The organism is Sphingomonas desiccabilis (assembly GCF_004135605.1).
Classification (GTDB): Bacteria; Pseudomonadota; Alphaproteobacteria; order Sphingomonadales; family Sphingomonadaceae; genus Sphingomonas; species Sphingomonas desiccabilis.
Genome location: NZ_SDPT01000004.1, coordinates 1 through 173,067, shown reverse-complemented (window position 1 = coordinate 173,067; position 173,067 = coordinate 1). Strand labels below are relative to the sequence as shown.

The following is a 173,067-nucleotide window of genomic DNA, read 5'->3' as shown; positions in this document are numbered from 1 at the left end:
CGGCGCATAGGCGACGTGTTTGAGGTTGGCGAAGTCGAGCGTCTTCTTGGCACCCGAATAGCCGCCCAGCGCGCTGATCTTCCAGCTGCCGGTCTGCCAGTTCATCTCGCCGCCGAACTGGCGATAGTCGGTGCTGTTGCGATATTCCTTGCTCAGGAACTCGTGCTGGGTGTTGGTATAGGACACGTCGCGCAGCACGATGATGCCGCTGTCAGCCAGCGTCGTCGCGTCGAACTCGTGGATTGTCTCCAGCGTCGAGTTGCTCGATGCGGAATAGCCGGCCGCGTCATATTCGTCCTCGACCGTGTCGTACGAACCGGCAAAGGCGTCGAAGACGAGGTTGAACTGGTCACTCGGCTGATACTGGATCGAGCCCGACAGGCCCAGCCGGTCCTGGTCGTTCTGATAGACGCGGTCCCCGACCTTATCGAGGAACACAATCTTGTTCTTCATGTCATCGGTGAAAGTCACGCCCGCATCGCGCGCCAGCACGGCGATCGCCTGATCGCGGTTCTTGCCGGCCTTGTCTGTCCAGCGCGAGATCGGACGGAAGTTGATGCCCGAGTTGGAGTCGGTGCGGTTGGTGCGCTGCTGCTTGGCGACCGACACGAGCACGCCGAAGTCGCCAAAGGTGTTGCTCGCCAGGAACGAGAAATTCGGGTCGATCTTTTCGGAGATCGAGTTGTACGCACCCTCGGCGCTGCCAACCAGGCGCAGGCCGGGGTTGTCGAACGGCCGCGCGGTGCGGATGTAGACGGAGCCGGCGATGCCGCCCTCTTCGTCCGCGGCGGTCGGCGACTTCTGAACCGTCACCGACTGGATCAGTTCGGAGGCGAAGATGTCGAACTCGACGTCGCGCCCGCCCGAACCCGAGGCGGTCGCCAGCTTGTTGATCGACACAAAGGTAAACTCGGTCGGCAGGCCGCGCACGTTCACGCGGGTGCCGAGGCCCCGGTCGCGCTCGATGGTGACGCCGGGCACGCGCTGCAGCGCTTCGGACAGGTTCTGCTCGGGGAAATCGGCGATGTCGGTCGCGACGATCGAGTCCGAGAAACCGATCGTGTTGCGCTTGATGTCGATCGCTTCCTCAAGGCTGCGGCTGTAGCCGGTGACCACGATTTCCTGAGCGGGATCTTCGTCCGCGTCCGCAATCGGCGCCGTCTGGGCAGAAGCGGATGCCGCCAGCAAGGAAGCCGCAGCGGACCCGACTAGAAGATGCGCAGTCCTTTTAAGCCGAGTGTATTTCTGAAGCACCTTACCTCCATTTGGATATTCCATCGGTGGGAAGATGCATTGGCGCGGCGCATGCCTACGTTCTCCGACCTGCGAAACCTCCGCAGCCACTCCGTATCGGTTGCGATCTCCGCTACCTGCCCGGCGGTTGCTTGACGTGCCGATGCCGGCGCGCCGCCTCTCCCAAAGACTCCGCTCGAACCTTCCCCACCAACTCCGCACAAGTGTGTCGACAAGGTCGCCGACGCGCTGCTGCTGCGGCAAGAGCTATGCCCAACCGCCTCAGGAGCCCCGTTGAAGACGAGTTGTTACGTCGGCATGACGCACACTCTTGATTAGTGGCGATGAAGGACGCGCGCGTGCTACGCGCGACGATGGTTGGTGATCAGGTTGGCTTGCTGACGGGGCGCGCAGGCAAGGTCCAAGGCGGTAAATCTGAGCTCGCGACTAGGCTCTCACTCGGATCCCTCGCATGGTCACGGTTGCGAATGCCGACGGTGCCGGGCGTGCTAGGGTGATCACCCCCCGCAGGCCAGCGGGAGGCGCTGCTGGCAACGCAACGAGCAGAACTCAGCTATGCGGCGATCGCGCATCCGTGAAGACGTAGCGTGCAGCCTGTACGCCACGGCGGCGATCGCATTGCTCGGTGCGACCGAGGGGCAGCGGCCATGATGGCGGCGCGAGTTTGGCCAATCCCGCACCACGAGATAGAATTGCATCTGCGCGCGACCACCTCGACCATCTCCCCGCATCCAAGCGACGCGAGCTCGCGCACGTCGTGCGCGTGCTGTTCGAGGAATTCACCACCGCGCTCGCCGGGGCCACGCAGAACTGGAAGTGCATGGGGCGCATCCTCAAGCTCGTGCTCTACGGCAGCCATACACGGGGCGACTGGGTCCATGATCCTGTCGGTGGTTTCCACAGCGATTATGACATCCTCGTCGTCGTCAATGACGAGCACCTCACCGACTTCGAGCTGCGGTCTGCGGCTGAGGACCGGCTGATGCCGACGTCACCATCAACAAAGCGCTGACTGCACCGGTCGGCTTCATCGTCCATAGCCTCGACGATTTGAACGCGCAGCTCGAGCGGGCGACCGTTCTTCATCGACATCGTCGGCGGCCAGCCCATCTCACGGAGGAAAATGGCCGTGAGCTGACTGGAAGGTTACGAGCCGCCGGACACGGAAAGCCGACGCTTGTTTATTTCGCCGCGGGGCCGCGATTACCGTGTACGAAGGTTCAGAGTTGCTTGGACAGCCCTCTAGACGGACACACCTCCACTGCGGTGCTGTCCTTCATCTCGCGCTTGCGGTGGAGCTGAAGTCTGCGGTCCTCAACAGCGGCCCGCATGGCGCTCTGCCATGTAGCGTCCTGGCGAGGTGCCGAGTGCCTTGCGGAACATCGTCACGAAGCTGGGTACGCTTTCATAGCCCAGATCGCCCGCGACCTGCTGGATCGAGGCGCCTCCGGCGAGCCACCTCACCGCCAGGATCACGCTGAACTGCTGGCGCCAGCGGCCGAAGCTCATGCCCGTCTCGCGCCGTATCAGCCGCTCCAGCGTCCGTGTGCTCATGCCGGCCCTGTCAGCCCACGCGTCCAGAGTTCCCCGGTCCGCCGGCGTCGCCATCATATGGTCGATGATGCGGCGAAGGCGCGGATGCGTTGGCATCGGCAGGTGCAGGTCCTCGGCCTTGGCGGCTGCCAGCTCATCGAGCAGCACTGTCACCAGCCGTGAGTTCGCACCGCCCTCCTCATACAGGAGGGGCAGATTGGCGGAGCGGATCAGGAGTTCACGCAGCAAGGGCGTGACCGATACCGCGCTGCAGGTCGCCGGAAGGTGGACGGCGACATCCGGGGCAACAAAGGCACCGTAGCCCTCCAGCGCACCCGTCACCTTCATCGCGTGTACCGCACCGCCCGGTATCCAGATGGCGCTGCGCGGCGGAACGATCCACAGGCCGCCTTCGACTTCGCAGCTCAGCGCGCCGCGCTGCACGAGCAGCAGCTGGCTCTTGGCGTGGCGGTGTGGATCCAGTTCGAAGTCGCCGAAGGTCTCGGACGCGAAGCCGTACGTTACGACCGGACGCGGCACATCGTCGGGCTCGACCCAATCGGTCTCATCCGAGAGGTCGTTCAGGAGCGGCATGGGCAGCCCTCGCCCTCAATGGCGGATCTGGATAACAAACTGTCGAGCCTTCGGAATGACGCCAGCTTCGGCGCCTCGTATCTGCTCGCTTCGCATCCGTCGAGGCCGATCGGCCTCCCATCGCGAGGACATCAATGACTAGTTTGAACAGCGGTCCCGTCGGCCAAACGCTTATGCAGCTTCACCGGGATGCCGAAGCGGCGGACGCACCTTTCATCCAGAAGATGATGGCCGACCTCGAAACGTCGGGCGAGACGATCGAACAGGCAGCGACGCAGCTGATCGCTGACGAGCGCAGCGACTATCGCAAAGTATATAGTGGGCACGCCGAGCACTTCCTGTCCGTGACGCCGCAATATGGCCGCTTCCTCTACGCGATCGCTCGCGCCTGCAAGGCGAGACGGATCGTGGAGTTCGGCACTTCGATGGGGGTCTCGACCATCTATCTCGCCGCGGCGCTGCGCGACAATGGCGGTGGGCAACTCATCGGGTCCGAGCTGGAGCCAGGCAAGGTGGCGCGGGCACGGGCGCATGTCGAAGCGGCAGGCCTTGCGGACCTGGTAGACATTCGCGAGGGCGATGCGCTCGAGACGCTCAAAGATGTCGGCGGTGAGGTCGATCTGGCGTTGGTGGACGGCGCCTGGTCGCTGTACCTGCCGGTGCTCAAGCTGATCGAGCCGCGGCTGCGGCCCGGCGCGGTGATCCTGGCCGAGAACGCCTTTGCAGACGATTACCTTGAGTATGTCCGCGATCCCGCGAATGGCTATCTCGCATACACGCTTCCGATCGACGAAGGTCGCGGCAATGAATTTGCCGTGCGAGCCCTGTGACGGTTCCGGTGGTGTCGGATCATAGAGCCGCGAAGGCTCCCGGCCGGCTCAGCAAGGCGCTGCTCGGCCTGTTCATGAAGCGGGCGGCCATTGCGGCGATCGAGGACGTTGCCGATGGCTTTCGGCTCGTCACGCTGAGAGGGGCGGCGCTCGAAGGCGCGTCCTGGGCGCCAGGGCACAAGATCCAGGTCGCGATGGGCTCCACATTCGTCGCGCGGACCTATACTCCAATGGATTGGGACGCGGCGGCGGGAAGCACCCGCATCCTCGGCTATGCGCACGGCGGCGGCCCGGGAAGTGCGTGGTTGCGCGGCCTCAGGGTGGGCGACGAATGCGAACTCTTCGGGCCGCGCAGCTCGCTCGATACCGGTCGCGCGACATTGCCGCTGGCCGCCTTCGGCGATGAAACCTCGATCGGGCTCGCTTACGCGCTGGCATCGACGAACCGGCTCGACCCCATGCGCTGCTGCTTCGAGGTCAACGATATCAGAAGCGCCAGCCAGGTCTTGGCGCGCCTTGGCTTGCAAGGAGCGACGCTGGTCGGGAAGCGCGGAGACGATGCGCACCTCTCAGATTTGGAGGCGGCGCTCGGCCCGACCGTTGCCGCTGGCGGCTCTTTCGTGCTGACCGGCAAAGCCAGCACGATCCAGCGGCTTCGGCAAAACCTTAGGTGGGAGGGCGTATCAACAGCACGCATCCTCACCAAAGCATATTGGGCGCCCGGAAAACGAGGGCTCGACTGACCCGCAGACCAACTGCGGCTCCGCTGGACCGCGGTTGGCCGCTTTGAAGAGACCCGATTACCGACATTCAAGCCAAGTTCCGCTCACCGATAGAGGCCGGTCGTTCAGGACGTGCTGAGCGTCGTTCGTGCCTTATTGGTCAAGAAGCCGCTTTCCAGGATGCATCACTCGCGGACAGTTCAAGCGGCGGCAGCGCGTTCGATCTCGGGGGCAAGGGTCGCAACGAAAACATCCATGGTCCGCTCGCCCAGGTCGACCACCTTCGCGCCGCCACCAGCTACGACCGCCACATCGGTGATGCCGATGACGCCCAAGATCAGGCGCAGGTACTGGGTGGCGATGTCGCGGTCCCGAATCGGCGAGCCCTCGGTATAGACGCCGCCCGAGGCGAGCAGCACCGTGGCTTTCTTGCCGGTGACCAGACCACTGCCGTCGAAGCCCAGGGTCAGCCCCTTGCGAACAATATGGTCTACCCACGCCTTCAGCGCTGCGGGTACATTATAGTTATAAACCGGCGTTGCGATCACGATGTGGTCGGCGGCAAGTATCTCGCCAACCAGCTCATCCGACAGACGCAGCGCCCCCTTCATCTCCGGTGAGTGCTGCTCCGGCGGCGTGAAATAGGCCTGGAGCCAAGGCGCGGTCACGAACGGCAGGTCGGTTTCCATGAGGTCGCGAGCGACGATCTCGCCATGGGGGTGCGCGGCCTGCCACTCTGCGACGAAGCGACGGGTCATGGTGCGCGAGATGGAATGATCGCCGCGCGGGCTGGTCTCGACGACGAGAAGCTTGGTCATGATGGTATCCTTGAGCTGGTTATCCGAAGCGGAAGCCGGAGATCGGCTTTCCGAGCGCATGTCCGTGGAAGGCGGTTCGGCCGGGCTCTCCGGACGCGGCACCCGCCGCCACCATCAGCGGCAGCAGGTGGTCTTCGCGCGGCTGCGCCTGACGGGCGCCGGGAGCCTGCTCCCAGGCGATCAGCGAACGGTCCCGCGTGTTGCCATCCGCCATCGCTTCGCGCAGCCATGCGTCGAAGGCTTGCGCGTCGGGATCGGCTCGTCCGCTGCCGCCCATGAAGCCGCGCATATTGTGGTAGCTCTGGCCGCTGCCGACGATCAGCACGCCCTCTCCGCGCAGTGGGGCCAGCGCGCGACCGATGGCGAGATGTGCTTCGGGATCGAGCCCCTGCTTGAGCGACAGTTGAACAGTCGGGATGTCGGCTTCAGGGAACATGACCTTGAGCGGGACGAACACGCCATGATCCCAGCCGCGTCTCTCGTCTGCGCCACTTTCGATGCCCGCACGACAGAGCAGGTCGCGGACCCGCGCTGCCAGCGCCGGATCGCCGGGCGCGGGCCATGTCAGTTGGTAGGTGTGTTCGGGAAAGCCGCCATAGTCGAACAATAGTGGCGGCGTCGCCCCGGCGTTGACCGTCGGGCGCGCCTCTTCCCAATGACCCGAAATTACGAGGATCGCGCGCGGCTGCTCTTCGAGCGTTTCGGCGAAACCGAGGAGATATTGCTCCAGCTCCGTCCACGCCTTCCGCATCGGACCGGGATCAAGGAAGAAGCACGGGCCGCCGCCGTGGTTGATGAAGAAGGTCGGTTGCATGACGCCGATCTAGCCGCCACGCAGGGCAAGCAGGAGAGATCAAATTGTGATCGTCTCCATCGGCGGAGATGATGGACCATGATCGGCAACCTCAGCCTCGATCAGTTGCGCGTACTGGTGACGATCGTCGACGCAGGCAGCTTCTCTGCCGCAGGTCGGAAGCTCGGGCGCGCGCAGTCGGCGATCAGCCAGGCGATCGCGACGTTGGAAATGCTGCAGGGCGTCGCGCTGTTCGATCGCGGCGGCTACAAGCCGCGCCTCACCGAAGTAGGACGCGTCCTCGTCGACCACGCGAGATTGGTGCTGGCGAGCGCCGCGCGGTTCGAGGCGGTGGCGGCGGGCGCACGCCAAGGGCTCGAACCCGAACTGGCGCTCGCTATCGACCCGCTCGTTCCGACGGCGCCGCTGATCGACAGTTTGCGTGCCGTCGGGGAAACCTTTCCCGACCTGCCGGTCAGCTTCTCGACCGAAGGTCTGGGCGGTTCGCTGCGGCGGCTGCGGGACGGCTCAGCCGCGCTGGCGATCTGCTTGCTGCTCCCCCACTTGCCAGAAGATATAGCCGCGTACCCGCTGCTGCGGATCGGCATGCGGCCGGTTGTCGCACCCTGTCATCCCTTGGCCTCGCTGGGCCGCCCCGCCCGGCGCGACGACCTGGAGCCCCACGTCCAGCTCGTGCTCTCCGACCCGGTCGATCCGTGCGGCGCGAACTACGGCCTGTCGAGCGCGCGGCTGTGGCGCTTCGTGGATCTCGGCCGACGGTTCGACTTCTTGGTTGCCGGCTTCGGATGGTGCCGCATGCCGGAGCATCTGGTCGCGGCACCCATCGCCGACGGGAGATTGATCGAGATCGAGATCGAGGACGATCCAACGCCCAAGGAAGGGCTCGTCATCTATGCAGCACACCGGCGGGACCACATGCTGGGTCCTGCCGGCCGCTGGCTCCTCGACACGCTGCGACAGCGCATTGGGCGTTGACCGAAAGCCATCTACGATTGCAACGCCTCGACTTCGTAGTTCTTCGCCCAGGCGTTCAACTCGCCTGGGAAGATGTCGTGCACCAGAAAGAACCGGTCCCAAAACGGCGTCTCTCGCAGCTTCTCGCAGAAGAGCTGGTAGCTGTGGTGGTCCTTGGCTTCGATCATCCAGATGTCACTGATCTTGGCCGTGTAGAACTCGACATCATACCAGTTCAGCCGAACGCGTCCCCTGAACGCGTCGAGGATGGGCTGAAACGTCTCGCGGGCATGGGACAAGCGCGTCTCGAAGGAGAAGCCCAGCCATTCCGGCGAGGTCTTGACCATGAAGAACGTCGTGAGTGCGGCTTCAAACTGAACGGGTTGCGTATTCATGATGCATCCTTGCGTCGCTGATTGACGTCCTTAGGATGCGAGCATCTGCTCAGATCCACTACTCGCATTGGTTCCGATGACGGCACAGGCTCCCGACCAGCGCGCACGCCCTCGCAAACAGCCACGACAGGCGCGTGCACGGCATACCGTAGAGGCGATCATCGAAGCGTCTGCTCGCATTCTGGAGGAGCAGGGGCATGGCGGGTTCACTACCAACGCAGTGGCGGAGCTGGCCGGCGTCAGCATCGGCACATTGTACCAATATTTCCCCGACAAGGACGCGCTGCTCGGCGCGCTGATCGCCCGTGAGACGACCCTCCTTGTCGAAGAAGCCGAGGCTGCCTGCTCGATGGCAGCGGGAGAGCAAGCGCTCAATGCCCTGATCGTGGCGGCCGTGCGCCATCAGGTCCGTCGCCCTCGACTGGCGCGGCTACTCGATTTCGAGGAAGGCCGTCTGCCGTTGGATACGGAGACACAAGTCGTCAGGACCAGGTTCATGGCAATTCTTGCGGAAATCCTCGCTCGCTCGGACCTTCCCAGGCAGTCGGAAATGGCGACTGCAACGGGCGACGTCGCAGCAATCATGCGCGGGATGATCGATGCCGCCGGTGAGCGAGGTGAGCACGGGGAGGAAGCGCTTGTAGCGCGGGTTCGCCGAGCCGTACTCGGCTATCTTTTGATAGCGACTTGCAGCTGCCCCTAGCTGCCGTACCTGTTACCTATGCAAGCTGACCAGCGTCTCGTGCTTCCGGCAAATGTATCGACAAACACGCGCAGCTTGCAAAGGGGAGAGGCGGTCATTGTTGCACGGGAACCAGGATCAGTCGGCGTTTGCGGGGGCTAGTCGCTAAGCGACATGTAGTCTGTTAGGTGTTGCAAGCCGGCCGGTACTGGACCGAAACCTGAACGGCTGCTCGCGGCCAGAAATCGGCATTAGCTGCCGTTCGCCAGTAGCGTCGAAAGAACGAGTGCGGTCTCCCCGACACGGTCATACTACTTTGTTGGGTCAACCACCTTAGCCGCTTACCCTGCCGCGGGCGCTCAAAGGCCGATGATCGCGGCGCGAGGAGTATTTGCGTCCGCCCTCCGCTCCCTTATCAGCGAGCAGCTAGGGGAGGAATAGATGAGACGAGCAGAGCGGCGCCCCTCTATCGTTGGCGAGCGATGGCCGATGTTCTGGGCAGGATGTGCCGCGATCAGCGCCGGTGTGGCGTTGCATCTGCCGATGTTCGCCATGGCGCACCAGATGGGAAACCACTTGGCCGGTATGCCTATGGACGGCTGGATGTACGCCGGTATGGCGTTGATCCTCGTCGGGGTGCCTGCTGCGATTTTTGGCGCACTCCCCAAGCACCGCGTACGTCACGGTGCCGATGCAGGCACGATGTTCGAAGCGCCCGATGCGACGCCGTTCGGTGGCTGGCACGGCGCCGTACTGTTCGTGCTCACGCTGGGATTGATCATCGACACGATGAAGCCGGCGACGCTCGGTTTCGTGCTCCCGGGTATGCGCCATGAGTACGGCATTCCCGCTGCGTCTGCAGCCCTTCTTCCCTTCGTAGCGCTGCTTGGCACCACCGTCGGCTCCTTCGTGTGGGGCTGGCTTGCGGACATCTACGGCCGGCGCGTCTCCATCCTTCTCTCCACCATCCTGTTCGTCTCCACATCCATTTGCGGCGCAATGCCGTCCTTTGGATGGAACCTGTTGATGTGCTTCCTGATGGGCTGCTCGGCCGGCGGGATGCTCCCTGTGGTCTACACGCTGCTCGCTGAAGTCATGCCGCCCCGACACCGCAGCTGGGTGCTCGTGCTCGTAGGGGGGACCGGGCTCGTCGGCGGGTATCTTGCCGCCAGTGGCGCGGCGCATCTCTTCGAGCCCGAGTTCGGCTGGCGCAGCCTCTGGCTTCAGGGCTTTCCAACCGGACTGCTTCTGCTTGCCCTTGCCCGATGGATCCCGGAATCTCCACGATTCCTGCTCGAGCAGGGGCGCGAAGCGGAACTGGCGCAAATGGCCCGTCGCTTCGGCATCGTGCGTCGTGAGCCAGTATTGCAGCGACCCAACGCGGCACCCGCGGCTCAGCACCATGGACAGCTTACGGCAGCGCTCGTGATCACCGCCCTCTCGTGGAGCTTCGTGACGTTCGGTTTGCTTCTCTGGCTTCCTTCCGACCTCCAGGAGCGCGGCTACAGCGCCGGGCTCGCCAGTGGAGTCATCGCCAGCTCCGCTCTGATCGCCTTGCCGACGATCATGCTGGCAGCGTTGCTCTACAGCCGGTGGAGCAGCAAATGGACGCTGATCGGCACGATATTGCTGACCCTGTTCGGGCTCGCCGGCGCTCTGCTGCCGCCCGTCATGTTGGCGTCCCCGCCGCTGTTGATCGCCGTCATTGCGATGCTGGTCGTCGGCAGCAACGGGATGATCGCGGTGCTGCTGCCCTATGCGGCGGAAAATTACGCCTTGGGCGTGCGGGGTCGCGCCACCGGCCTGATTGCAGCCAGCAGCAAATTCGGCGGCGTGGCGGTTCAGGGGTTCGCGCTGATCGGTCTGATACCGACGCTGGGCGGCGCCGCGCTGGCGCTGTTGCTACCCATGGCGGCTTCCGCGGGCCTTGTCGGTATCGTGGGAAGAGAAACGCGCGGGCGCAGCTTGCGCGATCTGGAAGCGACAGCCTGACGGGTCGCCGTTCTCCGGCAGAGTCGTGTCTAGCCACACTGACGCCGAGCCCTGTCACACGAACGGCAGCTTTCGGGTTCGTCGGCGCCCCTGCTGAACGACCGGGTATGAGGCGCATAGCTGGCCGGCAGGTCACAACGTGAGGTGCCTACCACTTCAAAGGTCACGAGCGGAATGCCAAGTTTGCAGCACATGCTCGAGGAGCAGACACCCCGCGGCGGGCGGCGACGTCGCTGCAAGTCTTGGTCGGGATGCTTGGCGCTAAATTTCGCCCCTGGCCGCGGCGTGAGAGGCGATAAGCTGGTCGATGTTCTGCAGGAAACTTGCCAGTACGGGCGAGGGGTTGTCCGCGCGGTAGCCGGCGGCGATCTCGATTGTCGGAGGGCGGCCCCTGAGCGGCCGACTGACGACTGAGCGGGGCAGCAACGGCTCCACATAGGCTGGAAGGAGGGTGAGCCCCCCGGTGGATGCAACAAGCGAGATCCCGGTCGCGAAGCCGTCTAGAAAATGGCTCGGAGAAACGGTGACCTCGTGCTCACGCAGATAGCACTCGACAATGCCGCGCAGAACGTGCGGTGTGTCCGTGTACCCGACGAACGAGACGCCATCGAGTTCGCGCGGGTCGATGTCGGCTTGAGCCGCGAGAGGATGGTCGAGTGGGAGCACGACTACGATCGGCTCGTACGCGATCACCTTGTAGGTGACGTCCGGCTGCGGTTCGAGACGCGAGACACCGACGTCGATCTCGCCCCGCTGGACCGCGGCTGCGACCGCTGGCGAGAAGTCGCTTGTGACCCGGAAGTCGATGTCCTTCAGTTGATCGCGCAGAACCTGGGTGAAGTGTGAAAGCCACTCGACCTCCTGCCCGGTAAGAAAGCCGACCGAAAAGCTGGCTTTGACCGGGCGAGCCGCGCGCCTTGCCGCGGCGACTGCCTCGGCCGCCTGGGCGAGCGCGAGGCGGGCATGGTCGAGAAACGCCCGACCGGCCTTCGTAAGCTCAACCCCTCGCGAGGTGCGCACAAACAGTTGTGCGCCGACCTCGAACTCCAGGTCGCGCAGCTGGCGACTCAAGGAAGGCTGCGCCGTGTGCAGGCGCTTCTCGGCCGCCAACGTCAGGCTGCCTTCCTCGGCCACGGCGACGAAATACCTTAGATGGCGCAGCTCCATCCGTTATGCCTAGCAGGTATGACTCGTAAAGCTACAAAGTCTTTCCGCTTCTCGACTCTCCAGTCCATATAGCGCTCATCTGAAGAAGATGGACTGGCCGTTATGCCAGTCAGGTATCGCCAACAGTTCACCCGCGTGTCGCGCATCCCGTGCTTTTCGGGGCGAGAGCGCCTGTGCCGAAGGAGCAGGATGATGCCGTCCGACCCGTTCGCTGCGCTGACCTTCATAACCGGTCCCGCAATCCTGACCAACGCCTGCGCCATCCTGCAGAACGGCGTCAACATCCGCTACAACCTGGCGATTACGCAGTGGCGCGAGTTCCGCGCATCTGTCGCAGAACAAGACGACAGGCTTGCCCTACTCTTTGTCGACCCGAACCTCGCCCTCCGGCTCGCCGAACAGCGCGTTCGCCTGCAGCTCCGCGCGCTCGGCCAGCTGAACGCGGCCGCGGCCCTGTTCGGCGCGGTCACGGTTTGCGGGCTGGTCGGTGCCTTCCTCGTCCAAACGCTTTCGGTGCCTGCGGGCCCGGTTAGCCTGTTCATGGTCGTCGCGGGCGCCGCTGCGCTTGCAGTGATGCTCTCGGCGATCACGACCCTTTTCCTCGAGGGCGCCTGTGGCCGGTCGATGGTGCGGTTGCACTACCCTGCGGCCGACTATTCCACACGCCGCGCCGCAACGGGAGCCTCCTGAAGGCGCGCCGCGCTCCCCTTCACCCATTCTGTCGGCGGAGGACCACCGAGCCGGCAGCAAACCCAGCCAAGAAAGGCCCTGACATGACCACTGTATCGATCGTTACCGGCGGCAGCCGCGGCCTCGGCCGCAACACCGCCCTCAGCATTGCCCGCCGCGGCGGCGACGTAATCTTCACCTATCGCGACAACGCCGAGCAGGCGCAGGCGGTGGCGGCGGACATCGAAACGCTTGGCCGCAAGGCCGCCGCGCTTCAACTTGACGTCGGCAATGTTGCCGCGCTGCCGGATCTCGTCGAGCGGGTTCGGGCCACGCTCCAGTCGTGGAGTCGCGAGAACTTCGATCACCTGGTCAACAACGCCGGCCACGGCGAGATGGCAGGCTTCGCCGAAACGACCGAGGCGCAGTTCAACAAGCTGTTCGACGTGCACGTCAAGGGTGTGTTTTTCCTCACTCAGGCGCTGTTGCCGTTGCTTGCTGACGGCGGGAGGATTGTGAACTTCTCGTCGGGCCTTACCCGGATCACGTATCCGGGCTTCTCCGCCTATTCGGCGGCGAAGGGCGCGATCGAGATCCTCACGCTCTATCTCGCCAAAGAACTCGGCAGCCGAGGCATCACCGCAAACACGATCGCGCCCGGCGCGATCGAGACCGACTTCCTCGGCGGCGCGGTGCGCGACACGCCCGAATACAACGAGGCCTTCGCCAACATGATCGCGCTCGGGCGCGTTGGTGTCCCCGACGACATCGGGCCGGCCGTAGCCGGCCTCCTCGGACCCGATAACCGCTGGGTGACCGCGCAGCGCATCGAAGTCTCCGGCGGCCAGAACATCTGACGCCAAGCTCGACTGTATCGGCGACAAACCAAGGAGAAGAGCAATGACCAAGATACTGATCGTCCTTTCGGCAGCCGACAAGTGGACGCGGACCGACGGCTCGCTTTACGAGACCGGCGTCTGGGCACAGGAGTTCGTCGATCTCGACAAGCCGTTCCTGCGCGCCGGCTTCGACGTTGACCTCGCCAGCCCCGGCGGCGTGGTGCCCACCATGGACAAGCGCAGTCTCGACCCCAAGCTGGTGGGCGAGGACGTCGCCGAATGCATGCGTACCTATCTTGCGCAGAACGCTGAGCGGATCGAGCATCCGCTGGTTCTCGCCGACATCAATCCCGCCGACTACGGCGCGATCGTCGTCCCTGGCGGGCACGGCCCGGTCGAGGATCTCTACAAGGATCCGGACATGGGTCGGGTGCTGCTCGAGGCCGACCGGCAGCGGAAGGTCATTGCGGCGGTGTGCCACGGCCCCGCCGCGCTGCTCGCGGCGCGCGACGCGAGCGGCAGCTGGCCCTTCGCCGGGCGCAAGATGACCTCGCTCACCGACGAGGAGGAGATTGAGTTCGGCACCGCCGAGAACGCCCCGTGGCTGCTGGCAGAAACCTTGCGCAAGCTAGGCGCGGCCTTCGAGCAAGGACCCAACTGGAAGACCCACGTGGTCCAGGACGGCAACCTGCTGACCGGACAGAACCCGCAATCGTCGGCGGCGCTGGCCGAGATGGTCATCGCGGCGCTGCGCTAGTGCCGAACTGCCAAGTGCCCGCGAGGCCGGTTCGCGCCGGCCTCGCGGTCTCCGTCATGAACTCAGGAGCAAGGACTAAGAACTATGTGACGGCCCGCGACGGCGTCGAGATCTTCTACAAGGATCTCGGACCCAAGGACGTCCAGCCGATTCACTTCCACCACGGATGGCCGCTGTCGTCCGACGAATGGAACGCGCAGCTGCTGTTCTTCCTGCATCGCCGATCGACTGGGGAAAACGCCGGCCGACTTCGTGCAGCAGGCGGCGGCCGATGTCCTCGATCACGCTGTTGATGTGGATGCGCGAGGGAACGTGGTGGATGAAGAAGATCAGCACTGTGATCGAGCAGACCGCCAGCAGCAATGCAATCAGCACAGCAAGGTTCGGGACGAACCCGGCACCGCCCGTCTCCTCCGGCGAGCGGATCGTCCGCAGCACGATGAGGCAGTAGAGGAAGGTCGCGATGAAGGTGCCCAGCGTCACCTGATTGCCGCGATCGCGCATGAAGTTGCTGAGCAGGCGTGGGCCGTATTGTCCCGACGCATAGACCACGGCGGCAATGGTGACGGAAAAGACGGTGCCCGCCACCGTCACCATGGACCCGCCGATCGCGGACAGAAGCTGGCGTGCGCCGCTGGGCCGCGACGCGTAGAGCCACGGCAGCCGGTCCATCCAACCGGAGCCTTCATAGCTGTCCAGCCACACCATGCCGCCAGCCAGAAGCACGGCGGCGAGCGCCATCAGCGAGGGGAGGAACCAGTAGCTCTGACGCAGTTGGTCCGCCAGGCGGAGCAGCCCGGCCCTCATCCGTCATGCCGGGGCAGCGCGGCGCGGTCGCCCGCCCGCGTAGCCGCTATCACACTGAGACTGCCGTCCGTTTCCAAGACCACGGCCGCCAGGCGGGTGAGGTCTCCGAATCCGGCGCCGCGCACGGCCGCGCGCACCTCGTCGCGTGTGACCCGTTCGCTTGCCAGCGCATCGTCGCGGAAGCGACCGTCGGCGAGCAGCACGCGTGGCTCCGCCTTGGCAAGCTGCTCTACGGCGCGCGAGCGACCCGAACTCCATGCAACGACGAACTGCAGCGCCGCGAGCAGCGCGAAGGCGAGCACGCCTTCCGCAAGCGCCACGTCCTTCGACAGCAGGATCGTCGCCAGCGTCGAACCCAGCGCCACGGTAACTACCAGGTCGAACGCGTTCATCTTGGCCAAGGTTCGCTTGCCGCTGATCCTGAGAATGGCGACCAGCGCGACATAGGCGAGCGCGCCGACCAGCAGCACGCGGCCCAGCCCCTGCCAGCTATCGAACAGCATGCGACAAACCTCCTGCGTGCATCACCCGGCCCCATGCTCCTCAGTGCAAGGCATCCAGCCGCTGCCTGACTCGGAGGGGAACGCTTTGTGTGTCCCATACGGTCCAGCGGAACCTGGAAGCTGACCCGGTCGCTGTTCAACTATGCCGGACGCGACGGACCTGGACGGAGGCAACCCGAGTCGGATCGGCCTCGCCGCCGACCGCACCATGCTGGCCAGCGAGCGCACGCTGGCGGCTTGGTGGAGAACAGCGCTGGCGGCGCTGGCCGCCGCGGTGGGATTCGCCAAAATAGCCGGGGACATCGGGCCGCCCTGGCTGCCGCGGCTCGCCGCGATGCTGCCAATCCTGCTTGCAGGATTGGTGCTGTTCGTAGCTGCTCGCCGCTACGTCCAGACCGCGCGGCGAGTGGAGGCGGAGTGCGTCGAGCGAGTGCCCACGGTCGAACTGTGGCTCGGCACCGGCCTTTTGGCCGCACTGGCCGTCGCAGTCACGGTGCTGGTCTGGTCGGAGTAGGTCAGTCGGAACTGCGACCTGCGGCGCGATTGCCGCAGCGGATGAGGCGGAAGGTGGCGACCGCGGCTTGCCGATGGATCACCGCTTTGCGGTAAGCGGGAACAGCAAGCATTTCCAACAAGGTGTCCGCGCTAGGATAGCGCGCAACGAACGCTGTACCGGCGATAGGCTTTGGCGCCCGTCAACGCCTCGGCCGCGGCTGGGGGGCGTCGCGGTAGAGCGCGTACGAGGCGGCGAACTGGTCCCATTCAGGCTCACGTGATCCGACGCGCGTGGCGGAAACGGGCGTAGCGGTTGAGGAGATCGTTGCTCAGTTGCTTCCCAGTATGGCCGGTCACGTCATGCGACTGGTCGCCTTCGGAGGAGTGCGCAACGGCACGGTAGTGAAGGCGATCCGAAGCGGCTTCGATGCGGGCATTCGCTACGAAGGCACCTTGCCGGAGGACATGATCGCGCGAAGGCTTTCGCGAACATACGCTGGGTGGCGGCCGCCGCGCCTGCCTATCTCGAGCGCTTCGGTTCCCCCGCCACCCCACAGGACCTGCAGGAGCATCGCTGCGTGCGCATCAGGAAGGGGGTGGCGCGGCAAGCGGGAAAGGATGCTTTGGTGAAGTGGCTAGCAAGGATAGGCCCTGCGCGGATATGGCCGCCTTCATGACGATGCCGACCGATGAGGAACTCGCAGCACTGGGGGAGGCGTTCGACCTGTTCACGCGCCGCTACAAGCTGGCGGAGGCGCTTTCCCCCGAAAAGCCGCTCAACGAACTGGATAAGCAGGTGCTGTTCTACGTCGCCAAACACCCGGACTGCGGGCCGTCCGACGCCGCGCGTTTTATTGGGGTCGCAAACACCACCATTTCGTCGGCGACCGATCGTCTTGCCAAGCGCGACCTCCTCGAACGACACCGGCCCGAGGCGGATCGCCGCTCCGTCGCGCTTCGCCTCACTCCCGGCGGACAGCAGCGGGTGGACACCATGTCGGCCATGTACGGTGAACTCCACCGGCGTATGCTGGAACCGCTGACGGCGGACGAGCGGGGACAGCTCATCGCGATGATGGCAAAGATCATCTCGTACGACCCTTGAATAGTACGAAGTTCGTCGTATCATCCCGGACGCGCAGATCACGCGCGACCGGGAGTGGCGGATGGCTATCAGGATAAACGGAACCGAAGTCGCGCCGCCAGAAGACGCGCGCGTGTCGCTGCTCGATCTGCTGCGCGAACGGCTGCACCTCACCGGCACCAAGCTGGGCTGCAACCAGGGCGCATGCGGCGCGTGCACGGTGCTGGTCGATGGGAACAGGGTCCTCTCCTGTCTGACGCTTGCCGTGCAGGTGGACGGCCGCACGGTGACCACGATCGAGGGGCTGGGCGCCGATGGCCTCCATCCGCTTCAGGCGGCGTTTCTCGAGCATGACGGTCTCCAGTGCGGCTATTGCACGCCCGGACAGATCTGTGCCGCGTCGGCGATGCTGGCGGAGGTCGAGGCCGGCGTGCCGAGCTACGTCACGCGCGACCTTTCCGGCCCCGTCCGCCTCTCGCGCGACGAGGTGCGCGAACGGATGAGCGGCAACCTGTGCCGTTGCGGCGCGCACAATGGCATCGTCGACGCCATTCTGGCGGTCGCAGCGGAGCGCGCGGCATGACCCCCGTTTCCTACCTGCGTGCGGGCAGCGCTGCTGATGCGCTCCGGCTGGGCGCAGTACAGGGGCACCGGCTTCTCGGCGGCGGGACCAATCTGGTGGACCTCATGCGCAAGGGCGTCGAACAGCCTGGAGTGCTGGTCGATGTCACAGGCCTGCCGGCGCTGATCGAAGAGGCGGCGGACGGCAGCATCGTGATCGGCGCCGCCGCCCGCAACAGCAGCGTTGCGGCGCACCCGCTGGTGCGGACCCGCTACCCGATGCTGTCGCGCGCGATCCTCGGCGGCGCCTCCGCGCAGATCCGCAACATGGCGACCGTCGGCGGCAACCTGTTGCAACGGACCCGGTGCCTGTACTTCGCCGATGCCGCGGGATCGCGATGCAACAAGCGCGAACCCGGCAGCGGGTGCGACGCCCGCGGCGGGTTCACGCGCTACCATGCGATCCTTGGGGCGTCGCCAGCGTGCATCGCCACGCACCCGTCCGACATGGCAGTCGCGCTGGCGGCACTGGATGCCCGCGTGCATCTCGCAAGCGCCGAGGGCGTGCGCACGCTCTCCCTGCTCGATCTGCACCGCCTGCCGGGCGATCGCCCGGACCTGGAAACGGTGCTCGCGCCTGGCGAGATGATCGTGGCGATCGAACTTCCCCCGTCGGACGTTGCGGCGCGTTCCATCTATCGCAAGGTGCGTGACCGGGCGAGCTACGCCTTCGCGCTCGTCTCGGTCGCAGCAGGGCTCGCGTTGGACGGCGACCGGATCGTGGACGTGCGGATCGCGCTGGGCGGCGTTGCGGCCAAGCCGTGGCGCGCCTTGCGGGCGGAGGCGACGCTGCGCGGCGGACCGGCCACAGCCGAGGCATTCGCGCGCGCTGCGGAGGTGGAGCTTGCCGAAGCGGCCCCGCTGCCGGGCAACGCATTCAAGGTGCCGCTGGCGACGCGGACGATGGCAGCGGTCCTCGCCCAATTGAGCGGAGAGCAGGCATGAGCAGGGTACAGAACGTCCTCGTCGGCTCGGTCCGCACCGCGCTTGGCTGGGTTCCGGCACAGTGGCTGCCCGGCGGCACCCCCGATCCGCTGATCGGCCGGCACGGTGAGATCGGCCGGCAGGCGTCGCGCGTCGATGGTGCGCTCAAGGTGCAGGGGCAGGCACGCTTCTCGGCCGAAGTGGCGATGGAGGGGCTGTGCTACGCAGCCCTCGTGCACAGCACGGTCACGCGGGGGCGGATCGCTCGGCTCGACACGGCTGCGGCGGAGGCGGCACCGGGCGTGCTGCTCGTCGTCACCCATCGCAACATGCCACGGGTCGCCAGCCCGTCGCTGATCTCGATGACCGACCCGACCGCTACCGGCAACAGCAGCCTGCCGATCCTTCAAGACGATCAGGTGCACTATAACGGCCAGGTGGTCGCGGCAGTGGTGGCCGAAACCCAGGAGCAGGCCGACCATGCCGCATCGCTGATCGCGATCGACTATGAAGCCGCGCCCGCCGAGACGCGCTTCGAAGAGGCCAAGGCCGGCGCCCGCGTGATCCCTTCGCTGCTGATCGAGCGCAACCACCTGTCGTTCGGGCGTGCCGAGCGCGAGCTGGCGCGATCCCCGCACAAGGTCGACAATCGCTATCGAACGCCGTGGCAGAACCACAATGCGATCGAGCTCCATGCGCTGACCGTTGCCTGGGGAGACGACGAGCTCACGGTTCACGACACCACGCAGATGATCGCGGCCGAGGCTGCGACGCTGGCCAAGCTGTTCGGGCTCAAGCGCGAGCAGGTACGCGTGCTGTCGCCGTTCGTGGGCGGCGGGTTCGGCGGCAAGGGCTTCTGGGATCATCAGGTGGCCGCCGTCGCGGCCGCGCGTATGGTCGGCCGACCGCTCAGGCTTCAGCTGAGCCGCGAAGGCGTCTACCGCATCATCGGCGGTCGCAGCCCGACCGAACAGCGCGTCGCCATCGGCGCCGACGAAGACGGCCGCTTCACCGCATTGCTGCACGACGGCTGGTCAGTGATGCCGCCTTATGGTGCGTGCCCGGAAGCCTATACGCTGGGCACGCGTGCCGCCTATCGCGCAAAGAGCTTTGAGATCCTCCAGCGCCACGTCGACATGGCGGTGGTGCCCAACACCTTCATGCGCGCGCCTGGTGAGGCGATCGGCACCTTCGCCCTGGAAAGCGCCGTCGACGAACTGGCGCATGCGCTGGCACTCGACCCGATCGAGCTGCGCCTGCGCAACCTGCCGGACAAGCATCCGATCACCGGCGCGCCTTTCTCGCAACATGCGCCGGCCAAGTCGTGGGCCGACGGTGCCGCACGCTTCGGGTGGGAGCGCCGCTCGACGACGCCGGGCGCGCGACGTGAGGGCGAGTGGCGGATCGGCATGGGCTGCGGAAGCGGAAGCTTCCCCTATGTGCGGATGCCCGGCGCCGCCGTTCGCCTCTCGGTCCGACACGACGGCACCGCCAGCCTCGCCTGTTCGGGACAGGAGATGGGGATGGGCACGGCCACGGTGCTGGCGCAGCAGGTCGCGGATCGGCTGGGCCTGCCACTTGCCGCCGTTTCGATTGAAATCGGCGATTCCGCTCTGCCGGCCGCGCCGCTGGCCGGCGGATCGGGCCAGACCGTGTCGATCGCCGGCGCGATCCTGGCAGCGGCGGAGAAGTTGCCCGCCGAACTGCTGCGCCTGGCCGGTAACGACAGCCCGCTAGCGGGGCTGCGACCGGGCGAGGTTCGCTTGGCGCGGGAAGGGCTTGCCGGTGCCGAGGAGCCGAGCCGGCACGAGAGCTTCCGATCGATCCTGACGCGCGCCAACCGCGACGAGGTGAGCGTCACGGCCTCTGGCACGCCGCCGCTCGAGATGCTGAAGTTCGCGATGCACAGCACGGCCGCCATGTTTTGCGAGCTGCGCGTCAGCGACGTGACGGGAGAGGTGCGGGTGGACCGGCTGCTCGGCTCCTTCGACTGCGGCGCGATCCTCAACCCGCGCACGGCAGCGAGCCAGTTCCGCGGCGGCATGATCATGGGGCTCGGCCTCGCCTTGACCGAGGAGACGCTGTTCGACGAGCGCAGCGGCCGCATCATGAACCCGACCCTGGCCGACTACCACGTCCCCGCGCACATGGACGTGCCGGAAATCGAGGTGATGTGGACCGACATTCCCGATCCGCGCTCTCCGCTCGGCGCACGCGGCATCGGGGAAATCGGCATCACGGGCGTGGCGGCGGCGGTCGCCAATGCCGTGTTCAACGCGACGGGCAAGCGGGTGCGCGACCTTCCGATCACCCTCGACAAGCTACTTTGAGGAACTTGGAATGGCGCTTCGGTGATGGCCTGGTAGTGGATGGCCAGCCCTTCTCCGAACCAGGATCGCCACGCTGCGGAGGGTTTGTCCGCCGTCTTCCAAGTGCTGGCTATAGCCTTCGGGAGCGCCTGCTGCGCCTGATGCCCTTCGAGCGCGATCCGGATGGCTATCTTTGCTCGGGTCAAACGATCGTCACTCACCGGCGATGTCATCACGGATTAGCGGTTTTCCACAGACGGTGCAGCGCGCGCGGAAATCGAGTCCGTCGTGCCAAGTTCGGTGAGAATGGCGATGGCCGACCAATCTGCAAAGCACGCGTCCAGGCAAACTTTGTCCCCTCCCATTTTTCGGATCGCGACCCGGGCCCTGGACTCCGTCGAACCGACGTTGCTTCAGCTCAGCTATTGCGACCAAAGTCGCAATAATTAGCGCGAAGTTTACTGCCGGACGGGATGCTCGTAGCTAAAATGCAGTTGTCCGATCGCGAGCCCCGTGGCGATTGGCGCCGCCGTCGGCTCCTACGGCGCTTCATCCACCAGCAGGACGTGCAGGTATCGCGGGCCATGCGCGCCGCGCACATATTGTCCTTCGATGTCGGTAGTGCCGGAGACGCCGGTCACCCAATAGTGGGCGCGAGCCTCCCGCAGACGTGCTGGAATGTCTTCAAGGTGGGCCACGATCGTTCGAGCTTCAACCACCACCACATGATGGAGCGCCAGGAAATTTGGCAGCATGGGAGTGGCAGGGCCGGTCTCGAATATCAGCGAGCCCGTTTCCGCCACGCCGGCGATCGCCCGCCCGACCGCCGCCGCTTTATCCGGCGCGCAGGTCTCCCGCAGCGCAATGCCGCTCCAGTCGCAGGCGCGCAGGCGCGGGTCCGGCGGCAGGTAGATCGAGCGGGGGAGGGCAGTTGCGTCCAGATAGGCGGCTGCGGCAGCGGGAATGCCCGACCAGTCGCGCACCGGCTCGAAGGTGGCCGCGACGCTCGCAAGCCCCAGTTGCGCCAGGAACTGCGGGATGAGCGCTTCATGGGCTAGGAGGGGGCGCTCAGGATCGTTTGCCAGGATCGCCGCCTCGCGGGCGATCGCACCGGCTGGCCGAGAGCCTTCCAAGCGGCCGAGGATGGCGTCCCGAGCGCTCACCGGCGCCGCCCTTGCGCATATTGTTCCAGGAAGGTCTTCCCCTCGGGCGCGGGAAGATCACGGTGCCGGGTCCACGCTCCCGCCAACGGCAGCCGCGAGATCCAGCCCGCCCGCGCGCGCTGCCGCATGACACGTACCGCGAGCGCACTCCCGAGGCGGTAGAGCCGCGGGTGTCGCACGCCCCATGCCCAGAGCCCCAGCGCCCGGCGCACCGTCTGCGGCTCCAGCCCTTCCCGCCAACTCTTCTCCCGCCATCCCCGTAACAGCGTGGGCAGGGGGATTTTGACGGGGCAGACCTCCTGGCACTTGCCGTTCATCGTGCAGGCATGGACCAGGTCGCGGTTTGCCGACAGCCCGTCGAGGGCAGGCGTCAGCACCGCCCCCATGGGGCCGGGATAGGTGCTGCCATAGGCGTGGCCCCCGATCTGGCGAAACACCACGCAATGGTTCATGCAGGCTCCACAGCGAATGCAGCGCAGCATTTCCGCCAGACCTTCTTCGCGCATCTGTGTACGGCCGTTGTCGACCAGCACGATGTGCATTTCCTCTGGACCGTCGCGATCGCCGGCACGCTTGGGGCCGGTGTAGAAGGTGGTGTACTGGGTAAGCGCCGCGCCGGTGGCCGACCGGGCGAGCATCCGCAGCATGTGGATGGCGTGCGGCAGCGACGGCACGACCTTCTCAATGCCGGCCGTCACGATATGAACGCGCGGCGGCATGATCGAGAGCTCCGCGTTGCCCTCGTTCGTTACGGTGCAGACGCTGCCGGTGTCTGCAATCAGGAAGTTCGCACCGGAGATGCCCACGTCCGCGTCCAGCATCGCGGAGCGAAGGTGGCGCCGGGCGCTTTCGGCCATTGCCGCAATCGTTTCTTCCAGATGCGGCTCGCGGTGCCGGGCACGAAATAGCGCAGATACCTGTTCGCGGGTCTTGTGCATCGCCGGCCAGACGATGTGCGAGGGGCGCTCGCCGGCCAGCTGGATGATGTGCTCGGCAAGATCCGTCTCGATCCGCTCGATCCCGGCTTCGGCGAGTGCATGGGGGAGGCCGATCTCCTCCCCCAGCATCGACTTCGACCGCGCGACGGAGCGCGCGTCGGCACGCTTGCAGATGCCGATGACGATTCCGCAGGCTTCGTCAGCGGTGCGCGCCCAGTGGACGGTGGCGCCGGCGGCTTGGGCATTGGCCTCGAACTGCTGGAGGTAGTGGCCGAGGTTCGCGACAACATGGTCCTTGATCACCGCCGCACGGGTACGTGCCGCCTCGAAGTCCGGAAAGGCGCCGACCGCGGCGGCACGCTTGGCCTCGGCAGTACCAGCGGTGCGTTCGACCGCAATCTTCAGGACAGGGTCGGCGAGTGCATCCTCGACGCGTTGGGTGAAGCCGCTCATGGCTCCTCGCCGATGGCCGGGCCGTCGGCCATGCCTGCCAGCACCTCGATGGTGTGAAACACGCGGGTAGGCGCACCGCGCCGGTGGAGCTTTCCCGCCATGTTCATCAGGCAGCCGAGATCGCCCGACAGCAGCAGGTCCGCCCCGCTGGCCTCGACTGCCGCCGCCTTTTCCTCGACGATCGCGTTGGAGATGCTCGGGTATTTGACGCAGAAGGTGCCGCCGAAGCCGCAGCAGGTCTCCGCGCCGGAAAGCGGCATCTGGCGAAGCCCGGCTACCGCTGAGAGCAGCCGGCGCGGCTGTTCCTTGATGCCGAGCTCACGCAGACCCGAGCAGCTATCGTGATAGGCGACGCTCGCGTCGAGTGCGGCCGCCGGCCTCCACCCAAGTACGTCGTCCAGATAGGTCAGGATTTCGAACGTGCGTGCCGCAAGTGCTTCGGCACGCGACAGCCATCCCGGATCCGTCGCGAGCAGTTCCGGATAGTGGCATCTGATCGTGCCGGTGCAAGATCCGCTCGGCACTACGACCGCCTCATAGGGCTCGAGTAGCGCGATCGTCCGGCGGGCGATTGCGGCAGCGCCCTCGCGGTCGCCCGAGTTGAGTGCGGGCTGCCCGCAGCAGGTTTGGCTCCGGGGGACCACCACCTCGCAGCCGGCGTCTTCCAGCGCGGCGAGTGCGGCAAAGCCGACGCGCGGCCGCATCGCGTCCACTAGGCAAGTGACAAAGAGCGCGACGCGGGGGCGGGGAGAAGGGCTCATGTCACTCCGCATCCGGCGGCGAAGCGCGAACCGGGCGCTCCGACCCCCTCATTGCAGGTTCACGTACATGCCGCCGTCCACCAACAGCGCCGCGCCCGTGACATATGCGGCCATGTCGGAAGCCAGGAACACGATCGGCCCCACCATGTCTTCCGGCTGGCCAAGGCGTCCCAGCGGCGTTCGCGCCTCCATGTACCGCCGCTTCCCGTCGTCCGCGAGATCCTCCTTGTTGATCTCGGTAAGGATGGTGCCGGGGAGCACCGAATTGCAGCGGATGCCATGCTTGCCGAGCGCGATCGCGGTCGACTGCATCAGCGAATGCACTCCGGCCTTCGTGGGCGTGTAGTGGGTCTGGAACTCGCCGCCGACCAGGGCGGAGATCGAGGACACTGCCACGATCGCGCCACCGCGGCCTTGCGCCACCATCTGCCGTGCCGCGGCCTGCACCATGTAATAGGCACCATGGAGGTTGACGCGGAAGGTCCGCTCCACCGTCTCCGTCGGCATGTCGAGAAAGGCATGGAATGGGCAGATGCCGGCGTTGCTGATCATCACGTCGACACCGCCGAAGGCGTCCACCGCACGCGCGACGAAGTCGGTCGCCGTCGCCGCGTCGGCGACATCGCCCTTTACAGCCAGACCGCGCCCGCCGGCTGCCTCGATCGCTGCGATGCAGCTTTGGGCGTCCTCGTCGCGGCTATGGTAGTTGATCACCACGTCGGCGCCATGCTGGGCTGCACCGATCGCCGCCGCTCGCCCAATCCCGGTCGAGGCGCCGGTGACGAGCACGGTCTTTCCTTCCAGCAGCTTCACGATCGGCAATCCTCTTCCTGCTATCGGCGCTTCTGGGAGCGCGCCTTGGGGGACCAGCCGAGATCGCGGCTGATCTGTTCGGCGGTACCGCGAACCTCGTGGCTGAGCGCGCCCATCCGCTCGTCATCCATGTACTGCGCCGCGCTCGACAGGCTGATGGCGGCGACGATCTTGCCCGAAGCGTCGCGGACCGGGGCCGCCACGCAGCGAATGAGATCCTCATTCTCCTCAAGGTCGAAGGCGTGGCCGGCACGGACATAGCCGCGCATCCGCTCGAGCCAGGTGGCATAGTCGATCGACGGCGCGCCCTTGCCCTGCTCGCGCTCGAACGCGCGCTGCCATTCGGCTTCGGGGGAGTCGAGCAGCAGGGCCTTGCCCAGGCCCGTGGAGGTCAGCGGCTGGCGATCGCCCACGCGGCTGGAAATGTCGACCCGGCGGCGGCCGGGGATCTTGTCCAGGTAGAGCGCGAGCTCGCCGTCGAGCCGCCCGAAATGCACCGTGTCCTCACTCTGGGAGGCCAGCGCCTCCATCCGCGGACGGGCGATCTGCACCACATCGGCCTGGCTCTGCGCCAGGAAGCCGAGCTGCAGGAGCTTGGGGCCCAGCTGATAGCCTTCGCGCGGGAGGTAGGTCACAAAACCGCGATCGATCAACGCATTGGCCAGCCGGTGGGTAGTCGAGCGGGTCAGCCCCATGCGCGCGGACAACTCCGCGAGCCGCACCGGTCCGTCCACCACCTGGTCGAGCAGGTCCAGCCCGCGAAGCAGCGTCTGGCTTCCCTGCACCTTCGACGGCCGCTTGCCGTCCAGCAATTCTTCGTTTGACGCGGTATGTTCCATCTCGTAACATCCTATCCCACAAATTGAGAATGTAAATGGGCCCGGCGTACTGGGCAGGTTGAGGCTGAAACTCACCTCATAACACTGAATTGCGCACCATGTGATGGTATCGGTAACAGTGAACAACTTCGACCGCTGACAAGAGCGGCGACCAGGAAAGGGGATGGTGCGAATGGAGTACACCGGGCTTCCCAGGATCAAGCACGTCCGCGCGTTCACCGTACGAGGCGGTGGGGCAGATTATCACGACCAGGGCGAAGGCCACTGGATCGACGATCACATCGCCACCCCGATGGCGCGCTATCCCGAGTATCGCCAGTCGCGCCAGAGCTTCGGCATCAACGCGTTGGGCACGTTGGTGGTGGAGATTGAGGCGGAAGACGGCACGATCGGCTTTGCGGTGACGACCGGCGGCGAGCCCGCCTGCTTCCTTGTCGAGCGGCACCTCGCCCGCTTCCTCGAAGGCCGCAACCCGGCGGAATATGAGAAGATCTGGGACCAGATGTACTTCTCGACCCAATACTACGGCCGCAAGGGGCTGGTGGTGAATGCCATCTCCGGCGTCGACCTCGCGCTGTGGGACCTGCTCGGCAAGCTGCGCGGCGAGCCGGTACATGCGCTGCTCGGCGGGGCGGTGCGCGACGAGCTGCAGTTCTACGCGACCGGCTCGCGGCCGGACCTGGCCAAGGACATGGGCTTCATCGGCGGCAAGATGCCGCTCCATCACGGCCCCGCGGGGGGGATCGAGGGGCTCAGGAAGAACATTGCCGAACTGGCGACGATGCGGGAGCGGGTCGGCCCCGACTTCTGGCTGATGCTCGATTGTTGGATGGCGCTCGATGTCGACTATGCGACCCGCCTGGCTCTTGCCGCGAACGAGCACGGCCTCAAGTGGATCGAGGAGGCGATCAGCCCCGACGACTATTGGGGCTATGCGGCACTGAAGCGCAACGTGCCCCGGGGCATGCTGGTCACCACCGGCGAGCATGAGGCGACCCGCTGGGGCTTCCGCATGCTGCTCGAGATGGATTGCTGCGACATCCTCCAGCCCGATGTGGGCTGGTGCGGCGGCATGACCGAATTGCTCAAGATCTCGGCGCTCGCCGACGCGCATGGCAAGCTGGTCGTGCCGCACGGCTCGTCCGTCTACAGCTATCACTTCGTCATCACGCGCCACAACTCGCCTTTCGCCGAGTTCCTGATGATGCATCCGGCTTCAAGCGAAGTGGTGCCGATGTTCCACCCGCAACTGATCGGCGAGCCTGTGCCGGTGAACGGCCGCCTGCGCGCGAGTGCGCTCGACAAGCCCGGTTTCGGCGTCGAGCTCAACCGCGACCTGCCGATGCACCGCCCCTACGCGCGCTGACCCACCCCATTTGCCAGATCCAACGAAAGTAGCTCTTCCATGAAATTCTGCCGCTTTGGTGCCCGCGGATCCGAGAAGCCCGGCGTCGTCGACGCGCAGGGCGTGCTGCGCGACTTGTCCGCCATGGTCGACCGGTTGACCGTCGCTGCGATCGCCTCGCTCGGCGACCTCGACGTCGAGAGCCTGCCCGCCGCCGAAGGGGCCCCGCGGTATGGCGTGCCCGTCGAGGGCATCGGCAAGATTGTCGCGATCGGGCTCAACTACGAGGACCATGCGATCGAGTCCAACCTGCCGATTCCGACGGAGCCGGTGATGTTCATGAAGGCGCTCTCCAGCCTTACCGGACCCAATGACGAAGTGATGATCCCAAAGGATTCCACCCACACCGATTGGGAGGTCGAGCTGGGCGTGGTGATCGGGAAGACCTGCCGCTACGTCGAGGAGGACGACGCGCTGGCGCATGTGGCCGGCTTCACGGTCGCCAACGACGTTTCCGAACGCTTCAATCAGAAGGAGCGCGGCAGCCAGTGGTCCAAAGGGAAAGGCCATGACACCTTCTGTCCCGTAGGTCCCTGGTTGGTAACCCCGGACGAGGTCGCCGACTGTCAGAGCCTGGACATGTTCCTCGACGTGAACGGGGAGCGGATGCAGACCGGCAACACCCGCACCATGATCTTCGGCGTCAAGCAGATCATCAGCTACGTCAGCCGCTACATCACCCTCTATCCCGGCGACCTGCTGATCACCGGTACCCCTCCGGGGGTGGGCGAGGGCAAGAAGCCCGACAAGATCTTCCTCAAGGCGGGGGACACGATGCGCCTGGGAATCGCCGGACTTGGCGAGCAGCAGCAGAACGTCGTCGCGTGGCGCCACTTGGGTGACGAGGTGCTGGGGTGAGCGTCTTCCCGGACCGGTTCGCCGGGCAGGTTGCCGTCGTCACCGGCGGTGCCTCGGGGCTTGGGCTTGCCTCCGCCAAGCGGATCGTCGCCGAAGGCGGCAAGGTCGCGCTTTGGGACGTGGATCCAGAGGCGCTCGCCGCTGCGAAGCATGGGATCGGGGCGGCGCATGTCGTCGCTCTCGACGTGTCGGATCAGCCGGCGGTCGAATCGGCTGCGGTCGCTACCTTCGAAGCGTTCGGGCGGATCGATGTGCTCGTCGCTTCCGCCGGCATCACCGGCGCGACCAAGCCGGCGCACGAGTTCCCGATCGACAGCTGGCTCCGGGTGATCGATATCAACCTCAACGGCATCTTCTACTGCGCCCGCGCGGTGGTGCCGTACATGCTGCGCCACGGCTATGGCCGGATCGTCAACGTGGCGTCGGTCGCGGGCAAGGAAGGCAATCCCAATGCGTCCGCATATTCCGCGTCCAAGGCAGGCGTGATCGGCTTCACCAAATCGCTCGGCAAGGAACTGGCGGGTAGCGGTATCATCGCGAACGCCCTGACCCCGGCCACCTTCGACAGCCCGATCTTGAACCAGCTGCCGAAGAGCCAGGTCGAGTACATGCGCTCCAGGATCCCAATGGGGCGCCTGGGCGAGGTCGAGGAAAGCGCGGCGATGGTCTGCTTCATGGCCAGCGAGGAGTGCAGCTTCACCACGGCCGCGACCTTCGATACCTCCGGAGGGCGCACGACCTTCTGAGCTGCCCCCGTTCCGAGCGCGACCCCCGGCAAGAGGCGGCGCGTCACACGAGAGGAGACCCATGGAAGCCATTCCGTTCGTCGACGCCCATGTCCATCTCTGGGATCTCGGCCACATCCGGTATCCCTGGCTGACCCCGCCCTTCGCCGAGGGGCCCGCGGGCGTGACCGAGCCCATTGCCCGCGACTATCGCCTCGACGACTATTGTGCCGATGTCGGGCGCTGGAACGTCCGGGGCGTCGTCCACATCGATGCCGGCGCCGACCCTTCGCAGGCGCTGGACGAAACCAAATGGCTCGAGGCGATGGCTGCCGAACGCGGCATGCCCAACGCCATCGTCGCCTTTGCGCCGCTCCATGATCCCGGGGTCGAGCCGCTGCTGGAGGCGCAGGCCGCCAACTCCCACGTCCGCGGCATCCGCCAGATCGTCAACTGGCACACCAATCCCCTGCGGACCTACACGCCGCACGACGTCACCCAGGCCGACCAATGGTGGGCGGGCTTCGGCCTGCTCGCGCGCTATGGCCTGTCGTTCGACCTGCAATGCTATGCCGGGCAGATGGCGGGTCTGGCCCCCCTGATCGAGCGGCATCCAGACATCCCGGTCATCATCAACCACATCGGCATGCCGATCCCGACCGAGCGGGAGGGGCTGACCCGCTGGCGCCACGGATTGCGCACGCTCGCGCAATCCCCGCACGTCGCAATCAAGCTGTCGGGCGTCGGCTTCATCGACCGGGCCTGGACGGTCGAAAGCATCCGGCCGTTCCTGCTGGAGGCGATCGATCTGTTCGGGACAGACCGCTGCCTGTTCGCAAGCGACAGTCCTACCGACAAGCTGTTCGCCCCCTTCGACCAGCATCTTGAAGCCTATCACGCGATCGTCGCCGACTTCTCGGAAGACGAGCGTCGCGACCTGTTCGGGCGCAATGCCAACCGCGTCTATCGACTGGAGCTCGACCTGTGATGGGCGCAAATCCGCTGCTGGGCGTGCTGTTCCACTGGATCGGCGGCCTCGCCTCCGCCAGTTTCTACGTCCCCTACAAGGGCGTGAAGCGCTGGAGCTGGGAGATCTACTGGTTGACCGGCGGCGTCTTTTCCTGGCTGCTCGCGCCGTGGTTCTTTGCCGCGATCCAGACCGAGGACCTGCTCGGCGTCCTTTCCCGCACGCCCACCCCCACCTTGTTGTGGCCGGTGCTCTTCGGCCTGCTGTGGGGCTTCGGCGGCCTCGGCTACGGCTTGGTAATGCGCTACCTCGGGCTGTCGCTCGGCATGGCGGTGGTGCTGGGGTTGTGCACCGTATTCGGCACGCTGATCCCGCCGATCTTCCAGGGCGACTTCCAGGAGAAGCTGCTCGACACGCCATCGGGCAACATCATCCTGTTGGGCCTGGTCATGACGCTCGCGGGGATCGTCGTTGTCGCGATGGCGGGCGCGCGCAAGGACGCCGCACTTTCGCCAGAGCAGAAGTCAGCGGCTGTCGCCGAGTTCAACTTCCGCAAGGGCATTGTAGTCGCGGTTTTTGCCGGCATCATGTCTGCCTGCTTTGCCTTCGGTCTTGCCGCGGGCGAACCGATCAAGCCGCTGTCCGCTGCGGCCGGAACGGGCCCGCTGTGGACCGGCCTCCCGGTGCTGTGCCTCGTCATGTTCGGCGGGCTCGTCACCAACGCTCTCTGGTGCGCGTTCCTGATCCTGCGCAACCGTAGCGCAGGCGAGTGGCGCGGGGGCGGGAAGGGCGCCGGGGCGCCGTTGCTGCGCAACTACCTCCTGTGCGCGATCGCGGGCACTGCCTGGTATTTCCAGTTCTTCTTCTACACCATGGGCGAAAGCCAGATGGGCCGCTTCGGCTTCTCGTCCTGGACGCTGCACATGGCGAGCATCATCATTTTCGGGACCCTGTGGGGCTTTGCGTTCCGCGAGTGGAAGGACGCGCACCCGCGCGTTCGCGCGATGGTGTGGGGTGGCGTCGCCCTGCTGGTACTGGCCACCGTGGTGATCGGCTACGGCAACCTCCTGGGCGCATGAAGTGAGGCTGAGGATGCCGGGTACACCCGCGCGTTCGATGGAAGACTATCGAGGTTGATCGCCCCGCGCCGGGTCAGGCGGAGCGCAGCACATTGTCGGAAAAGGAGCGCGCTTCGACCTCGGACCAGTCGAGTTCCTCCAGCAGGCGACGGTAGATATCCTCTGCGACGTCCCCGTTCTGCCGCATCTCGTTGAGCGCGGTGCGCTGATGCTCGACGACCTTGAGGTGCAGCGTGTCGAAGTCGGAGGGCGCTTGCGGATCCTCGGCATGCGCGGCGACTGCCCCCGCGGCGCCGTAGCGGACGCGAAGCGCCTTGGCAGCATCGCTCTCGTCGCCGGCGAGCACCGCGACGCCAGCGTCGATGATCCGTCGGCGTGCCGTACCCAGCTTCGTCGCCAATCCGGCGTCCTCGCCGATGTCGAGCCATCGGATCAGGGGCCCCAGCGTCAGCCCCTGGACGACGAGCGTGCCGATGACGACGGTGAACGCGGCGAGCACGATCAGGTCGCGTCCGGGCATGCCGGCCGGAAGGGCGAAGGCGGTGGCAAGCGTCACCAGTCCGCGCATCCCTGACCAGCCGAGGATCAGCGCGGCACGCCAGGGCGGCGGCTTGGGAAGCCAGGCGGGTGCATGATGGCGCGAGATCAAGCCTTCGAACGCGCGCACCAGCAACACCCAGGCGAGCCGCGCACCCAGCACGGTCGCCAGCACGACCAGGGAAAACACGATCGCGGGAAGCCGCTCGGCGCTGTCCAGCCGCAGGAGCACGTCGCGGGACTGCAGCCCCATGATCATGAAGGCGACCACGTTGAGGACCAGCACGCCCGCAGACCAGACCGCGCGGCTCTGGATCCGATCGCGGGCAGGCTGGCCGAGGGGACGCCGCTGCGCCACCAGCAGACCGAACGCGACCACCGCCAGTACGGCGGAAAGATGGAGCCGCTCCGCAAGCAGCCAGATCGCGAAGGTGACGGCGAAATCGGCGAGGCTCGAGCCGAGCGTTCCGGAAAAGAGCGGGACGATCCGCAAGTACAGCCAGGCCGCCGCCAAGCCGAACAGGATGCCGCCGGGCGCTGCTGCGGCGAGAACGAGCGGGGTGGTGGCCGTGTCGGTGTTCGTGGCCAGCGCAACCGCCAGCCCGAACAAGAGAAGGGCGGTGGCGTCGTTGAGCAGGCTTTCTCCTTGCAGCAGCAGCAGGCCGCGGCGCGGTATTCCCACTTCGGACAGCACGGCCTCTGCCGCCGCGGCATCGGGCGGTGCGACGATCGCGCCGAGCGCGAATGCTGCGGCAAGCGGAAGTCCGGCCACGGCGACGCCAACGAACGTGACGGCGGCAGTGGTCACCAGCACGGCGAAAACCGCCAGCGACAAAAGCGGAAACCAGAAGCGGCGCAGGCCCCTCAGGCTGGTGTGAAAGGCGGCGTGAAGCAGGGCCGGGGCGATGAACAGCGCCATCGCCAGGGCCGGATCCACGTCGATGTCGGGTGCAAAGGGCAGCAGCGCGAAGCCGATGCCGGCCGCCGCCAGCAGCGTCGGATACGGGACGTTGAGCTTGCGCGCGACGACCAGCAGCAGAAGCGCCGCGACGAGGATCGCATCCAGGCCTTCGAATAAATGCACCCGGATCAACGGTGCGCGCAGCGATTGGCTCCAGCGCCCCCGGCGACGACCCGCCGCTGGGCGCCGGAGCCTTGCCGCGCGGCCGCTGAGGTCAGCGCGCCTGCGGGCGCGGCAGCTTGGTACCCAGCAGGACCAGCCGATCGCCGGTGATCCCGAACCAGTGTGGAACTCCCGCCGGGATCAGGATGACGTCGCCGGGAACCAGCTTGCGGGTCGTGCCGCCAGTGATCCGGCTTCCTTCCGTCAGCCCGGGTCGGGTGACCTTTGCCTCCTCGAGCGTCCCGCCGGAGATCATCGTGCCGGCACCTGCGACGACCAGCGCGTATTCGGCCTCCTCCGGATGTACGGCGGGACGGCCGGGCGCCTTCCAATATTCGAGCGCCGCTATCGTCTTGTCGTCGCGCACCAGCGGCCGGCTGGAGAAGCCTTGCCCCGGCTTCATGGCGCGGCCCATCTCCTCTACCTGCGCGGCTACGTCCGCGGCGCTCGCAAAGCTGGTGGGATCGCCGCTCTGCGCTGCGGCCGGTGTCGCTGTGATGAGCAGCAGTGCTGCGCAGGCGCTCCGCCGCAGAAGAGAGCGCACGGACGAGTGGCGCGCTTGCGACGACGACGTTTTGAAAAGCTGCATTACGGCCCCTCCTGTTCGACTTCTTTCGTCGAAGCCTAAGCTGCTGCCGCAAGGATAGGAAGCGGCGAGAGAAACCACCCTGACATCGGCGATCCAATGAAATTCTGGACGGGTTTGCTTTCCGGAGGTGGCAGGGACGTGTTTCCCTTGTTAGCCTGCTCGTCGTGCCCATCGGCCCCGACGGCCGGGAAAGAAAAAAGGGGGAGAGGATGATCGTGGCGGAACAGGGAAGTGGCCTGACGCGGCGGGACTGGCTCGGCGGCGCTGCCGCGACCGCGGGCTTGCTTGCGATACCGGGACAGGCGGCGGCGCGTCGCCTCCGGCCGAGCGACCGGGTGAATGTCGCGGTGATCGGCGCCGGCGGCATGGGCGCGCAGAACATGGCCAAGCTCACCAGCCAGAACATCGTGGCGCTCGCCGACGTGGACTTCGATCACGTTGCTAAGAGCTTCGTCGACAACAAGGGCGTTGCTCGGCCTGAGATGCAGCCCCTGAAGGCCGCCTATGATCGAGCCGCCCGGTTCGCCGACTACCGGCGCATGTTCGACGCCCGCAAGGACATCGACGCGGTGGTGATCGCGACGCCGGACCACCACCATGCCATCGCCGCAAAGCAGGCGATGGAGCGCGGCCTTCATGTCTATGTGCAAAAGCCGCTGACCTATACGGTGCGAGAGGGCCGCACGCTGCTGGAGGTCGCCCGGCGCAATCCCAAGCTCGTGACCCAGATGGGCAACCAGGGCCATTCCGGCGACGACGGGCGCCGTGTGGTCGAGTGGATCCGTGCGGGTGTGATCGGCCGAGTGCGCGAAGTGCATGTCTGGACCAATCGCCCGCTGTGGCCGCAAGGCGAGGCCCGTCCCGCGGCGGTCGCTGCCCCCTCCAGTCTGGACTGGAACCTCTGGCTCGGGCCGGCGCCGGTGGATTGGGGCTACCACCCCGATTACGCGCATTTCAACTGGCGTGGATGGGTGCCGTTCGGCGTCGGCTCGCTCGGTGACATGGGCGCGCACCTCGTCGACTTCCCGGTCTGGGCGCTGGAGCCAGGACTTCCTACCCGCATCGAGACGCGCCACAGCCGGTGGGGAGGCGACACGGACATCTGGGACGGCAAGCCGCCCGCCGATCTCGGCAGCTACCCGCTCGCCAACATCACGACCTATCAGTTCGGGCGGGCGAAGGGCGGGCCGCTCACGATGACGTGGTACGACGGCGGGCTGATGCCGCCGACTCCCACGGCCATGCCCGCGACCGCGCGCATGAACCCGGACGGCGGCGTGCTCTATGTCGGGGACCGCGGCATGCTGATGCACGAGACCTATGGGGAGAAGCCCGTGCTGATCGGCGATGGCGTGGCCGAGCGCGCTGCCGCGGTGCCGATGTCGCTGCCCCGGATTCTGGGTGGGCGCGACGGGCACGAGATGAACTGGATTCGCGCGATCCGGGGCGAGGAGGCGATCTCCTCGCCATTCTCGGTGGCCGTGCCGCTCACCGAGACGATGCTGCTCGGCATGGTCGCGCTGCGCGCCGACCAGCCGATCGAATATGATGGCGACCGCATCACCAACGTCGCCGAAGCCAACCAATTTCTGGATCGGGAGTATCGCAAGGGATGGGCACTATGATCGCAGCAATCGCAGCCAGTGTAACCCTGCTGGGGGCCGCGATGGGCACGGCCGCCGTAACGGGCCAGTCGGGGCCGCGCCCGGAGGATACCGAGGTCTGGCAACCGACGCCTCCGGTCGTCGCACCGGGGCCTGCCACCCAGACGCCGACTCCTTCCGATGCGGTCGTCCTGTTCGACGGAAAGAACCTCAGCCAGTGGGTCTCCACGAAGGACAAGTCACCCGCGCGCTGGACGGTGGCCGATGGCGTGCTGACGGTACGCAAGGGGACCGGCAACATCGAGACGAAGCAACGCTTCCGCAATTACCAGCTCCACCTGGAATGGCGTATTCCGGCCAACATCACGGGAGAGGGGCAGGCGCGGGGCAACAGTGGCCTCTTCCTGGCATCGACCGGTGACGGCGACAACGGATACGAGCTTCAGATCATGGATAGCTTCCGCAACAAGACCTACGTCAATGGTCAGACCGGCAGCATCTACAAGCAGTTCGCGCCCCTCGCGAACCCCGCGCGTGCCCCAGGCGAATGGCAGAGCTACGACGTGATCTGGACCGCCCCGGTATTCGCTGCCGACGGCTCGGTGACGAGCCCGGCCTATGTCACCGCCTTCATGAATGGGGTTCTGATTCAGGATCATGTCGCACTGAAGGGCGAGACCACCTACGTCGGCGCGCCGGCATACAAGGCGCATGGGGCCGCGCCGATCAAGCTGCAAGACCATGGCGACCCGAGCCCCCCGATCAGCTTCCGTTCGATCTGGATCCGCGAACTGAAGTGACGGCGACGCTGGCGGCCCAGAAGGGCCGCCAGCCGGCAGGCGCTAGTCTGACACCCTGTTGTTCCCCGAGCTGCATGGCGCAGAATCCGTGCCATCGCCGCCCGTACCCCTCGCCACGTGGGAGACACCACGAGCCTTCCTGCACTTCGGTGCGTGCTGCGGGCAGTGTTGCTGCGTGGACGCACCTCGCCCGTATACTTTCAAGCTGTGCGCAAGTCCTTGACACCCTCTCTACTAGATTGAACAAGTAAATTACTTATTCGAAACCGGGAAGGACATCGGTCGACGAGGGAGGGTGGGATGGTTGCAGGAAATGTTTCCGCACGTCGTTTCGCGTTGTTGGCTACGTCCGCAATTGCGTTCGGCACGTTCGATGCCGCCGTCGCGCACGCGCAAGATCTCAGCCAGGTCGACCCGGAGGCGACGGAGCGCCCGCAGGATTCGGTCGCCGCTCCCACGCAGTCGGACAGTGACGCCTCCGATATCGTCGTGACCGGCATCCGCGCCGCTCAGGCACGCGCGATCGAGGTAAAGCGCGAGGCGGATAGCGTCGTCGACGCGATCAGCGCCCAGGACATCGGCAAGCTGCCGGACGTCACCATCTCGGACTCGCTGCAGAGAATCCCCGGCGTTCAGATCCGCCGTGAGGCGGGGGAGGGCGGCGCCATCAACATCCGCGGTCTGCCGCAGGTGACGACCCTGATGAACGGCGAGCAGTTCCTGGGCGCCAACTCCGTGACCACGGTGCAACCGAATTTCACCGACATTCCCTCGCAGCTCTTTTCGGGCGCGACGGTCTTCAAGTCGCCGACCGCCTCGCTCCAGCAGGCCGGTCTTTCGGGCACGGTCGACCTGCTCACCCGGCGTCCCTTCGACCTCAAGAGCGGACTGACGGTCGCGGGCGCGGCCGAGGCGCAATATGGCGACAAGACCGAGAAGTGGAACCCGTCCGCCAACGGGCTGGTGTCGTATAATTCGGGACGGTTCGGGGTTCTGGTCTCGGCCGCCTACAGCGACCTGACCCTCTCGAACAGCTTCCGCGGTATCCAGGACTATGGCGTCACGCTTCGCAACGAAGGCGGCAGCGCGACGAACCCCGGCGATTTCGCAGTCGGCAACTACCAGCGCGATGCCAACGGCCGAGTCCTCTACAACACCACTCCGAACACGGACGGAGACCCCGCAACCTCCTGCGTCGTTCCGGACCCCGTCGGCACGCCGCCCGCTGTCGGGGGCACGCGCTGCTCGCCACTACTGGTCAGTCGCGGCACCCCGGTGCGCAACGGCGCTGGCGAGATCGTGGGCTTCGACGTCAACGGCGATGGCGATGCGAACGACGCCTTCATCACGCCGCAGTCGCATACCGCCTGGAATCGCATCACCAGCCGCGAGCGTTTCGGCGCGAATGCCTCGTTGCAGTTCGAATTCTCGGATGCGTTGCGGCTGACGGCCGACGGCTTCTACACGAAGCAGACGCAGTATGACCGTACTGCCGGCTTCCAGTTCCAGATGGTCGACTGGCAGTCTTCGCCGTTCCTCCCCACGGCTTCTCGTGACACGGGCGCGGTGGTCAACGGGTATAATCTCAACACCGTACAGAGCTATGCCTATGACCTGCCGAACTTCGACAGCTATGCGGAGACGTTCCGCATCCGTTCGGAGTCGCAGAACTACAACGTCCAGCTCGACTGGAAGCCGAGCGAGCAGTTCAGCGCCACGGTCCGCGGCATCTACGGAAAGGCCAGCCGCAAGCTGGACCAGTCCTATGCCCAGTTCAACCTGACGGACGGCCATCAATGGGCGTACGACGGCGTCGGCAACTATCCGGGCGGGGACATCCGTTTCAATCCCACCGGCTACCGCGTCTACAGCCAGGACGCGACCGTCGACTATAGCAGCGGCAAGCCGGTGTTCGGCTTCTCGCAGGCGTTCCTCGATCAGGTCGGGGACGTGTCGCGCTACGGCCTCAAGACCATTTCCTCGGAAAACAACATCTACCAGGATGGCGATCTGTGGGCCCTGCGCGGAGATGCCGAGTGGAGGGCGAGCGACAGCTTCCGCCTGAAGTTCGGCGGCCGCTACGGCGAGCGCAGCGTCGACCAGTTCACTTTCGAACGCATCTCGCCCTTCTATGCGGGCAACACCGACAATCCGGCCAATCCGGCGGGCGGCTGCTACGTCAAGTGGAAGGCGTTCGACGTCAACCTGGGCGACAATGCGTGTCCGGTCCGGGATGCGGCAGGCAATCCCTACACTGCAGGTCTCACGCGCCAGGGGAACGACCCGGTCTTCGCCGGCCTGATGAAGCAGTATCAACTGCCTGCCGCCGGCGCGCCGACGCTGTGGGTGCTCGATCCCAAGGCGATGGACGATTCCGAGGCGTTCCAGAACAGCTTCTATCCCGGCAGCGTCAACAATGTGAACCCGGCGGACTCCTTCGGCATCAAGCTCAGCCAGATCTCCGGCTATGCCGAGGTTGCCGGCGAAGGCGAGCTGTTCGGCCTGCCGTTCAAGGCGAACGGCGGCGTCCGCGTCGTCAACACCCGCTTCACCGTGCGGCAGAACATCGTCGGCGTACCGCAGCCCTATGGCGTGTCCGGCGTCGACGCCGGGGATCTGCTAACGAAGCGTGAATTCACCGACTTCCTGCCTGCCTTCAACGTCGCGGTGGACCTCAGCGAAGGACTGCGATTCCGTGCCGCCTTCGCCAAGACGATGACGCTGCTCGACTTCCTGCAATGGGGCGGCGGCCTCAACGTCAACTATGCGATCAACACCGCCACGGGGCTGTTCGAGGCTCGTGGCGCCAACGCGCGCGGCAACCCGCAGCTGGAGCCGTGGCGCGCGGACAATGCCGAGGCGAGCCTCGAATACTACACCGGCCAGTCCAGCCTGGTCGCGCTCGGCGCGTTCTACATCAACGCCGACAGCTTCATCGAGAATGCGACGGTTATCCGGAACGACATCCCCGATAACGATGGGGTGATCCGCCGGCCGGTCCCCGTCAGCACGACTCAGCAGGGCGAGGGCGGAACGCTGAAGGGCATCGAGGTATCGGCCCGCCAGGCGCTCGCCGATTATGGGGTCGATGGCTTCCTGAGCGGCTTTGGCTTGGATGCGAACTACACGTTGTCGCTCGGAGACACGGGACGGGTGGATCTGGCCGGAAACGACCAGCCGTTCCAGGACAACTCCAAGCACCAGATCAACGCCGCGCTCTGGTACGAGAAATACGGCTTCCAGGCCCGGATCGCGTACAACTACCGCTCCAAGCGGCTTGTCTCGTCCGATTACGGCGGCATCGCCGGGCTTGCCCAGTACCAACGGCCGACCAACTATCTGGACGCATCGATCTCGTACGACGTGCTCCCGTACATCACCCTGTACGGCCAGGCGTCTAACCTGACGGCGGAGACGGAGCGCTACTACCTCACGTTCAGCGATCAGGTGCTGTTCGAGAATATCTACGAGCGGCGCTTCATCGCCGGAGTACGCGCCCGCTTCTGACGGCGCCGGAATGGTTCACGTTGCCGCCGCACTCGCGCAAGTGCGGCGGCTTTCGTCTGCGGGCATGCCTTCGCACGGGAGGAACGGACAGGATGGACCCGATCCGAAGCATCGTGATCGTGGGCGGCGGCACGGCCGGTTGGATGGCGGCCGCCTATCTCGCGCGCCGGCTCGACCACCTGCGGCTCTCGATCACGGTGGTCGAAAGCTCCGGGATCGGGACAGTCGGCGTCGGCGAGGCGACGGTGCCCGCGATCCGCGATTTCTTCGCCGCTGTGGGTCTCAGCAATGCCGAAGTGCTGCGCGAGACCGAGGGCACCATCAAATATGGCATCCGCTTCGACGGGTGGAAGGCGCCCGGCCACCGCTTCTTCCACCCCTTCGGCCTCTACGGCGCGCCGGCGCGAGGCGTCGCCTTTCACCATTACTGGCTGAAGCTGCGGCAGTCGGGCGATCCGACCCCGCTTGGTGCCTATTCGCTCGCGACCCAGCTGGCCGAGCAGGGTCGCTTCCTGATGCCCGCGCAGAACCCTGCAAACGACCTCGGCGTCTTCGATTTCGCGGTCCACTTCGATGCAAGCAAGTTCGCCGGGTTGCTGCGTCGACGTGCAACGGCGGCCGGTGTCGTTCACGTCGATGGACGCATCGATCGCATCGAGCGGGATGGGGAGGCCGGCCATGTCGCAGCGGTCCTGCTGGAGGATGGGCGGCGGCTCGCCGGGGATCTCTGGATCGACTGTTCCGGCTTTCGCAGCCTGTTGCTCGGGGAGGCGCTGGAGGTTCCCTATGTGGACTGGCGCCGCTGGCTGCCGGTCGACCGTGCGATCGCGATTCCCTGCCGCCCGCGTGACGCCGCGCCCGAGCCATTGACCGTCGCCACCGCGCGTCGCGCCGGCTGGCAGTGGCGCATCCCGCTACGCCACCGCATCGGCAACGGGCATGTCTATTGCTCCGACTTCCTCGACGATGCGTCGGCGGAAACGATGCTGCTGGAGCAGCTGGAAGGAGAACCGCTCGGCCAGCCCAACCATTTGCGCTTCACCACCGGCCACCGTGCGCGCTTCTGGGAGCGCAACGTCGTGGGGCTGGGGCTCGCCTCGGGGTTTCTCGAGCCGCTGGAATCGACCAGCATTTCGCTGATCCAGACAGGGCTCGAGCGGCTGGTGCGCTTCTTCCCGGACCGCGCCTGTGATCCACGCCTGGCCGCGATCTACAACTATCAATCCGTGCTGGAATTCGAACGGCTCCGCGACTTCCTGCTGCTGCATTATTTCGCGAACGGCCGCCACGGCGAACCCTTTTGGGACCACATGCGGACGATGTCCCCGACCGAGGGGCTGCAGCTCAAGCTCGACACCTGGCGCGTGAGTGGCGAGTTCGTCCGTCGCGAGTGGGAAACCTTCCAAGATCCGAGCTGGCTGAGCCTCTACGCCGGGTTCGAGGATCTGCCCGAGCATCCATCACCGCTCGCCGACCGGTTCAGCATCGCGGAGCTCACCGACACCTTCGCGCGGATGCGGGCGGCGATTGCCGCAACGGTTGCGCAGGCCGAACCCCACGCCGCCTTTCTGGCACGGACTGTGGGTGACGGAGGCGCCAAGCGCGCAGCTACCCGCTAGATCTCGTTTCTCAGCGCACAAATTTCCGTCCGCAGCTTCTCCGCAGCCCCCACGCCCTTGGGCGTGATCGCCAGATAGCGTTGCGCCTCTGCGGAGAAGGCGGGCCAGCGCGGGAGTGCGCCGCCGTTCGGATCGCCCCGCAGCGCGAAGTTCACCCAATAATCCTGGAGCGATGCTCCGCCGCCAATCGGCCGCGCGTCCATCACATATGGGATTTCAATTGCATGGCTGGTGAGGCCGCCATCGGGCGCAAGGTCGAACTCGTAGCTCCACACGGGCCAGCCCTGACGGACGAGCTGGGTGGCGAGCGTGATGGCTGGGCAGCGAAACACCCAGTCCGTCTCGATCTCCAGCGCCGGGTGGCCGAGCCGGGGATCGCGCCCGGGCGTGCCGAACGCGTACAGCCGCTGCGCCTCGGCCGCGCGCCGGCCGTAGACGCGTTGCAGCGTCTCCGTGGTGTCGGTCGTGCCTTTCTTCGGCCCGAACTCGGCACGGTTCGTTCCGATGATGACGTGCTTCCGCGGCGCCTTTGCAAGCAGGCGCCGCGGCGAGGCCGGCAGCACCCGGCCATCGATGGTCGTCTTGAGCCAGAGGAAGCCATTGGTGTGCAGCGACGGATCAGTCAGCTGGGTGTCGATTCCCAGCAGGCGCTTTACCGGGGCCGCGCGGAGCCCGGCGAGACCGTGCCCGCCTGCCAGCTGCTCCGCCTGATCGGCGATCGCAAAGGCATCGCGCAGCGGCCGGAAGGGCTGGCCGAAGCCCGGCGTGCCGCTCTGCAGGATCGCGCGCTGGAACAGGTTCCGTGCGTCTGGCGCCGCAAGCATCAGCGAGACGTCCTGCGATCCTGCAGACTCGCCGAACAGTGTCACCTGGTCCGGATCGCCGCCGAAGCGGGCGATGTTCGCGCGTACCCAACGCAGCGCGGCGATCTGGTCCATCAGGCCGTAGTTGCCGGCGGTGCCGTCGAGCGCCGCCTGCCGGGGAGCGAGGAACCCGAGCACGCCCAGCCGATACTGGATCGCCACCAGCACGACGCCCTTTCGGGTGATGCGCGACTCCACAACGCCGCCGGCCGATCCCGCGCGATTGCTGCCGCCGTGGATCCACACCATGACCGGCCGCTTGCCCGTAAGGTCCGGCGTGCGGATGTCGAGCGTCAGGCAATCTTCGCTATAGTGCGCGGCGTCGGTGCGGTTCCAGCCATCGTCGTTCTGCGGGCAGGCAGGCGCCCGCACCTTGGCGGGGCGCACGCCCTGCCAGGCGCGTACCGGCTGGGGCGCGGTCCAGCGCAGCGTCGCGAGCGGTGGCGCGGCATAGGGGATGCCCTGAAAGACCAGTGCGCCATCCTCCGCGATGGCACCCTCGATCGTTCCGCCGGCGACCGCGACGCGCGGCGGAGCCGGGGCGGCGCCGAGGAGCAGCAGCGCTGCGAACGGCGCGAGGACACGGGCGCTCATCGCGCCACCGTCACCGACTGCTGGGGGACGTTCCACCCGCGCAAGGTGAGCGACGGCGCCGCCGAGACGCTCGCCGGATAGCGTACTTCGATCCGCTTGCGTTCGCCTGGGAGCAGCGCGACGTAGTTGTCGCTGTAATAGGCTGGCAGGATGCGCTCGCCGCGCCCGTCCACCAGCGTCAGCTTGGCGTTGAGCACCGGCACCGCGCCCGGATTGGCCAGGGTCACCGCGATCATCCGGTCGTCGCCATCCGGGATCGGTGCCGCAGCGGTGGCATCCAGCGACGCCTGCGCCAGGTCGTTCAGCGCCCGATACGAAGCCGGGTCACGACCGCGCCAATAGAAGTTCTCCGCGACCACCCGGTTCTGCCTGTCCAGCAGCTGGAGGCTCACCAGCACCATCGGGTTCTGCGTAAAGATCCGGTCGAGCGGTACCGCCCCTAGCCTCGTTGCCTGGTTCGCGGCGGCGTGCACCCGATCGGTTCGGGTGAACAGCTCCCGATTGTCCAGGCTAACCACGCGCGTTCGCGCGGTGAGGCCGGGCACCGCCGCTTGCGTGGTGTTGAGGACCACCAGCTCGTTTCCCGGCAGGTTTAACTGCACGTGCAGCGGCTCGGCGGCCTTCTTCGCCCCATAGTAAGCGGCGTGGGTGTCATAGTCCCAGCTGTAGATCTGCCACGCGTTCGACGGCCACGCCGGGTGCGTCATCCACAGCAGGCGGCCTGAATTCTTGGTCCAGAGATGCCCCAGGAACCCCTCGTACATCGCCTTGTGCGTCTCGAGGTTCATCATCTGCGCCTTGCGCTCGAAGTCGGGGAAGCCGCTGGCGCCACCGAACATCGTGCCCAGCGTCTGCATGAACGTCTTGGTGTCGCCGTTCCCCGCGAAGTGCCAGTCATGGTAGGCAAGGGTGTCGCTGAGCGGCCACAGTTCGCTTTCCGGCACCGATGCGCGCACCGACTCCAGCGTGGAAAGCGACGGGGTGCCCGTCTCGACCGAGAAGCCGGTCGCCAGATCGGTGAAATAGCCGACCGGGGGGCGATAGTTGTACGGGCCCGACCCTTGCAGATTCACCACGTTGGAGCTGCCGGTGAACCAGCGCGTGCCGTCATGTTCGGCGATCACGTCGTCCAGTCCCTCGTTGAGCGTGGGGTAGGGAACCCCCTCGTTGCGGCCGAACCAGAGGATGATCGACGGGTGATTGCGATAGCGCTTCACCGTGTCCACCGCATTGGAGAGGAACAGCTGCGGATCCTGCGGTTCGACCTGGAAATTCTGGGTCGACTGCCAGAAGTCGTTGAGGATCATCATGCCGTTCTCGTCGGCAAGCTCGAAGAATTCCTCCTCGTTGTTGTTGCCCATCCAGTTGCGGATGACGTTCATGTGCGCCTCTTTCTGGAGGCGGAAATAGGGGGCGAGCCGCTCGCGGCTGATCTGCTTCATCGCATCGTCCATGCCCCAGTTGCCGCCGCGCGCGGCGATCGGCACGCCGTTCACACGGATCGTGAGGTGCGGCTCGGGCATCTGCTGCGGCACGGGGGTGACGGCGGGCGACCGCTCGCCGGCCGCAGTCAGCGACTCCGCCCAGCCGCGCGGGCTCTGCTTGATCCCCTCATGCGTCACGTCGATCAGCTTGGTGCCGGCAAGCTTGCCGTCGGTGGTCTGCACGTTGACGCGGCGCAGGGCACCTGCGCTGTCGAACAGCGACAGGTCGTAGCTCACCTCGCGAATGCCGAAGCGCTGCGTCTTGGTGTCCGAAAGCTGGCCGTCGGCGAGCGCCTCCAGCGAAAGCTGATAGAGCGCCGCCTCGCCATAACCGTTCGGCCACCACAGCCGCGGGTTGCGCACGCGCAGCGCCGGGAACTCGGCGGGCGTGAAGACGACCCGGCTCTCCCCCGGCGGCGCCGACACCGTCTTTTCCACCCGTACGTCACCAAATGCCGCGCGCACCGTCACCTGCCGCGCGCTCGTGCCGCCGTTCTCCACCGGCACGGTCACGTGGACATCTGCGACGTCGGTGCGGGGCAGCGGCAGATCGGTGATCACCTGCGGGTCGAGAATGCGGACGTCGCCGTGCGCCACCAGTTCGACCGGACGCCACAGGCCTGTGTTGCGATCGCGGATGCCCGGAATCCAGTCCCAGCCCTCGGTCGCGATGAAGGTTGGGCCGTCGATCGCAAGCTGGCCACCATTCTCGCCGACGCCCGCCGCAATCGACTGTTCGTGCGGAATGCCGGGGTGCGGCGGCGGCGACACGCGGATCGCCAGCCGGTTCTCGCCCGCCACCGGCACGAAATCGAACTGGCCGCGGATGAAGGCGCCCTTGGTGGTGCCCAGCCGCTGGCCGTTGGCCCAGATCTCCGACGCATAGTTGATGCCGCCGAAGATCAGCGTCAGCCGCTTGCCGGCCGCTTCGGGCGGCACGGTGAAGCTGGTGCGGTACCAATAATCCTGGCGCGCCAGCGTCTCGGGAATCGCGAGGTTGTTGAGCCCGTAATAGGGGTGCGGATAGACCCCTCGGTCGACCAGCGTGGTCAGCACCGTGCCGGGTACCGTCGCCGCATGCCAGGTGCCGCTTGCCCGCGCCGTCCGCGACAGAGTGGCCCCATCCTCCTTGACCTCGGGGGCTGCGGCCAGCCGCCAACCGTGGATCGTCCACCGCCCGTCCGCATTGCGGACGAGCGGCGCAGTGGTCTCCGCGGGTCGCATCTTGGGTGCGGTGATCGCCTTGCCGCGTGCCTGGGGCAGGGTCCATGGGTCCTGCTGGCGCCAAAGCCCGGTGTTCGCCTGCTTCTGCCACTCCCAGCCGACGCCCACGCGCCAGATCTGCACCAGGTCGAAGTCGGGGCGGTCGCGGACGGCAGCCGCGATCCTCTCCGGCGTCAGTGCCGTACCGGTGAAAGCGGCGTGCACCAGCGTGCCACCGAAGTGGCGTCCGTCGATGACTGGAGCGATCCCCAGCCGCGGGGCGACGGCCGTTGAAGGCGCTGCCCCGCGCCCCACGCGGCGGCCATCGACATAGAGGGTGAGGGTCCGCCCGTCCGACACAGCCGCCAGATGCGTCCACTTGGCCCGTGCAAGAACAACCCGAACGGAGACCGTCTGCCCACCATCGATCGCTTCCGGCCGGCCTTCGCGCAGTTGAAGCCTTCGCGTCGTGCCTACCGGGTCACCGACTGACACCAGGGTGGCGTCTGTCCGGGCTTCGTCCGGCCAAACCCAAGCCGAGATCGACCAGGGCGCGCCCGCTGCCACTGCCGCGTCGCCGCCTTGCAACGGACGCTCGATGCCGATGCCGCCTTTCAGGAACGCCGCGTTATACGGACCTGCATTGCCGGGTGCCTGCGCCATGCTTGAGGCGGCCGTGCTCGCAAGCAACAGCATGGCGGCAAAGGACAGCGCACGCATTCAGGTCTCCCCCGGATTGACGCGGCTCCTGCTGTGCCGCTGTCGACAATTGGCGTCGGCCTGTTTGTTACATTAAATTCCTTTTATCGGAAGCTCCGGACTTCAGCGGTCAACAATTCGACAGCCCGTCGACACACCGACAACTTCAGCGTCACGCACGCTTTCGTCGGTGCCACCAGTCCGGCAGCACTGCATGGCACCGCCTGCAGGCCGCGCCGCGGCTCATCTTTCAGGAAGGACGTCGCAGCACCCATGTGGCGCAGCCGACCAGTATCGCTGCGACGATCAGCGCAAGGACCCAACTCGGCCGCACCGCCCAGCAAAACAGGCCGAAGCCAACGGCCATCCCGAGCCAGGAGGCGAGCTTGGCATGGCGGGGCACGGCCCCGCGCTCGCGCCAGGCAACCAAAGCCGGCCCGAAGCGCGGATGCCGCAACAGCCATAGCTCAAGCCGAGGGGACGAACGTGCGAAACAGGGGAGCGCCAGGATCAGGAAATCGGTAGTCGGCAACAGCGGGATGAACACGCCGATGAAGCCGATTCCTACCAGCACGAGGCCCAGGCACAGCCACGCAATGCGCGCGCTTCGCCCCCGCCGCAGCAGTGTCACCTCCGCGGCCGGCGGTTGTTCAGTCACCGGTGGGTGCCCGTTCGCCGCAGTCCTGTTCCATGCGGCTCTCCCTTCCCACGACGTATCCTGTCGACGATAGCCAGCGGCAGCCGGCCGGGAAAGCGTTGCCCCCTCAAAGCAGCGCCACGAGCGACAGCAGCAGGGCCGTCGTCGCCGCGTTCAGTGCCATGGCCATGCCTGCGAAGGTGCCGGCGGTCTCGCTCACCTGAAAGGCGCGGGCGGTGCCCAGGCCGTGGGCAGTGACACCGACTGCAAAGCCGCGCGCGCGCTGGTCCGTGATCTTCAGCCAATTGAGGAGCGGCGTTGCGACCATGGCGCCGAGGATGCCGGTGATCAGGATCGCAACGGCGGCCAGCGCGGGAATGCCGCCGATGCCTTCCGCGATCGCCATCCCCACGGGCGTCGTCGCCGAATGCGGCGCCAGCGTGGCCAACACCGCCGGCGAGGCGCCGAATGCCCAGGCGATCGTGACGGCGCTCACGATCGCCGTCACGGAGCCGGCGAGCAGGGCGGCCAACACCGCCTTGGCCGACTGGCGCACCAGCGGCCAATTGCGCCACAGCGGCACGGCCAGGGATACCGTAGCGGGACCGAGCAGGAAGGTGAGCGTCGCCGTTCCTTGCGCATAGGTCCGATACGGCGTGCCCGTCGCGTACAGGATGACCGCCAGCACCGGCACCGACATCAGCACCGGATGGGCGAGCGGGTGGCGGTTGCTGCGACGCGAGATCCTGTCCGCGCCCTCGAACACCAGCAGCGTGGCTGCGATCCACAGCAACGGCGTCTGGAGCAGGGAGGCAATCCCGCTCATGCGGCGATCTCGTCGCGGGCGGAGACCCAGCGGAACACGAAGGCGGTGACCGCGATGGTCAGCAATGTCGCGACCACGCAGGCGACGACGATCCCCACGCCATCGCGCGCGAGCGCCGGCCCCTCGTCGATCAGCCCCATGGTCGCTGGCACGAACAGCACCGCGAAATGCCCGATCAGCCAGGTTGCGACCGCCTTCAGCTCTACCCGCTCGCCGGGGCGGAGTTTCAGCCAAGCGAACAGCAGGAACATGCCGAGCACAGGACCCGGCAGGGGCACGCCAAGTCCGCGGTTCAGCGCTTCGCCAAGGAGTTGGCAGAACAGCAGCAGGGCAATCGCGGCGATCATCGGGTGTCCATGGGTGAGGGCAGGCCTCCCTGCGCTGAAGCACAGCGTCCGAGCGAAGTACATCCGGCACCGGAGGGTAGCCGCGGCGCGGGAAACCGCTGCTCGACCCGGCTCTCAACCCCCGCCTCCTCAGGAACGCTGTGGAGGAAGCGCCGGGGAGGCGGGGAGCGCGTGCTAAGCCTCAGTCGCGCCGCTCGCGCCGCCGCCACAGCATGGTCCCGACCACGCCGCCCACCGCCGCTGCCGCGACGGCACCCGCCGCATAGAGCGCGGTCGGCGTCGGCGCCTCGTGCCCAGGGCGCAGCCGGCGCAGCAACCCGCCGCGGTTCGACAGCGCTTCGAACATCTCGTCGGGGCCTTCGGGGTCGAGTACCTCGTTGTCGGCCAGCCACTTCTCCACGCTGTTGAGGTCCGGATCCTGATAGGGGCGCAGGCGGCGTCCGGTGGCGGGGCTCAGGCTCTCGATCGCCGCGATCAGCGAACCGGTTTCGGCCATGCGCCGGGCGACGACCTCCGGCTCGGTGGCGGTATGCTCGGCCACCAGCGCATGGGCGACGTTGGCGATCGCCGGGGCCGCATGGGTGTTCGCCGGCCGCGTCGAATCGATCGTCACGTCGCATTCGGTGTCGAGCCGCATCGACCGGTTGTTGAAGTTGGACGATCCCACCCGCAGGATCTCGCCGTCGGTGACGGTTACCTTCGCGTGGATGTAGATCGGCTCGCCCGCCTCGTTTTCGGCATGGTAGAAGCGGAAGCGGCCGTAGCGATCGCGTCGGCGCAGCGCCCCAATCAGCCGCGCCCGCGCGGTATCCATCGCGATCGGCTCCAGCCAGCCCTGGGCGCTGACTGGGTTGACGATCACGATCTCAGGCCCCTCGGGCTCGTCCAGGCGCCGGGCGATCGCCTCGGCGATCTTGCGCGACGCGAAATACTGGCTCTCGGCATAGATCCAGCGTTCTGCACGCGCGATCAGGTCCAGATAGAGCGCCTCGATCTCGCGCACCGGCGGCTGGCCCGGCATCTCCGGCGACGAGCGGGAGATCGCGACCTCGACCTCGGTGAAGGTCGCGTCCAGCCCGTCCGGCCAGGGCGGGCTCACGTTTTCGGCCGGCTCGGGCAGCCTCTGGCCGCCCGCCAACTGCCAGCGGGTGCGACACAATTCACCCAGTGCCTTTGCCACCGGCCCGGCGAGCGCCGTGGTCGCATCGTGCCAGGGTCCGTAGGGAGTGCCATCGGGCTCGATGCGCGCAGGCTCGTCCGCGCGGTGGTCGCGCGTGTCCCAGCGGTCGGCCGTCATGTCGATGCCTCCGCAAAAGGCGAGGCAATCGTCGATGACGACGATCTTCTGGTGGTGGGAGGCGGCCGGGGGATGAAATCCGTCGAGCTTGGCGGTGATGCGCGGGTGCGCCATCCAGCGCAGGATCGTGAGGATGGTGCTGCCCCGGAACAGGGACTTGATGGCGCCGGTGTCCCAACGCAGGATGTGGACGTGCAGGCCTTTGCGGGCCTCCACCAGCCACTCCAGGAACGCGCCCACGCGCGCTGGAGCCTCGTCCTCTTCTTCGGTCACCAACTTGATGCGCCCGTCGAAGTCCCAGCCGATCAGCAGCAACTGCTGTTCCGCCCTGCGCATCGCCGCGCGCGCCAGCCGGAAATAAGCGTCGGCATCGATGATGACGGCGGCGCGGGTCGCCTTCTCGATCCGCCAGCAGTTACGACCCGGTTCGAGCGGGGGAGAAAGCCTGGCCATCGGTTCTACAGGATCTCGCGGATCGCTTCGGGCGGGCGGCCCAGCCGGACGCCCTTCTCGGTCTCCACCAGCGGTCGCTCGATCAGGATGGGGTGCGCGGCCATGGCGTCCAGGATGGCCTCGTCGGAGGCACCGGCGAGCCCCTGTTCCTTGGCGATCGACTCGCCTTTGCGCAGCCCCTGTGCGGGCGTGATCCCAGCGCGCGCATAAAGCGCGGCGAGCGCTTCTCGGCTCGGCGGCGTCTTCAGATATTCGACCACCTCCACGTCCACGCCCGGCGTGTCGCTGAGGATGGCGAGCGCCTCGCGTGACTTGGAGCAGCGGGGATTGTGCCAGATGGTCGCCTTCAATGCGTTCTTCCCTGCTGCTGAGTGGACGGGCGGTAGAGGGGCGGGACCGGCGCGGGGAACTTCCATGCGCCGGCCCGGCCCGCGATCATGCGACCGGCTGCTTGGCCAGCCATTCCTCCAGCCACTTGATCGTATACGCCCCCTCCCGGAACTCGGGGTCGTCGAGCAGTGCCTGGTGGAGCGGGATGGTGGTCTTCATTCCCTCGATCACGAACTCGTCGAGCGCACGCTGCAGGCGCAGCAGGCATCCCTCGCGGGTACGGCCATAGACGATCAGCTTGGCGATCATGCTGTCGTAGTAGGGCGGTACCTTGTAGCCGGCATAGAGGCCGCTATCGACGCGGACGTGCATGCCGCCCGGCACGTGATAGGCCGCGACCTTGCCCGGGGAGGGGGTGAAGGTGCGCGGATCCTCGGCATTGATGCGGCATTCGATCGCATGGCCGCGGAACTCGATCTCGTCCTGCTGGACCGACAGCGGGTGCCCCTCGGCGACGCGGATCTGCTCGCGCACCAGGTCGACGCCGGTGATCATCTCCGTCACCGGATGCTCCACCTGCAGGCGGGTGTTCATCTCGATGAAGTAGAACTCGCCGTCTTCCCACAGGAACTCGATCGTGCCGGCGCCGCGATAGCCCATGTCGGCCATCGCCTTGGCGACGATCGCGCCCATGCGGTCGCGTTCCTCGGTCGACAGGATCGGGGAGGGGGCTTCCTCCAGCACCTTCTGGTGGCGCCGCTGCAGCGAGCAGTCGCGCTCGCCCAGGTGGATGGCGTTGCCGTTGCCGTCGCCGAACACCTGGAATTCGATGTGCCTGGGATTGCCCAGATACTTTTCCATGTACACGGTCGCGTCGCCGAACGCGGCCTTCGCCTCCGTGCCGGCCTGCTGCATCAGCGTTTCAAGCTGGTCGGGGCTGGTGCACACCTTCATGCCGCGGCCGCCGCCGCCCGATGCCGCCTTGATGATGACGGGATAGCCGATCTGTTCGGCCAGCGCCTGTGCCTCGGCCAGGTCGCTGATCGCGCCGTCGGAGCCCGGCACCAGCGGCAGCCCCAGGGCGCCCGCGGTACGCTTCGCCTCGACCTTGTCGCCCATCGTCCGGATGTGCTCGGGCTTGGGGCCCACGAAGATCAGGTTATGCGACTCGACGATCTCGGCGAACTTGGCGTTCTCCGACAGGAAGCCATAGCCCGGGTGGATCGCGTCCGCGCCCGTCACCTCGGCAGCCGAGATGATGTTGGGGATGTTGAGGTAGCTCTCGGCCGCGGACGGCGGGCCGATGCACACCGCCTCGTCCGCCAGCCGCACGTGCATCGCGTCGGCGTCGGCGGTCGAATGGACCGCCACCGTCTTGATCCCCATTTCGTGGCAGGCGCGATGGATGCGGAGCGCAATTTCGCCGCGATTGGCGATCAGCAGCTTCTTGATCTCGGCCACGGGCTTACTCGACGACGACGAGCGGCTGGTCGAATTCGACCGGCTGGCCGTTGGAGACGAGCACGGCGGTGACGGTACCGGCGGCCGTCGCCTGGATCGGGTTCATGACCTTCATCGCTTCGATGATGACCAGCGTGTCGCCGGCCGCAACCTTCTGGCCGACCGAGACGAACGGCTTCGCGCCCGGCTCCGCGGCCACGTACACGGTGCCGACCATCGGCGACTTGACCGCATCGGCGGTCGCGGTCGGTGCCGAGCCGCCGGCTTCGGCCGGGGCGGCTGCGGGCGACGCGGGTGCACCCGCCATCGGCGCCGGTTGCGGGGCATAGCCCTGCGGCATCGCCATCGGCATCTGCGCGACCGGCGCTGCCTTGCGCGCGACGCGAACCTTGCGGCTGCCGTCCTCCACCTCGATCTCGGTCAGCTGAGTCTGGTCGAGCACTTCCGCCAGCTGGCGCACCAGCTCGATGTCGATCGCCATGGTGGCGGGTTGCGTATCTTCTGCCATGTGACCCCCAAGGGAAAAACCGGGCTCCTGTCAGATGCGCGCGGCGGCTTCAAGCGCCAGCAGGTAGGAAAGCGCCCCGAATCCGGCGATGGTTCCCTTTGCCGCCTGTCCGATCAGGCTGGTGTGGCGAAAGCTCTCCCGTCGATGGGGGTTCGACAGGTGCACCTCGATCACCGGCGTCTTCACCGATTTGATCGCGTCGTGCAGCGCCACCGACGTGTGGGTGAAGCCGCCCGCGTTCAGCAGCACGGCGCGCGCCTGCTGCGCCTGCGCCTCGTGCAGCCAGTCGATCAGATGGCCTTCGTGGTTCGACTGGCGCAGGTCGATCTCCAGGTCGAGCTCGCGGGCGCGATCCTCCAGCATGCCGGCGATGTCGTCCAGCGTGTCGTGGCCGTAGATCTCGGGCTCGCGCAGCCCCAGCAGGTTCAGATTGGGGCCGTTGAGGACGAAGACGGTTGCGGGGACGGTGTCGGCCATGCGCTGCCTTTCGGTTGCGGGCCGGGATGCCGGCACCCTATATGCCCGGCCATAGCCGCGAGCGCCGAACGAAGTCGAGACGCGCCGCAACTCCGACGACAGCCAAGGCGAACCCGAATGCACAATGACGGCACCATCTCCATCATCGTCAACGGCGAGCACAAGCGCGTCCGCGCCGGCCAGACCATTGCCGAGCTGGCCGCCGAGATCGGGCTGGTTCCGGAAAAGGTCGCGGTCGAGCGCAACCTGGAGGTGGTGCCCCGCTCCACGCTGCATGAGACCAAGCTCCACGACGGCGACGAGCTGGAGATCGTCCACTTCGTCGGCGGCGGCGACCATGGGGTGGCGGTGGACGAGGACCGCTGGGAGGTCGCGGGCAAGCGCTTCCGCTCGCGGCTGATCGTCGGCACCGGCAAGTACAAGGACATGGCGCAGAACGCCGCCGCAGTCGAAGCCTCGGGCGCGGAGATCGTCACCGTCGCCGTTCGCCGGGTGAACGTCACCGATCCGAAGGCGCCGATGCTGACCGACTATATCGATCCCAAGAAGATCACCTATCTGCCCAACACCGCTGGCTGCTTCACGGCCGAGGACGCGATCCGCACACTGCGGCTGGCGCGCGAGGCGGGCGGCTGGGAGCTGGTGAAGCTGGAGGTGCTGGGCGAGGCCCGCACCCTCTACCCTGACATGGTCGAGACGCTGCGCGCGACCGAGATCCTGGCTAAGGAAGGCTTCAAGCCGATGGTCTATTGTGTGGACGATCCCATCGCCGCCAAGCGGCTGGAGGATGTTGGCGCGGTGGCGATCATGCCGCTAGGCGCGCCGATCGGCTCGGGACTGGGCATCCAGAACAAAGTCACGATCCGCCTGATCGTGGAGGGCGCCAAGGTGCCGGTGCTGGTCGATGCGGGCGTCGGCACCGCGTCGGACGCGGCGGCAGCGATGGAGCTCGGCTGCGACGGCGTGCTGATGAACACGGCCATTGCCGAAGCCAAGGACCCGATCCTGATGGCGCACGCGATGCGCGCTGCGGTGGAGGCGGGGCGGCTCGCCTATCGCGCCGGCCGCATGGGCAAGCGCCGCTATGCCGATCCCTCCAGCCCGCTCGCCGGACTGATCTAAAGCAAGTCCTGGTGCTGGATCGTGGAACCGCAATCGGCTCCACCCGTTCTTCTTCCCGATGGCTGAACGGCGCGCTTCCCGCTGCTGCCGCGGCCACCGAGAGGAGATCGATCATGGGTGAACTCACCGACAAGATCAAAGGCAACGTCAACGAAGCGCTCGGCAAGGCGAAGCAGCAGAGCAACGATCCGGCCACCCGCGACGAGGGCGCGGCGCAGGAAGGCAAGGGCAAGGTTCAGCAGTTCGCCGGCAAGGTGAAGGGCGCCCTCGGCGACGACATCTGAGCGATCCAGAGTTCCGCGAGAGCGGAGGCATCGGGCCGTCTCGGGAGACCGGGGCGGCCCTTTTTGCACGCGTGGCTTAATCGGCGACCTGAACGCAGTTCCGACCTGATGCCTTTGCGCGGTAGAGCGCCTCGTCCGCACGGTTCAGGATGGTGGCCGGATCGCTTTCTGGATCAATCGCCACCAAGCCGATGCTGGCGGTGACTCTGGGGCCCTCGATCTCGAGCATCGCACTCGGCAGTTCCACCTCCAGCTGCTCGACGGCGTGGCGCAGGCGCTCGCATGCCGCCTGGGCCTCCTCCGGACTGATCCCCACGAGCAGAATGGCGAACTCTTCACCGCCGATGCGCGCGAGGCAGTGCCTTCGATCGATCGTCGCGGCGGTGATGCGCGCGAATGCCTGGAGCGCCAGATCGCCGACCGCATGGCCGAAGCGGTCGTTGACGGACTTGAAGTGATCCAGGTCGACCAGCGCGACGCTGCCTTGGCTGCTTCCGACTCGGCAATGCTCGATCTGATTGCGCAATCGCTGGAGGAAGCTCCGCCGGTTGACGAGACCGGTCAGCGGATCGGTACTTGCCGCGATCTCGAGCGCCAGTTCCGTCGCCTTTCGCGCGGAGATGTCGCGCAGGACCACGATCAATCCCTGCCCGGCGGTGCCGCCCAGGCCACGCAGAGCGGCCTCGAACCAAGCCGGTTCCGGGGTCTCGCGCGGACTGCGAAATTGGGCAGTGTGGGCAATGTCGGGATTGGCGAGCGCCTGACGATGCGCGCGCCATAGGACGTGCTGATCCTCCGGATGCACCAGGGTGAAGCCGTGCTGCCCCAGATAATATGCGGCCGGCCGCCCGGCGACCTGGGTGACGGAGGGGGAGGCGTGGAGAATAGTCCCGTCCGGCGCCACTTCCAAGATGACGTCCGCGGATCGATCCGAAAGGAGGCGGAACCGCGCCTCGCTCTGCGAAAGGTCGCGGATCGCTCGGCGATGCTGTTTGAGCAGTGCCGACACCGGCAGCACCAACAGCGCGGCGCAACCGACGTAGAACTGGAAAAAGAGAATGCGGCTGAGCGGTGGGGTCGGAATCGCGTGGATCGGTCCGTGGCCGGTCACCGAGAGCGTGCCGCCAATCGCCACCAGCAGGACGATCGAGCCCGCAGCCCCGATCCGCACATACAGCATCGTGGCTGCCAGCATCGGCAGCATGGGCAGGAACAGCAGCGGAATGTCGTCTTGGAGGAAGACGCCCGCGACCACCACCGCCACCAGTCCCAGCATCGCGACAGGGCCCATCTTCTCCCGCAGCGGCACCTGGAACCAACGTCCGACCTCACCGCGCAGCAGCAGCATGATCAGCGGCGTAAAGGTGATGGTGCCAAGGCCATGGCTTGTGAACCACCGGATTGCGGTTCGCTCCCAACTGGCGTCGGTAAGGAGCGATATCGCCGTTGCAGCGATCACCGCACCGACCAGAGGCCCCAACACCCCCGCGACGAGCAGGAACATGACGACCCCGGCAACCCGATCAAAAAAGTGCCCCTTCCAGCGGCGCAGCAGCCAGGCGGGCAGCGTCGCCTCGGTCATGGTCGCGGCCAATAGTGGGGCGGCCGCAGCCAGCCCCATGCCGAAGCACACCGTGGCGGCAAACATGGCGACCCCGAACGCGGGCAGCAGCCATCGCCATTGCTCCGGCGGCCGCAGCGACAATGCTGCGATGACCAGTCCGGTGTTCGCCCAGATGAAGGCGATGCTCCCATCGAAGCGGGTCAGCACCAGGCTCGCTGTCGAGAGCACCAGCGACGCCAGGCCAAGGCGAGCGACGCTGCTGATCATGCTAGGGGCGGGAAGAGCGGCAATCACAGGGGTTTGCATGGCGTCCGAAGGTTAACAACGACTTTAGGTTCGCGCCTTGCAGGCATTCGCGCAAGCCGTTGCGTGTCGCTGACGATGAAGCTCTGCGGCTCTGGAGGGTCGCTTGACCGCGCTGCCCGCATCCCACTATCGACGGGACGAAGAGAGGTGCCGATGAACAAGCTCTATCCCGATGCGGCCTCGGCGCTCGAGGGGCTACTCCGCAACGACATGCTGATCTGCGCCGGCGGCTTCGGCCTCTCGGGCATCCCCGAACGGCTGATCGACGCGATCGAGGCTTCGGGCGTGACCGGCCTCACCATCGCCAGCAACAACGCCGGCATCGATGGCGTGGGGTTGGGCAAGCTGCTGCGCTCGCGCCAGGTGAAGAAGATGATCTCCTCCTATGTGGGTGAGAACAAGGAGTTCGAGCGCCAGTATCTGTCCGGCGAACTTGAAGTCGAGTTCTGTCCGCAGGGCACGCTTGCCGAGCGCTGCCGCGCGGGCGGGGCGGGCATTCCCGGCTTCTACACCAAGACGGGCGTTGGCACGCAGGTGGCCGAGGGCAAGGAAGTGAAGGTCTTCGACGGGGAGGAGTTTATCCTCGAGCGCGGCATCCGCGCCGACCTGTCGATCATCAAGGGGTGGAAGGCCGATGAGGCCGGCAACCTGGTGTTCCGCAAGACGGCACGCAACTTCAACCAGCCGATGGCGACCGCGGGTCGCATCTGCGTGGCCGAGGTCGAAGAAGTGGTGCCGGTCGGCAGCCTTGATCCCGACTGCATCCACCTGCCAGGCATCTATGTGAAGCGCATGATCGTGGGCGCTCCATATGACAAGAAGATCGAGTTCCGCACCGTGCGGGAGCGTCCCGCGGCATGATGATGTTGCGTGCAGGACATCGGCTCGCGCTGGTCGGCGCAGCGGCCGTTTCGCTGCTGCTGCCGGGCTGCGTCGCGGCCGTGCCGGTGGGCGCTGCGGCCGTGATCGGCAAGAACGTCATGTTCGCCGGCTCAGACGACGACCAGACAAAGGATGCCGAAAAGGCCGCGCGCAAGCAAGCGCGCAAGCTCGAGCGCGAACAGCGCCGCGAGGCCAAGCGCCGCGAAAAGGCCGAGGAGGAAGGCATTCCCCCCGCGCTCCAGGCGATGACGGCACCCGCCCGGCCTAGTTCGCCAGTCGCAGGCACCGTCCCGGCCGGTATGCAGTACCTCTATGGGTCGGGTGAGGCGGCGGCGCTATCGTCCCAAGCCTATCGCGCGCTCGCCCAGCACGTCCGCGCCAGCGCCGACTATCGCCAGGCCGGCATCGAAGTCGCCTCGGTGGTGCTCGCTCCGGGTTCGTCGCTTGCCAGCCCGCACTTCGTGGAATGCGGCGCCAAGCCGCTGGCGATCGTGCTCGACATCGACGAGACCGTGCTCCTCAACCTCGGCTACGAAGCCGATGAGGCAGCGCGTGGCCTTTCCTACGACGACGCGCGCTGGCGCCGCTGGGAAGCGACCGGCGCCGGCAAGGTCGATCCGGTGCCCGGCGCGGTCGAGGCAATCAATGCCGCGCGCAAGGCAGGCGTCGCCGTCGTCTACATCTCGAACCGCACCGCCGCCAACGCACCCGCGACCGCGCGCGCACTGGAAGGGGCGGGGCTCGGCAAGGCGATTCCGGGCGAGACCCTGCTCCTCAAGGAAGAGGGTGCGGGCAGCGGCAAGGATATGCGTCGCGCTCAGGTGGCGGAGACTCATTGCGTCGTGGCACTGGTCGGCGACCAGCTCGGCGACTTCAGCGACCTGTTCTCCGCGGCGGGCATGACGCCTGCGGCTCGCCGCGCAGCTGCCGACGGCATTCAGATCGAGCCGCTCTGGGGTGCAGGCTGGTTCATGCTTCCCAACCCCGTCTATGGCAGCGGCCTCAAGGGGGGCATTGGCGAGGTCTTCCCCGCCAATCGCCGCTGGACCGATCCCGGTGCCGCTGCAGCGGCCGACGCCCCCGCCGGCACGCTCAAGGAGTAACCCCATGCCCTGGACCCGCGACGAGATGGCGGCGCGCGCCGCTCGGGAACTGCAAGACGGCTTCTACGTGAACCTCGGCATCGGCATTCCGACGCTGGTGGCCAACCACATCCCCGAAGGGGTGGAGGTAACCCTCCAGTCCGAAAACGGGATGCTCGGCATCGGCCCCTTTCCCTACGCGGGCGAAGAGGATCCTGACCTCATCAACGCCGGCAAGCAGACCATCTCGGAACTGCCGCAGTCGGTCTATTTCGGCTCGGAACAGAGCTTCGCGATGATCCGCGGCGGCCACATCGACCTGACGGTGCTGGGTGCGATGGAGGTCAGCCAGGACGGCGACATCGCCAACTGGATGATCCCGGGCAAGATGATCAAGGGTATGGGCGGCGCCATGGACCTGGTCGCCGGGGTCAAGAAGATCATCGTCGTGATGGAGCACACCTCCAAGAACGGCGACCCCAAGTTCATCCCGGCCTGTACCCTGCCGCTTACCGGCAAGAACGTGGTCGACATGATCATCACCGACTTGGCCGTCTTCCAGCGCCCCGATCACCAGACCCCCTTCCGGCTGGTCGAATGCGCCCCCGGCGTGTCGGCAGAGGAAGTGCGCGCAAAGACCACCGCGGCCTACGAAGCCTAGTCCCGCATCCCGCGTAAAGGCAGGGATCCACGGCCAAGCAGAACCACGGCGATGGTCTCGCACTGCGGACCGTGTCTGTGCGGGCCACGGCAACTTTACGAGCCTAGCCGTTTGGGCACGATCCTTGCCGAAACCCTTGCGTCCGCGTAAGAAACTGTTACTCGCGCGCCATGGCTAGCCGTCCTCTCACCCTGTACGAAAAGATCTGGGCCGATCACGTCGTGGAACGCCGTGACGACGGCACCTGCCTCGTCTACATCGACCGGCACCTCGTCCATGAGGTGACCAGCCCGCAGGCGTTCGCCGGCCTGCGCGCCGCCGGCCGCCCGGTGCGCCGCCCCGACCTCACGCTCGCGGTGCCGGACCACAATCTCCCGACCACGCCGCGCGTGGACGCCGAAGGCAACCGCCTGCCGATCGCCGACCCCGCCGGTGCGAGCCAACTCGCGGCTCTGGAGCGCAACGCGCCTGAGTTCGGCATCCGCTACATCGACGCGGTCGCCGCCGAACAGGGCATAGTCCATGTCGTGGGCCCGGAGCAGGGCTTCACCTTGCCCGGCACGACGCTGGTCTGCGGCGACAGCCACACCTCGGCGCACGGGGCGCTCGGCGCACTCGCGTTCGGCATCGGCACCAGCGAGGTCGAACATGTGCTCGCCACCCAGACGCTGCTGCTCAAGCAGTCGAAGACGATGGAAGTGCGCATCGAGGGGGCGCTCGGCTTCGGCGTGACGCCCAAGGATGTCGCGCTCGCTATCGTCGGCCGGCTGGGCGCTGCGGGCGGCACCGGCTATGTGCTCGAATATACCGGCAGCGTCATCCGCGACATGTCGATCGAGGGCCGGCTGACCGTGGCCAACATGTCGATTGAGGCGGGTGCGCGATCCGGGCTCATCGCGCCCGACGACAGGACCTTCGCCTATCTCCAGGGCCGCCCGATGGCGCCGAAGGGCGCCGCGTGGGACCAGGCCGTCGCCTATTGGCGCAGTCTCGCGACCGACCGGGGCGCCCAGTACGACGCGATCATCACCATCGACGCGGCCGACATCTCGCCCTCGCTCACCTGGGGCACCAGCCCGGAGGACGTGGTCTCGATCACCGGTGCCGTGCCCGATCCCGACAGCTTCGCCGATCCGGCCAAGCGCACCGCCGCGCGCAAGTCGCTCGACTATATGGGTCTGGAGCCCGGCACGCGGATGGAGGACATCGCGGTCGAGAACATCTTCATCGGCAGCTGCACCAACAGCCGCATCGAGGATCTGCGCGCCGCCGCCGAAGTGCTGCGCGGCCGCCGCATCGCCGCTGGCGTGCGCCAGGCGCTGGTTGTTCCCGGCTCGGGTTTGGTCAAGCGTCAGGCAGAGGCCGAGGGGCTCGACCGCGTGTTTACCGATGCCGGGTTCGAATGGCGCGAGCCGGGTTGTTCGATGTGCTTGGGCATGAATCCGGATCGGGTACCCGCCGGTGAGCGTTGTGCCTCCACGTCCAACCGCAATTTTGTGGGGCGACAGGGGCCCGGCGCGCGTACGCATCTGGTGTCGCCGGTAATGGCGGCGGCGGCGGCGGTGACGGGTCGCCTGACCGATGTACGAAGCTTGATGGGGAAATAAGGGATGAAGCGAGCATTGTTGGCGCTGGTGGCTGGCGCGATCCTGAGCGGCCTTGCCGCTGCCTATGCCGCGAGCGCCGAGCGTTCGCCGTCCAAGCGCGCGGCCCCTTCGGGCAACGCCGCCACGCGCTGATCCGCGCGACCCCGATAAGGCTGATCATGGAACCCGTTACTCGCGTCGAAGGGCGCGCCTATCCCTGGGGCGCGAAGAACATCGACACCGACATCATCATTCCCGCACGCTGGCTGAAGACCACCACGCGCGAGGGGCTGGGGCAGGGCGCGTTCGAATCCGTCCGCGCCGAAGCCGGCAATCTCTTCGATGATCCCCGCTACGCAGGCGCGCCGCTGTTGATCGCGGGCGAGAACTTCGGCTGCGGCTCCAGCCGCGAGCACGCGGCCTGGGCGCTGGGCGACATGGGCGTGAAGGCGGTGATTGCGCCGAGCTTTTCCGACATCTTCTCGGGTAACGCTTTCAAGAACGGTATCGTCGCCGTGGTCTTGCCGCAAGAGGCGGTCGACCGGTTGGTGGAGGTCGCGCGCGACAGTCCCGTCACCGTCGATCTGGAAACGATGACCGTCACAACGCCATTCCAGGATCGCTTCGCGTTCGAGATGGACCCGTTCCGCCGGGCTTGCCTGATGCAGGGCCTGGACGAAATCGGCATCACGCTGGCGCGGGACGAAGCGATCGCGGGGTACGAAGGCAGTGTGGCGCAGGCCCGTCCGTGGCTCAGCGCCACCGCGGGCAACGCACCAGGGCGGGCTGCTGCGGCTTAGCGTCCGGCCGGAAGCGGTCCCACGAGGGTCGCCTCTTGCTCTCGCGAAGCCAGGAGGCAGGGTTCCGCAACCTACCGTCGTGCTCTGCTGAACCCTGGCTTCCCGACCCTGCGCGGCACCGGGGAACCGGACCTCATCGCGCATTCCCCGCGTGTTGGAAGAGGTGGGGTGACAAGGCGCGCGAAAGTCACCGCACACCCTGACCGCAAAGCCTCGCCCGTTGCCTTGCCGCGGCCTGCATCCTATCTGCGAAGCAGTAGATTAGGGGACCAGCATGACTACCTTCGACGACCGCGAGCGCGCGTTCGAAACCAAGTTCGCACGTGACGAGGAAATGGCCTTCCGCGTGACCGCGCGTCGCAATCGCCTGCTGGGCCAGTGGGCGGCCGCGAAGATGAAGCTGACGCCCGAAGAGACCGACGCCTATGCCAAGGCCGTCGTGCAGGCCGACTTCGAGGAAGCTGGCGATGGCGACGTGATCCGCAAGCTGGTCGGCGACCTGACCGCCGCTGGTGTGGCGACCGACGAGGCGACCGTGCGCAAGGCGCTCGACGAACTGACCGTCGAGGCGCGCCGCCAGTTGATCGAGGCACGCTGATCCATGGCGATGGCTGCGGCTGACATCGAAACGCTGATCCGCGCCGGCATTCCCGATGCGGTGGTCGAAATCACCGATCTTGCCGGCGACGGCGACCATTATGCCGCGCGGGTCGTGTCTGAGAGCTTTCGCGGAATGCCGCGCGTGCGCCAGCATCAGGCCGTCTATGCCGCGCTTGGTGGTCGCATGGGGGGCGTGCTGCACGCCCTGCAATTGACCACGGCCGTGCCCGTACAGGAGTGAAGAAATGAGCGAAGACACCAATGCCCGCATCGATCAGCTCGTAAAGGGCAACGAGGTGGTGCTGTTCATGAAGGGCAGTCCGCTGTTCCCGCAGTGCGGTTTCTCCAGCCGGGCGGTCGCCATCCTCAACCATCTCGGCGTCGAGTTCGAGAGCGTCGACGTGTTGCAGGATCAGGGCATCCGCCAGGGCATCAAGGCCTATTCGGACTGGCCCACCATTCCCCAGCTCTACGTCCATGGCGAGTTCGTCGGCGGCTCGGACATCATGATGGAAATGTACGAGAGCGGTGAGCTCGCCCAGATGTTCGGCGGCGAACAGCCGACTGCTGCCTGACTCATTCGACGTCCGCTTCCAGGCGGGAGCGGACGTCGCGGCCACCCGCGCTCGGCCGCTTGCGCAATCGCAGGCCTGCCGCTGGCGTGGCGCCTGTCGGCGCCGGGCGCACATTGTATTCCGGCGTGATGACGCCGTTCGATCCACGTTTGCCGGTGTCAGCGCGGGGCATTCCACCCGCTCTCTGCGGTGTTGCAAATGCACCCGCACCGCCTGCGAGCACCGAAAGCCGAACGCGGCACAGTCGCCGGGGCGGTTCTTTGATCATGCGGCATGGGTACCGGGTGGGCGAACCGACGCCAGTGGAGTGCGCCGGCTCGCCCGTTGAAGCGCGCAATCGCGCGGTACGACCAAGAATATGCAGGGGACGTGCCAGAAGGCCAGACCCACGCGGATCCGCGGTGGGTGCTGGTTAACGGCGCGCGAGGAGCAGGCGCTCCTGTAAGGAAAACCGACGCCGCGGAGAGCGGCTCGTTTCCGTCAGTGCCTCTTCAACGCACGGTCCGCCGGAGCGATCCGACACCTATTGACTACAGATGTAAATGGGTGGACTACATGCGTAGTCAGGAGTCGCGGAATGCCCGAACGAATCAGTGATGCCGAACATGTCGTGATGGAGGTGCTGTGGGACGAAAGCCCGCTCACCGCGCAGGAGGTGGTCGAACGGGTGCCGGAAGACCGCGCCTGGAGCGCCAACACGGTCAAGACGCTTCTTGGTCGCCTGCTCGCCAAGGAAGCCGTCGCGCATGAAGAGGACGGTCGCCGCTATCGCTACCGACCGCTCGTCGCCCGCGAGGACTATGTCGTGGGTGAGTCGCAGCGGCTGATCGACCGTCTGTTCGGCGGCAGCCTTACGCCCCTGGTGGCGCACCTCGCGCGTCGCGACCAGCTCAGCAACCGCGAGATCGAGGAGATCGAGTCCTTACTTAAGGAGCTCAAGCAATGATTGGATGGGCGGTAGAGACGCTGATCGCGTCGACGTTGCTGATGCTGCTGGTGCTGGTGCTGCGCGCGCCGACGCGCCGCGCTTTCGGCCCCAGTGTCGCATATGCGCTGTGGCTGTTGCCCGCGATTCGCATGGCCCTGCCGCCGCTCCCGTCGCCATTGCGGCTGGTGGAGACCAGTCCCATCGGCGCGCCGATCCCGCCGGGAGCCCTGATGCTGATGCAGCCGGTGGCGGCGATCCCGGCGGTGCCGCAGGGATGGGGGATGGCCGATGTGCCGGGCCTGGCCGTGCTGTTCTGGTTCGCCGGTGCTGCGTTCTTCTTCTGCTGGCACGTGGTGCGCCATGCCCAGTTCTGCCGACGCGTGCTCGCGTCCGGGCGCGGCTATGACGTGGCACAGGGGAGGGTGCGAGTGTTCGAGACGGACGCTGCCTCGGGCCCGCTCGCCTTCGGGGTTTGGCGCCGCTACGTCGCCTTTCCGCGCGACTTTGCCGAACGCTACGACGACCAGGAGCGCACGCTCGCACTCGCGCACGAGCTTGGCCATCACGCCCGCGGCGACCTGCTCGCCAACTGGATCGCGCTCGCGGTGCTCGCCTGCCACTGGTTCGACCCGATCGCCTGGCGCGCCTTTCGCGCCTTTCGCGCCGACCAGGAGATGGCCTGCGATGCGATGGTCCTCGCCCGCGCGCGCCCGGGCGTTCGCCATGCCTATGGTCGCGCGATCGTGAAGTCGGCGCACGGCGGCGCCGTTTCGGCTGCCTGCCACCTCCACACCGTGAACGAGATCAAGGGGAGACTGAAGATGTTGTCCAAGCACCGCAGCGTTTCGCCGTTCCGCCGCGTCGCAGGCTCCGTCGGGATCGCCGGGATCGCGATGGGCGCGCTCGGTCTCACCGCCTCCGGCACCCACGCCGCAGAGACGCTGCGCACCCGCGTGAGCCATACCACCGGGATCGACATCACCCGTATCGAGCTTCCCACGCCGCAGCTTCTCCAAGCTTCGGTCCCCATGCCACCGAGCCCGCCGACTGCACCCGGAGCCCCGCTGCCTCCCGCTGCACCCGCCGCACCCGCCCCGGGCGTCGCCCCCGTGGCGGCGCCGGTGCCACCCGTGCCGCCCACGCCCCCGGTGGTGGTTACGGCCCACCGCGGCGCCGGGGGCGAGCCGGTGTTCGAGAGTAACTGCGGCAACGAGGGGCAGCCCGGCGCCTATGTCATCAATCGCCGCCAGGGTGACCGCACCGTGATGGTGGTCTGTAACGACCGTATCAACGCGACCGTGCAGGCCGCGACTGCGAGCGGTGCCCAAGCCACCGCCGCTGCCGCTTCCGCTCAGGCCGCCGCCAATATTGATGCCGCCGCGATCCAGCGTAACGCGCTCAGCAGCGCGCTCGCCGGACTGCGCGGCACCCGCGCGACCCTTGCCACCAACCCCAACCTCCCCGCCGAGGATCGCAAGGAAGCGCTTGCCGAGATCGACCAGAGCATCGCTGAAATCGAGCACCAGATCGCGCACCCCGAGGTGGATTGATCCGGGAGGACGAGACGCCGCCCATCCGAGGGAGGAGATAGGTACTTCCTCGCTGGGTGGGCCTTTATCACCGATCGCACGACGTGGTCCGCCCCCGATCCGTCCCCGTCGGCTGGCGCGGGTTCCTTGGTCGTCCAACAATTCAGGATCCGCCCCGTATGGGTCTTGAGCAGCGGCATGGCACAACGGCGCTCGGTGACGGTACGCTGATCAGGGGTGAAGGTGGCGAAAAGGGCTGCAACCTCCACCGCGTTGACCGCCTGGCAGCTTCAATGACGGCTCCGCCGAGGAGCCCTCGGGTCTGGGTGCGCCGGCTTCGGATATGCCGCGCAGTGCTAGTTCTACCTGGAGCGCGCGTCGTCCGCCTCCCGTTCGAAGTTCGGACCCTCCGGCGCGAGCGGGTGCGGCAATGCGCCAGCGAGCCGCTTCGCGGCCAGCCGGATGCCGCCCAGCGGGCCATATTGGATGATCCATGCCTTGCGTGGCATCGTGCTGGCGTTGCATCCGGCGCGATGCAGCGTCGTGGGAGTGTGGAGCGTGATGCCCCCGAGCGCCAGTGGACAGGAGATGCTGCCGGCGATCGAGGGTTTGGCCTCCTGACCTGGCCGGCCCGAGGGGCGCAGCACCCTGCGGTGGCGAACCAGTGGCCCCAGATGACTCCCGGCGAGAAAGGTCATGCAGCCGCTTTCCAGCGTCACGTCTTGCAGGGGGATCCAGAAATGCAGCTGTCGGGGCCGTGATCCGCGCCAGAGCGCAAAGGCGGCGTCCTGGTGCCAAGGCGTCGCGGTCCGATTGCGCGCGCCCTTGTAGATCACGTGGTCGAACGATCGCGAGACCGGTCCCGCAAGCCTGCGCGCCAGCGCCGTGCAGCCTCGAAACACCGCGGTCTCCAGCAGGGCAGGCACGAGGGTGGCGGCGTAGTTCAGTTCCAGCTGGTCCCACCCGTCGAGCGCCCGGCCGGAGCCTTCCTCGTGGTGCCCGCCGCCTTCTCGAGGATAGCGTACCAGGAACGGCTGCGCGGCCGGCGACCGGGCTGCCCGCACGAGCGCCCAGTCGAGCAGGCGCTCCACCTCGCGCACCTCGTCGCGGCCGAACATGTTCGGCACCACGGCAAAGCCATCGCGCCGCAGTGACGAGGCTGCCGAGAGAACGGCATCCTCGCCGAGGGAGAGGTTGTCGGAACGCCCGGGTGGACTAGCAAAGACCATCGTGGCTCCCGGACGAAGAACGGAGCGCGAGCTTAGGTGCAGGCAAATGCTGCCGCTATCGGAGATGGCTCGGAAACGGATCGATGTCTGAACCCGAGAGGCGACCCGGCTGAAATCTGCGCAAACCTTGTGCCGCGGGGTTCGAGCGGCCATGTCGGGAGCATGACGCATCCCCCGACCGGTGTTCCGATCGCGCTGGAGCCGTTGGTGCTGCGCGTCCTGGCCCCCAACGCCTCTCCCTACACCCACACGGGCACCCAAAGCTATGCGGTGGGCGGTGGGGACGACGCTGCCGTGATCGATCCCGGTCCGGTCGATCCGTCTCACCTGGATGCCCTGCTTGCCGCTGTAGGTGCGCGACGGCTCGTCGCGATCCTGTGCACCCACACCCATCGTGACCACAGCCCTGGGGCGCGGCCGCTTGCGGAACGAACCGGGGCTCCGATCATCGGCTGCGCGCCGCTGACGATGGACGACGCCGGTCCGCGCGCAGACGCCGCTTTCGACACCGCCTATGCGCCCGATCGGGTGCTCGTCGACGGCGAGAGGGTCTCCGGCAATGGCTGGTCGCTCGTGGCGGTCGAGACGCCCGGCCACACCTCCAACCATCTCGCCTTCGCGCTCCCGGAAAGCGGCGCCTTGTTCAGTGGCGACCATGTCATGGGCTGGTCGACGACCATCGTCTCGCCGCCGGACGGCGACATGGCCGCGTACATGGCAAGTCTCGAGAAGCTGATGGGGCGCTCGGACCGCATCTATTATCCTGGTCACGGCGAGGCGGTAGAGAACCCGCAACGCTTCGTCCGCGGCCTGCTCGGTCATCGCAAGGCGCGCGAGGGGCAGATCCTTCGCCTGCTGGGCGAGGGCATCGGCGCAGTGCCGGCGATGGTCGCACGCATGTATGTCGGGCTCGATACGAAGCTGCTGCCGGCGGCGGAACGCTCGGTGCTAGCGCATCTGATCGACCTTGAGGGTCGCGGCCTTGCGGTGGAGGCAGGCGAATGGCGACGCAGCTGAGGCCGGGCATAGTGCGCACGCTGGTGGCGCTGCTGATCGGCGCGGCGGTGACGCTCGGTGCAGTGCTGGTCTACCAGCGCTACACCGAGGATTATGTCGTGACGCAGGAGGAGGACGGCACCGCCGTCACCCGTCTCATAACCGCACGCCTGTCCGGCGCCTCTAGCCTCAAGGTCGCCGAACTCTCGGGCACGCTCCAGAGCACCGCCACCGACGTGCGGGGCTATGGCGTGCTGAAGTCGAACCAGGTCATCAAGGTGCCTTTCTCCGTCGACTATTTCGTGGATGTCTCGCGGATCGGCGCCGGCGACATCCAGTGGTCCGAGGCGAGCCGCACGCTGATCGTGGACGCACCCGACGTCACCGTCGCCAAGCCCAATGTCGATGAGTCGCAGCGCACCATGGTGCGGACCCAGGGCGTGTTCGTCACCCGCGCCGCCGGCGAGAACCTCGCCCGCCGCACCTCCCAAGCCGCCCAGAGCAAGGCCGGAGCCGAGGCCCGCTCGCCGGAGCGGATGGCCCAGGCGCGCGAAAAGGCCCGCGCCGCACTTGCCCGCCTGCTCGGCGCGCCGCTCGAAAGCATGGGCTATGGCGACGCGCGGGTGCTGGTGACCTTTCCCAATGAACGCCGCTCGAAGGATCCCGAGCGGTGGGATGTCACCGCTCCGATCGATGAGGTGCTCGCCAACCGGCGCTGAACCCCTCCGGCGCTGCCTGCCCATCGCGCGCAGCTATATGCGCGCACTATGCGAAAGCGGGGAATCGATCTCGAATTCCTACGCGGCGCGGACCTAATCCCCACGGCCTTGGCGCCCCGGCTGTCGGCGGTCGCCACACCCTTGGGGGCATGCATGAACTATTTCCGCCGGGTCGCCGTCATGGCCCTTCTTACGCTGCCGTGCGCTGCTCAGGCCCAGTCGGCCGGGGGCACGGAAGCGCCCGAAACGTCGCCGCCCGTCAGCGTCAGCGGCTCGGCGGCGATCGCCTCCGACTATCTGTTCCGCGGCGTCTCCCAGACGGATCGCGAGCTGGCCGTCCAGGGAGGGATCACCGTGGCCCACGACAGCGGCCTCTACATCGGTCTTTGGGGTTCGAACCTCGCCGGCTGGGGCACCTTCGGCGGCGCCAACATGGAGCTCGACCTGATCGGCGGCTACAAGGCGCAGCTTTCCGACAGCGCAACGCTGGACGTAGGGCTCACCTGGTACCTGTATCCGGGCGGTGCCGACGAGACCGATTTCGCCGAACCCTATGTCAAGCTGACCGGCACCACCGGTCCTGCGACCCTGACGGCGGGCGTCGCCTATGCGCCCAAGCAGCAGGCGATCGGCAAATGGTATGACGACGGCGCGGCCGCCGCAGCCGGGCTCTACGATCATCCGGGCGCGAAAGACGACAATCTCTACCTCTGGGGTGACGCGGCGGTCGCCCTTGCTGGCACTCCGGTGACCGCAAAGGCGCACATCGGCCACAGCTGGGGGCAGGACGGGCTGGGCCCCAACGCGACTGCGGTCGCCCCGACCGGCGAATATTGGGACTGGTCGCTGGGCGCCGATGCGACCTGGCGCAATCTGACCTTCAACGTCTCGTACATCGATACCGACATTTCGAGCCGCGAGGCCGGCTATCTGCGGCCGAGCTTCAGCAAGGGCCAGGATGGCACCGGCAACATCGCCGGCGGCACGGTGCTGGTCTCCTTGACCGCGGCCTTCTGAAGGAGACGAACCGATGCAGGACCTGCTCTGGATCCTCGTCATGGTCGGGCTGCTGGCGGCGACGCTGGCCTATGCCCGCCTGTGCGACCATGCGTGAGGTGACGCCATGACGCTCGACCTCTGGCTCGCGGCGCTGACCGCGGTTGCCCTTCTCGTCTATCTGGTGGCGGTGCTGATCCGCCCCGAACGCTTCTAGAAGGAGGCGGAACCATGACCATCCAGGGATGGATCCTGATCCTCGGCTTCGTCGGCATCCTGCTGGCGCTCACCAAGCCGATCGGCATGTGGCTGTTCGCGTTGTACGAAGGTCGCCGCACCCCGCTGCACCTCGTGCTCGGTCCCGTCGAGCGCGGCTTCTACAAGCTTGCCGGCATCGACCCCACGCAGGAGCAGGGCTGGCGCCGCTACGCGCTGCACATGCTGGTGTTCAACTTCGTGCTGATGGCCTTCACCTATGCGGTGCTGCGCCTGCAGGGCACGCTGCCCGGCAACCCGCAGGGGCTGGCGGGGCTCTCTCCGCACCTCGCCTTCAACACGGCGATCAGCTTCACGACCAACACCAACTGGCAAAGCTATGGCGGGGAGTCGACCATGTCGAACCTCAGCCAGATGCTGGGGCTGACGATCCACAATTTCCTGTCGTCGGCGACCGGCATCGCGCTCGCGTTCGCCCTGTTTCGCGGCTTCGCGCGGCGAGAGGCAAAGGCAATCGGCAATTTCTGGGCCGATTGCACCCGCGTGACGCTCTACCTGCTGCTGCCGCTCTGCGTCGTGCTCGCGCTGTTCTACATCGCGAGTGGCGTGCCGCAGACGCTCGCCGGCGTCATCGGCATCGACACGCTGGAAGGCGCGCGCCAGTCGATCCTGCTCGGCCCGGTCGCCAGCCAGGAAGCGATCAAGATGCTGGGCACCAATGGTGGCGGCTTCTTCAACGCCAACTCCGCGCATCCGTTCGAGAATCCGACCGCGCTCACCAACCTGGTCCAGATGCTGTCGATCTTCGCGATCGGCGTGGGCCTGACGTGGTGCTTCGGCAAGGCCGTCGGCAACACCCGTCAGGGCTGGGCCATTCTGGCCGCGATGATGATCCTGTTCCTGGCGGGCGTGACCGTCGCCTACTGGCAGGAAGCGGCGGGCAATCCGGTGCTTCACCAACTCGGGGTCGCCGGCGGCAACATGGAGGGCAAGGAGGCACGCTTCGGCATCGCCGCGTCGGCGCTGTTCGCGGTCGTCACCACCGCGGCCTCGTGCGGCGCGGTCAATGCGATGCATGACAGCTTCACCGCACTGGGCGGCATGATCCCACTGTTCAACATGCAGCTGGGCGAGGTCGTGATCGGGGGCGTGGGCGCCGGCATCTACGGTTTCCTGCTGTTCGCCATCCTCGCGGTGTTCGTCGCGGGGCTGATGGTGGGCCGCACGCCCGAATATGTCGGCAAGAAGATCGAGGCGCGCGAGGTGAAGCTCGCGGTGCTTGCGATCGCCGTCCTGCCGCTGATGATCCTGGGTCTGACCGCCTTGTCGAGCGTCCTGGAACAGGGTCTTGCCGGGCCGCTCAACAAGGGGCCGCACGGGTTCAGCGAAATCCTCTACGCCTTCACCAGCGCGGTGGCGAACAACGGCTCGGCCTTTGCCGGCCTGACGGCGAACACGCCCTGGTACAACGGGCTGCTGGGCGTTGCGATGTGGGTGGGACGCTTCTTCATCATCGTGCCGATGCTGGCGATCGCCGGAAGCCTCGCTGCCAAGAAGCACACGCCGGAGAGCGCGGGCTCCTTCCCGACCACCGGCGGCCTGTGGGTCGGCCTGCTCGTCGGCATCGTGCTGATCGTCGGCGGCCTCACCTTCCTGCCGAGCCTCGCGCTCGGTCCCATCGCCGATCATCTCGCGATGATCCGCGGCCAACTGTTCTGATCGAGGGCGCCACCATGGCCCAGAAAAGCCAGACCAAGAGCCTGTTCACGGCCGACCTCGTCGTGCCCGCGATCCAGGCTTCGTTCGTGAAGCTCAATCCCAGAGAGCTGATCCGCAATCCCGTCATGTTCGTCACCGCCGCGGTCGCGGCGCTGATGACGGTCCTGCTCGTCGTTGGGCAGGACGATCTCACCACCGGCTTCAAGCTCCAGCTCGTCGTATGGCTGTGGCTGACCGTCCTGTTCGGCACCTTTGCCGAGGCGCTGGCCGAAGGGCGCGGCAAGGCTCAGGCGGCCTCGCTGCGCGCCACCAAGGCGGAACTCACCGCCAAGCGGCTCAAAAACGGGCGCACCGAACAGGTCCCCGCCAGCCAGCTTCGCGCCGGCGACCTGGTGCTGGTCGAGACCAACGACCTGATCCCGGCCGATGGCGAGGTGGTCGAGGGCGTCGCCTCGGTCAACGAAGCGGCGATCACGGGCGAAAGCGCGCCCGTGATCCGAGAAGCAGGCGGCGACCGCTCGGCAGTGACGGCAGGTACTCGCGTGATTTCGGACCAGGTCACCGTGCGCGTCACGGTCGACCCCGGCCAGGGCTTCCTCGACCGGATGATTGCGCTGGTCGAGGGCGCCGAGCGGCAGAAGACCCCGAACGAGATCGCCCTCACCCTGCTGCTCGTCGGCCTGACGATCATCTTCCTGATCGCGGTCGGCACCATTCCGGGTTTTGCCAGCTATGCCGGCGGCAGCATCCCCGTGGCGATCCTGTCGGCCCTGCTGATCACTCTGATCCCGACCACCATCGCCGCACTCCTGTCGGCGATCGGCATCGCGGGTATGGACCGGTTGGTTCGCTTCAACGTGCTCGCCAAGTCGGGCCGCGCGGTGGAGGCCGCCGGCGACGTCGACGTGCTGCTGCTCGACAAGACCGGCACCATCACCATCGGCGACCGGCAGGCGAGCGAGTTCCGCCCCGTCGGCGGGGCAAGCGATGCCGAACTCGCCGAGGCGGCGCTGCTCGCGAGCCTTGCGGACGAGACCCCCGAGGGTCGCTCGATCGTGGTGCTGGCTCGCGACAAGTTCGGCGTCCACACCGCCGCGCTGCCGGCGGGCGCGGAGGTGATCCCCTTCACCGCCCAGACCCGTATCTCGGGCGTACGAACCGGCGACGCGCTGATCCAAAAGGGTGCGGTGGACTCGGTGCTCCGGGCCAATCCGGGCGTCGGCGAGACGGCCGCTGCCACCGAGCTGCGGCGCGTGACGGACGAGATCGCCCGCGCGGGCGGCACGCCGCTCGCAGTCGCCAAGAACGGGCGGCTGCTGGGCGCCATCTTCCTGAAGGACGTGGTGAAGGCCGGCATCCGGGAGCGCTTCGGCGAACTGCGCGCGATGGGTATCCGCACGGTGATGATCACCGGCGACAATCCCCTGACCGCGGCAGCGATCGCAGCCGAAGCCGGGGTGGACGACTTCCTCGCCCAGGCAACGCCGGAGGACAAGCTCGCGCTCATCCGCAAGGAGCAGCAGGGCGGACGGCTGGTCGCGATGTGCGGCGACGGCACCAACGACGCGCCCGCGCTCGCCCAGGCCGACGTCGGCGTCGCCATGAACACCGGCACCCAGGCCGCACGCGAGGCCGGCAACATGGTGGACCTCGACAGCGACCCGACCAAGCTGATCGAGGTGGTCGGCCTCGGCAAGCAGCTGCTGATGACGCGCGGCGCGCTCACGACCTTCTCGGTCGCGAACGACGTGGCCAAATATTTCGCGATCATCCCGGCAATGTTCGTGGCGCTCTATCCGGGGCTCGGCGTCCTCAACGTCATGGGGCTCGCCACGCCGGAAAGCGCGATCCTGTCGGCGATCATCTTCAACGCGATCATCATCCCGCTGCTGGTGCCGCTGGCGCTCAAGGGCGTGGCGTACCGGCCGATGGCCGCCGGGCCCCTCCTCGCGCGCAATCTCGCCGTCTACGGCCTGGGCGGGCTCGTCGCCCCCTTCGTCGGCATCAAGATCATCGACCTGGCCGTCAACGGCCTGGGCCTCGCCTGAGGAGCATCTCTCATGGGCAACGACCTTTCCACTTCGCTGCGGCCTGCGATCGTTCTCACGATCCTGTTCGCGATCCTGCTCGGGATCCTCTATCCTCTGGCCATGACGGGTATCGGCCAGGCACTTTTTCCCTTCCAGGCGAACGGCAGCCTGGTGCGCGACGCCAGCGGACGCGTGATCGGCTCGGCCGTGGTGGGCCAGGCCTTCACCTCAGACCGCTATTTCCAGACGCGCCCCTCGGCCGCCGGCCAGGGCTATGACGGCCTGGCGTCGTCCGGCTCCAACCTCGGCCCCGCCGCCCAGGCACTCACCGACCGGGTAAAGCCCGATGTCGCCAAGCGGCAGGCGGAGGGCATCACCGGCCCGCTTCCGGCGGACCTGGTGACCGCCAGCGGCTCCGGACTGGATCCCGATCTCTCGCCCGAAGCGGCCCTGGCCCAGGCGCCGCGGATTGCGGCGGCACGGGGACTTCCGATCGAGCGCGTCCGCGCGCTCGTCAACCAACGCACGGAAGGCGGCGCGGTGCTCGGCGCTCCACACGTGAACGTCCTGGCGATCAACCGCGCGCTGGAAGCCCTTCCGCGCTGATGCCGCTATCCGGCGACGACCGACCGGATCCGGACGCCCTTCTGCGCCAGGCGGCGCAGGAGGGCCGTGGCCGTCTGAAGATCTTCCTTGGCGCCGCCCCCGGCGTCGGCAAGACGTACGAGATGTTGTCGGAGGGCGCGGCACGGCGCCGCGACGGCGTCGACGTGGTGGTCGCAGTGGTCGAAACCCACGGTCGCGCAGAGACCGAAGCGCTCGTCCGCGGGCATGAGGTGCTCCCCCGGCGAGACGTCCCCTACGAGGGGCGCACGCTGCACGAGATGGATCTGGACGCGGTACTCGCCCGGGCGCCCCGGCTCGCGCTGGTCGACGAGCTCGCCCACACCAATGCGCCGGGCAGCCGGCACCCCAAACGCTTTCAGGATGTCGAGGAGCTGCTGGCGGCCGGGATCGACGTCTACTCCACCATCAACATCCAGCACGTGGAGAGCCTGAACGACGTCGTTGCGTCCTTCACCCGCGTCCGCGTGCGCGAGACGGTGCCGGATCGTATCCTGGAGATGGCGGAGGTCGAAGTCGTCGACATCCCGCCCGACGAACTCATCGAGCGGCTGAAGGCCGGCAAGGTCTACCTCCCGCACGAAGCGACCCGTGCGCTCAACCACTTTTTCTCCAAGTCCAACCTTTCGGCCCTTCGGGAACTGGCGCTACGGCGCGCGGCCCAAGCCGTCGACGCCCAGATGTTGGAGCATGTCCGCGCGATCGGCGTCGGTGGCACCTGGGCGGGCAGCGAACGGATCGTCGTCGCGGTGAGCGAGCTGCCTGGGGCGGATGGCTTGGTCCGCGCCGCCAAGCGGCTTTCCGACGCCCTCAAGGCGCCCTGGACGGCGCTGTTCATCGAAACCCCGCGCACGGGCCAGTTCACCGACGCCCAGCACGCGCGGATCGCCGCGACCATGTCGCTCGCGACCCAACTCGGCGGCGCGATCGCCACCGTGCCGGCATCGTCGGCGCTCGAAGGCATCCAGGCTTTCGTGGCGGACGCCCGTGCCACCCAGCTGGTGGTCGGCAAGTCGAAACGGTCGCGCTGGTTCGAGCTTCGCTACGGCTCGGTCGTCGACCGGCTGGTGCGCGGCACGCCGGGCGTGACGGTGCACGTGCTCCCGGTCGAAGAAGTGCCGGGGCCGGGGGGAAGCGAGGCCACGCAGGCGGGTCGCACGCGCGGTCGCGGCTGGGGATCGCCCGTCGGCTATGGCCTGACGCTGCTGGGTGTGGCGGCGGTGACCGCGCTGGCGAGCACGCTGTTCCACGTCCTGAACCTCGGCAATGTCGCGCTGCTCTACCTGCTTCCCGTCATGGCTGCCGCAAGCCTCTATGGCCTGCGCACCGGCCTGTTTGCGGGGCTGGCGTCGAGCCTGTGCTACAATTTCTTCTTCCTGCCGCCGACCGGCACGCTCACCGTCAACAATCCGGAGAACATCGTCTCCGTCTTCGTCCTGCTCGGCGTCGCTGTGGCGACCAGCCAGTTGACCGCACGCGTGCGCGCGCAGGCGGATATCGCAGCGGCAAGCGCACGCACCAACGCCACGCTCGCCGGCTTCCTCCATCAGCTGAGTGGCGTCAGCGAAGCGGCAGAGGCGGCGCGGGTGATCTGCAACGATGTCGGACGCCTGTTCGACGTTCAGGCCGTGTTGCTGGCGCCATCCTCCGGCGGAGGCCTGGGCGTGCTTGCCGCGACCGATCCCGACTATCGCCTCGACACCATGGACCTGGCTGCCGCCAACTGGGCGTTCGACACGGGCGGAGCCGCAGGGAAGGGGTCGGGGACGCTCGCCGCATCCGAATGGCTGTTCCAGCCGCTGAAGTCCGGCGCCGGCACGCTCGCGGTATTGGGCCTTGCGCGGGAGAACGGGAGCGAGCCCGTCCGCGCCGATCAGCTGCCGCTCCTCACCAGCCTCGTGAACCAGGCCGCGCTCGTGATCGAGCGCCTGCGCCTTCAGGCGGAGATCCGCGACGTGGATGCGGTCCGCACCCGCGACCGGCTGCGCGCGGCGCTGCTGTCGTCGGTTAGCCATGACCTGCGCACGCCGCTTACGGCCGTGCTCGCGGCTGCCGATGCCCTCGATCATGGCGCCACGCCCGAACTGATCGGCACCATCAAGAGCGAGGCGTCACGGCTTAACCGCTTTGTGGCCAATCTCCTCGACATGACCCGCGTGGAGGCGGGCGCGCTGAAACTCAGCGTCGAGGCGGTGGACCTGAGCGATGCCGTGGCGGGCGCCGCGCACGACGCGCGTCGAGCGCTGGAGGGCCATCCGGTGCGCCTTGACGTCCCTCCCGACCTGCCGCTGGTGCGCGCCGACCCGCAGCTGCTCCACCACTGCCTGCTGAACCTGCTGGACAACGCCGGCCGCTATGGGGATCCCGGCACCGAAATCGTCATCGAGGGCCGGCACCGGTACGGCCAGCTCCGGCTCGCTGTGCTCGACCATGGGCCCGGACTGCCGCCGGGCCGCGAGACCGAGGTATTCGAGACCTTTCGTCGGCTCGAGGGCTCGGATCGTGCGGCCGGAGGAACCGGCCTCGGCCTCGCCATCGTCAAGGCGTTTGCCGAGGCGATGGGATTGGGGGTCGAGGCGGGCAACCGGGAAGACGGCAGCGGCGCTGCGTTTGCGATCCTCTTCCCACCATCCCTCATCGTGCGCGACGTCGCGCAGGAAAGCATCTCCTGATGGCCGCCAGAATTCTGATCGTAGACGACGAGGTCGCCATCCGCCGCCTGCTGCGCAACACCCTGGAGCGCGCGGGCTATGCCGTGGCGGAAGCCATGAACGGGCGAGAGGCACTGGTGCAGGCAAGCGCACACGAGCCCGATGCCATCCTTCTCGACCTGGGACTGCCCGACCGCGACGGCCTCACCCTGATCCCGATGCTGCGCAAGCAGGCCAATGGCGTGATCCTGGTGGTGTCGGCACGCGAAGCGACGGAAGAGAAGGTGGCGGCGCTGGACCTTGGCGCCGACGACTATGTGACCAAGCCTTTTGACACCGACGAGCTGCTTGCCCGGTTGCGTGTCGCGCTGCGCCACCACGGCGGCTCCGGCGTGACGCCCAAGCTGGTACGCCGCGGCGACATTACCATCGACCTCGACCGGCGCCTCGTCTGCCGTGCCGGCCGGGAACTGCATCTGACCCGCAAGGAGCATGACGTGCTGGCGGTGCTCGCCCGGCACATCGGCAGGGTCGTCACGCACGAGCGCATCATCGCCGCCGCCTGGAGCGGCGAAGAGGACCCGCGCGTGGAATATCTGAGGATCGTGATCCGCAATCTCCGCCAGAAGTTGGAGGCGCCCGGCCCCGTAGGCAGCGTGATCGCCAACGAACTCGGCGTCGGCTATCGGCTGCGGTCCGATAGCTGAGGCCTGGGACCGATAGCGCCGCACTATGGGCCCGCTATGCGAAACCTCTGAATCGATCTCGAATTGCTACGGACCGGGGGATAGCTGGGCCGCCACAACGGGGAATGTGGCATGGGCACGTGGCATCGGTCGTGGAAAGCGAGCATCGGGCTCCGCGCTGTCGGGATGGCCTTGTGCGGCCTCGCCTGCGCGGCGATCGCGACGCTCACGAGCTATCCGCCAGCTGCCCCGGGCCTGATCCCCTGCCTGCTCGCCGGCCTCGGCGTGCTTTCCGCGAGCGGGGGAGGCGCGCTGACATTCCTCGGGCCGCGGCTGCTGACACCGGTGCGGGTCAGTGCGCGCTGGCAGCACAATCGCGCCGCGCCGTCCTGCCCCGCAGACGCATGGTCCCCGAGCGCGACTGCCGTACCGGAGTTACCGGACGCATCGCTTACGCCTGGACCCGCGGCAGCGGCCGGAACGGCTTGGTACGAAGTCCGCTCAGCCGCGACGCAGACTCTTGAGAGGACAAGGGCATGACCAACCTCGCCGCACGCCTGGTGGGCGTCGTCTGTCTTGCGGCCGCCGGGGCAAGCACGCTCCTGCATCGCGCCATCTTCGTTGCGGCGCAGAGCGGCCCGGCACAGGCGGCCGAGTTCGCCGCTGGGCTGCTCAGTTTCGTGCTCGCAAGTCTCGGCGTCCTCCTGCTGACGAACGGCGCCCGGTTGTTCGAGCGTCCGGCACCTCCGGCCGCGAAGCCGGTGGAGGTGCTTCCGGTTTCAGAGCCTGGCGCCGGAATGGACGAGTCCGCCGCCTGCGATTCCCGCTATGGCGTAGCCCGGCTGCTCTCCGAGCGCGCGATCCAAAGGGCGTCGCTCCCGCAAAGCGGCTCGTCCCGCGTGCGCTCCTGAGCCGCTCCCCACGCATCGCTGAAGCAGGCCCATGCCGCGTTGCGGCTGTCTAGAGGACAGCCGACCGGTGCGGCGCGGACACCAGCAGTTCTGGAGCGGCGCCTGGCTCGGTGACCTCCCGCTATACGAGCGCTATGCGAAACCGCGGAAACGATCTCGAAACGCTATGCCGCGCTCCGTAGATCGCCGGGTGACGGGCCATGGAGCCCGTCCTACCGAGGTACAATCGACATGATGTCGGACGTTTCTCCAGAGCCCGCCCAACCGGGGCGCATCATCTACGTGGGGCAGGACTGCGCGGGCCACTGGCTGGTGCAAGACAGCGGCAAGACCCTGGAAGGTCGCTTCGTCTCCTATGCAGCGGCCATGCACTATGCGCGCGAGGAGCGCGAAATCTATCGCGCAGAGATCGCGATCGCATCCGCACCGCTGGTCCCGCTGGTTTCCTTCGATCCGGTAGCGCCACGGCGCGCGCTCGCCCGCGCGGCATGAGGCAGGCGGCCATGCACGAGCTTCTTTCCATCGCGCCGGGCTCGATCCCGGTTCACCGGCTGGCAAGCCCAGCGCCTCACAGCCGGACCGTTCGCCGCTCGGCGATCCAGGATCCGCGCTGGGCTGCGGTTACGGCGCACCTTGCGGCGCTGCGCGAGCAGGGGCGTCATGCGATCCGCATCGTGGATGCGGACTGCGGCGCCGGTGCGCTGCTGCTGGGCGCACTCCTTTACGCCCGCGCGCTTGGGTTCACTGCGATAGAGGGGCGGGGGATCGAGGTTTCCCCGCCGTTGGTCGGCCGCGCGCGCGCTTCTGCAGCCCGCTTGCGCAACCCGGCGATCGGCGTGACCTTCGAGGTCGGCGATGTCGCAACCGCACTCCGCGACGAGGCGGAGGTGCCGGCGGACCTGCTGCTCTGGCACCGCTATCCAGCGCAGGACGCGCCCGACGTCAGGGTGGCGCTCAGTCGGGCCGCGAAGGTCGTGATCGACGACAGCGCCGCTGCCGCAGACAGGTGGGCGGCATGACCGGGCGCGACCTTCGGTGGCGGGCGGCGGGCCTGCTGGTGAGCGCCGCCGCTTGCGCCGGCACCTTCTTCCACCGTGACGGCTCGCCGCTTACGATCGTCTCCTTCCTCCTGGCGATCGTCGGCATTGTGCTCATGCTCCATGGCAAGCGGGTAGCGGTGGCCCTGCGCGCGGAGCGCCGCGGCCATTGCCAGACGGCGGCGGCAATCCACACCCAGCGGATGCGGCGGCAGGAGCGTCGTCCCGATCGCCTGCGGCATTGAGGACGCGGTGCTATGCGTACTGCGGTCGGGCGTACTCCAGGTCGAGGACGTCCCCCTCACCGCCGTCGCCGCGGCGGTGGGGACGCCGGTTCATGTCGTCTCGGCCGCCAAGGTGAGGGCTGCCGCCCCTCCCGCGGTCCCCGGGGTTCACCGCATCGTTCGCGTCCGCTCGATCCCCGGGACTGCAGTGCTGCGCTTACTTGCATCGCAGGGAGTCGATGCCGATGTCTCCTCCGGCGCGGAGATGCGACGCGCTCTCGCAGCCGGAATTGCGCCGTCCGCAATCGGCTTCTCCGGAGTAGCCAGGAACGGCGTGGCCCTGGCCGCGGCGCTCGACGTCGGCATTGGGCGCTTTACACTGGAGCTGGAAGAAGAGGGCAGGCTGCTCTCCGCTCTGGCACTCGCGCGCGGCACCCGAGCGAGCGCGCTGCTGCGCGTAGCCCTTCCCGACAGCCATTCCGGCATCGGGCTTGCGGCGATTTGCGCCGTCTACGGACGGCTGAGCGGCTTGGCGGGTTTGGAGCTTCAGGGACTGGCGATCCATGTCGACGCCTTTCTCGACTTCGACGCACTCCGCAGGCTGATCGCGCGGCTTCGGGCCGGCGGGCACCGTGTCGACCGCGTGGATCTCAAAGGTCCCCCCGGCATCTTCAACGAAGCTGCGCTGCGCGCGCGGGCGCATAGCTGGCGCCTCGCATTCGGCGTCGAGGCGGCCGACATACTGGCTGGCACAGGCATCCTCCTGGCCCGCGTGCTCCAGGTCGAACGGACCCCACTCCACGCTCGCGTCCTTGTGGACGCCGCGGTGGTCCTCCCTGGGCGCGTTCGTGCCGTCCAGCCCCGTGGGCAGCACGTCATTGCCCGCGTGGTCGGCCTCGGCTCGCCCGATCGGTCCATCGAGGCCGGGAGCGAGGCGGTGCAGCGCGGTGACCTCGTCGTGCTGCATCCGGGCCAAAGCGGTGTTCCTCAACTGCTGGTGGATGGAAGCCGGTGCGAATTCGATGGAGATCGCCTGCTGGGCTCCGCACGAGCTTAGCGGGATTTCCCAGTTAGGACCCCGCGGCCGTGGAGCCCGTCCGATCACACGACCCCCGCGACCTTTGGCCCTCTCAACATAATTCTTGCTATCGTACTTAGAACCGCCACTAAAAGTCGGCTGCCCGTACGCACTACCGCCACCGCTCACAGGTGCCGCTGCCGTTCGGCTCCCAGTCCATCACGGACCCGTCGAGCGACCCTCGGTCGCGCAGGACCAGGAAGGTGCGCTGCTTGCAGCCGAACTCGTGCTGACCGAGCAGGCCGGAGCCACGCGTGCGACCATCGCATGGCGGCTCGGACATCGACCCGGCGAACGCACGGATCCGCGTCATCGTTGAGGAGGTGCCGTCCCACGATCTTGGAAGCCGCCCCACGCCTTCCCGCCCTGCGTCGATGCCGCACCCTGCGCAGCGGATCTGCTCGCGGCGCGCTTGTCGCTCTCGCCCGGCGGGCCGGCGCGTCCTGGGAATCGCCTCCTCAGCCCTGCCGGAGCGCGCGCCGCGCCTCCTCCGTCACCGTATACACTGCCTGTCGTTGTGCGCCGCGGTTCTGGTGGTCGACGCGATAGCCCTCGTAATGCCGCCGGACGAGCCCAGCGCGCACCAGCTCCGAAACCGCCCGACTGACGTTGGTGCGGCCCGACTGTCGCACACGCTTGCGCACCTGGCTCTCGATCACCGCCTCCGCCTCGACCGGATCGGCCGGCAAGGCACGCCTGGCCTCCAATTCCGCACGCACCTTGCCGGCGATCGCGCGCCGCCGCGGATCGCGCTGCGCCACAGGCATCAACGCCTCGCACAGCCAATCGCGAACCGGCACGCGACGATTGCCCTCCCGCACGAAGGGGCCGGCCGAACCCGTCTGCGCGCTTGCCTGGGCGATCAGGTTCAGCACCATGAAGCTGTAGCGCGGACGCTCGCACAGGGTGGACAGGCGCTCTAGGACGGCAGGCAGGTCCATGGACCGGGCCGGTGCCGGGGTGACCGGCTCTTGGGGCGCTGGGACCGCGAAGAGATCGGGCTGGAACATGGGAACATTCCAAGCACAGAGCAGCTGCGATGTGAATCCCTCCGCGATCCGCATCCATCTTTTGACCACGAATGGCACTTTACCCGGGTGAAGTGCCACGGTCGGCAGTCGGCGGCAGGTGGTCACGCCTTGCATCCACTTTTGACACCGCTTACCAAAGAACATGCCCATCAAGAGGCAAAGGAGAGGGCCGGTGCCGAAATCGACCGCGCAAGCTTGCAATCGGCAGACCCGTTCCGCCGAAGCGTTCGCCAGGCACGTCCCCGTTGCAGCACGCCCATCCGCAGCGTACCGCTGTCTGCACGCGCTCGGCGCCCCCTCGTTCGCCCGCCTTTCCGCTGCGCACCGCGCAGCCTGACGTCCCAAGAGGAGCCACCATGTTCGAACGCACCTATTACGCCACCCACCCCGACATGATGGAGTGCGTCTCCAACGACGAACTGCGCGACCGCTACCTGATCCAGGGCCTGTTCCGCGAAGGCGAGTGCGTGCTCAACTACACCCATGCCGACCGCTTCGTGATCGGCGGCGTGGCCCCGGGCGCCGAGCCCGTGAAGCTCCCCGACCAGACCGAGCCCGCGTCTGCCGCCGGCCACCCCTTCCTGGAGCGCCGCGAGCTCGCGATCGTCAACATCGGCAAGTCCGAAGGCACCGTCACCGTCGATGGCGAAACCTTCACGCTCGGCAACAAGGACTGCCTCTACGTCACCATGGGTGCCAAGGAAGTGGTCTTCGCCGGCCAGGGCGCACGCTATTATCTGGCGTCCTGCCCCGCCCACAAGGAATTCCAGACCCGCAAGCTCGGCATCGCCGATGCCAAGGCGCTGGAGCGCGGCAGCCTGGAGGAATCCAACGAGCGCACCATCTACCAGCTTGTCATCCCCGGCGTCTGCGACAGCGCGCAGCTGGTGATGGGCCTGACGGTGCTCAAGCCCGGCAGCGTGTGGAACACCATGCCCCCGCACATCCACGAGCGCCGCAGCGAGATCTACTGCTATTTCGAGCTCGACAATCCCGACACCGACCGCGTCATGCACTTCATGGGCGAGGGCGAAGCGATGCGCCACATCGTTGCCGCCAACGAGGAAGTCGTGATCTCGCCGCCCTGGTCGATCCACATGGGCGCGGGCACCAAGGCGTATGCCTTTATCTGGGCGATGGCCGGCGAGAACCAGGACTATACCGACATGAACGTGCTGGACATCTGCCAGCTGGCTTAACGCCACCTGCTCCCCTCCCCGCAAGGGGGGGGCTAGGGGTGGGTTCCGAGCCGCAAGGCTCGGCCCGCCCCCGCCAGCCCACACGCGCCGCGCCCACCCATTCTCCCTCCGCGACGGAGAAGAGGAGTTGAAGATGACCAGTCCCTTCGATCTTTCCGGCAAGGTGGCGGTCGTCACCGGCGCCAACACCGGCATCGGCCAGGCGATCGCCCTCGCCCTCGCCGCCGCCGGTGCCGATATCGCCGCCGTCGGCCGCACGCCGGCCGAGGACACCGTCGCCAAGGCGCGCGCGCTCGGCCGCCGCGCAGAGATCGTTTCCGCCGACCTCTCCACGATCGAACCCGTGCAGCGCTTGGCGGACGAGACGGTGGCGAAGCTCGGCGGGCTCGACATCCTGGTAAACAACGCCGGCATCATCCGCCGCGCCGATGCGGTGGACTTCACCGAAGAAGACTGGGACGCAGTGGTCGACACCAATCTTAAATCGGTGTTCTTCCTCTGTCAGGCCGCCGGCCGCCACATGATCGCCAATGGTGGGGGCAAGATCATCAACATCGCCTCGATGCTGACCTTCCAGGGCGGCATCCGCGTGCCGAGCTATACCGCGTCCAAGTCGGGGATCGGCGGCCTCACCAAGCTGCTCGCCAACGAATGGGCGAGCAAGGGCGTGAACGTGAACGCGATCGCGCCCGGCTATATCGCCACCAACAACACCGCAGCGCTTCAGGCCGACGAAGTCCGCAACAAGTCGATCGTCGACCGAATCCCCGCCGGCCGCTGGGGCGACGCGTCCGACCTCGGCGGCGCCGCCGTGTTCCTCGCCAGTCGGGCTGCCGACTACGTCCAAGGCCATATCCTCGCCGTCGACGGCGGATGGTTGGCCCGCTGATGACCACGAAGCGCCTGCTCGCCTTTGGCGAAATCATGTACCGCATGTCCCCTCCGGGACGCGAACTGCTGCTCCAGACGCCCAAGCTCGACCTGTGGGTCGCAGGTGCGGAGGCCAATGTCGCCACCGCCCTTGCCCGCCTCGGCCACGACGTCGCCTTTGCGAGCCGCCTGCCCGACAACGACCTTGGCCGCGCCGCGATCGGCACCCTGCGCGGGCATGGCGTCGACACGCGCGGCATCCAGCTCGGCGGCGACCGCATGGGGTTGTACTTCGTGACCTCGGGCGCCGGCATGCGCGCCACGGAAGTCATCTACGACCGTGCCCATTCCGCCTTCGCCGAGGCGCCGGTCGAGGCCTGGGACTGGGACAGGCTGCTTGACGATGTCGATCGCCTCCACCTGTCGGGCATCACCCCCGCACTCGGCCCGGTACCGGCGCAAAGCGCCCTTGCCGCCGTCCGTGCCGCGGCTGCCCGCGGCGTCGCCATCTCCTTCGACGGCAACTATCGCGCCAAGCTGTGGGAGCGCTGGGACTCCGATCCGCGCACCATCCTGACGGAGCTCGTCTCCCATGCCGACCTGATGTTCGGCAACCACCTCGACATCGCGCTGCTGCTCGACCGCACATTCTCGAGCAATGCCGAGGAACGTCGACGTGAGGCCGCAGAAGCCGCCTTCGCCGCCTTCCCCAAGCTCCAGATGATCGCCTCCACCGCCCGCCACGTCGAGCATGTTGACCTCCACCGGCTGTCCGCGCGCATCGACGCCCGCGATCGCGCCGCCCAGACCGAGGAGATGGAGCTTGCCGGCATCGTCGACCGCATCGGCGGCGGCGACGCCTTTGCCGCGGGCGTGCTCCACGCGCTGCGCCGTGGCGGCGACCTCGACACGGCCGCCCACACCGGCCTGGCGCTCACCGCGCTCAAGCACTCGCTGCCGGGCGACGCGAGCATCTTCCGCCAGGCCGATCTCGACGCCTACCTCCAGGGCGGACTCGATGTCCGCCGCTGAGGGCTGGACCCGCCGCGGCGCCATCGCCGGCGTCACCGCAAGCGGCGCGGCCCTGTGGGCGGCAAGCGCTGCGAACGCCGCCCCGGCGGGCATCGTGCGCGCGCCGGCCGGCGATTTCGTCGGCACGCGCGAGGGCGGCGTCCACGCCTTTCGCGGCATCCGTTACGGCCGGGCCGAGCGCTTCCGCGCGGCCGTGCCCGTCGCTCAGCCCGGCACCCGCGTCGCCGCCCAGCGCTTCGGCCCGATCTGCCCGCAAAAGTCCGAAAGCGACGAGCCCCGGTCCGAGGATTGCCTGTTCCTCAACATCTGGACCGCAGAGCCGCGCGCCGCCGCCAAGAAGCCGGTGATGCTCTACATCCACGGAGGCGCCTATTCGAACGGCACCGTCACCGATCCGCAGACGCATGGCCATCACCTCGCCGCGCGCGGTGACGTGGTGGTGGTGACGGTCAACCACCGCCTCAACGCCTTCGGCTATCTCTACCTCGCGCGGCTCGACCCGCGCTTCGCCGACAGCGGAAACCTCGGCCAGCTCGACCTGGTCCTTGCTCTGCAATGGGTCCGCGATAACATCGCTGCGTTCGGGGGCGATCCGAACTGCGTGATGGTGTTCGGCCAGTCCGGCGGCGGTGCCAAGATCGCCACCATGATGGCGATGCCCGCGGCCAAGGGCCTGTTCCACCGCGCCGCGACCATGAGCGGCCAGCAGGTCACCGCCTCCGGCCCGCTCAACGCCACTGCCCGCACCCGCGCCTATCTACGGCGGCTTGGGGTGACGGAAACCGACCTCGGTCCGCTGCTCGCGATGCCCACCGAGCGGCTCGTGGATGCCCTGGACGCGACCGACCCGGTTCTGGGCGGCGGCGTCTACTTCGGCCCCGTGCTCGACATGAAGTGGCTCACCCGCCACCCCTTCTGGCCAGACGCGCACCCTCAGGGTCTCGCCGTCCCGATGCTGCTCGGCAACACCCATGACGAGACGCGCGCGTTCCTCAGCCCGGACAGTCCGAAGGTGCGAGGGCTCAACTGGGACAATGTCGCCGATCGCATCGCGCCCGAGCTGCGCATCGACATCCTCCCCGAATGGGTCGTCACGCAGTATCGCGAGCACTTTCCCGACTGGACGCCAACCCAGGTTTTCTACGACGCGACCACGTGCGGCCGCAGCTGGCGCGGCCAGGTGATCGAGGCGGAGGAGCGCGCGCGTGCCGGCGCCCCGGGCTGGGTCTACCAGCTCGACTTCGGCTCGCGTACCGATCCCCGTCGCGGCGCCTTCCATACCATGGACATCCCGCTGGTGTTCGGCACGCTCGATGCGCAGGGATCGCAGACCGGCACCGCCGCGGATGCGCGCACGGCCTCGGCAGCCATCCAGGAGAGCTTCGTCGCCTTCACCAGGGCCGGCGATCCGAACCATGCCGGATTGCCGCACTGGCCGCGCTACGATCTGGCGACGCGAGGCACGATGGTTTTCGACACCCGCTCGCGCGTGGAAAACGACCCGCGCGGCTGGCAGCGCGAGCTGTTCGCGCGCGTGCCCTACATCCAACCCGGCACCTGATTTGACCATGTGACAAGGTGTTGACACCGGTTACGATCGGTCGCATGTCTATGACACCGGTTACTAGAACAGAATAAACCGGTTGAACGACGCGCCGAACCAGCGTCGGATCGAGAGGATGTCGGACCGCGGGCCTTACGCCTGCCCTCCCGAGCCGTGCGCCTGCAGCGCGTCAGGAATCGTCGCCGATGCCGTGCGTCGGCCGTGAGGGGAGAGATTTCGCATGACCATGTCCCGTCGTACGTGCCGCGGATCGTTGCGCCTGGCCGGCGTTTCGCTCGGCGCGATGTCCGCGGCGCTGTTGCTTCCGCAGGCTGCCTTTGCCCAGGCGGCCGAGGTGCCGGAAGCCGTCGCTCCGGGCACGCCCGCCCAGCAGGATCCCTCCCCCGCCCAGACCGCAGTCGTGCCGGCCGACCAAGTGACGCCCGACACCGCCGCCCAGGTCGCATCCCCGGAAGCGGACGCGGGCGGCGAGATCGTCGTCACCGGCTTTCGCCAGTCGCTCGGCGCCGCGATCGCGCTCAAGCGCAACACCGTCTCTTCGGTCGACGCGATCGTCGCCGAAGACATCGCCAAATTCCCCGACCAGAACCTCGCCGAGTCGCTGCAGCGCATCCCCGGCATCTCGATTCAGCGCGACGCCGGCGAGGGTCGCGCGATCACCGTCCGCGGTCTCGGCGCGCAATTCACCCGGGTGCGCGTGAACGGTCTAGAGACCGTCGCCACCTCTACCGATGGCGCCAGTTCCAACCGCGACCGCGCCTTTGACTTCAACGTGTTCGCGTCCGAGCTGTTCAACTCGATCGTCGTCCACAAGACCGCAGAGGCCTCGCTCGACGAGGGTTCGCTCGGTGCGGTCGTCGATCTCAACACCGGCAACCCGCTCGCCGGAAAGAGCGGCGTGACCTTCGTCGCCTCGGGCCAGGCCTCGTACAACGACCTGTCCAAGAACTGGGGCCCGCGCATCGCCGGGCTGCTCTCGTACAAGAACGATGCGGGCACCTTCGGCGTCGCCGTCTCGGGCGCTTACCAGAGCACCAACAATTTCGAGCTCGGCAACAACACCGTGCGCTGGGCGCAGGGCGTGTTCGACTCCGTCGACGGCAACGCCTGCTTCTCGCAGCCGAACCGTGGCGGTACCTATGTCGGCACCCCCGGCGGTGTTTGCGACCAGGTCGCGCTCGCCTTCCACCCGCGCATCCCGCGCTACGGGTCGGTCCGCCACGACCGCGAGCGCCTTGGCCTGACCGGTAGCGTCCAATGGGCGCCGACGGACGCGACCAAGATCTCGATCGACGCGCTTTATTCGCGCTTCAAGGAAACGCGCGAGGAGAAGTGGGGCGAGGTGCTGCTGCGCTCCAACGAGCGGCAGATGAACGTCCGCGACTATACGATCGACGACAACAACAACCTGATCTCCGCCACCATCGACGATGCCTGGGTCCGCACCGAGCATTACCTCCGCGAATCCCAGACCGAATTCTACCAGATCGGCGGCAGCTGGGATCAGGACGTCAGCGACAGCTTCCGTTTCACCCTGATGGGTGGTTACTCCAAGTCCAACGCCACGATCCCGGTCGAAACCACCTTCGTGTTCGACGATCGCGACGCGCAAGGCTTCAGCTACGATTACACCAACATGAAGCGGCCGGTGATCAGCTTCGGCACCAGCGTCACCGATGCGGCCAACTTCCAGCTCGCTGAGATCCGGGACCGTCCGTCCAAGACGGTCAACGACTTCCGCACCGCTCAGCTACGCACCGAATGGGACGTGACCGAGGGACTGAAGATCAAGTCCGGCGCCATGTACCGCCGCTTCTCCTTCGATACCCAGGGCTTCTCGCGCGACGCGGTGGTCTGCCCCAATGCCGGCGGGGCGGACGTGGTGCTCGGCACCATTACCTGCACGCCCAACAGCAACATCGGTCCGACCTCGGTCTATGGCTTCCCGGCCGGCAATCTCGGCGAGCTGTTCAACCTGGGCAAGGCGGGTCAGCCGAGCGGCACCACGACCGAGTTCCTGATCCCGAACATCGGCGCTGCAGCCGACTACACCGGCCTGTATGACCGCACCGCCAGCGTGCTGGTGGGCGACACCCGCAGCGTGTCGGAGGAAGTGACCGGCGGTTATGTCCAGTTCGACATGGAAGGCGAAATGCTCGGCCTGCGCTACGCGGCCAACGCCGGCATGCGCTATGCCCACACCGCGCAGAAGTCGACCGGCCTGACCTCGGCTTCGGCTGGCGGCGTCACTACCAACACCCCCGTCACCGTCGAGCGCAGTTATGACGACTGGTTGCCGGCGGTGAACGTCGCGCTGTTCCCGCATGAGGACATCGTCCTGCGCGGCGCCATTTCAAAGGTCATCACCCGGCCTTCGCTCGGCAGCCTGACCCCGGGCGGCTCGGTCGACGGGTTCAACTACCGCGTGAACTTCGGCAACCCGCAGCTCGATCCCTTCCGCGCGACCTCCTTCGATCTGTCCGCCGAATATTATTTCGCGCCCCAGTCGCTGTTCTCGGTCGCATTGTTCAAGAAGAACATCGCCAGCTTCCCGGTCTCCGGGACCCGCAGCGGAACCTTTGCCTCGACCGGCCTGCCACTCGGCGTGATCCCGGCGAGCTCGCCGGCCGCCCAGGCACCGGAAGGCCAGCTCTGGCAGATCAGCGGTCCGGTCAACGGCGAAGGCGCGTCCCTGAAGGGCATGGAAATCTCACTGCAGGCGAGCTTCACCTTCCTGCCGGGCTTCCTCAAGAACTTCGGCTTCCTTGCCAACGCCACCTTTGTCGACTCCAGCGCCAGCTATTCGCAGGGCGGTCCGGCGACCGAGGTGATCCAGCCCGGCGTCAGCCCGACCGGCGCGATCATCCCGGGCGGCACCCTGGGCGCGCTGCCCAACACCACCCGCGACGCCACCCTCTACGGCCTCTCCAAGCGCGCCTACAACGGCACGCTCTACTATGAGGATGCGAAGTTCTCGGCGCGTGCCTCGGTCAGCTATCGCAGCCCGTACATCGACGGCGCCTCGGCGACGGGCAATCTGTTCGAAGGCTATGACGAGACCGTCAACGTCGACGCTTCGATCCGCTACAAGCTGACCGACCAGTTCGAACTCTCGCTGGAGGGCACCAACCTGACCGACGAGTATCGCGATCGCTGGGTCGATATCGACGCTCGCCGCAACTATGAGTCCAACCACTTCGGGCGGACGTTCCTGATCGGCGGCCGCTTCAAGATGTAGGCCGTCCCGGGCGCCCCGCTCCTCACCGCAGGGCGCCCCTTCTTCTTCCGGGAATTCTCCATGATCGATCGGCGACAGACGCTGGCCGCGCTCGGCTCCGTAATGGCGGCCGCCGCCGCAGGCTCGGCACGGGCCCAAGAACCCACCCCGCCGGCGCGGGGCACGCCGCCCGATCCCACCGAGATCCTCGAACTGTGGCCGGACGGCGCGCCCGGCGCCCCCGCGACCCTCCCGGTCGAGCGGATCGAGGAGCGCAGCAAGGATCCGGCACTGTCGGATCGCGCGGTCAGCGGCACCCACCGCCCGCGCCTGGTCGTCTTCCGCCCGCGTAAGCCCAACGGATCGGCGCTGATGGTCGCGCCGGGCGGCGGCTATGTCCGCGTCGTGCTCGACAAGGAAGGGTTCGAGATCGGCCGCTGGCTCGCAGAGCGGGGCTGGACCGTGTTCGTCCTCTTCTACCGTCTGCCCGGCGATGGTTGGGCGGCGGGCCCCGACACCCCGCTCCAGGACAGCCAGCGCGCGATGCGCCTCATCCGCTCGCGGGCGCAGAGCTACGGCATCCGCCGGGATCGCGTGGCGGCGATGGGCTTTTCCGCCGGCGGCCATGTCTGCGGCGATCTCGCCACCCGCTACGACGCGCGCGTCTATGCGCCCGTCGATGCCGCGGACGAGCTGAGCGCCCGCCCCGACATCGCCGCCCCCATCTATCCCGTGCAGTCGATGCGCCTGCCCGTCGCCCACGGCGGCTCGCGCAAGCAGCTGCTGGGCGCCAACCCTACGCCCGAGCTCGAAGCCGCGCACAGCCCCGAAAACAACGTCCGCGCCACCACGCCGCCCTGCTTCCTGGTTCATGCCGAAGATGATGCGACGGTGCCCGTCGAAAACAGCCTGACGTTGCGCGCCGCGCTCAAGCGCGCTGGCGTGCCGGTCGAGACGCACTTGTTTACCGAGGGCGGCCACGGCTTCGGCATTCGCGGTGCGGCCGGCAAGCCTGCGGCGACCTGGCCCGCATTGTTCGCGCGCTGGGCCAAGTCCCACGGTTTCGGCTGAACGCGCGCCGGTGATGCTGACACCGCTGACAGATATTGGAATGGAGACGCTTCAGGTGGCGACCGTAATGCAGCAAAATGTCGATCGCATCGCCGAGACCTTCGTGCGGGCCCGCCGCGAGGGCACGGCGATCGTCGACTATCCCGGTACCATCCCCGCGGCGCTGGCAGAGGCCTATGCGGTGCAGGACCGCGCCCTCGCGCTCGACGGCCGCCGGGTCGCGGGGTGGAAGGTCGGCAAGATCGACCCGCGGATCGAGGGCGTGAACCGTCTCGCCGGCCCGATCTTTGCCGACCAGGTCGTCACCGCCACGGACACCGGAACGCCGATCGGCATGCCGGTATTCCGCGGCGGCTTCGCCGCGGCGGAGGCCGAGTTCCTGCTGCGCGTCGGCACCGCCCCGGACCCCGCCAAGCGCCAGTACACGATGGAAGAGGCCATCGATCTCATCGACGCCGTCCACGCCGGCATCGAGATCGCGAGCTCGCCGTTCGGCGGCATCAACGCGCTCGGCCCCACCGTCACCATCTCCGACTATGGCAACAACAACGGCCTGGTGATCGGCCCCGCGATCGACAATTGGCGCAACGCCGGCATCGCGGACTGGCCGGTCGAGCTCACCATCGACGACGCCCCCATCGGCGCCGCCACCGCCGCCACCATGCTCGACGGTCCGTTCGGGGCCGCGCGCTTCCTGTTTGAGCTGCTCGCCGCCCGCGGCATCGCGCTCCAGCCCGGCGACTGGATCTCGTCCGGCGCCGTCACCGGCGTCCACCAGGTGTCGGTCGGCGCCCGCGTCGACGTCCGCTTCGACGACCGTCTCGCCACCGCCTGCACCATCTTGGCGCGGTGACAAGTCCCGCTCGTCCCGCCCCAACCTCCAGTACCCCGGCGAAGGCCGGGGCCCAGTTGGGAAAGCCTCTGAACAGCGCGTTCCCGCTCGACCCGTGCCGCAACTGGACCCCGGCCTCCGCCGGGGTACAAGTTCGCCTGAAACATCCCGCGCGCCGCCCTGACCTGCCACTGTAGAACTACCGCCACCGGCCGAACAGACGGAGACCACCCGCACCCCGGCGGCCCGAGGAGAGAGAATGACCCGTTCCCCCATTTCCGCGCTGGCCCTCGCGGTCGCCCTCCTCGCCGCCCCGGCCGCCGCCCAGACCCAGGCACCCGCCGCTGCCGCACCCGCCGCCGACCAGAGCCTGATCTTCCACGCCACCCTCGACACCGGCTTCACCGCCGAGCACGCAGCCGGCGACCCCGTCCCCAATTTCCGCAGCGGCATGAGCACCGTCGCCGATGGCGCGATCGGCGGCGCCGCGCGCTGGTCGGACGCCGGCTATGTCGCGTGGAAGGCGCCCGGCAACATGCGCGCCGAACGCGGCACCCTCGCCTTCTGGTGGCGCGCCCGCGATCCCTTGAACGACGTGCCCTTCGTGATCTTCCGCACCGGCTTTGCCGATCACACCAGCTGGGACATGGCATTCCTGCGCATCGACTGGAACGGCCACGGCTTCGATGCCTTTGTCACCGACGCCAACCTCGCGCGAATCCGCGTCTCCTACACCATTCCGCAAATCCCCGACTCAAACGCATGGCACCACCTCGCCTTCGCCTGGGACGAGACCCTGGGCGTCCGCCTTTATGTCGACGGCCGCGAAGTCGCCGCCAAGCGCCAGGTCGCGGACCTCGACTCCGGCCTCGACCAGTTCGGTCTCGCCGGCCGCGTGATCTCACCCCACCAGGTGCAGAGCCGCTACAACTTCATGCGCGGCTCGGACGTCGACGACCTGCGCGTCTATGACCGCATGCTCGGGGCTCCCGGCGTGATGGCGCTCGCCGCTAGGCAGGAGCCGGGGGCACCCCCGGCCGACGATGCCGCCGCCCGTCGCACCGCCTGGCTCCACCGCTATGGCTGGGACCGGCAGAGTCCGCCCGTGCTCGCTGACCCCGCCACCACCATCCGCAAGGTCGAGTTCGCCGACGCCAAGGACCTGAAGCAATGGATGTGGAAGGGCGTCGACGGCATTCCTGAGACCACCTGGCCCGGCGTCTACAACCGTTCCAAGCTTCCTGGCCGCGACGATTATTTCGAGCTCCCCGACTGGAATGTCTATGTCGAGGGCGGCAAGGCCTATGACCTCGCCATCCCTGCCGGCGAGCGCGTCAACCGCGTTGCCATCCGCGGCGCCGCCTATGGCACGCTCGCCTATGCGCCCGAGGGCGGCGACTATGCGACGCTCGCCAAGCGCCCCCAGGGCGTGGTCCGCACCAGCGACAGCTTCGCGGCGAAAACCGGCGGGCACCTGCGCTTCACCAACGTGATGCAGGAACAGCCGATCCAGGAGATCTGGGCTTATCACGTCACGGCAGGACCGCCGCCCAAGGGCCTGTTCAGCCTCGATTATGTCGTCGATGCCAAGGCGTCGTCACAGCTTCCCGCCCTCTCCGCCCTCAACGCCTACGTCGCGGGCCGCTATGCGCCCGACGAGCAGGCCACCGCCGTCGCCATGCCGGCCGGCGGCATCAAGACCGCGGTCGGCGCCGGCAGCTCGGCCGAGACCGGCGCCGCCGTCCGTCGTGCCGACGCCCGCCCGATCGTCCACCTGCTGGTCCCCTCCAACTACGGCGACGCCTTTCCCGACAGGCCGCTCGCCCGCGCCTGGGACTATGGCTGGCAGAACCTCCACGCGGGGCTCGACGGCATCGCCATCGACCTGCCGGCGATGCAGCTGAAACCGGACGCCAAGGGCCTGATCCCGCTCAGCATCGTCGTCCACGATCCGATCTGGCCCGAACGCCAGATGATCGACGTGCAGGTCTCCGTCCGCCCGGGCGAGGCGCGCACGCTGTGGCTTGACCTGCGCGACCGCATTCTCACCAACGACAGCTTGTACCTGACGATCGCGTCGGCAGCGCCCGACTTCAGCGCCGATGCGCTCGATGGCGCCAGGCTGCGCCTCGTCTTCAAGGACCGGGGCGAAGCCGCCAAGGAGCATGCCGCCGACCGCTTCAACCAGGTGAAGGACAATTGGGGATTTCTGGTCGAGGAGCATACCGCCTCCAAGAACGCCGGCCTCTACCGCCGGCTGTTCGCCGACATTTCCGACCTGCTGCGCGTCGATCCCGATCATGCGGAGGCGCGGCGCTACTGGGCCGACATCAACTACCGCCCGGAAAACATGCCGGCCTTCACCCAGCCACAACCGCCCGCCGGCGTGCCGCTCTGGGCATTTCGACAACTTGAGGATCTGAAGCTGGTCCGCCAGTTCGTGAACTGGTGGATCGACGAGCGCCAGGTGCCCTATGGCGACTTCGGCGGCGGCATCTCCGACGACACCGACCTAACTCAGCAATGGCCGGGCCTCGCGCTGATGGGTGTCGACCCGGACAAGATCAACGCGTCGCTGCGCGCGCTGGACGAGGCCGTCTACAAGAACGGCATGATCGAGAACGGCCTGGGCGTCCTCACCACCGACGAGCTCCACGCCTATGAGGAAGGGCTGAACGCCGACGCGGAACGCCTCTACCTCAACTGGGGCGAGCCGCGCACCGTCGAGCGGATCATGGCGACCACCCGGGCGCTCGGCGGCATCATCACCCGCAACCCGGCCGGGCACCTCCATTTCTCCTCGAACTGGTACGGCGCCCGCAAGGTCTACCGCGAGGGGGCGTTCGAGTGGCAGAAGCCCTACAGCTTCACGGTCCTCCACGGCCCGATCCTGCTCGGCCTCTACAACGCCAGCCCGGCAGCGCGCGGGCTCGTCACCGGCGTCGTCGACGGGCTGATGGCGCACGGCACGCAAGGAGCCGATGGCAGCTGGAACTATCCCAACGAGGTCAACTGGCGCACCGATGCCACCCGCGTCGGCGACGGCGGCGGTGCCACCGTCCCGCTCCAGTCGGCCTGGGCATCCTGGCGCTTCACCGGCGACGCCAGATATCTCCGCCCGATCGAGACCCGCCTTGCCAAGGCGGGCCTGGGGGCGCTCGCCGAGTTCAACGAGAACGCCTTCCACGCCCTTCCGGTGGGCGGGCAACTGCTCGCGACCTCGCCCGTCAAGGCCGAGACGTCGGGCGACCCCTTCGCGCTCTACAGCGCCTGGGCGGCAACCGGCGATCGCAGCTGGCTCGAACGCCTCCACGCCGACGCCATCGCCGACAAGGCGCAGCACATGTACATGTATACCGAGGGCCACTGGTGGTCCGACCGCGTCGACCAGCCCAATGAGATCCTTCAGCGCGAGCGCCTGGGCGGCATCGCCCTGCGCCGCAACCAGACCTGGCCCGGCAACACGGTCAGCTGGCGCTTCGACCAGCCCGAGGCGGCGACCCAGGTCGCAATCCTCGTGCCCGATCCCAAGCCGGACGCCTTCCGCGTCATCGCCTATAACACCAGCAGCCAGCCCCAGCGCGCGACCATGACCGGGTGGACGGTCACGGCCGGCAGCTGGACCATGAAGGCGGCGACCAGCAGCGACGGTGGTACCACCCTCACCCCCGCCGACACGCGCCATTTCACCCTCGAGCGCAGCGCTTCGACCGAGGTGACCTTCGCGCCCGGCACCACCACCGTGCTCGACTTCACTCTCGACCAGGCGAGCACCCCGGTCGAGCAGCGCCCCGACCTCGGCATCGGCACCGACGACGTGACCGTTCAAGGCCGGCGCGTATCGGTGAGGGTCCACAGCCTCGGCTCGCAACCCGCCGCCGGCGGCACGGTGACGCTGGTCGACGGCAGCGGCCGCGAAGTCGCGCGCGCGGCGGTACCGGCCCTCGCTGCTCCGATCGACCTGAGCCCGAAAACCGCGACCGTCCGCCTGACCATTCCCGGCGGCGTCGATCCCGCCACCCTTTCGGTCCGGACCGCCCTCACGGGGGACGCGCCGGAGGTTACGCGTCTCAACAACGCGGTGCCGCTCGCCGGGCTCCTCCGGCGATGAAGGCGACGCGGCGCGGCGTCCTCGCCGGCCTCGGAGTGCTCGCCACCCCGGCGCTTGCGCTCGGGAGCCGGGACGACCTTCGCGCCGCCCTCGACGCGGCCGAGAAGGACAGCGACCCGGCAAGCGCGCTAGGCCGCCTCGCCCGCTTCGATGCCAGCGCCCTCCCGCCTGGCCAGCGCCTCGACCTGCTCACCGCCCGCGCAGGCCTCGCGCTCGACGCACGCCTCGCCTCCGCGACCGGCACGCAACGCTTCGCCCTCCTCCTCCAGCAGCGCAGCGGCACCGGCGTCACGCCCGAACGCACCCGCATGCGGCTGACGCGCGAAGTCGGTCGCCTCACCGCCCGTGCCGACCGACTGTTCCGCGGCCTCGGCCGCACGCAAGGCTCGGTCGGCGAGCGCTACCGCGCCCTCTTCGCCGACCCGCAGTGGCATTATCCCGACAGCGACGCCGGCCGCGACCAGGCGGTCGCCGACATGAACCGCGTGCTCGCTGCCGCCCGCGCACGCGTTCCTGCGCTGCTCGGCCCCGTTCCGCCCTTCTGCCTCGACGTCAGCGCCCGCCGCCTCTCCGCAGCCGAGGTCGCCGCCGGCCGCGGCGGCTATCGCGAGCTCCCGACTCCGGAAAAGCCCGGCGCTTATGTCGTCGACCTCAAGGACATCGCCCGTCGCCCCAGCTGGAGCCTCAAGGGCGCCGTCCACCACGAGCTGCTCCCTGGCCATATGACGCAGATGCCGATGGAAGTGCTCGCCGCCCCTCATCCGCTCCGCCTGCGCTTCGCCCCCTCCTATGCCGAAGCATGGGGCATGGTCGCGGAACAGCTCGCCGCCGCCGACGGCGCCTACAAGCGCGACCCGCTCGGCGAGCTCGGCCACATCCACTGGCTGCTGTTCCGCGTCACCCGCGGCCTCGCCGACCTCGGCATCCATCTCGACGGATGGAGCATCGACCAGGCTCGCGCGCAGCTGATCGCCTGGCAAGGCGAGCCCGGCTATTTCGCCCCGTTCGAGATCGATCTCCCCCGCCTTGCCAAGGAACCCGCCACCCGCGCCGCCGAGGCCATGGCCTGGCTCGACCTAGCCGACACTGCCGCCCGCATCAGGCCGGCCGTGCGGGTCCGCTTCCACCAGGCCATGCTCCGCCACGGCCGCATGCGCACCGAAGCCTATGGAGATTGGAAGCGCCTCATCTGAATCGCGCCGCCGTACTCCGGCGGAGGACGGCGGCCCAATCCGGAAGATCCCCGAAGCGCGCGCGCACCGATCGCCGCGGCACCGCAACTGGACCCCGGCCTCCGCCGGGGCACAAGAAGAAGCCGCCTCCGTTCGCAGCCTCCCCGTGCTCCCGCGACGGCGGAAGCCCTGGGTACCATGCGCCCCATTCGTTCTCCTGCGACCCCGGGTTCCCGCCTCCGCCGAAACCCGGGCGCGTCCCCTACAGCGCGCGATACCGGAAATCCCGGAACCGAGCCTCCCCCGCTCCGGCCGAATAGAGGCCCGGCCGCAGCATCAGAAACCCGCCGCGCACGTTGTGGTGGTACCCGGACACCTCCATGCCGCGATCGAAGCGCTTCCACGTCCGCCCCTCATCGCCGCTCAGGTGGATGGCGATGACATGCTCCTTGTTCGCCACGCGCATCCGCAGGCGCCGGCCGTACGGGTTCGCCGGTCGCCCCCGCTCGATGCCGTACTGGTGGGTCACGAACCGCGTCTCGTCGAAGCCAAGCCCGCAATAGAGCTTGTCGTCATAGAACAGCACCAGCCCCGCGGTGCCGCCGGGCGCGATCTCGATCGAGCATTCGAACTGGTACGCGCGGTCGCCCGCGATCAGCATCAGCGGCGAGGAGTCGCTCGGCGCCTTGCCGGTCGCCTTGAGCACCAGCGCGCCATTCTCCACCCGCGCCCGGGCGGCCTCGTCCGGCCCGGGCTGAAAGAAATTCCACTTGGCCCCCAGCTGCAGGGTCCGGAAGTCGTCCGACAGCGGCTGCCCGTGCGGCAGCGCGGCGCCGCCCTTCGGCCTGGCGATCGGCTGCGAGAGGTCACCGCCCTTCATCCGGAACCAGCCATCGGCGGTCCACTCGATCGGATCGAGCAGCGCCTGCCGGCCCAGCGTCCAGAACCCGTTCTCGAAGCCGTGGTACACGGACCACCAGCTCCCGTCCGGCGCCTCGACCAGGCTCGCATGTCCCCGCGACCACCAGCGTTCCGACAGGTCGGTAGTGCGTACCACCGGATTGGCCGGATCATTCTCCCACGGTCCGTGCAGCGAGCGCGACCTTGCCACGATCACCATGTGCCCAGTGGGCGGCCCCGCCGTCCCGCCGACCGCGGTGATCTGGTAATACCAGTTCCCGTGCCGCACGATCTTGGGTCCCTCTGGCGAGAAGCTCTCGACGTCCCAGTCATCGGGATAGCGCCAGGGGTCATAGACATGCTCGACCTTCCCCACGGTCGACAGCCCGTCGTCGGAAAGCCGGATTCGGTCGCCGCCCGACAGGAACAGCCAGCGCGATCCGTCCTCGGCCACCGCATGGCACGGGTCGATATGCTCGTGCAGCCCCAGCGACTTGGGGTCGGACCACGGGCCGTCGATATGGTCGGCCCAGCTGACATAGATGTCGTTCGGCGTGGCCTTCACCGGGATGTAGAGGAAATACCGCCCCTTGTGCTTCTCCAGGCTCACCGCCCACACCGACCCGATGTTGCGGCTGAGCGCGGCCTTGCGCGGCTGCCAATTCACCAGGTCGCGGCTGTGCCAGATCGTCAGCCCGGGATAGCTGTCGAAGCTGGAGAAGGTCATGTAGTAATCTCGCCCATCCTTCAGGATGGCGGGATCGGGATGGTCGCCGGCGAGCAGCGGGTTCAGGAACCGCCCGTCGCCCAGGTCGGCGATCCGCTGGTTGTCAAAGCCCCGCTTCCAGTCCGGAGCCGGGCGCGCCTTGCAAGCCTCGGGCGCCCCCGACGTGCCCGCGGCCCGCGCGGGCGTTCCGCTCAGCATCGCCGCTGCACCGCCGGCAAACGCCGTCCCCAGCGCCTCGCGCCTGCTCAGTCCCATCGTGATTCTCCGGCTTGGGTGCGGCAGCGGGCGGCGTTTTGGCGCCGCCCGCGCTTGCCTTCAGACTTCCTGCGCGCGCGCCAGCTTCGGCGACAGCAGGTGGACGCACAGCAGCGCCAGGAAATAGGCCGCGCCCGCGACCGCGAACAGCGGCACATAGCTGCCGATGCTGTCGAGGACATAGCCGGCGTACTTGGCCATCAGCATGCCGCCGATCGCGCCCACGGTGCCGCCGATGCCGACCACCGAACCAACCGCCGCGCGCGGGAACAGGTCCGAAGGCAGCGTATAGAGGTTGGCCGAGAACGCCTGGTGCGCCGCGGTCGCAATGCCGATTACCAGCACGGCCAGCCACAGATTGTCGATCGACTGAGCAAAGAACACCGGCACCACCGCACAGGCGCAGATGAACATGGTCATCTTGCGCGCATAATTGACGCTCTTGCCCGCGTTGATGAACCGGCCGGACAGCCAGCCGCCCGCCACGCTGCCCAGATCGGACAGCAGGTAGATCGCGACCAGCGGCGGCCCGAAGCTCAACAGATCCAGGTCATAGCGCTCCCCCAGATAGCCCGGCAGCCAGAACAGGAAGAACCACCAGATCGGGTCGATGAAGAACTTGCCCAGCGCATAGGCCCAGGTCTCGCGCACGCGGATCAGCCGCTTCCAGGGGATCGCCGTCACCGGGTCGGCCGGATCCTGCTCGATCCAGGCGCGCTCCGCCCGGGTCACTTTGGGATGCTCGCTGGGACGGCGATACATGAGCAGCCAGGCGACCAGCCACAGCAGGCTGACCAAGCCGGTGATGATAAAGGCCGCACGCCAGCCGTAGGTGACGGTGATGATCGGCACCACCAGCGGCGTGATGATCGCGCCGACGTTGGCGCCCGCGTTGAATACGCCGATCGCCAACGCCCGCTCGCGCGCCGGGAACCACTCGGTCACTGCCTTGATGCTCGCGGGGAAGTTGCCGGACTCGCCCAGGCCCAGGCCGAACCGCGCCATGGCGAACTGCGTCACCGAATAGGCGCCGCCATGGGCGATGTGCGCGATCTGCCAGATGACGAAGGCGATGGCATAGCCGAAGCGCGCGCCGATCACGTCCATGATCCGGCCGAAACCCAGATAGCCGATCGCATAGGCCAGCTGGAAAAAGAAGATGACGTCGGCGAAGTCGGTTTCGCTCCAGCCGAGGTCCGCCGACAGCGTCGGCTTGAGCACGCCGATCATCTGTCGATCGACGTAGTTGATCACCGTCGCCGTGAAGAGGAGCGCGACGATCCCCCAACGATAGCGACCCGCCCGCGCTACCGCGCCTGCAACCGGGTCAGCCCGTCCGTTCTCCATGCTTCATCTCCGACATACTCTCCTGCCGGGCGGCGGCCTCTATCGTGCCGCTCACCCGAAGCGTTCCAAACCGCGCCTCGACACGTGCCCCGACCGCCACCTGGTGGACGCCGGTCACCGCACCTGAGGAGACCCATTGCCCCGGCTCCAGCGCCCGGCCGCGCGCGGCCAGGCTCTCGACCAGAAACGCGACGGCGCCGAACGGCCCGTCGAGCATGGTGCGCGCGCTCGCTTCCCCGACGCATGTATCGTCGACAAAGGTTGCGACCTGCCAATCCTCAAAGGTCCGGCTCGACCAGTCTGCCACCGGTGCCCCAATCAGCAATGCGTTATGATTGCCGAAGTCGCTGATCGTGACCAGCGGTCCGTCCGCATTAATTCCCGCATAGGGCGAGCTCGCGATCTCGAACCCGACATGCACCGCATCGACCAGCGCGACCGCGTCTTCCGGCGAGAGCCGCTGCGTGCCCGGCTTCGGCGACCGGCCGATGCGCAGCAGATATTCGGCCTCCACCGCAGCGAATCCCCCGGAGATCACCGGCAGCCTGGCCGGATCATCGCCGGCGCTCTGGATCTGGTCGGCGAAGATCGGTCCCGCGAGCCGCGGCACGCCCAGCGTGTCGCTGTAAGGCGCCGGGACCCGACCCACCTTCCACCCGGCGACGGCTCCGCCGTGGAACGCGATCGCATGGTCCTGCACGCCATAGGCAGCAGCAAGCGAGGTCGGACGCACGCCCGGATAGGTCGGAAGCGCCGCGCCTGTACGCCGTGCCTCCACAAAGGCCCGCGCGATCGCCTCTTCCCCGCTCATCTACCAAAACACCTTCTGCATCTCGCAGGCATCGCTATTGGAAACCGGTGTCAGGGGCAAGGCTGTTTCTACTGCGGCCATCTACGCATCAGAAGGAGCGTGCGGAGGCGGACCCGTTGCAAACTCGCTGTCCGCGGGCGCGATAGCGGTACCATTTCCGTTGACCTCGGTAGGTCGATGTGCACAGTCCGCCTCAAATAGAAATTTCGGAGGGATGTCGCGTGGGCCGCAGTTTGCTCGTTGGACTTCTACTTTTGTCGTCGGTCGCGCCGGTCAGCGTCACTTCGGCGCAGACTGCCCCTGCGCAGCTTCCCTATCGCGACCCGCAGCTGCCCCCTGCCGAGCGCGCCCGCGATCTCGTCTCGAAGATGAGCCTGGAGGAAAAGGCGCTTCAGCTCGGCCACGACGCGCCTGCGCTGCCCCGGCTGGGCATTCCCAAGTATAACTGGTGGAATGAAGGTCTGCATGGCGTGGCACGTGCGGGCATCGCCACGGTATTCCCGCAGGCGATCGGCATGGCGGCGACCTGGGACGTCGACCGGATGCGGAACACCGCCGACGTGATCTCCACCGAGTTTCGCGCGAAATATCTCGAACGCCGGCATCCCGACGGCGGAAGCGACTTCTATCGCGGCCTCACGGTGTGGTCCCCGAACCTCAACATCTTTCGCGATCCGCGCTGGGGGCGCGGCCAGGAAACCTACGGAGAGGATCCCTATCTGACGGGCCAGATCGGCACCGCGTTCATCCGGGGGCTGCAGGGCGACGACCCGAAATACTTCAAGACCATCGCGACCTCGAAGCACTTTGCCGTCCACTCCGGCCCGGAAAGCAACCGCCATCGGGAGGACGTGTACCCGAGCCTCCACGACCTGGAGGACACCTATCTGCCGGCGTTTCGCACCACGGTGACGGAGGGCAAGGTCGCGTCGATCATGTGCGTGTACAACGCGGTCTGGGGCGTGCCGGGCTGCGCCAACGCCGTCCTGCAGGAACAGTATCTACGCCGTGCGTGGGGATTCCAGGGCTATGTGGTCTCCGACTGCGGTGCTGCGGCAAACATCTATCGCAAGGATGCGCTGCACTACACCGACACCGCTCCGGAAGGCGTCGCCGCTGGGTTCGAAAACGGCATGGACCTGATCTGCGGCGACTACCGCAACGGCATGACGACGGATCCGGAGAACATCGTGGCGGCGGTGAGAGCGGGGCACCTGAGCGAGGCGACCGTGGACCGCTCGCTCCAGCGCCTGTTCGAGGCACGCATCCGGCTCGGCCTCTTCGACCCGCAGCTGCCGTTCGCGAACATCACGGCCAAGGACTATGACACGCCCGAGCATCGCGCCAAGTCGCGCGAGATGGCCGAGGCGTCGATGGTGCTGCTGAAGAACCAGGGCAATCTGCTGCCGTTCAAGAGCGCGCCTCGCACGATCGCCGTCATCGGCCCCAATGCCGACAGCTTCGATACGCTGGTGGGCAACTATTACGGCACGCCATCCCAGCCGGTGACCGTCCTCGACGGCATCCGCGCGCGCTATCCCAACGCGCGGATCCTCCATGCCCAAGGCGTGGGCCTCATCGGGCCGGCAGAAGCACCGGTGCCCGACTCCGCCTTCCGGGGGTTGCGCGTCCAGCACTACGCCAACCGCGACTTGCAGGGCACCCCAAGCGCCACGGAGACCGCGACCAACGCCCAGGTGACGTGGAGTGGCGACCGCGAAAGCTCTGCGCGCTGGACGGGCACGCTGGTGGCGCCGGAAACCGGCGAATACCGCTTCCGCTTCTCCACCGAGAACGGCTACCGCGTCTGGATCGACAATAAGCTGGTCGTGGACGAGTGGGGCGTCGGCGACGCGCCCTCGATCCTGGCCGGATCCATCCGCCTGAAGCGTGGCAAGAGCTATGCGGTCCGTGTCGAGGGCTTCCAGCGCGGCGCGCGCGGCCAGCAGCAACTCCTGTGGAGCCTGCCGAGCGCCAACGGCGACGATGCGGTCGCAGCCGCCGCCCAGGCCGACGTGGTGATCTTCGCAGGCGGGCTTTCCGCGCGCATCGAGGGCGAGGAGATGAAGGTTCAGGCGAAAGGCTTCGCCGGCGGGGACCGCACGAGCCTCGACCTGCCGGAACCGCAGCAGAAGCTGCTCGAGCGCGTCCATGCCACCGGTAAGCCGGTTGTCCTGGTGCTGATGAACGGATCGGCGCTGAGCGTGAACTGGGCCGACACGAACATCCCTGCAATCGTGGAAGCCTGGTATCCGGGTGGCGAGGGCGGCCATGCCGTCGCCGGCCTGCTCGCCGGGGATTACAGCCCCGCCGGGCGCCTCCCGGTCACCTTCTACACGTCCGCCGACGACCTGCCTGCGTTCGACAATTATGCGATGCAGGGGCGAACCTATCGCTATTTCAATGGGGAGGTTCTCTACCCCTTCGGCCACGGCCTTTCCTACACCCGTTTCACCTACGGGAATGCGCGCGTCAGCAACAAGACGATCCAGGCGGATGGCTCGGTGACGGTGTCGGTGGATGTGACCAATTCTGGCGCGATGGACGGGGACGAGGTCGTACAGCTGTACGTGGCCCATCCCGGCAAGGACGGCGCTGCGATCCGGACGCTGCAAGGCTTCGAGCGGGTCCACCTCAAGAAGGGCGACACGCGCACGGTGCGCTTTGCGCTCAAGGATCGGCAGCTCAGTTTCGTCGATCCGCAGGGGCGCCGCCGGATATCGGCGGGGCAGGTAGACCTCTGGGTCGGAGGTGGTCAGCCGGTCTCACGGCCCGGCTTGGCACAAGCCGCTGGAGCGGCGACCTCCTTTGCGATCTCGGGCGAGAAGCTGCTCCCGCGCTGAACGCTGCCGAGCACTCCACGCTGTTCGGGACCCTGCCTGTGGTGAAGATTGCTCCGCCCGGTGCGGAGCGATCGGCCCTCCGTGCCCTTGACCTGCCGATCCCCGCATCGACACCCATGATCGAGGCTGCCGACCAGAGGGCCCCCGGGTGCCGCGAAGCGCATCGGCGCTGCCTGGAAGAAAGGCCAGTCACCCCTGCCCGGCGGCGCATCCAAATGCCGCTGGCAAAAAACTTCGCTCGGCCGCTATGGATGGACCATGACCAAGGCGTCCCAGCCCACCATCAACGACGTCGCACGCCTTGCCGGCGTCTCGAAGAAGACGGTCAGCCGCGTCATCAACAACAGCGATCTCCTGAACGAGGACACGCGCAAGCGCGTCGAACAGGTGATTGCCGAGCTGGGCTATACCCCCAATCCGCAGGCCCGCGCACTCGCGTTGCGCCGCAACTTCGTGATCGCGCTGATCCACGACAACCCGAACGCGCAGATGGTGCTGGGCGTTCAGCACGGCCTACTGGAGGTATTGCGCGATACCGAATTCGAGCTGCTGGTCCACCCGGTCGACCGCGGCGATCCCGAGATGCTGGGCGAAATCCGCCGCTTCCTCGAACGCCAGCGGCCCTATGGGGTCATGCTGCTGCCGCCGATTTCGGAGAACGACCAGCTTGCCGGGCTTTGTGCGTCGATCGGCTGCCGCTATGTTCGAATGGGCTCGGCGCCCTTCGACACGCCGCAGAACATGGTCGCCTCCAACGACCGCGAAACGGTCCGGCATGCGATTGCGCACCTGATCGAAGCCGGGCACCGCCAGATTTGCGTCATCGCCGGCCCTCGCGGCTTCCGCTCGACGCTCGAGCGTCAGGCCGGCTATGAAGAGGCCATGACGGCGGCCGGGTTGCCGTTCGACCGCACCTGGATCGCCCCTGGGGACTACACCTTCGATTCCGGAATGCGCGCCACCGAGCGGCTCCTCGATCTCCTGCCCCGTCCCACCGCGATCTTCGCCTCCAACGACGAGATGGCGGCTGGCGCCATCCACGTCGCGCGTCAACGCGGCCTGGAAATACCCGCCGACCTGTCGATCATCGGCTTCGACGACACCACCATCGCCTCCCACCTCTGGCCGCCGCTCACCACCGTGCGCTGGCCGATCGAGACCATGGCGCGGGCAGCGGCGCTCAAGCTGATCGGTGAGGGCGCAGGAGACGGCGGCGACAGCGACGAACATGCGCTCTTCCTCTCGACCTTGATCCGCCGCGCGTCGGTCGCGGCACCCGCCGTACGAGATATCTGATAAATTGGCTGGACAGGTTCCGGCCGCTTTTGCATCCTCCCGGCAGCACACGGCGGCTCCGCCCGTCCCCCTTCTTGCCTGAGGCTGTTCGATGACCAAGCTCGCGCTGCACCCCGATCGGCTGTTCCCCGCCGATCCCAGCACCCGCGCGATCGCGCGGCGACTGTACGAACGGATCGCCGGCTTGCCGATCCTCTCGCCTCATGGCCACACCGATCCCGCCTGGTTCGACCGCAACGAGCTGTTCGGCAACCCGGCGAGCCTGCTGATCATCCCGGATCATTATGTCTTCCGCATGCTCTACAGCCAGGGCGTGCCGCTGGAGGAACTGGGCGTCCCGCGCGTCGACGGCGGCTCGACTGAGGCCGATCCGCGCGCGATCTGGCGCCGCTTCGCGAGCCACTATCACCTGTTCCGCGGCACGCCTTCGCGCATGTGGCTCGACTGGGTCTTTGTCGAGATCTTCGGGCTCGACGAAGTGCTGTCGGCGGCCAATGCGGACACCTATTACGACGCCATTGAGGCCGCGCTGAAGCAAGAGGCGTTCCGTCCCCGCGCGCTGTTCGAGCGCTTCAACATCGAGGCGATCGCCACCACCGAGGGCCCGCTCGACCCTCTCGACCACCATCGCGCGATCCGCGCGAGCGGGTGGCAGGGCAAGGTCATCACCACCTACCGCCCCGACCCCGCCCTCGATCCCGAGTTCGAGGGCTTCCAGCAAAACGTCGAGCGACTGGGTGAGCTGGCGCGCGAGGACGTGTCGAGCTGGAAGGGCTATCTGCGCGCGCACGAGAACCGCCGCGCCTATTTCCGCGAAGTCGGCGGCGCGACCGCAACCGACCACGGCCACCCCAGCGCCGCCACCGCCGATCTCTCGGAAGCGGAGGCCGAGCGCCTCTACGCCCGCGTCCGCTCCGGCAGCTGCACCGCTGCCGAAGCCGAGTTGTTCCGCGCTCAGATGCTCACCGAAATGGCACGGATGAGCATCGAGGACGGCATGACGCTCCAGATCCACCCCGGCGTCCACCGCAACCACAATGCGACCGTCATGGCGCAGTTCGGCCGCGACAAGGGCGCCGACATTCCGATGGCGACGGACTTCGTCGGCGCGCTTCATCCCTTGCTCAGCCGCTATGGTTCTGACCCGCGCCTCAACATCATCCTCTTCACCCTCGACGAGGACAGCTATGCGCGGGAGCTCGCGCCGCTCGCCGGCCATTATCCGTCCCTGCGGCTCGGCCCGCCCTGGTGGTTCAACGACAGTCCGGAGGGCATGCGTCGCTTCCGCGAGCGGGTGACCGAGACCGCCGGCTTCTACAACACGGTCGGCTTCAACGACGACACCCGCGCCTTCCTGTCGATCCCGGCGCGCCACGATGTCGCGCGCCGGATGGACTGCGCCTTTCTCGCCCGCCTCGTCGCCGAGCATCGGCTGCCCGAGGACGAGGCGCACGAGGTGGCGCAGGCGCTGACCTACGAGCTCGTCAAGCAGGCCTACAAGCTGTGAGCGCACGCCTTTCGAACGCGACCCTGACCACGCTGCCGCCCGAAGTCGCCCGCCCCGCCTATGACCGCGCCGCGGTCAAGGCAGGCGTCGTCCACCTCGGCATCGGCGCCTTCCATCGCGCGCACCAGGCCGCGGTGTTCGACGCCGCGCTCACCGCCGGCGACCTGCGCTGGGGCATCGTCGGCGTGTCGCTGCGCTCCACCGGCGTGCGCGACCAGCTGGTACCCCAAGACGGGCTCTACACGCTCCTCGAACGTGAGGGCGACGCCCGCCGGTTGCAGCTGATCGGGGCGGTGCAAACCGTGCTGGTGGCGCCTGAGGATCCCGCGGCAGTCGTCGCCGCGCTCGCCAGCCCCGACACCCATCTGGTTACGCTGACGATCACTGAAAAGGGCTACAAACTCGATCCCGCCACAGGCGCGTTGATCGAGGCGGATACGGATGTCGCTGCCGACCTCGCCAGCCTCGACGCTCCGCGAACCGCGCCCGGCTTTCTGGTCGCGGCGCTCGCCCGGCGCCGCGCAGCCGGCATCGCGCCCTTTACCGCGATCAGCTGCGACAATCTGCCGCACAACGGCACGCGGCTGCGACAAGCGGTGCTGCGCATGGCCGCCGCGCACGACGCCGATCTCGCCGCCTGGATCGAGGCGGAGGGCGCCTTCCCGCAGACCATGGTGGACCGCATCGTCCCCGCGACCACCGATGCCGACGTCGCCGAGCTCGCGCAGACCCTCGGCGTCGAAGATCGGGCAATGGTGAAGACGGAACCCTTCACCCAGTGGGTAATCGAAGACCGCTTCGCCGGGCCACGCCCCGACTTCGCCGCGCTCGGCGTCCAGCTGACCGATGATGTGGCGCCCTGGGAAGAGGCCAAGCTGCGGCTGCTCAACGGCGCGCATTCGGGTATCGCCTATCTCGGGGGCCTCGCCGGCATCGACTTCGTGCACGAGGTGGTGGCGCTGCCCGAGGGACGTCGGTTCGTCGAACGCTTGTGGGACGAAGCGGAATCGACGCTGTCGCCGCCGGCCGGCCTCGACGTCGCAGCCTATCGCACCCGGCTGATGGCGCGCTTCGCCAACGCGGCACTCCAGCACCGTACCCGGCAGATCGCGATGGACGGATCGCAGAAGCTGCCGCAGCGGCTCCTCGCGAGCATCGCAGCATGTCGCGCGACGGATACCCGCTGCCCCGCCCTGAAGCTCGCGGTCGCCGGCTGGATGCGCTGGCAGGAGGGCATCGACGATCAGGGCGAAGGCTTCACCGTTGACGATCCGCTCGCTGCGCGCACCGCTGCAGCGCTGGAAGGCACCGGCACCGCCGAGGAGAAGGTGACCGCGCTGCTTGCGCTCGACGCCGTTTTCCCGCCCGCACTCGCCGAGGACGCGGACCTTGCGCGGCTTCTCGCCGCCTGGCTCCACCGCCTCGAGACGGAGGGTGCCCGCGCAACACTTGCCCGGCTCTGACCGGATCAGCGGATCGCGGAGAAGCGGTTTGCGCGGGCGCGTAGCTCAGCCGCCTCGGCTCTGGCGCGTTCCAGCGCGTCATGCTGGGTCGCCTCGAGCAGGTGTTCGATCACGCGACCCAGGTGGCGGCGCATGGCGTGGCGTGCCGCATCCGGATCGCCGGCGGCGATCGCATCGAGGATTGTCCGGTGGTCCTCGATGCGCGGCTTTACCCCTGCTCGCCGCGCGCGGTCCAGCACGGCCACGCAGAGCGGCGAGCGATGCCGCACGTCCCACAGCGTCTCCACCGTCAGGACCATCGCATCGTTCGCCGTGGCCCGCGCGATCTGGCGGTGGAACTCGCGGTCTGCGAACTCGTCCGGGCTGTCGATCCTATTCTCGGCGATCATCCGGTCCAGGGTCTCGCGCAGGGCCGCCACGTCTGCGTCGCTGCGGGTAAGTGCGGCCAGGGCGGCGCACTCGCCCTCCACCAGCCGGCGCGCTTCGATCAGTTCGAAAGCCCCGATGTCCAGATCTGATGGCTGGAGCAGCCCGGGCGCGCCGGCCGTCACATAGACGCCCGATCCCCGCCGCGCCTCCACCAGCCCCAGGATCTCCATGCCGATCACCGCCTCGCGCACCGTCAGGCGACTGACGCTGAAACGATCGACCAGTTCCCGCTCGGTCGGAAGCCGGTCGCCCGCAGCGAAGCGGCCACTGGCGATATCCGCCTGGAGCGCATCGATGATCGCCTGGTAGAGCTTGCGTCCGGCGGGTCGGGTCATGCTGGATTCCTGCACCTGTCCAGCCTAGGCGGCACGACCGCCGCTGTCACCCGCCGGCTCAGACGGTCACGCCTTGTTTCCAGAGCGCAATCTCCCGCTCCCCGTTGCGCTCGGCGCGGGTCTCTGCCCCGGACGCTGTCGCGACCACCAGGTCGAGCAGCCGTTCGGTCACCGCTTCCGGCGCCTCCCCTTCCAGCAGCGGCCCCGCGTCGAAGTCGATCCATCCGGGCTTACGCTCGGCAAGCCCGGTATTGGACGCGATCTTGAGCGTAGGCGCTGGAAACCCCATCGGCGTGCCGCGCCCGGTGGTGAACAGGATCACGGTAGCGCCCGCCGCCGTAAGGGCGGTGGAGGATACTGCATCGTTGCCTGGCGCTTCCAAGAGCACCAGGCCCTTCTGGCGCACGCGTTCGCCGTAGCGCAGCACGTCGACCACCGGCGCGCGACCCGCCTTCTGAACCGCGCCCAGAGACTTCTCGTCCAAGGTCGTGATGCCGCCCGCCTTGTTGCCGGGCGAGGGATTTTCATAGACGGGCTGACCGTGCGCTATGAAATAGCCCTTGAAGTCCTCGACCAACTGGCAAATCTCGCCGAACACCGCCTCGTTCTGGGCGCGCGCCATCAGGATGCGTTCGGCCCCGAAGATTTCGGGGATTTCGGTCAGCACCGGGGTCCCGCCCGCGTTCGCCACCGCATCCGCAACGCGCCCGACCAGCGGGTTGGCCGAGACGCCGGAAAAGCCGTCCGAGCCGCCGCACTTCAGCCCCAGCACCAATTCCGACAGCGGCACCGGTTCGCGCCGGTCCTGCTCGGCCAGCGCAACCAGTTCCTCGATCATCGAAAGGCCGGTCTCATATTCGTCGCTGACCATCTGCGTGGTGAAGGCACGCAGTCGGTTGCGATCGATGCCCGGCGCCGATGCCAGCAGGGCGTCCATCTGGTTGTTTTCGCATCCCAGGCCGATCAGCAGCACGCCGCCGGCATTTGGGTGCTGCGCCAGGCTCGCCAGCATTGTCCGGGTATGGTCGAGGTCGTCGCCGAGTTGCGAGCAGCCGTAGGGGTGCGGAAAGGCATGGACACCTTCTACCCGGCCCGCGAAGCGCCGCGCCGCGAGCTCGGCCAGGCGCCGCGCGGTCGCGCCCACACATCCGACGGTGCACAGGATCCAGATCTCGTTGCGCGTACCCACCGCCCCATTTGCACGGCGGTAGCCATCGAAGGTGCGTCGGGCGACAGGCTCAGCCTGCACGGAAGGGGCAGGCGCATAGGCATAATGCTGCGCCTCCTCCAGAAGCGTGCGGACATTGTGCGTGTGGACGTGTGCGCCGGCCGGGATGTCCACCGTCGCGCGCCCGATCGGCCAGCCGAACTTCACGACCTCGGCACCCGCCGCGATCGGCCGCACCGCCAGCTTATGGCCCTTCGCCACCGGCTCGCACAGCGTCAGCGTCGTGCCGCCGAGGCTCACCGCTTCCCCGGCGGGCAGATCCCGCAGGGCAGTGGCAACATCGTCGCGGGGATCGACCTGAAGCGCGGAGTGGGTGGTCTGCATCGGAAGCGTTCGCCTGCTGAAGAGATTACTCAGATAACTTCTTGCCTCTCTGCCGGCAAGGCACGGGATGCTGCGCATCTACTTGTCTGATGTCCGGCCTCGTACTAGCGTTCAAGTCATCCCTAGCCGTCGTTCCGGCGGTCCTGTTCTCCAGAGGTTTGACGCCCATGATGATGACCCAGACCATGCGCTGGTTCGGTCCCGCGGACCCGGTCGCACTGGCGGACATCCGTCAGGCCGGCGCCACCGAGGTCGTCACGGCACTGCATGAGGTGCCGAACGGCGCCGTCTGGTCGCAGGAGGCGATCGCGGCCCGCAAGGCGCAGATCCAGGAGGCGGGACTCGGCTGGACGGTGGTCGAGAGTCTGCCGGTGCATGAAGGAATCAAGACCCGCACCGCGGCCTGGGACCAGCTCATCGACGCCTATCGCCAGAGCCTGCGCAATCTCGCCGCCTGCGGTATCACCGTCGTCACCTACAACTTCATGCCGCTGCTGGACTGGACGCGGACGGACCTTGCCTGGCCGCTGCCGAGCGGCGCCCGCGCGCTGCGCTTCGATCCGATCATGGTAGCCGCCTATGACCTGCACATCCTGCGCCGTCCGGGTGCCAGGGCAGACTATGATCCTGCGGTTTGCGATGCCGCAGATCGCGCTCTGCACGCGATGGATGAGGCTGCACGGTTCCGCCTGGAGCGCACCATCATCGCCGGCCTGCCGGGCAGCGAGGAGCATTTCACCTCGTCGGAGTTCCTCCGCTGCATCGAGACCTATGCCCACGTCGGCGCCAGCCAGCTGCGCGCCAACCACGTTTCCTTCCTGGAGGCGGTCTGCCCGGAAGCGGACGCACTCGGCATCCGCCTCGTCGTTCATCCCGATGACCCCCCGTTCCCCATCTTTGGCCTGCCGCGCGTCGTGAGCACGGAGGCCGACGTCTCCGACCTGTTCGCACGCGTGCCCAACGCTTCCAACGGACTATGCTTCTGCACCGGATCGTTCGGCGTGCGCGCCGACAATGATCTTCCCGGCATGGTCGAGCGGCTGGGTGAGCGCATCGGCTTTCTGCACCTGCGGTCCGTACAGCGCGAGCCGGACGGCGCCTTCCACGAAGCCGAGCATCTGGAGGGGGACGCGGACATGCCCGCGGTCGTTGCTGCCGTATACGCGCTGCAGCAGCGGGAAGGCCGTTCGATCCCGATGCGCCCCGATCATGGCCACCAGATGTTGGACGACCTCAACAAGCACACGAACCCGGGCTATTCGCTGTTGGGACGGATGCGGGGGCTGGCCGAGCTTCGCGGTCTCGAACGCGGGATCGCGCAGGCTGCACGCACCTTCGCCTGAAGGAACTCCCGGGAGGGAATATCGGCGATCTCGCAAGCGACCTTGTCGACGCAGGGCCCGAGATCGGTGATCTGACCCGCCCAATGCGGAAGGTGAGCCCAGCCTCCCCTGCCCTGAGCCGTATCCGGTGAATACTGATCGAGAAGATTGCCGCCGCTTCAGAAAGCGGAGGATTGCAGGCAGTTCGAGATGCGCTCGACGATCGGCGCATATCGCTCCGAGAGACTCTGGGGATAGCGGAAGCGGAAGGCGATCAGCCGGTCACCCGAGCGGATCGCCTTGGTGTACAGGATCTGGTCGACCCGTGTGCCGGACACCACGAACCAGGTGTCGCCGTTGGTCAGGTCTCTTCCGCCTGCGACCAGGGCGATGTGCGTCAGCCTCTCCTTCTCCATCCGGATCGGCTCGGCCAATGTCGCGCGCGTGTAGTGCGTGCCGGCTGCGATCAGTTGCGCACTGTCCTTGGACTCCAGAACGATGGCATGGCCCTGCGGCGACTCCCGGCGGTCGGGAAACAAGGCTTCCGGGTAGCAGATCGAAAAGGCGAACCGGGCGTTTCGCCAGGTCACCCAGCGATCGTCCGCTGCCGCTGTCGCATTCGTCGACGAGGAACAGGATAGCGCGGCGGCCAACAGCACCGCCGCATAAGCGATTGCGTTCACCAGTCGTAGTCCTGCATTCGACTCCCCTGCATGAAAGGTCGTCCCCGGCTTCCTCCTAGGTAGAAAATAGGCTGGCGACCGAACAAGAACTCCGCAACTCGCCAGGTCGGCGTCGACGCCTGTTGGCACCTTTCCGACAGATATCCTAGCATGCCGCATGACCGTCCAGCAGCGACTTCACCGTACAGCAGGCTTCCGTTCGCAGCTGCCGGAAGCGGCAGGCCCCTGTTCGGGATATTCCTGGCATATTTGCTTACGGTCAGTGGCGCGGTTCGGGCGCAGGATGCGGCTGCGGACCCGCAGGAACGACGGGAGCACCCATCCGCGCCCTCTCCCGGCGCTGTAGCGACGGTGAACCCGTCCTGCGAAAAGGCCGATGCCGAAGCCTGCACCGGGCTCGGATTTCAGCACCTCGAAGGGGACGGCATCACCAAGGACGAGGCGCGCGCGGCGTGGCTCTTCGCGCAGGGCTGCGAGTTCGGCAGCATGCGCGGATGCACGATGGCCGGCTATGTCCATGCCGAGGGGCAAGGCGTCGGTGTCGCCCCTGACGTGGCGGCATCCTTCTATGCACGGGCCTGCGACGGCGGGGAGACCACCGCCTGTTCCAATCTCGGGCTTGCCTATGTCGTAGGCCTCGGCGTCCCGAAGGATCCGGCGCGCGCCAATGCCCTGTTCGGACAGGCCTGCGACCAAGGGGCGGTTGCGGGCTGTGCAAACCTGGGCGCATCCTATTCACTCGGCCGCGGGGTGAAGCGCGACCAGCGCCGTGCAGCAGGGCTGTTCCAGCGGGCTTGCGAGGCAGGCGACACCCATGCCTGCTACAATCTGGGCGTCCTGCACCGCGACGGACTGGGGATGCGGAAGGACTTTAAGCAAGCGATCATGCTGTTCGAGCGGGCGTGTGCGGCGGACGACGCGAGCGCCTGCGGCAACCTCGGCTTCATGGTGGATGATGGCCGGGGCACGGACCGCGACCGGGATCGGGCACTTGCCCTGTTCGACAAGGCCTGCGGCCTCGGTCATCCCGAAAGCTGCTTCACGCTCGGCCGAGCCTACCAGACCGGCAACGGCCGCCCGCGCGATGACGCTCGCGCCGTCGCGCTACTGGAGCGGACGCTCGCCCTTGATCCAGCAACGCCCTCCGCCGCGGAAGCGAGCAAGGCGCTACGCCTCGCGCGCGAGCCCGTCGCCGCCGAACCAAAGCCGTGATGGCGCTTCCGATAGATCGCCACGACGTCGGAGGGGCGGCTAGCCGTCGCCAATCACCTTCCGCAGGCGCCTGGATTGCTGATCAGGAACTGTGAGAGTCGCAGAAAGCTCCTCCCAAGCCTATGCGCGGCGCCAGAGCATCAGACTTTCACGTCCGTCCAGACACCGTAGAACATCAGCCCGGCACCAAGGCACCAGAGCACCGTAGCGCAACGCTTCAACAGCCTGCGATGGCGGATCAGGAAGCTGATCGGGAATCGTTCCAAATTCTGGGCGTTGTGTGCTTCATGAAAGGCAATGATCGTGTCGACCATGCCGTGAAATACCAGATTTCCGGCGCTCAGAATTCCCGCGATGACGGCGGCGAACACCAGCTGGAACAAGCGGGTGCCAAACCACTCCGGTGGATCGAGGCCGGTGAGCCACATGGCGACGATGATCGTCGACGTGATGAGCCAGACCGCGGCAATCGCACCCCCTGCCCACTTCAAGGTCCGAGCTAGTCCGAGGCGCGGTGTCACTGCGATCAACAGCCACGCAGTGCCGGCAACAGACAGCATCCAACCGAAGACATTCACCAACTGCATGCGGCCTCGAGCTAATCGTCGATCTGTGGAACCCGGCCCGCTCCCACCCGGTGTACTCGGTTTCCCAAACACGTGTGGCGAATGCAGATTGCACCGGGACGTACACCGTTCCCTGCCCTCTTAGCGAGTAGGGCTAAAGCTGCCGTGCGCTGCGCATTTTTTCCGTGTCCGCAACGTCCTCGGCGAATTAGCGAAGATCATCACGCGACGGCCGATCAACACGACCGCGCGGTGCAGGCAAACGGCATGAGCGCCGTTGACGCAACGGAAACGGCGGCCTTAGAACCGATCATGACGGTATAAGGGGGGCAGCATGGGTAATGAGCCGACACGCGCGGACGTGGCGTTTTTGGCGTCGCGCCGGGCAAGGACGCTGCTGCTTTCCACGGCCGTCGCCAGCCTTGCCGCGGGGCTGCTCGCTCCCGGCGTCGCCCAAGCAGCAGACGAGTGCGGGGCGGCTCAGCAGGGCGTCGTTACCTGCACCCCCGCCGGCAATCCTTTTGTCAACGGTATCGAATATGCGACGCCCGCCGTCGACCCGAGCCAAGACCCAGGTCTCGACCTGGGGGTCCCGGTCTACGATCTGACGATCAACCTCGACCGGGGTGTCGCCATCCAGCGCGCCGACGGCGCGGGCGTCGCGCTGATCGGCTTCAACGAAGGTGGCGTGACGCTCAACTCCGCACCAGACACCAGCATTGCCGTTACCGGCACCGGCTCGATCGGCATCCTTGCCAGCACGAACGCTGGTGACATCACCATCAACACGCAGAGCCTGACCGCCAGCGGCCGGGCGAGCGGCGGCATCAACGCCAACGCGAGCAGCGGCGATATCACCATCAACGCCGGCAGCGTTGCGGTGACCGGGAACGGCACGCTCGGCATCAGCGCGAATTCCTATGCCGGCGACGTCACGATCAACGCCGGGACGGTGGACGCGACCGGCTATTACACGGGCGGCATCAACGCCTATGTGGGCAGCGGCACTCTCAGCGTCGCCGTGGACCGCGTCACCACCAGCGGCGGCAGCTTCTACAACTACGGCTCGAACGCCATCGACCTGACAGCCGTGGGCGGCACCATCACGGTCGATGCCGGCGACGTCTCGACTGGCGCGGATTATTCCAACGGCGTGCAGGCCGTGTCGTTCGGCACCCATGGCGCGGTGGACGTCACCGTCGATAGTGTTGCTACCAGCGGCTACGCCTCGTTCGGTGCCCAGATCCAGGGTGCGACCGCGGCGCTAAATGCCGGCGCCATCGCCACCACCGGCGACTATGGTTATGGCGCGATCCTGTTCGGCACCGGCGCAGGCGGCGCTACGCTGAACGCGGATACGATTACCACCACGGGCGACAATGCCACCGGCGCCATTGTGCGAGGCTATGCTGACGGCGCCGCAAACGTGTCGGTCGGCACGGTCGTCACCACCGGTGCCGACGCAACCGGCATTTCCGCGGCAGCGCTCGGCTCCGGCGACGTGACCCTGAACGTAGACACAGTCACCGTCACGGGCGTGCGCTCGAACGCGGTGATCGCGACGAGCTACCAGGGCAATGTCGCGGTCAATGTCGAGAACGCCTCGACGATCGGCGACGAAACCTTTGCAGTCGCCGCCCTCTCGCGCGCTGGCGGCGACGTGTCGGTCATCTCGAACAGCTCGATCGTGACGACCGGCGACTATTCCCCTGGCGTCTACGCTGTCGCCGGACCAGGCGGGAATGCCAGCGTCACGGTCAACAACGTCAGCACCGACGGTTTCCTCTCCCGTGCGGTGGATGCGAGGGGCGACTCGGTTGACGTGACGATCAACGGCAGCGTCCGCACCAACGACTTCGGCTCGCCCGCCATCTACGCCGCCGCCGCCAACGGTGTCGCGACGGTGACGAACAACGGCGCGATCGAGACGGCGGTCGGTGGCGGAAACGGCATCGTCGCCCTGGGCTCAGACGGCGTCACGATCAGCGGCACCGGCACGATCGTCACCAACGGTCCGTCGGCTACCGGCATCTACGCCAGCAGCCTGAACGGCGCGACCACCGTCACCGCCACATCGGTCGTCACGGCGGGCACCTATTCGCGGGGGGTGATCGCACAGGGTACGGGCGACGTGACGCTCGACCTGGGAGATGTCATCACAGGCGGCGCGATTGGCACGGCGATCGAAGCGGCGACATTTCAGAACGGGTCCGGTCCGCTTGATGCCGATCTCATCGTCGCGGTCGATGCCGTCACCGTGAACGGCGATTTCTCGCACGGCATCAACGTGTTCTCGAGCAACAACGGCGTCCTGAACATCGATGCGGGCACGGTCACCGTCAACGGCGCCACCGGCATCGGCATTCTGTCGCAGAGCTACACCGCCGACACCACGATCAACGTCGGTTCCGTCGTCACGACCGGATCGGGCGATGCCTACAGCAGCCCCACGGCCATTCGTGCGACCAGCGACACGGGCAACATCGGCATCACCTCTTCGAATCTCGTGGCGACCGAGGGACTGGGCGGGACCGGCGTCTTCGCTGCGACCGCCGGCGACGTGACGATCGACGTCAACGACGTGTCCACCCGGGGAGACAACGCCCCCGCGATCGTCGGGGCCGGCGGCAACACGGCCGTGACGATCCACGGCGACGTCTCGACTGCGGGCGCGAACGCGCCTGGCGTCTATGCGGTCGGCCAGACCGGCACATCGACCGCCACCAACAACGGCACCGTCACCACGACGGGCGCGGGCAGTGGCGGCATCCTCGCATTGGCCTCTGGCGACGTGACCGTGTCCGGCACAGGTGCGGTGCAGTCCAGCGGCACGGGCGTCGACCTCTACAGCTACGCCGGGAACATCGTTGCAGGTCAGGCAGCGATCGTCACCACCGGCGATGGCGCCGACGGCATCCGCGCCGAGACGGCGAACGCGGCGGGCACGGCCGGCAACATCACGATCGACACCGGCACCATCACGACCAGCGGCAATGCGGCCGATGGCATTGATGCGGCAGCCCCGGGCGGCGGCGCGATCGCCATCACCCACGGCGCGATCGCCACCAGCGGCGACGAGTCGTTCGGCGTCGTGGCGGTCGGTCTGGATACCGTGACGGTCAGCGGCGGGTCGGTGACCACCACTGGCTACAACGCCGCGGGCGTCTATGCCGTCAGCATCCTGGGCGATGCCTCCGTCGCCAACACCGGCACCATTTCCACGACCGGCGAGTACGCGCCCGGCGCGGTCGCGGCTTCCTATTTCGGCAATGCTGCGATCGACGTGAACGCGATTTCCACCACGGGCTACTCGTCCGACGGCGCGTTCGCGGTCGCCTTCTACGGTGATGCGGCTGCAAGCGTGAATACGGTCAGCACGGCCGGAGACAATTCGATCGGCGTGCGCGTGCAGGCGTACAATGACGCGATCGCCACCGTGGCTGGATCGGCGACGACCAGCGGTGCCTACGCCGACGCCGTCAATGTCCTCACCCAATACGGCACGGCCGCTGTCATCAACAATGGCACGATCCTGACCAGCGGAGTGGAAGCGAACGGCATCGACGCGAGCAGCGGCAATGGCGGCATCGTCATCAGTGGGACCGGCTCGGTCACTACGCGCGGCGACTTCTCCACCGCAATCGCCGCACGCACCACCTCTGGACCGGTATCGATCAGCACGGGCACCGTCGCGACGTCCGGCGCCGGCGCCGGCGGCATCAATGCCTACGGTGGGGGCGGCGTGACGATCGACGCCGACGCCGTGACCACCACGGGACGCGAGGCGTTCGGCATTGCGGCCGGTGGCAGCTACTCGGTGACCGTCACCGCCGACCAGGTGCGTACCAGCGGCGATCGCGCGAACGGCATCGACGCGGCCAGCTTCGGCGGCGACGTGATCGTCGATGTCGGCTCAGTCCGCAGTTCAGGTGCGGACAGCATCGCCATCCGTGCGTTCGGCTTCGGGGGCGGTACCGACGTGCGCGCGACCGGAGCGGTCGTGTCCAATACCGGGGTCGCCGTCCGGATGCGCGCGGGCGGGGTCGGCGGCGGCGGCAATATCGGTCTGGGCGATCCCGCACTCGACGGCATCGCTCGGCTGGTGATCGCTTCGGGCGGCTCCGTCGTCGGGGGCACCGACGCGGTGTGGATCGACGCGGTGCGCGGCGCCGTCATCGACAACGCGGGTACGATCAGCGGCGGCAGCGGCTATGCGCTGCGCGTAAGCGGCGCGCCGGCAACGATCACTAACAGCGGAGCCATCAATGGCCGGTTGCTACTCACCGACGGCAACGATACGCTGACCAACAGCGGCCGTTGGACGCTGTCCGGCGTCAGCGACTTCGGCGCCGGCACCGACACATTGACCAGCAGCGGCTTGATCCGGCTCGCCACCGCCCGCGCTGCGCAGGTGGCGTCGGTCACCGGGCTCGAAACATTCGCAAACAGCGGTCTGCTTGACCTGCGCAACGACATCGTCGGCGATCGGCTGACTTTCGCGAACACGGCCTACACCGGCAGCGGCGACGCCATGCTGGGGCTGGACGTTGCGTTCGGCACCGGCACGGCAGCCGCGGACCAGATCATCCTGGGGAGTGCCGCCGGCACGACGACGATCTCGCTCAACGCCATGGGCACCCCTACCCTGTTTGCGCCGGTCACGCTGGTCGACGTCGCTGCCGCGTCCAGCCCCGACGCTTTCACGCTGCCGGGAGGGTCAACCGAGATCGGATTGATCGCGCTTGGCGTCGCCTATGCTCCGGAAGCGACCGCCTATCAGCTGGTCAGCGCCCCCGGCAGCGCCGTCTATCGCCAGGCCCAGCTGGGTGAGGCGCTGACAACGCTTTGGAACCGGTCAGCCGACGCGGTCAGCGCGCGCTTCTCGTCTAGCCGCGACGCCGCCTGGGCCGGCGAGACCGCGACCGGCTCGGGCAGGCTTTGGCTGCAGTCGCTCGGCGAGATGAACACGCGCAAGGATCGCCGCGACCTGAACTACGCAGGCGTGTCGCAGCCGGACGTCAACCTCGGCTACCGCCAGGATGCGTTCGGCACCCAGGTCGGGTTCGATCTGGTCGACGGCTCGTCCCAGGGCGGGGCGATCGCCGGCCTGACGGCAGGCTATCTAAACTCGACCACGCGCTTCCTGGCCGGCGGCAGCGACCGCTTCGAGGTGGATGCGTTCAACATCGGCCTCTATGCGGGATTCCACGGTGGTCCGTTCTTCGTCAACGGCCTAGCGAAGTACGACTTCTACAAGGTCGACCGGCGAAGCTACCTCGCCGGGCTGGACCGCAACGACGATGCCCATGCGTGGGGAGGCAAGGTCGAGGCCGGCGTGCTGCTCGGCTCGGCGCGCTTCTTCGCCGAACCGCTGGTCAGCCTCGCCTACAGCCGGACCTCGCTTGACGACTTCCAGGTCGGGCCCAACGCGTTCGACTATGATCGCTTCGACGGGCTGCGCGGCAAGGCGGGGCTGCGCCTGGGCGGCCATACCGACGTCGCCGGTTCCACCGTCGCCTTCTATGCCGCCGGCGCGGCCGTGAAGGAGTTCGAAGGCCGCAACGGGCTGCGCTTCGCCAGCGGAGGCCAGACCGTCGAGCTCCGCAGCGAGCGCCTGAACAGCTTCGGCCAGGGCACGCTGGGCATGAACGTGACCATGGCGGGCGGCGTCAGCGGCTTCCTCGAGGGTCATGGCGAGTTCGGCAAGGAGTATCGCGGCGGCGGCGGCCGCGTCGGGCTGCGCGTCCGCTTCTGACCCGCATCCCCCGGCGCCTGCCGAACCCGCGCTGTCGGCAGGCGCTACGGCTCAACAGAAGGCACTTGATGACGGAGCAAGCGACTGACGGCACCGCGGCCACGTCGACGCCGCGGGGCGATGCGGCGCGGGCCTCGTCGCCGGCGGGCACGCAGCTCACCGTGTCGCGCGGACTGGCGGAGTGGCTGCGGCGCCATCGTGCCAGCTTTGCCTTCACCTCCTACCAAACGGCCAGCTGTTCCTGGTCGGGCTGCTCGCCAACGGCACATTTTCGTTCAACCAGCAGAATTTCGCGCGGGCGATGGGGCTCTGCTACCAGCCCGGACGGCTTTACCTGGGCGCGCTCTCGCAGTTCTAGCGGCTAGAGAACATGCTCCGCCCCGGCGAGCGCGCCAACGGCAAGTTCGACATGCCGCTGGTGCCGCGCAACGCCCAGACCGTCGGCGACGTTGACATCCATGAGGTCGGCACTGGTGCCGAAGGCCGGGTGATCTTCGTCAACACCAAGCGCGACGATTTTCTGGTCCGACACACCAAACCTCCCGTCTAGGACGGACCAACCTTTGTTGGTTCAATCGGTGCCATCTGTTGCGCATTTGAAGGGAGATTGCCCAAGGGATCACACTCGAGGGTAGCGGATGCGTTCAGTCATCTCCTGCCAACAAATTGTGGACGGTTGAAGGGATGCGCGCCACAAACCCCGTACCAGCTACGCGGGTTTTTGGGGAGAGACGACATGTACCGGCTCATGGGGCTGCTCGGTTTGCTCGTGACTGCACAGGCTGCACCGAACCCGCACTTGCCCAAGCCGAGCTTCGACACCACCGCACCCGTGCTGCCGGCAACAATCGACCGGGCTGTTCTGATCGTGTCCAAAACCAATGGCTGGCGACACTTCGAGCACATTCCGCATTCCAACGCTGTGCTGATGAAAATAGCGCAGGAACTCGGCCGACCGGCCTTCGCGACCGAAAACGGCGCAGTTTTCAACGACGATCAGCTCGAGCGGTTTTCCGTCATTGTACTGAACAGCGCCAGCGGCGAGTTCCTGACGGCAGCTCAACGTGCTGCGTTCAAGCGCTTCATCGATCGTGGTGGCGGTGTCGTAGCTCTACATGCCGCGGGCGATGATAGTCATGTCTCACCCTGGTACGTCGATACGATCATTGGCACCACCTTCATCGGGCATCCTGGCGCCGCCGACCATATTCAGGCCGCGAAGCTGGTCGTCGATCATCCGGAACATCCGGTGATGACTGGCGTGGCCCTTCCATGGTCTCCCAAGGACGAATGGTATTCCTTTTCAAGGGATCCGGCGACGAAAGGGATGACTGTCCTCGCCCGGCTGGACGAAACGACCTACCGCCCAGGCTCCAAGCTCGCGATGGGATCGCATCCGATCATCTGGACTAATCCGAATACTCGGGGCCGGGTAATCTATTCGGCCTTGGGCCATACCCCTGAGAGCTATGACGACCCAAATCATCGACGCATTCTCAGGAACGCGATCCGCTGGGCAGCACGTTAAGACGTAGTTTTTGCGGACCCCGTATCCGTCCGTAAACATACCCCCAGCCAAGCGTTCCGAACGTCACTGCCTGTGGCCGACCTCCCCAGCTGCCTGATTGCCACTCGGAGATCGTGCTATCTGCGCCGGAGGGGCCGTCAGCGCCCTCCTCGGCTCGTCGCGACCGATTGGCAGAGATATCTCCTGACCCCTCGTAGAGTCGTTCACCTTGCTGTGTCGGCTCCCAGTCCTGTCAGGAACATCGCGACGTTGCTCCCCAGTTCGGACGTGGCGTAGCCGCCCTCCATGATGGTCACCGTGGCCACGTTCAGCGAGGCGACACGCTGGCCCAAACGGCGGAAGTCCTCTCGCTCAAGCGCAAAGTGCGATATCGGGTCTCCACCAAAAGTATCCGCTCCAAACGACAGGACCAGCAGGCGCGTGCCGTGTGCCTCGATCGCCTCGAAGGCTTGATCGAGCGCGGGAGCATAGGCCGCCCAGTCGGTTCCGCGCGGAAGTGGCAGGTTCAGCGTGGTGCCCAGGCCTGCACCGGCCCCGCGCTCGTCGGCATGCCCCCAGTAGAAGGGATAATCGGTCGAAGGATCGGCATGGATCGACACGAACAACATGTCCGGATCCTCGTAGAAAATGTCCTGCGTGCCGTTGCCGTGGTGATAGTCGACGTCGAGGATCGCGACCGGCCCCAGCCCCTGCCGCCGCGCCTCTGCCGCCACGATCGCGGCGTTGTTCAGGAAGCAGTAGCCACCGAGGTAATCGCGGCCTGCATGATGGCCGGGCGGGCGGCAGAGCGCGAAGGCTGCGCTGGACGGGTTTCGTACGACCTCGTCGAGGGCAGTCAGGGCCGTCTGCGCCGACCAATAGGCCGCGGTCCAGCTGTGCGCCGTAATCGGCGTCGCGGCATCATAGCTGTAGCGTCCCAGTCGTGCGTCGATCCGCATCAGATCCAGATCGCGCCGCCGGACGACCGGCCAGGTATAGGCGAATGCATCGCCCTCCCGCCCCGTCGCGACCCAGTCGCGATGCGCGACCTGCAGAAATTCGAGGTACGCCGCATCGTGCACCGCCGCGATCGGCGCCATGCCGCCGTCGCGCGCCGGAATGGCAGGGCCGATGGCGGCCAGGATCGTCTCGGCACGGTCCGGGCTTTCGTGATAGGCGGTCCACCCGCCATTGTGCAGTTCGCGAAGCGGCGCGTGCGCCAGCTGGCGGGGATCAAAGACGCGGATCATGCAAACCGTCCTTCAACGCAGCCCTGCGCGAACGCATAGAAGCGGGCCATCTTGCGGTTCTGGTCGTCGCGCCCACCGCTGCCCTGATGGCCGGCGGTCATGTCGGTCAGCAGCATCGCCGGGCTCGCAGAGGTGGACTGTGCCCGCACCTCCGCCACCAGCTTGGCCGGTTCCCAATAGCCCACGCGGTCGTCCTTCAAACCGGCGGTGGTGAGAAGCGGGGGATACGGCGCCCGCTTCACATTCTCATAGGGGGATATGGTCGCCATGTAATCGTAATCCTCGGCGCTCGAGAGGGGGTCGCCCCAGTCGGGGCGGAACAGCGGAACCAGCGGATGGTCGGCATCGCTCATCGTGTTGAGCATGTCGACGAACGGCACCGATCCGATCACGCCCGCCCACAACTCGGGTGCGGCATTCATCGAGGCACCCACCAGCAGCCCGCCGGCCGACAGACCATAGGATACCAGCTTGTCGCGCGCGGCATTGCCGGTCGCGACCAGGTGGCGCGCGCAGGCGACGAAATCGCCGAAGCTGTTGTGCTTGCGATGCAGCCGCCCGTCGAGGAACCAGCGGCGCCCCTTTTCCGATCCGCCGCGGACATGGGCGATCGCATAGGTCCAACCCCGCTCCACGAGCACTGTCGGGGCGATGTCGAAGACCGCCTCGCTCGATACGCCATAGGCGCCATAGCCATAGAGGAGCAGCGGTGCGCTGCCATCGGCCCTTGCCCCCTTGCGCGTCAGGAGGGTGATCGGCACCTGCTCCCCATCATCGGCAGGCGCAAACAGGCGCCGCACTTCGAACCGGGCGGGGTCGAAGCCTGCAATCCGCTGCCTCGCGACCACGGTTATGCGCCCGCTCGCCAGGTCCACGTCGAGCCAGGTCGGCGGCTCGGCCGGCGTCTCGATCATCGCGCGGCAGGTAGCCGCCCCGTGGTCCTGTCCGGCAGGTACGGTGAGCGCATAGGCCTCGCCCGCGATCGCGACCTCCCTCTCGCCTCCCGACGGGGCGGTCAGCACCAGCCGCGGCAGCACGTCCCGGCGCTCCACCCGCGCAAGGGAGTTCCGGAAAGACACCATCTGCAGGATCTGAATGCCGGGGCGATGCGGCACCAGATCGCCGTGCTCGGCGAACCCGGTGCGATCCACCCGTGCGATGCGGCCGTCCGGAGCCTCCGCATCGTCAATCAACGCGACGAGGCCGCCGTTCCACTCCTCGATCGCGTAGCGCCGGCCCTTGGCGCGCGGCCATACCAGCGACGGCGCAGCTTCCTCGGCCGTGGCGGGGATCAGCCGCACCTCGCTGGTATCCGGCCCCGACAGGTTTATTGCGACAAAGCCGTCCGCGGCCGTCCGCTCGATCTGCAGGAAGATCGCGGGGTCGGCCTCCTCATAGACCAGCACCCGCGCTCCGCCGGTCACAGGGATGCGATAGACCCGGGTCGGCCGATTGCGCGCGTCGCGCCAGATCCAGAACAGGTATCGGGACGATGGCGAGAAGACTACGCCGCCATAGCCATAGGCGTCGGTATCGACGACGACGCGAACCTCGCCGGTGGTGATCTCTCGCACGCAGATGCGGTGCCGGTCGTTGCCGCCGATATCCTCGGCCCAGGCATAGAAGCGGCCGTCGGGACTGACCTGCTGGCCGGTGGTGCGGTAATAGGCGTGCCCCTTGGCGCGCGCAGCCTCGTCCAGCAGCGTCTCGTCGGCGGATCCGCCGATGCGGCGGCGGGAATAGACCGGGTGCGATCCGTCCGGATATGCCGTGGCATAGACCCAGCCGTCGCGGGTCAGACCGGGCTCCGCCGCGCCGAGGGGCGTCCGTGTCTGCATCGCGTCGAAGAACGCCCGTTCCTCCGTCGCGACCCGGGCCAGCACGGCTTTCGCATAAGCGTTCTCCGCCACCAGATGCTCGCGGATCGGTGCAGGAAGCGTCTCCAGGCTGCGCTGGCCCTCCGGCGGCACATATTTCAGCCAGGCGTAGGAATCCGTTCGCGACCGGCCCACCTGCGATCGCACCAGAGGCACTCGCGGCGTGACCGGGGGCCTCGGCAGGCGGAATTCGGCGGCGCGTGCCGGCAGCCCGGTGACGCCCAGCAGCGCGGCCGCACCGGCCTGGGTCAGGAAGCGGCGGCGGGCGGTATCGAAGCTGGTGCGCGGCGTCATCGTGATAGGCAGCCCCGAAAGGTTTGCGGTCGAGGAAACCTAGGATGGCATCGTCCCAGCAGGCAATCGCGAGACGGCGTCGGCGACCGCTTTGGCCCGATTGCGACAACCATCGGCCCTGGTAGCGCGGTCACGACGCTCGAAAGCACGTCAAAAAACCGTAACCTTGACACCTATCGCAAAAGGCAGGGGGCGGTATGCGCAACAATATTTCATTCGGTGGACGAGCCAGCGTTGTCGCGATGGCGGCCATGTTGGCAACCGTGCCTGCTATGGCTCAGACCGCGCCGAACGGCGACACCCAAGAGGGAACCACCTCTGAAATCGTCGTGACCGCGATGAAGCGCAACGAGGCGGCGAGCGACATTGCAGGCTCCGTGTCCGCAGTGACGGAGCGTGACCTCCAGCGCCTGAACGCGCAGAGCCTATCCGATTACGTCACCCGCGTGCCCGGCGTCGTCTTCAACGACTATCAGCCCGGCGTTTCCGAAGTGGTGATCCGCGGGGTCGCCTCGACCACCTATCACGAGGCAAACCAAGCGACGACCGGCTACTACATTAACCAGATCCCGCTGGTGGAACCGGGCTTCCCGCTGGTCATCCCCGACATCGATTCCTTTGACGTGAAGCAGGTGGAAGTGCTGCGCGGGCCGCAGGGCACGCTGTTCGGCTCTTCGTCGCTGGGGGGCGCCATCAACTACGTCGTCAACGAGGCGGATCCGTCGGCGATCGACGCGGGTGCGGAAGGAATTCTGTCCTCGACGCGGCATTCGGGAGAGGCGAGCTACGCGGCGAAGGCGATGGTCAACGTGCCGATCGTCCAGGACAAGCTGGGCGTGCGCGTGGTCGCGCTGCAACGCTACGACGCCGGCTACCTCAACAACGTCGGCACGGGCCAGAAGGGCAGCAACGACCTGCGCGTCCGCGGCCTGCGCGGCTCCATCGTCTTCACGCCGACCGAGACGACCAAGATTTCCGCGCTTGGCATGTATCAGGAGTATGACCTGGACGATCAGACCTATGTCCAGTTCGGCGCCGATCCGAAGACCTATGACCGCAACACCAACGTGCCCGAATACCAGGACACGGAGATCCAGCTGTACAGCCTGCGACTGGACCAGGAGCTGGGCTTCGCCAACTTCACCGCCGTCGGCAGCCACACCATCAAGAAGGCCGACCTGGCGTTCGACGATTCGATCTTCGGTGGGAATGATCCGCGAACGGACACGCCGCAGCTGTCGCGCTCGGTGGGCAAGTCGACCACCGACTATGGCGAGCTTCGCCTCGCGTCGAGCGGCGAGGGTCCGTTCACCTGGCTGATCGGCGGCAACTACACCAAGCTGCGCTCGGACTCGACAGATGCCGCCTTTGTGGAGGGGATCGGCGAGTACATCGATTCCAATCCAGATCTGTTCGACGGCCAGCCGGCCAGCGTCCTGGCACCGGACGATCTGATCCGTCGGACCGTCGCCTCCAGCCGGGTGCGGGAACTCGCGGCCTTCGGCGAGCTGTCCTACACGTTCGCCGACGTGGTCACCCTCACGGTCGGCGGGCGCGTGTTCGAATACAAGTCGCGGCCCCGCTTGCAGTTCCTGCCCAATGCCGAGCTGATCCCGCCGTTCGACTACCAGCCCGGCGCGCGCAAGGAATCGGGCTTCGTGCCCAAGGTTTCGGTGACCTATAAGCCCAGCGACCGGTTCATGGTCTATGGCCTCTACTCCGAAGGTTTCCGGATCGGCGGGATCAACACCTATGCGGTCGCCACGGGCGTGCCCCTCGATTTCGCCAGCGACTCGACCCAGAATTACGAGGTGGGCACCCGCTTCGAGCTGGTGCCGGGCGCCATGTCCTTCGACATCGCGGCGTTCCACATCAAATGGAATGACATCCAGTCGCGGCTGTTCACGCCGGTCGACTTCAACGCCTACACCGTGAACGGCGGTGGCGCGAAGATCGACGGCGTGGAGCTTTCGCTCACCTTCCGCCCGACGAACAATCTCAGCTACACCACCAACCTCACCTACAACGACGCGCGCCTGTCGAGCCTCCTGCCCGACAGCTTCGCACCGGGGGGCGGCTATGCGGCGGGTACGCAGTTGCCGGGGGCGTCCGACTGGATCATCGCCAACCAGCTCGAATACGAACTGCGCAGTTCGCCGCTACGCCCGCGGATCTCCGTCGCCCACCGCTATCTGTCGAAGGCGCCGGTGGCGTTCGGCGCGGCCTTGGAAAAGGGCGACTACAGCATCGTCGATCTCAACGCCTCGATCCGCATTGCCGAAAAGATCGAAGCCGGTCTGTTCGCCAAGAACCTGTTCGACACCTATGGCATCCTGAATGCGCCCTTCTCGTTCGCAGGCAGCGTCACGCGGCCGCGCACGGTGGGCGCCAGCCTGCGCTTTGGGCTTCGCTGACCGGCACGAAGCTATTTGCTGGCGGCGTCGGATCATGGCAGTTTCGCAACGATCAGGATCGTATCGCGGGGGTCGGGCCGATGCAGCACACGGGCAGCTTCGAACGATGTGCGGTGCCGGTATGCGGCCTGACCGACGAGTATCCCGCGGGCTTCGTCGATCCGGTTCACGCGCACGACCGGATTCAGGTGCTCTACGCCTGTTCGGGCGTGATGTCGGTGGTGACGCCGACCACCAGCTTCGTCGTCCCGCCCCAACGGGCGGTGTGGCTGCCCGCGGGCATGCTGCACGAGGTGTCGTGCCGGGGCGCGGTGTCGCTGCGCACCCTGTACATCGATCCCGCCCGCTATGCGCAGGCGCCGGAATGCCGGGTGATCGAGGTCAGCGACTTCCTGCGGGCGCTGATCCTGAAGGTGGTGTCGTTCGGCGACGACTACGACATGCACGGCCGGGCGGGCCGCATCGTCGAGGTGCTGCTGGACGAGATTGCGACCATGCCGATTGCACCGTACGGCGCGACCATGCCGGCCGATCCGCGGCTGCTGCGCGTCTGCAGTGCGATCCTGGCGAACCCCGCCGACAACCGCGATGTCGACGATCTGGCGCGGATCGCCGGCATGGCGCGGCGCACCTTCACCCGCGCCTTCAAGCGGGAAACGGGCATGGGCCTGGCCGTCTGGCGACAGCAGGTGCGGTTGATGGAAGCCTTGTCGCTGATGGCAACGGGCCGGCCGGTGACGACGATCGCCTTCGACGTCGGCTATGATAGCCCCAGCGCATTCACCGCCATGTTCCGGCGCGCCTATGGCGTGCCCCCCACCCTCTACGCCCTCCCCTAGGCCAGCCCGCTTTCCAGACATGGATCCTCGGCCGGCGGGCATCCCTCGCGCGTCGACGCGCCCCCTCATCAACAGGACACGGGCGATCAGCGCCCGGACCAGGAGCAGGAAGAACCTATGGATGCCACCACCGAGGCGCTGGCCGAGCACGACGACGTCGATCCCGAAATCCGGCGCTTCGTCATCGCGCTGAACCACGGCTATGGGCAGTTCTCCGACTTCGACGCGCTGCCGCTGCCCGAACGGCGCGCCGCGGCGGAGACGGTGCGCGAGCAATGGCGGACCGGAGGACCGGTGATGGCCGAAACCCGCGAGGCGACGCTTGCAGGCTGCCGGGCACGGCTGCACTATCCCGTGGCCCCCGACGCGGCCGGCTCCCCGCCGCTCCCGGCGATGCTGTACATCCATGGCGGCGGCTGGACGATGTTCAGCATCGATACGCACGACCGGCTGATGCGCGAATATGCCGCACGCGCCGGCATCGTGGTGGCGGGCATCGACTACAGCCTCTCGCCCGAGGCGAAATATCCGACCGCGCTCGACGAGGTGGTGGAGGCGCTGCGGACGCTGCGGCGGGACGCCGCTGCCTATGGAGTCGACGCGGACGCCCTGGCGATCGGCGGTGACTCGGCCGGCGCGAACCTGTCGGTGGCGGCCTGCCTGCGGCTGCGCGACGCCGGCGAGCCGCTGCCGCGTGCGATGCTGCTCAACTACGGCGCCTTCGACCCGGTGGAGACGCCGAGCTATGCGCGGTACGATGGCCCTGCCTATATGCTGACGATCCCCGAAATGAACCAGTTCTGGGCGAACTATGTGTCGGACGCGGCGGCGCTCAACGACCCCTATGTCGCGCCGGCGAGGGCGAACCTCGCCGAGCTGCCGGCCGCGCTGCTGGCGATCGCCGAATGCGACATCCTGGCGGATGCCAATCGCGCGATGGCGTCGCGGCTGGAGGCAGCCGGCGTGCCCGTCGAGATGCACGTCTATTCCGGTGCGACCCACAGCTTCCTCGAGGCGGTGTCGGTGTCCGGCTTGGCCAATCAGGCGCTCGACGATGCCGCGCGCTGGCTCGCCGACCGCCTGACGGGAGCACGCGCATGAGTTTCGCGCCGCGAGGCCCTGCAGATGTCGTGTCGCTGATCGCAGCCCACCCGCTCGCCTGGGTGGTGTCGCGCGACTTCGACGCCACCCCGCTTCCGCTGCTCGCCGAATGCGACGCGGAAGGCCGGCTGGTGTCGCTGTTCGGCCATTACGCCCGTCGCAATCCGCAGGTGGCCGCCTTCGAGCAGGATTCCGGCGCGCTGATCCTGTTCACGGGACCGCAGGGCTATGTGTCGCCGACGCTCGTGTCCAAACCGCAATGGGGGCCCACCTGGAACTATGCGGCCGTCCGCATCGTCGCCGACATCGCCTTCGTGCCGGAGGAAACCGATGCCGCGCTCCGTCGCCTGGCCGCGCATCTGGAGCCGGACGGCGGCTGGCAGGTCGAAGCGATGGGCGAGCGCTACCCTCGCCTGATCGAACAGGTGGTGGCGTTCCGTGCCACCGTGGTCTCGTGCGAAGCGACGTTCAAGCTGGCCCAGGATGAGGCCGACGAGACCTTTGCAGAGATCGTCCGCGGCCACCCCGACCAGCAGCTCGTCCGCGCCATGCTCGACCAGGGCCGCGAACGCTGACTCCCCGATCCGCCGCCGGACTCCGTTGCGAGCCCCGCCCAGCATGAAGGTCCCCGCATGTCGCTGACGCACCGAATCCTCGCGGCACTCATCGCCGGGCTGGTCGTCGGCCTGGCGCTCACCCAGTTCGACGCCGCCCGCGCGATGCTCACGCCGGCTGCCGAGCTGATCGGCAAGGCCTGGGTCGGCGGGCTGCGGATCACCATCGTGCCGCTGGTGTTCGCCCTGATCGTGACCGGCGTCGCCTCCGCGGCCGATACCGCCCGCGCGGGCGGCGTCGCCGGACGGGCGCTGCTGTTCATCGCGATCGGCCTCACCGCCTCCGCCTTGGTGTCGGGGCTGGTGGTCCAGGGGTTGCTGTCGATCTGGCCGGTCCCGGCGGGCGCGATCGGCAGCCTCGGTCTCGCCCAGACGCTGCCGCCCCAGGCAACGGCGATCACGGGGGATTGGCTGCTGAGCTTCATTCCCACCAACCCAGTCAAGTCCGCAGCAGAAGGCGAGATGGTGCCGCTGGTGGCCTTCGCGCTGCTGTTCGGCTTCGCCGCCACCCGCATCGATCGCAACCGCTGCGCCGGCCTGATCGGCTGGTTCCAGAGCGTCACCGATACGCTGATGGTGATCGTGCATTGGGTGTTGTGGCTGGCTCCGGTCGGCGTGTTCGCGCTGGCGACGGTCGCCGGAGCACGAGCGGGGCTCGCGGCGGCCGGTACGCTAGTCCAGTACATCGTCGTGGTGGTCAGCGCCTGCATCGCCGTCACCCTGCTCGTCTATCCCGTGGTGCGGATCACGAGCAGGCTGGGAATCGCGCCCTTCGCACGGGCGATCGCACCGGCGCAGGTGATCGCGTTCAGCACGCAATCCTCGATCGCCTCCCTGCCGGCCATGATCGAGGCCGCCCGCGGTCCGCTCGGCATCCGCGAACCGGTTCGCAACATGGTGCTGCCGATGGCGGTATCCATCTTCCGCATCACCAGCGCCGCTGCCAATTTCGCGGTCGCCCTCTACGTCGCGGCACTTCACGGCATTGCGATCAGCCCCGGCCTGTTCGCCGCGGGTATGCTGGTGGCCACCATCGTCAGCCTGGCCGCAGTCGGCCTTCCGAGCCAGGTCTCCTTCTTCACCACCATTGGTCCCGTCTGCCTGGCGATGGGCGTGCCGATCGAACTGCTTCCGCTACTGCTCGCGGTGGAGACGGTGCCCGACATCTTCCGGACGTTGGGCAATGTGACCGCCGATCTGGGATTGACGCTGATCGTGGATCGTCAGAACGGAGCACCCGATTAGTTCGACATAGGCACCGCTCTGGACTGCGTCTTGCGACTGCACGTCTGCGCCGCGCGTGGTGCAGTGCCGAGATCCGCTGCAGCCAATCACCCTGCTCCGCGTTCTTCCCCCATGCTGGTGTTCCTCGACTTCGAAGCCTCGTCGCTTGGCAAGCACAGCTATCCGATCGAAGTGGCTTGGGTGTTCGAGGATGGACGATCCGAGTCCTATCTGATCCACCCCGCTCCTGGCTGGACCGATTGGGATGAGCAGGCAGAAGCGATCCACCGCATCAGCCGACCCCATCTGCTGGCGAACGGCTCGCCTCACGCCGTGGTCGCCGCTCGGATGGTGGAAGAACTGAGCGGGCACGATCTGCTGGCCAGCGCGCCCTCCTGGGACGGAAAATGGATGAGCGCATTGCTCCGCGCGGCAGGCCTGCCGCGGCACAGCCTCAGGTTGCGCGACAGCGACGCTGCACACCGCGCGGCAGCCGTGGCGATCCTGGGCCCGATCGTTCCGGCGGATCGTCTTGAGGACGCCATTGTCGACGTCCTCGCCAAGAGCGAGGTGCGGCCGCCCGGCCAGCAGCCGGCGCACCGGGCGCTTGCGGATGCTGAGGATGAGCGGGCGCGGTGGCTGTGCGTACAGGCGACCGCCCGGGAATTCCTCGCGCGGGCGTCATGAGCACGGGAATCCCCCAATCGGCCGGTCCCCATCGCGTGACACCCGACGGCCGGTACTTCGTCGTGCGTGGGCGATTGTGGCGAATCTCCAATCCCGGCCTGGGCGAGGAACGCCGTTCGCAGCTTGTAGCGGAGTTGATGGCGGCTCGGCGGGCCGTCGGTGTCGCACGCCGGTCTGCCGACGGGGATGCGGAACGAGCGGCGCGCGAGCGGGTCGATGATGCCAAGCGTGGCCTGGGCGAACGTGGGCCAGTCTGGTGGGCGGACGGAGCGCCTGACTACAATCGGCACATGGCGCGACATACGCCGTACGCGGAGTGGTTTGCCACGGTGAAGTGACGGCGGCTTTGCCGCCGGGACAGCTGTGCGGCGCGGCAACAGGGTGCCATCACGCTAGCGTAAGGCAGAGGCCAAGCTAGGCGCGAAGTTCGATCAGCGGATCTTCCACGACGTGATCCTGCAGATCGGCCCGGTGCCTCTGCCGACATTGGAGCGCGCTTTGGACGCTTATATCGCCGCAGGGGCAGCAACCCCAACCTGGAGCAGCAGTGTCGAAGCAGACTAAGGCTCACGCGAGAGCGGCGTCACAGCCGCGGACCAGTGAGGGGAAGGCCACAGGACGCTCGTGGCTAGGCTATTCCCGTACGGGCTTTCCCGAATTGAATCACCGCGGCGGATCCAGGTAATGTACACGCACTCTCGATGCGGGTTTTACCCAAGCATCGTCGACCCTTGGTCGTGATCGGGATGTCGCTGACCTTGAGTGCGACATTAGGCTCCGGTGACGGGTGCCGCCCCTTCCCTGCTCCGCCGCCATCCCCCCGCCTCCCTGGGCGGAGCCACTTCGTGTCGCCGCCCAGGGAGCAGAGGCCGCAAGCTCTACTTTCCGCTCTTTCCGCGTGGCTTCTGGTATCCCCAGATGCGCGAGAGCGGGGCGTTCGCCATTCGTCAGCTGACGCAGAGGGTCGAACGCACCCCAGACGCGCTCCCCGCTGCGAGCGGTACGGCAAAGCCACCTGATCCTCTCTTCAGCCATTCAAAAGACAACGGCTCGGACATCATCGGTCAATCGTCCAACGGCAGCGCACGCCGTGCGGCATGTCGGATGACGAGGCTCAGCCCGATGGAGCGGAATGCCTCTCCCAGAGACGGTACAGCAGCGACCTTTGGGGAATTGTCCCGAGACGCTTCTCATCCTCGGCCGACAGGGATGGCACTGCCCTTCCCCGAACCGATGATCTCGGAGCCGTTTCCGGAGCGGCTTGGTTCACGAGCCGCGAAGCGAGCGCCAGCTAGCTTGCACTCCATAGCCGCAGCAGACGGATGCAGGATCACCTCGCGGCCGGGAAGGTCGACATTCGCATTGGGATACAACCCTGAGAAGAGTGGCACGGTCCCGCGCAGAGTTTGGCGAATGCGCTTGCAATCGGCGTCGTTCCCGGGCTGCTCCGCCAGCCGAACCCGGGAAATCACCTGCCCTTTTCAGGGCTGATACGAGCCAGGCGAGAGGTAAGATGCGCATAAAGAACCAGCGCCGTCGCGTTCCTAACTTCCATCCCGAACACGGTGGCGCGCCCTTGTCTGGCTCAGCATCTCTCCTCTTCTGCCAAATCTCCCCGGCCCCAGGATACACCGAGTTCAATAGCTTCGCGGCCCAAATCACAGGCATTGCCAGTTTGCGGACCATTCAAGCCTCAAGCCTTCTATTCGATCGATGATCTCTGTTCCATCCACCGGAAGCTCATTGCGCTGACCAGACGAGCTGAGCAGCAGCTGGAACAGGTTCACTAGGCTGTGAACCCATAAATCGGCGGGCACACGATGCGGGCTCCGAGCATTGTCACGGGACGGGCTGGCGGAGAAGCCAAACGTCATTCTGCCAGTCTTCGTAGCCGAGTAGCATACCGTATCGACGTTCACGTTCATTGGACGACGCTCCCGGCAGGGTAAGCAGCTCCGACATGGCATTCACGCGCCAATCCTCATTGGCAGCGTATAAAAGACCTGATGATGAAGCGCCCCATTCAGCTGCTGTAGCGGCGACACCTTCTCGTGCTTTGTAAATCGGCCGGCCGCAGCATGCCGGTCAAACATCCTCAGGTAACGCAGAACGCAATCGGCCTCGTAGCCGTCAGTGTAGCTGAACATCGCGAGCGGCTTCGTGCCCATCAACATCAGCCCCAACTCGCGGTTCGTGTGGACGAGGTAGGGCAGCGAGCGGAGGCTTTCGGGCAGCAAACAGCGCGCACACTCAGATTACCGGACAAAGCGCCAGTGATCGAAGTCAAATAGCGACCTGTCACCGCTTCCCTTGAAAAGCAGGTATAGATCATGGGTGCCGATCGCGCCCTTTATGGCGGTTTGGCGATCTTCCCAAACGCCAGGCGCGCCGGTGTCTCCGATAGACACCGTCCCGATCACCGGCCCATCAACACGATCCAGTCGCAGCTCGAGCATGGAGCCTGCTACGCCGTTGGCGACGTTGGCGATGAACCGACTCGCCCCGGCGGAGCCAAAATCAACGCCGGCAACCTTGATGTAGCTGCGATCGGTCGTTCGGGTCACGAAGATGCCGGATTTCACATCGCCCGCCGTCGTCACGCCCGGAGCCCAATCGTAAGGCCGGTCCCGATCCCGCTTAAGCCGCGAGGTCCAGGCGATCGTCTCCGCCTCGACGCGCTTGTAAGGGTTGAGCGTCTCAAGCTGCGGCGCGCTCGTCCGGTCCCACCAATGCAAATTGGGAATTGTGCCGTCCGGGTTGTAATCGAATTTGGCGACCGTCACCGAGCGTCGCTCGTGATGCATCGGCGTCAACGCGAAGTTCAACTCATAGTTGAAGCCAAACAGGTACGAGCCGCCCTTGTAATCGATGATGCCAGGATGGTTGCCGGTCGCGCGCGCGTCGTGTGCCATGATCGGACCTTTGTAGGTCCATGGACCCGTCGGCTTGTCGCTCATCGAATAGCCGATCCCTTCGGAGCAGCAGGTCGAGGCAAAGGCCATGTAATAATTGTTCTTACGCTTATAGAACCAAGGACCTTCTTGATAATCCAGGATCCGATCAACCTTGGTGATTGGACCCGAATAGGAAACCATGTCCTTGTTGAGCTTGACGTAATACAGGTCTGGATTGCCCCAGTAGAGATAAGCTTGGCCGTCGTCGTCGATCCACACGGTCGGATCGATATTGTCGTTGGCCGGCGCGATTAGCGGCTTGCCCAACACATCGACGAAAGGCCCCTCGGGCTTGTCGGCGACCGCTACCGCAATGACATTCTTGGGCAGCCCCGCGATGCTGATAGGAGCGTAGAGGTAAAACTTTCCATCTGTGGCAATGATATGCGGGGCCCACGCGTCGTTGCTCTGCACCGCCCACGGGAAGGTCTTTAAGGAGGCCACGGTTCCCCGATCGGTCCAATTCACCATGTCCGTCGAGCTATAGAGCAACCAGTCAAGCATCTTGAAGCCGGCCGCGTCATCCTCGTCATGACTGGTGTAAAGATACACCACACCATCATGCACCAGGGGCGCCGGGTCCGCCGTGAAGCGCGTCTGGATGATAGGCGGACCGCTCTGTGCGCCAGCCAGTTTTGGCGTCGCAATCACGCACAGGATTGCAATCGCCGCTTTGATACCGATCCTGCTCATAGACGCCTCTTTAATGTCGAAACGGGATACTCACGGCGAGTTCCTGCTCCAGCCGCTGTGCCTTGTCGTACGGTCGAGCAGATGTTGCGGATCGGGCTAGACCGATTTGAGCCGCATGGTGCGGGCCGTATACACCTCGACCCCCTGCCACGCGTCCGATTCGAATCGAACGCGGATCTTCGACTTGCCTCGCGTCATCTCCATCGGCAGCGTATAGGTCTGCACGTTGCGAGTTGAAGTCCCCTCGCCCGACAGGCGCTCACGCACCAGTTGCTTACCGTCGATCATGATTCGGAAGTCTTTGTCGCGCTGTCCGCCGCCATAGGCGACCTGAAGCGCCAAGGGACCGGGCGCCACGGCGAGATCAAATTCAAAAAAGCCGGCATTTACGTTCCTGCTGCGGTCGGCGACGTGGGAAACGGCCGCCGATTGGCCGCTGTCAGCAAAGGCGTGATCCACCTCTGGCTGTTGCTCGCCCAGTCGGATGAGGTCGATCGTCCGCTCGGTCAGGTCCGCCCGCTCCCGCGCGGCACGAGTCCACGCGGCTTGCTGTATCGGCCATTCCGCTGTGTCGAAGCGCCGGAAATAGACGGCGGTCCGGTTTTGATGCTGCGCGAAGAACGGCCGCAACGTCAGGTCGCGCGGCTTGCCCTGTTCGCCCAGCCGATATTGGTGCAGCCCACCCGCCGTGACCAATGCGGGTTGCGCCTGATCCGTGACGAGCGCGGGGTCTAGCCCTTCCCACGGACGATCGTTCGCCCCCATGTCGCCGGCCAGCACCAGCGGCCCGCTGAGGAACGCGATCAGCTTTGCATCGTCGGGCATCGCTTCGACACGCACCGGCATGGGCAGCGACAGTTCGATGCGATCACCGGCCTTTAGCCCGGCCAGCATCAGATAGCCGCCATCGCGCACGCCTGCGGTCTTGCCGTTCACCTGCAACAGCGGCGTCCCGCACCAGCCGGGGACGCGGAGCGCCAGCTTCTTCGGGGGCTTCGTCACTGTGATGCTCACCGTGTCGCCCAGCGGAAACTCGGTATCCATATCGAGCCGCGCGTCCGGTGCGTCCAACATGGAGGCGTAATAGAGGTTGATCGCGACCGCATCGCCGCGTTTCCAATAGACGCTCTCACCGTGCTTCGAATGGCTTTCCATACCGGAGCCGACGCAGCACCAGAAATCCTCTGTCGGGTTGGAGTGCACCCGACCCATTCCCGGCGCCAGCGCGGTGAAATAGGTGAACATCCCCGTCCGGGGATCCTGCTGGCTCATAATGTGATTGAGGTGCGATCGCTCGTAAAAGTCGAAATAGCTCGCATCGCCGTTCCAGCTATACAGATGCCGGGTCAGCCGCAGCATGTTGTAGCTGTTGCAGGCTTCGCACGTCTGTTGGTCAAGCCGTTGCGCAAGCTGGCGCGGCAGACCGAAATGCTCGTGGTCCGAATTGCCGCCTATGACATAGCTGTGATCGCGCGTGACCGTGGTCCAGAAGAACTGCACCACCTTTGCCCGATCGGCATTGCCGGTCAGTTCGTGCAGCCGTGCCTCACCCACGATCTTGGGGATCTGGGTGTTGGCGTGCTTTCCGGCGAGTTCGTCGCGTCCGGCCTGAAGCGGATCGACGATCGCGTGGTGGCGCATCCGTTCCGCCAGGATCAGCCAACGACGGTTTCCGGTGCGCTTGTAAAGTTCGGCAAAGGATTCGGTCAGGCCGCCATGCTCGGTGCGCAGAATGTCCTGCACCTGCGTATCGCTCAACCCCTCCAAGATCTTGCCGAGAAAGTCGCCCAGGCCGACCGCTACGGCCAGTCCGTCCTTGACCCCGGCATGTTGATGCGCGTCCAGCGCCCCGGCCACGACCTTGTGATAGGTGTAGAGGGGCACCCACCCGTCGTTCAGGCTGAACCCCGTCGAGCGGATTTCGCCCTTGCGCAGTTCCTCATACACCACTTTCCCGTCCACCGTTTTGCCATCGCGCTCGACCGTGGTGCCACCGGCATAACCATCGCCCTGCTTCGTCTGGATCGCCTTGAGTTGATCGACGATATAGATGGCCCGATCCCGGAATTGCGGATCACCGGTCTGGGCGTGGATCAGCGATACCGCACTCAGATAATGGCCGAGCGAATGGCCAGCGATCCCGCGCGATTCCCAACCGCCATAAACATCACCCTTGGTCGGCATTCCGGCACCGGCGTAGAAATTATGCAGCAGCCGATCGGCGTCGAGCGACAACAGATAGCGCTGGTTCGCCTGAACCGAGGTCAGGAAGATGGACGGCTTCAACCGTATCTGGGACAGGGGAAAGGGCGTCGCGCCGGGCGACGCAGCAGGCGCACCCCATGCGACCGGCAGCGTCCCCAGCGCGATCCCCGCCCCCAGCGTGCCGCGACGCGTCCAGCCCATGTCACTCTCCCGATCAAATGATTGCAGGCACCCTATCGGGCCGTTTTGTATGAGTAAATGTTCACCGGTCGCCATCGCTTTGGTCGCATCGCTGATTACCGGCATCCTGAAGGAGGCTGAGGCAAGGCGCGGTGGTGAGGGAGCTGCTACACATCGCCGAGAGACTGAAGATGCTCCAGGCCACCGATCGAATGGTAGGGATCATGCGCACCGACATGCGGCCGGACTATCTGATCCGAGATCTGAAGCGCCTCGCCGACGAGGTCGGCAAAAGGTATCGCCTTTTCACCTCCAGCTTCTCCTATTTGAAGATCCGGAATGACGTGGAGACCGCGCGTCTCGACTTCGTGGGTAAGATCCAAAAGAGTAGCGTCGTTATCCGTGGGCAATTACTCGGCATCCCGGTCTCCACCATCGTTATCGGGTCACAGCAGAGGAAGGTAACCGGCTGCGACGTGACCTTCTGGCCCGATCTCGGCGTGCAAGCACCAGCTAATTACAGGCGCTGAAGGTTATCTTCAAAAAGGTCAATTGCCATAAGACACAGCTTTGGGCGGCTTCGCCGCAGTCGTTGATCAGTTTGCGAACGACTTAGATGATATTGCATAAGGAATATTGTGGTGCAGCCATGTATTGGCAGCGGATGCCCGTCACGGCTTTGCCGCTGCTCCACAAGCCGTATTGAGTCAAGTAGTTGTCAGGGTTTGCGGGGGCACCAGCAGCGCGAACGGCGTGCACTTATTCTAGATCCGCAAACCGGCCTATCCGCTCTCGTTCAGCGAAGATGTCAATAAATCACGAGACTTGGGTGTAAAAACGCCATTCCGCTTTCCCACTTCGTCGAGCTTGTAGTTGTCTACATCGATCGGGACCAGCTTGCGAACGGCAAAGTACCGAGGCAACCAAGCGTGAAGCCGTTGCGATACATTGCATGAGCAGAGTTTCAACACAGAGGCTCCAGCCGAGTTGTGCGATAAGGCGGTCGATGTAATAGCGCGAGCGGGTGTTCGCGTTGCGGCAGGTTATCGCGCTGGTCGCCAGCGCTGCATAGCCATGTTCGATCGGATGGATGACCGTAGATCCGCACGCGCGCGCCAGCACGCTTTGCCGTTTTCTCGAAGCTCAATCCTCGGCCAACCTTGTTCTTATGGGGGCAGCGGTCCTCGCGCTTCTGATTGACAACACGCCTTTAGCGGCACCGTACGACCATCTACTTGACGCAGCGATCGGTCCGCTTTCGCTAAGCCATTGGATCAACGATGGCATGCTATAGACGAGCGCCTTGCGCGCGTGGGACTCGGCACCCCTGAAACCGGATGAGCCCGACTCATCACTTGTTGAGTTCGCCGGCCAGTAGCGATCAAGGATCTCGCGGCAGGCTTTTTCCGCACCGGCGCATGGCGCACCTGCGTCCGGCAGCAAGGTCAGAGTCTCGCCGCAGTGTCATGCCCGTCAAAGCGGAGAACTCCGCCACCGTCTCGGGTAATGACGGTGCCCGCCGCCATTCCTGACCTGTTGCGGGATCTGTCTTCTTGGGGGCTTTGGGCGCGGCGGCATCTCAACGCCGACATTGTCCGCGTTATGCCAGCAATCCCTCGATCGCTCTGAGCAGCTCAGCGCGCGATGCATCAGCCTTCGGCGGCACCTTGATGGTAATCCCCCCTCCGCGCGTCTTCGTATAGCGTAGGATGACTCTACCGCGGCTACCGGTAATCTCTTTCTCAGACGCGCCCTTTACACTGGGGGCGACCGTCGCCTTTACGAGTCGTTTGGCCACTTCCGGCCCGCTCAGCTTTAGCCCCGTCCTGTTGCGCTCTTCCGCGATGCGTTCGGCCTCGTCGCGCATTCTGGCAAGGGCATTCGGGTCGCCTGTAAGCGGCTTGATGTCGCGCGCGACACGAACGGTGATGTCGTGCGTGTCGGAAAAAGCTGCGATCACTTCGCCTGGCAGGCGCGCCACGTCGAGCAGCCGGCTCAGCCATGACTTGGACAGGTTCAAATGCTCAGCCATCTGCGTCTGCGAGCCGTCGTAGAACTCGGCGAGTGCCACCGTATACTCCCTGGCACGCTCCCAGTCCGAGATATCTTTGCGCGAACGGTTCTCGACGTCTGAGACGCGGAATGCCTCTTCGTCCGTGACACTCTGGATCGTCACCAGATATTCAAATTCGGGGTGATGGTGCGCACGGAGCCATTTGACCGTCCACCAGCGACGAACGCCCGCAATGATCTCGAAATCGAATTCCGGATCATCCTTCAGCCGGCGAACAATGGCCGGAATTCGCTGCTTCTTGGCGGAGAGGAACGAGTCGATGAGATCGCGACAGCTCTCCTCGGTCAGATGGTCGAGATCGCGATTGTGCATTCGCCAAGGGCGGCACCGCTCCGGATCGACCCACTCCGTCCGGTCGGCGACCGTCTTACCCGTCGCAATCCGCGCCAGCGTCTGACTGCGGCTTGCGATAATGCCGTCGGCGGGTGTCGCCTTGTCGAGGTTCTCCTCGATGTCGAGCCCCTCTGTGAACATCGAGCCAAAGCCCTTGTTGCCCTTGCTCATCGGCCCGCTTCTCCCTCATTCTTCCACTCGCCGACGGGAGGCAAGAGCCTGGAGTTGCCACGTGGCAACTGCTCTCCGTCTCCCCGGTCCCGCATGCAGGCCTGCCGTTTGCAATTTAACATTGAACTTCGCCTAAGTCGTTGTTTTTATTGCGTTGTTCCCGCGGTTGCCACGTGGCAACTTCCTCAGATCTGCCCCCCTGCCCTGCTCGCCCAGGTGCGCAGAACGTCCTGCTCGATATCTTGGCAGACTTCGTTCAGATGCTTCATGCAGCGGTTATAGACCTCGTGTGAGGTCACGGGCTTCTCAAGCTCAAAGACCGTCTTCATCCGCGAGCTGGCGTTGTCGATTTCCGCGCTAGTGACCATGACCGACTGGGTCATAGAGCCGCCGAAAACCTGGCGCATCATCGACAGCACCTCACGGTGCATCGACTTGCTCTCGTCCACGCGGCTGCCGACCAGACGAATGAAATTATAGGCAGGCCGCCCCCGACCCGCGAGTTGTTCGAGTTGCTTCATCGTCGTCCGGGTCATGTCGATGAACGAGACCGTTGATGCGAAGTCGACGAGGCTCGGCGGCACCGGGATGACCATGGAATTGGCTGCCTGGAGCACCGCCATCGACACCATGCCCAGCGCAGGCGGCGGATCCATGATCACAACATCATAGTCGTCGACTACCTCATCGACAGCCTGCGCGATCAGGTCAATAATCTCCATGCTCTGGTTCCGGGCCATGTGGCCGGCGATCTCATATTCGAGATTGTAGAGCCGCAGGTTCGACGGGATCAGGTCAAGGTTGTGAAAATGCGTCTTGCGGATAATCTTGCGGACGCCGAGCAACTCCGGATTGTGAAAGTGCCCGTAGAGCGTATCCTCTTCGTCGAGGTCCACGTCAGGACGATATCCGAACATCATGGTTGATGACGCTTGGCTGTCGCAGTCGATGAAAAGAACCCGATAGCCTCTGATCGCGAAATGCTGAGCAAGATGCAGGGCGATCGTAGATTTGCCTACGCCGCCCTTGAAATTGCAGACCGAGATGATTGCAGGGGTGTCGGTTGGCTCCCGCCACGGCCGCGTGCCAAAGACCTCGCGCATGTGATCGAGTTCCTCGAGCGTGTACTGGAGCCGATGTCCGGAGCCGGTTCGCCCTCGTGCCGGAAGGCGTCCGTCGCGCTCGGCTTCTCGCACGGCAGATGCCGTTCGGCCGACCAGGGCCGCAGCTTTCGAAATCGGAAAGGTAGGGCCCTTCTTCTGACCAGTATCCGGATCCACAGCGCTGTCACGAATGCGCTTAAGGATCGTCAGCGACTTTCTATGGAGCACATCCAAACCGCCTTCGATCAGGTCGTCTGGCTGCGTTAGGGTGGGGTCAGTAGCCATCTAAGTCCGCTTCTGTGGGATTGATGGGAGATGATAGCCATCTTGGCACTTTCGAGCAAGAAACTGGCCATCAGACTTACAATTTGACCGATGATCTCCGTGCCTAGCGTACGGGCGCGCGCTTCCTGCGCGCCTGGTGCCGAGCCTGGCCGATGATCTCCGTGCCTCGGGAAGCCGCAGCGCATGAAGATTAGCCATTCGCGTGGGTGAGGTGTGGTCTGTGGGTCGCCACCGATGATCTCAGTGCTTAGCGATGATCTCGGTGCGTCGCAGCGATGATCTCGGTGCGAGCTGACCGATGATCTCGGAGCCCAGTCCTATTATTAGAATCACCCTATAGAAAACCGATTCGCGAATCGTTTTGATTTTCCGAGATTGTGCGTTCGGGGATAGGGGAGGGTGGATAACCGCACCGACATCATCGGTTAATTTGCAACTCTCGCGGCCATTCTCCAGCTCAAACTGCCAACAGGGTTGATTTCGCAGACCAAACCTGTTGAAACATGCCCATCACAGCCCCCGAGAGATTCGGGGGGGAAGGGCAGACCATGAATGGGGATCAGCATAGGCCGCTAGGGCACCAATACGCCCTAGCCATGCTCAACGGCGGGGAGGAGAGCGTTCGCAAGCTCGCTACAACCGCCGGCACCCAGCTCACCTTGGACGCGTTCCTGCGCGTTCAAGACGAAGAACCGGTTCCTGCATTCCTTCATTCGGCGCTTTGTGCGATGTCGCTGCCGACCAAGCGACCCAAAGACGATACGCAGCCCATCGTCCGCGAAGACGGGAAGTATGCGCTGGCCATCAATCCAAGGCCTGTGCTTCAGAACGTCGACGGCAAATCGGTCATGCGAAGCCTTGGCGTGCCTTATGGTGCGTATCCTCGTGTCGCGCTGATCTACCTCCTTTCGCAGGCGGTTATGAAGCAGTCGCGGGACGTTTATCTTGGCCGCAACTTCACGGAATGGATGCGCCGCCTGGGCTACCAGACGGTGTCCTACGGACCCCGCGGGACGGCCAATCTGATGCGCGAGCAGGTCGATCGGTTGTTGGCGTGCGAGTGGCAGATCCGCTGGGATGGCACCGATACGGAGGACAACGCTTTCGCTGTCCGGGACGTCAAAATCTCGAACGAATACGCGGGCTCGCTCAGCAAGAATGGTTCGTTCGCGCGGGAAATCCGCATGTCGGAGGCGTTCTATACCCATCTCATTGAGCATGCTGTACCGCTCAATGAGATCGCCATCCGCGAACTCAAGGGTACGCCGACCGCGCTCGATCTCTACACCTACCTGGCCTATCGCCTCCCGCGGATCGGATCCGACAAGGGCCAGATCATCTCATGGGACCAACTCGCCAAGCATCTTGGCAATGAGGCCGATAGCAAACGGTTCCGACAGACGGTTCGGGAAACCATGCAGATCGTGTCGGCCGTCTATCCCAACGCAAATGTTGACCTCTCCGGCCGGAAGGTCATCCTGCATCCGTCACCCGCACCGCTTGAGCGTAAGCTCGTCGGCCCACACCTCCGACTCGTCGGGGGTGATGCTGCGAAAACGGCACCGAGATCATCGGTCAAACTACGCCATGCAGCGAAGCCCGCGCTCGCGCAGGACGATGCGCCGAAGCTCGCGTTTCCTGCCGGTTCTCTCTCTTACGGCGCTCGTGAGGCCGTCTTCCGCCAAATCGCGTTGACCAAGGGCCATCCGTGGTCGGTGGATGACATGGCCGCTGCATTCCGTAAGGGATGTCCCGATTTCAACCGCCCGCGCACCGATACTGAGTGGCTCCGGATCTGGGAGAAATTCGTCGTCGCCTATGCTGAACGCCGCGCGAGTCGGAGCGACGACTGACCGATGATCTCGGAGCCACTCGTGTTGAAGTGCGCGCAGGGGGAATTTGTCTTTCGCAATGCAGCGGATCTTTCTCCACCTCCAAATTGCTGATTAAACGCGCAAGCGGATGCTTGACATGCCGCAAACCGGGGCGGGGGATCCTGCAATCGCGGAACGCTTCGAAACCGCAGCCGCCTTCACTCAGCTGCACGGTCTGCCACGTTGGGCCTGTGTTGGTCCGCCGACACGCGGCTTCAAGGACGTAGCGAAGGTACCGATGCTCGTGCCCCGGAGATGCGCGGCTAGGCTCCGCAAGCGGGAAGAGGGGAGGGGGATCCGGGGTGTACAGCTGCCGAGGGCGCAGCTCCGCAGGAGATCCGTAAACGGTCAGCCCGACTCGTGCGGCCGATGACGCCGGTCGCCGCGCCGCGGTTTGCGAGAAGTGGCTCGAAGAAGCGGAAGTGGCGGCGAATACGGTCCATGCGTAAACCATTTCTTCCTGCGATCGGCTTGCTGCTCCGAGATCACTGTCGCGGCAGAGCGCGAGATTGCCGAGACTGCCGCCCTGATCGATCGGAAGGCCAACGCGCTTTCTGTGCTGGTCCGTCGGCTGCGGCGCTTCGGCGGCCGCGCGGTTGACGAGGCAAGCGCCCTTACGGCCTCGTCGCTGATCGAAACGGTCGCCGCACTGCTGCGTTCGGAGGCGAAGAGCAGTCGCGTCTTGATCGAGATCGCGCCCGTCGATCCCGACCTTATGGTCTTTGGACAGGAAATCGAGCTGGTGCAGGCGATCGTCAACCTTGTCCGCAATGCGATCCAGGCTTCGGACGACTGCGTCCGGATCGCCGCGGAGGGGCAGGGCGATCGCGTTGTGGTGACGGTCACCAACCGCTGCCGGGAGCAGCAGGCGCCCCAGCCCGGCATGGGCGTCGGATCGCTCGTCGCGCGCGCCATCCTTGAAGCGCATGAGGGCACGCTGGTGCGCGAGACGGATGCCGCCGGCACCGTTCGCGCGACATTGGCCCTTCCCTTGGTCGGAGCTGCCGAATGATCCCCAACCCCGATCCCGCCGGCCGCGGCATCGTATATGTCGTCGACGACGACCACGACCTTGGTCCGGCGGTCGCACGGCTGCTGGTGCGCCAAGGCCATGGCGCCAGATCCTTCGACGATCCGGAGATGCTGCTATCGACCTATGCCGAGGCGCGAGCGCATTGCATCGTCACCGATATCATGATGGGTGACATCGACGGCTTCAGTTTCGCCGACCGCATTCGCGCGATGGATCCTGGCATCGCCATCGTATTCATGACGGCGTGGCCGACGACTGCCAATGCGGTGGACTCGGTGCGTCGCTACGGCGGGCTCGATTACCTCGAAACCGCTCGACGAAGCACGCCTTCTCGCCGCAGTGGCGGAGGGCGTCGCCTGGTCGCGGCAGCAGCGCGACATCCGCGCGCGGACCGAGGGATTGTCCCGGCGGGAGCGCCAGGTCTTCGACCTTCTGGTCCAAGGGCACAGCAACAAGGCAGTCGCCGCAATCCTCGCCCTGAGCCCCAAAACAGTCGAGGACCATCGCGCTGCAATCGTTGCGAAGACCGGCGCCAATGGCTTGGCTCAATTGATAGCGCTTGCGCGGTGAAGCCCACCGACACAAGCCCATGCTGAGCGACACAGCGGCCAACGACGTGCGGCTAGGACGGGCGATCTTGGACCTGCTCACGACGGGGCGCGAAGTTTATCCTTCGCACATGATCCAGGACTTGCGGTGCCGGTATCCCGACCTGCGGGTGGAGCGTATGCGCACTGCGTTGGAACGGCTCCTCACAGAACGGTGCATTGCACGGCTGTGGCACCGATATCTCCTCGCCCGCGACGTCGACGCAGTGCGTGCGAAATGGCTCGAGGCGATCGATCGACAGGCCGCGTGCATCGACGCGGATCTGGCAGGGCCCCCATGCATCACTCCACGCCCGCGAGTTTTTGACGCGCTGGGATGGGTACATGTGAACGGCTGCGAGCCGCCGCCTGAACAAGAGAGTTCGTCCTGCTCACACATCGGTCAGACCGGTAGCCGGCGCGGTCCGCCATCGTCGGAATGCTCCCTTCATGCCGAAAGGCAGCATGACCGACATCCACCACATCCCGTATCGTCCTGTTGCAGAAGCGGCAACATATGCGGCGCCAGGAAGTCAGCATTTGCGCGACAAGGCTCGTCAGTGACCGGAAGCCGTCGGTCCGCTGTCGCCCAATGCGGATGTTTGCGCTCGCGAGCCCGGCTCTCGATGACCGTCGTTCGTTTAGCGGTCTTTTCAGACCGCCGCGACGCCGCCATCCACGAAGAGCTCATGGCCCGCTACGAAGCTGCTTTCGCTCGACGCCAAGAACAGTACGGCATTCGCGACATCCTCAAGGTGGCCCAAGCGGCCGAGCGGAACGCCCTTGATTACCTCTTCTTCAGCCCCCGGTGCCGCATCGAAGTAGCCCCGCATCAGTCTGGTTTCGGTAGCGCCGGGGGAAACGACGTTCACGCGGATGCCGCGATCTTTCAGGTCGATGGTCCAGCTACGTGCAAAGGAGCGGACTGCCGCCTTGCTGGCATTGTAGAGCGACTGCTCGGGATAGGCCTTGGAACCGGCGATCGAGCCGTTGAGGACGATCACGCCTCCGGCCGCCATCAGCGGCAGCGCCTTCTGCACCGTGAAGACCAGACCCTTGACGTTGAGGTCGAACGTCGCATCGAAATCGGCTTCTTCGAGCGCTTCGAGCGGAATGGGTTGGTGCATGCCGGCATTGGCGAAAACGACGTCGACCCTGCCGCGGTCACGCTCGACGCGCTCGTAGAGCCTTGTCAGGTCGGGGAGGTTCGTGACGTCGCCCTGTACACCGATCGCACCGTGACCGATCTGGCTGATCGCCTGGTCGAGCATCTCCTGCCGCCGCGCGGTGATGTAAACCTGGGCGCCCTCTTGCGCGAAGCGCTGCGCGGATGCCAACCCGATCCCGTCGCTCCCGCCGGTTATCACCACGACCTTGCCTTCAAACCGCTTCGTCATCACATGGATCTCTCAATCAAGTGGAGGCCTTCTCCATTTACAATATGGAGGAATCCTCCACTTGGCAAGGGACGGGAGGAAGTATCGTGACTGAAGGTGTCCTGCGCGCCGACGCGGAGCGAAATCGCGAACGCATCCTCGTTGCGGCGGAGGAAGCATTTTTGGAGCGAGGTGCGGGCGTTCCGCTGGAAGAGGTAGCCAGGCGAGCGAAGGTCGGAATCGGTACGCTCTATCGTCGATTTCCGACGCGTGAGGCGCTGCTCGCGGCCACCAGCAACGAGCGGTTCATGGCGGTCGCCGAGACAAGCCGTGCGCGAGATGTGAGCCTTGAGCCTGGAGACGCGCTGCGTCAGTTTCTTGAAGAGCTCGCCAAAAACACGAGCGTCTACCAAACTCTGGCTGCGTCTCTAGGAACCGTTATCCAACACGGGACACCTGGCTGTACCGCGATTACCGCTGAAGGGCAGAGGCTGCTTCAGCGCGCGCAGGAAGCTGGTACTATTCGTGTAGATGCCAGCTTCGACGATATCATTTGTGTGGTGAGCGCAATAGCGATCGCGGTTGAGAAGAGCAGCGCGCCGACGATCCGCATCGCCCATCTGGTCGATCTTCTTCTTAACGGCATGCGCGTACGTTGACGTCGCGGTAACTCGACTAGCCCGATTTTCCGTGTTGAGCATACACGACCGACTTCTCACAATGACTGCCAATGACGTGCTCCCCTGAAACTCCGCCATTTTGAGCTAGAGTCCACCTTCGTGAGGAGATGGACGTGAAGAAGACCAGGTTCAGCGAGGAGCAGATCATCGCGGTGCTGCGGGAGCAGGAGGGCGGGATGAAGACCGCCGATGTGTGTCGCAAGCATGGGATCAGCAGCGCGACGTTGTACGCGTGGAAGGCGAAGTATGGCGGCATGGACGTGTCGCAGGCACGCAAGCTGAAGGTGCTGGAGGAGGAGAATGGTCGGCTCAAACGGCTCCTGGCCGACGCCATGCCCGACAATGCCGTGCTGAAGGAAGTCGCGGCAAAAAACTGGTGAAGCCCGCTGCTCGGCGGAAGGCTGTCGAGCATGCTCGGCAGCTGTTCGGCATCAGCGAGCGTCGGGCGTGTATCATCTTCGGCGTAGATCGAACGTCGGTGCGCTATGCGCCCCGGCGTAGTGATGATGGCGACCTGCGGTCGCGGTTACGGGAGATCGCGGCGGAGCGTCGCCGCTTCGGCTACCGGCGGCTGGGGATCATGCTGGCCCGCGAGGAGAACCTGCGGGTCAGACGCCGACGATGACGCTGCCGCAAGGTCCGAACCAGCGGTGGACCTCGACTTCGTCAGCGACACGCTGATCAGCGGCCGACGCATCCGCATCCTGGCGGTGGTGGACGACTTCGCGCGCGAGTGCCTGGCGCTGGTGGCCGACACCTCGCTGTCAGGCGCGCGTGTCGCTCGTAAGCTCGACGCCATTCTCGCTGCCAGGGGCGTACCGCCGCTGATGATCGTCAGCGATAATGGCACCGAGTTGACCAGCCTGGCTATCCTGAGGTGGACGCAGGAACGGCCTGTGGAGTGGCACTACATCGCACCCGGCAAGCCGCAGCAGAACGGCTACGTCGAGAGCTTCAATGGCCGTCTGCGCGACGAGTGCCTCAACGAGACGCTGTTCGTGTCGCTCGGCCATGCCCGCTTGGTACTGCGGCCCTGGCGCGACGACTACAACCATGTGCGCCCGCATAGTGGTGTTGGCGGGCTGACGCCCGCCGATGCTGCTAGGAGGTTTGTGCAACACCGCCCCAAGGCTCACCATACCAACCCCGGACTCCAGTTATGACTTGTAGAGCTTTGGGGAGCACGTCAGTTAGGCGGGTCGCCTCCAGCGGCACTCCTTAACCCGTGAACAGGATACGCCGAGGAACAGCGCCTGCTGAACTCCGTTTTGGTTTTCCGAAGGAGAAGGCCATGTCCATTCACAAGATGATTGCCGCTCACCCCGATGTCGCGGGCAACCTGAACGAGGATCTGGCGACAGCGGTTCGTCACGCGATGTTCTGTTCGGTGATCTGCACGTCGTGCGCTGACGCCTGCTCGGGCGAGGAGATGGACATGCGGCAGTGCATCCGCACGTGCATGGACTGCGCCGACGTCTGCGAGGCCACGATGAAGGTTGCGACTCGACGCACCGGCAGCAACGAAGCGGTACTACGCGCCATGCTGGAAACCTGCATCCGCACGTGTGAGATCTGTGCCGAAGAGTGCGCCAAACATGATCACGATCATTGCCGCCTTTGTGCAGACATGTGCCGCGAGTGCGCTGAGGACTGCCGAAAAGCGTTACAGACAATTTCGTGAGCCGATCGACGCTGTCGTGGACTTTACGGGGGCTTTTGCGCGGTCGGTCATTCGAAAGCGCTGCTCGCTCCGCCTCCATGGCGGCTAGGGGCTATACAGAACAGGAGGATGCTTCTTACGACCCGGGCGAACTTGAGGAGCGTGACCTCAACGGATGGGATTGAACCCCTTAGAGGGTGGACATGGCGGCAACACCGAGGACAAAGATCGCGAACGCTGCGATGGCATCATAGCCCATCCGCAGCAGCGTACGATTGCCTCGCTCCAGCAGTCCTATGACGAAGGCGCCCGTCATCAGCAGCGCCACCAGCGCGCCGAGCGCTTCGAACGGGCCCGCCGCCGCCAGCACCGGCTCGCCACTGCTGAGGAGGTCGGCTATCAGAAGCAGTGCCAGGTTGAACAGGTTGGTTCCGAAGACGTCTCCGACCGCCAGCTCGTAGCGCCTGGCCCGCACGGCGGCGGTCACCGAACTCAGCTCCGGAAGGGAGGTCGCGAACGCGACCAGCAGGAAGCCGACCATGCCGCTGGACAGCCCCGTCTGCGTCGCGATGCCGTCGGCGGAGAGCGACAGCAGCGCCCCAGCCGCCAGGATGGCGACGCCAAGCAGTGCCAGGTTCGCCAGCATGCGACCGGTGGAGCGCGGATCGGACTTCTCGTGGGCAGGCGCGCTTTCTTGGTCGTCGTCGGTGCGCCGCCAGACGTCGCGCCGCTCGTAGCGGGAGGAAACCCGCATCGCGAGCACGCACGCCACCGCGACGCCGACCGCCCCTAGCCCTACGCCGCCCACGGACAGGTCCCCCCACAGCACCAGGCAGGCGACCGCGCCCATCAGCATCATGCCCAGCACGCCCTGCATCAACGTGCCCGGCTGTGCCGCGACGCGGGTCAGCGCGTCTCGACCAAACACGATGTCCGCGATCACCAGAAGCAGGATGTTCACCGCCGCACTGCCGAGCAGATTGTTGACCGCCAGCGTGGCGTCGCCGCTTATGGACGCAGTGCTGACCGCTGCCAGTTCCGGCAGCGAGGTGATGCCGCCCAAGAGCACCATGCCCGCAAACGCCTGGCCCAAATCAAAGCGTCGGGCGACCTGGTCGACCTGTGTCGTCAGGTGCGTCCCTGCCCACCAGACGACGGCTGCGGCGGCCGCAAAGAGAGCAACAAGCGCGGCGAGCGGCAGCCCGGCAACAAGTTCGGTCATGAGGAACTTCGCTCCAGGCAGGGTACTTTGCTTCGCCCCAACAACCCGCAGCACTCCGCAATGTTGCGCGTCGACGCCTCGGCATCCAGCCGAGTTTCGACGCGACGAAGATCAGGGAACATCTTGGACTGTCGCACGTCCGTGCTTGATGGCAGATGGGGGCACGGGCACGGTTCGTCGATGGATCTTGAGCGGCTCGGTCGTGCTGGTCCTTGCACTGCTCGTGATCGCGCTCTTTCCCTGGGGAGTCCTGCGAGCAGTACTGGCGGACCGGCTGAGCAAGCATTTCGAACGCCCCGTCTTCATCGGCAGCCTAGAGCGGGTCGACCACATCGGCTTCAACCCCACCGTGGCACTTCGCGAAGTCCGTATTCCACAGGCCGGATGGGCCGGTTCTGGCGACTTTCTGCGACTGCAGGAGGCGCGGGTTACCTTCCCTGCATGGGCGCTGCTGACCGGCGCGGTGAAACCACGCGACATCGAGATCAGCGGTCTCCGGCTGGCGTTGGTTCGAACAAAGGACGGACGCACCAACTGGTCGCGCGAAGGAGAGGGGGAGGGGAGCGGCGACGGGATCGGCCTGGAAGCGGTGACCGTGCGCAACAGCGTCATCCACTACCAGGACGCCAAGCAGGACCGGCACACGACCCTTCGCGTCGCCTCGAACGGGCAAGGCTTTCGCGCGGTCGGCCACGGCATGATCCGCGGCGCGCCCGTTCGCATCGCCGTGACCGGTGCCCCGATCGTCCGGTCTCGCCAGGTTCCCTGGCCGTTCCGGGCGCGGATCGATGGAGAGGCGCTGATGATGCACGCGCGCGGGACGATGGACCGCCCACTCGACACGAGCCACATGACGCTCGATCTCGACACGCGCGCCGCCGACCTCAAGCTGGTGGACGCCGTGATCGAAGCGGGCCTTTTCCGCACCCAGCCTGTCGCGCTCAAGGCGCATGTCCGTCATGACGGGCGGGACTGGACGATCACGAAGCTGGCGGGGACGATCGGCCGCTCCGACATCGCCGGCCGGGTCGTCGTGAAGAAACGCGACAATCGCACTAAGCTAGACGGAGAGATCGCCTCCCGCCGGTTCGACTTCGACGATCTTTCGTCCGATCAGGGGCTCGCCGAGCGACGGGCACGCCAGCAGAGGATCGGGCCGCGTGTCATCCCCGACACCCGGATCAACCTCGCCAATGTCGACGAGCTCGACGGGACACTCACCATTCGGATCGATCGGGTGACGAGCCGGAACGGCGATCCTGCCCTCAACTGGCTGAGCGGCAAACTGGTGCTGGATCATCAGCGGCTGGAGATTGCTCCGCTCACCCTCGGCTTCTCCGGTGGCGAGGCGACGGGACGCGCGACGGTCGACCAGCGGGGAGGCGCCGCGCATCCGTCGCTTGCGCTCGATCTCTCGGTGGAAGGCAGTCAGCTCAGGCTGTTCGCCGATGTCGGGCCCGTCACGGGCCGCGTGCAGGCGCGTGCGCGGCTGACGGGTCGCGGCGATACCATCCGCGAGGCGGTTGGTCGCTCGAACGGCCGGGTGGGACTGGTCGTGCGGGACGGCGCGCTGCCCGCTCGCTACGCGGAAGCGCTCGGCTTCGACGTGGCCGGTGCGTTGACGGCCGACAAGGATGCGCGAGCGACGCTGCGCTGCCTGGTCCTGCAACTGCCGGTCAGCGGCGGCGAGGGAAGGGTGAATTCGCTGATCGTCGATACGAGCGCGAGCCAGCTCGTCGGCAGCGGCTCGATCCAGTTCCCGCGCGAGCAGATCGCCATCCGCCTGACAGGCGCCCCCAAGCAGAAGAGCCTGCTGCGCCTGCCGGGCGAGGCCCATCTCACCGGCTCGTTGAGCGCTCCCCGGCTCGCCATTCCGTACGAGACCAAGTCCGTGGGCAACATCCTCAAGGCGGTTGGTCGTACGATTACCGGCCGGCAGGGCGCGCTCGCCACCGACGCCGATTGCGCGGCGCTTTCGACACAGGCGTTGCGCTGAACGGCCGGACGCAATCTCGGCCTCGGGTGAGGCACCATGGCTGTCCCAGCGCGTTGACCGGTCAGAAGGAGAGTGGAAATGCCCGCAAAATCCGCCGCCCAGCAGAAGGCCGCCGGTGCCGCACTCAGCGCCAAGCGCGGCGACACCCCGAAGTCGAAGCTGAAAGGTGCCTCCAAGAGCATGGAGGACTCCATGAGCGAGAAGCAGCTGGAGGAGTTGGCGCACACGAAGCGCAAGGGAAAGTCCGAGCACGACAGCAAGGGCTGAACCATGGCGGACTTCGCTGCCGCCCGCGCCAGGATGGTGGACGTGCAGATCGCGCGGCGCGGCATTCGCGATACGGCAGTGCTCGCCGCGATGCGTACGGTGCCGCGCGAACGCTTTGTGCCGGAGGCGCTCGTCGAATTCGCGTATGAGGACACGCCCCTGCCGATCGGGGCGGAGCAGACGATCTCACAGCCGTTCATTGTGGCGGCCATGATCGAGGCGGCCGAGATCGGGCGGCAGGATCGGGTGCTGGAGGTGGGAGCCGGATCCGGCTACGCCGCCGCCGTTCTCGGCCAGGTCGCCAATCAGGTGTTCGCCGTCGAACGGCATGCGCAGCTCGGCACCGCAGCGGCGGCGCAGATCGAGGCGCTCGGCTACGACAACGTCCAGATCGTGAGTGGCGACGGCAGCGGTGGACTTCCGGCCAAAGCGCCGTTCGCCGCGATCCTGGTGTCCGCCGGCGGGCCGGACATACCCCATCTGCTGAAGCAGCAGCTGGCGGTCGGCGGGCACCTGATCGTGCCGGTGGGAGAACGGGGCGACCAGAAGCTCTGCAAGGTGACGCGCATCACCCAGGATCGATTCGAGGAGCAGAACCTGGGCGCCGTCACGTTCGTGCCGCTGATCGGCGCCCATGGCTGGCCGGAGGACGGCAGCCGTTCGGCGAGCAACCATACCCCCGGCGCTTCGCGCAAGCAGACGCTGCCGGAGATGATTGCCGAAGCGGCAGAGCCGCTGCCTGCATTCGACGATCCGGCATTCGGCCGCCTGTTCGACCGGTTCGCGGATCGCCGGGTGCTGCTGCTGGGGGAGGCGAGCCACGGCACCAGCGAATTCTACCAGGCGCGTGCCGCTATCACCCGGCACCTCGTCGAGCACCACGGCTTCAGCATCGTCGCGGTCGAGGCGGACTGGCCGGATGCCGCCACCGTCGACCGCTTTATCCGCCATCGCGAGCCGCGGCCCGGCGCGGAGAAGCCGTTCCAGCGCTTCCCCACCTGGATGTGGCGCAACACCGACGTCCAGGCGCTGATCCGCTGGATGCACGCGCACAATGCCGACAGGCCAATGCACGACCGCGCCGGCTTCTACGGGCTCGACATCTACAACATGTCCGGGTCGATCGGCGCGGTGCTCGATTATCTGGACCGGATCGATCCCGAAGCCGGTGCCGCGGCGCGCGAGCGGTACGGATGCCTCACGCCCTGGCAGAAGAACCCGGCGACCTATGGCCGCGCGGCACTCAGCCGCGGTTATGCCGAGTGCGAGCGGGCCGTGATCGAGCAGTGCCAGGCTTTGCTCAGGAAGCAGCTCGACTATGCGGCGGAGGACGGCGACGATTTCCTGGACGCGGCGCAGAACGCGCGGCTGGTCGCGTCGGCCGAGCGCTACTATCGGATCATGTATTATGGCGGCGCGGAGAGCTGGAATCTGCGCGACACGCACATGTTCGAAACCCTGCGCCACCTGCTGGACGCCAAGGGGCCGGACGCCAAGGCGATCGTCTGGGCGCACAACAGCCACATCGGCGATGCCCGCGCGACCGACATGGGGCAGGTGCGGGATGAGCTGAACATCGGGCAGCTCTGCCGCGAGGAGTGGGGCGATGCGGTCGCGTCGATCGGCTTCGGCACCCATAGCGGCACCGTGGCCGCAGCGACCGACTGGGACGGCGACATGGAGGTGAAGCGCGTCAAGCCCTCCCGTCGCGACAGCTACGAGCGGCTATGCCACGACAGCGGCACCGAGCGGTTCCTGCTCGATCTTGCGCCCGGACGGCACGAGGCGCTGCGGCGCGCCTTGGCGGAGCCGCGGCTGGAGCGTTTCATCGGCGTCATCTATCGCCCCGACACGGAGCGCTGGAGCCACTATAGCGACGCGATCCTGCCCGAGCAGTTTGACGCCTATGTGTGGTTCGACACGACCCGCGCCGTGACGCCGCTGGGTCCGGAGCACCATCGCGGCATGCCCGAGACCTATCCGTTCGGCGAGTGACGATCGGCCCACGAGAGGGCTGCCCAACTTTCAGGAGGCGCAGATGCACGAGAGCAAATCGGTACGGGTGCACGCATTTGGTGGGCCGGAGGTGCTGCGGGTCGAGCCGGTCCCGATCCCCCAGGCCAAGGACGACGAGGTGCTGGTCCGGGTCGCCGCCGCCAGCCTCAATCCCGTCGACTACAAGACGCGCGAGGGCGAGTTCCCGCCGGTCGGCGAGGACGCGCTGCCCGCCATCCTCGGCCGCGACCTTGCCGGGACGATCGAGGCGGTCGGCACGCGTGGGCACTATATGCTCCGCAAGGGCGATCCCGTGTTCGCCTTCATCGGCTTCGATCGCGGCGGGCAGAGCGAATATGTGGTGGTGAAGGCGCTGGAGCTTGCAGCCGCGCCCGCCTCGACCGATCTCTTGCATGCGGCCGCGGTGCCGCTGGCGGGGATGACGGCATGGCAGGGGCTGTTCGACCACGGCGGCTTGCAGGCGGGTCAACGCGTGCTGATCCATGGCGGTGCCGGTGGCGTGGGACACCTCGCGGTCCAGTTCGCAAAGGCAAAAGGCGCGACGGTGTTCGCGACCGCGGGGACGGACGATCTGGACTATGTCCGCTCGATCGGCGCGGATACGGCGATCGACTACAAGAACCAGCGCTTCGAGGACGTCGCGACCGACATCGACCTCGTGCTCGATCTGGTCGGCGGCGAGACGCAGGCCCGGTCCTTTGCCGTGCTGCGCGACGGCGGCACGCTCGTCTCCACGCTCGATGTCGCCGAACCCGGCACCGGCAGGGACCGCAACATCCGCGTGCCGAAACGCTGGCTGGCACAGGCCAACACGAAGCAGCTCGGCGAAATCGCGGCGCTGATCGACGCGGGCAAGGTAAAGGTCGAGGTTGCCGAGGTATTCCCCGTCGAAGACACGCACTCTGCATACGAGCGGCTGGAGAACGGCCACGTCCGCGGCAAGATCGTGCTGACCTTCTGAGTCAGGCAGGTCGGCCAGCTACCGCATCGGACTTACATGGTCCCCTTCATGCGGGTGTCGGGGGGGCGGGCAGGCCCGTTCTCGCCGGATGCGTTCTAGCTGCCGTGCGGATCGCGCGGGATGTGGCTGCAGCCGACCAACTGGGAGAAGAGGGGAGCAGGGCTCGCATGCTCCCCTCGTATGGGATTCCGCCCGATTACCGGATCCGGCGAAAGCCGAGCTAGGTCGGATCCACGGGTAGGAGCGGAACGATACGCCGCCAAACTTGCATTCTGTCGGTCTTGGTACCTGCCGGGGCACCAGCTGCCCGTCGCCGGGAGCAGGGTGCGCTTCGCGTCCTGCTCCCGGGCAGCTGCCTCAATCGGGCAGCGCATAGGCGATCAGCGCGTCGCTGACTGGCGTTTCCATGAAGTGGTGTCCGCCCGCCATGATCACCAGATACTGCTTGCCGTTCGCTTCATAGGTCATCGGCGTCGCCTGGCCGCCGCCCGGCAGCACATCCTGCCAGATCGTCTTGCCGGTGCGCAGGTCGATCGCTCGGATCAGATTGTCCGTGGCTGCGGCGATGAACACCAGTCCGCCGGCGGTCACCACCGCGCCACCGTTGTTGGGCGTGCCGATGGTGAAGGGCAGCATCGAGGGGATACCAAACGGCCCGTTGGTGCGTGCGGTCCCGAATGCACGGTCCCAGATGATCTTGCCGTCGGCCATGTTGATCGCCCGGATGCCGCCATAGGGGGGCTCCTTGCACAGCATACCGGTGCCGTTCTTCGAGAAAGGCCAGAATTTATTGCGCCAGCCGGCATTCACGTCGACCGCATAGGGCGTGTTCGCCTGCGGATCGCCGGCACCCTCCGCGCCGCCGATCTCACCGCGCGCCTGATCGCGCGGCGCCCAGCCCCGCTTGTTCGCCTCGGCGCGGGGCACCAGCGTGACGTAGTTGGGCATGTCGTTGTAGTTGGCGACGATCACCCCGCGCTGCGGGTCGATCGCGATGCCGCCCCAATCGGTGCCGCCGTTATAGCCGGGGTATTCGATCGAGTGACGCCCGGCCTCGGGCGGCGTGAAGAAGCCCTTGTAGCTCGCCTTGCGGTACTGGATGCGGCAGATCATCTGGTCTATCGGCGACATGCCCCACATATCGCGCTCGGTCAGGTCGGGCTTGCGCAGCGTGTGCCACAGCGACACCGGCTGCGTGGCGGCGCGCTGCTCCGGCTCGACGCCGCCGGAGGGGGCACGGATCTCCCCCACCGGCGTCAGCGCGCGGCCGTTACGCCGGTCCAGCACATAGATGTCGCCCTGCTTCGACGGCAACACCAGCGCCGGGGTGCCTTTGAAATCGACCAGCGTCGCCTGCGCGCCGAAGTCATAGTCCCAGACGTCGTTGCGCACCGCCTGGAAGCGCCAGCGGGGCTTGCCGGTGGTCACGTCGATCGCGACCAGCGAGGTTGCGAACCGCTTCTCCTCGGGTCGGCGCAGGCTGGAATAATAATCCACCGCCGCATTGCCCATCGGAAGATAGACCAGACCCAACTGCTCGTCGCCCGACGCGATCGTCCACATGTTGGGGGTGCCGCGTGCCCAGGTCTGGCCCTCGGGCGGATAGCCGCTCCACTGCGGGTTCATCATGTCCCACGCCCAGCGCAGCTGACCGGTGCGCGCGTCGAAGCCCTGGATCACGCCAGAAGGCGCCCAGCGGTCCTGTCCATCGAGGACCTGATGCCCGGTCACTAGCACCCCGCGCACCAGCGTGGGCGGCGAATTGATCGACACGAAGCCCGGCGGCACCTCTCCCATGCCGACCTTCGCGTCCGTCTGGCCGTTGGTGCCGAAATCCGGGCAGAGCCGGCCGCTGCGTGCATCCACGGCGATCAGGCGCGCGTCCAGCGTGCCTTCGATGATCCGGGTCGCACAAGCCTGGTCGGCTGCCATGCCCGGAACCGCATAATAGACGACGCCGCGGCACGCTGCGGTATAAGGGATCGCCTCGTCCGGCACCTTGGGATCGTAGCGCCAGCGCTCCCGGCCCGTCGCCGCCTCCAGCGCGATCATGATATTCTTGGGGGTGCACAGATAGAGCGTGTCGCCGATCTTCAGCGGCGTCGTCTCCGCGCCATAGGTGTTCCGGATCTTCTCGGACTTCGGCAGGTCGCCGGTGTGGATTACCCACGCCCGCTCCAGCTTGCCGACGTTTGCCGGATTGATCTGCGCCAGCGGCGAGTAGCGCCGGGCGCTGTACGTGCCGCCATAGGCCGGCCAGTCGGCGCCGACCTGCTGACCGGACGGATCCGCCATCCCGGCGGTGCCGGGTGCGGGCAGCTGGCTCCAGATCGGATTGGGCGCATTGGCGTCTGCCACCCACAGGTTCACCCCAGTGACCAGCACCGCCGCCGCCACGCCGCCCAGCGCCAGCTGCCAGCGGTTACGCCGCCAGCTCAGCGTCGGCATCACGAGCAGCACGGCGACCAGCAGCACGACGGGCGCGACGATCCGCGGCACCAGCGCCCAGGCGTCCGGACCCGATTCCCACCAGGCCCAGATGAAGGTGACGGCGACGATGCCGAGATACAGCCAGCCGCCCGCAAGTCGCCCCTTGATGAGCAGGGCGCCTGCCAGCACCATGGCTAGGCCGACGATGAGATAATAGAGGGACCCGCCCAGCACGGCGAGCCACGCGCCTCCCGCCGCCAGGATCAGTCCGATCAGCGCGATCACGGCGCCGACGACGATCGAACCCCAGCTACCCCACCGGCGTGTCTCTGGACCCGCCTGCACTCGCGAAGGGGGACTGCCAAAGGAAGAGGTTCTGGAGTCGGTCACGACGGGGCTCCTTCACGACGACCGTTGCCACGCAAGCTGTGCTGCTTCGCCAGCGCGCAGCGCCCTTTCCGGTCGGATCGAAGTTTGAGTTGCTGCAAGGGACCTGGGACCGGAGGCCCAAGATCAGCTATGGGTTCGATCGGCCGAGATCGCCCTTGCGTGCTTCGCCATGGACGCCGGCGTCATTCTCGACGTCGCCTTCCTGCGTGTTGTCTGCTTCGAGCGCGTCCGGATCTGCACCGGTGCGCAGCAGCCCAGGAGACTGGCCGATGCCGGGATCATCCTCCAAGTCGCTGGTGAACGGGCCTTCGCCTTCGGACTTGCCGTGCTTGGTCGTGGTCATGCTCGCGCTCCTCACGAACGCGTGAATGGACGGAGCATGCATCCGTTCCATGAATGGCTTTGACCGGCAAAGTATTTGGGTGCTGCTGACAGGCGCTCAGGCACATTCGAACGGCAGCCGGTGTGCATGCTATAGCAGACGCGCTGCTCTGCGCAGGGCCACCTGCTTGCTCCGGCACGACGCGTCGGTTCAGGCAATCCCCCTGCCGGGCTTGGCAGGCCGCGACGGTATGAAGCCATCCGAGCCGCGGTAGGAGCCCAGGTCGCCTCTTCTAACGCAAATCGGAGACGGTCCTTTTGCGGCTGGCCTTCTGAACAGCGCTAACATCGGGCGGTCTTGGCTGGATTTGCCGAACCACCTGCTCTCGGTCGATCCCGCCGGTCGTTCTGCCCGGCGCGTTGGCAAACATGTCGGCCATACGCGCGCCAAAGGGCTGTGGCCGCGGCCAGTGCAGTGCCTGCACCGTGCTGACTGACGGGAAGCGGGTGCCGTCCTGCTTCGTGCTCGCCGCCTTGCAAATGGCGAGATCACGACGGGCGAGAGGCCGGCGGGCGAAGGCGAGCCGCGGCACCCGGATACAGCAGGCATTCGTCGAGCGCGAGATCTTCCAGAACCTTCTGCCCCGTACTTTCGCGAGCGACTGAATCGTCTGGAACCTGGAACGGCACGCCAGGCGGGCAGTTCAGACTTGGCAGGCGAGCAAAGCGATCAGGAGCCACAGGATGGGGAGCAACGGTGCGTAAAATCTTGTCGAGGCGCTGATCGCCTTCGGCGTGGGCGCGGTTATTTGGCCTGTGGATGAGCAGCAGGGAAGTGCTGTTTATCACCCCTCCGCGCGATAACTCGGTTAATTGTTGGAATGGCGGCAATTCGGATATCCTTGTCTAACTTATGAGGTTGCACGCCCGCCATCCGGGATCGACAAGAATCGTCGCAAGAAGGGTGAAGGTGAATGCGTTATGGCAACCGGTTCCCGTCCTGGCCGACGCGATATCCATCACGTCATCATCGTAGGGGCAGGGCCGGCGGGGTGCCTTCTCGCGGGTCGCCTGGCGAGCCCCTCCGTGGTCGACCCGCGATTGCGCGTGCGCGGCGTGCGCAATTTGCGAGTCATCGGTGCTTCGATCATGCCCAATATCGTCAGCGGCAGCACCAACGCGGCGACCATGGCCCTGGCGAGCCGCGGGCTTGAACTCTTCCGGCAAGAAGTGGCAGCTTGAGAGTGGCGGGAACGGCTCGCCTCGGTGCACGCACCAGGGGCGAGTGCCGTCGTGCCGAGCGCGCCCCGGCATACACCGCACCAAGACCGCATCGGTCATTGCTTCTGCGGAAGCGGGGGGGATGGGCTGTCCGGCTCCTCGCCCCCGCCATCCTGCTGGCGCTTTCGGCATGCTCACCCGCCAGCATCCTCGCGCCTGACGGGCCGATCGCCGCCGCCAACCGGCAAATCCTCTACAACGCGCTCGCAATCATGCTGGCGATCGTGGTGCCGACGATCCTCGCCACGCTGGCGTTCGCCTGGTGGTTCCGCGCCGGCAATCCGCGGGCACGGTATCGCCCGACCTTCGTCTATTCCGGCCGGGTCGAGATGATCGTCTGGTCGATCCCGATCCTCGTCATCCTGTTCCTGGGCGGCGTGATCTGGGTCGGCAGCCACGATCTCGACCCGCGCCGCCCGGTCAAGGCTGCAGCCGGGCAGACCGCCCCGCCGCTGGAGGTGCAGGTCGTCTCGCTCGACTGGAAATGGTTGTTCATCTATCCGGGCCAAGGGGTGGCCACGGTCAACAGGCTGGTGCTGCCCGTCGGCGTCCCGGTGCGGTTCCGGCTGACCTCGGCCAGCGTCATGAACACCTTCTTCGTGCCGCGGCTTGGATCGATGATCTACACGATGAACGGCATGGAGACGCAGGTGAACCTGCGCGCGGATCGGGCAGGCCGCGTCTATGGCCAGTCGGCGCATTATAGCGGCGACGGCTTTTCCGACATGAACTTCGCGGTCGACGCGATGCCGGCGGCAGACTTCGCCACCTGGGTCGCGCGGACGCAGGGGGCGGGGCCGGTGCTCGATGCCCCTGCCTATACCGCGCTGGCGCAGCAGAGTCAGGACGTGCGCCCCTACAGCTATCGCGCCGCACAGCCCGGGCTGTTCGAGGCGATCGTGATGCAGCGGCTGAAGCCCGCACCCGGCCCGCAAGAGGGTCGCGGCGGCGACCCGCACGTGTCGCCCGGAACGCCGGAGATCAGATGATGCTAGGTAAACTCGACTGGTCGGCGATTCCTTTTGACCAGCCCATCCCGCTCGTCGCCGCCGGCGCCATTGGGGTCGGGATGCTTGGCGTGCTGGCCTGGATCACTCGGGCGGGCCACTGGCCCTATCTATGGCGCGAGTGGATCACGAGCGTCGATCATAAGCGGATCGGCATTATGTACACGATGCTGGCGCTTCTGATGCTCATCCGGGGCTTCGTCGACGCGATCATGATGCGCACGCAGCAGTCGATGGCGACCGGAGGTGCTCAGGGCTATCTGCCGCCGGAGCACTACGACCAGATCTTTTCCGCGCACGGGACGATCATGATCTTCTTCGGCGCGATGCCCTTCGTCATCGGGCTGATGAACTTCGTGATTCCGCTGCAGCTGGGGGTGCGGGACGTGGCGTTCCCGACGCTCAACTCGGTCAGCTTCTGGCTGACCGCGGCGGGGGCGCTGCTGGTCAATGTCAGCCTTGTCGTCGGCGAGTTCGCGCGGACCGGGTGGCTGCCCTATGCACCGCTGTCGGAGACGACCTATTCGCCCGGCGTCGGGGTCGACTATTATCTGTGGGCGATCCAGATCTCGGGCGTCGGCACGTTGATGTCCGGCGTCAATCTGGTGACCACAATCCTGAAGATGCGCGCACCAGGCATGTCGTACCTGCGGATGCCGATGTTCTGCTGGACGTCGCTCGGCTCCAACATGCTGATCGTCGCGGCCTTCCCGATCCTGACCGCCACGCTCGCGATGCTGACGCTCGACCGGTACATGGGCTTTCACTTCTTCACGAACGATGCCGGCGGCAACATGATGATGTTCGTGAACCTGATCTGGGCCTGGGGGCACCCGGAGGTCTACATACTGATCCTGCCTGCGTTCGGCATCTTCAGCGAGGTGTTCTCGACCTTCTCGGGCAAGCCGCTGTTCGGATACCGCTCGATGGTCGCGGCGACCTTGTTCATCGTCGTCGTCTCGTTCCTGGTCTGGCTCCACCATTTCTTCACCATGGGCGCGGGGGCGGACGTGAACGCAGCCTTCGGTATCGCCACCTCGGTCATCGCGGTCGGCACGGGTGTGAAGATCTACAATTGGCTCTTCACCATGTATGGCGGCCGCGTCCGTTTCCCGACGCCGATGCTGTGGTCGCTCGCCTTCATGGTGACGTTCGTGATCGGCGGGATGACCGGCGTGCTGCTGGCGGTGCCACCCGCCGACTTCATGCTCCACAATTCGATGTTCCTCGTGGCGCATTTCCATAACGTGATCGTCGGCGGCGTCGTGTTCGGCGCATTTGCGGGCTACACCTACTGGTTCCCGAAGGCGTTCGGCTTCCAGCTCGACGAGACATGGGGCAGGATCGCCTTCTGGCCCTCGGTGATCGGCTTTGTGCTGACCTTCGGCGCGCTCTACGTCGTCGGACTGGACGGGATGACCCGGCGCCTCCAGCACACTGAGGTCGACGAGTGGGTGCCGTGGCTCCACGTCGCGCTTGGGGGCGTCGGCTTCATGATGCTGGGCGTTGCCGCGCAGGTTGTCCAACTCGTCGTCAGCATCCGGCACCGCGATCGGCTGCGCGATGCGACCGGCGATCCGTGGGACGGACGCAGCCTCGAATGGTCGACCGCCTCGCCGCCGCCCTTCTTCAACTTCGCGGTGCTGCCCGACGTGCACGGCGAGGAGGTGTATTGGGGCATCAAGCAGAAGGCGATCGAGGCGCAGCGGCTGGGACCCGAGCCGCGCTATGAACCGATCCACATGCCGCGCAACAGTGCCACCGGCTTCGTCACCGCCTTTTTCGCGACGCTGATCGGCTTTGCGCTGATCTGGCACATCTGGTGGCTGGCGGCCCTGGGTTTCGTCGGCGCCTATGCAACCTTCGCCGTCTTCGCGTGGCGCAAGGAGGAGGAGTATGAGGTACCCGCCAGCGTGGTGGCAGAGGCCGACCGTGCCCGCCGCGCCGCCCGCCATGCCTGGCTGGAGACGCAGCGCGACCGGGAGGTCCCGGCATGAGCACCGCCGCGCCGCACCCCGCCAGCTTCCGCGCGCCGCATGATCCCTATGCCCTGGGCGGCGGGCGTGGCGGCCATGGCAATGACGGGGGCCATCATGGCGAGGCGACCGGCCATGGCGCAGGCGGGCCCGCGTCGAAGCGGATCGTCGTCGGCTACGGCTTCTGGATCTACCTGCTCTCCGACATCGTCCTCTTCTCGGCCTTCTTCGCGGCCTATGCGGTGCTGGCGGGCGAGACCGCGGGCGGCCCCAGCGGCGCCGAGATCTTCGATCGTGGGCGTCTCGCGATCGAGACCGGGTGCCTGCTCCTGTCCAGTTACACCTGCGGGCTTGGCAGCATCGCCGCCGCGCGTCGCCATGGGCGCAGCACGCAGCTATGGCTGGCGGCGACCGGGGTTCTGGGCCTCGTGTTTCTGGGCATCGAGGTGCAGGAGTTCGCCGCTCTGGCCGCCGAAGGGGCGGGGCCGCAGCGCAGTGCCTTCCTGTCGGCCTTCTTCGCGCTGGTGGGGCTCCATGGCCTCCATGTCGGCATCGGCCTGCTCTGGCTGGCAACCATGATGGCGCAGATCGCCACGCGCGGCTTCCGGCCGGAGGTGGAGCGGCGCCTCCTGTGCTTCAACTTGTTCTGGCACGCGCTCGACATCGTCTGGGTCGGCGTGTTCTCGATCGTCTATCTCCTGGGGAACCTCGGATGAACGACCACGATCATGGCGACACGATCCCGGGCGGGGAATCGCCGGACACGGAAGGGCCGCAGGGGGCCACCGGCTATACCGTCGGCCTGTTCCTGGCGGTGCTGCTAACTGCCATGTCGTTCTGGATCGCGTCCACCGACGTCATCTGGGACCCCGCGGTACCCGTGGCGATCGTCGTGCTGGCGGTGGCGCAGATGGGGGTCCACCTGGTCTTCTTCCTCCATGTGACGAGCGGTCCGGACAATGCGAACAACATCATTGCGCTCGCCTTCGGGGTGCTGATCGTGCTGCTGGTGGTCGCCGGGTCGGTGTGGGTGATGACGCACCTCAACCACAACATGCACATGGCGCCCGCCGACATGGCCCAGCACATGCGTTGAGCCCAAGGGAACGCCCCGTCCCCCGAGGGGCATGCCCCCGCGCTGACATCCTCGTTCCGCCGGCGCTTGCTGCCGGAGACGAAACCCTCAGTCCTCGTCGGCAGTGCCGGCCGGCCGGGTGAGCTGCCAGCGCCGGATCAGGGGCGGCATGGTAAGGCCCTGGACGAAGATGGAGAAGGCGACGACGCCGAACGTCAGCACCACGATCTCCGCGCGTTCCCCGACCGTTTCGGGCAAGGCCAGCGCGAGCGCCAGTCCCACCGCGCCACGAAGTCCGCCCCAGACCAGAACATGCTGGTAGGTGGTCGGCAGCCGCAGCGCCGTTGATCGGAACAGGAGTGCGAGCGGGTAAACAGCGGCTGCTCGGCCAAGAAGCGTCAGCACGATGGCGAGCCCGAGCGCGGTGCTGAAGAGCGCGATCGGCTGATGCGCTTCGTGGCTGCCGATCAGGATGAACAGGCACGAGTTCGCGAGAAAGGCCGCGAATTCCCAGAAGCCGACCACATGGCTGCGCCCTGCGTCGGAGATGGACCCCATCCAGCCTATGTTCCCGACGATCATTCCGGCGGTGAGTGCGGCGAACACGCCGGAGGCATTGAAATGCTCCGCGGCGAGGAAGGAGCCCCAGGCGGCGATCGTGGTAAGGGTTATCTCGACCAGATGGTCTTCCGTCCTGCCGGCGATGAGCAGGACCAGGCCGGCCACCGCCGCGCCTGCCACCAGGCCGCCGAACACCGTCCAACTGAACGATGCCGCCACGGATCCCGCCTCGAGCGACTGACCCGCTGCAAGGCCGGCGAGGAGCGCGAAGCCAACCGCTGCGACACCGTCATTGAGGAGGCTTTCGGACTCGACCACGATCCGGAGCCGCGGCTCCGCGCGCATCTCCTTGAACGCGGCGATCACCGACACCGGGTCCGTAGCCGCGATCAGCACGCCAAAGAATGCGGCCCCCAGCCAGCTCCAGCCCAACGCCCAGCGCATCCCGGCAGCGACTACAACGGCCGAGAGGACGACGCCCAGAAAGGCGAGGACCACCGTCAGCGGCATCTGCTCGCGAAAGCGGCGCCACTTGAGCTGCAGCGCGGCCTCGAAGATGAGCGGCGGCAGGAACACGTTGAAGATCAACTCGCGCGACAGCGGCAGATCGGCACCGGCCGGAAACAGGGCCAGAGCCATCCCTGCGAGCACGAGCCCGGCCGTGTACGGGAGCCCGATCCGCCGAGACAGCATCGCCACCAGCGAAGCGATGACCAGGACCAGCCCCAGTTGCTCGAAGCCGAACTTGTTCATTGGTCCCGCCCCATGCGTCTTTTTGAGCCCCTCACGCCCCAGCCATGCCTCGGCTCGACATGCTGTTGTGCCGGGTAGCGGGTAACGCACCAACACCCCGGACAGTCTCGTCGATCTAAATCGATGTCGAAGTTGGTGTCGGTCGGCGGCGGTGGGAACGGCGAGCTATCTACGTTTTTGCTGGTCAGCTGCTTTAGCTTTCCGCCCCGCAGCAACCGCGAGAAACGTCGAAAACACACCCAGAATTACCGCGCCGAGTGCAATCCAAACTGCAGTATTCATGGTGTCCTCCGAGCATTCCGATATCGTGAAACTGGGCGGAATAGATAGAGCCGTCAATGTTCAGGCCATGAGTTTACGTCGACTGCTCCTTGACGATGCAGCTATCAGAACGCCGATCTTTCAGCGATCCACTCACCTCTCGCGGTTCGATCGGACGCAAGCGGACGCCCGGACTGGCTAGGCAGCTAACGCCCACTCTCGACCACTCTAGATCGGCAAAGCAGATGCCGAAAGCGGCCGGCCGGGAACGGCAAAACTTGGATCAGAAGCAAAGCTGCTCGCCTGCATGAACATTGCGGGGCGTTGCCCACTTTAGCTTATTGGCGGAGTGCATGCCCCCGAACGGCAGCGATGCCGTGCAGGATGCCATCAAGGACGAACGCGGGTGCTTCATGCGGCAGACCGTGCCCCTCCCCGGTCGGCGACATTCTGACGCGCGTTGGTCGACAGCGAGAGAAACTCTCGATCTCGCTGGTCTACAAGCGACGGATCCGCGCGGTATCCGCGAAAAAGTTGTTCCGGCCAATGACGCAAGGAGAGCTGGAGCGCTGGGTTGCCGCGGTATCGAGCCACTCGATCCGCGTCGCCGTCGCCCAGGACAATTTTGCGGCCGGTGAGAGCTTGCTAGCGATCATGCAGCCGCATCGTTGGCGAGATCCCAAGATCGTCATGCGGTACGGCGCAAAATCGGCGGCCAAGAGCCGGGCGAGTGCGCGGCCAGCACGGCGCTTTGCTCCTTGCTGATGAGGCGTCGGCAGCCGCGAGCCGCTGGTCCGGGTGGGGAGCGGCCCGATGCCAGGGCGGAAAGGGGTGCATGACAGCCGTCGCCCCCGAGTCCCCCATTTCGGCCAACCGCACCGTTGGTTTGGAAAAGCCGAACCGACCCGGCGCACGGCTCACTCCCGCACCGGCGGGTATCCGCCAGTCCTGTGCGGTCACGGCCTCAACGAACATCCCGCCGTCACGCGCACTGGGCTGCACCGCGCCATCGCTTTTTGCGGCAACGTAATTACGAAAGCCGTATGCAGCGGGTCCGGCGCTCCAGGATAATAGTCTGTGCTCACCGCCTGAGCACCGCTTGCCATCGCCGCTCTCGCCTTCGCGTAGTCTCGGCCACGTGCTTCGACGGTGTTGGCATCGGTTCGAGTGCGAACGATCACACCTTCAGCGACCCAGTCGCGGATTTTCCTGCCGTCCACCAGCGGATCCTGGACGATCTGGATCGCAGACTCGGGCTGGTCGTCCGAGTACCAGCCGAACATAGCCCGTCCGGCCAGGGAAGGACGCCCAGCGCGGTACGCGTCGGAGACGGCGGCCCGCACATCGAGCAGCACGTAAATTCGTCCACGGGTCGCGGACAGCTCTGGCCAGCCGCGGCTTCGCACTGCGTCCCGAAGAGTCGCGCTATTGCCCCGCACCTCGTCGGGCGTGATCAGCCGCTTGCCCGGCAGCACCGACCGGATCTCGGCGTCCAGTGCATCGAGCAGTGCTGCATTGTCGAGGGGCAGCGGGGTGGTAATTCCGGGGCGGTTTGAGGGTGTGTCCGCGGCGTTGATCGTGATCATGATCGGCAGATGGTTAGGATGGGCTCGCGACCAGCGATCGACTTCGCTCAGGCAGCGAACCAGGGTCGGACAGCTACTTAGATAATCCACATCTGGGATATGGAAGACCTTGAAACCGGGCTTGAGCATCGCGGCGCGGTCGAAGCCGGTGCGCTCACCTGCGGCACGCGCCCAGACCTCACCTTCGGGTTCCGCGTAGCGCCCGCCCTGCGGGTCCGCGAAGATGTCGAGTTCAAGCTGACGGACACCTGCGTCGAGCTGGCGCGCGAGCGGAAGATGATAATAGTCCAGCCCCTCCGCCAGCCGTGGCTCGATCGCCTTGATCTTTGCCATCACTGAAGAAGGAATTCGTGCCTTGAAGCTGTTGTGCGATCCAACGGTCTGAACGTCGTTCATCGCAAGGGGGGCGGCACTAGCGCTGAGCGCCAGTGCCGCGGCGGCGAGCAAGAGTGCCTTCACCCCTCAGAACTCCGTTCGCACGCCGAACAAGATGGTCCGACCCCAATAGTTGATCTCGCCGTACCGGAGTTCGTCGTCGTTGTAGCTGTACTGCTTGGCGCCAGCGATGTTGATCGCTTCGAGGCTGAGCATCGTCTTGTCGCTGAGGCGGAACGAGAGGTTTCCGTCTAGCGATCCAAACGCATCGACATAGGTCGGAGCCTGGGTAGTGCTGCCAGTGCCCGCAAGATATTTGTCGCGCCACACATAGGACAGGCGAGCCGAGAACGGCCCATAGTCATAGAAGCCGACCACGTTGAAGCTGTTCTTCGAAAGGCCGATCAGCTGATCTTCGATCGGACGCGCGCCAGCGGTGTAGTTCGCCTCGACGGAGGTGTGCGTGTACGAGGCCTGCAAGCCCAGCCCGTCGAAAGGGGCCGGCAGGAAGTCGAACACCTGGTTGTAGGCCGCTTCCAATCCGTAGACCTTGGCATCGCCTCCGTTGACCTGGGTGCTCAGCAGCACCGTGCCGCGGCCCGGGATCTCGACGTTGATGTTCTGTGCGGTGATGTAATCGTCCATCGCCTTGTAGAACAACGCCCCGGTGAGCGAGCCCTTGCGGTTGAAGTACCATTCCAACGAGCCGTCGAACTGGGTCGCAAGGAACGGCTGCAGCTCCGGGTTGCCGCCGCTCGCGGTGGGCGCGTCCGTGGAGACGCTGATCTGCGGTGCGCTTTGCGTGACGTTCGGGCGGGTCAAGACGCGGCTAGCCGCAAGGCGTGCGACCAGGGATGGGCTGAGCTCCGCGCGCAGGTTGAAGCTTGGCAGCCAGTTGTTGAAGGTCTGCGGGAAGCTTGCCGGCGTCGGCGCGGTTCCGATCGTAAGGGTGCCGCTCGCGACCTGATCGGTGTGGACGTATCGCACACCCAGGTTACCGGTGATGTCGATCCCACCGAGCCCGAACCCATAATCCGCACGGACATAGCCGCTCGCCGTCTTTTCCGTGACGACGTAGGAGGCGCGCTGGTCGCCCGGGGTGAGGGGGGCATTCGCCACCGCATCGGTGAAGAAGGCGTCATAGAAGGCGCTGGTGATCGGCACGACCCAATGGCGCGGACCGTTGCCGGATACACCGCTCAGGAAGTTGTCGAACGGCATCGCCTCATAGCCGTTCGGGAGGCTCGTCAGCGGGGTCCTCGCCGGCGGCGTCACGTTGAAGTCGCGGCGCCGATAGTCGCGCTTGCGCCAGTGATATTCCCCGCCGGCAGCGATCTTGGTCAGGAAGCCGTCCATCTCGCGACCCACGTCCAGGCGGGCGTAGGTGTCCCAATCCTTGCTGTTCTTGGGCGCGATGTTGAACGGATAGAGGACGTAGTTCGCCGGGTTGTTGACATCGACGGGCGTGGTGAAGGTCGGGATCACCTTGTAGCCGCCGGAGGCATCATAGGTGAGCGGCGCAAGGAACATCGCGCGGCTCCGGACCGTGCCTTCGGCGTAGCTTGGATGGAAGCTGTGCGCGTATGACCAATTGATGTTGCCCGAGATGTCCCAGTGCTCGGGCTTCCAGCTCTGCTTGAGGCCGATGGTGATTAGGTCGTGACGGTTGAGGCTGTACTCCCGTGACGCCATGAAACGTACGTTGTTGATCGTCGCCCCAACCACGGTGTTGCCGTCGAGCTTGACGGATCCCGGTACGATCGAAGTGCCCGGATCGTCCGGGTAGATGTCGAGGCCATATTCGTCATAGGCGACGTCGAGCCGCGTCGCCAGCACGTCGAGCGTCGTCTCGAGCTCGGCTGTGGGGCGCCACTGGGTCGAGACAATGCCAGAGAGGCGCTTACGGTCTTCGGTCTCAACCGTCGGGCGGGTCCGGGTGGGAGTGTAATAACCCCTGCCAAGATCGGCGACGAACTTGTCGAGATTCCAACCGGCCTGGTACCAGCGGTCGTTTCGGACCCCTTTGCCCCAATATTGTGCGCCGATCAGGAGGCCGAGCGTCTCGTCGGTGTTGCTGAAGCTGGTGAGCGCGGTGGCGTTCGGCTTCACCTTCTCGGCCAGCGTTGTGTAGGTGCCCCGCAGATTGAGCGTCGTCTTGGTGCCAATATCGAGCGGGTGGAAGGTCTTGACGTCGATGTTCCCACCCAGCGCGCCTTCGGTCATATCGGCGGTCGGGGTTTTCACCACGTCGATCTGCGAGACGAATTCGGCCGGCAGCATCTCGAACCGGAACTGGCGGCCATTGGCGCCACCGTTCTCGATCAGATCGTTGATCGCGACCGAGCGACCGTTCAGCAAGGTGCTCTGAAACTGCGGCCCGAGACCGCGGACGCTGACGTACAGGCCTTCCCCGCGGGGGCGGGTAATCGCGACCCCGGAGACCAATTGCAGTGCCTCAGCCACGTTCTGAGCGGGGAATTTACCAATGTCGGTCGAATTGATTGAGTCCACCCCAAAGGCCGCCTGCCGCTTCGTTTCCGTGGCCGCGGCCAGACTGCGGGCATAGGAACCGGTGACGACGATCTCCTCAGGCTGCGCTTCGGTCACCGCTGGCTCGCCGTCACCGGCCGCGGTCTGGGCAAAGGCGGGCTCCACTACTCCGAGCGCGAGCAGGGTAAAGGGCAGCGTGGCCCGAAGCGGGCGGTGACGTAGCGACATTCTTGGATCTCCCCCTCCGGCGCGGCAGCGTCGGCGAGGTGCCTGTGGAGGCGGATTGTTGCGCGGGAAGGGCGCATCCGTTACGGACGTGTTACATTCTTTAGTTGTTCAAGAGACACTTGCACGCCAAGGTGGCCGCCGTGATCCCGGTTTGCCGAAACAGGCTTTTCTCGCGATGCCGCGGCGGCATTGCACTGCTGCTGGCTTCGCAAGGCCACCTGGCGGGTCCGTTCTTCCCTGCCTACCGCCAGAAGCGCTTTGCATCCACGAGCGCGTCATGCGCCTCTGCAGCAGCACCGATCAGTGCTTTCCGCTTCCCGGTTCCCAGGAGTGCGTCCGCCCCGGGATCGTCGCCGATGCCCAGCTTCGAGACCACCTGCGGAGCGGTGGCGAGGTCGTTCAAAGCTCCCAGCTGGTCCTGTAGCTCTTCCAGCGTCGCGATGAAGCTCTGGTAGCGGCGGCGCCTTGCCTCGAACAGGACAGAGAAGAACTCGCTGGCGTACCGCAGCTTCTTGGCGCCTTTGCGCAGTTCATGCCGTGCTTCGTCGTCGAGCTTCCCAAGGTTACGGCCCTGCTTCTTCACCGTTCTCCTGAAACGCTCGAGCGCCGCGGCGGCGAACTCCCGTGCCGGCTCGCTTCGGCGGTCCTGCGTGTCGGCTGCCAGCAACCACGGCCCGTCGGTGAGCCATTGCGTCAGATCCAGCATGAGCCGGCGCACGCGCCCTGAGCAGAGCGCAGAATCCACGTTCCCGTACGCTTCTTCGCGCGCTTTCTGGATCCGATCGTGCAACGCTCCGGCGGAGGCGCGAGCCAGGAGCACGTCCAAGTCCCGAGCGTGCCCCAATTCGCCCGCCAGCCAGCGCAGTTCACCACGGAGCCGGTCAGCGTCCGGATCGGCGGAGAACAGCGTTCTGAAGATCGAAAAGGCAGAACGAAGGCGCCGCAGCGCAACCCGGGTCTGGTGCAGCGCTTCCGGACCCGGGTCGGTGAGAAGGACAGCCTCGTTGAGCCGGAACTGGCGCATGCACGCCTGGGCGATGTGCTGGAAAGCCACAGCGGCAGTCATCTCGCTGTTGAGCGCGATTGGCTCGGCCTTGAAGACCGAGCGCACCGGCTCCGAAAGACGGTAGCCGCGCTCCGCTTTGGTGAGGACGCCAAGCCGGACCGGAACGATGTCGTCGATCTTCCTGGCTAGGGTGAAGAGTGCGGCGGGGGCGCCGTCTTTGAGCTCCAGTTCAAGTTCGCAGATCGCGTCCCGGCGATCACCCCGGAGCACCTCGCCCCGATCGAGCACGACCTCGATCTCCGCGTCTTCTTCCGACAGGATCCAAGCACGGCGTTCGACATGAACCTCGAATTGCGGCGTGATGGTGTGGATGCGGTCTCCAACCAGCGCCTTGACCGGCGTGGCGTCGTCCAGGATCGGTGCGTCGCCGTCGACAGGTCTTTCCCATTCAGACCGCGCGAACAGGCCGGTGTTTCCCGCGCCATCGGCTTTGATCGTCTGGATGCGTTCGTCCCCCGCCGCCCGAATCCGCAAGGAGACACCCGCTTGCGCGAGATCCTGCTCGGGCGTGTCGTGGTAGACGGCTTGCATGTGCCGGACCTTCGACGTGGCGCCCAGGATTCCGGCGGCGTCCAAAGCATCTGCGGCGGCACCGGTCAGGTCGAGCTTCAATTCAACTTCACGCACCCGGAACTGCCCTCCTCGTTGAAGTGAATTCTGCGGCCTAGCCGGGTCGCGCCATCGCGGTGCGGTTCCTGCTGCAAAGACAACGGCGCGCGTGGGGAATTGTGCCCGGCATAGGAGGGCAGGGGGGCGAGCCGCCCTGCGGGCCTGAACGAGGCGGCGGCGTTCACCGGTCGCAGGACGCGCCAACTGACCGGCGGAAAACCCCTACCGCAGGTCCAGCGCGTCGCGGATGATGTAGTGAAGGTCAGTCTGATCCAACAGGCCGCTTACGTTCACCGCACGCGGGCCATAGGCAGCGATGCGCAGCTGGGTCCCGGTATGCCCCTGCGAGCCTTCCTCGGCAGTGCCGTAGTTGACCGTCATGACGCCGCCCTCTCGTGTATTGAGCGCGGCCGTCAAGCCGGGCGCGCGGGTACCGTTGCCAACGATCTGGCTGGTGTGGGCGTGATCGGCGGTGACGATCACCAGCGTGTGGCCGTCGACCTTTGCGAACGCCAGCGCCTCCTGCACCGCCTCATCCAGGTCGACGGTCTCGCCGATTTGGCCGCATGGGTTGGCGGCATGATCTTCCTTGTCGATCGATGCACCCTCGACCTGCAGGAAGAAGCCCTTGGGGCGATCCTTGAGCAGCGCGATCGCCTTCTTCGTCATCGCCGCCAGCGTCGGGGTCGCCGCGGTACGCGCGGCGTTCGGCTGGCAGGTCGCGGCCGGCTTGTCGATGTTGCCGTGGAAGCTCGCTTTGGGCCCCGTCCAGCGCACCGGCATGTTGCCCGGCGCAAACAAGCCGATCAGAGGCTGCTTGTCGTCGGCGCGGGTCACCGCATCCAGCTCGACTGCGTTACGCACGACGCGAAAGCCGCGCGCCGTCGCCTGCTGGAACAGAGTCTTGCCCTTCCACTTGCCGGCCTTGGCGGTCTCTTCAAAGCTCTCGGCGCCGCCGCCCAGCACCAGGTCGGCGCGCGTGTCGAGCAGCTGTTCGGTGATGGAGCCCGCACCACCATTCTCCAGCGCATTCTGCGGGCAATCCTTGCTTGTCTCCGCCGGGGCGAAGCAGTTGCGCCGGGTCACGTGCGCGATCTGCGCGCCCGGCGTCGCGTCCTGAATCGCCGCGGTCGAAACGTCGCCGGTGGCGAGCCCCGCCGCCTTCGCTCGCTCGATCAGCGTCCGGTGCGGCTTGCCCTGAATGTCGACGCCGATCGCGCCGTTGTAGCTCTTCACGCCCGAGGCCCAGGCGGTCGCCGACGCCGCGCTGTCCGTCACATAGTTGGGCTTCCCCGTCTCCCGATCGAGCGAATAATGCGTGTATTGGCCGGTGAAGGGCAACGCATCGATGCCCTTGAAATAGCCGCCGGCACCCTCGGCATAGTTGCGGGCGAGCGTGATCTCGGAGTCACCCATGCCGTCGCCGATCAGCAGGATCACGTTGCGCACCTCACCCTCGGTCGAGAGCTTGGCGTAGGTCTCACGCATGTCGCCGGGGAGGCGGCGCGCCCCGCCCGGCTCCCGCACGTCGCCGCGCGCTGCTCGCGACAGGTCCGGAGCAGCGTCCTGTGCCGCGATCGGCTGGCTAGTGAGAGCAGCAAGTGCTGCGACGAGGATGCGGGATTTCATGAACAGGGTACTCCGGGGACGAAACTGCATTTGGGGACGGCAGCCCCGCCGCGGCCACGGCGGGGCTGAGATCGATCAGAACTGCGCGCGCACGCCCAGGCTGATGCGGCTTCCCGAGAATTCGTAAGTCGCCGGGAAGGAGGGATCCATGGTGTAGCCGGTGGTCTTGGCATTGCCGACGTTGATGCCCTGAAGCTCCACGCGGAAGTTCGGGGTCAGCTGGTAGCTCGCCGACGCGTCGAACTGGCCATAGGCATTGCGGTACACCGGATACATGTTGCGCTCGATCCGCTCCACATAGGCGCCCTTGCGGTTGTACGAGACACGCAGCGACACCGGCCCACGCTCATAGAACACGGTGGCGTTGTAGGTGTTGTCGGCAAGGCCGATCGGCGAAGTCGCGATGTCCAGGTCCGACTGCCCGGTCAGCGAGCTGTCCAGGAAGGTCACGTTGGCGTTGATGCCGAAGCCCTCGGCCCAGTCGGCAAACATCGAGAACGGGATCACCGCGTTCAGCTCTACGCCGCTTACCTTGTACGAACCCTCGGCATTCACCGGCTGATAGACGTCGAAGTCATAGACGCCGTCGATCGTGCCGTTGGCGTTGTACTTGGTCACGTCCTCGACCACGCCGGTCAGTTCGCTCTGCACGACGCCCTTGATCTTTTTCCAGAAGTAGGACGCCGCCAGGATGCCGCCGCGGCCCAGATACTTTTCGACGCCGACTTCCCACTGGTCGGCCAGGGTCGGCTTCAGGTTCGGGTTGCCGTCGGTGAAGCGGAAGCTGTTCCAGCTTGCCGTCCGCTTGTATGCAAGATCGGTCAGCGCCGGGCGGATCAGCGTCTTCGAAGCGGCCGCGCGCAGGATGAGGCTGTCGGTCAGCTCGGCATGCGCGTTGATCGCGGGCAGGAACTTCTCATAGCTGCCCTCGCTCGACACCGGCGCGTCGGTATAGCCGGTCGAGCCGTCCGGGTTCTGGACCTGGTGGAAGCCCTCCGACTTCACCGTGGTCTTCAGGTAGCGGCCGCCCAGGTTGACGAACACCGGCACCGCCAGCTCGAACTCGAAGTCGGCCATGGCATAGCCGGCGATCGTCTCTTCGCGGACCTTGTAATACTGCCCGTCGTCGAACGGCGTCTCGAACCCGTCCGGGCGGAAGAAGTCGCGCGCATAGTCGTTGGAGACCTGCGCCCAGTCGAGGTCGCGCGCTTGATAGTGCTTGCCGCCGACGATCTCGGTTACCGACTCCAGCGGGCTGTCGGCCAGCGTGCGCTTACCGACATATGCCGTGCTGCCGCGCGCCGGACCCTGGATCTTCTCCTCGCCATATTCGCGCTCGTTGGCCTTGTTGGTGTAGCGGCCGCCGAAGTTGAAGCGCTTCAGGAACGACGACTGGAACTCGCGGCTGATGTCGAGCTGCGCGGCATATTTGTCGTCCTTGATACGCTCGCGCGTCGTCTCATACGCCTCGAACAGATAGCTGTCCGGCGCATTGTACATGTCGATCGTCTTCGGATTGTCGCTCGGGATCGTCTCGCCGCCATTTTCGGTATAGCGGGTACGCGACGGCGCATAGGCGACGTGTTTGAGGTTGGCGAAGTCGAGCGTCTTCTTGGCACCCGAATAGCCGCCCAGCGCGCTGATCTTCCAGCTGCCGGTCTGCCAGTTCATCTCGCCGCCGAACTGGCGATAG

Annotated in this window: 144 protein-coding genes and 6 pseudogenes; 95 read left to right on the top strand and 55 right to left on the bottom strand. The window is 66.4% G+C overall.

Annotated elements, in window-relative coordinates; translation table 11 throughout:
• Positions 1 to 1,188: TonB-dependent receptor plug domain-containing protein (locus EO081_RS16655; protein ID WP_240697749.1), on the bottom strand; the 1,188-nt coding region annotated here is incomplete at its 3' end.
• A 730-nt stretch (positions 1,189 to 1,918) separates the two neighbouring features.
• Here EO081_RS16655 and EO081_RS16650 point away from each other — a divergent pair.
• Positions 1,919 to 2,266: a nucleotidyltransferase domain-containing protein gene (locus EO081_RS16650; RefSeq protein ID WP_183948002.1), complete on the top strand. Its 348-nt coding sequence runs from the start codon at positions 1,919 to 1,921 to the stop codon at positions 2,264 to 2,266.
• A gap of 302 nt (positions 2,267 to 2,568) precedes the next feature.
• Here EO081_RS16650 and EO081_RS16645 read toward each other — a convergent pair whose 3' ends face one another.
• Complete coding sequence (locus EO081_RS16645) at positions 2,569 to 3,381, bottom strand: AraC family transcriptional regulator (protein ID WP_129343551.1); 813 nt, start codon at positions 3,379 to 3,381, stop codon at positions 2,569 to 2,571.
• 134 nt (positions 3,382 to 3,515) lie between these two features.
• On the opposite strand from EO081_RS16645, the gene EO081_RS16640 reads away from it, so the two are divergent.
• Positions 3,516 to 4,211, top strand: a complete 696-nt coding sequence (locus EO081_RS16640) for an O-methyltransferase (protein WP_129343550.1) — start codon at positions 3,516 to 3,518, stop codon at positions 4,209 to 4,211.
• The gene (locus EO081_RS16635; RefSeq protein WP_206364398.1) at positions 4,208 to 4,954 is read left to right on the top strand and encodes a siderophore-interacting protein; all 747 of its coding nucleotides are present in this window, start codon (positions 4,208 to 4,210) and stop codon (positions 4,952 to 4,954) included. The genes EO081_RS16640 and EO081_RS16635 overlap by 4 nt, the downstream gene beginning before the upstream one ends.
• Positions 4,955 to 5,133: 179 nt before the next feature.
• Here the strand turns inward: EO081_RS16635 and EO081_RS16630 are convergent, their stop codons facing one another.
• On the bottom strand, positions 5,134 to 5,751 hold the full coding sequence (locus EO081_RS16630; RefSeq protein ID WP_129343549.1) for an FMN-dependent NADH-azoreductase: 618 nt from the start codon (positions 5,749 to 5,751) through the stop codon (positions 5,134 to 5,136).
• Positions 5,752 to 5,770: 19 nt separating this feature from the next.
• Positions 5,771 to 6,565 (bottom strand): DODA-type extradiol aromatic ring-opening family dioxygenase, encoded by a 795-nt coding sequence (locus EO081_RS16625; RefSeq protein ID WP_129343548.1) that lies wholly within the window; start codon positions 6,563 to 6,565, stop codon positions 5,771 to 5,773.
• Positions 6,566 to 6,643: 78 nt separating this feature from the next.
• On the opposite strand from EO081_RS16625, the gene EO081_RS16620 reads away from it, so the two are divergent.
• Complete coding sequence (locus tag EO081_RS16620; protein ID WP_129343547.1) at positions 6,644 to 7,540, top strand: LysR family transcriptional regulator; 897 nt, start codon at positions 6,644 to 6,646, stop codon at positions 7,538 to 7,540.
• Between the two features lie 11 nt (positions 7,541 to 7,551).
• Here EO081_RS16620 and EO081_RS16615 read toward each other — a convergent pair whose 3' ends face one another.
• Complete coding sequence (locus tag EO081_RS16615) at positions 7,552 to 7,914, bottom strand: darcynin family protein (RefSeq protein ID WP_129343546.1); 363 nt, start codon at positions 7,912 to 7,914, stop codon at positions 7,552 to 7,554.
• A gap of 76 nt (positions 7,915 to 7,990) precedes the next feature.
• Between EO081_RS16615 and EO081_RS16610 the strand changes: the two genes are divergently transcribed.
• Complete coding sequence (locus tag EO081_RS16610) at positions 7,991 to 8,617, top strand: TetR/AcrR family transcriptional regulator (protein WP_129343545.1); 627 nt, start codon at positions 7,991 to 7,993, stop codon at positions 8,615 to 8,617.
• A 420-nt stretch (positions 8,618 to 9,037) separates the two neighbouring features.
• Positions 9,038 to 10,588, top strand: coding sequence for an MFS transporter (locus tag EO081_RS16605; RefSeq protein ID WP_240697748.1), 1,551 nt, complete (start codon positions 9,038 to 9,040; stop codon positions 10,586 to 10,588).
• Between the two features lie 261 nt (positions 10,589 to 10,849).
• Here the strand turns inward: EO081_RS16605 and EO081_RS16600 are convergent, their stop codons facing one another.
• Positions 10,850 to 11,755, bottom strand: a complete 906-nt coding sequence (locus EO081_RS16600) for a LysR substrate-binding domain-containing protein (RefSeq protein ID WP_129343544.1) — start codon at positions 11,753 to 11,755, stop codon at positions 10,850 to 10,852.
• A 189-nt stretch (positions 11,756 to 11,944) separates the two neighbouring features.
• Between EO081_RS16600 and EO081_RS16595 the strand changes: the two genes are divergently transcribed.
• The 4 genes and pseudogenes from EO081_RS16595 to EO081_RS17155 form a co-directional block, all read left to right on the top strand.
• Entirely contained in the window at positions 11,945 to 12,445 is a 501-nt protein-coding gene (locus EO081_RS16595; RefSeq protein ID WP_165284668.1) for a hypothetical protein, read from the top strand.
• An 83-nt stretch (positions 12,446 to 12,528) separates the two neighbouring features.
• Entirely contained in the window at positions 12,529 to 13,281 is a 753-nt protein-coding gene (locus EO081_RS16590; RefSeq protein WP_129343542.1) for an SDR family NAD(P)-dependent oxidoreductase, read from the top strand.
• 43 nt (positions 13,282 to 13,324) lie between these two features.
• Positions 13,325 to 14,020, top strand: a complete 696-nt coding sequence (locus tag EO081_RS16585; RefSeq protein WP_129343541.1) for a type 1 glutamine amidotransferase domain-containing protein — start codon at positions 13,325 to 13,327, stop codon at positions 14,018 to 14,020.
• 56 nt (positions 14,021 to 14,076) lie between these two features.
• A pseudogene (locus EO081_RS17155) lies at positions 14,077 to 14,241 on the top strand (alpha/beta fold hydrolase); the annotation flags it as partial.
• A 55-nt stretch (positions 14,242 to 14,296) separates the two neighbouring features.
• On the opposite strand, the pseudogene EO081_RS16575 reads toward EO081_RS17155, so the two are convergent.
• A pseudogene (locus EO081_RS16575) lies at positions 14,297 to 14,761 on the bottom strand (DUF2254 family protein); the annotation flags it as partial.
• A gap of 62 nt (positions 14,762 to 14,823) precedes the next feature.
• Positions 14,824 to 15,330: a DUF421 domain-containing protein gene (locus tag EO081_RS16570; protein WP_129343540.1), complete on the bottom strand. Its 507-nt coding sequence runs from the start codon at positions 15,328 to 15,330 to the stop codon at positions 14,824 to 14,826.
• Between the two features lie 142 nt (positions 15,331 to 15,472).
• On the opposite strand from EO081_RS16570, the gene EO081_RS16565 reads away from it, so the two are divergent.
• The 5 genes from EO081_RS16565 to EO081_RS16535 all read left to right on the top strand — a co-directional run bounded on the left by EO081_RS16565 (position 15,473) and on the right by EO081_RS16535 (position 20,784).
• Complete coding sequence (locus EO081_RS16565; protein ID WP_129343539.1) at positions 15,473 to 15,844, top strand: DUF202 domain-containing protein; 372 nt, start codon at positions 15,473 to 15,475, stop codon at positions 15,842 to 15,844.
• A 654-nt stretch (positions 15,845 to 16,498) separates the two neighbouring features.
• Positions 16,499 to 16,930: a MarR family winged helix-turn-helix transcriptional regulator gene (locus EO081_RS16550; RefSeq protein WP_129343538.1), complete on the top strand. Its 432-nt coding sequence runs from the start codon at positions 16,499 to 16,501 to the stop codon at positions 16,928 to 16,930.
• A 61-nt stretch (positions 16,931 to 16,991) separates the two neighbouring features.
• Positions 16,992 to 17,492 carry a 2Fe-2S iron-sulfur cluster-binding protein gene (locus tag EO081_RS16545; protein WP_129343537.1) on the top strand — a complete coding sequence of 167 codons (501 nt, stop codon included), beginning with the start codon at positions 16,992 to 16,994 and terminating at the stop codon, positions 17,490 to 17,492.
• Entirely contained in the window at positions 17,489 to 18,475 is a 987-nt protein-coding gene (locus tag EO081_RS16540) for an FAD binding domain-containing protein (protein WP_129343536.1), read from the top strand. Before EO081_RS16545 ends, EO081_RS16540 begins: the two co-directional genes overlap by 4 nt.
• A complete protein-coding gene (locus EO081_RS16535) occupies positions 18,472 to 20,784 on the top strand; it encodes a xanthine dehydrogenase family protein molybdopterin-binding subunit (RefSeq protein ID WP_129343535.1) in 2,313 nt (770 codons plus the stop codon). Before EO081_RS16540 ends, EO081_RS16535 begins: the two co-directional genes overlap by 4 nt.
• A gap of 518 nt (positions 20,785 to 21,302) precedes the next feature.
• Here the strand turns inward: EO081_RS16535 and EO081_RS16530 are convergent.
• From EO081_RS16530 to EO081_RS16510, 5 genes are read right to left on the bottom strand one after another with little or no spacing between them, the layout of a single operon-like run.
• Positions 21,303 to 21,926 carry a LutC/YkgG family protein gene (locus tag EO081_RS16530; protein WP_129343534.1) on the bottom strand — a complete coding sequence of 208 codons (624 nt, stop codon included), beginning with the start codon at positions 21,924 to 21,926 and terminating at the stop codon, positions 21,303 to 21,305.
• On the bottom strand, positions 21,923 to 23,317 hold the full coding sequence (locus EO081_RS16525; protein WP_129343533.1) for a lactate utilization protein B: 1,395 nt from the start codon (positions 23,315 to 23,317) through the stop codon (positions 21,923 to 21,925). The genes EO081_RS16530 and EO081_RS16525 overlap by 4 nt, the downstream gene beginning before the upstream one ends.
• On the bottom strand, positions 23,314 to 24,078 hold the full coding sequence (locus EO081_RS16520; RefSeq protein ID WP_129343532.1) for a (Fe-S)-binding protein: 765 nt from the start codon (positions 24,076 to 24,078) through the stop codon (positions 23,314 to 23,316). Before EO081_RS16520 ends, EO081_RS16525 begins: the two co-directional genes overlap by 4 nt.
• Positions 24,079 to 24,126: 48 nt before the next feature.
• Positions 24,127 to 24,891: an L-rhamnose 1-dehydrogenase Lra1 gene (locus EO081_RS16515; protein WP_129343563.1), complete on the bottom strand. Its 765-nt coding sequence runs from the start codon at positions 24,889 to 24,891 to the stop codon at positions 24,127 to 24,129.
• Between the two features lie 20 nt (positions 24,892 to 24,911).
• Positions 24,912 to 25,730 (bottom strand): IclR family transcriptional regulator, encoded by an 819-nt coding sequence (locus EO081_RS16510; RefSeq protein WP_129343531.1) that lies wholly within the window; start codon positions 25,728 to 25,730, stop codon positions 24,912 to 24,914.
• 163 nt (positions 25,731 to 25,893) lie between these two features.
• Here EO081_RS16510 and rhmD point away from each other — a divergent pair, with 163 nt between their 5' ends.
• The 5 genes from rhmD to rhaT all read left to right on the top strand — a co-directional run bounded on the left by rhmD (position 25,894) and on the right by rhaT (position 30,764).
• Positions 25,894 to 27,096 (top strand): L-rhamnonate dehydratase, encoded by a 1,203-nt coding sequence (gene rhmD, locus EO081_RS16505; RefSeq protein WP_129343530.1) that lies wholly within the window; start codon positions 25,894 to 25,896, stop codon positions 27,094 to 27,096.
• 39 nt (positions 27,097 to 27,135) lie between these two features.
• A complete protein-coding gene (locus EO081_RS16500) occupies positions 27,136 to 27,993 on the top strand; it encodes a 2,4-didehydro-3-deoxy-L-rhamnonate hydrolase (protein ID WP_129343529.1) in 858 nt (285 codons plus the stop codon).
• Positions 27,990 to 28,739 carry an SDR family NAD(P)-dependent oxidoreductase gene (locus tag EO081_RS16495; protein WP_129343528.1) on the top strand — a complete coding sequence of 250 codons (750 nt, stop codon included), beginning with the start codon at positions 27,990 to 27,992 and terminating at the stop codon, positions 28,737 to 28,739. The genes EO081_RS16500 and EO081_RS16495 overlap by 4 nt, the downstream gene beginning before the upstream one ends.
• A gap of 61 nt (positions 28,740 to 28,800) precedes the next feature.
• Positions 28,801 to 29,706, top strand: coding sequence for an amidohydrolase family protein (locus EO081_RS16490; RefSeq protein WP_129343527.1), 906 nt, complete (start codon positions 28,801 to 28,803; stop codon positions 29,704 to 29,706).
• Positions 29,706 to 30,764 carry an L-rhamnose/proton symporter RhaT gene (gene rhaT, locus EO081_RS16485; protein WP_129343526.1) on the top strand — a complete coding sequence of 353 codons (1,059 nt, stop codon included), beginning with the start codon at positions 29,706 to 29,708 and terminating at the stop codon, positions 30,762 to 30,764. The genes EO081_RS16490 and rhaT overlap by 1 nt, the downstream gene beginning before the upstream one ends.
• Positions 30,765 to 30,837: 73 nt before the next feature.
• On the opposite strand, the gene EO081_RS16480 is transcribed toward rhaT, so the two are convergent.
• Together EO081_RS16480 and EO081_RS16475 are read right to left on the bottom strand one after the other, a co-directional pair.
• Positions 30,838 to 32,385, bottom strand: coding sequence for a cation:proton antiporter (locus EO081_RS16480; protein ID WP_129343525.1), 1,548 nt, complete (start codon positions 32,383 to 32,385; stop codon positions 30,838 to 30,840).
• Positions 32,386 to 32,476: 91 nt separating this feature from the next.
• Complete coding sequence (locus EO081_RS16475) at positions 32,477 to 33,013, bottom strand: cupin domain-containing protein (protein WP_129343524.1); 537 nt, start codon at positions 33,011 to 33,013, stop codon at positions 32,477 to 32,479.
• A gap of 209 nt (positions 33,014 to 33,222) precedes the next feature.
• Here EO081_RS16475 and EO081_RS16470 point away from each other — a divergent pair, with 209 nt between their 5' ends.
• From EO081_RS16470 to EO081_RS16455, 4 genes are all read left to right on the top strand, one after another.
• Positions 33,223 to 34,638, top strand: a complete 1,416-nt coding sequence (locus EO081_RS16470) for a Gfo/Idh/MocA family protein (RefSeq protein ID WP_129343523.1) — start codon at positions 33,223 to 33,225, stop codon at positions 34,636 to 34,638.
• Complete coding sequence (locus EO081_RS16465) at positions 34,635 to 35,417, top strand: 3-keto-disaccharide hydrolase (RefSeq protein WP_129343522.1); 783 nt, start codon at positions 34,635 to 34,637, stop codon at positions 35,415 to 35,417. Before EO081_RS16470 ends, EO081_RS16465 begins: the two co-directional genes overlap by 4 nt.
• A 300-nt stretch (positions 35,418 to 35,717) precedes the next feature.
• Positions 35,718 to 38,924: a TonB-dependent receptor gene (locus EO081_RS16460; RefSeq protein WP_129343521.1), complete on the top strand. Its 3,207-nt coding sequence runs from the start codon at positions 35,718 to 35,720 to the stop codon at positions 38,922 to 38,924.
• A gap of 92 nt (positions 38,925 to 39,016) precedes the next feature.
• Positions 39,017 to 40,543 (top strand): tryptophan halogenase family protein, encoded by a 1,527-nt coding sequence (locus tag EO081_RS16455; RefSeq protein ID WP_129343520.1) that lies wholly within the window; start codon positions 39,017 to 39,019, stop codon positions 40,541 to 40,543.
• Here the strand turns inward: EO081_RS16455 and EO081_RS16450 are convergent.
• The 10 genes from EO081_RS16450 to aroQ form a co-directional block, all read right to left on the bottom strand.
• Entirely contained in the window at positions 40,540 to 42,000 is a 1,461-nt protein-coding gene (locus EO081_RS16450) for a carboxylesterase/lipase family protein (RefSeq protein WP_129343519.1), read from the bottom strand. The two genes, EO081_RS16455 and EO081_RS16450, sit on opposite strands and share 4 nt — an antisense overlap.
• Complete coding sequence (locus EO081_RS16445) at positions 41,997 to 45,407, bottom strand: glycosyl hydrolase 2 galactose-binding domain-containing protein (protein ID WP_240697747.1); 3,411 nt, start codon at positions 45,405 to 45,407, stop codon at positions 41,997 to 41,999. The genes EO081_RS16450 and EO081_RS16445 overlap by 4 nt, the downstream gene beginning before the upstream one ends.
• A gap of 229 nt (positions 45,408 to 45,636) precedes the next feature.
• Positions 45,637 to 46,017, bottom strand: coding sequence for a YbaN family protein (locus EO081_RS16440; RefSeq protein WP_240697746.1), 381 nt, complete (start codon positions 46,015 to 46,017; stop codon positions 45,637 to 45,639).
• 133 nt (positions 46,018 to 46,150) lie between these two features.
• Positions 46,151 to 46,849, bottom strand: a complete 699-nt coding sequence (locus tag EO081_RS16435; protein WP_129343517.1) for an LrgB family protein — start codon at positions 46,847 to 46,849, stop codon at positions 46,151 to 46,153.
• A complete protein-coding gene (locus EO081_RS16430; RefSeq protein WP_129343516.1) occupies positions 46,846 to 47,196 on the bottom strand; it encodes a CidA/LrgA family protein in 351 nt (116 codons plus the stop codon). The genes EO081_RS16435 and EO081_RS16430 overlap by 4 nt, the downstream gene beginning before the upstream one ends.
• A 181-nt stretch (positions 47,197 to 47,377) precedes the next feature.
• Complete coding sequence (locus EO081_RS16425; protein WP_129343515.1) at positions 47,378 to 48,946, bottom strand: phospholipase D-like domain-containing protein; 1,569 nt, start codon at positions 48,944 to 48,946, stop codon at positions 47,378 to 47,380.
• A gap of 5 nt (positions 48,947 to 48,951) precedes the next feature.
• A complete protein-coding gene (gene arsC / locus EO081_RS16420) occupies positions 48,952 to 49,296 on the bottom strand; it encodes an arsenate reductase (glutaredoxin) (protein WP_129343514.1) in 345 nt (114 codons plus the stop codon).
• An 85-nt stretch (positions 49,297 to 49,381) separates the two neighbouring features.
• On the bottom strand, positions 49,382 to 50,737 hold the full coding sequence (gene accC / locus EO081_RS16415; protein ID WP_129343513.1) for an acetyl-CoA carboxylase biotin carboxylase subunit: 1,356 nt from the start codon (positions 50,735 to 50,737) through the stop codon (positions 49,382 to 49,384).
• A gap of 4 nt (positions 50,738 to 50,741) precedes the next feature.
• The gene (accB, locus tag EO081_RS16410) at positions 50,742 to 51,245 is read right to left on the bottom strand and encodes an acetyl-CoA carboxylase biotin carboxyl carrier protein (RefSeq protein ID WP_129343512.1); all 504 of its coding nucleotides are present in this window, start codon (positions 51,243 to 51,245) and stop codon (positions 50,742 to 50,744) included.
• A 30-nt stretch (positions 51,246 to 51,275) separates the two neighbouring features.
• Entirely contained in the window at positions 51,276 to 51,722 is a 447-nt protein-coding gene (aroQ, locus tag EO081_RS16405) for a type II 3-dehydroquinate dehydratase (protein ID WP_129343511.1), read from the bottom strand.
• Between the two features lie 117 nt (positions 51,723 to 51,839).
• On the opposite strand from aroQ, the gene thiS reads away from it, so the two are divergent.
• Entirely contained in the window at positions 51,840 to 52,844 is a 1,005-nt protein-coding gene (thiS, locus tag EO081_RS16400) for a sulfur carrier protein ThiS (RefSeq protein ID WP_129343510.1), read from the top strand.
• A 113-nt stretch (positions 52,845 to 52,957) separates the two neighbouring features.
• On the top strand, positions 52,958 to 53,128 hold the full coding sequence (locus tag EO081_RS16395; protein WP_129343509.1) for a CsbD family protein: 171 nt from the start codon (positions 52,958 to 52,960) through the stop codon (positions 53,126 to 53,128).
• 76 nt (positions 53,129 to 53,204) lie between these two features.
• On the opposite strand, the gene EO081_RS16390 is transcribed toward EO081_RS16395, so the two are convergent.
• On the bottom strand, positions 53,205 to 54,959 hold the full coding sequence (locus EO081_RS16390) for a sensor domain-containing diguanylate cyclase (RefSeq protein WP_165284667.1): 1,755 nt from the start codon (positions 54,957 to 54,959) through the stop codon (positions 53,205 to 53,207).
• A 192-nt stretch (positions 54,960 to 55,151) separates the two neighbouring features.
• Between EO081_RS16390 and EO081_RS16385 the strand changes: the two genes are divergently transcribed.
• From EO081_RS16385 to EO081_RS16340, 11 genes are all read left to right on the top strand, one after another.
• Positions 55,152 to 55,859 carry a CoA transferase subunit A gene (locus EO081_RS16385; RefSeq protein WP_129343507.1) on the top strand — a complete coding sequence of 236 codons (708 nt, stop codon included), beginning with the start codon at positions 55,152 to 55,154 and terminating at the stop codon, positions 55,857 to 55,859.
• Positions 55,856 to 56,983 (top strand): 5'-nucleotidase, lipoprotein e(P4) family, encoded by a 1,128-nt coding sequence (locus tag EO081_RS16380; protein ID WP_240697745.1) that lies wholly within the window; start codon positions 55,856 to 55,858, stop codon positions 56,981 to 56,983. Before EO081_RS16385 ends, EO081_RS16380 begins: the two co-directional genes overlap by 4 nt.
• 4 nt (positions 56,984 to 56,987) lie before the next feature.
• Complete coding sequence (locus EO081_RS16375) at positions 56,988 to 57,623, top strand: CoA transferase subunit B (RefSeq protein WP_129343506.1); 636 nt, start codon at positions 56,988 to 56,990, stop codon at positions 57,621 to 57,623.
• A 170-nt stretch (positions 57,624 to 57,793) separates the two neighbouring features.
• Complete coding sequence (gene leuC, locus EO081_RS16370; protein WP_129343505.1) at positions 57,794 to 59,230, top strand: 3-isopropylmalate dehydratase large subunit; 1,437 nt, start codon at positions 57,794 to 57,796, stop codon at positions 59,228 to 59,230.
• 3 nt (positions 59,231 to 59,233) lie between these two features.
• Entirely contained in the window at positions 59,234 to 59,362 is a 129-nt protein-coding gene (locus EO081_RS17225) for a hypothetical protein (RefSeq protein WP_260154230.1), read from the top strand.
• Between the two features lie 26 nt (positions 59,363 to 59,388).
• Entirely contained in the window at positions 59,389 to 60,009 is a 621-nt protein-coding gene (gene leuD / locus EO081_RS16365) for a 3-isopropylmalate dehydratase small subunit (RefSeq protein WP_129343504.1), read from the top strand.
• A 274-nt stretch (positions 60,010 to 60,283) separates the two neighbouring features.
• Positions 60,284 to 60,607, top strand: a complete 324-nt coding sequence (locus EO081_RS16360; RefSeq protein WP_129343503.1) for a DUF1476 domain-containing protein — start codon at positions 60,284 to 60,286, stop codon at positions 60,605 to 60,607.
• Between the two features lie 3 nt (positions 60,608 to 60,610).
• A complete protein-coding gene (locus EO081_RS16355; RefSeq protein ID WP_129343502.1) occupies positions 60,611 to 60,850 on the top strand; it encodes a BolA/IbaG family iron-sulfur metabolism protein in 240 nt (79 codons plus the stop codon).
• Between the two features lie 4 nt (positions 60,851 to 60,854).
• Positions 60,855 to 61,184: a Grx4 family monothiol glutaredoxin gene (grxD, locus tag EO081_RS16350; RefSeq protein WP_129343501.1), complete on the top strand. Its 330-nt coding sequence runs from the start codon at positions 60,855 to 60,857 to the stop codon at positions 61,182 to 61,184.
• A gap of 577 nt (positions 61,185 to 61,761) precedes the next feature.
• Positions 61,762 to 62,130, top strand: coding sequence for a BlaI/MecI/CopY family transcriptional regulator (locus EO081_RS16345; RefSeq protein ID WP_129343500.1), 369 nt, complete (start codon positions 61,762 to 61,764; stop codon positions 62,128 to 62,130).
• Positions 62,127 to 63,662 carry a M56 family metallopeptidase gene (locus EO081_RS16340; RefSeq protein WP_129343499.1) on the top strand — a complete coding sequence of 512 codons (1,536 nt, stop codon included), beginning with the start codon at positions 62,127 to 62,129 and terminating at the stop codon, positions 63,660 to 63,662. Before EO081_RS16345 ends, EO081_RS16340 begins: the two co-directional genes overlap by 4 nt.
• Before the next feature lie 341 nt (positions 63,663 to 64,003).
• Here EO081_RS16340 and EO081_RS16335 read toward each other — a convergent pair whose 3' ends face one another.
• Positions 64,004 to 64,870 (bottom strand): phytanoyl-CoA dioxygenase family protein, encoded by an 867-nt coding sequence (locus tag EO081_RS16335; RefSeq protein ID WP_260154227.1) that lies wholly within the window; start codon positions 64,868 to 64,870, stop codon positions 64,004 to 64,006.
• Between the two features lie 162 nt (positions 64,871 to 65,032).
• Between EO081_RS16335 and EO081_RS16330 the strand changes: the two genes are divergently transcribed.
• From EO081_RS16330 to EO081_RS16265, 14 genes are all read left to right on the top strand, one after another.
• Positions 65,033 to 65,887: an MBL fold metallo-hydrolase gene (locus EO081_RS16330; RefSeq protein ID WP_129343497.1), complete on the top strand. Its 855-nt coding sequence runs from the start codon at positions 65,033 to 65,035 to the stop codon at positions 65,885 to 65,887.
• Positions 65,872 to 66,585 carry a DUF4230 domain-containing protein gene (locus EO081_RS16325; RefSeq protein ID WP_129343496.1) on the top strand — a complete coding sequence of 238 codons (714 nt, stop codon included), beginning with the start codon at positions 65,872 to 65,874 and terminating at the stop codon, positions 66,583 to 66,585. Before EO081_RS16330 ends, EO081_RS16325 begins: the two co-directional genes overlap by 16 nt.
• A gap of 153 nt (positions 66,586 to 66,738) precedes the next feature.
• Positions 66,739 to 67,602, top strand: a complete 864-nt coding sequence (locus tag EO081_RS16320; RefSeq protein WP_129343494.1) for a TorF family putative porin — start codon at positions 66,739 to 66,741, stop codon at positions 67,600 to 67,602.
• Positions 67,603 to 67,708: 106 nt separating this feature from the next.
• Entirely contained in the window at positions 67,709 to 67,798 is a 90-nt protein-coding gene (gene kdpF, locus EO081_RS16315; protein ID WP_125961129.1) for a K(+)-transporting ATPase subunit F, read from the top strand.
• Positions 67,799 to 67,812: 14 nt separating this feature from the next.
• A complete protein-coding gene (gene kdpA / locus EO081_RS16310; RefSeq protein WP_129343492.1) occupies positions 67,813 to 69,516 on the top strand; it encodes a potassium-transporting ATPase subunit KdpA in 1,704 nt (567 codons plus the stop codon).
• Positions 69,517 to 69,530: 14 nt separating this feature from the next.
• Positions 69,531 to 71,564, top strand: coding sequence for a potassium-transporting ATPase subunit KdpB (kdpB, locus tag EO081_RS16305; protein WP_129343491.1), 2,034 nt, complete (start codon positions 69,531 to 69,533; stop codon positions 71,562 to 71,564).
• Between the two features lie 12 nt (positions 71,565 to 71,576).
• Complete coding sequence (gene kdpC / locus EO081_RS16300; protein ID WP_129343489.1) at positions 71,577 to 72,152, top strand: potassium-transporting ATPase subunit KdpC; 576 nt, start codon at positions 71,577 to 71,579, stop codon at positions 72,150 to 72,152.
• Positions 72,152 to 74,842, top strand: coding sequence for a sensor histidine kinase (locus tag EO081_RS16295; RefSeq protein WP_129343488.1), 2,691 nt, complete (start codon positions 72,152 to 72,154; stop codon positions 74,840 to 74,842). Before kdpC ends, EO081_RS16295 begins: the two co-directional genes overlap by 1 nt.
• Positions 74,842 to 75,528 (top strand): response regulator transcription factor, encoded by a 687-nt coding sequence (locus EO081_RS16290; protein ID WP_129343487.1) that lies wholly within the window; start codon positions 74,842 to 74,844, stop codon positions 75,526 to 75,528. The genes EO081_RS16295 and EO081_RS16290 overlap by 1 nt, the downstream gene beginning before the upstream one ends.
• 515 nt (positions 75,529 to 76,043) lie before the next feature.
• Positions 76,044 to 76,418 (top strand): hypothetical protein, encoded by a 375-nt coding sequence (locus EO081_RS16285; protein ID WP_129343486.1) that lies wholly within the window; start codon positions 76,044 to 76,046, stop codon positions 76,416 to 76,418.
• Between the two features lie 231 nt (positions 76,419 to 76,649).
• On the top strand, positions 76,650 to 76,910 hold the full coding sequence (locus EO081_RS16280; RefSeq protein ID WP_129343484.1) for a hypothetical protein: 261 nt from the start codon (positions 76,650 to 76,652) through the stop codon (positions 76,908 to 76,910).
• A gap of 11 nt (positions 76,911 to 76,921) precedes the next feature.
• Positions 76,922 to 77,437, top strand: a complete 516-nt coding sequence (locus EO081_RS16275; RefSeq protein WP_240697744.1) for an SAM-dependent methyltransferase — start codon at positions 76,922 to 76,924, stop codon at positions 77,435 to 77,437.
• A complete protein-coding gene (locus tag EO081_RS16270) occupies positions 77,434 to 77,700 on the top strand; it encodes a hypothetical protein (protein WP_129343482.1) in 267 nt (88 codons plus the stop codon). Before EO081_RS16275 ends, EO081_RS16270 begins: the two co-directional genes overlap by 4 nt.
• Positions 77,701 to 77,707: 7 nt before the next feature.
• Positions 77,708 to 78,736: a type III PLP-dependent enzyme domain-containing protein gene (locus EO081_RS16265; RefSeq protein WP_165284665.1), complete on the top strand. Its 1,029-nt coding sequence runs from the start codon at positions 77,708 to 77,710 to the stop codon at positions 78,734 to 78,736.
• Positions 78,737 to 78,869: 133 nt separating this feature from the next.
• Here the strand turns inward: EO081_RS16265 and EO081_RS16260 are convergent, their stop codons facing one another.
• Entirely contained in the window at positions 78,870 to 79,070 is a 201-nt protein-coding gene (locus EO081_RS16260) for a hypothetical protein (protein ID WP_129343478.1), read from the bottom strand.
• A gap of 145 nt (positions 79,071 to 79,215) precedes the next feature.
• Positions 79,216 to 79,767: a hypothetical protein gene (locus tag EO081_RS16255; RefSeq protein ID WP_129343476.1), complete on the bottom strand. Its 552-nt coding sequence runs from the start codon at positions 79,765 to 79,767 to the stop codon at positions 79,216 to 79,218.
• A gap of 377 nt (positions 79,768 to 80,144) precedes the next feature.
• Between EO081_RS16255 and kduI the strand changes: the two genes are divergently transcribed.
• The 9 genes from kduI to EO081_RS16210 all read left to right on the top strand — a co-directional run bounded on the left by kduI (position 80,145) and on the right by EO081_RS16210 (position 94,877).
• Positions 80,145 to 80,987: a 5-dehydro-4-deoxy-D-glucuronate isomerase gene (gene kduI, locus EO081_RS16250; protein ID WP_129343475.1), complete on the top strand. Its 843-nt coding sequence runs from the start codon at positions 80,145 to 80,147 to the stop codon at positions 80,985 to 80,987.
• Between the two features lie 133 nt (positions 80,988 to 81,120).
• Entirely contained in the window at positions 81,121 to 81,876 is a 756-nt protein-coding gene (gene kduD / locus EO081_RS16245) for a 2-dehydro-3-deoxy-D-gluconate 5-dehydrogenase KduD (protein ID WP_129343474.1), read from the top strand.
• A complete protein-coding gene (locus EO081_RS16240) occupies positions 81,876 to 82,889 on the top strand; it encodes a sugar kinase (protein ID WP_129343472.1) in 1,014 nt (337 codons plus the stop codon). The genes kduD and EO081_RS16240 overlap by 1 nt, the downstream gene beginning before the upstream one ends.
• Positions 82,876 to 84,450: a carboxylesterase/lipase family protein gene (locus EO081_RS16235; protein WP_129343470.1), complete on the top strand. Its 1,575-nt coding sequence runs from the start codon at positions 82,876 to 82,878 to the stop codon at positions 84,448 to 84,450. The genes EO081_RS16240 and EO081_RS16235 overlap by 14 nt, the downstream gene beginning before the upstream one ends.
• A gap of 286 nt (positions 84,451 to 84,736) precedes the next feature.
• On the top strand, positions 84,737 to 87,691 hold the full coding sequence (locus tag EO081_RS16230) for a TonB-dependent receptor (RefSeq protein ID WP_129343559.1): 2,955 nt from the start codon (positions 84,737 to 84,739) through the stop codon (positions 87,689 to 87,691).
• Between the two features lie 60 nt (positions 87,692 to 87,751).
• A complete protein-coding gene (locus tag EO081_RS16225; protein WP_129343469.1) occupies positions 87,752 to 88,741 on the top strand; it encodes an alpha/beta hydrolase in 990 nt (329 codons plus the stop codon).
• Positions 88,742 to 88,781: 40 nt separating this feature from the next.
• A complete protein-coding gene (locus EO081_RS16220) occupies positions 88,782 to 89,594 on the top strand; it encodes a 2-keto-4-pentenoate hydratase (protein ID WP_240697742.1) in 813 nt (270 codons plus the stop codon).
• A gap of 238 nt (positions 89,595 to 89,832) precedes the next feature.
• The gene (locus EO081_RS16215; protein WP_129343468.1) at positions 89,833 to 93,684 is read left to right on the top strand and encodes a LamG-like jellyroll fold domain-containing protein; all 3,852 of its coding nucleotides are present in this window, start codon (positions 89,833 to 89,835) and stop codon (positions 93,682 to 93,684) included.
• Positions 93,681 to 94,877 (top strand): DUF885 family protein, encoded by a 1,197-nt coding sequence (locus tag EO081_RS16210; RefSeq protein WP_129343466.1) that lies wholly within the window; start codon positions 93,681 to 93,683, stop codon positions 94,875 to 94,877. Before EO081_RS16215 ends, EO081_RS16210 begins: the two co-directional genes overlap by 4 nt.
• A 241-nt stretch (positions 94,878 to 95,118) precedes the next feature.
• Here EO081_RS16210 and EO081_RS16205 read toward each other — a convergent pair whose 3' ends face one another.
• From EO081_RS16205 to EO081_RS16195, 3 genes are read right to left on the bottom strand one after another with little or no spacing between them, the layout of a single operon-like run.
• Positions 95,119 to 96,738 carry a family 43 glycosylhydrolase gene (locus EO081_RS16205; protein WP_129343464.1) on the bottom strand — a complete coding sequence of 540 codons (1,620 nt, stop codon included), beginning with the start codon at positions 96,736 to 96,738 and terminating at the stop codon, positions 95,119 to 95,121.
• Between the two features lie 60 nt (positions 96,739 to 96,798).
• Positions 96,799 to 98,085: an MFS transporter gene (locus tag EO081_RS16200; protein WP_129343463.1), complete on the bottom strand. Its 1,287-nt coding sequence runs from the start codon at positions 98,083 to 98,085 to the stop codon at positions 96,799 to 96,801.
• Positions 98,066 to 98,896 carry a 2-keto-4-pentenoate hydratase gene (locus EO081_RS16195; protein ID WP_129343461.1) on the bottom strand — a complete coding sequence of 277 codons (831 nt, stop codon included), beginning with the start codon at positions 98,894 to 98,896 and terminating at the stop codon, positions 98,066 to 98,068. Before EO081_RS16195 ends, EO081_RS16200 begins: the two co-directional genes overlap by 20 nt.
• 221 nt (positions 98,897 to 99,117) lie before the next feature.
• On the opposite strand from EO081_RS16195, the gene EO081_RS16190 reads away from it, so the two are divergent.
• The 4 genes from EO081_RS16190 to EO081_RS16175 all read left to right on the top strand — a co-directional run bounded on the left by EO081_RS16190 (position 99,118) and on the right by EO081_RS16175 (position 106,005).
• Positions 99,118 to 101,739, top strand: a complete 2,622-nt coding sequence (locus EO081_RS16190) for a glycoside hydrolase family 3 C-terminal domain-containing protein (RefSeq protein WP_240697741.1) — start codon at positions 99,118 to 99,120, stop codon at positions 101,737 to 101,739.
• A 258-nt stretch (positions 101,740 to 101,997) separates the two neighbouring features.
• Entirely contained in the window at positions 101,998 to 103,035 is a 1,038-nt protein-coding gene (locus EO081_RS16185; protein WP_129343460.1) for a LacI family DNA-binding transcriptional regulator, read from the top strand.
• Between the two features lie 91 nt (positions 103,036 to 103,126).
• The gene (gene uxaC / locus EO081_RS16180; RefSeq protein ID WP_129343459.1) at positions 103,127 to 104,542 is read left to right on the top strand and encodes a glucuronate isomerase; all 1,416 of its coding nucleotides are present in this window, start codon (positions 103,127 to 103,129) and stop codon (positions 104,540 to 104,542) included.
• On the top strand, positions 104,539 to 106,005 hold the full coding sequence (locus EO081_RS16175) for a mannitol dehydrogenase family protein (protein ID WP_129343457.1): 1,467 nt from the start codon (positions 104,539 to 104,541) through the stop codon (positions 106,003 to 106,005). The genes uxaC and EO081_RS16175 overlap by 4 nt, the downstream gene beginning before the upstream one ends.
• Positions 106,006 to 106,010: 5 nt before the next feature.
• On the opposite strand, the gene EO081_RS16170 is transcribed toward EO081_RS16175, so the two are convergent.
• Entirely contained in the window at positions 106,011 to 106,769 is a 759-nt protein-coding gene (locus EO081_RS16170) for a FadR/GntR family transcriptional regulator (RefSeq protein WP_129343456.1), read from the bottom strand.
• 58 nt (positions 106,770 to 106,827) lie between these two features.
• Positions 106,828 to 108,321, bottom strand: a complete 1,494-nt coding sequence (locus EO081_RS16165; RefSeq protein WP_129343454.1) for a UxaA family hydrolase — start codon at positions 108,319 to 108,321, stop codon at positions 106,828 to 106,830.
• A gap of 167 nt (positions 108,322 to 108,488) precedes the next feature.
• Here EO081_RS16165 and uxuA point away from each other — a divergent pair, with 167 nt between their 5' ends.
• Positions 108,489 to 109,664, top strand: coding sequence for a mannonate dehydratase (uxuA, locus tag EO081_RS16160; RefSeq protein WP_129343453.1), 1,176 nt, complete (start codon positions 108,489 to 108,491; stop codon positions 109,662 to 109,664).
• A 158-nt stretch (positions 109,665 to 109,822) separates the two neighbouring features.
• Here uxuA and EO081_RS16155 read toward each other — a convergent pair whose 3' ends face one another.
• Complete coding sequence (locus tag EO081_RS16155; RefSeq protein ID WP_129343451.1) at positions 109,823 to 110,326, bottom strand: hypothetical protein; 504 nt, start codon at positions 110,324 to 110,326, stop codon at positions 109,823 to 109,825.
• A gap of 351 nt (positions 110,327 to 110,677) precedes the next feature.
• Between EO081_RS16155 and EO081_RS16150 the strand changes: the two genes are divergently transcribed.
• Entirely contained in the window at positions 110,678 to 111,538 is an 861-nt protein-coding gene (locus EO081_RS16150; protein WP_165284664.1) for an SEL1-like repeat protein, read from the top strand.
• 140 nt (positions 111,539 to 111,678) lie between these two features.
• Here the strand turns inward: EO081_RS16150 and EO081_RS16145 are convergent, their stop codons facing one another.
• Positions 111,679 to 112,125 carry a hypothetical protein gene (locus tag EO081_RS16145; protein WP_129343449.1) on the bottom strand — a complete coding sequence of 149 codons (447 nt, stop codon included), beginning with the start codon at positions 112,123 to 112,125 and terminating at the stop codon, positions 111,679 to 111,681.
• A gap of 313 nt (positions 112,126 to 112,438) precedes the next feature.
• On the opposite strand from EO081_RS16145, the gene EO081_RS16935 reads away from it, so the two are divergent.
• The 4 genes from EO081_RS16935 (at position 112,439) to EO081_RS16125 (ending at position 119,387) form a co-directional block, all read left to right on the top strand.
• Entirely contained in the window at positions 112,439 to 117,859 is a 5,421-nt protein-coding gene (locus EO081_RS16935; RefSeq protein WP_165284663.1) for a hypothetical protein, read from the top strand.
• Positions 117,860 to 118,040: 181 nt separating this feature from the next.
• Positions 118,041 to 118,217 carry a TIGR03032 family protein gene (locus tag EO081_RS17145; protein ID WP_240697740.1) on the top strand — a complete coding sequence of 59 codons (177 nt, stop codon included), beginning with the start codon at positions 118,041 to 118,043 and terminating at the stop codon, positions 118,215 to 118,217.
• Positions 118,218 to 118,229: 12 nt separating this feature from the next.
• Positions 118,230 to 118,409 carry a TIGR03032 family protein gene (locus EO081_RS17140; protein ID WP_240697739.1) on the top strand — a complete coding sequence of 60 codons (180 nt, stop codon included), beginning with the start codon at positions 118,230 to 118,232 and terminating at the stop codon, positions 118,407 to 118,409.
• A 186-nt stretch (positions 118,410 to 118,595) separates the two neighbouring features.
• On the top strand, positions 118,596 to 119,387 hold the full coding sequence (locus tag EO081_RS16125) for a ThuA domain-containing protein (protein WP_129343447.1): 792 nt from the start codon (positions 118,596 to 118,598) through the stop codon (positions 119,385 to 119,387).
• 203 nt (positions 119,388 to 119,590) lie between these two features.
• Here the strand turns inward: EO081_RS16125 and EO081_RS16120 are convergent, their stop codons facing one another.
• Entirely contained in the window at positions 119,591 to 120,616 is a 1,026-nt protein-coding gene (locus tag EO081_RS16120) for a histone deacetylase family protein (RefSeq protein WP_129343445.1), read from the bottom strand.
• Positions 120,613 to 122,787 (bottom strand): S9 family peptidase, encoded by a 2,175-nt coding sequence (locus EO081_RS16115; protein ID WP_129343444.1) that lies wholly within the window; start codon positions 122,785 to 122,787, stop codon positions 120,613 to 120,615. Before EO081_RS16115 ends, EO081_RS16120 begins: the two co-directional genes overlap by 4 nt.
• A 272-nt stretch (positions 122,788 to 123,059) precedes the next feature.
• Here EO081_RS16115 and EO081_RS16110 point away from each other — a divergent pair, with 272 nt between their 5' ends.
• From EO081_RS16110 to EO081_RS16965, 7 genes and pseudogenes are all read left to right on the top strand, one after another.
• On the top strand, positions 123,060 to 125,201 hold the full coding sequence (locus EO081_RS16110; protein WP_165284662.1) for a TonB-dependent receptor: 2,142 nt from the start codon (positions 123,060 to 123,062) through the stop codon (positions 125,199 to 125,201).
• Positions 125,202 to 125,281: 80 nt separating this feature from the next.
• Positions 125,282 to 126,040 carry an AraC family transcriptional regulator gene (locus EO081_RS16105; RefSeq protein ID WP_129343440.1) on the top strand — a complete coding sequence of 253 codons (759 nt, stop codon included), beginning with the start codon at positions 125,282 to 125,284 and terminating at the stop codon, positions 126,038 to 126,040.
• 117 nt (positions 126,041 to 126,157) lie between these two features.
• A complete protein-coding gene (locus EO081_RS16100; RefSeq protein ID WP_129343438.1) occupies positions 126,158 to 127,141 on the top strand; it encodes an alpha/beta hydrolase in 984 nt (327 codons plus the stop codon).
• On the top strand, positions 127,138 to 127,716 hold the full coding sequence (locus EO081_RS16095) for an FMN-binding negative transcriptional regulator (protein ID WP_129343437.1): 579 nt from the start codon (positions 127,138 to 127,140) through the stop codon (positions 127,714 to 127,716). The genes EO081_RS16100 and EO081_RS16095 overlap by 4 nt, the downstream gene beginning before the upstream one ends.
• Positions 127,717 to 127,773: 57 nt before the next feature.
• Positions 127,774 to 129,000 (top strand): dicarboxylate/amino acid:cation symporter, encoded by a 1,227-nt coding sequence (locus EO081_RS16090; RefSeq protein WP_129343435.1) that lies wholly within the window; start codon positions 127,774 to 127,776, stop codon positions 128,998 to 129,000.
• Between the two features lie 111 nt (positions 129,001 to 129,111).
• Complete coding sequence (locus tag EO081_RS16085) at positions 129,112 to 129,666, top strand: 3'-5' exonuclease family protein (RefSeq protein WP_129343433.1); 555 nt, start codon at positions 129,112 to 129,114, stop codon at positions 129,664 to 129,666.
• 411 nt (positions 129,667 to 130,077) lie between these two features.
• Positions 130,078 to 130,230 (top strand): annotated as a pseudogene (locus EO081_RS16965) (hypothetical protein); the annotation flags it as partial.
• Between the two features lie 1,094 nt (positions 130,231 to 131,324).
• Here EO081_RS16965 and EO081_RS16930 read toward each other — a convergent pair.
• The 4 genes from EO081_RS16930 to EO081_RS16060 form a co-directional block, all read right to left on the bottom strand.
• Positions 131,325 to 131,591, bottom strand: a complete 267-nt coding sequence (locus EO081_RS16930; RefSeq protein WP_165284661.1) for a hypothetical protein — start codon at positions 131,589 to 131,591, stop codon at positions 131,325 to 131,327.
• Between the two features lie 42 nt (positions 131,592 to 131,633).
• The gene (locus EO081_RS16070) at positions 131,634 to 131,903 is read right to left on the bottom strand and encodes a hypothetical protein (RefSeq protein WP_206364397.1); all 270 of its coding nucleotides are present in this window, start codon (positions 131,901 to 131,903) and stop codon (positions 131,634 to 131,636) included.
• An 18-nt stretch (positions 131,904 to 131,921) separates the two neighbouring features.
• On the bottom strand, positions 131,922 to 133,313 hold the full coding sequence (locus EO081_RS16065) for a glycoside hydrolase family 43 protein (RefSeq protein WP_129343431.1): 1,392 nt from the start codon (positions 133,311 to 133,313) through the stop codon (positions 131,922 to 131,924).
• Positions 133,314 to 133,409: 96 nt separating this feature from the next.
• A complete protein-coding gene (locus EO081_RS16060; protein ID WP_129343430.1) occupies positions 133,410 to 135,719 on the bottom strand; it encodes a glycoside hydrolase family 127 protein in 2,310 nt (769 codons plus the stop codon).
• Positions 135,720 to 135,853: 134 nt separating this feature from the next.
• Here EO081_RS16060 and EO081_RS16055 point away from each other — a divergent pair, with 134 nt between their 5' ends.
• Both EO081_RS16055 and EO081_RS17220 read left to right on the top strand, forming a co-directional pair.
• Complete coding sequence (locus tag EO081_RS16055; RefSeq protein WP_183948006.1) at positions 135,854 to 136,228, top strand: hypothetical protein; 375 nt, start codon at positions 135,854 to 135,856, stop codon at positions 136,226 to 136,228.
• 560 nt (positions 136,229 to 136,788) lie between these two features.
• Positions 136,789 to 136,992: a Na+/H+ antiporter NhaA gene (locus EO081_RS17220; protein WP_129343427.1), complete on the top strand. Its 204-nt coding sequence runs from the start codon at positions 136,789 to 136,791 to the stop codon at positions 136,990 to 136,992.
• A gap of 306 nt (positions 136,993 to 137,298) precedes the next feature.
• On the opposite strand, the gene EO081_RS16045 is transcribed toward EO081_RS17220, so the two are convergent.
• Positions 137,299 to 138,276, bottom strand: a complete 978-nt coding sequence (locus tag EO081_RS16045; protein ID WP_129343425.1) for a ParB/RepB/Spo0J family partition protein — start codon at positions 138,274 to 138,276, stop codon at positions 137,299 to 137,301.
• 185 nt (positions 138,277 to 138,461) lie between these two features.
• Complete coding sequence (locus EO081_RS16040; RefSeq protein WP_129343424.1) at positions 138,462 to 139,664, bottom strand: AAA family ATPase; 1,203 nt, start codon at positions 139,662 to 139,664, stop codon at positions 138,462 to 138,464.
• A gap of 548 nt (positions 139,665 to 140,212) precedes the next feature.
• Between EO081_RS16040 and EO081_RS16035 the strand changes: the two genes are divergently transcribed.
• The 3 genes and pseudogenes from EO081_RS16035 (at position 140,213) to EO081_RS16025 (ending at position 143,141) form a co-directional block, all read left to right on the top strand.
• Positions 140,213 to 141,517: a replication protein RepA gene (locus EO081_RS16035; protein ID WP_129343422.1), complete on the top strand. Its 1,305-nt coding sequence runs from the start codon at positions 140,213 to 140,215 to the stop codon at positions 141,515 to 141,517.
• A gap of 577 nt (positions 141,518 to 142,094) precedes the next feature.
• Positions 142,095 to 142,550: an ATP-binding protein gene (locus EO081_RS16030; protein WP_129343420.1), complete on the top strand. Its 456-nt coding sequence runs from the start codon at positions 142,095 to 142,097 to the stop codon at positions 142,548 to 142,550.
• Positions 142,547 to 143,141: pseudogene (locus EO081_RS16025) on the top strand (response regulator transcription factor). The gene EO081_RS16030 and the pseudogene EO081_RS16025 overlap by 4 nt, the downstream one beginning before the upstream one ends.
• Positions 143,142 to 143,811: 670 nt before the next feature.
• On the opposite strand, the gene EO081_RS16020 reads toward EO081_RS16025, so the two are convergent.
• Entirely contained in the window at positions 143,812 to 144,555 is a 744-nt protein-coding gene (locus EO081_RS16020; protein ID WP_129343418.1) for an SDR family NAD(P)-dependent oxidoreductase, read from the bottom strand.
• A gap of 86 nt (positions 144,556 to 144,641) precedes the next feature.
• On the opposite strand from EO081_RS16020, the gene EO081_RS16015 reads away from it, so the two are divergent.
• The 3 genes and pseudogenes from EO081_RS16015 (at position 144,642) to EO081_RS16005 (ending at position 146,895) form a co-directional block, all read left to right on the top strand.
• Entirely contained in the window at positions 144,642 to 145,193 is a 552-nt protein-coding gene (locus tag EO081_RS16015) for a TetR/AcrR family transcriptional regulator (RefSeq protein WP_206364396.1), read from the top strand.
• A gap of 134 nt (positions 145,194 to 145,327) precedes the next feature.
• Positions 145,328 to 146,377: pseudogene (locus tag EO081_RS16010) on the top strand (IS3 family transposase).
• A 128-nt stretch (positions 146,378 to 146,505) separates the two neighbouring features.
• Positions 146,506 to 146,895: a four-helix bundle copper-binding protein gene (locus tag EO081_RS16005; RefSeq protein ID WP_129343416.1), complete on the top strand. Its 390-nt coding sequence runs from the start codon at positions 146,506 to 146,508 to the stop codon at positions 146,893 to 146,895.
• A gap of 169 nt (positions 146,896 to 147,064) precedes the next feature.
• On the opposite strand, the gene EO081_RS16000 is transcribed toward EO081_RS16005, so the two are convergent.
• Positions 147,065 to 148,096, bottom strand: a complete 1,032-nt coding sequence (locus EO081_RS16000) for a sodium:calcium antiporter (RefSeq protein WP_129343415.1) — start codon at positions 148,094 to 148,096, stop codon at positions 147,065 to 147,067.
• A 187-nt stretch (positions 148,097 to 148,283) separates the two neighbouring features.
• Between EO081_RS16000 and EO081_RS15995 the strand changes: the two genes are divergently transcribed.
• The 4 genes from EO081_RS15995 (at position 148,284) to EO081_RS15980 (ending at position 153,336) form a co-directional block, all read left to right on the top strand.
• Positions 148,284 to 150,092: an AsmA family protein gene (locus tag EO081_RS15995; RefSeq protein WP_240697738.1), complete on the top strand. Its 1,809-nt coding sequence runs from the start codon at positions 148,284 to 148,286 to the stop codon at positions 150,090 to 150,092.
• A 78-nt stretch (positions 150,093 to 150,170) separates the two neighbouring features.
• Positions 150,171 to 150,359 carry a DUF3008 family protein gene (locus EO081_RS15990; protein WP_129343411.1) on the top strand — a complete coding sequence of 63 codons (189 nt, stop codon included), beginning with the start codon at positions 150,171 to 150,173 and terminating at the stop codon, positions 150,357 to 150,359.
• Positions 150,360 to 150,362: 3 nt separating this feature from the next.
• Positions 150,363 to 152,354, top strand: coding sequence for a protein-L-isoaspartate(D-aspartate) O-methyltransferase (locus tag EO081_RS15985; protein ID WP_129343409.1), 1,992 nt, complete (start codon positions 150,363 to 150,365; stop codon positions 152,352 to 152,354).
• Positions 152,355 to 152,397: 43 nt separating this feature from the next.
• Positions 152,398 to 153,336 (top strand): NADP-dependent oxidoreductase, encoded by a 939-nt coding sequence (locus tag EO081_RS15980; protein ID WP_129343407.1) that lies wholly within the window; start codon positions 152,398 to 152,400, stop codon positions 153,334 to 153,336.
• Positions 153,337 to 153,693: 357 nt separating this feature from the next.
• Here the strand turns inward: EO081_RS15980 and EO081_RS15975 are convergent, their stop codons facing one another.
• The 3 genes from EO081_RS15975 to EO081_RS16925 all read right to left on the bottom strand — a co-directional run bounded on the left by EO081_RS15975 (position 153,694) and on the right by EO081_RS16925 (position 157,368).
• Positions 153,694 to 156,111: a membrane-bound PQQ-dependent dehydrogenase, glucose/quinate/shikimate family gene (locus EO081_RS15975; protein WP_129343555.1), complete on the bottom strand. Its 2,418-nt coding sequence runs from the start codon at positions 156,109 to 156,111 to the stop codon at positions 153,694 to 153,696.
• A 172-nt stretch (positions 156,112 to 156,283) separates the two neighbouring features.
• The gene (locus EO081_RS15970) at positions 156,284 to 156,499 is read right to left on the bottom strand and encodes a hypothetical protein (protein ID WP_129343405.1); all 216 of its coding nucleotides are present in this window, start codon (positions 156,497 to 156,499) and stop codon (positions 156,284 to 156,286) included.
• Positions 156,500 to 157,026: 527 nt separating this feature from the next.
• The gene (locus tag EO081_RS16925) at positions 157,027 to 157,368 is read right to left on the bottom strand and encodes a hypothetical protein (protein ID WP_165284660.1); all 342 of its coding nucleotides are present in this window, start codon (positions 157,366 to 157,368) and stop codon (positions 157,027 to 157,029) included.
• A gap of 90 nt (positions 157,369 to 157,458) precedes the next feature.
• Between EO081_RS16925 and EO081_RS17215 the strand changes: the two genes are divergently transcribed.
• The 5 genes from EO081_RS17215 to cyoD all read left to right on the top strand — a co-directional run bounded on the left by EO081_RS17215 (position 157,459) and on the right by cyoD (position 161,837).
• Positions 157,459 to 157,719 (top strand): GMC oxidoreductase, encoded by a 261-nt coding sequence (locus tag EO081_RS17215; protein WP_129343403.1) that lies wholly within the window; start codon positions 157,459 to 157,461, stop codon positions 157,717 to 157,719.
• Positions 157,720 to 157,817: 98 nt separating this feature from the next.
• Positions 157,818 to 158,747 carry a ubiquinol oxidase subunit II gene (gene cyoA, locus EO081_RS15955; RefSeq protein ID WP_240697737.1) on the top strand — a complete coding sequence of 310 codons (930 nt, stop codon included), beginning with the start codon at positions 157,818 to 157,820 and terminating at the stop codon, positions 158,745 to 158,747.
• Positions 158,747 to 160,762 (top strand): cytochrome o ubiquinol oxidase subunit I, encoded by a 2,016-nt coding sequence (gene cyoB / locus EO081_RS15950; protein WP_129343553.1) that lies wholly within the window; start codon positions 158,747 to 158,749, stop codon positions 160,760 to 160,762. The genes cyoA and cyoB overlap by 1 nt, the downstream gene beginning before the upstream one ends.
• Positions 160,759 to 161,457: a cytochrome o ubiquinol oxidase subunit III gene (gene cyoC, locus EO081_RS15945; RefSeq protein WP_129343401.1), complete on the top strand. Its 699-nt coding sequence runs from the start codon at positions 160,759 to 160,761 to the stop codon at positions 161,455 to 161,457. The genes cyoB and cyoC overlap by 4 nt, the downstream gene beginning before the upstream one ends.
• Entirely contained in the window at positions 161,454 to 161,837 is a 384-nt protein-coding gene (cyoD, locus tag EO081_RS15940) for a cytochrome o ubiquinol oxidase subunit IV (protein WP_129343400.1), read from the top strand. The genes cyoC and cyoD overlap by 4 nt, the downstream gene beginning before the upstream one ends.
• A gap of 87 nt (positions 161,838 to 161,924) precedes the next feature.
• Here cyoD and EO081_RS15935 read toward each other — a convergent pair whose 3' ends face one another.
• A complete protein-coding gene (locus EO081_RS15935) occupies positions 161,925 to 163,130 on the bottom strand; it encodes a cation:proton antiporter (RefSeq protein WP_129343398.1) in 1,206 nt (401 codons plus the stop codon).
• A 744-nt stretch (positions 163,131 to 163,874) separates the two neighbouring features.
• Here EO081_RS15935 and EO081_RS17120 point away from each other — a divergent pair.
• Positions 163,875 to 164,156 (top strand): annotated as a pseudogene (locus EO081_RS17120) (hypothetical protein); the annotation flags it as partial.
• A 191-nt stretch (positions 164,157 to 164,347) separates the two neighbouring features.
• Here EO081_RS17120 and EO081_RS15925 read toward each other — a convergent pair.
• The 5 genes from EO081_RS15925 to EO081_RS15905 all read right to left on the bottom strand — a co-directional run.
• Positions 164,348 to 165,436, bottom strand: coding sequence for a Ca2+-dependent phosphoinositide-specific phospholipase C (locus EO081_RS15925; RefSeq protein ID WP_240697736.1), 1,089 nt, complete (start codon positions 165,434 to 165,436; stop codon positions 164,348 to 164,350).
• 3 nt (positions 165,437 to 165,439) lie between these two features.
• Positions 165,440 to 168,070 carry a TonB-dependent receptor gene (locus tag EO081_RS15920; RefSeq protein WP_129343397.1) on the bottom strand — a complete coding sequence of 877 codons (2,631 nt, stop codon included), beginning with the start codon at positions 168,068 to 168,070 and terminating at the stop codon, positions 165,440 to 165,442.
• Between the two features lie 241 nt (positions 168,071 to 168,311).
• Positions 168,312 to 169,748, bottom strand: a complete 1,437-nt coding sequence (locus tag EO081_RS15915) for a CYTH and CHAD domain-containing protein (RefSeq protein WP_240697735.1) — start codon at positions 169,746 to 169,748, stop codon at positions 168,312 to 168,314.
• A 219-nt stretch (positions 169,749 to 169,967) separates the two neighbouring features.
• The gene (gene phoA / locus EO081_RS15910) at positions 169,968 to 171,374 is read right to left on the bottom strand and encodes an alkaline phosphatase (RefSeq protein WP_129343393.1); all 1,407 of its coding nucleotides are present in this window, start codon (positions 171,372 to 171,374) and stop codon (positions 169,968 to 169,970) included.
• A 75-nt stretch (positions 171,375 to 171,449) separates the two neighbouring features.
• A partial coding sequence (locus EO081_RS15905) for a TonB-dependent receptor (RefSeq protein WP_129343391.1) occupies positions 171,450 to 173,067 on the bottom strand: 1,618 nt, incomplete at its 5' end.

Coding starts and splice junctions, on each gene's coding strand:
- EO081_RS16645 (WP_129343551.1), bottom strand. CDS start 3,381: ATGCCGCTCCTGAACGACCTCTCGGATGAGACCGATTGGGTCGAGCCC.
- EO081_RS16640 (WP_129343550.1), top strand. CDS start 3,516: ATGACTAGTTTGAACAGCGGTCCCGTCGGCCAAACGCTTATGCAGCTT.
- EO081_RS16630 (WP_129343549.1), bottom strand. CDS start 5,751: ATGACCAAGCTTCTCGTCGTCGAGACCAGCCCGCGCGGCGATCATTCC.
- EO081_RS16625 (WP_129343548.1), bottom strand. CDS start 6,565: ATGCAACCGACCTTCTTCATCAACCACGGCGGCGGCCCGTGCTTCTTC.
- EO081_RS16620 (WP_129343547.1), top strand. CDS start 6,644: ATGATCGGCAACCTCAGCCTCGATCAGTTGCGCGTACTGGTGACGATC.
- EO081_RS16615 (WP_129343546.1), bottom strand. CDS start 7,914: ATGAATACGCAACCCGTTCAGTTTGAAGCCGCACTCACGACGTTCTTC.
- EO081_RS16610 (WP_129343545.1), top strand. CDS start 7,991: ATGACGGCACAGGCTCCCGACCAGCGCGCACGCCCTCGCAAACAGCCA.
- EO081_RS16605 (WP_240697748.1), top strand. CDS start 9,038: ATGAGACGAGCAGAGCGGCGCCCCTCTATCGTTGGCGAGCGATGGCCG.
- EO081_RS16600 (WP_129343544.1), bottom strand. CDS start 11,755: ATGGAGCTGCGCCATCTAAGGTATTTCGTCGCCGTGGCCGAGGAAGGC.
- EO081_RS16595 (WP_165284668.1), top strand. CDS start 11,945: ATGATGCCGTCCGACCCGTTCGCTGCGCTGACCTTCATAACCGGTCCC.
- EO081_RS16590 (WP_129343542.1), top strand. CDS start 12,529: ATGACCACTGTATCGATCGTTACCGGCGGCAGCCGCGGCCTCGGCCGC.
- EO081_RS16585 (WP_129343541.1), top strand. CDS start 13,325: ATGACCAAGATACTGATCGTCCTTTCGGCAGCCGACAAGTGGACGCGG.
- EO081_RS16570 (WP_129343540.1), bottom strand. CDS start 15,330: ATGCTGTTCGATAGCTGGCAGGGGCTGGGCCGCGTGCTGCTGGTCGGC.
- EO081_RS16565 (WP_129343539.1), top strand. CDS start 15,473: ATGCCGGACGCGACGGACCTGGACGGAGGCAACCCGAGTCGGATCGGC.
- EO081_RS16550 (WP_129343538.1), top strand. CDS start 16,499: ATGACGATGCCGACCGATGAGGAACTCGCAGCACTGGGGGAGGCGTTC.
- EO081_RS16545 (WP_129343537.1), top strand. CDS start 16,992: ATGGCTATCAGGATAAACGGAACCGAAGTCGCGCCGCCAGAAGACGCG.
- EO081_RS16540 (WP_129343536.1), top strand. CDS start 17,489: ATGACCCCCGTTTCCTACCTGCGTGCGGGCAGCGCTGCTGATGCGCTC.
- EO081_RS16535 (WP_129343535.1), top strand. CDS start 18,472: ATGAGCAGGGTACAGAACGTCCTCGTCGGCTCGGTCCGCACCGCGCTT.
- EO081_RS16525 (WP_129343533.1), bottom strand. CDS start 23,317: ATGAGCGGCTTCACCCAACGCGTCGAGGATGCACTCGCCGACCCTGTC.
- EO081_RS16520 (WP_129343532.1), bottom strand. CDS start 24,078: ATGAGCCCTTCTCCCCGCCCCCGCGTCGCGCTCTTTGTCACTTGCCTA.
- EO081_RS16510 (WP_129343531.1), bottom strand. CDS start 25,730: ATGGAACATACCGCGTCAAACGAAGAATTGCTGGACGGCAAGCGGCCG.
- rhmD (WP_129343530.1), top strand. CDS start 25,894: ATGGTGCGAATGGAGTACACCGGGCTTCCCAGGATCAAGCACGTCCGC.
- EO081_RS16500 (WP_129343529.1), top strand. CDS start 27,136: ATGAAATTCTGCCGCTTTGGTGCCCGCGGATCCGAGAAGCCCGGCGTC.
- EO081_RS16490 (WP_129343527.1), top strand. CDS start 28,801: ATGGAAGCCATTCCGTTCGTCGACGCCCATGTCCATCTCTGGGATCTC.
- rhaT (WP_129343526.1), top strand. CDS start 29,706: ATGGGCGCAAATCCGCTGCTGGGCGTGCTGTTCCACTGGATCGGCGGC.
- EO081_RS16475 (WP_129343524.1), bottom strand. CDS start 33,013: ATGCAGCTTTTCAAAACGTCGTCGTCGCAAGCGCGCCACTCGTCCGTG.
- EO081_RS16470 (WP_129343523.1), top strand. CDS start 33,223: ATGATCGTGGCGGAACAGGGAAGTGGCCTGACGCGGCGGGACTGGCTC.
- EO081_RS16465 (WP_129343522.1), top strand. CDS start 34,635: ATGATCGCAGCAATCGCAGCCAGTGTAACCCTGCTGGGGGCCGCGATG.
- EO081_RS16460 (WP_129343521.1), top strand. CDS start 35,718: ATGGTTGCAGGAAATGTTTCCGCACGTCGTTTCGCGTTGTTGGCTACG.
- EO081_RS16455 (WP_129343520.1), top strand. CDS start 39,017: ATGGACCCGATCCGAAGCATCGTGATCGTGGGCGGCGGCACGGCCGGT.
- EO081_RS16450 (WP_129343519.1), bottom strand. CDS start 42,000: ATGAGCGCCCGTGTCCTCGCGCCGTTCGCAGCGCTGCTGCTCCTCGGC.
- EO081_RS16445 (WP_240697747.1), bottom strand. CDS start 45,407: ATGCGTGCGCTGTCCTTTGCCGCCATGCTGTTGCTTGCGAGCACGGCC.
- EO081_RS16435 (WP_129343517.1), bottom strand. CDS start 46,849: ATGAGCGGGATTGCCTCCCTGCTCCAGACGCCGTTGCTGTGGATCGCA.
- EO081_RS16430 (WP_129343516.1), bottom strand. CDS start 47,196: ATGATCGCCGCGATTGCCCTGCTGCTGTTCTGCCAACTCCTTGGCGAA.
- EO081_RS16425 (WP_129343515.1), bottom strand. CDS start 48,946: ATGGCCAGGCTTTCTCCCCCGCTCGAACCGGGTCGTAACTGCTGGCGG.
- accB (WP_129343512.1), bottom strand. CDS start 51,245: ATGGCAGAAGATACGCAACCCGCCACCATGGCGATCGACATCGAGCTG.
- aroQ (WP_129343511.1), bottom strand. CDS start 51,722: ATGGCCGACACCGTCCCCGCAACCGTCTTCGTCCTCAACGGCCCCAAT.
- thiS (WP_129343510.1), top strand. CDS start 51,840: ATGCACAATGACGGCACCATCTCCATCATCGTCAACGGCGAGCACAAG.
- EO081_RS16395 (WP_129343509.1), top strand. CDS start 52,958: ATGGGTGAACTCACCGACAAGATCAAAGGCAACGTCAACGAAGCGCTC.
- EO081_RS16390 (WP_165284667.1), bottom strand. CDS start 54,959: ATGATCAGCAGCGTCGCTCGCCTTGGCCTGGCGTCGCTGGTGCTCTCG.
- EO081_RS16385 (WP_129343507.1), top strand. CDS start 55,152: ATGAACAAGCTCTATCCCGATGCGGCCTCGGCGCTCGAGGGGCTACTC.
- EO081_RS16380 (WP_240697745.1), top strand. CDS start 55,856: ATGATGATGTTGCGTGCAGGACATCGGCTCGCGCTGGTCGGCGCAGCG.
- EO081_RS16375 (WP_129343506.1), top strand. CDS start 56,988: ATGCCCTGGACCCGCGACGAGATGGCGGCGCGCGCCGCTCGGGAACTG.
- leuC (WP_129343505.1), top strand. CDS start 57,794: ATGGCTAGCCGTCCTCTCACCCTGTACGAAAAGATCTGGGCCGATCAC.
- EO081_RS17225 (WP_260154230.1), top strand. CDS start 59,234: ATGAAGCGAGCATTGTTGGCGCTGGTGGCTGGCGCGATCCTGAGCGGC.
- leuD (WP_129343504.1), top strand. CDS start 59,389: ATGGAACCCGTTACTCGCGTCGAAGGGCGCGCCTATCCCTGGGGCGCG.
- EO081_RS16360 (WP_129343503.1), top strand. CDS start 60,284: ATGACTACCTTCGACGACCGCGAGCGCGCGTTCGAAACCAAGTTCGCA.
- EO081_RS16355 (WP_129343502.1), top strand. CDS start 60,611: ATGGCGATGGCTGCGGCTGACATCGAAACGCTGATCCGCGCCGGCATT.
- grxD (WP_129343501.1), top strand. CDS start 60,855: ATGAGCGAAGACACCAATGCCCGCATCGATCAGCTCGTAAAGGGCAAC.
- EO081_RS16345 (WP_129343500.1), top strand. CDS start 61,762: ATGCCCGAACGAATCAGTGATGCCGAACATGTCGTGATGGAGGTGCTG.
- EO081_RS16340 (WP_129343499.1), top strand. CDS start 62,127: ATGATTGGATGGGCGGTAGAGACGCTGATCGCGTCGACGTTGCTGATG.
- EO081_RS16335 (WP_260154227.1), bottom strand. CDS start 64,870: ATGGTCTTTGCTAGTCCACCCGGGCGTTCCGACAACCTCTCCCTCGGC.
- EO081_RS16330 (WP_129343497.1), top strand. CDS start 65,033: ATGACGCATCCCCCGACCGGTGTTCCGATCGCGCTGGAGCCGTTGGTG.
- EO081_RS16325 (WP_129343496.1), top strand. CDS start 65,872: ATGGCGACGCAGCTGAGGCCGGGCATAGTGCGCACGCTGGTGGCGCTG.
- EO081_RS16320 (WP_129343494.1), top strand. CDS start 66,739: ATGAACTATTTCCGCCGGGTCGCCGTCATGGCCCTTCTTACGCTGCCG.
- kdpF (WP_125961129.1), top strand. CDS start 67,709: ATGACGCTCGACCTCTGGCTCGCGGCGCTGACCGCGGTTGCCCTTCTC.
- kdpA (WP_129343492.1), top strand. CDS start 67,813: ATGACCATCCAGGGATGGATCCTGATCCTCGGCTTCGTCGGCATCCTG.
- kdpB (WP_129343491.1), top strand. CDS start 69,531: ATGGCCCAGAAAAGCCAGACCAAGAGCCTGTTCACGGCCGACCTCGTC.
- kdpC (WP_129343489.1), top strand. CDS start 71,577: ATGGGCAACGACCTTTCCACTTCGCTGCGGCCTGCGATCGTTCTCACG.
- EO081_RS16295 (WP_129343488.1), top strand. CDS start 72,152: ATGCCGCTATCCGGCGACGACCGACCGGATCCGGACGCCCTTCTGCGC.
- EO081_RS16290 (WP_129343487.1), top strand. CDS start 74,842: ATGGCCGCCAGAATTCTGATCGTAGACGACGAGGTCGCCATCCGCCGC.
- EO081_RS16285 (WP_129343486.1), top strand. CDS start 76,044: ATGACCAACCTCGCCGCACGCCTGGTGGGCGTCGTCTGTCTTGCGGCC.
- EO081_RS16280 (WP_129343484.1), top strand. CDS start 76,650: ATGATGTCGGACGTTTCTCCAGAGCCCGCCCAACCGGGGCGCATCATC.
- EO081_RS16275 (WP_240697744.1), top strand. CDS start 76,922: ATGCACGAGCTTCTTTCCATCGCGCCGGGCTCGATCCCGGTTCACCGG.
- EO081_RS16270 (WP_129343482.1), top strand. CDS start 77,434: ATGACCGGGCGCGACCTTCGGTGGCGGGCGGCGGGCCTGCTGGTGAGC.
- EO081_RS16260 (WP_129343478.1), bottom strand. CDS start 79,070: ATGACGCGGATCCGTGCGTTCGCCGGGTCGATGTCCGAGCCGCCATGC.
- EO081_RS16255 (WP_129343476.1), bottom strand. CDS start 79,767: ATGTTCCAGCCCGATCTCTTCGCGGTCCCAGCGCCCCAAGAGCCGGTC.
- kduI (WP_129343475.1), top strand. CDS start 80,145: ATGTTCGAACGCACCTATTACGCCACCCACCCCGACATGATGGAGTGC.
- kduD (WP_129343474.1), top strand. CDS start 81,121: ATGACCAGTCCCTTCGATCTTTCCGGCAAGGTGGCGGTCGTCACCGGC.
- EO081_RS16240 (WP_129343472.1), top strand. CDS start 81,876: ATGACCACGAAGCGCCTGCTCGCCTTTGGCGAAATCATGTACCGCATG.
- EO081_RS16235 (WP_129343470.1), top strand. CDS start 82,876: ATGTCCGCCGCTGAGGGCTGGACCCGCCGCGGCGCCATCGCCGGCGTC.
- EO081_RS16230 (WP_129343559.1), top strand. CDS start 84,737: ATGTCCGCGGCGCTGTTGCTTCCGCAGGCTGCCTTTGCCCAGGCGGCC.
- EO081_RS16225 (WP_129343469.1), top strand. CDS start 87,752: ATGATCGATCGGCGACAGACGCTGGCCGCGCTCGGCTCCGTAATGGCG.
- EO081_RS16220 (WP_240697742.1), top strand. CDS start 88,782: ATGGAGACGCTTCAGGTGGCGACCGTAATGCAGCAAAATGTCGATCGC.
- EO081_RS16215 (WP_129343468.1), top strand. CDS start 89,833: ATGACCCGTTCCCCCATTTCCGCGCTGGCCCTCGCGGTCGCCCTCCTC.
- EO081_RS16210 (WP_129343466.1), top strand. CDS start 93,681: ATGAAGGCGACGCGGCGCGGCGTCCTCGCCGGCCTCGGAGTGCTCGCC.
- EO081_RS16205 (WP_129343464.1), bottom strand. CDS start 96,738: ATGGGACTGAGCAGGCGCGAGGCGCTGGGGACGGCGTTTGCCGGCGGT.
- EO081_RS16200 (WP_129343463.1), bottom strand. CDS start 98,085: ATGGAGAACGGACGGGCTGACCCGGTTGCAGGCGCGGTAGCGCGGGCG.
- EO081_RS16195 (WP_129343461.1), bottom strand. CDS start 98,896: ATGAGCGGGGAAGAGGCGATCGCGCGGGCCTTTGTGGAGGCACGGCGT.
- EO081_RS16185 (WP_129343460.1), top strand. CDS start 101,998: ATGACCAAGGCGTCCCAGCCCACCATCAACGACGTCGCACGCCTTGCC.
- uxaC (WP_129343459.1), top strand. CDS start 103,127: ATGACCAAGCTCGCGCTGCACCCCGATCGGCTGTTCCCCGCCGATCCC.
- EO081_RS16170 (WP_129343456.1), bottom strand. CDS start 106,769: ATGACCCGACCCGCCGGACGCAAGCTCTACCAGGCGATCATCGATGCG.
- EO081_RS16165 (WP_129343454.1), bottom strand. CDS start 108,321: ATGCAGACCACCCACTCCGCGCTTCAGGTCGATCCCCGCGACGATGTT.
- uxuA (WP_129343453.1), top strand. CDS start 108,489: ATGATGATGACCCAGACCATGCGCTGGTTCGGTCCCGCGGACCCGGTC.
- EO081_RS16145 (WP_129343449.1), bottom strand. CDS start 112,125: ATGCAGTTGGTGAATGTCTTCGGTTGGATGCTGTCTGTTGCCGGCACT.
- EO081_RS16935 (WP_165284663.1), top strand. CDS start 112,439: ATGGGTAATGAGCCGACACGCGCGGACGTGGCGTTTTTGGCGTCGCGC.
- EO081_RS17140 (WP_240697739.1), top strand. CDS start 118,230: ATGCTCCGCCCCGGCGAGCGCGCCAACGGCAAGTTCGACATGCCGCTG.
- EO081_RS16125 (WP_129343447.1), top strand. CDS start 118,596: ATGTACCGGCTCATGGGGCTGCTCGGTTTGCTCGTGACTGCACAGGCT.
- EO081_RS16120 (WP_129343445.1), bottom strand. CDS start 120,616: ATGATCCGCGTCTTTGATCCCCGCCAGCTGGCGCACGCGCCGCTTCGC.
- EO081_RS16115 (WP_129343444.1), bottom strand. CDS start 122,787: ATGACGCCGCGCACCAGCTTCGATACCGCCCGCCGCCGCTTCCTGACC.
- EO081_RS16110 (WP_165284662.1), top strand. CDS start 123,060: ATGGCTCAGACCGCGCCGAACGGCGACACCCAAGAGGGAACCACCTCT.
- EO081_RS16105 (WP_129343440.1), top strand. CDS start 125,282: ATGCAGCACACGGGCAGCTTCGAACGATGTGCGGTGCCGGTATGCGGC.
- EO081_RS16100 (WP_129343438.1), top strand. CDS start 126,158: ATGGATGCCACCACCGAGGCGCTGGCCGAGCACGACGACGTCGATCCC.
- EO081_RS16095 (WP_129343437.1), top strand. CDS start 127,138: ATGAGTTTCGCGCCGCGAGGCCCTGCAGATGTCGTGTCGCTGATCGCA.
- EO081_RS16090 (WP_129343435.1), top strand. CDS start 127,774: ATGTCGCTGACGCACCGAATCCTCGCGGCACTCATCGCCGGGCTGGTC.
- EO081_RS16085 (WP_129343433.1), top strand. CDS start 129,112: ATGCTGGTGTTCCTCGACTTCGAAGCCTCGTCGCTTGGCAAGCACAGC.
- EO081_RS16930 (WP_165284661.1), bottom strand. CDS start 131,591: ATGAACGTGAACGTCGATACGGTATGCTACTCGGCTACGAAGACTGGC.
- EO081_RS16065 (WP_129343431.1), bottom strand. CDS start 133,313: ATGAGCAGGATCGGTATCAAAGCGGCGATTGCAATCCTGTGCGTGATT.
- EO081_RS16060 (WP_129343430.1), bottom strand. CDS start 135,719: ATGGGCTGGACGCGTCGCGGCACGCTGGGGGCGGGGATCGCGCTGGGG.
- EO081_RS17220 (WP_129343427.1), top strand. CDS start 136,789: ATGACCGTAGATCCGCACGCGCGCGCCAGCACGCTTTGCCGTTTTCTC.
- EO081_RS16045 (WP_129343425.1), bottom strand. CDS start 138,276: ATGAGCAAGGGCAACAAGGGCTTTGGCTCGATGTTCACAGAGGGGCTC.
- EO081_RS16040 (WP_129343424.1), bottom strand. CDS start 139,664: ATGGCTACTGACCCCACCCTAACGCAGCCAGACGACCTGATCGAAGGC.
- EO081_RS16035 (WP_129343422.1), top strand. CDS start 140,213: ATGAATGGGGATCAGCATAGGCCGCTAGGGCACCAATACGCCCTAGCC.
- EO081_RS16020 (WP_129343418.1), bottom strand. CDS start 144,555: ATGACGAAGCGGTTTGAAGGCAAGGTCGTGGTGATAACCGGCGGGAGC.
- EO081_RS16005 (WP_129343416.1), top strand. CDS start 146,506: ATGTCCATTCACAAGATGATTGCCGCTCACCCCGATGTCGCGGGCAAC.
- EO081_RS16000 (WP_129343415.1), bottom strand. CDS start 148,096: ATGACCGAACTTGTTGCCGGGCTGCCGCTCGCCGCGCTTGTTGCTCTC.
- EO081_RS15990 (WP_129343411.1), top strand. CDS start 150,171: ATGCCCGCAAAATCCGCCGCCCAGCAGAAGGCCGCCGGTGCCGCACTC.
- EO081_RS15985 (WP_129343409.1), top strand. CDS start 150,363: ATGGCGGACTTCGCTGCCGCCCGCGCCAGGATGGTGGACGTGCAGATC.
- EO081_RS15980 (WP_129343407.1), top strand. CDS start 152,398: ATGCACGAGAGCAAATCGGTACGGGTGCACGCATTTGGTGGGCCGGAG.
- EO081_RS15970 (WP_129343405.1), bottom strand. CDS start 156,499: ATGACCACGACCAAGCACGGCAAGTCCGAAGGCGAAGGCCCGTTCACC.
- EO081_RS17215 (WP_129343403.1), top strand. CDS start 157,459: ATGGCAACCGGTTCCCGTCCTGGCCGACGCGATATCCATCACGTCATC.
- cyoB (WP_129343553.1), top strand. CDS start 158,747: ATGCTAGGTAAACTCGACTGGTCGGCGATTCCTTTTGACCAGCCCATC.
- cyoC (WP_129343401.1), top strand. CDS start 160,759: ATGAGCACCGCCGCGCCGCACCCCGCCAGCTTCCGCGCGCCGCATGAT.
- cyoD (WP_129343400.1), top strand. CDS start 161,454: ATGAACGACCACGATCATGGCGACACGATCCCGGGCGGGGAATCGCCG.
- EO081_RS15935 (WP_129343398.1), bottom strand. CDS start 163,130: ATGAACAAGTTCGGCTTCGAGCAACTGGGGCTGGTCCTGGTCATCGCT.
- EO081_RS15920 (WP_129343397.1), bottom strand. CDS start 168,070: ATGTCGCTACGTCACCGCCCGCTTCGGGCCACGCTGCCCTTTACCCTG.
- phoA (WP_129343393.1), bottom strand. CDS start 171,374: ATGAAATCCCGCATCCTCGTCGCAGCACTTGCTGCTCTCACTAGCCAG.